This is a genomic window from Streptomyces sp. ACA25 (assembly GCF_028200735.1).
Lineage (GTDB): Bacteria > Actinomycetota > Actinomycetes > Streptomycetales > Streptomycetaceae > Streptomyces.
In genome coordinates, this window is the sequence record NZ_JAQKPV010000005.1 from 110,781 (window position 1) to 300,846 (window position 190,066).

Annotated in this window: 188 protein-coding genes, 1 tRNA gene, 3 pseudogenes and 2 riboswitches (1 of these 194 running past the window's edge); of the genes and pseudogenes, 91 read left to right on the forward strand and 101 right to left on the reverse strand. The window is 72.0% G+C overall.

What is annotated here, in order from left to right:
* Positions 1 to 491: the beginning of a bifunctional metallophosphatase/5'-nucleotidase gene (locus PJ985_RS10455; RefSeq protein ID WP_271683372.1), read on the reverse strand. Its footprint begins 1,315 nt before the window's first position; only the first 491 of its 1,806 coding nucleotides appear in the window; it begins with the start codon at positions 489 to 491; its stop codon lies beyond the left edge, outside the window.
* 144 nt (positions 492 to 635) lie between these two features.
* Between PJ985_RS10455 and mshD the strand changes: the two genes are divergently transcribed.
* The 3 genes from mshD (at position 636) to PJ985_RS10470 (ending at position 4,348) form a co-directional block, all read left to right on the forward strand.
* Positions 636 to 1,541 carry a mycothiol synthase gene (mshD, locus tag PJ985_RS10460; RefSeq protein WP_271683373.1) on the forward strand — a complete coding sequence of 302 codons (906 nt, stop codon included), beginning with the start codon at positions 636 to 638 and terminating at the stop codon, positions 1,539 to 1,541.
* Between the two features lie 82 nt (positions 1,542 to 1,623).
* On the forward strand, positions 1,624 to 3,945 hold the full coding sequence (locus tag PJ985_RS10465) for an RNA degradosome polyphosphate kinase (RefSeq protein WP_271683374.1): 2,322 nt from the start codon (positions 1,624 to 1,626) through the stop codon (positions 3,943 to 3,945).
* Positions 3,929 to 4,348 (forward strand): NUDIX hydrolase, encoded by a 420-nt coding sequence (locus tag PJ985_RS10470; RefSeq protein ID WP_271683375.1) that lies wholly within the window; start codon positions 3,929 to 3,931, stop codon positions 4,346 to 4,348. The genes PJ985_RS10465 and PJ985_RS10470 overlap by 17 nt, the downstream gene beginning before the upstream one ends.
* Before the next feature lie 41 nt (positions 4,349 to 4,389).
* On the opposite strand, the gene PJ985_RS10475 is transcribed toward PJ985_RS10470, so the two are convergent.
* Both PJ985_RS10475 and PJ985_RS10480 read right to left on the reverse strand, forming a co-directional pair.
* Positions 4,390 to 5,178, reverse strand: coding sequence for a class I SAM-dependent methyltransferase (locus PJ985_RS10475; protein WP_271683376.1), 789 nt, complete (start codon positions 5,176 to 5,178; stop codon positions 4,390 to 4,392).
* Positions 5,165 to 5,788 carry a TetR/AcrR family transcriptional regulator gene (locus PJ985_RS10480; RefSeq protein ID WP_271683377.1) on the reverse strand — a complete coding sequence of 208 codons (624 nt, stop codon included), beginning with the start codon at positions 5,786 to 5,788 and terminating at the stop codon, positions 5,165 to 5,167. The genes PJ985_RS10475 and PJ985_RS10480 overlap by 14 nt, the downstream gene beginning before the upstream one ends.
* Positions 5,789 to 5,901: 113 nt before the next feature.
* On the opposite strand from PJ985_RS10480, the gene PJ985_RS10485 reads away from it, so the two are divergent.
* The 4 genes from PJ985_RS10485 to PJ985_RS10500 all read left to right on the forward strand — a co-directional run bounded on the left by PJ985_RS10485 (position 5,902) and on the right by PJ985_RS10500 (position 9,274).
* Complete coding sequence (locus PJ985_RS10485; RefSeq protein WP_271683378.1) at positions 5,902 to 6,315, forward strand: VOC family protein; 414 nt, start codon at positions 5,902 to 5,904, stop codon at positions 6,313 to 6,315.
* A gap of 184 nt (positions 6,316 to 6,499) precedes the next feature.
* Entirely contained in the window at positions 6,500 to 7,843 is a 1,344-nt protein-coding gene (gene mshA / locus PJ985_RS10490; protein ID WP_271683379.1) for a D-inositol-3-phosphate glycosyltransferase, read from the forward strand.
* Complete coding sequence (locus PJ985_RS10495; RefSeq protein WP_271683380.1) at positions 7,836 to 8,345, forward strand: YbjN domain-containing protein; 510 nt, start codon at positions 7,836 to 7,838, stop codon at positions 8,343 to 8,345. The genes mshA and PJ985_RS10495 overlap by 8 nt, the downstream gene beginning before the upstream one ends.
* Before the next feature lie 221 nt (positions 8,346 to 8,566).
* Positions 8,567 to 9,274: a lytic polysaccharide monooxygenase auxiliary activity family 9 protein gene (locus PJ985_RS10500; RefSeq protein WP_271683381.1), complete on the forward strand. Its 708-nt coding sequence runs from the start codon at positions 8,567 to 8,569 to the stop codon at positions 9,272 to 9,274.
* A 117-nt stretch (positions 9,275 to 9,391) separates the two neighbouring features.
* Here PJ985_RS10500 and PJ985_RS10505 read toward each other — a convergent pair whose 3' ends face one another.
* Positions 9,392 to 10,609, reverse strand: a complete 1,218-nt coding sequence (locus PJ985_RS10505; RefSeq protein WP_271683382.1) for an extracellular catalytic domain type 1 short-chain-length polyhydroxyalkanoate depolymerase — start codon at positions 10,607 to 10,609, stop codon at positions 9,392 to 9,394.
* Positions 10,610 to 10,850: 241 nt separating this feature from the next.
* On the opposite strand from PJ985_RS10505, the gene PJ985_RS10510 reads away from it, so the two are divergent.
* The 10 genes from PJ985_RS10510 (at position 10,851) to PJ985_RS10560 (ending at position 21,983) form a co-directional block, all read left to right on the forward strand.
* A complete protein-coding gene (locus tag PJ985_RS10510; RefSeq protein ID WP_271683383.1) occupies positions 10,851 to 12,101 on the forward strand; it encodes a substrate-binding domain-containing protein in 1,251 nt (416 codons plus the stop codon).
* A gap of 3 nt (positions 12,102 to 12,104) precedes the next feature.
* Entirely contained in the window at positions 12,105 to 12,866 is a 762-nt protein-coding gene (locus tag PJ985_RS10515) for an ABC transporter ATP-binding protein (RefSeq protein WP_271683384.1), read from the forward strand.
* Entirely contained in the window at positions 12,866 to 13,624 is a 759-nt protein-coding gene (locus tag PJ985_RS10520; protein ID WP_271683385.1) for an ABC transporter ATP-binding protein, read from the forward strand. Before PJ985_RS10515 ends, PJ985_RS10520 begins: the two co-directional genes overlap by 1 nt.
* Positions 13,621 to 14,571: a branched-chain amino acid ABC transporter permease gene (locus PJ985_RS10525; protein WP_271683386.1), complete on the forward strand. Its 951-nt coding sequence runs from the start codon at positions 13,621 to 13,623 to the stop codon at positions 14,569 to 14,571. Before PJ985_RS10520 ends, PJ985_RS10525 begins: the two co-directional genes overlap by 4 nt.
* Positions 14,568 to 15,716: a branched-chain amino acid ABC transporter permease gene (locus tag PJ985_RS10530; RefSeq protein WP_271683387.1), complete on the forward strand. Its 1,149-nt coding sequence runs from the start codon at positions 14,568 to 14,570 to the stop codon at positions 15,714 to 15,716. The genes PJ985_RS10525 and PJ985_RS10530 overlap by 4 nt, the downstream gene beginning before the upstream one ends.
* On the forward strand, positions 15,713 to 16,585 hold the full coding sequence (locus PJ985_RS10535; RefSeq protein WP_271683388.1) for an alpha/beta hydrolase: 873 nt from the start codon (positions 15,713 to 15,715) through the stop codon (positions 16,583 to 16,585). The genes PJ985_RS10530 and PJ985_RS10535 overlap by 4 nt, the downstream gene beginning before the upstream one ends.
* The gene (locus tag PJ985_RS10540; RefSeq protein WP_271683389.1) at positions 16,582 to 17,373 is read left to right on the forward strand and encodes a 3-hydroxybutyrate dehydrogenase; all 792 of its coding nucleotides are present in this window, start codon (positions 16,582 to 16,584) and stop codon (positions 17,371 to 17,373) included. The genes PJ985_RS10535 and PJ985_RS10540 overlap by 4 nt, the downstream gene beginning before the upstream one ends.
* A 66-nt stretch (positions 17,374 to 17,439) precedes the next feature.
* On the forward strand, positions 17,440 to 19,425 hold the full coding sequence (locus PJ985_RS10545) for a helix-turn-helix domain-containing protein (RefSeq protein WP_271683390.1): 1,986 nt from the start codon (positions 17,440 to 17,442) through the stop codon (positions 19,423 to 19,425).
* Positions 19,426 to 19,807: 382 nt separating this feature from the next.
* Positions 19,808 to 20,020: riboswitch (cyclic di-AMP (ydaO/yuaA leader) on the forward strand.
* 4 nt (positions 20,021 to 20,024) lie between these two features.
* Positions 20,025 to 21,107: a transglycosylase family protein gene (locus PJ985_RS23330; RefSeq protein ID WP_333909843.1), complete on the forward strand. Its 1,083-nt coding sequence runs from the start codon at positions 20,025 to 20,027 to the stop codon at positions 21,105 to 21,107.
* A gap of 117 nt (positions 21,108 to 21,224) precedes the next feature.
* Positions 21,225 to 21,983 carry a phosphoglyceromutase gene (locus tag PJ985_RS10560; RefSeq protein ID WP_271683391.1) on the forward strand — a complete coding sequence of 253 codons (759 nt, stop codon included), beginning with the start codon at positions 21,225 to 21,227 and terminating at the stop codon, positions 21,981 to 21,983.
* A 112-nt stretch (positions 21,984 to 22,095) separates the two neighbouring features.
* On the opposite strand, the gene PJ985_RS10565 is transcribed toward PJ985_RS10560, so the two are convergent.
* Together PJ985_RS10565 and phoU are read right to left on the reverse strand one after the other, a co-directional pair.
* On the reverse strand, positions 22,096 to 23,382 hold the full coding sequence (locus tag PJ985_RS10565; RefSeq protein WP_271683392.1) for a sensor histidine kinase: 1,287 nt from the start codon (positions 23,380 to 23,382) through the stop codon (positions 22,096 to 22,098).
* A gap of 540 nt (positions 23,383 to 23,922) precedes the next feature.
* Positions 23,923 to 24,600 carry a phosphate signaling complex protein PhoU gene (gene phoU / locus PJ985_RS10570; protein WP_271683393.1) on the reverse strand — a complete coding sequence of 226 codons (678 nt, stop codon included), beginning with the start codon at positions 24,598 to 24,600 and terminating at the stop codon, positions 23,923 to 23,925.
* Between the two features lie 314 nt (positions 24,601 to 24,914).
* On the opposite strand from phoU, the gene PJ985_RS10575 reads away from it, so the two are divergent.
* Together PJ985_RS10575 and PJ985_RS10580 are read left to right on the forward strand one after the other, a co-directional pair.
* A complete protein-coding gene (locus PJ985_RS10575) occupies positions 24,915 to 26,267 on the forward strand; it encodes a sensor histidine kinase (RefSeq protein ID WP_271683394.1) in 1,353 nt (450 codons plus the stop codon).
* The gene (locus PJ985_RS10580) at positions 26,264 to 26,944 is read left to right on the forward strand and encodes a response regulator transcription factor (RefSeq protein WP_271683395.1); all 681 of its coding nucleotides are present in this window, start codon (positions 26,264 to 26,266) and stop codon (positions 26,942 to 26,944) included. Before PJ985_RS10575 ends, PJ985_RS10580 begins: the two co-directional genes overlap by 4 nt.
* 119 nt (positions 26,945 to 27,063) lie before the next feature.
* Here the strand turns inward: PJ985_RS10580 and PJ985_RS10585 are convergent, their stop codons facing one another.
* Positions 27,064 to 27,720: a DUF461 domain-containing protein gene (locus PJ985_RS10585; RefSeq protein ID WP_271683396.1), complete on the reverse strand. Its 657-nt coding sequence runs from the start codon at positions 27,718 to 27,720 to the stop codon at positions 27,064 to 27,066.
* Positions 27,721 to 28,187: 467 nt separating this feature from the next.
* Here PJ985_RS10585 and PJ985_RS10590 point away from each other — a divergent pair, with 467 nt between their 5' ends.
* The 8 genes from PJ985_RS10590 (at position 28,188) to PJ985_RS10625 (ending at position 36,483) form a co-directional block, all read left to right on the forward strand.
* Entirely contained in the window at positions 28,188 to 28,670 is a 483-nt protein-coding gene (locus PJ985_RS10590; RefSeq protein ID WP_271683397.1) for a CarD family transcriptional regulator, read from the forward strand.
* Positions 28,671 to 28,970: 300 nt separating this feature from the next.
* Positions 28,971 to 29,780: a 2-C-methyl-D-erythritol 4-phosphate cytidylyltransferase gene (gene ispD / locus PJ985_RS10595; RefSeq protein ID WP_271683398.1), complete on the forward strand. Its 810-nt coding sequence runs from the start codon at positions 28,971 to 28,973 to the stop codon at positions 29,778 to 29,780.
* Positions 29,770 to 30,276 carry a 2-C-methyl-D-erythritol 2,4-cyclodiphosphate synthase gene (gene ispF / locus PJ985_RS10600; RefSeq protein WP_271683399.1) on the forward strand — a complete coding sequence of 169 codons (507 nt, stop codon included), beginning with the start codon at positions 29,770 to 29,772 and terminating at the stop codon, positions 30,274 to 30,276. Before ispD ends, ispF begins: the two co-directional genes overlap by 11 nt.
* A gap of 85 nt (positions 30,277 to 30,361) precedes the next feature.
* The gene (locus tag PJ985_RS10605) at positions 30,362 to 30,772 is read left to right on the forward strand and encodes a PPOX class F420-dependent oxidoreductase (protein WP_271683400.1); all 411 of its coding nucleotides are present in this window, start codon (positions 30,362 to 30,364) and stop codon (positions 30,770 to 30,772) included.
* 105 nt (positions 30,773 to 30,877) lie between these two features.
* The gene (gene cysS, locus PJ985_RS10610) at positions 30,878 to 32,272 is read left to right on the forward strand and encodes a cysteine--tRNA ligase (RefSeq protein ID WP_271683401.1); all 1,395 of its coding nucleotides are present in this window, start codon (positions 30,878 to 30,880) and stop codon (positions 32,270 to 32,272) included.
* Positions 32,273 to 32,409: 137 nt separating this feature from the next.
* Positions 32,410 to 33,363, forward strand: coding sequence for a 23S rRNA (guanosine(2251)-2'-O)-methyltransferase RlmB (rlmB, locus tag PJ985_RS10615; RefSeq protein WP_271683402.1), 954 nt, complete (start codon positions 32,410 to 32,412; stop codon positions 33,361 to 33,363).
* 87 nt (positions 33,364 to 33,450) lie between these two features.
* Entirely contained in the window at positions 33,451 to 34,539 is a 1,089-nt protein-coding gene (locus tag PJ985_RS10620) for a L,D-transpeptidase family protein (protein ID WP_271683403.1), read from the forward strand.
* Positions 34,540 to 34,821: 282 nt separating this feature from the next.
* Positions 34,822 to 36,483 (forward strand): DoxX family protein, encoded by a 1,662-nt coding sequence (locus tag PJ985_RS10625; protein ID WP_271683404.1) that lies wholly within the window; start codon positions 34,822 to 34,824, stop codon positions 36,481 to 36,483.
* Between the two features lie 178 nt (positions 36,484 to 36,661).
* On the opposite strand, the gene PJ985_RS10630 is transcribed toward PJ985_RS10625, so the two are convergent.
* The 3 genes from PJ985_RS10630 to PJ985_RS10640 all read right to left on the reverse strand — a co-directional run bounded on the left by PJ985_RS10630 (position 36,662) and on the right by PJ985_RS10640 (position 39,267).
* Positions 36,662 to 37,387 (reverse strand): nucleotidyltransferase family protein, encoded by a 726-nt coding sequence (locus PJ985_RS10630; protein WP_271683405.1) that lies wholly within the window; start codon positions 37,385 to 37,387, stop codon positions 36,662 to 36,664.
* Between the two features lie 18 nt (positions 37,388 to 37,405).
* Positions 37,406 to 37,822, reverse strand: a complete 417-nt coding sequence (locus PJ985_RS10635; protein ID WP_271683406.1) for a hypothetical protein — start codon at positions 37,820 to 37,822, stop codon at positions 37,406 to 37,408.
* Positions 37,823 to 38,136: 314 nt separating this feature from the next.
* Positions 38,137 to 39,267, reverse strand: a complete 1,131-nt coding sequence (locus tag PJ985_RS10640; RefSeq protein WP_271683407.1) for an ABC transporter ATP-binding protein — start codon at positions 39,265 to 39,267, stop codon at positions 38,137 to 38,139.
* A gap of 372 nt (positions 39,268 to 39,639) precedes the next feature.
* On the opposite strand from PJ985_RS10640, the gene PJ985_RS10645 reads away from it, so the two are divergent.
* Positions 39,640 to 39,714: transfer RNA gene (locus PJ985_RS10645), tRNA-Thr, on the forward strand.
* 114 nt (positions 39,715 to 39,828) lie between these two features.
* The gene (locus PJ985_RS10650) at positions 39,829 to 40,191 is read left to right on the forward strand and encodes a DUF2511 domain-containing protein (RefSeq protein WP_271683408.1); all 363 of its coding nucleotides are present in this window, start codon (positions 39,829 to 39,831) and stop codon (positions 40,189 to 40,191) included.
* Positions 40,192 to 40,260: 69 nt separating this feature from the next.
* On the opposite strand, the gene PJ985_RS10655 is transcribed toward PJ985_RS10650, so the two are convergent.
* The 3 genes from PJ985_RS10655 to htpX all read right to left on the reverse strand — a co-directional run bounded on the left by PJ985_RS10655 (position 40,261) and on the right by htpX (position 42,842).
* Positions 40,261 to 41,127 carry an alpha/beta fold hydrolase gene (locus PJ985_RS10655; protein ID WP_271683547.1) on the reverse strand — a complete coding sequence of 289 codons (867 nt, stop codon included), beginning with the start codon at positions 41,125 to 41,127 and terminating at the stop codon, positions 40,261 to 40,263.
* 111 nt (positions 41,128 to 41,238) lie between these two features.
* Positions 41,239 to 41,796 (reverse strand): PspA-associated protein PspAB, encoded by a 558-nt coding sequence (gene pspAB, locus PJ985_RS10660; RefSeq protein WP_271683409.1) that lies wholly within the window; start codon positions 41,794 to 41,796, stop codon positions 41,239 to 41,241.
* 143 nt (positions 41,797 to 41,939) lie between these two features.
* Positions 41,940 to 42,842 carry a zinc metalloprotease HtpX gene (gene htpX / locus PJ985_RS10665; RefSeq protein ID WP_271683410.1) on the reverse strand — a complete coding sequence of 301 codons (903 nt, stop codon included), beginning with the start codon at positions 42,840 to 42,842 and terminating at the stop codon, positions 41,940 to 41,942.
* 305 nt (positions 42,843 to 43,147) lie between these two features.
* Here htpX and PJ985_RS10670 point away from each other — a divergent pair, with 305 nt between their 5' ends.
* Together PJ985_RS10670 and PJ985_RS10675 are read left to right on the forward strand one after the other, a co-directional pair.
* Entirely contained in the window at positions 43,148 to 43,849 is a 702-nt protein-coding gene (locus tag PJ985_RS10670) for a hypothetical protein (RefSeq protein ID WP_271683411.1), read from the forward strand.
* Positions 43,850 to 44,028: 179 nt separating this feature from the next.
* On the forward strand, positions 44,029 to 44,739 hold the full coding sequence (locus tag PJ985_RS10675) for a pentapeptide repeat-containing protein (protein ID WP_271683412.1): 711 nt from the start codon (positions 44,029 to 44,031) through the stop codon (positions 44,737 to 44,739).
* Positions 44,740 to 44,848: 109 nt separating this feature from the next.
* Here PJ985_RS10675 and PJ985_RS10680 read toward each other — a convergent pair whose 3' ends face one another.
* The gene (locus tag PJ985_RS10680) at positions 44,849 to 45,346 is read right to left on the reverse strand and encodes a hypothetical protein (RefSeq protein WP_271683548.1); all 498 of its coding nucleotides are present in this window, start codon (positions 45,344 to 45,346) and stop codon (positions 44,849 to 44,851) included.
* Between the two features lie 158 nt (positions 45,347 to 45,504).
* On the opposite strand from PJ985_RS10680, the gene PJ985_RS10685 reads away from it, so the two are divergent.
* A complete protein-coding gene (locus PJ985_RS10685) occupies positions 45,505 to 46,110 on the forward strand; it encodes a Uma2 family endonuclease (RefSeq protein WP_271683413.1) in 606 nt (201 codons plus the stop codon).
* A 92-nt stretch (positions 46,111 to 46,202) separates the two neighbouring features.
* Here PJ985_RS10685 and PJ985_RS10690 read toward each other — a convergent pair whose 3' ends face one another.
* On the reverse strand, positions 46,203 to 46,778 hold the full coding sequence (locus tag PJ985_RS10690; RefSeq protein WP_271683414.1) for a TerD family protein: 576 nt from the start codon (positions 46,776 to 46,778) through the stop codon (positions 46,203 to 46,205).
* Positions 46,779 to 46,936: 158 nt separating this feature from the next.
* Between PJ985_RS10690 and arfB the strand changes: the two genes are divergently transcribed.
* Positions 46,937 to 47,374, forward strand: coding sequence for an alternative ribosome rescue aminoacyl-tRNA hydrolase ArfB (arfB, locus tag PJ985_RS10695; RefSeq protein WP_271683415.1), 438 nt, complete (start codon positions 46,937 to 46,939; stop codon positions 47,372 to 47,374).
* A gap of 53 nt (positions 47,375 to 47,427) precedes the next feature.
* Here the strand turns inward: arfB and PJ985_RS10700 are convergent, their stop codons facing one another.
* Complete coding sequence (locus PJ985_RS10700) at positions 47,428 to 47,928, reverse strand: flavin reductase family protein (protein WP_271683549.1); 501 nt, start codon at positions 47,926 to 47,928, stop codon at positions 47,428 to 47,430.
* Positions 47,929 to 48,228: 300 nt separating this feature from the next.
* Here PJ985_RS10700 and cdgB point away from each other — a divergent pair, with 300 nt between their 5' ends.
* Both cdgB and PJ985_RS10710 read left to right on the forward strand, forming a co-directional pair.
* A complete protein-coding gene (cdgB, locus tag PJ985_RS10705; protein WP_271683416.1) occupies positions 48,229 to 49,827 on the forward strand; it encodes a diguanylate cyclase CdgB in 1,599 nt (532 codons plus the stop codon).
* Positions 49,828 to 49,918: 91 nt separating this feature from the next.
* Positions 49,919 to 50,899 (forward strand): hypothetical protein, encoded by a 981-nt coding sequence (locus PJ985_RS10710; protein WP_271683417.1) that lies wholly within the window; start codon positions 49,919 to 49,921, stop codon positions 50,897 to 50,899.
* Positions 50,900 to 50,992: 93 nt separating this feature from the next.
* On the opposite strand, the gene nagA is transcribed toward PJ985_RS10710, so the two are convergent.
* From nagA to PJ985_RS10725, 3 genes are all read right to left on the reverse strand, one after another.
* Entirely contained in the window at positions 50,993 to 52,156 is a 1,164-nt protein-coding gene (nagA, locus tag PJ985_RS10715; protein WP_271683418.1) for an N-acetylglucosamine-6-phosphate deacetylase, read from the reverse strand.
* Positions 52,157 to 52,162: 6 nt separating this feature from the next.
* Complete coding sequence (locus PJ985_RS10720; RefSeq protein ID WP_271683419.1) at positions 52,163 to 53,134, reverse strand: ROK family protein; 972 nt, start codon at positions 53,132 to 53,134, stop codon at positions 52,163 to 52,165.
* Positions 53,135 to 53,210: 76 nt separating this feature from the next.
* The gene (locus PJ985_RS10725; RefSeq protein WP_271683420.1) at positions 53,211 to 54,140 is read right to left on the reverse strand and encodes an SIS domain-containing protein; all 930 of its coding nucleotides are present in this window, start codon (positions 54,138 to 54,140) and stop codon (positions 53,211 to 53,213) included.
* A gap of 234 nt (positions 54,141 to 54,374) precedes the next feature.
* On the opposite strand from PJ985_RS10725, the gene PJ985_RS10730 reads away from it, so the two are divergent.
* From PJ985_RS10730 to otsB, 3 genes are all read left to right on the forward strand, one after another.
* Positions 54,375 to 55,652 (forward strand): ABC transporter substrate-binding protein, encoded by a 1,278-nt coding sequence (locus tag PJ985_RS10730; RefSeq protein WP_271683421.1) that lies wholly within the window; start codon positions 54,375 to 54,377, stop codon positions 55,650 to 55,652.
* An 82-nt stretch (positions 55,653 to 55,734) separates the two neighbouring features.
* A complete protein-coding gene (locus tag PJ985_RS10735; RefSeq protein WP_271683422.1) occupies positions 55,735 to 56,004 on the forward strand; it encodes a DUF3263 domain-containing protein in 270 nt (89 codons plus the stop codon).
* A 225-nt stretch (positions 56,005 to 56,229) separates the two neighbouring features.
* A complete protein-coding gene (gene otsB / locus PJ985_RS10740; protein WP_271683423.1) occupies positions 56,230 to 57,069 on the forward strand; it encodes a trehalose-phosphatase in 840 nt (279 codons plus the stop codon).
* Between the two features lie 69 nt (positions 57,070 to 57,138).
* Here otsB and PJ985_RS10745 read toward each other — a convergent pair whose 3' ends face one another.
* Entirely contained in the window at positions 57,139 to 58,647 is a 1,509-nt protein-coding gene (locus PJ985_RS10745) for an alpha,alpha-trehalose-phosphate synthase (UDP-forming) (RefSeq protein WP_271683424.1), read from the reverse strand.
* 185 nt (positions 58,648 to 58,832) lie between these two features.
* Positions 58,833 to 59,828: a glucosyl-3-phosphoglycerate synthase gene (locus tag PJ985_RS10750; protein ID WP_271683425.1), complete on the reverse strand. Its 996-nt coding sequence runs from the start codon at positions 59,826 to 59,828 to the stop codon at positions 58,833 to 58,835.
* A gap of 119 nt (positions 59,829 to 59,947) precedes the next feature.
* A riboswitch (SAM riboswitch) is annotated at positions 59,948 to 60,089 on the forward strand.
* 16 nt (positions 60,090 to 60,105) lie between these two features.
* Here PJ985_RS10750 and thrC point away from each other — a divergent pair.
* The 4 genes from thrC to groL all read left to right on the forward strand — a co-directional run bounded on the left by thrC (position 60,106) and on the right by groL (position 64,350).
* The gene (thrC, locus tag PJ985_RS10755) at positions 60,106 to 61,398 is read left to right on the forward strand and encodes a threonine synthase (protein WP_271683426.1); all 1,293 of its coding nucleotides are present in this window, start codon (positions 60,106 to 60,108) and stop codon (positions 61,396 to 61,398) included.
* Entirely contained in the window at positions 61,395 to 61,670 is a 276-nt protein-coding gene (locus PJ985_RS10760) for a MoaD/ThiS family protein (protein WP_271683427.1), read from the forward strand. The genes thrC and PJ985_RS10760 overlap by 4 nt, the downstream gene beginning before the upstream one ends.
* Positions 61,671 to 62,105: 435 nt before the next feature.
* On the forward strand, positions 62,106 to 62,309 hold the full coding sequence (locus PJ985_RS10765; protein WP_010035953.1) for a cold-shock protein: 204 nt from the start codon (positions 62,106 to 62,108) through the stop codon (positions 62,307 to 62,309).
* A 412-nt stretch (positions 62,310 to 62,721) separates the two neighbouring features.
* Complete coding sequence (gene groL / locus PJ985_RS10770; protein ID WP_271683428.1) at positions 62,722 to 64,350, forward strand: chaperonin GroEL; 1,629 nt, start codon at positions 62,722 to 62,724, stop codon at positions 64,348 to 64,350.
* 111 nt (positions 64,351 to 64,461) lie between these two features.
* Here groL and PJ985_RS10775 read toward each other — a convergent pair whose 3' ends face one another.
* Both PJ985_RS10775 and PJ985_RS10780 read right to left on the reverse strand, forming a co-directional pair.
* Positions 64,462 to 64,995 (reverse strand): GNAT family N-acetyltransferase, encoded by a 534-nt coding sequence (locus PJ985_RS10775; RefSeq protein WP_271683429.1) that lies wholly within the window; start codon positions 64,993 to 64,995, stop codon positions 64,462 to 64,464.
* A gap of 61 nt (positions 64,996 to 65,056) precedes the next feature.
* Positions 65,057 to 65,902, reverse strand: coding sequence for a class I SAM-dependent methyltransferase (locus tag PJ985_RS10780; protein ID WP_271683430.1), 846 nt, complete (start codon positions 65,900 to 65,902; stop codon positions 65,057 to 65,059).
* Between the two features lie 109 nt (positions 65,903 to 66,011).
* On the opposite strand from PJ985_RS10780, the gene PJ985_RS10785 reads away from it, so the two are divergent.
* On the forward strand, positions 66,012 to 66,581 hold the full coding sequence (locus PJ985_RS10785) for a TetR/AcrR family transcriptional regulator (protein WP_271683431.1): 570 nt from the start codon (positions 66,012 to 66,014) through the stop codon (positions 66,579 to 66,581).
* A gap of 67 nt (positions 66,582 to 66,648) precedes the next feature.
* Here the strand turns inward: PJ985_RS10785 and PJ985_RS10790 are convergent, their stop codons facing one another.
* Positions 66,649 to 67,617: a bile acid:sodium symporter gene (locus PJ985_RS10790; RefSeq protein ID WP_271683432.1), complete on the reverse strand. Its 969-nt coding sequence runs from the start codon at positions 67,615 to 67,617 to the stop codon at positions 66,649 to 66,651.
* Between the two features lie 125 nt (positions 67,618 to 67,742).
* Here PJ985_RS10790 and PJ985_RS10795 point away from each other — a divergent pair, with 125 nt between their 5' ends.
* The gene (locus tag PJ985_RS10795; RefSeq protein ID WP_271683433.1) at positions 67,743 to 67,949 is read left to right on the forward strand and encodes a hypothetical protein; all 207 of its coding nucleotides are present in this window, start codon (positions 67,743 to 67,745) and stop codon (positions 67,947 to 67,949) included.
* A gap of 415 nt (positions 67,950 to 68,364) precedes the next feature.
* Entirely contained in the window at positions 68,365 to 69,750 is a 1,386-nt protein-coding gene (locus PJ985_RS10800; protein WP_271683434.1) for an endo-1,4-beta-xylanase, read from the forward strand.
* Positions 69,751 to 69,926: 176 nt separating this feature from the next.
* On the opposite strand, the gene murQ is transcribed toward PJ985_RS10800, so the two are convergent.
* Entirely contained in the window at positions 69,927 to 70,859 is a 933-nt protein-coding gene (gene murQ / locus PJ985_RS10805) for an N-acetylmuramic acid 6-phosphate etherase (RefSeq protein ID WP_271683435.1), read from the reverse strand.
* Between the two features lie 57 nt (positions 70,860 to 70,916).
* Positions 70,917 to 71,864, reverse strand: coding sequence for a MurR/RpiR family transcriptional regulator (locus PJ985_RS10810; protein WP_271683436.1), 948 nt, complete (start codon positions 71,862 to 71,864; stop codon positions 70,917 to 70,919).
* A 95-nt stretch (positions 71,865 to 71,959) separates the two neighbouring features.
* Between PJ985_RS10810 and PJ985_RS10815 the strand changes: the two genes are divergently transcribed.
* The 3 genes from PJ985_RS10815 to PJ985_RS10825 all read left to right on the forward strand — a co-directional run bounded on the left by PJ985_RS10815 (position 71,960) and on the right by PJ985_RS10825 (position 73,995).
* Positions 71,960 to 72,331 carry a hypothetical protein gene (locus PJ985_RS10815; RefSeq protein ID WP_271683437.1) on the forward strand — a complete coding sequence of 124 codons (372 nt, stop codon included), beginning with the start codon at positions 71,960 to 71,962 and terminating at the stop codon, positions 72,329 to 72,331.
* A gap of 46 nt (positions 72,332 to 72,377) precedes the next feature.
* On the forward strand, positions 72,378 to 72,656 hold the full coding sequence (locus PJ985_RS10820) for a DUF4031 domain-containing protein (protein ID WP_271683438.1): 279 nt from the start codon (positions 72,378 to 72,380) through the stop codon (positions 72,654 to 72,656).
* 88 nt (positions 72,657 to 72,744) lie between these two features.
* The gene (locus tag PJ985_RS10825; RefSeq protein WP_271683439.1) at positions 72,745 to 73,995 is read left to right on the forward strand and encodes a Cmx/CmrA family chloramphenicol efflux MFS transporter; all 1,251 of its coding nucleotides are present in this window, start codon (positions 72,745 to 72,747) and stop codon (positions 73,993 to 73,995) included.
* On the opposite strand, the gene PJ985_RS10830 is transcribed toward PJ985_RS10825, so the two are convergent.
* Positions 73,964 to 74,635: an HD domain-containing protein gene (locus PJ985_RS10830; protein ID WP_271683440.1), complete on the reverse strand. Its 672-nt coding sequence runs from the start codon at positions 74,633 to 74,635 to the stop codon at positions 73,964 to 73,966. The two genes, PJ985_RS10825 and PJ985_RS10830, sit on opposite strands and share 32 nt — an antisense overlap.
* Before the next feature lie 78 nt (positions 74,636 to 74,713).
* Here PJ985_RS10830 and PJ985_RS10835 point away from each other — a divergent pair, with 78 nt between their 5' ends.
* Positions 74,714 to 75,475, forward strand: a complete 762-nt coding sequence (locus PJ985_RS10835) for a copper homeostasis protein CutC (protein ID WP_271683441.1) — start codon at positions 74,714 to 74,716, stop codon at positions 75,473 to 75,475.
* A gap of 3 nt (positions 75,476 to 75,478) precedes the next feature.
* On the opposite strand, the gene PJ985_RS10840 is transcribed toward PJ985_RS10835, so the two are convergent.
* Together PJ985_RS10840 and PJ985_RS10845 are read right to left on the reverse strand one after the other, a co-directional pair.
* Entirely contained in the window at positions 75,479 to 76,054 is a 576-nt protein-coding gene (locus PJ985_RS10840; RefSeq protein WP_271683442.1) for a hypothetical protein, read from the reverse strand.
* A gap of 68 nt (positions 76,055 to 76,122) precedes the next feature.
* Positions 76,123 to 78,165 (reverse strand): HelD family protein, encoded by a 2,043-nt coding sequence (locus PJ985_RS10845; protein ID WP_271683443.1) that lies wholly within the window; start codon positions 78,163 to 78,165, stop codon positions 76,123 to 76,125.
* 419 nt (positions 78,166 to 78,584) lie between these two features.
* Here PJ985_RS10845 and PJ985_RS10850 point away from each other — a divergent pair, with 419 nt between their 5' ends.
* Both PJ985_RS10850 and PJ985_RS10855 read left to right on the forward strand, forming a co-directional pair.
* Positions 78,585 to 78,974 carry a hypothetical protein gene (locus PJ985_RS10850; RefSeq protein WP_271683444.1) on the forward strand — a complete coding sequence of 130 codons (390 nt, stop codon included), beginning with the start codon at positions 78,585 to 78,587 and terminating at the stop codon, positions 78,972 to 78,974.
* 72 nt (positions 78,975 to 79,046) lie between these two features.
* Positions 79,047 to 79,274, forward strand: a complete 228-nt coding sequence (locus PJ985_RS10855; RefSeq protein WP_271683445.1) for a hypothetical protein — start codon at positions 79,047 to 79,049, stop codon at positions 79,272 to 79,274.
* A gap of 114 nt (positions 79,275 to 79,388) precedes the next feature.
* Here the strand turns inward: PJ985_RS10855 and PJ985_RS10860 are convergent, their stop codons facing one another.
* From PJ985_RS10860 to PJ985_RS10870, 3 genes are all read right to left on the reverse strand, one after another.
* Positions 79,389 to 81,062, reverse strand: coding sequence for a DNA repair helicase XPB (locus PJ985_RS10860; protein ID WP_271683446.1), 1,674 nt, complete (start codon positions 81,060 to 81,062; stop codon positions 79,389 to 79,391).
* A 98-nt stretch (positions 81,063 to 81,160) separates the two neighbouring features.
* Positions 81,161 to 82,852 carry an alpha/beta fold hydrolase gene (locus PJ985_RS10865; protein ID WP_271683447.1) on the reverse strand — a complete coding sequence of 564 codons (1,692 nt, stop codon included), beginning with the start codon at positions 82,850 to 82,852 and terminating at the stop codon, positions 81,161 to 81,163.
* Between the two features lie 81 nt (positions 82,853 to 82,933).
* Positions 82,934 to 83,491, reverse strand: coding sequence for a TetR/AcrR family transcriptional regulator (locus PJ985_RS10870; protein ID WP_271683448.1), 558 nt, complete (start codon positions 83,489 to 83,491; stop codon positions 82,934 to 82,936).
* A gap of 238 nt (positions 83,492 to 83,729) precedes the next feature.
* Here PJ985_RS10870 and PJ985_RS10875 point away from each other — a divergent pair, with 238 nt between their 5' ends.
* Entirely contained in the window at positions 83,730 to 84,257 is a 528-nt protein-coding gene (locus tag PJ985_RS10875) for a flavoprotein (protein ID WP_271683449.1), read from the forward strand.
* Between the two features lie 185 nt (positions 84,258 to 84,442).
* Here the strand turns inward: PJ985_RS10875 and PJ985_RS10880 are convergent, their stop codons facing one another.
* Genes PJ985_RS10880 through PJ985_RS10890 form a run of 3 tightly spaced genes read right to left on the reverse strand, consistent with a single transcriptional unit; the run spans position 84,443 to position 85,750 of the window.
* Positions 84,443 to 84,955, reverse strand: coding sequence for a hypothetical protein (locus PJ985_RS10880; protein WP_271683450.1), 513 nt, complete (start codon positions 84,953 to 84,955; stop codon positions 84,443 to 84,445).
* A 22-nt stretch (positions 84,956 to 84,977) separates the two neighbouring features.
* Positions 84,978 to 85,325 (reverse strand): hypothetical protein, encoded by a 348-nt coding sequence (locus PJ985_RS10885; protein WP_271683451.1) that lies wholly within the window; start codon positions 85,323 to 85,325, stop codon positions 84,978 to 84,980.
* Positions 85,322 to 85,750, reverse strand: coding sequence for an ATP-binding protein (locus tag PJ985_RS10890; protein WP_271683452.1), 429 nt, complete (start codon positions 85,748 to 85,750; stop codon positions 85,322 to 85,324). Before PJ985_RS10890 ends, PJ985_RS10885 begins: the two co-directional genes overlap by 4 nt.
* 532 nt (positions 85,751 to 86,282) lie before the next feature.
* Between PJ985_RS10890 and PJ985_RS10895 the strand changes: the two genes are divergently transcribed.
* Both PJ985_RS10895 and PJ985_RS10900 read left to right on the forward strand, forming a co-directional pair.
* Positions 86,283 to 87,134: a helix-turn-helix domain-containing protein gene (locus tag PJ985_RS10895; RefSeq protein WP_271683453.1), complete on the forward strand. Its 852-nt coding sequence runs from the start codon at positions 86,283 to 86,285 to the stop codon at positions 87,132 to 87,134.
* Positions 87,131 to 87,358: a DUF397 domain-containing protein gene (locus PJ985_RS10900; protein ID WP_271683454.1), complete on the forward strand. Its 228-nt coding sequence runs from the start codon at positions 87,131 to 87,133 to the stop codon at positions 87,356 to 87,358. Before PJ985_RS10895 ends, PJ985_RS10900 begins: the two co-directional genes overlap by 4 nt.
* 132 nt (positions 87,359 to 87,490) lie before the next feature.
* Here PJ985_RS10900 and PJ985_RS10905 read toward each other — a convergent pair whose 3' ends face one another.
* The 4 genes from PJ985_RS10905 to PJ985_RS10920 all read right to left on the reverse strand — a co-directional run bounded on the left by PJ985_RS10905 (position 87,491) and on the right by PJ985_RS10920 (position 94,958).
* Positions 87,491 to 89,725, reverse strand: a complete 2,235-nt coding sequence (locus PJ985_RS10905; RefSeq protein ID WP_271683455.1) for a catalase — start codon at positions 89,723 to 89,725, stop codon at positions 87,491 to 87,493.
* Positions 89,726 to 89,859: 134 nt separating this feature from the next.
* Entirely contained in the window at positions 89,860 to 90,807 is a 948-nt protein-coding gene (locus PJ985_RS10910; protein ID WP_271683456.1) for an aminoglycoside phosphotransferase family protein, read from the reverse strand.
* A gap of 106 nt (positions 90,808 to 90,913) precedes the next feature.
* Positions 90,914 to 92,185, reverse strand: coding sequence for a KamA family radical SAM protein (locus PJ985_RS10915; RefSeq protein WP_271683457.1), 1,272 nt, complete (start codon positions 92,183 to 92,185; stop codon positions 90,914 to 90,916).
* A 352-nt stretch (positions 92,186 to 92,537) separates the two neighbouring features.
* Complete coding sequence (locus PJ985_RS10920) at positions 92,538 to 94,958, reverse strand: helicase-associated domain-containing protein (RefSeq protein ID WP_271683458.1); 2,421 nt, start codon at positions 94,956 to 94,958, stop codon at positions 92,538 to 92,540.
* A gap of 165 nt (positions 94,959 to 95,123) precedes the next feature.
* Between PJ985_RS10920 and PJ985_RS10925 the strand changes: the two genes are divergently transcribed.
* Positions 95,124 to 95,624, forward strand: coding sequence for a GNAT family N-acetyltransferase (locus PJ985_RS10925; protein ID WP_271683459.1), 501 nt, complete (start codon positions 95,124 to 95,126; stop codon positions 95,622 to 95,624).
* Positions 95,621 to 96,502, forward strand: coding sequence for a hypothetical protein (locus PJ985_RS10930; RefSeq protein ID WP_271683460.1), 882 nt, complete (start codon positions 95,621 to 95,623; stop codon positions 96,500 to 96,502). Before PJ985_RS10925 ends, PJ985_RS10930 begins: the two co-directional genes overlap by 4 nt.
* Positions 96,503 to 96,564: 62 nt before the next feature.
* Here the strand turns inward: PJ985_RS10930 and PJ985_RS10935 are convergent, their stop codons facing one another.
* Genes PJ985_RS10935 through PJ985_RS10945 form a run of 3 tightly spaced genes read right to left on the reverse strand, consistent with a single transcriptional unit; the run spans position 96,565 to position 99,076 of the window.
* A complete protein-coding gene (locus tag PJ985_RS10935) occupies positions 96,565 to 97,641 on the reverse strand; it encodes an ArsO family NAD(P)H-dependent flavin-containing monooxygenase (RefSeq protein WP_271683461.1) in 1,077 nt (358 codons plus the stop codon).
* Complete coding sequence (arsB, locus tag PJ985_RS10940; protein ID WP_271683462.1) at positions 97,638 to 98,765, reverse strand: ACR3 family arsenite efflux transporter; 1,128 nt, start codon at positions 98,763 to 98,765, stop codon at positions 97,638 to 97,640. The genes PJ985_RS10935 and arsB overlap by 4 nt, the downstream gene beginning before the upstream one ends.
* Positions 98,762 to 99,076 (reverse strand): ArsR/SmtB family transcription factor, encoded by a 315-nt coding sequence (locus PJ985_RS10945; protein WP_271683463.1) that lies wholly within the window; start codon positions 99,074 to 99,076, stop codon positions 98,762 to 98,764. The genes arsB and PJ985_RS10945 overlap by 4 nt, the downstream gene beginning before the upstream one ends.
* A 142-nt stretch (positions 99,077 to 99,218) precedes the next feature.
* Here PJ985_RS10945 and PJ985_RS10950 point away from each other — a divergent pair, with 142 nt between their 5' ends.
* Together PJ985_RS10950 and PJ985_RS10955 are read left to right on the forward strand one after the other, a co-directional pair.
* Positions 99,219 to 99,638 (forward strand): arsenate reductase ArsC, encoded by a 420-nt coding sequence (locus tag PJ985_RS10950; RefSeq protein ID WP_271683464.1) that lies wholly within the window; start codon positions 99,219 to 99,221, stop codon positions 99,636 to 99,638.
* 214 nt (positions 99,639 to 99,852) lie between these two features.
* Positions 99,853 to 100,434 (forward strand): hypothetical protein, encoded by a 582-nt coding sequence (locus PJ985_RS10955; RefSeq protein ID WP_271683465.1) that lies wholly within the window; start codon positions 99,853 to 99,855, stop codon positions 100,432 to 100,434.
* 76 nt (positions 100,435 to 100,510) lie between these two features.
* Here PJ985_RS10955 and pstB (PJ985_RS10960) read toward each other — a convergent pair whose 3' ends face one another.
* From pstB (PJ985_RS10960) to pstB (PJ985_RS10985), 6 genes are all read right to left on the reverse strand, one after another.
* Positions 100,511 to 101,296: a phosphate ABC transporter ATP-binding protein PstB gene (gene pstB / locus PJ985_RS10960; RefSeq protein ID WP_271683550.1), complete on the reverse strand. Its 786-nt coding sequence runs from the start codon at positions 101,294 to 101,296 to the stop codon at positions 100,511 to 100,513.
* A 163-nt stretch (positions 101,297 to 101,459) separates the two neighbouring features.
* Entirely contained in the window at positions 101,460 to 102,407 is a 948-nt protein-coding gene (gene pstA / locus PJ985_RS10965) for a phosphate ABC transporter permease PstA (protein ID WP_271683466.1), read from the reverse strand.
* A complete protein-coding gene (gene pstC / locus PJ985_RS10970) occupies positions 102,407 to 103,348 on the reverse strand; it encodes a phosphate ABC transporter permease subunit PstC (RefSeq protein ID WP_271683467.1) in 942 nt (313 codons plus the stop codon). Before pstC ends, pstA begins: the two co-directional genes overlap by 1 nt.
* 51 nt (positions 103,349 to 103,399) lie before the next feature.
* Positions 103,400 to 104,410: a PstS family phosphate ABC transporter substrate-binding protein gene (locus tag PJ985_RS10975; RefSeq protein ID WP_271683468.1), complete on the reverse strand. Its 1,011-nt coding sequence runs from the start codon at positions 104,408 to 104,410 to the stop codon at positions 103,400 to 103,402.
* A 282-nt stretch (positions 104,411 to 104,692) separates the two neighbouring features.
* A complete protein-coding gene (locus tag PJ985_RS10980; protein WP_271683469.1) occupies positions 104,693 to 105,427 on the reverse strand; it encodes a response regulator transcription factor in 735 nt (244 codons plus the stop codon).
* Positions 105,428 to 105,431: 4 nt separating this feature from the next.
* On the reverse strand, positions 105,432 to 106,295 hold the full coding sequence (gene pstB, locus PJ985_RS10985) for a phosphate ABC transporter ATP-binding protein PstB (protein WP_271683470.1): 864 nt from the start codon (positions 106,293 to 106,295) through the stop codon (positions 105,432 to 105,434).
* 229 nt (positions 106,296 to 106,524) lie between these two features.
* Here pstB (PJ985_RS10985) and PJ985_RS10990 point away from each other — a divergent pair, with 229 nt between their 5' ends.
* Complete coding sequence (locus tag PJ985_RS10990) at positions 106,525 to 107,535, forward strand: hypothetical protein (protein ID WP_271683471.1); 1,011 nt, start codon at positions 106,525 to 106,527, stop codon at positions 107,533 to 107,535.
* Positions 107,536 to 107,621: 86 nt separating this feature from the next.
* Here the strand turns inward: PJ985_RS10990 and PJ985_RS10995 are convergent, their stop codons facing one another.
* The 3 genes from PJ985_RS10995 to PJ985_RS11005 form a co-directional block, all read right to left on the reverse strand.
* Complete coding sequence (locus PJ985_RS10995) at positions 107,622 to 108,071, reverse strand: hypothetical protein (protein ID WP_271683472.1); 450 nt, start codon at positions 108,069 to 108,071, stop codon at positions 107,622 to 107,624.
* Positions 108,072 to 108,081: 10 nt separating this feature from the next.
* On the reverse strand, positions 108,082 to 108,747 hold the full coding sequence (locus PJ985_RS11000) for a hypothetical protein (RefSeq protein WP_271683473.1): 666 nt from the start codon (positions 108,745 to 108,747) through the stop codon (positions 108,082 to 108,084).
* An 82-nt stretch (positions 108,748 to 108,829) separates the two neighbouring features.
* Positions 108,830 to 109,090 carry a hypothetical protein gene (locus tag PJ985_RS11005; protein ID WP_271683474.1) on the reverse strand — a complete coding sequence of 87 codons (261 nt, stop codon included), beginning with the start codon at positions 109,088 to 109,090 and terminating at the stop codon, positions 108,830 to 108,832.
* Between the two features lie 510 nt (positions 109,091 to 109,600).
* Here PJ985_RS11005 and PJ985_RS11010 point away from each other — a divergent pair.
* Positions 109,601 to 110,500 carry a S1 family peptidase gene (locus PJ985_RS11010; RefSeq protein ID WP_271683475.1) on the forward strand — a complete coding sequence of 300 codons (900 nt, stop codon included), beginning with the start codon at positions 109,601 to 109,603 and terminating at the stop codon, positions 110,498 to 110,500.
* Positions 110,501 to 110,661: 161 nt separating this feature from the next.
* On the opposite strand, the pseudogene PJ985_RS11015 reads toward PJ985_RS11010, so the two are convergent.
* Positions 110,662 to 110,910 (reverse strand): annotated as a pseudogene (locus PJ985_RS11015) (3-phosphoshikimate 1-carboxyvinyltransferase); the annotation flags it as partial.
* A 96-nt stretch (positions 110,911 to 111,006) separates the two neighbouring features.
* On the opposite strand from PJ985_RS11015, the gene PJ985_RS11020 reads away from it, so the two are divergent.
* On the forward strand, positions 111,007 to 111,351 hold the full coding sequence (locus PJ985_RS11020) for an ArsR/SmtB family transcription factor (protein WP_271683476.1): 345 nt from the start codon (positions 111,007 to 111,009) through the stop codon (positions 111,349 to 111,351).
* An 81-nt stretch (positions 111,352 to 111,432) separates the two neighbouring features.
* On the opposite strand, the gene PJ985_RS11025 is transcribed toward PJ985_RS11020, so the two are convergent.
* Together PJ985_RS11025 and PJ985_RS11030 are read right to left on the reverse strand one after the other, a co-directional pair.
* On the reverse strand, positions 111,433 to 112,260 hold the full coding sequence (locus PJ985_RS11025) for an MOSC domain-containing protein (protein WP_271683477.1): 828 nt from the start codon (positions 112,258 to 112,260) through the stop codon (positions 111,433 to 111,435).
* 95 nt (positions 112,261 to 112,355) lie between these two features.
* Entirely contained in the window at positions 112,356 to 113,000 is a 645-nt protein-coding gene (locus tag PJ985_RS11030) for a hypothetical protein (protein ID WP_271683478.1), read from the reverse strand.
* 508 nt (positions 113,001 to 113,508) lie between these two features.
* On the opposite strand from PJ985_RS11030, the gene PJ985_RS11035 reads away from it, so the two are divergent.
* Together PJ985_RS11035 and PJ985_RS11040 are read left to right on the forward strand one after the other, a co-directional pair.
* The gene (locus PJ985_RS11035; protein ID WP_271683479.1) at positions 113,509 to 114,414 is read left to right on the forward strand and encodes a S1 family peptidase; all 906 of its coding nucleotides are present in this window, start codon (positions 113,509 to 113,511) and stop codon (positions 114,412 to 114,414) included.
* 123 nt (positions 114,415 to 114,537) lie between these two features.
* Positions 114,538 to 115,467, forward strand: a complete 930-nt coding sequence (locus PJ985_RS11040; RefSeq protein ID WP_271683480.1) for a S1 family peptidase — start codon at positions 114,538 to 114,540, stop codon at positions 115,465 to 115,467.
* Between the two features lie 103 nt (positions 115,468 to 115,570).
* Here the strand turns inward: PJ985_RS11040 and PJ985_RS11045 are convergent, their stop codons facing one another.
* Positions 115,571 to 116,140: a TetR/AcrR family transcriptional regulator gene (locus PJ985_RS11045; RefSeq protein ID WP_271683481.1), complete on the reverse strand. Its 570-nt coding sequence runs from the start codon at positions 116,138 to 116,140 to the stop codon at positions 115,571 to 115,573.
* A gap of 115 nt (positions 116,141 to 116,255) precedes the next feature.
* Here PJ985_RS11045 and PJ985_RS11050 point away from each other — a divergent pair, with 115 nt between their 5' ends.
* Complete coding sequence (locus tag PJ985_RS11050; protein ID WP_271683482.1) at positions 116,256 to 117,383, forward strand: FAD-dependent monooxygenase; 1,128 nt, start codon at positions 116,256 to 116,258, stop codon at positions 117,381 to 117,383.
* Positions 117,384 to 117,482: 99 nt separating this feature from the next.
* On the opposite strand, the gene PJ985_RS11055 is transcribed toward PJ985_RS11050, so the two are convergent.
* From PJ985_RS11055 to PJ985_RS23335, 7 genes and pseudogenes are all read right to left on the reverse strand, one after another.
* Positions 117,483 to 118,313 (reverse strand): carbohydrate ABC transporter permease, encoded by an 831-nt coding sequence (locus PJ985_RS11055; RefSeq protein WP_271683483.1) that lies wholly within the window; start codon positions 118,311 to 118,313, stop codon positions 117,483 to 117,485.
* The gene (locus PJ985_RS11060) at positions 118,310 to 119,311 is read right to left on the reverse strand and encodes a carbohydrate ABC transporter permease (RefSeq protein ID WP_443033454.1); all 1,002 of its coding nucleotides are present in this window, start codon (positions 119,309 to 119,311) and stop codon (positions 118,310 to 118,312) included. Before PJ985_RS11060 ends, PJ985_RS11055 begins: the two co-directional genes overlap by 4 nt.
* A gap of 166 nt (positions 119,312 to 119,477) precedes the next feature.
* Positions 119,478 to 120,752, reverse strand: a complete 1,275-nt coding sequence (locus PJ985_RS11065) for an extracellular solute-binding protein (protein ID WP_271683484.1) — start codon at positions 120,750 to 120,752, stop codon at positions 119,478 to 119,480.
* Between the two features lie 1,110 nt (positions 120,753 to 121,862).
* Positions 121,863 to 122,399: a hypothetical protein gene (locus PJ985_RS11070; RefSeq protein ID WP_271683485.1), complete on the reverse strand. Its 537-nt coding sequence runs from the start codon at positions 122,397 to 122,399 to the stop codon at positions 121,863 to 121,865.
* Between the two features lie 358 nt (positions 122,400 to 122,757).
* Positions 122,758 to 123,072, reverse strand: a complete 315-nt coding sequence (locus PJ985_RS11075) for a hypothetical protein (RefSeq protein ID WP_443033455.1) — start codon at positions 123,070 to 123,072, stop codon at positions 122,758 to 122,760.
* Positions 123,073 to 123,173: 101 nt separating this feature from the next.
* Entirely contained in the window at positions 123,174 to 123,413 is a 240-nt protein-coding gene (locus tag PJ985_RS11080) for a hypothetical protein (protein WP_271683486.1), read from the reverse strand.
* A gap of 311 nt (positions 123,414 to 123,724) precedes the next feature.
* Positions 123,725 to 124,391 (reverse strand): annotated as a pseudogene (locus PJ985_RS23335) (Scr1 family TA system antitoxin-like transcriptional regulator); the annotation flags it as partial.
* A gap of 298 nt (positions 124,392 to 124,689) precedes the next feature.
* Between PJ985_RS23335 and PJ985_RS11090 the strand changes: the two are divergent.
* The gene (locus tag PJ985_RS11090; RefSeq protein ID WP_271683487.1) at positions 124,690 to 125,520 is read left to right on the forward strand and encodes a helix-turn-helix domain-containing protein; all 831 of its coding nucleotides are present in this window, start codon (positions 124,690 to 124,692) and stop codon (positions 125,518 to 125,520) included.
* Positions 125,517 to 125,723, forward strand: coding sequence for a DUF397 domain-containing protein (locus tag PJ985_RS11095; protein WP_271683488.1), 207 nt, complete (start codon positions 125,517 to 125,519; stop codon positions 125,721 to 125,723). Before PJ985_RS11090 ends, PJ985_RS11095 begins: the two co-directional genes overlap by 4 nt.
* Before the next feature lie 21 nt (positions 125,724 to 125,744).
* Here PJ985_RS11095 and PJ985_RS11100 read toward each other — a convergent pair whose 3' ends face one another.
* The 4 genes from PJ985_RS11100 to PJ985_RS11115 form a co-directional block, all read right to left on the reverse strand.
* Positions 125,745 to 125,999 carry a type I restriction enzyme endonuclease domain-containing protein gene (locus PJ985_RS11100; protein WP_271683489.1) on the reverse strand — a complete coding sequence of 85 codons (255 nt, stop codon included), beginning with the start codon at positions 125,997 to 125,999 and terminating at the stop codon, positions 125,745 to 125,747.
* A complete protein-coding gene (locus PJ985_RS11105; protein WP_271683490.1) occupies positions 125,896 to 126,213 on the reverse strand; it encodes a type I restriction enzyme endonuclease domain-containing protein in 318 nt (105 codons plus the stop codon). Before PJ985_RS11105 ends, PJ985_RS11100 begins: the two co-directional genes overlap by 104 nt.
* Before the next feature lie 240 nt (positions 126,214 to 126,453).
* A complete protein-coding gene (locus PJ985_RS11110) occupies positions 126,454 to 126,630 on the reverse strand; it encodes a hypothetical protein (protein ID WP_271683491.1) in 177 nt (58 codons plus the stop codon).
* A gap of 33 nt (positions 126,631 to 126,663) precedes the next feature.
* The gene (locus tag PJ985_RS11115) at positions 126,664 to 127,980 is read right to left on the reverse strand and encodes an ice-binding family protein (RefSeq protein WP_271683492.1); all 1,317 of its coding nucleotides are present in this window, start codon (positions 127,978 to 127,980) and stop codon (positions 126,664 to 126,666) included.
* Between the two features lie 713 nt (positions 127,981 to 128,693).
* On the opposite strand from PJ985_RS11115, the gene PJ985_RS23455 reads away from it, so the two are divergent.
* The 3 genes from PJ985_RS23455 to PJ985_RS11125 are packed head-to-tail and all read left to right on the forward strand — an operon-like array spanning position 128,694 to position 129,843.
* The gene (locus tag PJ985_RS23455; RefSeq protein ID WP_443033456.1) at positions 128,694 to 129,341 is read left to right on the forward strand and encodes a helix-turn-helix domain-containing protein; all 648 of its coding nucleotides are present in this window, start codon (positions 128,694 to 128,696) and stop codon (positions 129,339 to 129,341) included.
* Positions 129,242 to 129,640, forward strand: coding sequence for a DUF5753 domain-containing protein (locus tag PJ985_RS23350; RefSeq protein WP_333909844.1), 399 nt, complete (start codon positions 129,242 to 129,244; stop codon positions 129,638 to 129,640). Before PJ985_RS23455 ends, PJ985_RS23350 begins: the two co-directional genes overlap by 100 nt.
* Positions 129,637 to 129,843 carry a DUF397 domain-containing protein gene (locus PJ985_RS11125; RefSeq protein ID WP_271683493.1) on the forward strand — a complete coding sequence of 69 codons (207 nt, stop codon included), beginning with the start codon at positions 129,637 to 129,639 and terminating at the stop codon, positions 129,841 to 129,843. Before PJ985_RS23350 ends, PJ985_RS11125 begins: the two co-directional genes overlap by 4 nt.
* Before the next feature lie 467 nt (positions 129,844 to 130,310).
* On the opposite strand, the gene PJ985_RS11130 is transcribed toward PJ985_RS11125, so the two are convergent.
* The gene (locus PJ985_RS11130; RefSeq protein ID WP_271683494.1) at positions 130,311 to 130,700 is read right to left on the reverse strand and encodes a DEAD/DEAH box helicase family protein; all 390 of its coding nucleotides are present in this window, start codon (positions 130,698 to 130,700) and stop codon (positions 130,311 to 130,313) included.
* Positions 130,701 to 130,730: 30 nt separating this feature from the next.
* Between PJ985_RS11130 and PJ985_RS11135 the strand changes: the two genes are divergently transcribed.
* Both PJ985_RS11135 and PJ985_RS11140 read left to right on the forward strand, forming a co-directional pair.
* Entirely contained in the window at positions 130,731 to 130,910 is a 180-nt protein-coding gene (locus PJ985_RS11135; RefSeq protein WP_271683559.1) for a hypothetical protein, read from the forward strand.
* A 314-nt stretch (positions 130,911 to 131,224) separates the two neighbouring features.
* Entirely contained in the window at positions 131,225 to 131,740 is a 516-nt protein-coding gene (locus PJ985_RS11140; protein ID WP_271683495.1) for a hypothetical protein, read from the forward strand.
* 55 nt (positions 131,741 to 131,795) lie between these two features.
* Here PJ985_RS11140 and PJ985_RS11145 read toward each other — a convergent pair whose 3' ends face one another.
* The 8 genes from PJ985_RS11145 to PJ985_RS11180 all read right to left on the reverse strand — a co-directional run bounded on the left by PJ985_RS11145 (position 131,796) and on the right by PJ985_RS11180 (position 140,051).
* Positions 131,796 to 132,680 carry a terpene synthase family protein gene (locus tag PJ985_RS11145; protein ID WP_271683496.1) on the reverse strand — a complete coding sequence of 295 codons (885 nt, stop codon included), beginning with the start codon at positions 132,678 to 132,680 and terminating at the stop codon, positions 131,796 to 131,798.
* 16 nt (positions 132,681 to 132,696) lie between these two features.
* A complete protein-coding gene (locus tag PJ985_RS11150; RefSeq protein ID WP_271683497.1) occupies positions 132,697 to 133,893 on the reverse strand; it encodes a polyprenyl synthetase family protein in 1,197 nt (398 codons plus the stop codon).
* 240 nt (positions 133,894 to 134,133) lie between these two features.
* Positions 134,134 to 135,009 (reverse strand): potassium channel family protein, encoded by an 876-nt coding sequence (locus PJ985_RS11155; protein WP_271683498.1) that lies wholly within the window; start codon positions 135,007 to 135,009, stop codon positions 134,134 to 134,136.
* 110 nt (positions 135,010 to 135,119) lie between these two features.
* Entirely contained in the window at positions 135,120 to 135,788 is a 669-nt protein-coding gene (locus PJ985_RS11160) for an alpha-ketoglutarate-dependent dioxygenase AlkB family protein (protein WP_271683499.1), read from the reverse strand.
* A 120-nt stretch (positions 135,789 to 135,908) separates the two neighbouring features.
* Positions 135,909 to 136,925, reverse strand: coding sequence for an ABC transporter substrate-binding protein (locus PJ985_RS11165; RefSeq protein ID WP_271683500.1), 1,017 nt, complete (start codon positions 136,923 to 136,925; stop codon positions 135,909 to 135,911).
* A complete protein-coding gene (locus tag PJ985_RS11170) occupies positions 136,925 to 137,863 on the reverse strand; it encodes an ABC transporter ATP-binding protein (protein ID WP_271683501.1) in 939 nt (312 codons plus the stop codon). The genes PJ985_RS11165 and PJ985_RS11170 overlap by 1 nt, the downstream gene beginning before the upstream one ends.
* Entirely contained in the window at positions 137,860 to 138,966 is a 1,107-nt protein-coding gene (locus PJ985_RS11175; protein ID WP_271683502.1) for a FecCD family ABC transporter permease, read from the reverse strand. The genes PJ985_RS11170 and PJ985_RS11175 overlap by 4 nt, the downstream gene beginning before the upstream one ends.
* Entirely contained in the window at positions 138,963 to 140,051 is a 1,089-nt protein-coding gene (locus tag PJ985_RS11180) for a FecCD family ABC transporter permease (RefSeq protein ID WP_271683503.1), read from the reverse strand. The genes PJ985_RS11175 and PJ985_RS11180 overlap by 4 nt, the downstream gene beginning before the upstream one ends.
* A gap of 123 nt (positions 140,052 to 140,174) precedes the next feature.
* Between PJ985_RS11180 and PJ985_RS11185 the strand changes: the two genes are divergently transcribed.
* Positions 140,175 to 140,819: an HAD family hydrolase gene (locus PJ985_RS11185; protein ID WP_271683504.1), complete on the forward strand. Its 645-nt coding sequence runs from the start codon at positions 140,175 to 140,177 to the stop codon at positions 140,817 to 140,819.
* A gap of 23 nt (positions 140,820 to 140,842) precedes the next feature.
* Here the strand turns inward: PJ985_RS11185 and PJ985_RS11190 are convergent, their stop codons facing one another.
* Together PJ985_RS11190 and PJ985_RS11195 are read right to left on the reverse strand one after the other, a co-directional pair.
* Positions 140,843 to 141,265, reverse strand: coding sequence for a hypothetical protein (locus PJ985_RS11190; protein WP_271683505.1), 423 nt, complete (start codon positions 141,263 to 141,265; stop codon positions 140,843 to 140,845).
* 113 nt (positions 141,266 to 141,378) lie between these two features.
* Entirely contained in the window at positions 141,379 to 141,657 is a 279-nt protein-coding gene (locus PJ985_RS11195; RefSeq protein ID WP_271683506.1) for a hypothetical protein, read from the reverse strand.
* Positions 141,658 to 141,847: 190 nt separating this feature from the next.
* Between PJ985_RS11195 and PJ985_RS11200 the strand changes: the two genes are divergently transcribed.
* Positions 141,848 to 142,231, forward strand: coding sequence for a cold-shock protein (locus PJ985_RS11200; protein ID WP_271683507.1), 384 nt, complete (start codon positions 141,848 to 141,850; stop codon positions 142,229 to 142,231).
* Between the two features lie 116 nt (positions 142,232 to 142,347).
* On the opposite strand, the gene PJ985_RS11205 is transcribed toward PJ985_RS11200, so the two are convergent.
* The 4 genes from PJ985_RS11205 to PJ985_RS11220 are packed head-to-tail and all read right to left on the reverse strand — an operon-like array spanning position 142,348 to position 145,984.
* A complete protein-coding gene (locus PJ985_RS11205) occupies positions 142,348 to 143,238 on the reverse strand; it encodes a 1,4-dihydroxy-6-naphthoate synthase (protein ID WP_271683508.1) in 891 nt (296 codons plus the stop codon).
* Positions 143,219 to 143,947, reverse strand: coding sequence for a futalosine hydrolase (locus PJ985_RS11210; RefSeq protein WP_271683509.1), 729 nt, complete (start codon positions 143,945 to 143,947; stop codon positions 143,219 to 143,221). The genes PJ985_RS11205 and PJ985_RS11210 overlap by 20 nt, the downstream gene beginning before the upstream one ends.
* Positions 143,948 to 143,960: 13 nt before the next feature.
* Complete coding sequence (locus PJ985_RS11215; protein WP_271683510.1) at positions 143,961 to 144,545, reverse strand: DUF2771 domain-containing protein; 585 nt, start codon at positions 144,543 to 144,545, stop codon at positions 143,961 to 143,963.
* A 26-nt stretch (positions 144,546 to 144,571) separates the two neighbouring features.
* A complete protein-coding gene (locus PJ985_RS11220; protein WP_443033457.1) occupies positions 144,572 to 145,984 on the reverse strand; it encodes an MFS transporter in 1,413 nt (470 codons plus the stop codon).
* A 305-nt stretch (positions 145,985 to 146,289) separates the two neighbouring features.
* On the opposite strand from PJ985_RS11220, the gene PJ985_RS11225 reads away from it, so the two are divergent.
* Complete coding sequence (locus tag PJ985_RS11225) at positions 146,290 to 147,084, forward strand: DUF3027 domain-containing protein (protein ID WP_271683511.1); 795 nt, start codon at positions 146,290 to 146,292, stop codon at positions 147,082 to 147,084.
* A gap of 45 nt (positions 147,085 to 147,129) precedes the next feature.
* On the opposite strand, the gene PJ985_RS11230 is transcribed toward PJ985_RS11225, so the two are convergent.
* Positions 147,130 to 147,849 (reverse strand): sulfite exporter TauE/SafE family protein, encoded by a 720-nt coding sequence (locus PJ985_RS11230; RefSeq protein WP_271683512.1) that lies wholly within the window; start codon positions 147,847 to 147,849, stop codon positions 147,130 to 147,132.
* Here PJ985_RS11230 and PJ985_RS11235 point away from each other — a divergent pair.
* The gene (locus tag PJ985_RS11235; RefSeq protein ID WP_271683513.1) at positions 147,824 to 151,051 is read left to right on the forward strand and encodes a sacsin N-terminal ATP-binding-like domain-containing protein; all 3,228 of its coding nucleotides are present in this window, start codon (positions 147,824 to 147,826) and stop codon (positions 151,049 to 151,051) included. The two genes, PJ985_RS11230 and PJ985_RS11235, sit on opposite strands and share 26 nt — an antisense overlap.
* A 100-nt stretch (positions 151,052 to 151,151) precedes the next feature.
* On the opposite strand, the gene PJ985_RS11240 is transcribed toward PJ985_RS11235, so the two are convergent.
* From PJ985_RS11240 to PJ985_RS11255, 4 genes are all read right to left on the reverse strand, one after another.
* The gene (locus tag PJ985_RS11240) at positions 151,152 to 151,589 is read right to left on the reverse strand and encodes a PIN domain-containing protein (RefSeq protein ID WP_271683514.1); all 438 of its coding nucleotides are present in this window, start codon (positions 151,587 to 151,589) and stop codon (positions 151,152 to 151,154) included.
* Entirely contained in the window at positions 151,582 to 151,836 is a 255-nt protein-coding gene (locus tag PJ985_RS11245) for a type II toxin-antitoxin system Phd/YefM family antitoxin (protein ID WP_271683515.1), read from the reverse strand. The genes PJ985_RS11240 and PJ985_RS11245 overlap by 8 nt, the downstream gene beginning before the upstream one ends.
* A 67-nt stretch (positions 151,837 to 151,903) precedes the next feature.
* A complete protein-coding gene (locus PJ985_RS11250; RefSeq protein ID WP_271683516.1) occupies positions 151,904 to 154,288 on the reverse strand; it encodes an HAD-IC family P-type ATPase in 2,385 nt (794 codons plus the stop codon).
* Positions 154,289 to 154,329: 41 nt separating this feature from the next.
* On the reverse strand, positions 154,330 to 154,656 hold the full coding sequence (locus PJ985_RS11255) for a DUF2530 domain-containing protein (RefSeq protein WP_271683517.1): 327 nt from the start codon (positions 154,654 to 154,656) through the stop codon (positions 154,330 to 154,332).
* A gap of 248 nt (positions 154,657 to 154,904) precedes the next feature.
* On the opposite strand from PJ985_RS11255, the gene PJ985_RS11260 reads away from it, so the two are divergent.
* A complete protein-coding gene (locus PJ985_RS11260) occupies positions 154,905 to 155,348 on the forward strand; it encodes a MarR family winged helix-turn-helix transcriptional regulator (RefSeq protein ID WP_271683518.1) in 444 nt (147 codons plus the stop codon).
* An 81-nt stretch (positions 155,349 to 155,429) separates the two neighbouring features.
* Positions 155,430 to 156,920 carry an MFS transporter gene (locus PJ985_RS11265; RefSeq protein WP_271683519.1) on the forward strand — a complete coding sequence of 497 codons (1,491 nt, stop codon included), beginning with the start codon at positions 155,430 to 155,432 and terminating at the stop codon, positions 156,918 to 156,920.
* A gap of 164 nt (positions 156,921 to 157,084) precedes the next feature.
* On the opposite strand, the gene PJ985_RS11270 is transcribed toward PJ985_RS11265, so the two are convergent.
* Complete coding sequence (locus PJ985_RS11270) at positions 157,085 to 158,065, reverse strand: aldo/keto reductase (protein WP_271683520.1); 981 nt, start codon at positions 158,063 to 158,065, stop codon at positions 157,085 to 157,087.
* Positions 158,066 to 158,143: 78 nt separating this feature from the next.
* On the opposite strand from PJ985_RS11270, the gene PJ985_RS11275 reads away from it, so the two are divergent.
* Positions 158,144 to 159,199 (forward strand): hypothetical protein, encoded by a 1,056-nt coding sequence (locus PJ985_RS11275; RefSeq protein WP_271683521.1) that lies wholly within the window; start codon positions 158,144 to 158,146, stop codon positions 159,197 to 159,199.
* 105 nt (positions 159,200 to 159,304) lie between these two features.
* Positions 159,305 to 160,255, forward strand: a complete 951-nt coding sequence (locus PJ985_RS11280; RefSeq protein ID WP_271683522.1) for an alpha/beta hydrolase family protein — start codon at positions 159,305 to 159,307, stop codon at positions 160,253 to 160,255.
* A gap of 135 nt (positions 160,256 to 160,390) precedes the next feature.
* On the opposite strand, the gene PJ985_RS11285 is transcribed toward PJ985_RS11280, so the two are convergent.
* A complete protein-coding gene (locus PJ985_RS11285; RefSeq protein WP_271683523.1) occupies positions 160,391 to 161,146 on the reverse strand; it encodes a TetR/AcrR family transcriptional regulator in 756 nt (251 codons plus the stop codon).
* A 136-nt stretch (positions 161,147 to 161,282) separates the two neighbouring features.
* On the opposite strand from PJ985_RS11285, the gene PJ985_RS11290 reads away from it, so the two are divergent.
* Positions 161,283 to 162,326, forward strand: a complete 1,044-nt coding sequence (locus PJ985_RS11290; RefSeq protein WP_271683524.1) for an ATP-binding cassette domain-containing protein — start codon at positions 161,283 to 161,285, stop codon at positions 162,324 to 162,326.
* Entirely contained in the window at positions 162,323 to 163,156 is an 834-nt protein-coding gene (locus tag PJ985_RS11295; protein ID WP_271683525.1) for an ABC transporter permease, read from the forward strand. The genes PJ985_RS11290 and PJ985_RS11295 overlap by 4 nt, the downstream gene beginning before the upstream one ends.
* A gap of 103 nt (positions 163,157 to 163,259) precedes the next feature.
* On the opposite strand, the gene serC is transcribed toward PJ985_RS11295, so the two are convergent.
* The 9 genes from serC to PJ985_RS11340 all read right to left on the reverse strand — a co-directional run bounded on the left by serC (position 163,260) and on the right by PJ985_RS11340 (position 172,728).
* Positions 163,260 to 164,378: a phosphoserine transaminase gene (gene serC / locus PJ985_RS11300; protein ID WP_271683526.1), complete on the reverse strand. Its 1,119-nt coding sequence runs from the start codon at positions 164,376 to 164,378 to the stop codon at positions 163,260 to 163,262.
* Positions 164,379 to 164,516: 138 nt separating this feature from the next.
* Positions 164,517 to 165,764, reverse strand: a complete 1,248-nt coding sequence (locus PJ985_RS11305; RefSeq protein ID WP_271683527.1) for a cytochrome P450 family protein — start codon at positions 165,762 to 165,764, stop codon at positions 164,517 to 164,519.
* Positions 165,761 to 167,044: a cytochrome P450 gene (locus PJ985_RS11310; protein WP_271683528.1), complete on the reverse strand. Its 1,284-nt coding sequence runs from the start codon at positions 167,042 to 167,044 to the stop codon at positions 165,761 to 165,763. The genes PJ985_RS11305 and PJ985_RS11310 overlap by 4 nt, the downstream gene beginning before the upstream one ends.
* The gene (locus PJ985_RS11315; RefSeq protein WP_271683529.1) at positions 167,041 to 168,318 is read right to left on the reverse strand and encodes a cytochrome P450 family protein; all 1,278 of its coding nucleotides are present in this window, start codon (positions 168,316 to 168,318) and stop codon (positions 167,041 to 167,043) included. Before PJ985_RS11315 ends, PJ985_RS11310 begins: the two co-directional genes overlap by 4 nt.
* A complete protein-coding gene (locus PJ985_RS11320; RefSeq protein WP_443033458.1) occupies positions 168,315 to 169,607 on the reverse strand; it encodes a cytochrome P450 in 1,293 nt (430 codons plus the stop codon). The genes PJ985_RS11315 and PJ985_RS11320 overlap by 4 nt, the downstream gene beginning before the upstream one ends.
* Positions 169,604 to 170,236: a GTP-binding protein gene (locus PJ985_RS11325; protein ID WP_443033459.1), complete on the reverse strand. Its 633-nt coding sequence runs from the start codon at positions 170,234 to 170,236 to the stop codon at positions 169,604 to 169,606. The genes PJ985_RS11320 and PJ985_RS11325 overlap by 4 nt, the downstream gene beginning before the upstream one ends.
* Complete coding sequence (locus PJ985_RS11330) at positions 170,217 to 170,573, reverse strand: DUF742 domain-containing protein (protein ID WP_271683531.1); 357 nt, start codon at positions 170,571 to 170,573, stop codon at positions 170,217 to 170,219. The genes PJ985_RS11325 and PJ985_RS11330 overlap by 20 nt, the downstream gene beginning before the upstream one ends.
* Positions 170,570 to 171,022, reverse strand: a complete 453-nt coding sequence (locus PJ985_RS11335; protein WP_271683532.1) for a roadblock/LC7 domain-containing protein — start codon at positions 171,020 to 171,022, stop codon at positions 170,570 to 170,572. Before PJ985_RS11335 ends, PJ985_RS11330 begins: the two co-directional genes overlap by 4 nt.
* On the reverse strand, positions 171,022 to 172,728 hold the full coding sequence (locus PJ985_RS11340; protein ID WP_271683533.1) for a sensor histidine kinase: 1,707 nt from the start codon (positions 172,726 to 172,728) through the stop codon (positions 171,022 to 171,024). The genes PJ985_RS11335 and PJ985_RS11340 overlap by 1 nt, the downstream gene beginning before the upstream one ends.
* A 206-nt stretch (positions 172,729 to 172,934) precedes the next feature.
* On the opposite strand from PJ985_RS11340, the gene PJ985_RS11345 reads away from it, so the two are divergent.
* The 3 genes from PJ985_RS11345 to PJ985_RS11355 all read left to right on the forward strand — a co-directional run bounded on the left by PJ985_RS11345 (position 172,935) and on the right by PJ985_RS11355 (position 177,320).
* Positions 172,935 to 175,757, forward strand: coding sequence for an FAD-binding and (Fe-S)-binding domain-containing protein (locus PJ985_RS11345; protein WP_271683534.1), 2,823 nt, complete (start codon positions 172,935 to 172,937; stop codon positions 175,755 to 175,757).
* 238 nt (positions 175,758 to 175,995) lie between these two features.
* Positions 175,996 to 176,739: an enoyl-CoA hydratase family protein gene (locus PJ985_RS11350; protein WP_271683535.1), complete on the forward strand. Its 744-nt coding sequence runs from the start codon at positions 175,996 to 175,998 to the stop codon at positions 176,737 to 176,739.
* Positions 176,727 to 177,320: a TetR/AcrR family transcriptional regulator gene (locus PJ985_RS11355; RefSeq protein ID WP_271683536.1), complete on the forward strand. Its 594-nt coding sequence runs from the start codon at positions 176,727 to 176,729 to the stop codon at positions 177,318 to 177,320. Before PJ985_RS11350 ends, PJ985_RS11355 begins: the two co-directional genes overlap by 13 nt.
* Here PJ985_RS11355 and PJ985_RS11360 read toward each other — a convergent pair.
* Positions 177,308 to 178,399 (reverse strand): citrate synthase 2, encoded by a 1,092-nt coding sequence (locus PJ985_RS11360; RefSeq protein ID WP_271683537.1) that lies wholly within the window; start codon positions 178,397 to 178,399, stop codon positions 177,308 to 177,310. The genes PJ985_RS11355 and PJ985_RS11360 overlap by 13 nt on opposite strands.
* 354 nt (positions 178,400 to 178,753) lie before the next feature.
* On the opposite strand from PJ985_RS11360, the gene pdxH reads away from it, so the two are divergent.
* Positions 178,754 to 179,380 (forward strand): pyridoxamine 5'-phosphate oxidase, encoded by a 627-nt coding sequence (gene pdxH / locus PJ985_RS11365; RefSeq protein ID WP_271683555.1) that lies wholly within the window; start codon positions 178,754 to 178,756, stop codon positions 179,378 to 179,380.
* A 443-nt stretch (positions 179,381 to 179,823) separates the two neighbouring features.
* Positions 179,824 to 181,362 (forward strand): PAS domain-containing protein, encoded by a 1,539-nt coding sequence (locus PJ985_RS11370; protein ID WP_271683556.1) that lies wholly within the window; start codon positions 179,824 to 179,826, stop codon positions 181,360 to 181,362.
* 26 nt (positions 181,363 to 181,388) lie between these two features.
* On the opposite strand, the gene PJ985_RS11375 is transcribed toward PJ985_RS11370, so the two are convergent.
* The gene (locus PJ985_RS11375; protein ID WP_271683538.1) at positions 181,389 to 182,144 is read right to left on the reverse strand and encodes an SIS domain-containing protein; all 756 of its coding nucleotides are present in this window, start codon (positions 182,142 to 182,144) and stop codon (positions 181,389 to 181,391) included.
* A 196-nt stretch (positions 182,145 to 182,340) separates the two neighbouring features.
* Here PJ985_RS11375 and PJ985_RS11380 point away from each other — a divergent pair, with 196 nt between their 5' ends.
* The 3 genes from PJ985_RS11380 to PJ985_RS11390 all read left to right on the forward strand — a co-directional run bounded on the left by PJ985_RS11380 (position 182,341) and on the right by PJ985_RS11390 (position 185,085).
* Positions 182,341 to 183,033, forward strand: coding sequence for a metal-dependent transcriptional regulator (locus PJ985_RS11380; RefSeq protein WP_271683539.1), 693 nt, complete (start codon positions 182,341 to 182,343; stop codon positions 183,031 to 183,033).
* 295 nt (positions 183,034 to 183,328) lie between these two features.
* The gene (locus tag PJ985_RS11385; RefSeq protein WP_271683540.1) at positions 183,329 to 184,186 is read left to right on the forward strand and encodes an alpha/beta fold hydrolase; all 858 of its coding nucleotides are present in this window, start codon (positions 183,329 to 183,331) and stop codon (positions 184,184 to 184,186) included.
* A 53-nt stretch (positions 184,187 to 184,239) separates the two neighbouring features.
* Positions 184,240 to 185,085, forward strand: coding sequence for a hypothetical protein (locus tag PJ985_RS11390; RefSeq protein ID WP_271683541.1), 846 nt, complete (start codon positions 184,240 to 184,242; stop codon positions 185,083 to 185,085).
* A gap of 84 nt (positions 185,086 to 185,169) precedes the next feature.
* On the opposite strand, the gene PJ985_RS11395 is transcribed toward PJ985_RS11390, so the two are convergent.
* Together PJ985_RS11395 and PJ985_RS11400 are read right to left on the reverse strand one after the other, a co-directional pair.
* Entirely contained in the window at positions 185,170 to 186,858 is a 1,689-nt protein-coding gene (locus PJ985_RS11395; protein WP_443033460.1) for a transporter, read from the reverse strand.
* Positions 186,855 to 187,640, reverse strand: a complete 786-nt coding sequence (locus tag PJ985_RS11400) for an ABC transporter ATP-binding protein (RefSeq protein ID WP_271683558.1) — start codon at positions 187,638 to 187,640, stop codon at positions 186,855 to 186,857. Before PJ985_RS11400 ends, PJ985_RS11395 begins: the two co-directional genes overlap by 4 nt.
* Before the next feature lie 403 nt (positions 187,641 to 188,043).
* Here PJ985_RS11400 and PJ985_RS11405 point away from each other — a divergent pair, with 403 nt between their 5' ends.
* Together PJ985_RS11405 and PJ985_RS11410 are read left to right on the forward strand one after the other, a co-directional pair.
* The gene (locus PJ985_RS11405; RefSeq protein WP_271683542.1) at positions 188,044 to 189,459 is read left to right on the forward strand and encodes a transcriptional regulator; all 1,416 of its coding nucleotides are present in this window, start codon (positions 188,044 to 188,046) and stop codon (positions 189,457 to 189,459) included.
* Positions 189,460 to 189,583: 124 nt separating this feature from the next.
* Positions 189,584 to 190,066: pseudogene (locus PJ985_RS11410) on the forward strand (hypothetical protein); the annotation flags it as partial.

Consider the following 190,066-nt stretch of genomic DNA (forward strand, 5'->3'; position numbering starts at 1 on the left):
CGGATCAGTTCGCGCCAGCCCTCGTCGAACTCGTGGTTGCCGACGCCGACGACGTCCATCTCCATGAGGTTCAGCGCCTCGATGGTGGGCTCGTCGTGGAACATTCCCGACAGCAGCGGGGTGGCGCCGACCATGTCACCGGCGGCGACGGTCACCGAGCGGGGGTGGCCCTCCCGCGCCTCGCGCAGCGCGGTGGCCAGGTACTCCGCGCCGCCCGCGTCGATCGTCTCGTGCGAGCCGTGCCCGTGGTCGTGCACGACCTGACCGCCGGAGCCGGACGGCGGCTCCAGCGCCCCGTGGAAGTCGTTGAGGGCCAGCACCTGGAGTTCGGCGGTGGGGCCCGGCTTCCCCGGCTTTCCCGGCGGGCCGTGCCGGTCCGGTGCCGCGTGGGCGGCGGGCAGCGAGAGGGCGAGCGCCCCGGCGACGGCCACGGCAACCGCGCCGGCAGCCTTCCGGGTCGTGCGTGGGCGTCGGGTGGAGGAACGGTGCATGGGCGGTGAACCTCTTCCTGAGGGGGAAGCGAAGGCAACGTAAGTGCGCACCGCAGCCTACGGCTACGCGCGTAGCTCGTCAGGAGGGATCAGGTAACGAGGACATTGCCCGCAGCTGACTGCGGGCCCCGTAGAGTCAGGGGCATGAGTGACGTCGTGGTACGGGACGAGGTGTCGGCGGCGGACCTGTGGGACGCCCTCAGGCTGATCGACGCCGCTGCCCGGGTGGACGGCCAGAGCTCCGTCTCCGAACAGGGCAGGCTGCTGCTGCGCGGCGGGCAACGGCAGGGCGTGAAGCACGTGATGCTCCGCCTGCACGGCGAGCTCGTCGGCTACGCCCAGCTGGACGGCACCGATCCGGTGGAGGCGCCCTCGGCGGAGCTGGTCGTGCACCCCGCGGAGCGTGGCCGGGGGTACGGCCGCGCCCTCGGGGCGGCGCTGCTCGCCGAGTCGGGCCACCGGCTGCGGGTGTGGGCGCACGGCGGCCACCCCGCCGCCCGGCATCTCGCCCAGAGCCTGGGCCTCGTGCTCTTCCGGGAACTGCGGCAGCTGCGCAGGCCGCTGGACGGGCTCCGGCTCGACGAGCCCACCCTCCCCGAGGGGGTGACGGTGCGCACCTTCGTCCCCGGACAGGACGACGCGGCCTGGCTCGAGCTGAACGCCGCCGCGTTCGCCCACCACCCCGAGCAGGGGGCGCTGACCCAGCAGGATCTGGACGCCCGCAAGGCCGAGGCCTGGTTCGACCCGTCCGGTTTCTTTCTCGCCGTCCGCGACGACGGGACCGAGCAGCTCCTCGGCTTCCACTGGACCAAGGTGCACACCGCGGAGGGTGTCGGTGAGGTGTACGTCCTGGGGGTAGCCCCCGAGGCGCAGGGCCTGGGCCTGGGCAAGATACTGACCACGGTCGGGCTGCGCTACCTGTCGCGCGACCGCGGTCTGCCGACCGCCATGCTCTACGTGGACGCGGACAACGCGCCGGCGCTCAGCGTCTACGAAGGGCTGGGCTTCCGCACGTACGAGACGGACCTGATGTACCGCACCGAGAGCTGAGCCGGGCCCGCCCGTCGGCCGGACACCCGGGTGTAACCCGCAGGAGAGGTTGCGTTCGCGCAGGCAGCGGGAGAATGGGGGCATGAGTCAGGAAGCGCGTGCCCCCCGCAGTACCGAAGCACCGGCCGGACCGTCCGCGCCGCCCGGAGACCCGCCTGAGCCCTCCGAGCCCCCTGAGCCACCCGAGCCACCCGAGCCGGCGGACTCCGGCGGCTCCGCGGAGTCCATAGGCTCGATCGAGGCGTCGCGTCCGTTCGCCGTCCCGGCGTCCGTGGCCGGGCCGCTGCCCGAGCTCGAGGAGGGGCCGGAGCCGCTGCAGTCGCCCCCGGAGAGCGACGACCTGCCGGACGACCGCTTCCTGGACCGGGAACGCAGCTGGCTGGCGTTCAACGAGCGCGTGCTGGAGCTCGCGGAGGACCCCACCACCCCGCTGCTCGAACGGGCGAACTTCCTGAACATTTTCGCCAGCAACCTCGACGAGTTCTTCATGGTGCGGGTGGCCGGCCTCAAGCGCCGGATCGCCACCGGTGTCGCCACCCGTTCGGTGTCCGGGCACAACCCGCGCGAGGTACTGCACACGATATGGTCCCGCTCCCGTGAGCTCATGACCCGGCAGGCCGCCTGTTACCAGAAGGAGGTCGCCCCCCAGCTCGCCGAGCAGGGCATCCACCTGCTGCGCTGGCCCGAACTCAACGAAGAGGAGCAGACCAGGCTCTTCTCGCTGTTCCGCAAGAAGATCTTCCCGGTCCTCACCCCGCTGGCCGTGGACCCGGCGCACCCCTTCCCCTACATCTCCGGGCTGTCGCTCAACCTCGCGGTCGTGGTGCGCAACCCGGCCACCGGGCACCGGCACTTCGCCCGGGTCAAGGTCCCCCCGCTGCTGCTTCGCTTCCTGGAGGCATCGCCCCAGCGCTACGTCCCGGTCGAGGACGTCATCGCCGCGCACCTGGAGGATCTGTTCCCCGGGATGGAAGTGCTGGACCACCACGTCTTCCGGGTCACCCGGAACGAGGACCTGGAGGTCGAGGAGGACGACGCGGAGAACCTTCTCCAGGCTCTGGAGAAGGAGCTGCTGCGCCGCCGCTTCGGCCCGCCGGTGCGGCTGGAGGTCGAGGAGTCCATCGACTCCGAGGTCATGCAGCTGCTGCTGCGGGAGCTGAAGATCACCGAGGAGGAGGTGTACGCCCTCCCCGGCCCGCTCGACCTCACCGGACTCGGCGGCATCGCCACGCTGGACCGCCCGGAGCTGAAGTACCCGAAGTTCATCGCGGGCACCCACCGCGACCTGGCGGAGGTCGAGTCCGCCTCGGCCCCGGACGTGTTCGGCGCGCTGCGGGAGCGGGACGTGCTGCTGCACCACCCGTACGACTCGTTCTCCACCTCCGTGCAGTCCTTCGTCGAACAGGCCGCCGCCGACCCCGACGTGCTGGCCATCAAGCAGACCCTCTACCGGACCTCCGGGGACTCCCCGATCGTCGACGCGCTGATCGACGCCGCGGAGTCCGGCAAGCAGGTCCTGGTGCTGGTGGAGATCAAGGCCCGGTTCGACGAGCACGCCAACATCAAGTGGGCGCGCAAGCTGGAGGAGGCCGGCTGCCACGTGGTGTACGGCCTGGTCGGGCTCAAGACGCACAGCAAGCTCTGCCTGGTCGTGCGGCAGGAAGGGGAGCAGCTGCGCCGTTACGCGCACATCGGCACCGGCAACTACCACCCGAAGACCGCCCGCCGGTACGAGGACCTGGGGCTGCTCACCGCGGACCCGGAGGTCGGGGCCGACCTCTCCGACCTGTTCAACCGGCTGTCCGGCTATTCGCGGCGGAAGACCTACCGGCGGCTGCTGGTGGCTCCGCGCTCGTTGCGCGAGGGTCTGATCTCCCGGATCAGGAGAGAGATCAGCCACCGGGAGGAGGGCCGTCCGGCGGGCATCCGGATCAAGGTCAACTCCATCGTCGACGAACGGGTCATCGACTGGCTGTACCGGGCGTCCCGCGCGGGCGTCCCGGTGGACGTCTGGGTGCGCGGCATCTGCGCGCTGCGGCCCGGCGTCCCCGGCCTCTCCGAGAACATCCGGGTGCGGAGCGTCCTGGGCCGCTTCCTGGAACACTCCCGGGTGTACGCCTTCGGGGCGGGCGGGGAGACCGAGGTCTGGCTGGGAAGCCCCGACCTGATGCACCGCAACCTCGACCGGCGGATCGAGGTCCTGGTGCGGGTCACCGACCCCGGCCACCGGGCCGCGCTCAGCCGCCTGCTGGCCACCGGCACCGCCGACACCACCGCCTCCTGGCATCTCGGGCCGGACGGCGCCTGGACCCGGCACGCGACGGACGAGCACGGGGAGCCGCTGCAGAATGTCCAGGAGATGCTGATCGAGGCCCGGAGGAGGCGGCGTGCCGCAGCGAGCTGAGGACGGCGCGGTGCGCGCGGCCGGCTGTGTGCTGTGGCGCCGCGCCCCGGACGGCAGCGTCGAGATCGGTCTGGTGCACCGCACCCGGTACCGGGACTGGTCCCATCCCAAGGGCAAGCTCGACCCCGGTGAGAAGCCGGCGGAGGCGGCCGTCCGTGAGGTCCGAGAGGAGACCGGGATGGTGTGCGTCCTCGGGGCGCCGCTGCCGACGGCCCGGTACCCGGTGCAGGGCCGGCCGAAGGAGGTCAGTTACTGGGCGGCGGAGGCGGTGAGCGGGGAGTTCCGGCCGAACCACGAGGTCGACCGGCTGCTCTGGCTGCCCCCGGACCAGGCCCGGGAACGGCTCAGCCACTCCGCGAACCGGGTGCTGCTGGACGAGGCGCTGGTCACGCTCACCGTCTGACGCGCACAGGTGCCGGGCCCGGGTCGGCGCGGTCAGCCCGGTCACCGCCGCGGGGCGAGAGCGTGCCAGGGGAGGGTGACCTCGCCCTGCCGCCGGCGGTGCGGGCCGTCCGTCAGCGGCCAGTCCCGGGCCAGCTCGCCGGTCGCCCGCAGCCAGCGCTGCCGGGCGCCCAGCGCGCCGTACGGTGCGGCCGAGGCCCAGGCCCGGTCGAAATCGCGCAGGAAGGCGTGCACCGGCTCCCCCGGCACGTTCCGGTGAATCAGCGCCTTGGGGAGCCGTTCAGCCAGGTCGGAGGGGGTGCGGAGGGAACCGAGCCGGGCGGCGAAGGTGACGGTGCGGGGCCCTTCCGGCCCGAGCGCCACCCAGACGTGCCGCCGGCCGATCTCGTCGCAGGTGCCCTCCACCAGTAGCCCGTCGGGGGCCAGCCGGGAGCACAGCCGCGCCCACGCGCCGGCCACCTGCTCCTCCGGGTACTGGCGGAGCACGTTGGCGGCCCGGATCAGCAGCGGGCGCCGGCCGCCGGGCAGCGGCAGCTCGAAGCCGCCGCGCAGGAACGTCAGCCCGTCCCGCTCGTGGGGCCGGGCCGCCGCCACCCGCTCCGCGTCGATCTCCACTCCGGTCACCAGGGCGTCGGCGCGCACGCTCCGCAGCCGGGTCAGCAGCTCCACCGCGGTCCGCGGGCTCGCGCCGTAGCCGAGGTCCACGGCGAGCGGGGGCGGTCCGGCGCGGCGCAGCGCGGGGCCGAGCGTGGCGGCGATCCAGCGGTCCATCCGGCGGAGCCGGTTCGGGTGGGTGGTGCCCCGGGTCGCGGTGCCCTCAGGCCGCGCCATGCCGCAGCCCCTCCAGCAGCCGGACCAGCGCCGCCTCCGCCTCCGCCTCCGCTTCCACGTCGGCACCGGTGCCGTCGCCGGTGCCGTCCGGCTGTGCCAGCCACAGCGCCGCCTCGTTCATCGCGCCGGACAGCAGCCGGGCCAGCGGGGTCACCGGCTGGCGCGGGATGATGCCCGCCTCGACCAGAACGGTCAGCGCCTCCTCCAGATGCCGGGCGGAGGCGCCCTCGTCCATGCGGCGCCACTCGTTCCAGCCGAGCACGGCGGGGCCGTCGATCAGCATGACGCGCCGCACTTCGGGGTCGGAGCCCGCGGTGAGAAAGGCCCGGCACCCCGCCGTCAGTTGCTGCCACGGGTCCCGGTGCGCCTCGGCCGCGGACACCACCTGCTCGGCCACCTCCTGCTGCACCTGTTCGAGCACCGCGCGGAACAGCCCGGCCTTGCTGCCGAAGTGGTGGTAGGCGGCGCCCTTGGTCACCCCGGTGGCCGCGGCGACCTCGGCCAGCACCACCGAGCCGTACCCGTGGCGGGCGAACCGCCGGCGGCCCTCGGCGAGAAGTGCCCGCCGGGTCTCCTCGCGCTGCTCGGCCCTGCTGCGCTGCTCGCTCATGCCACCTCACCCGGTGCTGCCCGGACCCGCTCTTCCGTTTTGACATACCCAAGGTACGTGACTAGCGTCGTTTCACATACCCAAGGTATGTGAAACCCGTGAAGGGATCCCTCATGACTCTGAGCAGCTTCTATCCGGTCCTCTGCAGCCCACGGCCGGCCGAGTCCGCGGCATTCTGGACCCGGTACTTCGGCTTCGAGGTGACCTTCGACGCCGACTGGTACGTGAGCCTGCGGCGACCGGAGCCGCCGCACTACGAGCTGGCACTGCTCGACGCCTCCCACCCGACGCTCCCCGAGACGTACCGGGCACCGGTGCGCGGGCTGCTGCTCAACTTCGAAGTGGACGACGCCGACGCCGAGTACGCCCGGCTGGTGGAGCAGGAAGGGCTGACGGCGGTGCTGCCCCTGCGCAGTGAGGACTTCGGGCAGCGGCACTTCCTCCTCGCGGCCCCCGACGGCGTCCTGGTGGACGTCATCACCCCCATCCCCCCTTCGGCCGGATTCGCGGAGCGCTACGCCTCCTGAGGCCCGCTCGCCCGGCGCACTCCCGGGCCGGGCGGAGACGCGCCCGGTGGCGGACGGGGCGGCTGCCCTCCGCGTTCCCGCGGTCACGGTTCGGCAAAGCGGGAAGATGTGGCGGCGCGACGCTGTTGACATCCTGGAGCTCGCTCCAGATTCGCGTCGCCGTCAGCCGTCGTCAGGAGTATCCGTGCCGGACATTCATCGGATCGGCCGACGCCGCTCCCGCAGCCGCTCCGGACGGCAGGCGCGGCGGGTGGCCATGCTGAGTGTGCACACCTCGCCGCTGCATCAACCGGGCACCGGCGACGCGGGCGGCATGAACGTCTACATCGTGGAGCTGGCCAAGCAGCTGGCCGCCCTCGGCACCGAGGTCGAGATCTTCACCCGGGCCGCCTCGGGAGGGCTGCCCCCGGTCGTGGAGATGGCGCCCGGAGTGCTGGTGCGCCACATCGACGCCGGCCCGTACGAAGGGCTCGCCAAGGAGGAGCTGCCCGCACAGCTCTGCGCCTTCACGCACGGCGTGATGCAGGCCTGGGCCGGCCAGCGGCCCGGCTACTACGACCTGGTGCACTCCCACTACTGGCTGTCCGGGCACGTCGGCTGGCTGGCGGCACAGCGCTGGGGCGTGCCGCTGGTGCACGCCATGCACACCATGGCCAAGGTCAAGAACGCCGCCCTGGCCGCCGGGGACACCCCCGAGCCGGTCGCGCGGATCATCGGCGAGACGCAGATAGTGGAAGCCGCCGACCGCCTCATCGCGAACACCGCGGGGGAGGCCGCCGAACTGGTCCGGTACTACGACGCGGACCCGGCCCGGACGGCCGTCGTCCACCCCGGTGTGAACCTCGACCGCTTCCGGCCGGAGCCGGGCGGCCGGGCCGCCGCCCGGGCCCGCCTCGGCCTCCCGCAGGACGCGATGATCCCGCTGTTCGCCGGGCGCATCCAGCCGCTCAAGGCCCCGGACATTCTGCTGCGCGCGGTCCGGGAACTGCTCGACCACGATCCGGCGCTGCGGGACCGGCTGGTCGTCCCGGTCGTCGGCGGGCCCAGCGGCTCGGGGCTGGCCCGCCCCGAGGAGATGCAGAAGCTCGCGGCCCGGCTCGGGATATGCGATGTGGTGCGCTTCCGCCCCCCGGTCGCCCAGGCCGAGCTCGCCGACTGGTACCGGGCCGCCAGCGTGCTGGTCATGCCCTCCTACAACGAGTCCTTCGGCCTGGTGGCCATCGAGGCGCAGGCCTGCGGCACCCCGGTGGTCGCCGCCGGAGTGGGTGGCCTGCCGGTGGCCGTGCGGGACGGCATGACCGGCTTCCTGGTGCCCGGCCACGACCCGGTCGACTACGCCCGGGTGCTGCGCCGCTTCGCCGGCAATCCCGAACTCTCCGAGCGGCTGGGCCGGGCCGCCACCCACCATGCCCAGGGCTTCGGCTGGGACAGCTCGGCCGAGGCCACCGCCGAGGTCTACGCCGACGCGGTCGGGGAGCGTCGCTTCCGCACCCGGGTGCTCTCCGGCATACGATCGGCACATGGCTGATCCGCGCAAGGTCATCGAGCAGTCGCTGAAGGATGCCGGGGTCGAGTGGGAGAGCCCGCAGGACGGCCACTACGTGGCGACCCTGCCGGGCACCAGGAAGCTCACCACGACCTGTTCCCTGGTCATCGGCCGGCACGCGCTGTCCGTCAACGCGTTCGTGGTCCGCTCGCCGGACGAGAACCACGCTGACGTGTACCGCTGGCTTCTGGAGCGCAACCCCCGGTTGTACGGCGTCGCCTACGCGCTGGACCGGCTCGGCGACGTGTATCTGGTGGGCAAGCTTCCCCTGACAGCCGTGTCCGGTGAGGAGCTCGACCGCATTCTGGGCACCGTGCTGGAGCAGGCCGACGGGTCGTTCAACACGCTGCTGGAACTGGGCTTCCCCACCGCCATCCGCAAGGAGTACGCCTGGCGTACCGAGCGCGGTGAGTCCACCCGGAACCTGGACGCCTTCACCCATCTGACCGAGCAGGAGGCCGACGGCTCCGACGGCCGCTCCTGAGGCGGAGGCGGGCCCGGCGGCCGGCCCGCCCCGCCCGGCTTGCCGGGTTCCCGCGACCGGTCCGGCTCCCGAGCACACCCGCCGCCGCAGCCCTCATCGCCTCGTGGGCTTTCCTTCGCACCTGGAATGAAAGGTTTCATTCGAGCGGAGCGGTGGTAAGGACGCTCACATGGGAGCGCTCCCAACCGGTTTACCCCCCACCCGGAAACAAGGAGCCGCACGTGAACAGACATGAGCAGGAACGCCGCAGCAGGTCGTGGCTGCTGCGCGCCGCAGCCGTTCTCTCCGCAGGTCTCGTCAGCGTGGTCCCGTGGGCGGAGCCCGCCGCCGCCCATGGATCCACCGTCGATCCGGCCTCCCGCAACTACGGCTGCTGGCAGCGCTGGGGCCATGACTTCCAGAACCCGGCAATGGCGAACCAGGACCCGATGTGCTGGCAGGCCTGGCAGAGCGACACGAACGCGATGTGGAACTGGAACGGCCTCTACCGGGACGGAGTCGGCGGTGACCACCAGGGGGTCATCCCCAACGGTCAGCTGTGCAGTGCCGGGCACACCGAGGGAGGCCGCTACGCCGCCATGGACGCGGTCGGTGACTGGCAGGCGACCGAGACCGGGACCGACTTCACGCTCCGCCTTCACGACCAGGCGATGCACGGCGCGGACTACATCGACGTGTACGTCACCCGGCAGGGCTTCAACCCGCTCCACCAGGCGCTGGGCTGGGGTGACCTGGAGCTGGCCGGGCAGTCCGGCCGCATCCTGCCCGGAGAGGGGGAGGTGTCCGACGACCCGAACCTGAACGGCCGCACCATGACCGTCGACGTCAACGCCGCCGGTCGCAGCGGGCGGCACATCGTCTACACGATCTGGAAGGCCTCGCACGCGGACCAGGTGTACTACCTGTGCAGCGACGTGGACTTCCGCTGAGCCGCTGAGCCGCCGCGCTGCTGAGGGCTGAGCTGTTCAGCGCGCCGCCCCGCCGTACGGGACCGCACCGGGGTCCCGTACGGCGGGGCGTTCGGCGGGGCCGGCAGCGCGCCGGGGTCAGCAGGCTCCGGGTGCGAGGCGGTAGTAGCCGGGAGGTGACTCGGCCAACGTGGTGGTGACCCACATGTTCCACAGGCCGAGGGCATCGCCGGATCCCACGGCGTAGGTCCAGCCGCCGCGCTGGGTGGCCCGGCCGGCCTGGGTGTGGGCGTAGTTGGACCCGGTGTGGCAGGTGGCCGGCGGATCGGTCGGGTCCGGGTCCGGGTCAGGGTCAGGGCCGGGGTCGGTCGGGTCCGGGTCGCTTCCGCCGCTGCCGGCCAGGCCCCAGTCCTGAACGATGTAGTAGCTGGAGCAAAGGCTGGCGAGGAAGTACGCGCCGGCCTGCCCGCACTGCGTCGCCCCGCTGCCCGGCGCGACCGGGGTGCCGTGCCCGTTGCTCGCGGTGCGGTAGCTGATGACCACGGGCTTGCCGCCGGCGTCGTGGTACTCGGTGCGGGTGGTGTCCGCGGGCAGCTGGCCGGTCGCGTTCGGCGTCTGGTTGGTGCCGTGCGCGTTCGTCCACTGCTTCACGGACTCCTGCAGGTTCGCGCTCGCCACCACGTGGTCGGCTCCGCCGTGCCACAGCTGCACGGTGGGCCGCTCCCCGCTGTGGCCGGGGTGGGCGGCACGGACCAGGTCGCCCCAGGCCTGGGCGGACTGGGTGCGGCCCGGGCTCATGCAGGTGAACGCGTCGAGCATGCCCGAGGCGCAGCGGTGCGGCAGGCCCGCGACGACCGCCCCGGAGGCGAAGACCTCCGGGTAGGCGGCGAGCAGTGAGGCGGCCATGATCCCGCCGGCCGACAGGCCGGTGACGAAGATCCGGTCCGGGTCGGCGGCGAGGTCGGCCACGGTGCGGTCCACCATCTGCTTGACGGACAGCGCCTCGCCCTGGCCGCGGGAGATGTCGCCGGACTCGAACCAGTTGAAGCAGCGGGAGGAGTTGTTCGCCTGCTTCTGCTCGGCGACGATGACCGAGAATCCGTGTGCGTCGGCGAATTTCTGCCAGCCCGCGTGGGTGAAGTACTCCGGGCCGCCCTGCCCGCAGCCGTGCAGGAGCACGACGGCCGGGCTGCCGGATCCGAGGCCGGGCGGGGCGTAGCGGTACATCGTCAGGTTGCCCGGGTTGGAGCCGAACCCGGTGACCGGGGCCGGCTGGGCGGTGGCGGCGGCCGGGGCGGTGGACGCCTGGACGGTTCCGGCGGCGGTCAGGGCGCTGGTCGCCACGAGGGCGGTCACGGCGAGCAGGGAAGCGGCTCTTCGTCTCAGTCGCGACCGGCGCGACGGTGATGCGGCTCTCACGGTGGTCTCCTGTCGGGGGGTGTGATGCACGCAACATAGGACTGCCGGGGGCCTGGCCGTATGGGCCGAACCGTTATGAAGGAGCCGGGGGATATGTGCGGCGCACCCATTGCTGCGTGCGGCCGGCTCGGCGGACGCTCTGCCCATCACCGGGATCCACCTGAGGAGCCGAGCCGGCATGCAGCAGCCCAGCAGAACCAGCAGAACCAGCAGACCCGAGCGATCCACCGGGGCGTTCGGCAGAACCTCCCGCCTCGTGGCGGCCACCGCCGTCGCCGCCGCGCTGGCCACCGCCTGCTCCAGCCCCGGAGAGAGCAGCAGCCGCGGCTCCGCGGAGGACGGCGACGCCTCCGTGAAGGTCGCGCTGATCACCTCCACCTCCGGCCCGCTCGCCTCCTACGGAGAGCAGTACATCCAGGGCTTCGAGGCCGGCCTCGACCACGCCACCGACGGCACCGGCGAAGTCGACGGCATCGCCATCGACGTGGTCCGGTCCGACGACGCGGGCGAGCCCGACAACGGCGTGTCACTGGCCCGGCAGCGCATCGGGGAGGACGCGAAGATCATCGTCGGCACCGCCTCCTCGGGGGTCGCGGTGCAGGTGGCCCCGCTGGCCGAGCAGAACGAGGTGCTGTACATCTCCGGCCCTGCCGCCACCGACGCCGTCACCGGTGCCAACGCCTACACCTTCCGCTCCGGACGGCAGACCTACCAGGATGTCGTGACCGCCAAGGAGATCCTGGGGGACGGCGAGGATCAGAAGGTCGTCGTCCTGGCCCAGGACAACGCCTTCGGGCAGGCCAACGTGGCGGCCGTGGAGGGCGTGCTCGGCGCGCAGGGCCTGGAAGTGGCGTCCGTGCTCGCCCCGCCCAGTGCCACCGACCTCACCCCGTCCGCCGCCCGGGTGAAGGCCGAGGACCCCGACATGGTCTTCGTCGCCTGGGCCGGGGACACCGCCCAGTCCATGTGGACCACCCTCGACCAGCAGGGCGTCCTGGACAGCGCGACGGTCGTGACCGGGCTCGACATGCGCGCCAGCTACCCCGTCTTCGGCCAGGCCCGCGGCAAGATCACGCTGCTCGCGCACTATGTGCCCGGTGCGACCGACACCCCCGAGGCCCAGGCCATGGAGGCGTACTTCGACGACAAGGGCTGGGAGACCGACCTGTTCAGCCCGGACGGCTTCAACGCCGCCCAGATGGTCGTCGAGGCGGTGCGGGCCGGAGGCGCCGACGGTGACACCGCCGCCATGGTCGAGGCCCTGGAGGGCTTCACCTTCTCCGGCGTCAAGGGTGAGAACACCGTCCGGGCCGAGGACCACGCCCTCATCCAGCCCATGTTCCAGGCCGAGTTCGACGGTGACCTGCCGTCCGTGGTGCAGACCCTCGACGCGCAGACCGTCGCCCCCGCACTGCCGGAAGGCGACTGACCCATGGTGACGCCCGCAGGTGCCGTCAAGGCGCCCGACGTGCTCCGGCTCGAGGCGCTGAGCTGGGCCGTCGGGGCCGTGACCATCGTCGACAGCGTGGACCTCGCCGTGACCGAAGGTGAGTTCCTGGCCCTCATCGGTCCCAACGGAGCCGGCAAGACCTCCCTGTTCAACCTGGTGTCGGGAGTGACCCGGCCGACCTCCGGTGCGGTGCGGCTCGACGGCCGGGCCGTGGACCGGCTGCCGCCGCACCGCCGGGCCCGGCTCGGCATCGGCCGCACCTTCCAGTCCTCCTCGGTGTTCCCCACCATGACGGTGGCCGAGCACGTCGAGCTCGCGGCCCGCGCCGTCGGTGCCCGCAGGGTGACCGGGGCACAGGTCGCCGGGGTGCTGGAGCGGGTGCGGCTCGGCCACCGGGCACCGGACCTGGCGGGCGGGCTCAGCCACGGCGACAAGCGCAAGCTCGAACTCGCCATGCTGCTGGCCTCCACCGTCTCCGGCGACGGGCCGCGGCTCATGCTGCTGGACGAGCCGATGGCCGGGGTGGCGGCCGAGGAGATCGAAGAGCTGGCCGCGGTCATGCGCCAGCTGCACCGCGAGGAGGGCCGCACCCTGCTCATGGTCGAGCACCACATGGACATCGTGCTCGACCTGGCCGACCGCATCGCGGTCCTCCACCACGGCACCCTGCTCGCCGACGGCACCCCGGAGGCCGTCATGGCCGACCCGGAGGTCCAGCGCGCCTACCTCGGGGAGGGCATCTGATGGGCGGCACCCCGCACATCCTGGACGTGCAGGACCTGCGCGTCGACATCGCCGGATCCCGCATCCTGCAGGGCGTCGGCTTCTCCGTGCCCGCCACCGGCGTCACCGCCCTGATGGGCCGCAACGGGGTCGGCAAGACCACGACCGTCAAGGCCGTTCTCGGCCTGCTGCCCGACGAGGGACGGGTGACCGGCGGCAGCGTGACCTTCGACGGGCAGGACATCACCCGCGAGCCCACCCACCGCACCATCCGGCGCGGCATCGGCTACGCACCCGAGGACCGGGGCGTGTTCACCCAGCTGACCGTCGCCGAGAACCTGTCCCTCGCCGAACGCCCCGGCGACCGGCACGACTACCCGCTCGTCCACGAACTGTTCCCCGAGCTGCTGACCCGGCGCGAACAGCGGGCCGGCACGCTCTCCGGCGGGCAGCAGCAGATGGTCGCCATCGCCCGCACTCTGCTGAACGACAACCGGCTGCTCGTCGTCGACGAACCCACCAAGGGCCTCGCCCCACGGGTCGTCGCCGAGGTCACCGAGGTTCTGGGACGCGCCGCCGAACGGGTCCCGATGCTGCTCGTCGAGCAGAACCTCGCGGTGATCCGCAAGCTCGCCGACCGGGCCGTCGTCCTGGACAACGGCCGCGTCGTCCACACCGGGCCGGCCGCCGAACTGCTGGCCGACCGGGACCGCACCACCACTCTGCTCGGTGTCGGCCGGGCCGCGCACCTGGCCGACCCGAAGGGAGCGTCCTCATGAGCGCGTTCGTGCTGCTCACCCTCACCGGACTCGGCCTGGCGGCCCTGTACTTCCTCATCGCGTCCGGACTCGCCCTGATCTTCGGGCTGATGGACGTCCTGAACTTCGCGCACGGCGCCTTCCTCACCGTCTCCGCCTACGCGGCCTGGCGCACCGCCGAGGCGATCGGCGGCATGACCGGACTGCTCGCGGCCGTCGTCACCGGCACCCTCACCGGCCTGCTGCTCGCGGTCGTCGTCGAACGGGTGCTGATCCGGCGGCTGTACGGGCGGGTGAAGGAACAGATCCTGGTGACCGTCGGCCTCTCGCTGGCCATCCCCGCCCTGGTGCAGGCGTACTGGGGGGCCGACTCCCGGCCCTTCCCGGTGCCCGAGGCCCTGGCCGGCACCGTCCCGGTGCTGGGCGCCAGCGTGCCGGTCAACCGCTTCGTCCTGATCGCCGCCGCGGTCGCCGTCCTGATCGGCGTCCAGCTGTTCCTCAGCCGCACCCGGTACGGGCTGATCGTGCGGGCCGGTGTGGAGGACCGGTCGATGGTCACCGCCCTCGGCGTCGACGTCACCAAGGCGTTCACGCTGATCTTCGCTCTGGGCGGCGCCCTCGCCGGACTCGCCGGCGTGCTGGCCGGCCTCTACTTCGGCTCCCTCTCCCCGCACCAGGGCACCAGCCTGCTGATCTTCGCCTTCGTGGTGGTGATCATCGGGGGCATGCACTCCCTCACCGGAGTCGCCCTGTCCGCGCTCGCCGTCGGCCTGGTGCAGCAGTACACCAACTACTACGTGGCCGGCGGCTTCGGTGACTTCGCCGTCGTCATCCTGCTGGCCGTCGTCATCCTCGCCCGCCCCGCCCCCGGCCGCCGCAGCCCCGTGCAGTGGCTGCGGGAGCGGACCACCGCGCCGCGTCCGCCCACCGCCGGGGCCGCCGCACCGTCCACCGGAGGCCAGGCATGACCACCGCCGCCACCCGACCGACCACCGCCCCGCCCACCGGCACGGCACCCCCCGGCCGACGGCTCCGCCTCACCCCGGGACGGCGCGGCCTGCTCGCCCCGGCCGCCGTCCTGCTGATCCTGCTCCTCCTGCCCTACTCCGCCCTGGACATCCCCGTCCTTCTCGACGGGCCGGTCAACTCCGCCGGCTCGCTGCAACTGTTCGCGCTCTGCCTGGTCTTCGCCGGCTTCGCGCTCAGCTACGATCTGCTCTTCGGCCGCACCGGCCTGCTGTCCTTCGGCCACGCCCTCTACATCGCCGGCGGCGCGTACGGCACCCAGCTGGCGACCTCCGAACTCGGGCTCGGCCTGCTCCCCGCCGCGCTGCTCACCCTGGTGGCCGGCAGCGCCGCGGCCTGCCTCCTCGGGGCGATCTCGTTGCGCACCCTGGCGCTGGGCGGCATCGGCTTCGCCATGGTGACCCTGGCCTTCGCCCAGGCCGGGTCGATCTGGGTGGGGCGCAACCCCGGCGGGCTGACCGGCGGTGAGGAAGGACTGCCGCTGCGGGCCGAGGCCGTCCCCGACGTGTTCATCGGAGTCAGCAACACGGTGAACCTGTACTGGCTCGCCCTGGCCTACCTGGTCGTCACCGCCGCCGTCGTCTGGACCGCCGCCGCCTCCCCGGCCGGGAAGGTCTGGCAAGGGCTGCGCGACAACGAGCAGCGGGTGTCGGTGCTGGGCCGGGACCCGTTCCGGCACAAGCTCGCGGTGTTCGTGCTGGCCTCCTTCCTGGCGCTGCTGGGCGGCATCGTCTACCTCGTCGTCACGGCCGGCATCACCCCGGAGGCCAGCACCGCGGAGTTCACCCTCACCCTGCTGGTCATGGTCGTCCTCGGCGGAGCGGGTACCCGCTGGGGCCCGGTGGTCGGCGGCGCGCTGTTCATCTACCTCGACCACCGGCTCACCGCCTTCGGGGTCTCCGACTTCGTGGACGACCTTCCGGCCTGGCTGGCCGCGCCGCTGTCCGAGCCGCTGGTCGTGCTCGGCATCCTCTTCGTCATCGCGGTGTACGTGGCCCCCGGCGGCATCGCCCAGATCGGACGGGCCCTGGGCACCGGCCGCGGCAGCACCGCGGACGCCACCCGCCCGGAAGGAGGGGCCCGGTGAGCCGGCCCGAAGAGCGCGGCGTCCCGGTGGCCGGCGGAGACCTGGCCGTCACCTGCTGGCCGGGGGACCCGGCAGCCGAGCCGGTGATCGCCCTGCACGGCATCACCGCCAACAGCCGGACGTTCACCGCCCTGGCCAGGGAGCTGTCCGACCGCCCGGTGTACGCGCCGGACCTGCGTGGCCGGGCCGGGAGCCGGGCGCTGCCCGGACCGTACGGGCTGACCGCCCATGTCTCCGACGTGCTGGCACTGCACGACCACCTCGCCCCCGGGCGGCAGGTCACCCTGCTCGGCCACTCGATGGGCGCGTTCGTCGCCGCGCTCGCCGCCTCCCGGCACCCCGGCCGCTACTCCCGCGTGGTGCTCGCCGACGGCGGGCTCGGCTTCCCGGCCCCGCCCGGCACCGACCTCGACGCACAACTGGAGGCGGTGATCGGCCCGGCCATGCGCCGGCTGTCCCTGACCTTCCCGGACCGCGCCGCGTACCGGGCGTTCTTCCGTGACCATCCCGCACTCGCCGCGCACTGGGGGCCCGACATCGAGACCTACGTGGACCACGACCTGACCGGCTCCCCGCCCGCGCTGCGCAGCTCCTGCCTCCTGGAAGCGGTCCGGGCCGACGGCGCGGACGTGCTCACCGGCCCGGTGACCCCGGGCGCCCTGCGCCGCCTGACGGTGCCCGCCACCCTGCTGTGGGCGGAACGCGGGCTGCTGAACGAGCCCCAGGGCCTGTACGACGCCGCCCGCGTCGCCGCGGCCGGCCTGGCGGGGACGGCGGTGACGGCGCGGGCCGTGCCGGACACCAACCACTACACGATCCTGCTCGCCCCGCACGGTGTGCGGGCCCTGGCGGAAGAGGTGCGGGCATGAGGGGCACCACCCGGCGCGCACCGGCCCCGCACTCCCTCGACCTCGACGGGCGCACCGCGCTGGTCACCGGCGCGGCCCGCGGCATCGGCCGGGCGTGCGCCCTCCGGCTGGCCGCCGCCGGCGCGAAGGTACGCGCCGTCGACCGGGACACCGACGGCCTCCGCGCGCTGGCCGCCGAGGCCGGCGGCGGGGCGGTGGAGCCGTACCCGCTGGACCTCACCGACCTGGACGCCGCCGAGGAGGCCGCCGCGGGCACCGACATCCTGGTCAACAACGCCGGGATCCAGCTGGTCCGGCCGATCGAGGAGTTCCCGCCCGGGGACTTCACCGCCATCCTCACCCTGATGCTGCACGCCCCGTTCCGCCTCATCCGCGGTGCTCTTCCGCACATGTACGGCCAGGGCTGGGGACGCATCGTCAACATCTCCTCCGTGCACGGGGTGCGGGCCTCGGCCTACAAGTCCGCGTACGTCGCCGCCAAGCACGGCCTCGAAGGGCTGTCGAAGGTGGCCGCTCTGGAGGGCGCCGCCCACGGCGTCACCTCCAACTGCGTGTCCCCCGGCTACGTCCGTACCGCGCTGGTCGAGAAGCAGATCGCCGACCAGGCCGCCGCGCACGGGATCCCCGAGGCACGGGTGGTCGGCGAGATCCTGCTGGCCGACACCGCGGTCAAGCGGCTCATCGAACCCAGCGAGGTGGCCGAGGCCGTCGGTTACCTGTGCGCCCCGCACTCCTCGGCGGTCACCGGCACCTCCCTGCTGATGGACGGCGGCTGGACCGCGCACTGACCCCGGCGCCCGGCCGGTGCCGTCCCGGCTCTGGCGCCACCGCCCCTCACCGTTGAGTCTGTGACCATGCGATCTGATCAGCACCCGGACGAGGGCTCCCCGGAGCGCCCGTCCTCGGAGCGCCCGTACCTGGAGCACCCGTACCTGGAGCTCCTGGCCCAGGACGCCCCGGCCGCCGCGTACGAGGAGCCGCTGCTGGGCGCCCGTACGGCGGGCGCCCCGGCGGAGCAGCTCGCGGAGCTGGGCCGGGCCCGGCGGGCCGCCCTGCGGGTACGGGCCGAGCTGGAGGGGCGGCGGCGCCGGGAGGCCGAGCTGACCGCCCTGTTCGAGACGGCGCACGACCTCGCCGGGCTGCGCGACGTGGACGCGGTGCTGCGCGCCATCGTCCAGCGGGCCCGGTCCCTGCTCGGCACGGAGGTGGCCTATCTGACGCTCACCGACCCCGACCGCGGGGACACCTACATGCGGGTCACCGAAGGTTCCGTCTCCGCCCGCTTCCAGCAGCTGAGGCTCGGCATGGGGGAAGGGCTCGGCGGGCTCGTCGCCCAGACCGCCCGCCCCTACGTCACCGACGACTACCTGCAGGACTCCCGGTTCCGGCACACCGGCACCATCGACACCGGCGTCACCGAGGAGGGGCTCGTCGCCATCCTCGGGGTACCCCTGCTGCTGGGCCGTGAGGTGATCGGCGTGCTCTACGCCGCGGACCGCCGCGCCCGGTTCTTCGAACGGGAGCAGGTCGCCCTCCTCGGTTCCTTCGCCGCGCACGCCGCCGTCGCCATCGACACCGCCCGGCTGCTGGCCGAGACCCGTGGCGCACTCGCCGGCCTGGAGGCCGCCAACGCCATCATCCGGGACCGCAGCCGGGTCATCGAGCGGGCCGGCGAGGTGCACGACCGGCTCGCCGAGCTGGTGCTGCGCGGCGGCGGGGTGACCGACGTCGCTGCCGCCCTGGCCGAAGTGCTGGGTGCTGCCGTGGAGTTCACCGGCGTGGGGACGGCCTCCCCGGCGGCCGTGGAGCGCTCCGGGCAGGAAGGCCGGGCGGTCCGCGACGGCGACACCTGGGTGGCGGCCGTCGCGGCGGGCGGCGAGCTGCTCGGCGCCCTGCTGCTGCACGGCCTGCCCGAGCTCGACCCGGTGGACCAGCGCACCCTGGAACGCGCCGCCATGGTCACCTCCCTGCTGCTGCTCGCCCGCCGGTCCGCGGGCGAGGCCGAGCAGCGGGTGCGCGGCGAGCTGCTCGACGACCTGCTCGACGCCCCCGGCCGTGACCCTCGGCTGCTGCGCGAACGGGCGGCCCGGCTGGGAGCCGACCTGGACGTGCCGCACGTGCTGCTGGCCGCCCGCCAGGACGGTGCCGGGGACGAGGTGGTCGGGCGGCAGCTGCTGGGATCTGCCGCCGCCCATCTCGCCGCCACCTGGCAGGGACTGGCAGCGGCGCGGGACGGAGGGGTGGTCCTGCTCATGCCGCTGGGCAGCACCGGCGCCCCGGCTCCCGGGGGCGGGACCGGACACCCTGCCGGGGCAGGCGGTGCGGGCACCCCCGGCTCACTGGCCCGATGGGCGGCGGCCCAGCTCACCGGCTCGCTCAGCGCACCGGTCACCGTCGGGGCCTCGGCAGTGATGCCGGCCCCCGCCGCGGCTCCTGCCACGGTCGCCGACGCGTACGCCGAGGCACGGCGCTGCGTGCAGGCCCTGCGGCTGCTCGGCCGCGGGGGAGAGGGCGGCGCCGCCGAGGAGTTCGGATTCCTCGGGCTGCTGCTGGCCGACAGCCAGGACGTGGCGGGTTTCGTCCGGCGCACCCTGGGACCGCTGCTCGACTACGACGCCCGGCGCGGCACCGAGCTGGTGGTCACCGTGGACGCCTTCTTCGCCTGCGGCATGAGCCCGGCCCGGGCCAAGGACGTCCTGCACATTCACGTGAACACCGTCGCGCAGCGGCTGGACCGGGTGGGCCGATTGCTCGGTGAGGACTGGCAGTCGCCGTCCCGTGCCCTGGAGATCCAGCTGGCGCTGCGTCTGCACCGGCTCTCCGCCGCGGTCGTCCGCTGACCGCGGAGCGGTCATTTTGCCCACCTCGCCGCAGAGTACGCGGATTGCTCCTGCCTTGGGCGGGAAAGCGGGCGCAAAATACGCAATGAGGCGATGTGGTGCAACAGTTCGCGGCGAGGTGTGGCGCAGATCACTTCTCGCCGGAGTTTCGGGTGCGGTTTCCGGGGGCTCGGTGAGCCGTTCTGCCGACTGCCCCTGTGGGAAAGCAGCTTGGGGAATCCGCGCATTCCGTCTCTCTCACGCACGGACAAAGATCCAGCGCATACCGTGGCCGGTGCTGCCGAAGCAGCAGTGAAAGGAAGACCCCCGGCTTTCCGGTGCCTTGTCTTCACCAATGCGTTGTGTTTGTGTGACCTGGCCTTCGCACGTCGGCGGAGGCTCCACCGCCGGAACGCCGAATCCTGCCGCCGGCCGGGTGGAGAAGCACGGCCCCACGGCAGGAGCGGGGAAACCAGGTAACGTGCCGTGCCGCGCGTCGCAGCGGTCCGGCTAGGGGTGAAGCCAATTCTCAACATGCCTTGCGGCATGGGGACATGGCCGGGCAACTCCCGTCCGAATCCGACAGCTCACCTCGCAGGCGCAGGAGAGGAAGCACCCCCATGTCCCGTGGCCGTCACCGGCGCTCGCGCACCCCCTTGATATCCCGTCAATTCTCCCGGCTTTCCGTTGTTCTCACCGCCGGCGGCGCCGGTATCGCCGCCCCTTTGATCACCGCCGGCAGTGCGCAGGCGGCCACTTCCTCCTCCGTCTGGGACGAGGTCGCCGAATGTGCCTCCGCCGGTGACTGGACCTCCCGTACGGGCAACGGCTATTACGGAGGACTGCAATTCAAGCAGTCCAGTTGGGAACTGGCGGGCGGCACCGCCTACGCGGCGCGCGCCGACCTGGCCACCAAGGACGAACAGATCGCCACGGCCGAGAAACTGCTCGCCCTCCAGGGGCCGGCCGCCTGGCCGGGGTGCGGCCCCGCGGCCGGGCTCGGCAAGGCCAGTGGCGGGGAGAGCGCCGGAGCCGCGGCGCGGGCAGCCTCCGGGGCAGCGGCGTCCGGAGGACAGGCCGGCACCGCGGACCGTTACACCGTCACCAGCGGCGACACCCTGCACGGGATCGCCACCGGCCATGACATCGAGGGCGGCTGGGCAGCGGTGTACGAGGCCAACCGGGAGACCGTCGGCGGCAACCCGGACCTCATCTTCCCCGGCCAGAAGCTCACCCTCGCCACCGCTCAGCCGGGCGGCACCTCCCCGGCCACCGGCAAGCCCTCGGCCACCGGCAAGCCCTCGGCCACCGGCACAGCGCAGAGCGAGCAGAGCACCGGGACGAAACAGCCCGCGACTCCCCCCGCCGCCGCCCCGTCCTACCCGAACAACCTGGACGGCTGGATCCGCGAAGCCCTGGACATCATGCGGGCCCACAACATCCCCGGCAGCTACGAGGGCATCCTCCGGAACACCATGCGGGAGTCGAGCGGCAACCCCAACGCCATCAACAACTGGGACATCAACGCCCAGCGCGGCACGCCCTCCATCGGCCTGCTCCAGGTCATCAAGCCGACCTTCGACGCCTACCACGTCCCCGGCACGAAGAACAGCCAGTGGGACCCGGTCGCCAACATCGTCGCCGCCTGCAACTACGCGGCCGACCGCTACGGATCGATCGACAACGTCAACGGTCCCTACTGATCCCCCCGGGACCCGGAGGGCCACGGGCACCCGCCCCACGGCCCCGCTCCGGCCCGCAGGGACCGCACAGCGGCCCCTGCGGGCCGGGCCCCGCCCACTTCGTTTAGTCTCGGAACTATGGCCGACGCACCGTACAAGCTGATCCTGCTCCGCCACGGCGAGAGCGAGTGGAACGCGAAGAACCTGTTCACCGGATGGGTGGATGTAGACCTCACCGACAAGGGCGAGAAGGAGGCGGTTCGCGGCGGCAACCTGCTGCGCGAAGCCGGACTGCTGCCGCACGTCGTGCACACCTCCGTGCAGAAGCGCGCCATCCGCACCGCCAACCTCGCACTGGACGCCGCCGACCGCCCTTGGATCCCCGTGCACCGCGCCTGGCGGCTGAACGAACGGCACTACGGCGCGCTGCAGGGCAAGGACAAGGCCGCCACCCTCGCCGAGTTCGGCGAGGAGCAGTTCATGACCTGGCGCCGCTCCTACGACAGCCCGCCGCCGGCGATCGCCGACGACGCCGAGTACTCGCAGATCGACGACCCGCGCTACGCCCACCTCCCCGGCGAGCTGCTCCCGCGCACCGAGTGCCTCAAGGACGTCGTCGTCCGGATGCTGCCCTACTGGTACGACAACATCGTCCCCGACCTCCTCGCGGGCCGCACGGTCATGGTCGCCGCGCACGGCAACAGCCTCCGCGCGCTGGTCAAGCACCTCGACGGAGTCTCCGACCAGGACATCGTGGGCCTCAACATCCCCACCGGCATCCCGCTGCTCTACGAGCTCGACAACCACTACCAGCCGATCACACCCGGCGGCCGCTACCTCGACCCCCAGGCGGCCGAGGCCGCCATCCAGGCCGTGGCGAACCAGGGCAAGAAGTAGCCCCGGCCCTCTCCCCGCCTCCCGAGCCCCCTCCTGCGTCCCGACCGCAGGCAGGGGGCCCGGCCGTTCCCGCCCGCGCTCACCGCACGCGGCCCCGGAACCCCACCCGCCGTCAGGCAGCCCACGGCAGCGTCGCCCGGAGCCGGAACGTCCCGTCCGTGCTGCCGAACTCCAGGGAGCCGCCGTCCAGGGCGGTGCGCTCCTCCAGCCCGGTGAGCCCGGCCCCCGCCCCCGGGATCTCCGCGGCGGTCACCCCGCCGGGCAGCGGATTCACCACCTCGACCGTCAGCCCCCGGCCGGGCCCACCGGCCAGCGCCACCGTGACCCGCTCTCCCGGCGCGTGCTTGCGGGCGTTGGTCAGCCCCTCCTGCACGACCCGGAACACGGTCCGCTGCACCTGGGGACGGAGTGCCTCCGCGGCGGGCGGAACAGTCGTGTCGCTGCACGTGACCCGCTCGCCGGCCGTCCGCGCCTCCTCCACCAGGGCGCTGACGTCCCCGATACCGGGCTGCGGCCGTCCGCTGCTCAGCGCGTCGCTCCCGCCGTCCGCCGACGCGCTGCCCCGCAGGACGGTGAGGACCTCACGCAGCTCCTCCAGCGCCTGGTGCGCGTTGTCCCGGATGACCTGGGCACTGTGGCCGACCTCCGCCTCGGACAGCGGCAGGCCCGCGCCGTCCGCCGACCGCCCCGTGCGGTACGCCAGCGCACCGGCGTGCACGGACAGCAGCGAGATGCGGTGCGCCAGAACGTCATGCATCTCCCGCGCGATCGCCTCCCGTTCGACCCGCCGGGTGTCCGCCAGCCGCCGGGCGTGCGCGCCGCGCTCCCGCTCGGCATCCTCCCGCAGCCGCAGCACCAACTGCCGCCGGGCGGCCATCGTCGTGCCCCAGGTGAAGAACACCAGGTAGTAGGCGAGTGTGAAGGCCGCACTGACCCAGCCACCCTCGTACGGAACCGTGTACAGCACGACGTACGGGGTGACGGCCACCAGGTGCAGCCCGAGAACCAGCAGCGCCGGCCGCAGCGGGACGCGCAGCGCCAGATTGAGAATGACCACCATCATGACGCCGAAAATGGTGCTCGAGAACATCCCCGGGATCACCATGAACAGCGCCAGGGCCATCGGGAAGCGCCGCCGCCACCACAAGGCCAGACAGCTCAGCGCCCCGAGCACCGGGTCGACCGTCCGGACCCAGCCGGGCAGGTAATCCGCCTCCGCGACGAACTGCAGCATCAGCAGCCACAGCAGCACCGCCCAGCCGAACAGCAGGCTGTCGACCAGCCAGTCCCGGGCAGTCCGGCGCACCGGCTCGTTCCGGTCAGCGGTCAGCATCTCGCCCGGGAGCACCCAGTGCTGCGCCCGGCCGTGCGGGCGGGGCGGAGCCGCTGTCTCGGTCATGCCCCGAGCTTAGGCGGTGCCGCACGTGCTGCCGAGGGCGTGCGACGACCACCCGCACCACCACCCGGACCGGGCCGCGCGGTGAGCCGCCCCCGGAACCTCGCCGGCCGACGAGGCCCGGCCGGCAGGCGTCCGGCCCCGCACGGAACCCGGGCCCCCGCCGCACCGGGCCCGTACGGGACGGACGTTCCGCGACCGTCAGCCGCAGGAGCCGCCACAACTGCACGAGCCGCCCGACTGGCAGCCGCAGGAACAGCCGGAACCGCAGGAACAGGTTGCCGGCGCGGGCCGAGGCCCGGCTGCCGGAATCGAGGACAGAGAGGTCGGGGCAAGGGAACGAGCCATACGGAATCCTCCTCGGCGCGCAGGTATCCGCCACCTGCCTGCACCACCCTCATTGGACCCCCGCCCCGGCCCGGCGCGTCAACGGCGCGAAAGGGCGGACCCGCCGCCGACGAGCCGGCGGCCAAGGGGTGCACGCCGGGGCGCAGCCGCCGGCGCTACCCCCGTGGGACGACCGCACCGGGCCGGAGAACCACCTCAGGCCGAAGGGTCCGGCAGCTCCGGCTCGAACTCGTCCGCGTGCTCCCCGGTCACCAGGTAGACCACCCGGCGGGCCACCGACACCGCATGATCGGCGAAACGCTCGTAGTAGCGGCCCAGCAGGGTCACGTCCACCGCGGTCTCGATGCCGTGCTTCCAGCGGTCGTCCATCAGGTGCCGGAACAGCGTCCGGTGCAGCGTGTCCATCTCGTCGTCGTCCGTCTCGAGCTGGAGGGCCAGCTCCACATCCTTGGTGATGATCACCTCGGCCGCCTTGGCCATCAGCCGCTGCGCCAGCTGGCCCATCTCCAGGATGGTCGCGTGCAGGTCCCGCGGCACCGCCGAGTTGGGGAACCGCAGGCGGGCGACCTTCGCGACATGCTCGGCCAGGTCACCGGAGCGCTCCAGGTCCGCGCTCATCCGCAGGGAGGTCACCACGATCCGCAGGTCGGTGGCGACCGGCTGCTGCCGGGCGAGCAGCGCGATGGCGTTGTTCTCCAGGTCCCGGTGCATCTTGTCGACCGCCACGTCAGCGGCGATCACGTTCTCCGCGAGCTTCAGGTCCGCGTCGAGTATCGCCGTCGTGGCGCGCCCCATCGCGGAGCCGACGAGCCGCGCCATCTCGACCAGGCTGTCACTGATCGCATCGAGTTCCTCGTGATACGCGTCACGCATCTTCGTACCTTCCCTCGCATGGTCCCGCCGGGCCCCTCTCCCCATCCCGGAAGAGGGCACGCGCGACCGAGTATCTGACTGAGTATCCCGGATCTGATCCCCGCTTCGCCGGGGGACGGAACACCACGCTGGATCAGGGCGCCCGGGACCAGCGGACCCGGACTGTCACGCTTCCAGATTCCTCGGGGAAAGCGGCTGTTTCCGACCCCTCAAGTGAACCACCGCTGTCGTCAAGGTGAACTTCTCCCGGCGCGGGAGAGAGCATCTGCTCTCAGCTCTGCAACAGCCGGGGGCCACCCGCATAACCTGGGGTTATGGACGTGAACGCGGCGGTCGCCGCAGTGGCAGCGATGGCCGGTCTCTGCACCGGTGTCATCGCCATGCTGGCGTTCCGTCTCAGCGAACGTGAACGGACCGGACCGCTGCGGGACACCCCGGCCCCCGTGCACGGGCTGCCCTCCGGCGTGGACACCGTGCTCTCCGTGCTCCGGTCCTCCGCCGTGGTGCTCGACGAACGCGACGGGGTGGTGAAGGCCAGCTCCGCGGCCTACGCCCTGGGCGTGGTGCGCGGCGGCCGGCTCGCGGTCGAGCCGATGCTCCAGATGGCCCGGGAAACCCGCCGGGACGGCGAGATACGGCAGCTGGAGCTGGACCTGCCACGACGGGGCAAGGGCCGCTCCGACGCGCTCGCGGTCTCCGCCCGCTCCGCCCCCCTCAGCTCCCGGCTGGTGCTGCTGCTCGTCGAGGACCTGACCGAGGCCCGGCGCATCGAAGCCGTCCGCCGGGACTTCGTCGCCAACGTGAGCCATGAACTCAAGACGCCCGCCGGTGCGCTCTCGCTGCTCTCCGAGGCGGTGCTCGACGCCGCCGACGACCCGGAGGCGGTGACGCGCTTCGCCGGGCGGATGCAGACCGAAGCCACCCGGCTCACCAATCTGGTGCAGGAGCTCATCGACCTGTCCCGCGTGCAGGACAACGACCCGCTGACCAACGCGGAGCTGGTGCCGGTCGACGAGCTGGTCGGTGAGGCCATGGACCGCTGCCGTCAGCAGGCGGTGGCCAAGGAGATCACCATGGCCTCCGGCGGAACCGAGGGCCTGGCGGTCTGGGGCAACCGCGGTCAGCTGGCCGCCGCGCTCGGCAACCTGGTCGAGAACGCCGTGAACTACAGTCCGGCGCACACCCGGGTCGCCATCGCCGCGACCAGGCTGCCTGCCGGTGACGGGCGCCGCAGCGGGGAGCAGATCGAGATTTCCGTGACGGACCAGGGCATCGGAATCTCGGGGAGCGACCGGGAGCGGATCTTCGAACGCTTCTACCGTGTCGATCCGGCTCGCTCCCGGGCCACCGGCGGCACCGGGCTCGGCCTGGCCATCGTCAAGCACGTGACCGCCTCGCACGGCGGGGAGGTCCACGTCTGGAGCGCCGAGGGCGAAGGCTCCACCTTTACTCTGCGGCTGCCGGAACCCGGCAGTGCGCGGGAGCGTCACCGGATCGCCCGGGCAGGACGGGGCGGACTGAGCGGCGCGCTGCATGACCCGGCCGAATTCCCGGACGGCCCCGTCGACGAGGACGAGGCCGGCACCGAGGACGCGCTCCGCGTCAACGGTGCGGACCGAGGACCGGGTACCCGTACCGACACATCAGCCGGGGAGGTCCACCCGTGACCAGAGTGCTCGTCGTCGAGGACGAGGAGTCGTTCAGCGACGCCTTGTCATACATGCTCCGCAAGGAGGGCTTCGAGGTCGCCATCGCCGCGACCGGGCCGGAGGGGCTGGACGAGTTCGAGCGCAACGGCGCCGATCTGGTTCTGCTGGATCTGATGCTGCCGGGGCTGCCCGGTACGGAGGTCTGCCGCCAGCTCCGCGGCCGCTCGAACGTCCCGGTCATCATGGTGACCGCGAAGGACAGCGAGATCGACAAGGTCGTCGGCCTGGAAATAGGCGCCGACGACTACGTGACCAAGCCGTTCTCCTCGCGCGAACTGGTGGCCCGTATTCGCGCCGTGCTGCGCCGCCGCGGGGAAACCGAGGAGGAGAGCCCGACGGCCCTGGAGGCCGGGCCGGTCCGGATGGACGTGGACCGCCACGTGGTCACCGTCTCCGGCCGGAAGGTCGACCTGCCGCTGAAGGAGTTCGATCTGCTGGCCATGCTGCTGCGGAACGCCGGCCGGGTGCTGACCCGCATGCAGCTGATCGACCGGGTCTGGGGGGCCGACTATGTCGGTGACACCAAGACGCTCGACGTGCACGTCAAGCGGCTGCGGGCGAAGGTCGAGCCCGACCCGGGAGCACCGCGGTACCTGGTGACGGTACGCGGGCTGGGCTACAAGTTCGAGCCGTGACGGGCGCCGGGCCGGGGGTGCCGGCCGAGGCCGGTCGCGCGCACCGCGGCACCGGCGGGTCCGTCCAGCGGGTGCCGGCGCCGTCCTGCGGGCGGCGCCGGCACCCGTGAGACGGCTGCTCAGTCCCGGCCGGCCTCGTCGTCCTCGTCCTCGGCTTCGTCGTCCGGGGCGTCCGGGTCCTCGAGCTGGTCCTCCTCGGGGTCCTCCTCGACCTCCTCCGCCGGCTCGGCCGCCTCCTCCTCGGGATCGGGCGCCGGGGCGGGGCTCGGTCCCCAGCCCTCGTTGTAGGCGAAGTCACCCGTCACCGGGACGACCCGGGGGTGCATCTCCGCGCTGCCGCTGGTGCTGAGGTCGAAGACCATGCGGGGGGCGGCACCGAGGGAGAGCTCGGCCGCCCGGGGGTCCTCGAAGACGGCGGCGGCGTTGCCGTCCCCGCCGAGAGCGACCCAGCCGCCCGAAGGCACGACGATCTCGGACTCACCCTCTGCGGGTGTCAGGTCGGCCTGGGCTCCGGAGTCGGCGACGGCGATGCCCTCGAGAGTCTGGTCCTCGTCGCCGTTGTTGAAGATGCGGGCGATGACCGAGGCGGGGCCGTCCTGGTCCTCGCTCAGGAGGACGGTGACGTTCTGGATCCGGATGCTGTCCGTCTCGGCCCACGCGTGGTTCGGGTTGACCTGGTCGGTCCCGGCGTCGAACCCGGCACCGCAGGCAGTCAACGGAAGAATCGAGAAGGCGATGGTCGCGGCGAGGACACCGCGTCGAAGGCTGCTGCTCACGGCGGCGGCATCTCCTAGGGCGAGCTTCGGCGGGCGGGCTGGGCGGCCCGTCCGGACGGCAAGGTGATCTGTCGGCGGGCTCAGCGTACCGACCCCGTCCGGGCGGGGCGCACCCGACCCACCTGCACGTCCCCGGGGTAATCCGGGGCCTGGAATTGATCAATGTCCAGGGCCCGTTCCGGTGATCAATTCCGAGTCGCTCGTCCGGTCGGGTGATGCGATTCTGTAAACCCTGACAAAACGGACAGAGTACTGACATGGAGTGAGCTGATTCCGTCCCTCTCCGCCGGAATGCGGCGCGCCGTCAACGCGGCTCTCACCTGCGGATACCTGCTCGACCACCCTCGGCAAAGCATGCATCGGGCGGGATTGTCAAGCCCTGAGATATGGTCTGACCTGCGAAAACACCATTCAGAAGGGGGCAAACCCGTGTTACTCTGGATAGCCACGGAAGGGGTACCTGTCACATGACGTTCAAGGTTGGCGACACCGTGGTCTATCCCCATCACGGGGCCGCGCTGATCGAGGCTATCGAAACTCGTCAGATCAAAGGCGTGGACAAGCTCTACCTCGTACTGAAGGTTGCCCAGGGTGACCTCGAAGTACGCGTGCCGGCGGAGAACGCCGAGCTCGTGGGTGTGCGCGACGTGGTTGGTAGGGACGGACTCGACCGGGTCTTCGAGGTGCTGCGGGCACCGTACGCCGAAGAACCGACGAACTGGTCCCGTCGTTACAAGGCGAATCTTGAGAAGCTGGCGTCCGGTGACGTCATCAAGGTTGCCGAGGTCGTGCGCGACCTGTGGCGTCGGGAGCGCGAGCGGGGCCTGTCCGCCGGCGAGAAGCGCATGCTCGCCAAGGCGCGGCAGATCCTGGTCAGCGAACTCGCGCTGGCGGAGAGCACCAACGAAGACAAGGCCGAGACTCTGCTCGACGAGGTCCTCGCGTCCTGACCGGTACCTGAGCAGCTCAGCGCCCCTCGCGGGGCCGCTGGTCGTTCGCCCTGTGACCGGTTCACATCGTGCTGCAGCGCCCGAAGGCATTCCCGTGCCGGACGGGCGCTGCGGCGCGTCGCCACCGGCATGCTGCACGCAGCAATGCCCGATCGTTCGCCGTCCTCCCCTGATGGGGTGCCGGACGGGTGAACCGAGGCGACCGGTGGTCTCGTCACGGAAGGGCCGATCGTCTCTCGTGCCCGGCACGCTCAGGCCATACCCATCCCTCCCCCGGAAACAAACCTGCACCCGGTAGCAATGTCAGATCAGTCACTGAACGGCCCCATCCCCTCCTCCGTCAACTCCCTTTCCGGCGCCGCCACCCGCACCGCGGCCGTGCTCCCCGCCGCAGGCCGCGGCGTGCGGCTCGGCCCCGGCAGCCCGAAGGCGCTGCGTCAGCTCAACGGCACACCCATGCTCGTGCACGCCGTCCGGGCCCTCGCCCGTGCCCGTGCGGTCTCCCTGGTGGTCGTGGTCGCACCGCCCGGCGGTGCCGCGGAGGTCCGGGCGCTGCTCGACGAGCACCCGCTTCCCGAAACGGTCGGCAGCACCGTCGAGGTCCTCGTCGTTCCCGGAGGCGAGACCCGGCAGGACTCCGTGCGCCGCGGGCTCGACGCCCTGCCCGCTGATGTCGGCGTGGTGCTGGTGCACGACGCGGCCCGCCCCCTTGTACCGGTCGACACGGTGGACGCGGTGGCCGCAGCGGTCCGGGCCGGGGCACCCGCCGTGGTGCCCGCGCTCCCCGTCACCGACACGGTCAAGCAGGTCTCGGCGGACGCCGGCCGCGAGCGCGGCACCCCCGAGCCGGTCGTCGCCACCCCCGACCGCTCCCTGCTGCGCGCCGTCCAGACCCCGCAGGGCTTCGACCGCGCCACTCTGGTCAAAGCCCATCAGCGCTTCCGGAGCCCGGGTGAGGGCGCCACCGACGACGCCGGCCTGGTGGAGAGGCTCGGAGTGCCGGTGGTGCTGATCCCGGGCCACGAGGAAGCCTTCAAGGTCACCCGCCCACTGGACCTCGTGCTGGCCGAGGCCGTACTCGCCCGCAGGAGGGTCAACGATGGCTTCTGACGACCGGGCCGCCGCACCGCCGATGCCGCTGGTGGGAATCGGTACCGATGTGCACGCCTTCGCGCCCGGCCGCGCGCTCTGGTGTGCCGGCCTGCACTGGCCGGACGCCGACCACGGGCTCGCCGGGCACTCCGACGGGGACGTGGCAGCCCACGCGGCCTGTGATGCCCTCTTCTCGGCCGCCGGAGCGGGCGATCTCGGGGCGCACTTCGGGACCGGCCGTCCGCAGTGGGCCGGTGCCTCCGGCGTGACCCTGCTGGCCGAGGCGGCCCGGATCGTGCGGGCCGAGGGCTTCGCCATCGGCAACGTGGCGATCCAGGTGATCGGCATCCGGCCCAAGATCGGCAAGCGCCGGGCGGAGGCCCAGCGGGCACTCTCCGGAGCGGTCGGGGCGCCCGTCTCGGTGTCCGGCACCACCACCGACGGACTCGGACTGACCGGTCGGGGCGAAGGGCTGGCCGCGATCGCCACGGCCCTCCTCGTGCCGCGCGGCTGAGGTCCGTCCCTTTCCGGCTCGGTGACGCTAGCGTGGAAACGAGCGACCCCCAGCAGCGTGCACCTTCTCGGAGAAAGGTCCCACCGTGGCAGCCACCCTTTCCGACAGCGTGAAGAACCTCCTGGACAGCCGGGTCTTCGCCATGATCGCCACCATCCAGGCGGACGGCCGGCCCCAGGTCTCCCCGGTCTGGATCAAGCGGGACGGCGACGACCTGCTGGTCTCCACCGCAGAGGGACGTCAGAAGACCGTCAACATGCAACGCGACCCGCGGGTTTCCGTGGTCGTCCAGCCCGCCGAGTCCCCGTACGAGTACGCCGAGATCCGTGGGACGGCCGAGCTCACCACCGAAGGCGGACAGGAGCTGATCGACGAACTGTCCCTGAAGTACGCGGGCAAGAAGTACGCGGATTTCAACCCGTCGGCCGGCTCCGACGGCGCCCGGGTCGTCGTCCGCATCAGGCCCGAGCGGGTCACCGGGATGGGCATGGCCTGACCGGGCAGCCCAAGGGCCCCCGCGCGCAGGGGTGACGCGTCCGCTCCGCAGCGCTTCCGGCTCCGGAAGGCACGGGGCGGCGCGTTGACCTACTACGCTTGACGCGTGACTCTTCGCCTGTACGACACCAGCGCCCGGCAGACCCGTGACTTCGTTCCGCTGCGCCCCGGCTGTGTGTCGCTGTACCTGTGCGGCCCTACGGTGCAGGCCGTGCCGCACATCGGGCACGTCCGGTCGGTGGTGAACTTCGACGTGCTGTGCCGCTGGCTGGCCTACCGGGGCTACGAGGTGACCTACGTCCGCAATGTCACCGACATCGACGACAAGATCATCACCAAGGGTGCTGAGCAGGGCCGGCCCTGGTGGGCGATCGGGTACGAGAACGAGCGGGCCTTCAACGACGCCTACGAGGCGCTCGGCTGCCTGCGCCCCACCTACGAGCCCCGGGCGACCGGCCATGTGCCGGAGATGACCGCGATGATGCACGAGCTCATCGAGCGGGGGCACGCCTACGCGGCCGAGGGCAACGTCTACTTCGACGTACGCTCCCACCCCGGCTACCTGGAGCTGTCCCGCCAGGACCTGGACCACCTGCTGCAGCCCGCGGGCGACGGGGAGAGCGGCAAGCGCGACCCGCGCGACTTCGCCCTGTGGAAGGCGGCCAAGTCCGGCGAGCCGTCCTGGGACACCCCGTGGGGGCCCGGCCGGCCGGGGTGGCACCTCGAGTGCTCCGCGATGGCGCACAAGTACCTGGGCCGGGCCTTCGACATCCACGGCGGCGGACTCGACCTGGTCTTCCCGCACCACGAGAACGAGATCGCCCAGTCGCGGGCCTTCGGCGACGACTTCGCCGCCTACTGGATGCACAACGCCTGGGTCACCCTCAGCGGCGAGAAGATGAGCAAGTCGCTGGGCAACTCGGTGCTGGTCACCGAGATGGCCAAGCGCTGGCGCCCGCTCGTCCTCCGGTACTACCTGGGCACCCCGCACTACCGCTCGATGATCGAGTACAGCGAGGAGGCGATGGCCGAGGCCGACGCCGCCTTCGGCCGGATCGAGGGCTTCCTCCAGCGTGCGGCGGAGAGCTGCGGACCGGTGGCACCGGCCGACGGAGTGCCGGACGATTTCGCCGCGGCGATGGACGAGGACCTGGGGGTGCCGCAGGCGCTGGCCGCCGTGCACACCAGCGTCCGCCAGGGCAACACCGCTCTCGCCGCCGGTGACAAGGAGTCGGTGGCGGCCCTGGCCGGCCAGGTGCGGGCGATGCTCTCCGTCCTCGGGATGGACCCCCTCGACGAGCGCTGGACGGCCGGCCCGGGACAGCAGCGCGACGAGTGGCACGGCGTGGTGGACTCGCTCGTCCGGCTCGTGCTCGCGCAGCGTCAGGCCGCCCGGGAACGCAAGGACTACGGAACCGCCGACGCCATCCGGGACGAGCTCCAGGCCACCGGGCTGGTCATCGAGGACACCCCGCAGGGCCCCCGGTGGGAGCTCCGCTGACCGGCCCGGCCCTCACAACTACAGATCACCGAGCGAGCGGATACCCCCTGGGGCCCGGCGCGGCCCGCCCTCGTGGCGGAGAGCGCCGCAGCTTCCCCGCCGCTCGCCACGCACCGCTCAGAGAAACCAGGTAAGTCATGGCAGGGAACAGCCAGCGCCGGAATCGCCGCACGTCCAACAAGAAGGGTGCGCAGATCGGCAGCGGTGGCAAGCGCCGCCGCGGTCTGGAGGGCAAGGGCCCGACACCGCCGGCCGAGATGCGCCCCGGGCACGCCAAGCAGCGCGCCGCGCAGGCCAAGGCACGCAAGGCGGTCGGCCGTCCGGCGCCGCGCCGCGGCGGGGCCCGGTCCACGTCCGAACTGGTCGTCGGCCGCAACTCGGTCGTCGAGGCACTGCGGGAAGGCGTGCCGGCCAACGCCCTGTACGTCCAGCAGTTCATCGACAGCGACGAGCGGGTCAAGGAGGCTCTGCAGATCGCCGGTGAGCGCGGCGGTATCCGCCTCGTCGAAGGTCCCCGTCCCGAACTGGACCGGATGACCAACGGGCTGAACCACCAGGGCCTGGTGCTCCAGATCCCGCCGTACGACTACGCGCACCCGGAGGACCTCCCGGCCGCCGCCTTCGACCAGGGCGAGCAGCCGCTGATCGTCGCCCTGGACGGCGTGACGGACCCGCGCAACCTCGGTGCCGTCATCCGGTCCGTCGCGGCTTTCGGCGGCCACGGCGTGGTCGTCCCGGAGCGCCGCGCGGCCGGCATCACCGCCTCCGCGTGGAAGACCTCCGCGGGCGCCGCGGCCCGTACCCCGGTCGCCCGGGCCACCAACCTGACCCGTGCCCTGGAGGCTTACCGGAAGGCCGGACTGCAGATCGTCGGGCTGGCCGCGGACGGTGAGGCCGAGCTCCATGAAGTGGGAGTGCTGGACGGGCCGGTCGTGATCGTCGTCGGCAGTGAGGGCAAGGGTCTCTCCCGGCTGGTCAGCGAGAAGTGCGATGTGCGTGCCCGGATTCCGATGCCCGGCGGCTCCGAGTCGCTGAACGCGGGGGTCGCGGCGGGCGTGGTGCTGTACGAGGCATCCAGGCGTCGCGCGTAGCCGATTCGTTATCCGGCGGAGCGCAACGATTCGGGGGGTTCGTGACTCTTACAGAGGAACGGCCCACTACCCCTGGGGAGATCGCGGATGCGCTCCGTGCAGATACGCAGGACTCTCGCCGCGGTACTCGCGGCAGGTCTGCTGCTGACCGCTTGCGGCTCGAGCAGCGACGGAGCGGAATCGGCTCCGGTCGCCAGCGAGAGATCCGCGGAGCCGGCCGTTGACGAGACCGAGCCCGAGGAGGAGCCGGACGACGAGGAGGAACCGGAGGAGGAGCCGGCCGAGGAGATCGTCCTCCAGGCCGGCGACGACTCCGAGCAGGTCCGGGAGTTGCAGGCCCGGCTCGGCCAGGTGAACCACTTCGCCGCCAAGCCGACCGGCTACTACGGGGAGGTCACCACCGGGGCGGTGGCGGCCTACCAGGAGTCGGAGGGCGAGCTGGAGGTGTCCGGCATCGTCTACGCCTCCACCTGGGAGCTGCTCAAGTCCCGTACCAGCACGCCCACCCAGGACCAGCTGCACCCCAAGCAGCAGGTCATGGGCTACGGCGACGACTCCGAGCAGGTCCGGGAGCTGCAGGCCCGGCTCGGCCAGCTGGATCACTTCGGTGACAACCCCACGGGCTACTACGGCAACGTCACCAAGTCCGCGGTGGAGCGTTACCAGCGGGCGGCCGGTCTCGAGGTCTCCGGGACGGTGTACGACGACACCTGGACGAAGCTCAAGGGTGCGACCCGCACGCCGACACGGGACGAGAAGTTCGTGCCGGTCGAGGTGCCCGAAGTGGAGAAGGCCACGCCCGAGGGCCTGGACAAGCGCTGCATGACCGGGCGGGCGCTGTGCATCTCCAAGAGCACCAACACGCTGTCCTGGGTGATCGACGGCACAGTGCAGTCCACCATGGACGTGCGCTTCGGCACCGAGGAGTATCCGACCCGGGAGGGTCAGTTCTCGGTGTACTGGAAGTCCCGGGACCATCACTCGACGATCTACGACTCGCCGATGCCGTTCGCGCTGTTCTTCGACGGCGGCCAAGCCGTGCACTACTCGGAGAACTTCGCGGCCAACGGCTACAGCGGTGGCTCCTACGGCTGCGTCAACGTCCGGGACCGGGCGGCGATCGAAAACCTCTTCGACGCGGTCCGCGAGGGTGACAAGGTCGTCGTCCACTGGTGATCCCGGTCCGACCCGGCCGTCGGTGACGGCTGTCCGGTGCCGCTCCTTCGCTGGAAGGGGCGGCACCGCTCGTTGTTGTCCCGTGCCCTGCCGCCCTGCCGCCCGACACGGTTCCGAAGGCCTGCCGGCGGGCCCGCCCGGGCGGATTGACGGGTCGCGGACAGATTTGTCGGGGAGAGGCAGTGTCCTCCGCCGCCGTCACTCGGTTAGAGGAGTGTGGACACACGAACACCCCGCGCCACCCCTGGAGGGACCCCGCGTGGATTCTCCGATGACGAGACGGTGCTCAGTACGGTAAAGGTGCCCTGCGATCCCGCTCAGGTCATCGTCAACCACGTCAGCTTCCGCGTGCAGTTCGCCACCCCGCCCCCGGTGAGCCGCCTCGTCATGGAGCGGACCCCGCTCCGTACCCCCACCGCGGTGCTGCCGCGCGTCCCGGCCATGGCGGGCGGCGCCGCGCCCCCGGCCGTGGTGCCGCGGCGCCGAAGGCCGGTGGTGTGGAGCGGCCGGGCCGCCCCCGGGGACGCCGCGGCGACGGCGCTGCTGCGGGCCGTGCAGGCCGCGGCCCTGCCCGCCGATGACCCGGACGCCACCACTACACAGCTGCTGCCGCGGGGCGGGGCGGCCCTCGCCGTACCGGCCGGCGGGGCGCGGCGGGAGCCGGAGTCCTCGGAGACGACCCAGGTGCTCCGCGTGCCGGGAGGCGCAGGGCTGCTCCCGCCCGCTCCTGCCTCCGGTGGCGGCCTGGCCGGTCCCGGTGTCCACCGCGGCGATCACCCGGACCATGGCCTCCACGACGACCACGACGACTGGCCCGGCACGGAGGACGACACCCGCGAGGACCTGGAAACCGGATATGACGACGGGCGGGCGGAGGAGGTCCGCCGGCCGGACGGCCGGCACGCCTACTACCCCGGCCGCGGGCTGAACCTCGGCATCGTCCTGCTGCCGCTGCGCATCCTGCTGGGCACCATGTCCCTCTACGCCGGCATGGGCAAGCTGACCGACCCCGTCTACTTCGACGGCGGCGAGCGCGGCTCGATGGTCACCTGGCTCTCCTCGCTCGAGCCGTGGGCCCCGGCTGCCCCGCTGCACGACTGGGCGCTCTCCCATCCGGTCGGCGCAGGCCTGACCGTCGCCTTCGTCCAGATCATCGTCGGCGTCCTGACGATCTGCGGACTGTGGCAGCGCTTCGGCGCGGCTCTCGGCGCGCTGCTGTCCCTGGCTCTGCTGATGACGGTGAGCGGGCAGGGACCGGCGTACGACATGCCGGACCTCATCCTGCTGGCCGCGTGGAGCCCGCTCATCATCGCCGGAGCCCCCGCGTACTCGCTGGACGCCCGGCTGGCGAGCGAGGCGTGGCGCACTCTCGGCCCGAGGGCCCCACTGGCCGGTCTGCGCCGCCGGGTTCTGCGCCGCGGCCTGGTGCTGGCGACGGTGCTGGTGGGCCTGGCCCTGCTGATCGGATCCGTGCTGGGCGGCGCGGTGCGGTCCGCCTACTACCCCAGCAGCACCCGCCCCGGCGAGCTGCCGCGCAACAGCCTGCCCGGCGAACTGCTGCCCGACAGCGCCGACGAGGAAGCCGACGAGGCGACGGCCCCCACCGTGGGTCCGGACGGTGAGGACGCTCCTGCGGAGGAGACCGCGGCACCTTCCGCGGAGGAGCGTGGTGCGGCGGAGGGGCGGGAGTCCGCCGGGGCGACGGAGGGTCCGACGGAGCGTGCGCCCGAGCCCGAGCAGACCGTGCAGGTCCCGCAGCAGCAGCCCGCACTCCCACCGGAGCGCTCGGCGCCCCCCGCTCCGCCCCCTCCGGGCACCGGAGGCGGCAGTCCGGGTGGAGCGGCAGGGGGCGAGGAGTCCGCGACCGTCGACGACGGTCCGGCAGAGGACGGAAGCGGGGGTGACAGCGGCAGCCGTAACCCGATCGGGGGGCTGCTGGGTTAGGCGGGGTACTCGGAGCGTGAGACGTGTCGGGCACCCGCCGGCCCCGCCGGGCGCCCCGCCCGACAGCACCGCGGCCCACGCGAGAACGCGTGGGCCGCGGTGCTGTCCGCTGTGCCGTGCTGCCCGGTGGTCCGGCCGCTGCTTTCCCGCGGCTGCCATTCGCGGCGCCGGTTCCGGGTCAGTCCTTCGGGTGGGTGTCCAGCTCCTTGGCGGCCTCGGTCAGGTCCTTGACGGTGTCGATCGCGCGCCAGAAGGCCCCTTGCGGCAACGGGAAGCCGGCCAGGCGCCGTTCCCGGGCGAGCCGGGGGAATGTGGTGCGCTCGTGGTCTCCGCGAGGCGGCAGAAGCTCGGTGAACTCCGGCGTGAAGACGTAGATCCCGGCGTTGATCAGATACGGCGAGGGGGGTGCCTCGATGAAGTCCAGGACCTGCCCGAACTCGTTGGTCTCGACGGCTCCCCAGGGAATCCGGGGACGGGCCAGCGCGATCGTGGCGGTGGCGTCCCGTTCGGCATGGAAGTCGGCCATCTCGCGCAGTGAGAAGCGGGTCCAGATGTCCCCGTTGGTGGCGAACCACGCTTCCTCGGGGCGGGGCAGCGCGGCGGCGGCGAACTTCAGTCCGCCGCCCCGGCCGAGAGGCTCCGTCTCCACCACGGTCCGCACGCGCAGCGGCAGTTCCGCTGCGGCGAGCCAGTCCTGCAGGACTTCGGCGAGGTGGCCGCAGGAGATCACGGCATCCGTGACGCCCTCCGAGGCCAGCCAGGCCAGCTGGTGGCCGATGATCGGCGTCCCGGTGCCGGGGATTTCGACCATCGGCTTGGGCCGGTCGTCGGTGTACGGGCGGAGGCGGGAACCCTGGCCGCCGGCCAGAACCACGGCCTGCGTGGGCTGCGGGACATCAGTCATGTCCGCAGCGTACGTGGGTCAGGGGGACTCGGCGACGCCGGTTGCGAACGAGGTGTCACACACCGGGCGAGCGTGTTCCTGGGCCCGCTCCGCACTGCCGTACTTCGCCACCGTTGCCCGGCCCAGCGATCGGGCGATCTCCGGGCAGTGGTCGGCGAGCGACGGATCGTGGTGCATGGCCACCTGAAGCGAACTCAGGGCCGCGTCCGGGCCGTCCGTGTGGAGCTCGGCGACCAGTTCGTCGTGCAGCACCTCTTCGGGGGCCCGCTGCGCGGCCTGCTCGTCGTGCAGCCGCTCGGCGGTGGCCACCACCTGAGTGCCGGAAGGTGGTGCGGCCCACGGAACCTGGGCGACGGCAAGTGTCCCGGACAGCACCAGGACCACAGGGATGACGAGGGCGAAGCTTCTGCCGATGCGCTGGACTGCCTGATTCACTGGGTGTTCCTCGCGGGATGGTGATCTGGATGGGCTGGACGCCAGCACGATCGTAGCGAAGAGTAGTGGTGGAGAGACTCCTGGTCACTCGCACGAGCGACAGTGAACGGCGTTTCTGTGTCGTGGTGTTGACGGAGGGGGGTCGAAAACGCCCAGCAGGGGGAGATCGGTTCCGGTCCTGTTGACGAGCGTGGGGGCGTGGGTGCCGCCACCGGCACCGGCCCCGAAGCACATGGCGGCGGGCCGCGCTCCGTCGTCCGGGGACGAGGGGGCGCGGCCCGCCGAGTCGTGCGCTGAGGGCGGTTGCCGAGAGGTCAGCCGCTGAGACGCTCACCGCTGCTGGCGGCGAACACGTGCACCTCACCCGGGCGCGGGACCACGTGCAGCGTGGCGCCCTTCTCCGGGATCTGGCGGCCACCCACGCGGATGACCAGGTCCTTCGTCTCGCCGTCCACATCGGAGGTGCCGTAGACGTAGCCGTCCGCACCGAGCTCCTCGACGACGTTGACCTGGACGGGGAGGCCCGCCGCGTCGGTCGGGTCGTCCTTGGCCAGGCTCGGGGCGCCGGTGGTCTCCACGATGTCGAAGTGCTCGGGGCGGCAGCCGACCACCACGTGGGTGTCGCCCTTGCCCTGCGCCTCGGTGAGGGCGGAGCGCTCGATCGGGACGACGCTGTTGCCGAACTTCACACCGCCGTCGGTGATCGGTGCCTCGATGAGGTTCATCGCCGGGGAGCCGATGAAGCCCGCGACGAAGAGGTTCGCCGGCCTGTCGTACATGTTCCGCGGGGAGTCGACCTGCTGCAGCAGGCCGTCCTTCAGCACCGCCACCCGGTCGCCCATGGTCATGGCCTCGACCTGGTCGTGGGTGACGTACACGGTGGTGACGCCCAGGCGCCGCTGGAGCCCGGCGATCTGGGTACGGGTCTGGACGCGGAGCTTGGCGTCGAGGTTCGACAGCGGCTCGTCCATGAGGAAGACCTGGGGCTCACGGACGATGGCGCGGCCCATCGCGACACGCTGCCGCTGACCACCGGAGAGCGCCTTCGGCTTCCGGTCCAGGTACTCGGTGAGGTCCAGGATCTTCGCGGCTTCCTCGACCTTGGCGCGGATGTCGGTCTTGTTGATGCCGGCGATCTTGAGCGCGAAGCCCATGTTCTGCGCGACGGTCATGTGCGGGTACAGCGCGTAGTTCTGGAACACCATCGCGATGTCCCGGTCCTTGGGAGGCAGGTGAGTGACATCCCGGTCACCGATGCGGATCGCACCGCCGTTGACGTCCTCCAGGCCCGCGAGCATCCGCAGGGAGGTGGACTTTCCGCAGCCGGAGGGGCCGACGAGGACGAGGAATTCGCCGTCCTCGATCGCGATCTCGAGCTGGTCGACGGCGGGCTTCTCCGAGCCCGGATAGATCCGGGTCGCCTTGTCGAACGTGACGGAAGCCATGCTGCTGCACTCCTTCTACCGGCAGGAACGTGCCGGACGATCCGAGTAGGAAGGTGGAAGGTCCACAGGTGTGGACGCTCCGTGAACCTAACCCGAAAGCCGTGCTCCTGTCATCAGCCCGCAACAGGGGAAACTGTGCGTGACCGGTGGGTTTCACGGAGGCGACGAGCCGCCGACCCCCGTGAGCCCGCACCGGAGACCTTCCGCTGCGCCGCGCCCGGGGGCCTCGTGCCGGTATGCCCGCTTGCGGAAGGGCGGCAGGTAGGTGCCAGAGGAGCGGTCACCCCTCCGGGCCGTTGCAGAAAGCTGCCCTCATGTACGCTGGTTCGGGCCTTCTGGCCGCGCGGGCGCACCGTGCGGCAACGGGGCTTCGCCGCCTTAGCTCAGCCTGGTCAGAGCAGCTGTCTTGTAAACAGCAGGTCGTCGGTTCGAATCCGACAGGCGGCTCTCAGGAATACCCTCCATGGGGTACCCGTCATCCACGAATGTGCTCGGTTACAGCTTCATCACAGTGCGTTGATGCTGCCGCGTAGGCTGCCACCGTTGCGCCACCGTGCGCCCATGACGAACCGATACTGCGCCGCCGTGCTCACTACCGGCGCGCTGCTGGTCATGGTGGCAGCCTGCTCCGGCGGGAGCACCCCCCAGGACACGGGCTTGCACGTCACCCGGGCCGACTTCGGCGACGAATGGCCCTTCACGGTCGACGTGGGCCTCCTCAGTTGTGAGGAAGTACCCGGCAGCCTGGCGGTCCTGTTCACCCACGACGGCATCACCTACAGCGTCAACGGGCCCGCCACCATGTGGGCCGCGGAGAACGGCTGGGCCGACAAGAGGCCCATTTGGTCCGACAGTCCCGAAGACGGAGTGACCAAGATTCCCACCGTCGCCCTCGACCGGTACGCCGAACAGCACTGCGCGTAGCTCCGGTGCTTTCGCTGTCCCTGCCTGAGGGCCGCTTGGTGTGTCTCCTCGTCTCAACGTCGGCTGAGGTCACAACGACGGATCCGGCACATGGTCGCCTCCCAGGAAAGCCGTGCTGGTCGTGACGAACCGGTCCGCGTCGTCGAGCCATGGGAAGTGTCCGGCCCTCGGCTGTACGACCAGCTCGGCGTGCGGAAACAGTTCAGCGAACTCAGCCACCGCGCGAGGAGGAGCTGCCGGATCGGCATCTCCTGCGATCAGCAGGACTGGGGACGCGAACTGTGCGAGTGCTGCCCGAGTGGCGCCCGGGTCGAAGGCGCCATCGGCGGTGAAGGCCGTCGCGGCCTCCGTATTCTTCTGCTTGTCCCCATCGGCCCGGTGGGCTCGGGCCGCCTCGTCCCAGCGGCCGTAGTGAAACGGTGCGATTGCCCGCCAGGAGTCTGGCGTTGCCTTTCCCGCGACGATCGCTTCCAGGGCCGCGAACGCGGCGGGGAACCAGGGTTTGCCCCGGCGGGACCTCGCGGTATCGAGCCGGTCGTCACCGCTGATGGTCAGGCCGACAGCCATGACACTCGGCGTGATCAGCGCGAGCCTGCTGACGCGTTCGGGATGGCGGCTCGTGTACAGCGCTGCCAGACTCGCGCCTGCTGAATGCCCGAGCAGGTTCATCCGGTCGAGGCCGAGGTGCTCACGCAGGGCTTCCACGTCGTCGACGAGCCGGTCGCAGCGGAAGGTGCCGGGGTCCTCCGGCTGTGCAGACTGCCCGGTGCCCCGAAGATCCAGCGTGATCAACTGATGTTGCGCGGACAGCCCGCCGAGGTCGCCGAGATAGGCGGCCGCGCGCATCGGCCCTCCGGGCAGACAGACCACGGACGGGCCGTCCCCGGCCAGGTGGTAGGCGAGCTTGGTTCCGTCGTACGACGTGAAGAATTCCATGCGGCCCAGTCTGGCTGAACGACAGGCGTCCGCCGGGCGTTCAGCCACCGCCCTGAGCGCCGCCGACAGGCGGTTGTCCCTCCGTGCTCCGCTCTGGCTCCGGCGTACGGGTCACAGGCCGGGGGCGCCCCAGACCGGGAACCAGCGCGTGAGGTCGCTCTCGATGCGGAGGTCGTCCGAGAGCGTGGCCCTGATCTGCAGTTCCAGCGCGTTGTCACGCTTCTCCTGCCGGCCGGGAAGGGGCGCGAAGGGGTAGAAGGTGCCGCGCTTGTACAGGTAGACGAGCGCCAGGGGCTGGGACTCCGCGCCCCGGAAGGTCATCAGGGAGCACAGCAGCTGCGGGCCGAATCCCGCGTCCTTGAGGGTGCTGTTGATGGCGTGCAGGTCAGTGACCAGCGCGGCCGGGTCCTCCTCGGGGCGGCGGCAGAGCAGCCAGGTGTAGCCGTACTTGTCCTTGCTGAACTCGACCTCGACGAGTGCCTCGACCTCCTGCCGCAGCCGGGTGAAGGCGCCGCCCTCGACGCTGGCGAAGCAGACCGAGCCCAGGCCGGCGGGGGTGAACTCGGTGGCCGCCTGCAGGGTCACTGCGGCGGAGGGCAGCGCGAAGAGCTGGTCGAGGTCGGGGCGGACCGGCTTCGAGCGGCCGAAGATGGCGGACAGGATGCCCATGGGGGCGGACTCCTTCTCAGGACGGCGGACCGGGCCGGGAGCCGGCCGGGACGGAGCAGCGGAGGGACGGAAGGCGTGGTGCCGGGGGAGGACGGGCGTGGTCGGCCGGGAGGAGGGGCCGGCGCGGCGCTGGGTCGGGCGGGTCAGGGGCGGCCGAGCTCGGCGCTGATGCGGCCCAGCTGGTCCAGCCGTCGCTCCAGCGGGGGGTGGGAGGAGAGCACGCTCTCGATGCTGTGGCGGCTCGAGAAGGCGGGGGCGAAGAAGAAGGCGTTGAACGGCTCGGCGCGGCGCAGATCCCGGGTGGGGATCCGGGCCATCTCCCCGCTGATCTTCGTGAGTGCGGAGGCGAGCGCGGCGGGGCGCCCGGTCAGGAGGGCGGCGGCCCGGTCCGCGGACAGTTCGCGGTAGCGGGACAGCAGCCGGGTCAGGAGGAAGCTGATCACGTAGACGGCCGCGCTGATGAGGGGGATGAGCAGGAGCAGCGCTCCGTTGTTGCCGCGGCCCCCGCGGGCGAGTCCGCTCCACAGGGCGAAGCGGGTGATGGTGCCGGCCAGCACGCCGAGGAACGAGGCGATGGTCATCACGGCGACATCCCGGTGGGCGACGTGGGACAGCTCATGGGCGAGTACGCCCTCCAGCTCCTCGCGTTCCACCCGGCGCATCAGGCCGGTGGTCACACAGACCAGGGAGTTGCGCTTGTTCCGTCCGGTGGCGAAGGCATTGGGCACGTCGCTGTCCGCGATGGCGACCCGCGGCTTCTCCATGTCGGCCAGGGCGCACAGCCGGTCCACCGCGCCGTGCAGCTCGGGTGCCTGCTGCGGAGTCACCTCGCGCGCGCCCAGCGAGTACGCGGCGATCTTGTCGCTGAACCAGAACTGGGCGACAAAAAGACCGCCGGCGAAGAGCAGGACGAGAAGCCAGGCGTCCGGCATCAGAGCCATCAGTGCACCGACGAAGACCACGTACAGCAGCCCGATGAGGAACATGGTGGTCACCATGCGGCCGGTCAGGCCCCGGTCCGGGGCGAAGCGTGTCCTCTGTGCCATGACGCCTCCGTTCGGTCGTGCAGGCGGTGTGCCCACCGCACTTCCGGAGGGTACGCGGGTGGCGTCCCCGGTGCGCGGGGGTGTCATCGAGGCGCGGGTACCCCCGCCGCCCGGTGCATGCACTGCGTGTGCGGGGGGATACGACAGGTGACCGGAGTCCGTTCCGGCCCTGCCGGGAGACCTTGCGGAGGCGGCGGGAACACACGTTTTGATGGTCGGCTGTCACCTGTCCGCAGGGTCTTCGAGGGGTCCGCTGTCTACGGTCGGAACGGTGAGGGCCGGAATCTCGGCAGAAGGAGACGGTGATGGTGACAGGCAAGAAGGCGCGGCGGCAGCGGATGCCCCGGGCGGTGGCGCTGCTGGGAGCGGTCGCGCTCGGACTGGGAACACTGGGCTGCGGACCCGGCGACGACAGCGCCCGGGACGACGCCGCAGAGGAGACCGCCGAGGGCGGGACGACCGGGCCGGCGGAGGACACCGGGTCGCAGGGCCCGGAGGAGGAGGCCGAGGCCGAGGCCGGTGGGCCGGGCGAGGAGGGCGAACCCTCCGGGGAGCCACCGGGGCCCGCTGATCCGGGGGAGGGGGCGGGGAACGAGCCCGGCGAGGTGACGCCGACCGGTGCTCCGAAGCCGTCGCTGTCCGCCCGGCCCGCCGAGCCGGACGCTCCCCACGTGCTGAACTTCTACGGTGAGGAGAACACCGAAGGCTCTGCCGAGCGCAGCCCGCGGACCCTGGTGCTCTCGGAGTTCACCACGATCAGCGACCTCACCTGGGAGCGCTGGGACACGAAGCGGGCGGTGGGGACCGGGGCGGTCAGCGGGACCTGGTGCCTCCCTGAGTGCCTCGATGATCCGCTGCCCGCCTCCGTGGTCCTCTCCGACCCCGAGTCCGTGCGGGGCAAGGTCTTCTACACGGCATTTCTCCTGGAGCCGGAGAAGGAGGCGGACGCGGCGCAGTACGAGGGGGTGGAGGATCTGAACGCCAGGCGGCCACTGGCCACCCCGTGAGCCGTTCGCCGTGTGCGGTGGGCCCGTCGCCGCCGGCCCGGCCCGGTTGCCGGGTGCCTTGCTGACGGGGGCGGACGCTCCGGACGGCGGTGCGGAGGCAGTGCTCGCCTGCTGTACCCGGCCGGCATCGGGGGCGCGCCCGGACCGGGGCTGTCAGTGCCCGGCGGAAGGATGGGCGGATGACACCACGCCGTACTCCGTCCCGCGGAATCCGCCCGGATCAGGTCGCCCCGGTCCGGCTTCCCGACGTCTCGCTCCCGCCGCTGCGCGCGCACGACGGATCCGGGCTCGAGCCGGAGGGTGATTACGACGGGGTGGAGTTCGCGGGTCTCGACCTGGCCGGCGCTGAGGCAGCCGGGGCGACGTTCCTGGACTGCGCGTTTCGCGGATGCGTCTGGGACGACGCCCGGCTCGGCCGGGCCCGGATCCTGGACAGCGTGCTGGAGGACGTGCGGGGCGCGGGAGCGGCACTGGGCGACGCCACCCTGCGGGATGTGGTGCTCGGCGAGGTCCGCTTCGGCGGGCTCCAGCTGCACGGTGCGCATCTGCGCCGGGTGCTGTGGCGCGGCGGAAAGATCGACTACCTCAATCTGCGTGGCGCGCGGCTGACGGATGTGGCCTTCCGTGGCTGTGTGCTCGTTGAGCCGGACTTCGGCGGGGCGGAGCTGGAGCGGGTGTCCTTCGAGGGCTGCGAGCTGCGCGGGGCCGACTTCACCCGGGCGACGCTGCGGGACGTGGACCTGCGCGGCACTTCCGGGCTGGAGATCGCCCGCGGGGTGGACCGGCTGGCGGGTGCGGTGATCACCCCCGCCCAGTTGCTGGATCTGGCACCCGCGTTCGCCGCGCACGTGGGGGTGCGGGTGGTCTCCCGGTCCGCGGAGGTCTCCTGACCGTGGTGCCCGCGAGTCCGCCCGCTTCCCGAAGCCCGCCCGGTGCCCGCGAGCCCGCCCGCTTCCCGAAGCCCGCCCGGTGCCCGCGAAGTGAGGTGCCGCGGAGGTGTCAGACCCGGGGGAAGCGGGACTGGAGCTGCCACAGCGCCGGGTTGTCACCCAGCCCTTCGTGTATGTCCGTCAGGTCCGCGAGCAGGTCGTGCAGGAAGTCGCGGGCCTCCCGGCGCAGCTCGGAGTGCGGAAAGGTGAGCGGGGGTTCAGCGTCCCGCTGCCAGTCGGCGGCGATGTCCACGTGGCCGAAGCGGCGGGTGAACCGCAGGCGATCGGTGGATTCGGTGAAGTCCAGCTCGGCGTGCTGGGGGCGTGCGGCCCGGCTGCCGAGCGGATCCCGGTCGAGCTGTTCGGCGATGTCGCACAGGGCCCAGGCGAAGTCCAGTACCGGGACCCAGCTCCACCGGGTGGCCAGCTCCCGGTCGGCCCGGGTGTCGGCGAGGTACACGTCCCCGCAGAACAGGTCGTGCCGCAGCGCCCGCACATCAGCGGCGCGGTAGTCCGTCTGCGGGGGGTCGGGGAAGCGGGAGGAGAGGGCGTAGCCGATGTCGAGCACGGACCCGATGGTGGCACGTGGGGCAGCCACCGCTCTCCCCGGCGTCGCTCCCGTGGCCCGGAGGGCGCCTCCTCACACGTTCGGGTGGGCCGGTCGCTCCTGCGGGGACAGAGACCGTCCTACTCTGAGAGTGTCGCTTCGCACGAAGGAGGTCCGCCGTGACACTGACAGCACCTGAGCGTGAGCCGGACACGGCCACTGATGCGCAGGCCATGGCCGCAATGGTGGAGTACGCCTTCGAAGAGCTGAGCGCGGCAGCACCGGAGGGGTGGCGCGTGGAATTGATCGAAGGGGACATCCACGTGGTTCCACCGGCAAACGGCGAGCACGAGACGATTGTGTCGCACCTGGTGCGGCAGGCTGTTCGGCGCAGCCGGGACGGTGCCTTGCTCACCTTCACCGGCATCGGCCTGCGGCTGCCCGGTTCCTCACCGGTCGGGAAGGCCGTCCCGGACCTGGTGATCGCTCCGGAGGGAAGTTTCTCCAGTCCCGAGGAGTATCACGACCCGGCTCCCGTCGTCCTGGTCGGCGAGGTGACGTCACCCTCCACGGGGGACAACGACCGGGGGAAGAAGCTGCGGGGGTACGCCCGGGCGGGGGTGCCCTGCTATCTGCTGGTGGACCGGAAGGCCGGGACGGTCACCGTGTACGGCGAGCCGGCCGAGGGCCGGTACGGCCGGGAGGATTCGGTGCAGTTCTCCGGGAAGATCGCGCTGCCGGACCCCCTGGGCTTCGAGCTCGACACCTCCGCTTTCGCGTTCTGAGGCGCGCCCGCATATCCGGGTCCGCCGTATCCGTGAAAGGAGAAGACCCCCCGACGGCAGGTGGGGGGTCTTCCGCTGCGGACGGCGTTGTCTCAGACGTTGACGCCGAAGTCCTGGGCGATGCCCACCAGGCCGGAGGCGTAGCCCTGGCCGACCGCGCGGAACGACCAGCCGCCGCCGCTGCGGTACAGCTCGCCGAAGACCATGGCGGTCTCGGTGGAAGCGTCCTCGGACAGGTCGTAGCGGGCGATCTCGGCGCCGCCCGTCTGGTTGGTGACGCGGATGTAGGCGTTCCGTACCTGGCCGAAGTTCTGGCCGCGCTCGTCGGCGCTGTGGATCGAGACGGGGATGACGACCCGGTCGACCTCGGCGGGCAGCCCGTCGAGGAAGACCCGGATCTCCTCGTCGTCGCCTTCGCCTTCGCCGGTGAGGTTGTCACCTGCGTGCTGGATGGCCTGGTCGGGGGAGATCAGGTTGTTGTAGAAGATGAAGTGGCGGTCCGAGACGGCCTTGCCGCCGGCGTCCAGTGCGATGGCGCTGGCGTCCAGGTCGAAGTCCGCGCCGGTCGTCGTGCGGACGTCCCAGCCGAGACCGACGGTGACGGCGGTCAGGCCCGGCGCCTCCTTGGTCAGCGAGACATTTCCGCCCTTGGTCAGGCTCACACCCATGTAATACCCCTCTTCGCGTTGGCTCCTGGCCCCGGTTTCCTGGTGAGGAAGTGGGCGGGAACACCCTTGCACGGGATAACGCGGCACGGTGCCGCGCCGTTCCGCACGACCGGATGCCGCACAAATGGGGGTGCGGCGGAGCGGTGGGAGGAGGGACGATGGCAGGTATGCCCGGTCCTTACGTCATCCGTGGCTCGGTCGTCCTGCCGGAGGCCGAGCTTCATTGGCGATTCATGCGCGGCTCGGGGCCCGGCGGTCAGCACGTGAACACCACGGACACCAAGGTGGAGCTGCGCTTCGACGTGGCCGCCACGGAGTCGCTGCCCGCTGTGTGGCGGGAACGGGCCCTGGAGCGGCTCGGCGAACGCCTGGTGGACGGCGTGCTGGTGGTGCGGGCCGGTGAGCACCGTTCCCAGTGGCGCAACCGGGAGACAGCGGCGGCCCGGATGGCCGCGCTGCTGGCGGAAGCCACGGCGCCGCCCCCGAAGCGGCGGCAGGTCCGCAAGATCTCTCGCGGTCTCAACGAGCGCCGGCTGACGGAGAAGAAGCGCCGTGCCGATGTGAAGAAGGGCCGCACGGGCCGCGGCTGGGACTGACGTTTTCCGTCCGCGCACTCGTCAGGTGCGGGCGTGCGGGCAAGGCGGGCGGGTCAGCCGAGTGCGCGGTACCGGCCCCGGAAGTAGGTGAGCGGGCTGCCGTCCGGGGAGGGCAGGCCGACCCGGAGGACGTGGGCCACCACCAGGGTGTGATCACCGGCCGCGACCCGCTGCTCGGTGCGGCACTCCACCGTGGTCAGCGCGCGGTCCAGTAGCGGCGCCCCGGAGATCTCCCCGAGGGTGTGCGCCACCTCCTGGAACAGCAGCCGGTCGCTGAGCCTGCCCTTCATCGCGAACCGGCCGGCCGTCGTCCGCTGTTCCCCGGACAGCAGGGACGCGGCCCACAGGGGCTGCCGTTCGAGCAGCTCGTCCATCCGGGAGCCGGTGCGTACGCTGACCAGGACGAGCGGTGGATCCAGCGACACGGACAGGAACGCGGTCGCGGTCATGCCTGCCGGGGCACCGCGCGGGCCGTCCTCCTCGTCGAAGGCGGTGACGAGCACCACCCCGGCGGCCAGCCGGGCCATCGCGTCACGGAAGGCGCCCTCGCTCACTCCCTGGTCCCCGCTCGCCGGGGCGGGAGCCCGCGGGGAGTCGGTGTTCCCGGCCCGGGTGGGTGGCTGGGTCTGCTCAGTCCTGGAAGACACACCAGGAACGCTATCCGCTGCGCCCGCCGGGCGCATCGGGCCACGGTCGCAGACTGTTGCAGGGGCTCCACGACGAGCGAACCAGCCCGAGGTTGCTGTGACATGAGTCACAGGTGAGAAGGAATCGTTGACCCTGTGTACCTAACGGTCAGCTCCCTGTGATTCAGTGGCCTGTGTATCTGCACGTGCATTCGGCCTGGGGGAGTGATGGAAACGGAGACGGAGACGGAGCCGTACGTCCGACTGGCCTCGCTGCGTGAGCTGCACCAGGCTGTGGCGAGGCTCAGCACCGCGCGGAGCATGGCGGCGACCCTGCAGACCATCGCCGACGGAGCGGTGGAGGCGCTCGAATTCGAGCTCGCCGCGGTGAATCTCGTCTGCCCGGACGGAGACCTGCTGGTCGCCGCTGTGGCCGGCAGCGCTGAGGCGGAGGCCAGCTTGGCCGGCCGCCGCGGGTCCCGCACGTCCTGGGAGAGACGCCTGGCGATGGGCGAGCACTGGGACCGGCTCCGTTTCATCCCCTACACCGAGGGCTGGGTCCTCGACCACGACGACGTCCCGCAGTGGCACGCCACCGGCCCTGCCCCGCGCTACCCGGACGAGTGGCACCCGATGGACCGCCTCTACGCCCCCATGCACGCCTCCGACGGCGAACTGCTGGCCGTACTCGCCGTCGACAAGCCGCGCAACGGCCGCCGTCCCGGCGCCTGGGGCCGCGAAGCGCTCCAGCTCTACGCGTCCCAGGCCGCCATCGCCATCAGCAACGCCCGGTTGCGCGGGAACATGCAGCGGGCACTCGTGCGGCTCGAACGTGAACAGCAGGCGCTCAAGGCCAGCGAGGAGAGTTTCCGACAGGCTTTCGAATACGCCCCCAGCGGGATGGCCATCGCCGAGGTCGGTGGTGAGTACAACGGTCGGCTGACCCGCACCAACGACGCCCTGTGCCGGCTGCTCGACCGGCCCGCCGCCGTGCTCCGCCGGTACAGCTTCACCGATCTGGTGCACCCCGAGGACACGCTGGTGCTGTTGCGGACCTCGGCCGAGGGAGGCCGGGCCGAGCTGCGGCTGGCCCGGCGGGACGGTTCCTATGTGTGGGTCTCGGTGCGCAACTCCGTCGTGGCAGACGCCGCGGACGGTCCGCAGTACCTGCTCACGCATGTTGAGGACATCGAGGAGCGCAAGCGCCATGAGCTGGCACTTGCCCACCGGGCCAGCCACGATTCGCTGACCGGGCTGCCCAACAGCGCGGAGCTGCGCACCCGGCTCGGCAGCCGAATATGCGACCGGCCGGGCACCGAGCGCCCCGCCCGCCGGGCCACGGACGTCTTCGACGGGTTCGGTACTCCGCCTCCGCTCCCCTACGACCATCATGAGCATGTCCGGTCCCCGGAGGATCCCGGCGGTGAGGGCAAGGGCCTCGCCGTCCTGTTCTGCGACCTCGACGGCTTCAAATCGATCAACGACCGCTTCGGGCACAGCTGCGGCGACACGGTGCTCCAGGAGGTGGCCCAGCGGCTCGCCCGGGCGGTGCGGGACAACGACACCGTCGCGCGGCTCGGCGGGGACGAGTTCGTGGTCCTCGCGGACGGTCTCGGCGAGACGGAGGCGGCCGACCTCGCGGTCCGGCTGCGCAACGCGATCATTCCGCCGATCCGGGTCGAGGGCCGGGCCGTCCGGGTCGGAGCCAGCTTCGGTATCGGCTGGGCGGCCTGCGGCATGACCACCGAGGGCGTGCTGGAGTCGGCCGATCAGCGGATGTACCTGGAGAAGCGGTCCCGGTCCCAGGGGCGGCGCAGAGCAAGCTGATCCCCGTCAGGAGGGCGCCGGGCGTTCCGCCGAACGGGGTAGGCTCAGCCTCGTAGGACGAGGGTGGGGATCACTGTGAGGAGCGCACCGGATGAGCTCGGGGAACAACGGCACGGGCACGTCGCCTGAGGGAGGCGACGACCCTTTCGGCTACCTCTACCGGCAGGAGGACGGCCAGGCGGCAGCGCCTGTTCCGCCTGCCTCGTACCACCAGGTCCGGCCGGTCGGGGAGCGCAGCTACGGCGGCCAGCAGGGCGGCTACGGCTACCCGCAGAGCCAGGGCCGGCAGGCTCAGCAGCCCGACACGCACTACGGGGCCCCGGAGACGCAGCCGGGCGGCCCGGGCGGCTACGGCCCGTACGGCAAGGGCGCCGGCAACGGTACCGGTGACGGCGGGCCCGAACCGCGGCGCAACGGCCTGCTGATCGGTGCGATCGCGGTCGTCACCGCAGTGGTGCTCGGGGTGGGTGCCGCGATCCTGTTCAGCAACAACGGTGCGGACGACTCGGCGATCGACAACTCCGGGGCGAGCGCCGGGGTCGACGACGACCAGGACGAGGACACCGACGACCAGGATCAGGACGACGAGGACGACGACGAGGACGAAGAGGACGAGGACGAGGACGAGTTCGCGTACCCGGAAGCGGTACTCGCCGAGCTCGACCGCACGAACGGCGTGCAGCTCGGCAGCGGCCACGTGGAAGGTGCCCGGTCCGACGACGGCACGTACCTCGCGGAGATGGACAACCCGGGAGCAATGGCCAGCTGGTACTTCGACTTCGACGGCCCGCCCGGCGAGTACCGCCTCTACTTCGGCTACTCGGTGGCCGACGATCAGCTGATGAGCTTCGCGGTGAACTCCGACACCGACGCCCGCACCGACCCGATCAACTTCAAGGACTACGTCGGCGACGCGTCGAAACGGAACTGGTACAGCACCTGGAAGCTGGTCAGCCTGCAGGAGGGGGAGAACGTCATCCACCTGGGCTGCGGCACCGAGGACAAGTGCGACGTGCTGGTGGACAAGATAGAGATCACCGAGGTGGACGACCCGCCGGGCTGGGCCGGCTGACGCGCCGCGGGCGCCCCTGCCCGCCCGCCCGCACCCGTCCGCCGCGGGAGCGGGTACGGGGCGGGCAGGGGAGGTCCGCGTTCGCCCGCCCCGTCACACCGCGGGGCTGAGCGGTGGCCCGCTCAGCCACTCGCCCTTGCGCATGACCCCGGCGATCCGGTGGGCCTCGTCGAGCACCACCAGGTCGGCGTCCTTCCCGGCCTCGATCGAGCCGACGGAGTCGGCCAGACCGAGTACCCGGGCGGGCGTGGTGGACAGGGCCTGCACCGCGTCGGTCACCGGCAGGCCGTCCACGGCCACCGCCCGCCGGAAGGCGTCGTCCAGGGTAAGGGTGGAGCCCGCGATGGAGCCGCCCTCGACGAGCCGTGCCACCCCCTCGGTGACCTCGACCTTCATCGGTCCGAGCGGGTAGACGCCGTCGCCCATCCCGGCCGCGCCCATGGCGTCGGTGATGAAGGCGACCCGCCGCGGGCCCGCGTCGCGGAAGGCCAGGCCCAGCACGGCCGGGTGCAGATGGGTGCCGTCATTGATCAACTCGATGGTGATCCGTTCGTCCTCGAGCAGCGCCGGGATGGGCCCCGGGGCGCGGTGGGCGAGCGGCGGCATGGCGTTGAACAGGTGAGTCGCCACGCTCGCACCGGCCTCGATGGCCTCCCGGGTCACCTCGTAGTCCGCGTCGGTGTGCCCGATCGCCGCGATCACGCCCAGCTCGCGCAGCAGCCGCACCGACTCCAGGCCGCCCGCCAGCTCGGGGGCCAGGGTCAGCATGCGGGCGGTGCCCCGTGCGGCGTCGATCAGCTTGCGTACGTCGGCCGGGTCGGGCTCCCGCAGCAGCGAGGGCTCGTGCGCCCCGCACCGGGACGCGGCGATGAACGGACCCTCGAAGTGCAGGCCCGCCAGGTCACCCTGCTCGACGAGCTCGGAAAGCACCCCGGCCTGCCCGGCAAGATCGCTGAGGTCACCGGTGACGGTGGAGGCGATCATGGTCGTGGTGCCGTGGAGCCGGTGGGTGCCGATCACCTTGAGCGCCTCTTCCGCACTCCCCGCCGAGAACGAGGCGCCGCCGCCCCCGTGCACATGCATGTCGACAAAGCCGGGAAGCAGCCAGTGCCCGCTGAGATCGACGGTGCCCGGCTCGTCCGGCCGGCCGGTGACGATCCGGCTGCCTTCGACGGTCACCCGGCCGCCGTCGGCGACACCGGTGGGCAGCACGACTTTCGCCCCGGTCAGCACAGTGCGCCGGTGGGAAGACTTCATCGGTACTCAAACCTCCGCGGAAAGTCGGTCCCAGGCGAGAAGTCCCGCGCCCAGGCATCCGGCGGCGTCCCCGAGCGCCGCCGGGATGATCGTGGGCTGTGCCTGGAAGGTGATCCGGCTGCGCACCGCTTCCCGCAGGGGCACGAGGAGCGTGTCTCCTGCTTCGGCGAGTCCGCCGCCGATGATCACCACTTCCGGGTCGAGCAGGGTGACCGAGAGGATCAGTCCGTCGGCGAGGGCGTCCACGGCCTGCTGCCAGATCTCGCGGGCCCGGGGGTCGCCGGCGGCGACCGCCCGGGCCGCGTCCGCCGAGTTCGCCGCCGGGTCACCGGAGGCGCGTGCCCAGGCGCGGCCGACGGCCGATGCGGAGGCGAGAACTTCGAGACAGCCGCGCTGTCCGCAGCCGCAGGGCGGGCCGCCGGGCCGGACCACGAGGTGCCCGATCTCTCCCGCGCCGTGATGCGCGCCCGGTTCCACCCGCCCCTCGATGCCGATCGCGCCGGCGATGCCGGTGCCCAGCGGAACGAAGAGGAACCGGTCGGCTCCGTTCCCGGCGCCGAGCCGGCCCTCTGCGAGCCCGCCGGCCCGTACATCGTGTCCGAGGGCCACCGGCACCCCCGCGAGACGCTCGTCGAGCAGCCGGCGCAGCGGTACGTCCCGCCAGCCGAGATTGGCGGCGAAGCGGACCACGCCCGCCGCCTCGTCGAGGATGCCCGGCACGACGACGCCCGCGGCGGCCGGGCTCCGGCCGAACCGTTCCCGTCCGAGGGCGCACAACTCCTCGGCGAAGGTGAGCACGCCCTTCAGCACGGCGTCCGGGCCGCCGTTCTGCACGGTGGCCCGCCGGGCTTCGTGCAGCAGTGTGTGATCGCGCCCGATCAGCGCCGCCTTCATGCCGGTGCCGCCGACGTCGAGGGCGAGGACGTACTCCGGCGCGGGCTCGGCCGCCGACGCCTCTTGGTCTTCCCGGAAAGTCACACGGGACAGTCTCGCCCGTAACCGGGTGAGAGGTCTAGTCCAGTGGGTGGAACTGTCGGTACGGATTCCGGAATCGTTACGGAAGGATCACTGAGCGACTCAGGTTGCGCGGCCGGTCAGGGTCCAGTCCGCGGCTCTCAGCGACGGCCACCGCGAGGCGCTGGACGCGCACGAGATCCGCCGTCGGGCAGCCGCCGCCGTGCTCCACCAGGGTGCCCCCGGCCCGCAGCACGTCCGCCGCCGGCCCGTCCGGCGTCGCGTCGAGGAGCCAGACCGCCCGGCCCGGTGCGGTGATCGCGACCGGTCCGTGCCGGTACTCCATGGACGGATACGCCTCAGCCCAGGCTCCGGCCGCCTCCCGCATCTTCAACGCGGCCTCCTGCGCCAGCCCGTACACCCAGCCGCTGCCCAGGAAAGTCCACTGCTCCGCCTCGCCGGCACCCGCGGGTAACGGCCCGCTCAGGGCCCGTTCGGCGTCGGTGGCGGCCTCGGCAACCGTTCGGACCCCGGCCGGCAGCGGGCCGTGCGCCTCCAGTCCGGCCCGCAGCAGCGCCAGCGCGCTGGTGGCGAACCGGGTCTGCACCACCGACTCCTCGTCCGCGTAGTCCAGCACCGCCACCTGCTCGGCCAGCCGGATCACCTCCGCCCCCGGATCGGCGGTCAGCGCGACCAGGGCGGGCCCGGGACCGGCCGCGCGCATCCCCTCAAGGAGCCGCAGCACCTCCGAGGTGGTCCCGGACCGGGTGATCGCGACCACCCGGTCGTACGTGCGGCGCATTGGGAACTCCGACGCCGCGAACGCGTGTGTCTCCCCCTGGCCGGCCTGCTCGCGCAGCGCCGCGTAGGCCTGCGCCATGAACCAGGACGTGCCGCAGCCGGTGACCGCCACCCGCTCGCCGGGCTCCGGCAGCGCGTCGGCCAGGCCGGTCGCGTGCCGCGCGGCCAGCCGCCAGCAGTCGGGCTGGGCGGCGATCTCTCGGGCAGTGCGGGACAGTGCGGCTGCCATGCGGTCAGTCTCCCTCGGCCGGGCGGGTGTTCGGCTGGTGGATCGGTCGGCTGGAATCGGTGCACGGGACGTCGGCAGCAGATCATCTGTCCCGTGCTCCGGGCCACTCCTGTTGCAGAAGCGATACGTGTTCGGCGGGTCATGACCCGCGCACCAGGCGGCACACTGCTGTCCGTCGCGCCAGGCGTGACGCCATGAGCTCCACCCAGCTTGTCGGAAAAGGGAGTGACGAACGTGCGACGTCGCCAGTTCCTCGGCCTGACGGCCGGGCTTGCCGGCGCCGCAGGTCTCTCGGCCTGCGGCAGTGCCGATGCGGGCAGCGGAGAGGTGATCCTCAAACTCGTCGCGGCCGAGTACGGAGACGACTCCGACAGCGGAAGCTCCGAGCGGTACTGGAACGAACTGGCAAAGGAGTTCCGGCAGGAGAACCCCGGCATACGGGTCGACGTCAGCGTGTTCGGCTGGGACGACGTGGACGCGGAAGTGGCCGCCATGGTGAAGGCCGGCCGGGCTCCCGACATCGCGCAGATGGGCTCCTACGCCGACTTCGCCGCGCTGGGCGAGCTCCACCCGGTCGGCGAGATCCTCTCGCTGGCCGTCCAGTCCGACTTCATCCCCGCGCTGGCCGAGGCAGGGGAGTTCCGGCGGGTGCAGTACGGCATCCCCTTCGTGGCCGGCACCCGGCTCTTCTTCTACAACAAGGCGCTGTTCCAGGACGCCGGGCTCGACCCCGACACACCACCGAGGGACTGGGACGAGCTGCGTGACGCTGCCAGGGCCCTGGCCGACGCCGGCGTCCCGGTGCCCTACGGCCTGCCGCTGGGACCGGAGGAGGCGCAGGCCGAGTGCCTGCAGTGGATGCTCGCCGGCGGTGGCCATCTCACCGACAGCAGCGATGTGTACACCATCGACTCCGAGGCCAACATGGAGACGTTCACCTGGCTGCGGGACGAGCTGGTCGGCACGGGCCTCACCGGCGGCGGCGACCCGGCGGCCACCGCCCGCCGGGAGGTTTTCGCCGGCTTCGCCGCCGGCGAGGTCGGGATGCTCAACGGCCACCCTTCCCTGCTGAGGCAGGCGGAGCGCGGCAAGATCGACTACGGCCTGGCGCAGGTGCCGGGCCGGCACGGCCCCACGGAGCGGACCATGGGCGTCGCCGACTGGCTCATGGGCTTCTCCCGCACCGACCACCGCGCAGCGGTGAAAGCATTCCTGGACTTCGTCTACACCACCGAGAACGTGGCGAGCTTCGCCGAGCGTTACGAGCTGCTCCCGGTCACCACCCCGGCCCACCAGGCCATGCTGGAGAGCGAGGACCACGAACGGCTCCGGCCCTTCCTCAGCCAGCTGCCGGGCGCCGTGTCCTACCCGGTGGGCAAGATCTCCTGGGCCGAGGTGGCCGGCGCGCTCAAAACCCGCATCGGCGAGGCGGTGCAGCCCGGCAGCGACATCTCCTATGTCCTGTCCTCCCTGCAGCGGCAGGCCGTGGACGCCGACCTGGCGCACGGATAGCGCCCGGTCCGGTCACCCGCTCCGCCGGGGACGGCCTCCGGCCCGGCTCGTCCCCGGCGGAGCGGGTGACTACGATTCCCGCGTGAGCGACGCGCAGCAGCCCCCGCCCCGCAAGCCGACGGAGCACGGCCTGTCCGACCGGGACCGGGCCGTGCTCGCGGTGGAGCGCCATGGCTGGCCCGGCCCGGGGGCCAAGGAGCGCGCCATACGGGAACGCCTCGGCATCTCACCGACTCGCTACTACCAGCTGCTGAACGCCCTGCTCGACGACCCCGAGGCGCTCGCCCACGACCCCGTCACGGTCAACCGGCTGCGGCGGCTGCGCAGTGCCCGCCGCGCCCACCGCCCCTGACGCCCACCAACCCCGACGCCCACCGCCCAAAGCTCCGGCCGGTGGTCTCTCCCCCGGGGAGCGGAAGGGCCATCACCCGGGCGGACCGCACCCCGCCGAGGGATTCCCGGAAGCCGCCCCCGCCGCCCGGACCCACCAGGGGCCGTCTCCGCGGCCGGATGTGTCCGCAGGTGATGACCGAAACAGCGGCGGCGCGCCGGGCACGCTCCGGTTAGGGTCGGACACATGGGCAGCCTTCCCGAACCGAAAACGGCCGCAGGCACCGCAGGCCTGGCCGCACTGCTCGACCGGCCGGAAAGCGCGCTGGTCGCGCTCGACTACGACGGCACGCTCGCCCCGATCGTGCCCGACCCCGAAAAAGCCCGCGCGCACTCCCAGGCCATGCCCGCCCTGGCGAGGCTGGCCCGGCGGATCGGCGTGGTCGCCGTCATCACGGGACGCTCCGCGGAGGCCGCCGTACGGCTCGGCGGCCTCGACCGGGCCCCCGGGCTCGAAGGGCTCATCGTGCTGGGTGCCTACGGCGCGGAGCGCTGGGACGCGGCCACCGGCGCGCTGCGCACGCCGCCCCCGCACCCCGGGGTGATGTCCGCCCGGGCCGAGCTCCCCGGGCTGGTGCGGGACACCGTGCCCTCGGACCAGGCACACATCGAGGACAAGGGAGTGGCCCTGGCGGTGCACACCCGCCGGGCGGCCGACCCGGCGGGCACCTTCCAGGCGCTCCATGACCCCCTGGACGCCCTGGCCGCCCGGCACGGGCTCACCCTGGAGCCCGGCCGCTTCGTGCTGGAGCTGCGTCCGCCGGGCGCCGACAAGGGCAGGGCTCTCACCGATCTGGTGCGGGAGACCGGCGCCACCTCCGTGCTCTACGCCGGTGACGACCTGGGCGACCTGGCGGCCTTCGACGCGGTCGCCCGGTTGCGGGAGGCCGGCGTGCCGGGTCTGCGGGTGTGCAGCGGCAGCACCGAGGTGGCGGAGCTCGCCGAGGCCGCGGACCTCACGGTGGACGGCCCGGCGGGTGTGGTGGCCCTGCTGACCGCTCTTTCCGTGGCCCTTCCGCCCGAGTGACCCCCAGGCACGCCGGAGCCCCCTGCGCCGACGCCGGTGCGGGGGGCTCGGAGCGGCTCGGTGCCGGGCTCAGCTGTTGCGCAGGGCGTTGAGCTGGGCGAGGAACCAGGCTTTCGGAGGCAGCGCGGTGGCCGAGGAGGCGAGGCGCTTGGTGCGCTCCGCCCGCTCGCCCGGATCCATGGTCAGCCCTTCGTGCAGCGCGCGGGCGGTGCCCGCGATGTCGTACGGATTGACCACCAGCGCGTCGTCCCCCAGCTCGGCCCAGGCGCCGGCCTCCCGGGACAGCACCAGCGCGCAGCCCTCCTCGGACAGCACCGGCACCTCCTTGGCAACCAGGTTCATGCCGTCCCGGATCGGGTTGACCAGGGCGACGTCGGCGAGCCGGTAGGACGCCAGGGACCGGGCGAAGTCGTCCTTCACGTGCAGCACCACCGGCGTCCAGCCCTCCTGGCCGAACGTGGTGTTGATCTCGTCGGCGACCCGGGCCACCTCCGCGGTGTAGTCGCGGTAGACCTCCAGATCCTGCCGTGAAGGGTAGGCGAAGGCGACGTGCACCACCCGGCCGAGCCACTCGGGGCGGTCCTCCAGCAGCCGCCGGTAGGCCAGCAGGCCCCGGACTATGTTCTTGGAGAGCTCGGTGCGGTCCACCCGGACGATCGTGCGGCGCGGGCTGCCGTCCGGTGCGGTCCCGACCTGCTCGCGCAGGTCGGCCAGCCGCTCGGCCACGTCGGGCCGGGCCGCCCGCTCCCGCAGGAACTCGGCGTCCGCTCCCAGACCGTGCACCCCGATCCGGGTGCTCCGGCCCTCGTGCGTGACCTGGAGCTCGTGCCCGTGGTCGCTGACCTCCGCGCCCAGCAGCTCGTGGCAGGAGCTGACGAACGCCTCCGCCCAGCGCCAGGTCAGGAACGCCGCCCGGTCGCCGCCGAGGATGCCGAGCAGAACTGCCCGGGCGATCTCGTCCGGCAGTACCCGGAAGCTGTCCACCGGCGCCCAGGGGGTGTGCGAGAAGTGCCCGATCCGCAGATCGGGGCGGCGTTCCCGCAGCAGCCCGGGCACCAGGGCGAGGTGGTAGTCCTGGACCAGCACCAGCGCGCCCTCGGCGGCCTCCTCGGCCAGCGCGTCGGCGAAGGCCGCGTTGTACGCCTCGTACTCCGCCCACTGGGCCTCGAAGCCGCGGTCGAAGACCGGCTCCACCGGTGTCCGGTACAGCAGATGGTGCACGAACCACAGCACGGAGTTGGCGATGCCGTTGTACGCGGCGTCGAAGGTGGCGGCCGGGATGTCGAGCATCCGCACGGCCTGCCCGCCGGTGTCGGCCGGGTCCAGCGGCCCCGCGGCACGGCGCGTGGCCTCCCGGTCGTCCTCGCTGAGGGCCGCGCAGACCCATGTCCCGGCGCCCGGACCCAGGGCGCTCAGCCCGGACACCAGCCCGCCCCCGCCCCGCCGGGCGGTGAGCGTGCCGTCCGCGGACCGGCTGAAGCTCACCGGGCCGCGATTGGACGCGACCAGAACCTGTACCGGCCGGCCCTGCGCGCCCGGCGCGGAGCCGTTCGCGTGCTGTTGCTGCTCAGAGACCATGCGCGGAGCTTAGCCACCGGCTCACCCGGTCAAACGTGTGACCGGTCACGTCTCCCCCGCCGGGTGTCCGCCACCCCGCAGGCTCCGGGCGGTGCCCGCGCCCCGCCCGCATTCCGGACCCGTCGCTGTCCGCGATCCGGGCAGCACCGGGTCCCGGAAGGCCGGACGCACGGACGGGCCGGGGGTCAGGCCGCCCGGCCTGCCGCCGACGCCCGCCGGGCGGCGCGCGCGGCGGCGTACTCCGGCACCGTGACCAGCGGGGGTCGTTCCACGGTGTCCACCGGGTGGTCGCAGGGGTCGAAGCCGCCCTCCGGGCCGCGCTCGAACTGGGTGATCCGGGCCCGTACCGGCGCGCTGCCGTCCAGCCGGGCCTGTGCGGTGCGGTATATCGCGGCGGCCATCCGGCCCAGCGCCTGCCCGTCCTGGTGCCGGTGCCGGCGCACCCCGACGTCGACCTGGGCCAGTGCGTCCAGGCCGGCCAGCCGCAGCGTGTCGACGAGCAGCCCTATCTCGACCCCGTACCCGACGGGGAATCGCAGCTGCTCCAGCAGCGAACGGCGGGCCGCGTACTCACCGCCCAGTGGCTGCACCACGCCGGCCAGCTCCGGCCAGTGCAGATTCAGCAGCGGCCGGGCCACCAGCTCGGTCACCCGCCCGCCCTGGCCCGCCCCGGAACCGGTGCCGTGCTCCAGCGGCCGGTCGTACATGGCCTTGACCATCTGCACCTCCTGCTCGAGGAGCAGCGGGCCCAGGATGCCGGAGACGAACCGGGAGTCGAACTCCCGCAGATCCGCGTCGACGAAGCAGATGATCTCGCCGTGGGCGGCGAACAGGGACCGCCACAGCACTTCGCCCTTGCCCGGCAGCGCGGGCAGCCGGGGCAGGATCTCGTCGCGGTGGACGACCTTGGCGCCGGCCGCGGCGGCGGCCTCCGCGGTGCGGTCGGTGGAGCCGGAGTCCAGCACCAGCAGCTCGTCGACCAGCGGCACCTCCTCCATCAGGTCCCGGCGGATCGTCTCCACGATCGCGCCGACGGTGGGCTCCTCGTTGAGAGCGGGGAGGACCACGCTGACGCTGCCCGCCGCGCCGGCCGCCCGCTTCGCGGCCAGCAGACGCGACATCGGGCGGTCGGCGGCGGCCGAGGACCGCAGGCGCAGCCACTTCTCTGCCTCTTCCAGCACGGATCGCTCCTCGGTGTCTCGGGAATCGGACGGCTCCGTCCCCTCCCGGGGCCGTCCGTTACAGTCTGGACAGTGCATGCGGCCCCAACAAATCGGGGACGTTGCAAATAATCGAAAACAGCTCATCCAGAGGGGCAGAGGGAACGGCCCGAAGAAGCCCCGGCAACCCTCCCGCCGGTCTCGCAGCAAGGAAGCGAGGCTCCCGGTGGGGAAGGTGCCAAATCCGTCCTGCGGCGAAAGCCGTCGCAGGGAAGATGAGGAGAAGAGGGCCTCGCGCATGTCCGTGCTCACCGCACCCACCACCGATTCAGCTGCCCGTTCCGTGGATCTCGGTCCGGCCTCGGCGCTCTCCTGCCGGGAGTGCGGGCAGCGCTTCGCGCTCGGCCCGGTCTTCGCTTGTGCGGAGTGTTTCGGCCCGCTGGAAATCGCCTACGACTTCCCGGCCGGCGACCCGGAGGGCCTCCGCAAGCGGATCGAGGCCGGCCCGAACAGCATCTGGCGCTACGCCCCGCTGCTGCCGGTACCGGCGGACGTCGCCGGGAAGCCGAACCTGAACCCCGGCTGCACCCCGCTGGTCCGTGCCGACCGGCTGGCCGCCGAGCTCGGCATCACCGGGGCCCTGCACGTCAAGGACGACTCGGCCAACCCGACCCACTCGTTCAAGGACCGCGTCGTCGCGAACGCGGTGGAGGCCGCCCGCGCCTTCGGGTTCACCACGCTGTCCTGCTCTTCCACCGGCAACCTGGCCGGTGCGGTCGGCGCGGCGGCGGCGCGCGCCGGGCTGCGTTCCTGCGTGTTCATTCCGCATGACCTGGAGCAGGGCAAGGTCGTCATGGCGGCGGTGTACGGCGGCGAGGTCGTCGGCATCGAGGGGAACTACGACGATGTCAACCGCTTCTGCAGCGAGCTCATCGGTGACCCGGCGGGCGAGGGCTGGGGCTTCGTCAACGTCAACCTCCGCCCGTACTACGCGGAGGGTTCCAAGACCCTCGCCTACGAGATCTGCGAGCAGCTGGGCTGGCAGCTGCCGGACCAGCTGGTCATCCCGATCGCTTCCGGCTCTCAGCTCACCAAGATCGACAAAGGTCTGCGGGAGCTGATCGACCTCGGGCTGGTCGAGGACAAGCCGTACAAGATCTTCGGGGCCCAGGCCGAGGGCTGCTCCCCGGTGTCCCAGGCGTTCAAGGGCGGGCACGACGTGATCCGCCCGGTCAAGCCGGACACGATCGCCAAGTCGCTGGCGATCGGCAACCCGGCCGACGGCCCCTACGTCCTGGACATCACGCGGCGCACCGGCGGTGCGGTCGAGGACGTCACGGATGAGCAGGTGGTGGACGCCATCAAGCTGCTGGCGCGGACCGAGGGCATATTCGCCGAGACCGCGGGCGGGGTGACCGTGGGCGTGACCCGGAAGCTGATCGAGGCCGGTGCCCTCGACCCGTCGCTGACCACCGTCGTGCTCAACACCGGCGACGGCCTGAAGACCCTGGACGCGGTGGCCCCGACCACAGGCCCGTCCGCGATCATCCGCCCGAACCTGGAATCGTTCCGAGAGGCTGGCCTGGCATGAGCGTAACTGTCCGGATCCCGACCATTCTTCGTACCTACACCGACGGCAGGGCCGAGGTGGCCGCCGAGGGCACCACGCTCGCCGAGGTGCTGGCCGACCTGGAGAAGAACCACACCGGGATCAGTGCCCGGGTACTGGACGACGGCGGCAAGCTGCGCCGCTTCGTCAATGTGTACGTGAACGACGATGACGTGCGCTTTTCCGAAGGCCTGGAGACGAAGACGCCGGACGGTGCCGGTGTTTCCATCATCCCCGCGGTGGCCGGAGGCTGATCCTCCGCTTTCGTCGCCCGCTGTATTGTGGGCCGGCTTTGCGCCCTCAGAACCGGACCGCCCCGAGACAGGAGCCTCGGGGCGGTTCGGTGCTGAGCGGGCGATAGAGTGGCGGAACCGGGCCCTTCGGCCGTGCCGGCCGCATATGAATGAGCGTTACTTCGCGCCTATTTTCGACGCACGATGTGTCGGATTGGTGCACTTTGTCGCGCCGCAAAACTCCCGATGTGGCGGCAGTTCAGCCCTTTCGTCCGTTTCGGCGTTTCCAGAATTCTCACCCGCCTGGCCTGTTGCAGAGGGCGTTTGGACAGATACATTCAGCGGCGGTCGACGCGTTCCGGCGCACGCCCCCAACGTCCGGGGGCGAGGTCTGAGGGCCGACCCGGGCCGTGAAGTGCGGTCTCGTGACAGGGCCGGCAATAGGGGAGTTTGGAAATGGCTCAGGGCACCGTCAAGTGGTTCAACGCGGAGAAGGGATACGGCTTCATCGCGGTCGACGGTGGTGCGGACGTGTTCGTCCACTACAGCGCGATCCAGATGGACGGCTATCGCACTCTGGAAGAAGGACAGCGGGTCGAGTTCGAGATCTCGCAGGGGCAGAAGGGTCCGCAGGCCGACATGGTCCGGGTGAGTGCCTGAACAGCACCACGTCATCACGCAGACCACATCAGGGCCCGCTCTCCCCGGCACGGGGCAGGCGGGCCCTGAAGCGTGCCCGGCCCGGCGGCCAGCCGCCCCTGCCCCCTGCCCCTGCCGCGTACGCCCGGCTCCAGCGGGGGCGGCGCTCGCCCGGGGCTCGCGCGCACCCCTCCGGATCCGGCCGTCCCGGGTGCTTCCTCCCGCGCCGTGCCACCTCCGGGCGCTTGCACTCTCGGGCCCCGAGTGCTAATCATGGCGTTAGCACTCTGCGGGTGAGAGTGACAGAAACAGGACCGGGTCGGTGAGGCCCGCAGGCCGGACGGAGCAAGGAACCGTCAGGCCGTGGGCCGTCCGTCGCGGGCGCCAGCGCGGTCCGGAGCAATCCACCCCGTATCCGGGAGGACCACTTCACATGGCCAAAATGATCGCGTTCGACGAGGAGGCACGGCGCGGCCTCGAGCGGGGGATGAACCAGCTCGCCGACGCCGTCAAGGTCACGCTCGGCCCCAAGGGCCGCAACGTCGTCCTCGAGAAGAAGTGGGGAGCCCCCACGATCACCAACGATGGTGTGTCCATCGCCAAGGAGATCGAGCTGGAGGACCCCTACGAGAAGATCGGCGCCGAGCTGGTCAAGGAGGTCGCGAAGAAGACGGACGACGTCGCCGGTGACGGCACGACGACCGCGACCGTCCTGGCGCAGGCGCTGGTCCGCGAGGGCCTGCGCAACGTTGCCGCCGGCGCCAACCCGATGGCCCTGAAGCGGGGCATCGAGGCCGCCGTCGAGCGGGTGTCCGAAGCCCTCCTGGACCAGGCCAAGGAGGTGGAGACCAAGGAGCAGATCGCCTCCACCGCCTCCATCTCGGCCGGCGACCCCCAGATCGGCGAGCTCATCGCCGAGGCCATGGACAAGGTCGGCAAGGAAGGCGTCATCACCGTCGAGGAGTCGCAGACCTTCGGGCTCGAGCTCGAGCTCACCGAGGGCATGCGCTTCGACAAGGGTTACATCTCGGCCTACTTCGCCACCGACATGGAGCGCATGGAGGCGGAGCTCGAGGACCCCTACATCCTCATCGTCAACTCCAAGATCGGCAACGTGAAGGACCTCCTTCCGCTGCTCGAGAAGGTCATGCAGTCCGGCAAGCCGCTGCTGATCATCGCGGAGGACGTCGAGGGCGAGGCGCTGTCCACGCTCGTCGTCAACAAGATCCGTGGCACCTTCAAGTCCGTGGCCGTCAAGGCCCCCGGCTTCGGTGACCGCCGCAAGGCCATGCTCGGTGACATCGCCATCCTCACCGGTGGTCAGGTCATCTCCGAGGAGGTCGGCCTCAAGCTCGAGACCGCCGGTCTCGACCTGCTGGGCCGCGCCCGCAAGGTCGTCATCACCAAGGACGAGACCACCATCGTCGACGGCTCCGGCGACAGCGAGCAGGTCCAGGGCCGGGTCAACCAGATCCGCGCCGAGATCGACAACTCCGACTCGGACTACGACCGCGAGAAGCTCCAGGAGCGTCTCGCGAAGCTGGCCGGCGGCGTGGCCGTCATCAAGGCCGGCGCCGCCACCGAGGTGGAGCTCAAGGAGCGCAAGCACCGCATCGAGGACGCGGTGCGCAACGCCAAGGCCGCCGTCGAGGAGGGCATCGTCGCCGGTGGTGGCGTGGCTCTGCTGCAGGCTTCCGCGGTCTTCGACAAGCTGGACCTCGAAGGTGACGAGGCCACCGGTGCGGCGGCCGTCAAGCTGTCCCTGGAGGCCCCGCTCAAGCAGATCGCGGTCAACGCCGGCCTTGAGGGCGGTGTCGTGGTGGAGAAGGTGCGCAACCTGACCCCGGGCCACGGCCTGAACGCCGCGACCGGCGAGTACACCGACATGCTGGCCGCGGGCATCATCGACCCGGCCAAGGTGACGCGCTCCGCGCTGCAGAACGCCGCGTCCATCGCGGCGCTCTTCCTCACCACCGAGGCTGTCATCGCCGACAAGCCGGAGAAGGCCGGGGCCGGCGCCCCGGACCCGACCGGTGGCATGGGCGGTGGCATGGACTTCTGACCCCACCCGGGTCGGCGGTCCGCGCCACGCAGTACCGCGAAGGGCGGCACTCCTCCCGGAGTGCCGCCCTTCCGCGCGCCCGGGATCCGTCACGCCGTGCGGCGGCCGGGCTCAGGCGGCGTATTCGGTGAGGTCGATGGCGTGGACGCGCAGCGGGAAGCCGTACACCGGGTGCTCGGTCTCGCGCTCCGGGGTCATGCCGAGCTTCCGCATCACGTTCTCGGAAGCGTCGTTGCCGATGCGGGCGATGCTGACGAGCCGGTCGAGGCCGCGATCCTGGAGTGCGAACTCCATCGCGGCGTGCGCGGCTTCGGACGCGTAGCCCTGGCCCCAGAACTGCGGGGCGAGCCGCCAGCCGATTTCGACGGCAGGCAGCACCTCGGGCAGGAACTCGGGGACGGACAGGCCGGTGAAGCCGGCCAGTTCACCCGAGGCCAGGACCTCCACGGCGAAGAGGCCGAAGCCCTCGTCGTCCCACTCCTCCTCCCATTGTTCGATGGAGGCCGCGGTGGCGTTCAGGTTCTGGACCGAGCCGTCACCGATCCACTCCATGACCTGCGGGTCCGCGTTGATCTCGGCCATCGGGGCCAGGTCGTCATCGCGCCAGCGCCGGAGGATGAGGCGCGGAGTCTGTATCTCGGTCATGCCCCCATCCTCCCGGCAAGGAGGGCCGCGGCGTTAATCTGCCGGGCCCGGCGGCAGGCGGTCAGCGCTCGCGGGTGGCGGTGACCAGCCAGGCGGAGCCGCGCAGCCGGACGCCGTCGGCCGCCTCGTGCGGGCGGAGCGCGTGGAGGAGTGACATCCGGACCTGGTCGGCGGCCTCCGCTCCGGCTCCGGCCAGGAAGGAGCGGCTGGGGCCGGAGGCGAGCATGAAGTCTGCGGCGTCCGCCGCGTCCCGGCCCCAGAGCGTGGGCGTTTCGACGGGTTCGGCCGACACCTCGGCGAAGCCGGCTTCCGTCAGGACACCGTGGATCCGCTCCGGGTCGGCGAGGGAGAACATGCCCGGGGCGTCGGCGGCGCCCAGGTCAGGGGCAGGCACATGGCTGTTCATGGCGGAGAGCACCTGGACCCATTCGTTGCGCCGCGGGTCGGCCATGCACACGAAGGTGAGCCGGCCGCCCGGCCGCAGCGCCCGCCCGATGTTGGCGAACGCGACGACGGGGTCGGCGAAGAACATGATCCCGAACCGGCTCAGCGCCACGTCGAAGCCGGCCGAGGGGAGCGGGTGCACCTGGGCGTCCCCCTGCTCGAAGGTCACGTTGCCGAGCCCTTCCTCCTGCGCGCGGGCGGTGGCACGCTCCAGCATCGGGCCCGACAGGTCCAGGCCGCTGGCGCTGCCCTGCGCTGCCTGCCGGGCGGCCAGCCGGGTGATCTGCCCGGCGCCGCAGCCGATGTCCAGAACCCTGTCGTGCTCCCGGATGCCGGCCGCGCGGAGCAGCGGCTCGTTGAACCCGGCGTTGACGGCGTTCCAACGGTCCTGGTGCTCGGTCCAGTGGCGCCCCTCGTAGCCGTTCCAGGCCTGGGCCTGCCCGGTGTTGACGATCTGGTGCATGGTGAGCCTCCTGTTCCGGAGCGGACTCCGGACGCTAGTATGGGCGAGTGCCCATACAGTATGGGCGAGTGCCCATACTTGCAAGGGGAGAACGATGTCACCGCGTGGCGTGGCGATCACGGACATCCGGCAGCGGCTGTTCGAAGCGGCTGAACGCCTGCTGGTGCGCGAGGGCGCCGCAGGCCTGACCAACCGGGCCATCGCCGAGGAGGCGGGCTGCTCCAAGGGCGTGCTCTACAACCACTTCGCCGACCTGGACGACTTCGCCGCACAGCTGGTCCTCAACCTGTTCGCGGAGGCTGCCGAGAGCGTCCGGGAACTGCCCGGGCGCGTGGGCCGGGACACGGTGGCCGGAAACGTCGGCGCCGTCGCGCTGGTGCTCCTGCGTCCGCAGGCTCCGGCCGTCGCCGCGCTCGCGCTCACCCGGGCCACGGTGTCCTCGCGGGTCCGGCAGGCCATGGCGGACGGCGCTCCGGGGCTCCCCACCGTGGAGGCCGCGCTGGCCACCTATCTGGAGGCGGAGAAGGAGCGGGGCCGCGTCCCGGAGGTGGCCGATTCACAGGCCCTGGCGCTCGCCGTCACGGGTACCGCGCACCACCTGATCATGACCGCCTGGGACGGTGCGCCGGATCCGCGCGCACGGATCACACAGCTCGTCGGTGCCCTTTTCCCGCAGTAGGCGCCCGGCCGTCCGGCCCTGAGGACCGGCCCCGGGACGGCCCCCGTCCCGCGCCCCTCGCCGGGCCTCAGCGCTGAGGGAGGAGGCGGGGGACGAGGCGGACGTACACCACCATGCCGACCACCTCGACGAGGGTCTGGCCCACCATGACCAGGGGCGCCAGGGCGGCGAGGTCACCGGGCAGGGCCAGGGCCAGCGGCAGGAGCACCAGCCCGTTGCGGGTGGCGCCGGAGAAGACCACCGCGCGGCCTTCCGGCACGTCGAGCCGGAAGGCACGGGCAAGTACCCGGCCGGCCAGGGCCATCACCACCAGGAAGGCGACGAAGAACGGTGCCGCGGCGGCGACCTCGATGACCCGGCCGTCGAGCTTCGGCACCTGGGAGGCGACCACCGACAGCAGGGTGGCGGCCATCAGCGGCACCATCACGTTCCCCGCGCCCGCCGCCACCCGGCGGCCCGGCGGGGCCCGCCGGGCCCAGGCCTGGGTGGCCCAGGCCAGCACCAGCGGCGCGAGGATCAGGGTGAGAAACGCGTGCAGGAACGGGCCCGGTTCCACCACCTCGGCGAGGTCAGGGCCGAGGAACGCCAGCAGGAACAGCGGGAGCAGCAGCATCTGCGCGATCAGCAGCAACGGGGTGGCCGCCAGCAGCCGGTCGGCGCTGCCGCCGGCCAGGCGGCTGAAGACGATCACGTAGTCCACGCAGGGCGCCAGCAGCACCAGCAGCATGCCCAGCCGCAACCCCTGGTCGGCCGGCATCAGCGGAAACATCACCGCCACGACCACCGGGACCACCACGAAGTTCACCGCCAGCACGGCGGCCAGGAACCGGCCGGCCCGCAGCGCACGCAGCAGGTCGGCCGCCGGGACCTGGAGGAAAGTGACGTACAGCAGCGCCGCCAGGACGGGAGTGACCGCGTACTCCAGCGCGCCGCCGAGACCGGGGGTTGCCCAGCCGCACAGCACGCCGACGGTGATCGCCCCCACATAGACGCTCACCTGGTGGTGTTCCAGCCGTTCAACCAGGGGGTGGGGCACGGGTTGACTCCTTGCGGACGTGGACGCGTGCGGGAGAGGGGTGCGGTGACGTCGGCCGGCACCGGCGTTCGCGGCCGGAGCGGGCACCGTCCCGACGGTATGCCCCCTCCGCCAGCTCCGGGACGGTGACCCTCGTCGGAGCACTCGCTGCCCTCGTGGGGGCGGTACTGGGACTCACCCTCACGGGGCTTCTGGTGTCCCTCACCCGCACCGACCTGCTCACGGCCGCCGTGCTGCCTCCCCTGACCGGCCTCGTCGTGGTCGTCGGCGCTCTGTTGCCCCTCGGCTTCGCCCGCGGTCTCACCCCGGACCCCGTCCCGCGTCAGGGCTGAGCGCGTGGGTCGTACGGCGGGGTGAGTCCGCCGGTGCCGACAGGTCCGGGGGAGGGCCGACGTGGCCCTCGGAGCGGAGGCCGGCGAGATGGATCAAGGAACTCCCGGAAGAGCTCCGAGAATTATCGCGGGTCGTCCTCGAGTCATCTACCTGCGACGTTCTCGGCAGTCGGGCATCAGTGCAGGTCGAATCGATCTATGGGTGCCCGGGGTCCGAGAATTATTTCGGAAAGTTACCGGTAAGAAACATTGACGTGCCCTCGTCATCGGCACATACTCCACTTCGATCGTTGCCAATCGCCACGGATCCCTCACTCGGTCGCCGACCGGGGGAGCGAGCCGCGGAGCCGCGAACGGCACGCCACGCCCGGGCATCCCCATGTCTCCGTGCCCGGGTCCCACAGAAGGGGTAGCAATGATCAGTCAGTCCTCCCACGGACGGAAACGTCCGAGAACGCGCTCGTTCACCCGTCGTGTGCTCACCGCCGGTCTGGTCGGTGTGCTCTCCGCGACGGGCCTCGCCGGCATGTCCGGCAGCGCCACCGCCAGCAACCACACCCTGGCGGAGGCGGCGGCCTCGAAGGGGCTGTACTTCGGCACCGCGGTGGCCCACAACCGGCTCAGCGAGTCGGACTACGTGGCCGTGCTGAACCGCGAGTTCAACAGCGTCACCCACGAGAACTCGCTGAAGTGGGAGTCCGTCCAGCCTTCCCGCGGCAACTTCACCTTCACCAACGCCGACCGGGTGGTGAACCACGCGCGTTCCCAGGGGATGTCCCTCCGCGGCCACACGCTGGTCTGGCACTCCCAGCTGCCGGGCTGGATGAACAACCTGAGCGCCGCAGACACGCGTACGGAGATGAACAACCACATCAACCGTGTGATGGGGCAGTACCGGGGCCAGATTCACTCGTGGGACGTGGTGAACGAGGCCTTCCAGGACGGCAACAGCGGCGCCCGGCGCAGCTCCCCGTTCCAGGACAAGATCGGCAACAGCTGGATCGAGGAGTCGTTCCGGACCGCCCGCGCCGCGGACGGCAACGCCAAGCTCTGCTACAACGACTACAACACCGACGGCATCAACGCCAAGAGCAACGCCGTGTACGACATGGTGCGGGACTTCAAGGCGCGCGGCGTACCGATCGACTGCGTCGGCTTCCAGTCGCACTTCAACCCCCAGTCGCCGGTGCCCGGCAACTACCAGCAGAACCTGCAGCGCTTCGCCGACCTCGGTGTCGACGTGCAGATCACCGAGCTGGACATCGAGGGTTCCGGAGCGGCTCAGGCCGACAACTACCGCCGCGTCATCGAGGCCTGCCTGGGCGTCTCCCGCTGCACCGGTATCTCGGTGTGGGGCGTGACCGACAAGTACTCGTGGCGCAGCGGCGGCACCCCGCTGCTGTTCGACGGCAACTACAACAAGAAGCCCGCCTATGACGCGGTGCTGCAGGCCCTGGGCGGCTCCGGCGGCGGTACCAACCCGCCTCCGGGTACCGGTGCCTGCTCTGTGACCTACGAGCAGACCGACCGCTGGGGTGACCGCTTCAACGGCAGGGTGACGGTGCGGGCCGGAAGCTCGGCGATCAGCAGCTGGCGGGTGAACGTCACCGTGAGCAACGGCCAGCGGATCTCCGCCACCTGGAACGGCAGCCCGACCTGGGACAGCAGCGGGAACGTCATGACGATGCGGCCCAACGGCAACGGGAACCTGTCCGCCGGAGCATCGACCAGCTTCGGATTCACGGTCATGGCGAACGGCAACTGGTCCGCTCCGAGTCTCGGCTCCTGTTCGGTCAACTGACCGGCGGGAACCAGTGAGCGCGCGGCGCGCCGGCCGGGGGGTTGACGTGCAACAGGCCGGTGCGCCGCGCTCCTGAGCCCGGCGGGGTGGACCTCCTGCGCCCGGAGGCCCACCCCGCCGGGTGTTCTGCCGCGTACGCCCCGCTCACGTACGCCGTCCCGCGGCCTGCCGGGACGTCAGCCGGCTTCGGCCGCGGTGAGGGCGGCGCGCAAGTGCCCGTGGGACTCCGCCAGCAGCCGGGCGGCGGTGGGGGCGTCGACCCCGCCGAGCAGGGTGAGGATGGCGGGCTTCACCTCGCCACCGGTGGCCGTCAGGGCCTGCTCGATGTCCGCCGGGGACGCCCCGGTGGCCAGGGCGACGATGCGCCGGGAGCGGGCCCGCAGTTTCTCGTTGGAGGCCCGCAGGTCGACCATGAGGTTTCCGTAGGTCTTGCCGAGCCGGATCATCGTGATCGTCGAAATCATGTTGAGCACCAGCTTCTGGGCGGTACCGGCCTTCAGCCGGGTGGAGCCGGCGATGAGCTCCGGGCCGACCACCACCTCGATGCCGTGCTCGGCCGCACCGGAGAGCGCCGAGCCCGCGTTGCAGGACAGCCCGATGGTCAGCGCCCCGACGGCCCGGGCGTGTTCCACGGCGCCGACGGCGTACGGGGTGCGTCCGGAGGCCGAGACACCGACGACGACATCATCGGCGGTGAGGGCGAGGGCCCGCAGGTCCTCGGCGGCCAGCTCCTTGCTGTCCTCGGCGCCCTCCACCGCGGTCACGAAGGCTCCGGGCCCGCCCGCGATCAGGCCGACGACCTCACCGGGGCCGGTGCTGAACGTCGGCGGGCACTCGCTGGCGTCCAGTACGCCCAGCCGGCCCGCGGTGCCGGCTCCCAGGTAGATCAGCCGGCCGCCGCGGGCCATCCGCTCGGCGGCGGCGTCGATGGCGGCGGCGATCTCGGGCAGGCGGGCCGCGACGACCGCGGGAACGCCGGCGTCCTCGGCGTTCATGACGCGGGCGATGTCGAGTGTCGCCCTGCGGTCGATCCCGGCCAGGTCGGGCCGGTGCGCCTCGGTGGTGAGAGCGGCGAGCTGAGCCTGCAGATCACCGTGGGAAGTGGACATGGGGGAGCGGCTCTCCGGGTGCGGTCGTGGACATGAACGCGGGGCCCGGGGTGGGCCTCAGCGCGGCTCGCGGGGCGAGTGACGGTGGGCAAGCGCTTCGTAGCTGGCGTGCAGGGCGGGTGCGGCTGTCTCGTAGGTGCGCTGGGCGACACCTATGAAGAGGCAGTCGACGACGAGCAGCTGACTGGTGCGGCTGGACATCGCCGCCGGGCGCAGCTCGCTCTCGCGTGCGGTGGAGGTGGTGAGCACATGGTCCGCGTACTGCGTGACCTCGCCGTCCGGGCGCCCGGTCACGGCCACCGTGGTGGCGCCGTGGTCGAAGGCGGCCTGCAGCGGCTCTATGACGTCGACCGTGCGGCCGGAATGGGTGATGGCTATGGCCACGTCCCCGGTGCGCAACTGGACGGCGTTGGTCACCGCGAGGTGCGGGTCGGCGTGCGCGTGCGCCACCAGGCCGATGCGCAGCAGCTTCTGTGCCAGGTCCTGGGCGACGAGGGAGGAGGCGCCGACGCCGTAGACGTCTATCCGCCGGGCGGTGGCCATCGCGCTGACGGCCGCTTCGACCTGGGTGAGGTCGAGGGCGCCGGCGGTGTCGGTGAGGGTCTGCCGCTCGTCCTGGGTGAGCTTGGCCACCACCTCGCCGATCGGGTCGTCGACCGAGATGTCGGCGGTGACCGCGGGGGCAGCGCCGGACGCCTGCTGGGCGGCGAGCCCGGCCAGCGCCAGCCGGAGGTCCCGGTAGCCGGGGTATCCCAGCAGCCGGGCGGTGCGGACGACGGTGGCCTCGCTGGTGCCGGTGCGCTCGGCGAGAGCGGTGACGGTGAGCACCGCGCAGCCCGCCGGATCGGCGGCGACGGTTTCGGCGACGCGCTGCATGGAACGGGTCATGGAGGGGGCCATGGTCCGCACTTTCGCGGCCAGAGCCGCGGGCTCGGGCGGAGCGGGCCGGGGGGCCGCCGGGGCCGGGCGCGCTCTGCCGCCGCGACGGGCGAAATTTTCCTTCATAGCATTCCTCACAGGTGAAAGGTATTTTCGGGTGGGTTTCTCCGTCAACCCCTCCGCGGTCCCCAAGTCGCCGGGACTTTGGTCCAATGGTGGGTATGCAGCAGCGATCTTCGGAAGAGGCGATCCATGCGGGCCGGGCACGCGTACTGGCCGACCTGGGGGCCGGCGCGGTGGCGGGCCCGGAGGAAGTCTCCCTGCTGGAGGAGGCGGTGTCGCACCGGCGCTGGTGGTGCGATCAGTGGCCGGAGGGTGCGGCCTTCCTCCCGGGGCTGCTGGCGCAGGACATGCAGGACGCCCTGCTGGAGCGCAGCGGCCGCTGGCCGCTGTGCCCGCTCTGTGCGAGCGAGGAGCCGCACGCCCTGCAGGTCCACCCCGAGCTGGGGGAGGATCCGTACTGGGTGTGCGAGGCCACCGGACGGACGGTGGCCCCGGTCGGCGGGCTGCCGGGGGACCGGCACGAGGACTGAGGCACCGAAGGGGACCGAGGCAGCGAAAGGGACCGAGGAACCGCTGATGACCGTCTACATCGATCCGCCGACCTGGCCGGGGCACGGCCGGCTCTGGTCCCACCTGGTCAGTGACAGCTCCTACGCCGAACTGCACGGCTTCGCGGCCCGGCTGGGCTGCCCTCCCCGGGCGTTCGACCGGGACCACTACGACCTGCCCGCGGAGCACTACGCCGCGGCGGTGCGGCTGGGCGCGGTGGAGATCGGCAGCCGGGAGGTCGTCCGCCGGCTGACCGCCGCGGGCCTGCGGCGGCGCAAGCGGCACCGGCCCGCGTCCGTGCGCTGACCGTTCCGTGGCGGATCAGCTCCGTTCTTGACCGAACTGTCACCGGCCGGGGGGAATGCGGCGTCGGGGGGTGCCGTTGGGACTGCACGTGCCCGCATCCCCTGACGAGCCCTCCCCGAGCCGCGCGTCCCGCCGCCTGCCACCCGCCGTCTACGTGCTGGGCATGGCGGTCTTCGCCCTCGGTACCTCGGAGTTCATGCTCGCCGGACTGTTGCCGCCGCTCGCCGACGACCTGAACGTCTCGATCCCGACGGCCGGGCTGCTGATCTCCGCCTTCGCCATCGGGATGGTGATCGGTGCGCCGCTGCTCGCGGCGGCCACCCTCCAGCTGCCGCGGCGTACGACGCTCGTGGTGCTGCTCGCTGTCTTCGGGCTGGGCCAGGTGGTGGGGGCGGTGGCTCCCACCTACGGGGTGCTGTTCGCCTCGCGGGTGGTCAGCGCCCTGGCCTGTGCCGGGTTCTGGGCGGTCGGGGCGGCCGTCGCGGTGTCCATGGTTCCGGTGAACGCCCGGGCCCGGGCGATGGCCGTCATGGTCGGCGGGCTGAGCATCGCCAACATCGCGGGGGTGCCGGGGGGAGCCCTGCTCGGGCAGCACTTCGGATGGCGCTCCTCGTTCTGGGCTGTCGCGGTGATGAGCGCGGTGGCCCTGGTGGGCGTCCTCGCGCTGGTCCCGCACACCCGGCCGGCGACGGGTGCGGACCGGCCGCGGCTCCGCACGGAGCTGCGGATCTACCGGGACGGGCAGGTATGGCTGGCCATGGTGACCATCGCGCTGTTCGCCGCCGCCACCTTCTGCTTCTTCTCCTACCTCGCGCCGGTGCTCACCGAGGTGGCCGGCCTGCCGGAGAGCTGGGTGCCGGTGGTGCTCGGACTGTTCGGCGCCGGGGCGCTCATCGGCACGGTCGTCGGCGGGAGGGTGGCCGACGGCAACCTGTTCGGGACCATGTACGCGGGGCTCGGGGGTGCTGCCGTGGTGCTCGCCCTGATCGCGCTCACCGCGCAGAACCCGGCCGTCCTGGTGGTGCTCTCGACCCTGCTCGGCACGGCCGCCTTCCTGGCCGCGCCCGCGCTGAACGCCCGGATGTTCAACGTCGCGAACGCCGCCCCGACCCTGGCGGGGGCCACGACGACCTCCGCCTTCAACATCGGCAACACCTTCGGCCCCTGGCTGGGCGGGCTGGTGATCAGCGCCGGTTTCGGCTACGCGCGCACCGCCTGGGCGGGCGCGGCCCTGGCGCTGGCGGCCGTCGGCTGCACGGCGCTGCAGGTCCGTGCCCACCGCCGGTCCCGGGTGGTCGCCGCGGGCGTCAGCGGGTCAGCAGCTCCAGCTCCGCGGTGAGGTTGTAGCGGGCGGTAGCCTCCCAGCGTTCCGCCCCGTACGGGGTGCGGAACAGCCGGGGGAGGCCGAGCAGCCCCCGCAGGACCCGGGCGCGGCCCTGCCGGAAGGCTTCGGACGGCACGAAGCCGTACTCCTGCCGGACCGCGGCGGTGTACGCGGCGTACTCCTCGGGTGAGCCGGCGAGCACGGCCAGGTCGGCGTCGCAGAGTGCGGCGCCGTTGGTGTCGCCGGGGGCCGGGTCGTGCCCGGCGGTGAGGCGGACCAGCCGGGCCACTTCGGCGGTGCGGTCCGCGGGAAGGCCGACGCCGGGCAGCCGCTGCTCGGCGAGCACCGCGCTCCGTTCCTCGTTGCCGGCGGGCGTCGCGTCGGCCGGGTCGTACACCGCGTCGTGGAACCAGGCGGCGAGTTCGACGGCCTCCGGGTCCGCGGCACGGCCGGCCAGCTCGTCGAGGCGGTCCAGGACCGCCCGGAGGTGGTCGGTGGTGTGGTAGTGCCGCTGTGGCTCGGCCCAGCGCGTGAGCAGCTCGGCGCCGAGCGGGCCGGCCCCACCGTCCCGGGCCCGGTCGCGTGCGCGGTCCACGAGTGCGGTGAAGCGCGGCAGCAGATCGGTGTCGGTGTGGTCGTCAGGCAGTGCGGGCATGCCCCCATTCTGGCGTGTTCCGTACCGGGAATTGGTCTGGACCTTCCTTCTGTCGCGTGTATATGACAGGGTCGTTACATGTCTAGACCACTCCTCGAGGTGATCGCGCTCAATGCCGACGACGCCCTCGCCGCTCAGACCGGAGGCGCCGACCGCCTCGAACTGGTCACCGACATGGCCGCGGACGGCCTCACCCCCAGCCGGGAGACTTTCCGTGCCGTCCGGGACGCGGTCCACCTCCCGCTGCGGGTCATGCTGCGGGCCACCGACGGCTTCTCCGCCGGGGAGCCCGAGGCGCTCGACGCCCTGTGCTCCGCAGCCCGGGCGCTGCGCGCGGACGGAGCCGAAGAGTTCGTGCTCGGCTTCCTCGACCCGGCGGGCCGCCCCGACCTGCAGGCGGTCACCGCCCTGACCGAGGCGGTCGGCGGCGCCCGCTGGACCTTCCACCGGGCCATCGACCGGGCCGCCGACCGGGAAACTCTGCGCAGACAGCTCGACGCCTTCCCCGGTCTCGACACCTACCTCACGGCGGGCTCCGCCGCAGGAGTGAGCGCGGGCCAGGCAGTGCTGAGCGCCGAAGCAGCCCGCACCGCCACCACCGAGCCTGGCTACGGGGCGCGCATCATGGTCGGCGGAGGGCTTCGGCTGGAACACCTGCCCGCCCTGCGCGACGCCGGCCTCGACGCCTTCCACATCGGCGGCGCGGCCCGGCTCGGCGGCTGGCACGGCCCGGTGGACCCGGCGGCGGTGCGCGCCTGGCGGACCACCCTGGACGCCCCGCACCCGCCGGCGGGAGTGCCGGCCCCCGTCAGGGGAAGGAGCGCCCCCGCCGCCGGCTGACTCTCAGTCCGCCGGACGGTCCTCCCAGGGGTGCAGCCGGCCCACCACCACGCTCGCCCCCGGCCCGTCCAGCGTGTCGAGCACACCCTCGACGATCTCCTCGTGGTGCAGCCAGCGGGTGCCTTCAGGTGAGTCGGCGAACCCCAGGACCGTCTGCCGGTACACCACCCCGGGGCGCCGGAACGGCTCCGGCACCTCGGGCTGGATGTCCCTGGGCAGCCGCGTACTGCTGCCCAGGACATCCACCACCACGGCCTCCTCGGCCAGGCAGCGGGCCACCGTGGCGTACACCGGCCTCCGGTGCGGGGTGCGCACCCACAGCACGGCGGCGCAGAACGGCCCCACCTCGGCCAAGGTGGCCTCCAGCCGCGGCCGCAGCGCCTCGGCGTCCGCGTAGTTCACCTGCATCGGGTGGACGCGATCCCGGCCGCCGGCCGCTTCCGTGACCTCCTGCAGCCGCGTGGCGTCCCGCGCGAGCACCGCCAGCGGGTGCCCCCGGCGGGACAGTTCGCGCACGACCCCGGCCAGCATCCCCGTTCCGCCGACCACCAGTACCGGACATCCGGTTGCTGAGTCCATGAGCCGCAGCCTAATGGCGGGTGCCGGGACCGGCCCGGCGGCCCGCGGCGACAGCGCCGGGCTTGCGGCTACCGGGTGAGCCGGTCCGGCAGCGGGGCCGCGTGCACCACGGTCAGACCGGAGACCGCCCGGGTCAACGCGACGTACAGCCGACGCAGACCGGTGCGTTCGTCCGGCTCGGCACCGACCAGCGCGGCCGGCTCGTCGAGTACCACGTAGTCGTACTCCAGCCCCTTCGCCAAGGTGGCCGGCACCAGTGTCAGCCGGTGACTCCGGCTGGTCTCCTGACCGGGCTCCAGGTACGGCAGGTCCGCACCGCTGAGCGCCTCCGCCAGCGCCGGGATCCGGTCATCGGCCGCGATCAGACCCACCGACCCCAGCTGCCCCAGCGCCTCCCGGCAGGCCGCCGCGGTGGCCGCGTCCAGCTTCTCCTCCGCCACCCGGCGCACCTCCAGCGCGCCCGCCGTCTCCCGGACCGAAGTCGCCTCCGACAGGCCGGGCGCGATGACCGGGAGCAGCCGGGAGGCGTAGGCGATCACCTCGCGCGGCACCCGGAAGCCCCGGGTCAGCTCCTCCACCGCCGCCTCCGGCTTCCCCAGGTGGAACAGCGCCTCGTTCCAGTCCGCCGTCGCCCACGGGGTGGTGCCCTGCGCGAGGTCCCCGAGCACGGTCGCCGATCCGGTGCTGCACCGGCGCCCGACCGCCCGGTACTGCATCGGCGACAGGTCCTGCGCCTCGTCGAGCACCACATGACCGAGCGAGCCGGTGCGTTCGATCAGGTCCCGCACCTCGTCGATCAGTACCGTGTCGGCCGCCGACCAGGCCGCGGACCGGAGGCTGCGGGGCGGCCTGTCCCACCGGAGGTGCCGCTGCTCCTCCGCGGTGTACAGGCCCTCGGCCTGCGCGGCCAGGAACTCGGCGTCGGACAGCAGCCGGAACACCAGCTTCACCGGGTCCACCTGCGGCCAGATCTCCTTCACCGCCGCCTTGACCGCGGGGTTGCGGGCGACCGCCGCCTGCACGCGGTCGTCCGGCGCCTCACCGGACCGCTCCATCCGCACCAGCACGGCGTGCGCCAGGCGCTGCGGCAGTGCCTCCCGGGCGGCGCCGTAGCGCATGTCCCGGTCCAGCAGCTCCTGCACGGACTCCGCCACCTCGTGGGCCGGGATCCGCCAGCGGCGGGACCCGCGCACGACCACCACCGGCTCCGTCGGCATCCGCACCCCGGACCGCACCGCCCGGCGCAGCACTCGCGCCATCCGGGCGTCACCCTTCAGGCCCGCCGCCGCCGGGGAGTCGGTGCCGCGCACCTCCACGTGCGCGACCAGGTCGTCGACCGTGGCCTGCTTGACCTCCAGCTCACCGAGCGCGGGCAGGACCTGCTCGATGTAGTGCAGGAACGAACGGTTGGGCCCGATGACCAGGGTGCCGCTGCGGGACAGCCGCTCGCGGTGGGCGTACAGCAGGTACGCCACCCGGTGCAGCCCGACGGCTGTCTTGCCGGTGCCCGGCGCCCCCTGGACGCACACCGATCCGGCCGGCCCGGCGCGCACGATCTCGTCCTGCTCGGGCTGGATGGTCGCCACGATGTCCCGCATCGGCCCGACGCGGGGCCGCTCGATCTCCCGCTGGAGCAGGGCGCTGGTCCGCTCCTCCTCGTCCGGGTCGGTGAGGTGCTCGTCCTCGAAGGCGGTCAGCTCCCCGCCGTCGTAACCGAAGCGGCGACGCAGCGCCACGTCCAGCGGATCCTTCCTGGTGGCCCGGTAGAACGGCTGGGACACCGGGGCCCGCCAGTCGATGACCAGCGGGTCGCCGTGCGCGTCGTGCACGTGGCGGCGGCCGATGTGGAACCGGGTCCCCGTCTCCCCGTCGGCGTCCAGGGGGTGCCGGTAATCCAGCCGTCCGAAGAACAGCGGGGTGTCCGGGAGGTCGGCGAGGGAGGTGACGCGCGAGGCGATCTGCGAGTGCAGCACCTGGGCGTCCACCCAGTTGCCGGTGACGTCGGAGATGTCCAGCGCCTCCGCATCGGCCCGCATGGCGCGCAACGCGGCGCGGGCCCGGGCCAGATGGGCGCGTTCGGTGAGCAGGGGGTCGTCGGCAGGGGTGGTCACGGGGGCCTTCCGGGCAGGGCGCGGGGCACCGCGCGGCACCCGGGCCGGGGTGAACCGGCGGGTGTGCGGTGCGAGGGGCGCGGAGTGTCACGGGCAGGCCGACCGGTTGCCGTGCGGCCGGCGCCTCCCCCGGGAACGGGAAGGCGGCAGGAGGCGACAGATTAGGAGGAAGGGCGGTGCCTCGCAACTGATTATCGGACGCCCGGCGGAGACCGTTCGGGTGAATCTCCGCTCCTGACGCGACCGCGGCACCCGCCGGAGTTTACGCTCCGTACCGACTTCCGTGCGGAATGTCGCCGACCGGTCGGCGGTCAGGCGTCGGCCGGGCCCCGTCGGTTCCAGGGGCCGTGCCACTCGGGCCACGACCTCCGCACGGCAGGCAGGTACGGAACAGCAGAGCTCGGACAGACAGGTGGATCATGGCTTCTCACGCGCGCCGTCCGCGGCACAGGGCCCCCGCCGCCCCTCGCGCGGCGGCTCTCATGCGGGCACTCTCCCGGGCCCTCACCCGCGTCGGGCTGACGGTGATCGCTGCGGGCGCGGCGCTCGGTGCCGGCACCGTGCAGGCGTCCGCCGCCGAGGAAAACCGGCTGGATCTCCCCGTCGGCACGCTGGACACCTCCCCGGCGACCGACCCCGCCGGGACGGTGCAGTTCTCGCTTCAGCGGGCCACCAGCGCCACCGTCGGCCCGGCCCGGGACCTCCAGCTCAACCCGCTGGCCGGGACCACGCTCGCGCCGCCGGCCGGCGGGGTGTCCGCAGGACAGCTGCCCGCCGCAGGCAGCGCGCTGGGGTCCCTCTCCCGGTAGCGGTGCGCCAGCTGCGCATATTCAGCCAAAAGGGTGAAGACGTGGCGGCGTTCCGGGCGCACGCTGGGGAATATGAGCACCGGCACTGTTCCCTCGTCCCGCGGAGGACCCCGGGCCCGTCCGCCCGGCGCCACAGCCCTGCGCGGCTCGCGGCACCCCCGGCACCTGCTGGGCAGCACGCTGCGCGCCACCCGGGTGCTCGCCCGCACCGGGTTCGAGGTCGTCGTCCTGGGAAAGGTCGAAGAAGGCCCACAGGGCCGGGCCGAAGGCCCTCCTCCCCGGACGAGCCCTTCCGCATAACCGCCCCGTGCGTGGCGGCTCCCGGCTCGGCCCGCCCACGGCAAAGGGCGCATTTCCCCGTCGAAAAGGCTGGTGTCCCCGTGGAAACGCGCCCGATGCACCCCGGGCCGTCCGTCAGGTGCCGTCGGGGGTCTCGTCGTGCTCGACGCCCGGTGTCAGGTCCCCGGCGTCCAGAATCCGGTACGCGTAGCCCTGCTCGGCCAGGAACCGCTGCCGGTGCGCGGCGAAGTCCTGGTCGATGGTGTCGCGGGCGACCACCGAGTAGAACCGCGCCTCGTGTCCGTCCGCCTTCGGACGCAGCACCCGGCCGAGGCGCTGCGCCTCCTCCTGGCGGGAGCCGAAGGTCCCCGATACCTGGATGGCGACGGTCGCCTCCGGCAGGTCGATCGAGAAGTTCGCGACCTTGGAGACCACCAGGACCTGGATCTCCCCGGAACGGAAGGCACCGAAGAGCTTCTCCCGGTTCGCGTTGGTCGTCTCGCCCTTGATCACCGGGGCGCCGAGCCGCTCACCGAGCTCGTCGAGCTGGTCGATGTACTGGCCGATGACCAGCGTCTGCTGCCCCGCGTGCTTCCGCACCAGCGCCTCGGTGACCCGCAGCTTGGAGTCCGTGGTGGCGCAGAACCGGTACTTCTCGTCCGCCTCGGCCGTCGCGTAGGCGAGCCGCTCGGAGCCGGTGAGATCGACCCGGACCTCCACGCAGTCCGCGGGCGCGATGTAGCCCTGCGCCTCGATCTCCTTCCACGGGGCGTCGAACCGCTTGGGGCCGATGAGGGAGAAGACGTCCGACTCGCGCCCGTCCTCCCGGACCAGCGTGGCGGTCAGCCCCAGCCTCCGGCGGGCCTGGAGGTCGGCGGTGAACTTGAAGACGGGCGCGGGCAGCAGATGCACCTCGTCGTAGATGATCAGCCCCCAGTCCCGGGAGTCGAACAGCTCCAGGTGCGCGTAGACGCCTTTCCGGCGGGTGGTCACCACCTGGTACGTGGCGATGGTGACCGGGCGGATTTCCTTGCGGGTCCCGCTGTACTCGCCGATCTCGTCCTCGGTCAGGGAGGTCCGGCGCACCAGCTCCGCCTTCCACTGCCGGGCGGAGACCGTGTTGGTGACGAGGATCAGCGTGGTCGCCTTCGCGGTGGCCATGGCGCCCGCACCGACCAGCGTCTTCCCGGCCCCGCAGGGCAGCACGACCACTCCCGAGCCGCCGTGCCAGAAGCCGTCCACCGCCTGCTTCTGGTACGGCCGCAGGTGCCAGCTGCTCTCGTCCAGCTCGATCGGGTGCGCCTCACCGTCCACGTATCCCGCGAAGTCCTCGGCGGGCCAGCCGAGCTTCAGCAGCGCCTGCTTGATCTGGCCGCGCTCGGACGGGTGCACCACGACGCTGTCCGGGTCGAGACGCTCACCGACCAGCGGTTTGATCTTCTTGGAGCGGAGGATCTCCTCCAGCACCGGCCGGTCGGTGGACTCCAGCACCAGCCCGTGCACGGGGTGCTTGACCAGGCTGAGACGGCCGTACCGGGCCATCGTCTCGGCCACGTCGACCAGCAGGGCCTGCGGCACCGGGTACCGGGAGAACCGCACCAGGGCGTCCACGACCTGCTCCGCGTCGTGCCCGGCCGCCCGCGCGTTCCACAGCCCGAGCGGCGTCACCCGGTAGGTGTGGATGTGCTCGGGAGCCCGCTCCAGCTCGGCGAACGGCGCGACCGCGCGACGGCACTCGTCCGCCTGCTCATGATCGACTTCGAGCAGCAGCGTCTTGTCGCTCTGCACGATCAGGGGCCCCGTGTTCACATGCTCTCCTCGCTCCGCGACACGCAGGGCCCGGCCGGTCGGGAGCCGGGCCAAGCTTCCAGTGTGCACGCTCGCGCAAACCGCCGGAGTGACGCGGACTACTCCGGACAGGCAGCGTGCGCGGCGTCGGTGCCGAGGCGGAGGGCGACCTGTGCGGGGTGCGTCAGTTGGGGGTAGTGCCCCGCCCCGGCGATCTCGGTCACCGGGTGGTCGACGGCCGTGACCAAGGGGTCGGCCGCTCCCACAATGATCCGGACCGGAACACGCACCCGGTCCAGCAGCGCCCGCGACTGCCGGCGCTCACCGGCGGCGGTGCGCAGCGCTGCGGTCGTCCGGCGCGCCACCCCGGGACGGCGCAGGTCCGCCGCGGCACTCGTCACCTCCGGGCCCTCGGGGACGCCCAGCGTGCGAGCCAGCCGGGCGGCGGACATGCGGCGCAGCAGCGGCGCGGCCAGGCCCGAGCGGGCGAGCCGGGGCGCGGGTGACTGGAGGAAGGCCGGGGAGACGAGGACGAGGCCGCTGAGGCGCTCCGGATGGTCGACGGCGAAGCGCAGCGCGGATCCGCAGGCCATGGAGTGTGCGACCAGTACCGGGTGGGTCCGCACCGGGCCCATCAGCTCGGCCAGCCAGGCATCCAGCGACTGGACGGTGGTGCCTGAGCGACCCAGCCCCGGCAGGTCGGGAGCCAGGACCGGGCCGGGGAGGCGGGAGGTGAGCGGCGCCCAGACGTCGGCGTTCATCGGCAGCCCGTGCAGCAGGACATGGTCGGGGCGGTGCTGCTCCCCGGTCACCCAGGTGCGGCTGTCCGCCACGGCGCGGAAGCCGTACGGGCTGAGGGTGGGCGGTGCGGCGCCGAAGCGGGCGGCCACCAGGTCGTCGGCCCAGGTGCGCAGGGCGTCGGCGGCCGGGGGCATCTCCAGGCCTGCCCGGGCGGCGAGAGCGAGGGCGCTGCCTGTGGGGTAGCGGTCGGTGGAGAGGAACGACAGCGTCTCGGGGTCGGCGCCGGTCAGCCTGCGCGGCAGCCGCCGCAGGAGGCCGACGGGGACGGTCCGTCGGGGTGCCCGTACCCCCGTGTGGTCGGCGATCGTGGCGATCAGCTCGGGCAGGAGCGGCGTGGTGTCGTCAAGTACCCAGTGGTGCTCACCCGCAGGCGTTGCGGGGACCTCGGCCAGGAACCGCGCGAGGTGGTCGACGGTGGTGATCGGCACAAAGGTGTGGGGGCTGCCGGGCAGTGCGGGGAGCTGCCCGTTCCACAGGTCCTCGACGAGGGGGGCCAGGCCGATGTACTGGCCCGGACCGATCACGGCGCTGGGGTTGACGATGGTCAGCGGGACCTCCAGCTCGTGTGCCCGGGTCCGCACCGCGAGATCGCCCTCGAACTTCGAGGCCTCGTACGCGCCGAGCCCGGCGTAGTCGGGCACGCCCTCGGCCGCGCTGACCCGGTAGCCGCTGAGGTGCACCAGCCTCCGCAGCCGGGGCAGTGCGGCGGCCCATTCGAGCACATGGAGTGCCCCGGTGACATTCGTTGCCCGCGCCTCCTCGACCCCGAGACCGAAGGCGTAACGGCCTGCGGTGTTGTAGACATCGCGCACCTCGGGAAGGCCCGAGAGCGGTCGCGTGATGTCGGCGGTGACGATCTCCAGGTTTCCGGTGTCGACGCCCCGGGAGACCAGCCAGGAGGTGAGGGTGTCGTTGCGGACGGCTGCCGCCACCCGTTGGCCGCGAGTGAGCAGTTCGGCGACGAGGGAGCGGCCGATGAATCCGGTCGCGCCGAAGACGAGTGTGTCCATGAGACTCCTCAATGATCCTCAATAGATCGGTCTACATATTCGCAGGCCGGAAAAAGGGCCCGCCGGGTGCGGCGGGCCGTGTCAGCTCAGCAGGGCGCCGACTTGGCGGGCGACGCTGTCCAGGGGCTTTCTGCTGCGGTGCGTGCGGGCCAGCAGGAGTGCGCCCTCGATGAGGGCGAGGATCGTGACCGCGAGGTCGTCGGCGTCCCGGTGGCCCGCCAGTTGTGCGCGCAAGGCCGCCTCCCATGAGCTGTAGACCTCGGAGCACGCCTCCTGCAGTGGGTCGCTGGTGGCGGCCGTCTCCAGTGCCACGGTCGCGACCGGGCACCCCTTGCGCCAGCCGGACTGCTCCAGCCGGTCACCGAGTTGCCGGAGCACGCCGTCGACCGCCTCCGCCACCGAGGGGCCGGAACCCGCCGGGCTTCCCAGGGTGCCGCCGATCGTCCGGCCGGCACGCCGGACGGACTCGGCGACCAACTGGTCCTTGCCGCCGGGGAAGTGGAAGTAGAGCGAGCCGCGGGGTGTGCCGCTGGCCGCGATGACCTGGTTGAGGCCGGTGCCGAAGTACCCTGCGGTCTCGACCGACTCCTGTGTTGCCTCCAGCAGTCGGTCCCGCGTCTCGGCGCCCTTCTGTCCCATGAGCGCCAAGCTAGACCGATCTACATATTCCTGTCAACCGCCGGCCGTACCGGCCTTGCCGCTCGAAGCGGTGCGGGGGTGGCGCCGAGCCTGGCAGCGGGATTGTGTCGACGAGCGCCCCTCAGTCGAGGTGGGGGCATCGTCCGGCTGTCATCCAGCTGGTCGGCGAGTTGATGAAGCTGGTACCTGCACCGACTGCGGAGTTGACCGCCCTGGCAGCGCGGTGTGGAGTGCGGACATGACCAGGGTGCTGTACCTGATTGCCACCGCCGCCGGCCCTGCGGAGTACGTGGACCGTGGCGTGCGTGCCGGGCAGGCTGCCGGTTGGGACGTCTGTCTCGTTCTTTCCCCCACGGTGGCCACCTGGTGGGAGGACCGCACGGCAGAGCTGGAGAAGCTGACAGGCCATCCAGTGCGCTGGCGGTACACCCGCCCCGGGGAGTCCGGCGGATTGCCACCGGCGGACGCGATGCTTGTCGCGCCGCTGACCACCACCAGCCTGTGCCGCTGGGCTGCGGGCATCACCGACACTCTCTCCCTGGGACTGCCGGCCGAAGCCGCGCACCTGGGTACACCCGTCGTCGCCATGCCGTTCTGGAGCACGGCCCTCGGCGCACAGCCGGCCGTTCCACGTGCTGTGGAAACCCTCCGCGCACAGGGAGTACGGGTCCTGCTCGGCGGCCCGGACGGCTATGCACCCCACCCGCCCCGCACCGGCAACGCCGCGGTATTTCCGTGGGCACGGGCGATCGCCGCCGCAGGCTGACTTGCACTCCGGCTGCCGTCGGCAACGTCGCCGTCCCGGTACGCCTCGCCGACCGTCAGCAGCATCCGTGGGTCGGCGGCCGAGTCGGCCGCGTCACCGGTCCCGGCCTTGGCGCGCAGCCTGCCCGCCCAGTGGCGGGCAGGCCCGCGCGGCGGGTCGTGAGGAAACGTGCCGGTGTGCTCGGGTCAGGGCGGAGCGGACCGGCGGCGGACCTCCGTATCAGTACTGGCGCGGAACCCCAGCGGCAAGAGCCGGTGCCGGCCGACGCATGCGGTGCACGCGTAGACGACGACGGTGCGACCGGATTCCGTGGTGTAGCGCCCCACGGCAACCAAGCGCCGATGGTGGTGGCACCAGAGGCAGCGTCGGGGAGGGATGTCGTCGAGCCGGAGCGCGCGGCCGTCGATGGTGCGGACCTCAGGCGGGCAAAGGATCTGCATGGTGGCGGTATCGGGAAACTGGACGACGAACCCGCCGCGAGTCTGTAGCAGAGCGGCGATCGGCTGTCGCCGACCACCGATCTCCAGGACGTCCCCACGCGCGAGGGTGGCGAAAGCGACCGGAACAACTTCCCTGGCAGCGGCAATCAACGGGGGCCGACGGTTCGGCTCGGCGGCCATCATCGTGCTCCCGCCGCGCGAGGCCGAGCCCGGCGACAGGCTGCGAGGCCGTTCCGCCGCCTGCACGGAAACCAGCACCCCGCCCGATCCGTATCCGTGCTCACTGGGCAACCCCCTTGCAGCAGGCGGGTACCGGGCGCAGGGAAAGCTCCCACACGCACCCACCCCCGGCGAACGCATGAGTCAGGAACTCGCCTTGCAGCAGCCGACGGCGCTTCTCGGCGGAGACCAGAGCATCCGCCCAGGTCCGAAACGCTGCGGCGGCCCGGCGGTCGTCCTCATCTCCATGGGCCAGATGGCCGGCGATCTCCACCGCCCGCGCACGCACCGCGCACTGGAGTTCGCCGACATCCCGCGAGAACGCCTCACCGAGGTGATACATGCGCGGCGACGGGTCCTCTTGATACGCGACGATCTCTGCCCGCCAAGCGGACACCATCGCAATCACGACGCCTCCCTGTCAGGTTCTGCCGAGTTGATCACGAACCACACCCATTTGCCGGATGGGGTCAGCACATAGCCGAGCCCGTCAGCCAGCTCCCGCAACAGCCACAGACCCCGCCCTCGTTCCGCCTCCCAGCGCGGGGTCAGTACCGCAGGCGCGACGGGTGAGTGGTCGAACAGCTGCACGCGGATCCCGCCTTGATCCCGCAGCACTTCCAGCCGGCAGGCGGGATCAGCGACGTGCGCCGCCACATTCGAGAGCAGTTCGGACACGCCCAGCCGCGCCACCTCCACGGCCTCGCAGTTCCCGCCCAACTTCGCAACGGCCATGGCAACTTCTTTCCGCCACAGGCCGAGGGTCGTGGCTTCTGCTCGAAGCTCCCACGCATGTCCGGTGCCGTCGGTGTCAGCTCGCGTGGTGTGGCTCATGACACTGTCCTGACTCGCAGGTCGTGCCGTGCGTTCGCGGACAGCACCTTCGCTGGGCGACTGTCTCGGCATGCGGGTGGGCGCATCGAGGCGCAGGTCCATGCCGCACCCGGAAGTTGCCACCCGTTCTGCCGAGAAGCAGAAGAGGCGCTCCGCTCGCACTCGACGAGGCGACGCCCGCAAGCACGCACTTTCGCCTGGAGCGAGGGCAGTGCGGTGCCAGGGGGATCCGCTCGGAACGCTGAGGCCCCGCTGAGCACAACCATGAGATCTCCTACTGAGCGCTCGGTACCTTCAGCATGACGACGCCACAGTCACTCGATGCTCGATTGGCGACACAAGGAGTAACTGCTGAAGAGGCATCATGACTCGGCAATCGTCCTTGCCGCAACTTTCCCGCAGGGAAGTTTCTTCATGCATACTTGCTACTCGCACGACTAGGCCCGGTCCGGCTACCACCACTGCTGCGGAGGAGGCAGACTTGTGCCCGCGAAAAACTTGCTGATCCGACCACTTCAAGGGGGCAAGCGCTATGGCTTCCGGTAGCCCCACCGCGCGCCGCAGACGGCTGGGCTCCGAGCTGCGCAACTTCCGCAAGGAGGCGGGAAAGACTCTGGACGATGCTGCGGACGTGCTTGAGTGCCACCGCAGCCGCATCAGCCGCCTGGAGACGGGCCATCTCCCCATCAAGCGCCGGGACGTCGAAGATCTGCTGGACCTTTACGGAGTGACCGAGGACGGCATCCGCGCGACCCTGTCGGCGATGGCCCGGCGTTCGAACCAGCAGAACTGGTGGGAGGAGTACGGGCTCGACCCGACTTACGAGAATCTGCTGGGGCTGGAGTCCGAGGCCACCTACATCCGCTCATTTGAAACGGTCCTCGTGCCCGGTCTGCTGCAGACGGACGACTACACCAAGGCCGTCATCCGTGCGAACCCGGCCATGGTGAGTGAGGACTCCGTCGACAAGCTGTTGCGGGTTCGCGCCGAACGCAAGACGATCCTGACCAGAAAGGAGTCCCCGGTACGGTTCTGGGCAATCGTCGGTGAGGCTGCCCTGCGCACGCCGGTCGGTGGATCCGGTGTCATGACGGCACAGATCGAGCACCTGGCGAAGATGACCGAGCAGCCGAACATCACGCTCCAGGTATTGCCCTACCGGTCAGGAGCACACGCCGGGCTGTCCGGGCCCTTCGTCATCTTCGCCTTCCCGATGCCGGGGGACAGGGAGATCATCTTCCTGGAGAACCTCACGAGCAGCCTGTACCTGGAGAAGCCCTCCACGGTCGAGGAGTACACCCTCGTTTTTGACGTCCTCAGGTCGTCGGCGCTCAACCCGGGTGACTCGCTGGACCTTGTCAACGAGATCAGGAGAGCGCTATGACCAGAGAGAGCAGTGACACCATGAACTCGCCGTACCGCAACGTCGAGTGGATCAAGTCGTCGCGCAGCGGCAGCACGAACAACTGCGTGGAGATAGCCGTGCTCGCGCCGGAGACGCGCGGGGTACGGGACTCCAAGAAGATTGGTGGCCCGGTGCTGACCTTCTCCCCGGCAGCCTGGAGCATGTTCCTGGACAGTGCCGTGACCGGTCGGCTCGGCAGTTGAGCGGGCCTCGGGTTCGTCGGCGGCGTGCCCCTCACAGGGCTGGCGGCGACGCTCGCGCTGCAGCACAGCAGCGGGCCCGGCCGGTTGCTCGGGGAGCGGCCGGCCGGACCCGGGTGCGGGCACGGGGAGGGGTTACCCCTCTCCGGCGGGGACGGGGAAGCGGTCCCAGACGCGGTGCCGGGCGAGGAGGCCGGTGACGCTGTCGAGGACGGGTTCGGCCCGGTCGCCGAGGACGACACCGGGGGCGCCGTCCGGGCAGCCGGCCGCCGTCAGTACGGCGTGCGCGTCGGACCAGCCGCCGAGGGGCTTGGCGTGCCGGTACGCCTCGCCGACCATCAGCAGCACCCGCGGGTCGGCGGCCGGGCCGGTGGCGTCCCCGGTCCCGGCCTTGGCGTCCCGGGAGCCGTAGGCGTCGGGGGCCGCGGCGGGCGCGCCGGCCAGCAGCAGCGCGTCGAACTCCACCGAGCGGGCGTTGGCGAAGGTGCGCTGCACGGTCACCGGGTCGGTGCCGTCGCCGCCGAGCTTCCCGCCGGCCGGAGCGACGACCAGCGGCACCATGCCGCCCTCCATGACGGCGTCCCGTACCGCCCGGACGCTGCCGAGGTCGCTGCTGTCGTCGGCGATGATGCCGATGACCCGGCCGGTGACCGGCCAGTCCCGGCCCAGCTGGGAGAGGGCGGGGCTCGGCTCCGGGTCGGGCAGCGGACCGGACGGTTCGGGGGCGGGCAGGCCCAGCCCTTCGGCGACCCTTGAGCAGAGCACCGGGTCGATGTCGGCCAGCACCCGCAGCGCGCGTTCCTTGATCGTGTTCTCGTAGCACTTGCTGAGCTCGAAGGTGTAGGCGGCGATGATGTGCTCGCGTTCCACCGGCGTCATGCTCAGCCAGAAGAGCCGGGGCTGGCTGGTGTGGTCGGCGAACGAGGCAGGGGCCTCCCGCACCTTGCGGCTCTCCGCGATCGGCACCGGTACCTCGACGAACGCCGCGTTGTCCGCGCCGGCGGTGAACGGGCATCCGCCGTCGAGGGAGTTGGGGCGGTAGGGCGCCACGCCGGTGTGCACGGCCTGCTGGTGCATGCCGTCGCGCAGCATGTCGTTGACGGGTGCGTGCGGCCGGTTGACCGGGATCTGGGCGAACTTCGGCCCGCCCAGCCGGGTGATCTGGGTGTCGATGTAGGAGAACAGCCGGGCCGCGAGCAGCGGGTCGTCGGTGACGTCGATGCCGGGCACCACGTGGCCCGCGTGGAAGGCGACCTGCTCGGTCTCGGCGAAGAAGTTCGACGGGTTGCGGTTGAGCGTCATCCGGCCGATCGGCTGCACCGGGGCCAGCTCCTCGGGAACGATCTTGGTGGGGTCCAGCAGGTCGATGCCGTGGAAGGTCTGCTCGGGGGTGTCCGGGAAGGTCTGGATGCCCAGCTCCCACTCCGGGTACGCCCCGGCCTCGATGGCGTCGGCCAGGTCCCGGCGGTGGAAGTCCGGGTCCACGCCGTTGGTCAGCTGCGCCTCCTCCCACACCAGGGAGTGCACGCCGGCCCGCGGTTTCCAGTGGAACTTCACCAGGGTGGTGTCGCCCTCGGAGTTGATCATCCGGAAGGTGTGGACGCCGAAGCCCTCCATCATCCGGTAGGACCGGGCGATCCCCCGGTCGGACATGTTCCACAGGGTGTGGAAGGTCGCCTCGGTGTGCAGCGAGACGAAGTCCCAGAAGGTGTCGTGCGCGCTCTGCGCCTGGGGGATCTCCCGGTCCGGGTGCGGCTTCCCGGCGTGGATGATGTCGGGGAACTTGATGCCGTCCTGGATGAAGAACACCGGCATGTTGTTGCCGACCAGGTCGTAGACACCCTCGCTGGTGTAGAACTTGGTCGCGAACCCGCGGGTGTCGCGCACGGTGTCGGCGGAACCCCGGGACCCGAGCACGGTGGAGAACCGCACGAAGACCGGGGTCTCCTCGTCCTCCCGGAGGAACGCGGCCTTGCACACGCCGGCCGCGGTGCCGTAGCCGCGGAAGACGCCGTGGGCGCCGGCGCCCCGGGCGTGCACCACCCGCTCGGGGATCCGCTCGTGGTCGAAGTGGGTGATTTTCTCCCGCAGGTGATGGTCCTGCAGCAGTACCGGGCCCCGGGGGCCCGCCTTGAGTGAGTGGTCGGTGTCCGGTCGGCGCACGCCCTGCGCGTCGGTGAGGTACGCGCCGCTCTGCGCCCGCGCGGTGCGGTCCGCTCCGGTGTGCCGCCCGGTGGGGGAGTACGGCTCGGGTGCGCTCTGGTCGGGCTTGGGCGGCAGCGGCTCGCGCGGCTCGGTCGGCTCCTCCAGCGCCGGGGGCTCGCTGCCGGGGCGGCCGGGGATGTCCTGCTGTTCTGGGCGGTCTGTCACGGTCTGTCTCCCGGGAGGGTGCGGTGTCAGGTTATGCAGTGACCCCGCGACAGCGCTCCCAAACTAGGCCAAATGCTCCCGGAACTTCCGGCGTGTCTTCAGCCGGGGTGCGGAGCGGCTGAGTCCCGAAGGGCTCACCGGTGCCGGTTCCGGAGCCGGCTCCCGTACCGGAGGGCGTCGGCGATCGTGGCCTCTGCCTCCGACAGGGCCGAGGCGCCCCCGGTGAGGGCCCAGAGGGTGTTCTGCAGCACCCGGCCGAGAGTCCAGGCCGCCGCCCGCTCCCGGTCCAGGCCGAGCACCTCGGTCATCAGGTCGAAGCGGCGCCGGACCGCCCGTCGCGGGTCCCCGTGGGCGGTGAGCTCGGCGAAGCGGTTCCGCAGGGCGGGCAGCAGCTCGAAACCGGGATCGCCGACGAGCGGCTTGGGGTCGATGACCAGCCACCGCTCCCGACAGGCGGCCGGCAGCGGGGCGAGCACGTTGCCGTAGTGCAGGTCCCAGTGCAGCAGTTGGCCGCCGGGCTCGGCCGACACCTCCCTGACCGCCGCCGCACAGTCCAGGAGAAGGGCCCGGTGCCGGGCGCCGGCGAGACGGGGGAGCGCGCCGGGAGTCTCCCGGAGCATCCGGGCGGTGAGGTCTCCGAGGCGCCGCAGCCCGGGCGGCGGGGGGACGGTCACCAGCCGGGCCAGCAGTCCGGCGAGCAGCAGGGTGGCCTCGGTGACGTCGGGCACATCCTCCAGCGAGCGGTCGGCGTCCAGACGCTCGAGCAGCAGCGCCCCGGAGTCCGGGTCCTCGGCGAGGAGGCGCACCGCACCGTCGCCGCCCCAGGCCCGAAGCGCCGCCGGCTCGCCCCGCGTCTCCTCATCCACCGGCTGGAGCTTCAGCACCGCGGCGGTGCCGTCGGCCCGGTGAACGGGCAGGACCAGCGCCACGGCCCCGCAGCGCACGGGCCCCGCGCGGCGCAGCTCCCACCGCTCCAGCAGGCCGGCGGCCAGCACCGGCAGGGCTGCCGTCCAGGCCCGCCCGGCGTCACCGAAGTGCGCGGCGTGGGAGGCGGCGAGACGTTCCGGGATCTCGATCGGCACCCGTCCATGGTGCCCCGCCGTCCATGGTGCCCCGCCGTCCGCGGTGCCCTGTCCCCCTCGCGGTTCCGGGAGGGAACAGGGCGGCCCCGGTCTCTCTAGTGCCGTGTCACTGCGGGCCCAGGGTGCCGACGCCGGGCAGCGGCTTGAAGTCGTCCCACCACTCGGCGCTCTCGTCGTACGCGGCGAAGAACGGCCGGCCGACCAGCTCCGGGTCCCTGGCCTGGAGGAAGCTCAGCACGAAGGCCTTCTCCCCGCCGGCCTCGGCGATCCCGTGCACGTGCACCTTGCCCGGAGCCGCGGACATCACCGGGCCGCGGGCGGTGCGGCCGAGGCCCGACAGGCCCCGCACGGCCGCGCGGTAGATCTCCAGGGCACGGACGACGGGCACCCCGAAGTAGGACTGCGCCCCGGTGTCCCGCTCCATGAACATGTAGTAAGGGGACATGCCCATCTCGACCTGACGCTGCCACATCCGTGACCAGTCCCCCGGGGCGTCGTTGATGTGCGCGATGAGCGGCGCCTGGGTCCGGATGACGGCGCCGGTGGACCGGATGCGCGAGACGGCCTTGCGCACCTCGTCGGTCTCGAGTTCGTTCGGGTGCGAGAAGTGCGCCATCACCGCGACGTGTTTCCCGGCTGCGATGGCCTCCTCGAACAGCCGCAGCAGGTCGTCGGCGTCCGGGTCGCTGGTGAAGCGCTGCGGCCAGTAGGACAGGGCCTTGGTGCCGAAGCGCAGTGTGCGGACCGTGTCGCGCTCACGTGTCAGCAGAGGATCGGTCCAGCGGCGCAGCACCTCGGTCTTCATGATCATCGGGTCGCCGCCGGTGAACAGGACGTCGGTGATCTCCGGGTGCTCGGCCAGGTACTTCTCCATGGCCTCGGGGCCGCGTATCGCCTGCCGCAGCTCCGATATGCCGACGAACTGCGCCCAGCGGAAGCAGTAACCGCAGTACGAGTGGCAGGTCTGCCCCTGCGAGGGGAAGACGAGCATCGTCTCGGCGTACTTGTGCTGCAGGCCCTCCACCCGGCGGCCGTCCACCAGCGGCACGTTGGACGCCAGTTGGTCACCGGGGTGCGGGTTGAGCGAGGTCTGTATCTCCTGCGCCGCGGCCTTGATCTCCTTGCGGTCCGCTCCGGAGTCGAGGAGCGTGGCCATCCGCTGGTAGGCATGCGGGGGCAGCATGTCGCGGTGCGGGAAGGTGAGCCGGAAGATCGGGTCGTCGGGGGCGGCCGACCAGTCGATCAGCTCGTCGGCGACGTACTCGTTGACCTTGAAGGGCAACACGCTGCTGACGACCCGAAGGTCTCGCAGGTAATCGTCGGGCATGCCTCGGTCGGCTGCCAATCGGGCGAGACGCTCGCTGGAGTAGATCTTCATCTGTGCTCTGGTGGTCCTCTCCTCCGCGGGGCGGACGAATGGGTGGCCGATTTTCACCGGCCAGCATCACACACCGACGCCGTCAGGAGAGGACCCGCGACGACGGGGAAAGCCTGCGACGGTCCTTGCGCCGCATGTCCGCGCCCCCGCTGCCCACCGGGCAGAGGCCGTGCCCCGGGCGCTTCCGCGGCCGGTCAGGGCTTCCGCGGTGCGGGCGGAACCGTCCGGATTTCGCTACCGGACGGGCCGGATGCGGTGGCCTCCGGCCGCCCCGCACGGCGTGCCCCGCCGCCCGGTCCTGCCGCCCGGGTGCCGGGTACCGGCGCAGGGTGCCGGCCGTCCGCTGCGCGGCTCAGCTGTCGGCGAGCTCCGCGGTGCCGGTGATGCGGTGCAGCGGGTAGGTGCGGACCTCGTCCGCCGTGTGATCGAAGGCGGTGACGAAGCCGCCCTCCACCCGGACCGGTGCCAGCACCCGCTGGCCCGCCACCCCGTCGGCGCCGACGTAGCCGATCCACACCAGCGCACCGCTGCGGGCCGCGGACGTCAGGGTCGTCAGGGTGTCCGCCGCGGAGGTACGCGGCAGGCCGCCGTGGCGGCCCTCGGATTCGGGGACCCGGACCGCCGGGCGCGGGGCGGCCCCTGCCGCGTGGTCTCCCGCCCGGATGGCACGGACCGCCGCCGCCAGCAGCGGCCCGTCGGCAGCGGGCGGGCTGTCCGGCACCGGCTCCGGCGCGCTGCGCGGTGGGGTGCGGCGGACCGCGCGGCTCGCCGTCAGCACGGTGCCGTCCCCTGCTTCGGCGGCCGGCGCGAGCCCCAGCTCCCGCAGCCGTTCCAGCAGCACCTCCGGTACCGTTCCGGAGACCAGCACCGTGGGCGCGATCCGGCGCAGCCGCAGGGACTCCGACCGCCGGTCGGCGAGCAGCTGGTCCAGCAGCGCGGTGTCGTCGCAGCGCAGGTAGCTGCTCACCGCCCCGACCCGGAGCAGGCCGTGCCGCCGGGCCACGTCGTCCACCAGGTAACTCAGCGGCTGGGGCACCGGGGTGCGGGAGTGCTTGGCGAGGAAGGTGTGCAGCTCGGCCGCAGACCAGCCGGCGTCCAGGGCCCGGCGGACGGAGCCGGGCGTGAAGCGGAAGACGGTCGCGCCACCCTTGGACTCCACCTCGGCCGCGACCGCCAGCGTCCGGCCCAGCTCCGGTTGCAGCGGACCGGGCGCGACGGCGGTCAGGTCGGCCTGCAGCAGGATGTGGTCCAGGGGCTCCGGCAGCAGCGGCCGGAGGAGGTCGGCCGCGGACACCCGGGCCGCGCCGCGGTCCACCGCGCTCCCGGTCTCCAGCAGTGGCCGGACGAAGCCGGTCAGCGCCCCGCGTCCGGTGACCCCCAGCCGTTCCGCTTCGGTGAGCACCGCCCCGCCCAGGGTGGCCCGGAGCTCGTCCGGCATCCGGCGCGGCTGCTCCCAGCGCAGGTGCTCCAGCACGCCCGTGGGGTCCGGGGCACTGCCCTCGTCCAGCCCGGCCAGCAGCCGCAGGGCGCGCCGCCGCAGCTCAGCGGCGGGCCCGCGGTCCAGCCCCGGGCCGAGCGCGGCCAGCGCCCGCCCACGGCTGTCCCGCCCGCCGACCAGTCCCGGGACCCGGGTGCCGGCGAGCCAGGCGGCGGCCAGCAGGACCCAGCGGTCCTCCGGTGGCTGCCGGAGCCACTCGTCGTATGCCGGGGTCGGGGCGTACCGCGCGTCGGTCTCGCCGTCGGCGGCCACCAGCCCGGCCGCGTAGGCCAGCTCGATCCAGAACACGGTCTCCGGCTCCGGCACCTCCAGCGCGGCGGCCGTCCGCCGCAGCTCCCGCACGCCCAGGCCGCCGGCCCGCAGCACGGGCGGCGCGTCGGTCTCCCAGCCGGTCAGCAGTTCCTCCATCAGGCTCAGGGCGGTGAACGCCTGCCCGCCGCCCGCCGCGTCGGCCGTGCCGGGCTCGAACCGGGCGTGCACCGGAACAACCGGTGCGGAGGGCCGCAGCTCCCGGTGTGCGCGGCCGCCCCGCAGGTGCAGCGCCACCTCCCGGGGCAGGACGACCGTCCCCGGCGCGGTCGGCACCAGCAGCCCGCGGTCGATCAGCCAGCGCAGGTGCGGTCCGGGACGGGCGGAGACCTCCCCGTACGGCGGTCCCCACCGGAGCCGGTCCAGGGCTGCGCGGGCCTGCTCGGGAGCTGTTTCGAGCAGGGCGGTCATCCGGGCGGGCTCGGTGAACAGCCGGTGGAGTGCGGCGAGTGCGGTCACCGGGTCGTGGGTGGCGGGCAGTCCGGCCGTGGTGAGCAGCTGCTGCATCCGGCTCGGTGGGAGACCGCTGGTGGCCTCGGCGAGGCTGGGGCCCAGCCCGGTGGCGCTGGGCCGGCCGGCCGCCGGGGCGAGCAACTCCTGTGCGGTGCGGACCAGCCGCAGCCCGTCGTCGCCGCCCCACAGCAGGGCCCGGGTGCGGAGGGTGGCCAGTGCGCGGGGGAGTTCCTCCTCCCCGCCGGGCAGCAGCTCCGCGAGGGCCGAACGGGTGCAGGGCTGCGGGGCCACGGCGAGGGCTTCGGCGGTCTGCAGGGCGAAGGTGTCGAGCCGTTCGAGGGCACGCAGCACGGACGTCCGGGTTCCGGCCCGGGTGGCGAGCTGCGACAGGTCGCCGGGCAGTGGGGACAGCAGGTCCGGCCGGGCCCGCAGCAGGGCGGAGAGCACGCTGTCGTCGGCGGACCGCAGTGCGTCGGCGAGGGTGCGGGGGTTCCGGCTGTCCTCACTGGTCATCCGCACCACGGTACCCCTCCGGCGCCGCTGACCACCGGACCGCGCGGGCCGGTGGTCAGCGGCGCGCGGTGTGGCAGGAGAGTGCGCAGGTCCGGGCGAGGGGGGAGTGTGCAGGACCGGGCGAACGGGGCGCGCCACCGTGGCAGGCGGGTTAGGGTCGCGCGCATGACCGAGACCAGGTACACGATCCGGGGGGCGACGGCCGAGGACGCCGAGTTCCTGACGGACATGCTCGTCGAGGCCGTGAACTGGTCCGCCGCCCGGGAGCCGGTGGGGCGGCGGCGGATCCTCACGGAGCACGAGCTGGCGCACTACGTGACGGGCTGGCCGCGGCCCGGCGACCTCGGTGCGGTGGCGGTCGGACCGGACGGCCGGCCGGTCGGGGCAGGCTGGCTGCGCCGGTTCGACGCGCAGGACCCCGGCTACGGTTTCGTCGCTCCGGATGTGCCGGAGGTGTCCCTGGGAGTCGTCGCCGACTGGCGCGGCCGGGGGGTCGGGCGGGCGCTGCTGCGGGAGCTGGCCCGGCGGGCCGCGGAGGCGGGGATCAGCAGGCTCTCCCTGAGCGTGGAGCGCGCCAACCGGGCGGTGCGGCTGTACGAGGACGAGGGGTTCGCCCGGGTGGAGTCGGGCCCGGACGCCGACACCATGGTGAAGGAGCTCCGGTGACCGGGGCGACGGCGTCTCCGGCGGGTGCGGGGAGGCCGGGCGGTCCGGTGCGGGGAGCGGAGGGACGGGTGCGCGGCGGTGTCACCTGCCGGGCCGGCGTGCTGCTCGCCGCGGTGCTGCTGCTGTCCTCCTGCGCCGGGGGCGCTGGAGCAGGCGAAGGCGGCGGGGGCGGTGGGCCGGGTGGCGCAGGGGGCGCACTGACGGAGCTGAGCGGGGAGGAGATCCTGGAGCGGGCGGAGGCAGCGTTGCTGGAGGTGTCCTCCGTGCGCACCTCCGCGACGGGCACCGGGGGCCTGGACGCCCGGTTGGAGCTGCGGGTGGACGCCGAGGGCAACTGCGCCGGCCACGTGAGCCGGGCGGGCATGGGGCGGGTGGACATCATCCTGCGGCACGCGGGCGACGCGGCCGGTGAGGTGTGGCTGAAGCCGGACGCGACCGCCTGGGGTTCCGGCGGCAGCCCCGACGCTGCCGAGACGTACGCGGACCGGTACCTGCACGCGGCGGCGGACCGGCCGGAGGTGGCGGAGTTCGTCGATCTGTGCCGGATGGACCGGGTGTCCGGCATCGACCAGGACCAGCTGCACTCCGCCGAGCGGGAGTTCTTCCGGGAGGAGGAGACCGTGCACCGCGGGGTACCGGTGGTCCGCGTCCGGATGGAAGCGGTCGCCGAGTCGGCGACGGTGACGACCACGGTGCTGGTCGCGACCGAGGGCGAGCCCTACCCGCTGCACGTGCTCAGCCTCCAGGAGACGGGCGGCATGAGTTTCCGGATGGAGACCGAGTTGACTGACCACAACGAGCCGTTCGACGTGCCGGTGCCCGCTGCCGATCTCACTGTCTCCCTCGAGGAGCTGGCTCCGGGGGAGTTCCCGCTCTGACACCGGGCGCGTGCACCGGCCGCGCGCACCGGGCGGGGACGGGCGCTCGACACCCCGCGCTGTCAGGCGGTGCCGGGGTGCAGCAGGTCGGCGAGGCCGGCGGCGGCGTCGCGGGCCGGGCGGCCGGTGCCGATGAGGGTGGCGGAGGCCGGTCCGGTCCAGTCGCCGTAGCCGTGCAGGTGCAGGCGGGGCTCGTCGCGGGCCCTGGTTCCCTCGGTGGGGATCTGGCCGCGGTGTCCGCGCAGGGCCAGCGGGGAGAGGTGGCTCAGTGCCGGACGGAAGCCGGTGCACCAGATGACGGCATCGGCGCGGCCGGTGGTGCCGTCGGCCCACACCGGGCCGTCCGGCGCCAGTCGGATGAACATCAGCTCGGCCTTGAGCAGCCCGGAGTCGCGGGCTTCGCGGACGGCGGGTGTGACGACGACGTCCCCGAGGGCGGCGACCCCGCCGGTGTCCGGGTCGCCGCGTTCCAGGGCGCGCCGCCGGGCGGTGGCGGTGTCGAACAGCACACGGCCGTCGACGTCGTCGGGCAGGAAGCGGGGCGGGTTCTTCGTCGCCCAGGTGACCTGGGTGTGGCCGAGGAGGTCGGCGGCGATCTGGGCGGCGGAGTTGCCGCCGCCGACGACCACCACCCGCTGCCGGGCGAACTCCCCGGGGTGGCGGTAGCCGGTGGTGTGCAGCTGCCGGCCGCGGAAGCTGCCCATGCCGGGTACGGAGGGCAGGAAGGGCCGCCACCAGGTGCCGGTGGCGCTCACCACCGCCCCCGCGCGCCATGTCCCCGTGTCGGTGGCGATCCGCAGCAGGCGGCCCTCGTCGTGCACGCCGTGCACCCGGACGGGCCGGTGCACGGGGAGACCGTAGCGCTCCTCGTACTCCGCCAGGTACCGCACGACGTGTGGCGCGTCGGGGTAGGTTTCGCCCGGCTGGGCGGGCATCGGACGGCCGGGCAGCGAGGAGTGGGCGGCGGGGGAGAACAGCCGCAGCGAGTCCCACATGTGCCGCCAGGCTCCGCCCGGCCGGTCCTGGGCGTCCAGGATGACGAAGTCCAGGCCCAGGCGGCGCAGGTGGTAGCCGGCGGCGAGCCCGGCCTGGCCGCCGCCGATCACCACCACGTCCGCCGACCGGCTCCGGGAGCTCACCGGTCGGCCGGGTCCGGCCCGGTGGTGACCTGCCGGTCGGGGCCGAACTTCCGCCGCCAGGCCAGTGACACGTACACCAGGGCGACGAGTACCGGCACCTCGATCAGCGGCCCGACCACCCCGGACAGGGCTTGTCCGGAGGTGACGCCGAACGCGCCGATGGCGACGGCGATGGCCAGCTCGAAATTGTTGCCGGCCGCGGTGAAGGCCAGCGTGGTGGTGCGGTCGTAGGCGAGGCCGAGGGCCTTGCCGAGAGCGAAGGTGCCGAACCACATGAGGACGAAGTACACCAGCAGCGGGAGCGCGATACGGGCCACGTCGAACGGCCGGCTGGTGATCGTGTCGCCCTGCAGGGCGAACAGGATCACGATGGTGAACAGCAGTCCGTACAGCGCCCAGGGGCCGATCCTCGGCAGGAACTTCTCCTCGTACGCCGCCCGGCCCATCGAGCGTTCGCCGTAGTACCGGGTGAGGAATCCGGCCAGCAGGGGGATGCCGAGGAAGATGACGACGTTGAAGGCGATCTTCATCATCGACACGTCCAGGTCCTGGCCGTCACCGAGGCCCAGCCAGCCCGGCAGCAGGTCGAGGTAGAACCAGCCGAGCAGGCCGAACGCGAAGACCTGGAACACGGAGTTCAGGGCGACGAGAACGGCGGCGGCCTCGCGGTCCCCGCAGGCCAGGTCGTTCCAGATGATCACCATGGCGATGCAGCGGGCGAGTCCGACGATGATCAGCCCGGTGCGGTACTCCGGCAGGTCGGCGAGGAAGATCCAGGCCAGCGCGAACATCACGGCGGGTCCGGCGATCCAGTTGATGGCCAGGGAGGCGAGGAGCAGCTTCCGGTCGGAGGTGACCGTGTCCAGCCGGTTGTAGCGGACCTTGGCGAGCACCGGATACATCATGATCAGCAGGCCGAGGGCGATCGGCAGCGAAATGCCGCCCAGCTCGACGGCGGCCAGGGCGCCGTCGAGGCCGGGGATCAGCCGGCCGAGGCCGAGGCCGAGCACCATGGCGGCCATGATCCACAGCGCCAGGAACCGGTCGAGTGTGGAGAGCTTCCCGATGACCCCGGGGTCCGCCGGTCGCCGCGCCTCGTCGGGTGCGGGAGCTGTGCTGGTCACGGGCAGGCCCTTTTCCGGTCGGTGGCGAGTGTGGTGCGGGAGGTGGCGGCCAGGGCGGCGAAGGAGCCGGCGAGCAGCTCCAGTACGTCGGGACGGAGCCGGTAGTAGGTGAACCGGCCGCACGGCTCGGTGTCCACCACGCCGGCGTCCCGCAGCACCCGCAGGTGGTTGGAGAGGTTGGTCTGCCGGGCCCCGGTCCGGTCGACCAGGTGGGTGGTGCACAGGGTCTCGTGGGCGAGCAGGTGCACGATCCGGAGCCTGAGCGGATCGGCCAGCACCCGCAACAGATCAGTCTCGGCTGACGTCAGCATGGGCTGATACTGTCACATCAGTCGGGCCTGATGCCAACCCGGGGTGGGCATGGTGCGCCGCGCGCCCCACCGGCCCCCCCGTCCGGCCCGGCACGCCCCGCCGCACCCGGATCACGCTTTCGCCGAGACCTCAAGGACGCCGATGACCTCCACTCCCGCCGCCCCCGCCGCCTCCGTGCTGTTCGTCTGCGTCCACAACGCCGGACGCTCTCAGATGGCCGCCGGCTTCCTCAGCCACCTCGCCGGGGACCGGGTCGAGGTCCGGTCGGCCGGCTCCGTCCCCGCCGAACAGGTCAACCCCGCCGCGGTCGAGGCGATGAAGGAAGCGGGCATCGACATCTCGGCTCAGCGGCCCAAGGTGCTGACCCCCGAGGCGGTCCGGGCCTCCGACTACGTGATCACCATGGGTTGCGGCGACGCCTGCCCCGTCTTCCCCGGCCGGACGTACCTGGACTGGGCCCTGGAGGACCCGGCCGGTCAGGGCGTCGCGGCCGTCCGCCCGATCCGCGACGAGATCGAACGCCGCATCCGCGCCCTCATCGCCGACTTCGACGCGCGGTAGCGTGCGCGGACGCCTGGTTCGGGCTCCGGCGGCAGGTGTGAGGCGAGCCCCCGCACCGGGAGCCGCCCCTCCGGGACGCGCCCAGGCGTCGCCGCACCGGCCGTGCCCGGGTGGCACGGAATCCTGAGCTGGCTACTTGCTGGTACATCACAGTCACGCCACGTATTCCGGGGTCTTCACGGACGGGACGGTCCGATGCGACAGGGTCCGACCCATGACCTACCCGCCGCAGCCTCCCGAACAGTTCCCGCAACCCCCCGGCCAGGACCCGTCGCAGCCGGGTCCTCCGGCCCCCGCCGCACCGGCAGGACCTCCGCGGACCGGCATGGGCAAGGGGCGGATCGCGCTTGTCCTCGTGGGCGGGATCCTCCTCCTGGGGGGCGTCGGCCACCTTCTCGGGACGGACGAGGAACCACGCCCGCCCGCGTCCGCCGCGGAAGCCTCTCCGGACGACGGCGGGGAACCGGAACCTGCCGAGGCACCCGAGCCGGAACCGGAGCCCGAACCCGAGCCGGAACCCGAGCCGGGGAAGTACGAGCAGACCTGGGGCACTCCCTACGCCGACACCACGTGCGGCCACTACCTCGGAGAGATGTCCCCACCCCAACGCTGGGTCATGGCCGCGGACATGCTGACGGGCGCCAGGAGCCGGGACGGTGGGGACGGCCTTCCGGCCGACGCCTTGGTCGATTCTTTCGAGGCGGACATCATGATCAGCTGCGAGCCGGTGGATTCCATCAAGATCGCGGAAATCGCCACCATGCTGTATGTCATGGACTCCCGCTACCAGCCCTGAACACGGACGGCGCCCGGCTGCCCGGGGCGTGCGGGAACGGGGCCGCCCCGCCGGGATGGGGCGGCCCCGTGAGCGGTCATCCGAAGCGCCCGCTGACGTAGTCCTCGGTGCGCCGCTCGGCCGGGGTGCTGAATATCCTGGCAGTGTCGGCGTACTCCACCAGCTCGCCGCACCGGCCGCCGCCGTTGCCGTCCTCGCCGGGGATGTCGTCACGCACGCTGAAGAACGCCGTCATGTCGGACACCCGGGCCGCCTGCTGCATGTTGTGGGTGACGATCACGATCGTGTACTCGCTCCGCAGCTGCTGGATGAGGTCCTCGATCTTCAGCGTGGCGACCGGGTCGAGCGCCGAGCACGGCTCGTCCATCAGCAGCACCTCGGGGCGCACCGCGATGGCCCGGGCGATGCACAGCCGCTGCTGCTGGCCGCCGGAGAGGGCCAGGCCGCTCTCCTTGAGCTTGTCCTTCACCTCGTCCCACAGCGCCGCCCCGCGCAGCGCCTGCTCGACGATGTCGTCCATGCTGCCCTCCATCCGGAGGGTGCGCGGGCCGAAGGCGACGTTGTCGTAGATGGATTTGGGGAACGGGTTGGGCTTCTGGAACACCATCCCGATGAGCCGGCGCACCTGCACCGGATCGACGTGCGGCCCGTACAGGTCGGTGCCGTGGTACAGCACCTCGCCGTCGATCCGGGCTGCCGGGATCAGGTCGTTCATCCGGTTGAGGCAGCGCAGCAGGGTGCTCTTGCCGCAGCCGGAGGGGCCGATGAGGGCGGTGATGTGCTGCCGGAAGAAGTCCAGCGACACGTCGGCGACCGCCCTGGCCTTCCCGTAGGACACGGAGACCTCCTTCAGTTCGAACACCTTCTCGCGATGCTCGGTCTCCGGGTCCGCCGGCCGCCCGGCCGGGCGCGGTACGGGGTCGCCGGGTACGGGATCACCGGCGGTCCTGCCGGTGCCGGAACCCGGGGGCTGAGTGGGCTGCGGCTGCTGGGTGTGCTGGGGGGGTCGGGTCTTCACGGTCCACCTACCACTTCTGCTCGTACCGGTTGCGGAGCCAGATGGCGAACGAGTTGATGGCGAGCAGCACCACGAGCATGACGAGCACGCCGGCCACCGCCATGACCCGGAACTCCTCCTGGGGCCGGCTCGCGTAGTTGAAGATCTGCACCGGCAGGGCCGAGTAGCCGCCGTCCAGGAACTGCGGGTCGTAGGTCACGAAGGTGACCGCGCCGACCAGCAGCAGCGGCGCGGCCTCGCCGATGGCCCGGGCGACCGCGAGGATCACGCCGGTCAGGATGCCGGGGGTGGCGGCGGGGAGTACGTTGCGCCAGATCGTCTGCCACAGCGTCGCGCCCAGCGCCAGCGAGCCGTTGCGCACCGAGGACGGCACGGCCCGGATCGCCTCCCGGGAGGCGAGGATCACCGTCGGCAGCACCAGCAGCGCCAGCGTCAGCGACCCCGCCGCCGCGACGAACCCGAGCCCGATCGGCCCGCGCACGATGAACGCCAGGCCCAGGATGCCGAAGACGATCGACGGCACCCCGGCCAGGTTCTGGATGTTGAGCTCGATGACCCGGTTGTACCAGCGGTCCCGGTCGGCGAACTCCTCCAGGTAGACCGCCGCGCCCACCCCGATGGGAACGATCAGCGCGATCACGCCGCCGATCAGCCACAGCGTGCCGAGGATCGCCGTCCGGTAGCCGGCCTCGCCCGGGTTGACCGAGGACGGTCCGGCGAAGAACAGGTTGGCGTCGAGCCGGGGAGAGCCCTCGACGAACGCCCACACCAGGATCGCGACGAGCCCGAGCAGCGCGGTGCCCAGACCCAGCAGCAGCAGGGCGAGGAACAGCGCGTTCGCCGCCCGGTGGCTGCGGGACGGCCTGCCGAACACACCCTGGCTCGCCGCGCGTGCCCCGGCCACGGCGAGCCGGGTGCGCTCCGCGGTCCGGGGGGTCTTCTCCTTGGTCGCCATCACTCGTACACCTCACGGAATCGGCGGACCAGCCGGACCGCCAGCAGGTTCATCGCCAGCGTCATCAGGAACAGCAGGGTGCCGACGGCGAAGATCGTGTCGTAGACGACCGTGCCGGTGGCGATGTCTCCGGTGGCGGTGCCGCCGATGTAGGCGGTCATGGTCTGCGCCGACCTGGCCAGATCGAAGGAGAGGTTGGGGTTGCCCGCGCCGGCGGCGATCAGCACGACCATCGTCTCGCCGATCGCGCGCGAGGCGGCGAGCACCACCGCGGCGACGATGCCGGAGATCGCGGCGGGGAAGACGACCTTGACCGAGACCCGCATCTTGCCCGCCCCCAGCGCGTAGGCGCCCTCGCGCAGGCCGCCGGGGACCGACCGCATGGCGTCCTCGGACACCGAGGCGACCAGCGGCACGATGAGCAGGCCCACGGCCACGCCGGCGACCCCGATGGAGAACTGGCCCCGCCAGTTCATGAACGGGAACAGGTCCTCGGCCAGTGGACGCAGGAAGGCGATCGCGAACAGACCGATCGCAACGGTCGGGATGCCTTCCAGCACCTCCAGCATGGGCTTGATGACCTTCCGGACCCGCCGTGGCGCGTACTCGGAGAGGTAGACCGCCGACAGCAGCCCGATCGGGATCGCCACCAGCAGGGCGATGACGACGACGATGAGCGTGCCGACGACGATCGGCAGCACCCCGAAGGACGCGTTGGCGAAACCGGGCGACCACTGGGTTCCGGTCAGGAACTCCCTGACCGACACCTCGCGGAAGAAGCTGAAGGTCGGGATCACCAGGGAGACGACGATCGCGGTGGTGACCGCGATGGAGAGGGCCGCGCACAAGGCAAGGAACGCCTTGACCGCCTTCTCGCCGTGACGTGGGCGCGCGGCCCCCAGCGGCCGGCGCGGGTCGCCCGCGCCGGCCTCGGGGGACACGCTGCCACTGTGCACTGAGGGCATGGCTGCGTGTCCTGTTCGCTCGAGGGGTCAGCTGCCGGAGGTGAGGCTCTCGACCTTGGCGTGGCCCTCGTCGATCTGCTCCTGGGTCATGGGCACGAAGGTCGCGGTCTCGGCGATCTGTGCCGAGTTCTCCAGCCAGAAGGTGAGGAACTCCACCGTGGCGTCCTGCTCGAGCGCCTTGTCGCTGGCGTAGGTGTACAGCGGGCGGCCGAGCGGGCTGTACGAGCCGTCCTGCACGTTCTCCAGGGTCCCGTCGACGCAGCCCTCGCCGCCGTCGATCTGCAGCGCCTTGATGGAGTCACCGGCGGCCTGGATGTAGGAGTAGGGGATGTACCCCATGGCGGCCCAGTCGCCCTCGACACCCACCACGGCGGCGTGGTCGTCCTCGCCGATGTCGGTGTAGTCGGTGCGGATGCGGCCCTCCTCACCGTTGATGGCCTCGGTGAAGAAGTCGAAGGTGCCGGAGTCGGTGCCCGGCCCGTACAGGGTGATCTCCTCGGACGCGAAATCGTCCGGGAGGTCCAGGCCGTCCACGTCGCCCCAGTTGCTGACCGCGGAGCCCTCGTCCCAGATCTGGTTGGCCTGCTCCACGCTCAGGCATTCCAGCGGGGACTCATTGTTGACCACCAGGGAAAGGGCGTCGTTGGAGACCTGGATGTTGTCGTAGGCGATGCCGTTCGCCTCGCACAGCTCGATCTCGGAGTCCTTGATGGCCCGGGAGGCGTTGTTCATGTCGTTCTCGCCGAGGCAGAACTTCTCGAAGCCGCCGCTGGTACCGGAGATGGCAACATCCACCCGGACCTCGGGGTTGGCCTCCATGAACATCTCGGCCGCCACCTCCGCGAGCGGGCCGACCGTGCTGGAGCCGTCGGCGCGTATGGTGCCCGACAGGTTGCCGTCCCCGTCGCCGGTGCTGCTGCCGGTGCCGGTCCCGCTGCCGGACTCGTCGGCGTTGCTGTCGTCGCTGCCGCATGCGGTGGTGAGGGCCAGGGCGGACACCGCGACGATCGCGGCGGTCTTGGTGCGCCAGTTGCGCATGGCCATTGCTCCTTTTGAACGCCGGCCGACAGCCGGCAGTTGGTGACTTGACTGCGTCACTCAGGAAGCTACGAGGGCGCGGCGAAGCAACGAGGGCCAGAAGGTGAACAGCAGGACAGGTTCCGCGGAACCCGGAGTTTCACAAAAAGAGTGCGAATCGTTAAGGGAGAACAGGGTCGCGGCGCGGCGGGAACCGACGGCCGGAACACCGGTGGGCCCGGCGGGAGATCCCGCCGGGCCCACCGGTCCGGCCCCCGGGTGTGCCCTGTCCCGGAAGCCCGCTCAACTGCCGGGCGGCACCAGCCGGTAGCCCACCCCGCGCACCGTCTGGATGATCTCCGGGTGGTGCGGGTCGTCACCGAGCCGCTCCCGCAGCCGGCGGATGTGAACGGTGATGGTGTTGGAGCGGCTCGCCCCGTCACCCCACAGCTCCGCACGGATGTGCTCCCGGGTGATGACCTTCTCCGCGTGCACCATCATCAGGTGGAGCAGCTGGAACTCCCGCAACGGAAGCCGCGCGGTGGGCATCCCGTGCATCCGCACCTCGTAGGTGCTGGGATCGAGCGTCAGCGGGCCGCAGACCAGCGGCTGGTCCCAGCTCCGGACACCCCGGTCGGCAAGACTCAGCAACTGCGCGACCTCACGCGGCCGGTACGGCCGCGCGACGCAGGCACTGGCCCCGGCCGCGAGCGCCGGCGCCACCTGCGCGGTGTCCTCCGGCCCCACCCCGAGGACCACCGGCACCGACAGCCGGTGCCGCACCAGCCGCAGCACCGTCGTCCCGTCGAGCACCGGCAAGTCCGCCGACACCAGCAGGACATCGGGCTGCCGCAGGCCGGCTTCCAGCAGCGCCACCGCGCCGTCGGCACAATGCACCACCGTGACCTGGTACTTCGCCAGCTGAGCGGTCAGGCCCTGCCGGATGCGGGCGTCCGCCTCCGCGAGCAGCACCACCGGGTGGGCACCGAGCGGGATGCGCACCGCGGGAGGGAGGGCCGGTTCCACCGCATCGGACACCGCTTCATCCGAAACGGCCGGAGATGTAGTCCTCGGTGCGCCGGTCCGCTGGACTGCTGAAAATCCTGTCGGTTGTGTCGTACTCAACCAGGCGCCCATGGCGCTCTCCCTCGCTGTCGGTATCCGCAGTGAAGAACGCGGTGCGGTCGGAGACCCGGGCGGCCTGCTGCATGTTGTGCGTGACGATCACGAGGGTGAACTCGTCGGCCAGCTTCGCCATCAGGTCCTCGATCCTGGCCGTCGCCACCGGGTCGAGCGCCGAGCACGGCTCGTCCATCAGCAGCACATCGGGCCGTACCGCGATGGCCCGGGCGATGCACAGCCGCTGCTGCTGACCCCCGGACAGAGCGAACCCGCTGCTCCTCAGTTTGTCCTTGACCTCGTCCCACAGCGCCGCGCCGGTGAGCGCCTCCTCGACCCGGTCATCGAGCTCGGTCCGGCTCCGCCGGCCCTCCACCCGCAGCCCGTAAGCCACGTTCTCGTAGATCGACTTGGGGAAGGGGTTCGGCTTCTGGAACACCATGCCGATCCGGCGCCGCACCTCGATCGCGTCCACTCCAGGCGCGTACAGGTCCTGCCCGTAGTAGCTGACCGTGCCGCTGACCCGCGCACCCGGCACCAGATCGTTCATCCGGTTCAGGCTGCGCAGCACCGTGGACTTGCCGCAGCCGGAAGGCCCGATCAGGGCCGTGACCTCCCGCTCCCCGATCGCCAGCGACACGTCGCGGACGGCCCGGTGCGCACCGTAGGAGACGTTCAGCGAGTCGACGCCGAACACGACGGGCGCCTCGGCGGCGGCCGGCGCTCCGCCGTCCGCGGTGACGGCCGCCTTGCGGGCGTCCATGGAAAGGGACAGGTCTACCGCCATCGTCAGGCTCCCCGGGGGCGAGTGGGTGGGCGTCCGGCAGGGACGTTCACCATGTAACGGGCTGTGGGTAGCGCATGGCATGGCGTTCGGTGAACCGGTGATGAACAACGGCGTTCCCTCCGGTGCGCTGCCGCTCCCCACCCGGTGCCCGGCCCGACGCCACCTCCGCCGTGGGGCTTCTGCCCGTAACCCTGCAGCGCGGGCCGGTGACTCAGTACCATGCGGAGCTGTGGGGATCAGAGGCGAACAGCTCGTACTGGACTATCTGAGCAAGGTCGGTGACCTGGCCCATACCACCAGCATGTCCTCGGCCGAACGCAACGCCCTGGTGGGGCAGTTGCGTGAGGAGATCGGCCGTCAGCGAGCCTCCTTGAGCCGGGAGGAGCGCGACGCCGACGTCAAGCGCATCCTCAAGAACATGGGCCGGCCGGAGGAGGTCGTCGCGGCTGCGGGCGGCGGCGCCGACACCCCGGCGCCACCGGTGCCCCGGCCGGTGACCGGCTCCCGGCCCGCGGACGGTGCCCGCCCGGAGACCCCGGACGGGCCCACGGGCGGCGGCCCGGGACCCGGGACCGACGCGGACCGCATGGCCGCGGCCGGCGCCCGGGCCGACATGCTGCTGTCCGAGGAGGAAGCGGAACGCCCGCGCTACGCCCCGCCACCCGTGCAGATCTGGCAGGACGGGCAGATCGGCGGCTTCCGCGGCGGCATCGAGATCCCCGAGATGCTGCGCCCTCCCACCCACCCGGAGAAGCCCGCCCCCCGCCCTCCCGGCCCGCTCGACGACCTGGACACCGAGAAGGACCCGGAGGACGCCGACGCTCCGGGCGCCGTCCCTGGCTCCAAGGGCAGGAAGCGCCTGTGGCGCCGGATCCGCAAACGGCCCAAGGGCGGCAAGCACGTCGGCGGCCCGATCGAGCTGCTCGCCGCGCTGCTGCTGGTCGCCGGCACCGTGCTGGGCTCCCTGCTCGTCCTGGCCGGCGGCTGGCTGCTCGCCTTCTGGTCCCCGCGCCTCAGCCGCCGGGAAGCCCAGTGGGGCACGTTCGGCATGCCGGCCCTCGTCGTCGGTGGCTACGTGACCTGGATCCTCGGCCGGATGAACGACTACTGGGGTGAGCCGATCGAGGCCGAGAACGCCCTCGCCGACGCGCTCGTCGACCAGTACCCGCTGCTGCTGCGTCTCGCCGCCCTCGCCAGCGCGCTGTTCCTCTTCTGGCGTGCCCGCCGCCCCGCCCCCTGAGGAGCCCGCGGCCCGGTACCTTGCTGCACACCGCCGCACGTGCCTCTCCTGCCCCCCGTCGGTCTCCCGCCCGGGTCGGACAGGCCCTAGTCCGAGAGCAGGCCGAGGGTGAGGCGGGGGCAGCCCAGCCGGGAGGTCAGGTCGGAGACGGCGACCCGCAGGTAGGGGTGGACGGCGTGCTGGGCGGTCGTCTGCCCGAACGCCACCATGTTCTCCTCGGTGATGCAGCCCTCCGGCTCGTGCTCCGCGGGGAACTCGAACAGGGCGCCGATGTTCACCTTGAGCTCCAGGGCGTCCACCTCGTTCTTGCCCTTGACCAGGAAGTCGTGCTCGAACTGGCAGGTGATGTTCCGCCCGTCCCGGCCGACTCCCAGCCGGGTGTTGACGGCCTCGATCTCCCGCAGCTCCTCGGCCGCCTCCACATCCAGGATCGCCGCGTGAAGCAGGAAGGTGCGGATGTCGAGCAGCCGGGCCAGGCCCGTCACCGGGGCGGCGAGCGCCCGCATCCGCTCCGCCTCGGAGGTTCCGGAAGTCATGCCCGTCCGATCAGGAGTCCGACGCGGTGCCGAGCGGCACGCGTGAGGTGGGCTGCCCCGTGGTGTGCCAGGACTTCACCCATGCCTGGGCAACCTCCGGCGAACTTCCGCAGGACGTCCGGAACACCTGGCCGGGAGCGACGATGTCCCGGAACTCCATGGTGACGTGCTGTTCCAGCGGCACGGAGCGCCAGCGGAGAATCCAGCTGTCGACGATCGTCATCTCGTCGCGGCTGAGCCCGTACTCCGGATCACCGGCGCCCGGCACCTGGGTGCGCAGCCACTCATTGACCACCGGCCACTCCCAGATCCGCTTTCCGTGCGGCGCGCCCGCGGGGGTGGGGAACGGGGCGCCCCGGTGCCGCTCGCCGTGGATCAGCTGGCGGACGTTCTCCCGGGACCGGCCGATGCGGCGGGCGATCTCCGAGGCGTCCACCAGGTCCCGGTCGGTGCGGATCACCTTGATGCCCAGGTGCTTGTCGAGCTCGCCGGCGGTGTGCTTCGCGGCCATGACGCCGTTCTCGTGGCCGTCGGCGTAGACGGCGATCAGCAGCCTCCCGAAGGATTCCGCGACCAGGCCGTCGAAGTGCGCGTAGAAGGTGTCTGTCAGAGCGGGCAGGTCCTGCGGCGGCTCAGCCTCGAACTTCAGTGCGTAGGTCTTCACCGTCGCCCCCACTCAGCTCCCCGATGCAGCCCGATGCCTCTGTTGACACATGTCAACAGTACGGTACCCGCTCCGTGTGCCGTCAAGTCGGAAGTCATTCGCGGGTGCGCTTGATGCTGCGGGGGTCGCCGTCGGGGAGTGGGCAGGTCCGGGCCTCGCGCCGCAGGTCACGGGCGTGCCGTTCCGCGATCCGCGGGGTGCCCGCGACGGTGATCCGGTGGCAGCCCTCGTCGCAGGTGAGCAGACCCCAGTGGCCCCCCTTGCGGAGCGACCAGCCGCCGTTCGCGGTGATCGACTCCAGGGCCTCACGCACCGCTTTGTCCCGGTGGCTGCGCGGCAGTAGTTCGTCCCCCACCCCGGCCCCCCAGATGGTGCATGCGATCGGTTGCAGGCAGTGACCTTCCCTGAGGCTACACCGCCCGCACCGCACACCGACCCCGTGGCCGGGAAGAGCCTCCGGGAGGGCGCCGAGGGGTGGAGCGGGGCACGCTCCAGCCGTGACATGTGCCCCGTGGCGGGGTTCGCGCTCCCGTGGTGGCGACGCCGACGAGGGCTTGCGGTGGGGTCTGCGGGTGGGGGTGCGGGTCGAGGTGGCGAACGTTTTTGGACATGGCCGCAGTGTTCCCGGGGCCACCACGCGCTGCCTCAGCAGGATCGTGCTGCCCGTCAGTCACCCCCGACGCTCCCCTTCGCCGCCTTTCCGCACAAAGCGCACGCAGTGAAACGCAGGTGAATGTCCGGAAACACGTTCTAGTAAATGCGGCTGACCGGGTGAAGACTTCATGCTTGGCAGGGACATGACCGTCTCTGTGGCGCAGTCCCCCCATGCCCCCACAGGGGCCGGACGATTCTTCGGAGGACATGAGTGACAGCCACGCGTACCACCACACGCAGTCGCCTGACGCGACGCCTGCAGACCCTCGCAGCGGTCGCGGGACTCGGGGCCATGATGGCCTTCTTCGCCCCGAACGCCGCCGCCGCGGATTCCGCGCAGACGTTCAGCGCCACCCAGCTCGAGGCGGCTGACAGCGCGGTTCTCGACGCCGGCGTCGCCGGTACGGCCTGGAACATCGACGACAAGACCGGCAAGGTCGTCGTCCTGGCCGACGAGCGGGTGACCAAGGCCGACATAGCCAAGATCAAGCGCAGCGCGGGAGCGCTGGCCGGCGCGATCACGGTCGAGAACGTGGAAGGCACCTTCGAGCCGTACATGCGGGGCGGTGACGCGATCTACTCCGACCGCGGTTCGCGCTGCTCGCTCGGCTTCAACGTCCGGGTCGGCACCACCTGGGGCTTCCTCACCGCCGGACACTGCACCAGCGGCACCTCGCGCTGGCACAACGGCAGCAGCTGGATCGGTGACACCTGGCACACCTACTGGGCGGGCCGGGACCACGGCCTCGTTCGGTACAACCCCCAGGTGCAGCACCCCGGCGCCATCAACACCGGTCAGCGCATCACCTCGGTGGGCAACGCGTACGTCGGGCAGCGCATCTGCCGCACCGGCAGCACCACCGGAACCCGCTGCGGTAACGTCACCGCTCTCAACCAGAGCGTCAACTACGGCAGTGGCCTCGTGGTCCACGGCATGATCCGCACCAACGCGTGCGCCGAGCCCGGCGACAGCGGCGGGCCGATGTACGCCGGTTCGATCGGCCTGGGCATGACCTCGGGCGGCAGCGGCAACTGCTCCATCGGCGGCACCACCTTCTTCGAGCCGCTTCCGCGGGCGATGAGCTACTACGGAGCGACGCTCAACCCCTGACGCTCCGGCGTTGACGCTCCACGGTTCCCGCCCCGGATCTCCGGGGCGGGAACACCCCGTCCACGGGCAGGAGCGGCGCCGGGTCAGGCGTCGCTCAACTCGTCCCGGCGGACCTGAGAACGAGCGCGGTCCACAGGACTGGGACAACGCGTGGACAACCCCCCTGGTGTGCGCAACCCGGCCACTGCGAAGCACATGGCTGTCCGGTGGTCGTCGCAGGTGCCGATGACGGCGGCCCGCGGGGTGCCGCCGGTGATGTGCAGGGCGTCGGGCAACTCCTCCACCGCGATGCCCATCTTGCGCAGCTCGGTGGTGACGGCAGCGATGCGGTCGCACTCCTTGACCCGCAGGCAGGCGAGTGGCAGCCGCCCGGGAGCGTTTCCCAGGCCGGCACACCGTGCCAACAAGGGAGTGCGCGCCGCCGGCGCGGCGGCAAGCGCCTTGATGAGATATCCACGCAACTGAGGGATCTTGGTATTCGGGTCCATCGCTGTCAGGATGAATACATGTCTGAGCAATCGACTGCCGTCGATGTCACTCCCTGCTGCCCCTCGCTGACTCAGCGCGAGTTGACGGTTGGCGAGGCCGAGTCGATGGCAGCCATGTTCAAGGCGCTCGGCGACCCGGTGAGGCTGCGCCTGTTCTCAAAAATAGCTTCCCACCCCGACGGTGAGGCGTGCGTGTGTGAGATCGCCGACGTCGGGGTGTCTCAGCCGACGGTCAGCCACCACTTGAAGAAGCTCCGCGAAGCCGGGCTGCTCACCGCAGACCGCCGCGGCACCTGGATCTACTACCGGGTGACTCCCTCGGCGCTGGCGGCCATGGCCGGCATACTCGACGCTTCCGGCTGAGGCCCCCTCTCCGGTAACGAGGGCGAGTGCTCCCTCGGGGGCACGGACGGCGGGCCGGGGCATCCCCGGCCCGCGCTCAGGTCAGAGGCCGGAGTCGCCCCAAGCGGTGACGGTGATTTCGTCGCCGACGGACAGCTTGCCGGTCCGGGTGACGGCGAACTTCGCCCCGAACGCGACGCCGCCCGCCGCGGCCCGGCGGTATCCGGCCAGGGTGCGCAGCGGCTCGGGGCCGCTCCGGGTGCCGGACCTCTGGTCGATGGTCGTCACCGCGCAACGGATGGCGATCTTGGAGTAGCCGAGCTCGGTGTCACCGATGGTCATCCGGCGCACGCGGTCCTCGGTGTGCGGCTCGGCCCAGCCGGAGACGACGATGTTCGGACGGAAGCGGTCCACCGGCAGCGGTCCGGAACCCCCTTCGGCGATTCGCTCGTTCAGCCCGGCGAGGGAGGCGAGCGAAGCGACCAGCACGGCGCAGCTGTCGGCGTAGCCGACAGTCCCGGGCGTCAGGCCGCCGCTCACCCGCTCGTGTTCCGGCGGTACGCGCATCAGCCTGCTGGGCGCGCCGAGCACGTCCGACAGCCAGGCGGCTGCCTGCTCGCCCTGGTCCACGCCCCGGTACTGCTTCTTGAACAGCTCCACCTCCCGCCGGGGTGCGGAGGTGTCCACCTGGAGGGTGACCGCCCCGGTGCCTGGCGCGGCCAGCGTGAGCTGCTCGCCGTCGGCGCTGACCTCCGGGCGGATCCTGGCCATCAGCGGGTCCTGACGCTGGCTCCGGAAGACCCCGTTCTCGCCGACCACCATGAAGCTGCGGTCGTGCGCGAGCCCCGCCGGTGTCAGGACGGCGTCGCGTACGGCGGTACCGGCACATCCCTTGACCGGGTAGTAGGTCAGTTCAGCAATGGCTGCCATGTGCCGACGATACTTCTTGCCCTCCGGGGCGCTCCCGGTTTGTCCGGTCCTCGGTCACCGGTCCGATCCCGGGCCCCCGATCCCGGGTGATGGGATCAGGCGGTGGCTTGCGACTGCGAGCCGGACCTGGTGGGCTGCTGCGGTGCGGTGCGGATGCCGAACAGCGAGCCGGCGGCGGCTGCGAGCTCGGCCGAGCACCGGACCGACGTCCCGCCCGGGATGCCCATCCGGCGCAGCGCCCCGGCGAAGACGTCCTCCACCAGCGCCAGGCGCCAGCTCAGCTCACCGGACCGGACCGGGTCGTGCGAGGGGCGGTTGGCCAGCAGGGTCAGCAGTTCGTCACATGCCTTCTGCACTTCGGCCAGCGCCTGCCACTCGTTCGACGGACGGGCGCCGGGTTCGGCGGCGGCGGACGGCAGGTCGAGGTCGAGGGAAAGCTCGTAGTGCAGCCCGGCGTACCAGCCGGCCAGCGAGCCGCTCAGGTCGGCCTGCACACCGCGGAGGAAGGTCAGCAGGGCGGATCCGGCCTGCGCCCGGTTCACCGGGGGCGGGGGACGGCGGCCGGGCGCCGGGGGGCGCCGCTCGCCGGAGTCTCCCAGGTACATCCGGAGGGAGGCGGGGAGCTCCCCGTCGTCCTGGCCGTCCTCGGGCGGCGGCGGGGGCGCCAGCTGCGCCCGGACGGGGGCGAGGCCGCGGACTGCTTGTTCAACTGCCGCCTGGCAGGCGTGATCGGTGGGCACGAGGCAGTCACCGCTCCTTTCCCGTGCGCGGCCTCGTCTGCGGGGGCGGCGTCGGTCGCGCGGTTGGGCTCTCCGAGTGGACGTACCGTACTCTCCGCGTGCAGAAGCAGGGGAGGGGTCTGCACCGATCGAAAGCCTTCTGTGGCCTACTGCCCGGTTCGAGGGGCCGACCGGCTCCGGCCGCAGATCAGCGCCGTCCGGCGGAGGCGCGCGGCAGGGGGAGCCGCGCGGCGGCGTTTCACCGAAGGCCCGCCCGGGTGCCTTTTCCCGGGACGTGAAAAGGCCGGACGATCTCGTCTTCGTCCCTCCGGCCACTTCCGTGCTGTTGCGCCCCGGCTTTCCTCCTGAGTCACGGAGGCAATAGCCCGCAATGGCCGAAAATACGTTCTAGGCAATGCATCCGATTGCGGCAAGAATTCATTCGTGCTCGGAGGGTCATCGAATTTCCCTGAGTTCTGCACGGTCCACTCGCCCCTACGGGGCCACCCGTCCTCTTGGAGGAGACTGAGTGAGAACCACGCACATCACAGCCCGCGCCGGTGTGGCACGGCGCTTACGGACCGCCGCGGCGGCCGTGGGCCTGCTGGCACTGCTGGCGGCGTTCGCGCCGAATGCCGTCGCTGCCGAATCCGACCAGACGTTCAGCGCCTCCCAGCTCAGGACAGCGAGTGACGCGGTCCTCGACGCCGATGTCGCCGGCACGGCCTGGAGCATCGACGAGGAGTCGGGACAGGTCACCGTCCTGGCCGACGAGCGGGTGTCCAAGGCGGACATCGCAAAGATCAGGAGCACCGCCGGCGCACTGGCCGGTGCGATCACGGTCGAGAACGTGGATGGCGCCTTCCAGACGCACCTGCTGGGCGGTGACCCGATCTACTCCGACAGCGGCTCGCGCTGCTCACTCGGCTTCAACGTCGTGGTCAGGGGCGTCTACGCCTTCGTCACCGCAGGTCACTGCACCAGCGGTACGACGCGCTGGCACAACGGCAGCAGCTGGATCGGCGAGACCTGGCACACGTACTTTCCCGGCCGTGACCACGGCCTCGTCCGGCACGTCCCGCAGGTGGCGCACCCGAGTGCGGTGCGGCTGCCCGGTGGCCAACAGGCCATCACTTCCGTGGGCAATGCGATGGTCGGGCAGGCAGCCTGCCGCGTTGGCAGTACCACGGGCCTGCGCTGCGGTTCGGTCACTGCCCTCAACCAGAGCGTGAACTACGGCAATGGGTTCATCGTGCACGGACTCATCCGCACCAACATCTGTGCCGAACCCGGAGACAGCGGCGGGCCGTTGTTCGCCGGAAACGTCGGTCTCGGCATTCTGTCGGGCGGCAGTGGCAACTGCTCCGTCGGCGGCACGACCTTCTATGAGCCGCTTACGCGGATCATGTCGTACTACGGAGCGACCCTCTCATGACGCTCGCCCCGTGCTCCCGCGGGGCCATCGGCCGCTGGGTGTCGTCATCCGGCGGAGTATCGCGGCAGGGAATCCGTGCGGTGACCGGTCACAGGGGTCACCCGTCCTTTCGGAGGAGATTGAGTGAGTACCTCACGCATCACAGCCCGCACCGGGGTGGCTCGGCGCTTACGGACCGCGGCTGCGGCCGTGGGCCTGCTGGCCCTGTTGGCGGCGTTCGCGCCGAATGCCGTCGCTGCCGAATCCGACCAGACGTTCAGCGCCTCCCAGCTCAAGACAGCGAGTGACGCGGTCCTCGACGCCGATGTCGCCGGCACGGCGTGGAACATCGACGAGGAGTCGGGACAGGTCACCGTCCTGGCCGACGAGCGGGTGTCCAAGGCGGACATCGCAAAGATCAGGAGCACCGCCGGATCGCTGTCCCGGGCGATCACCGTGGAGCGTGTCGACGGTGAGTTCACGAAGCTCATGCGGGGCGGGGACGCGATTTACGCGGACCTCGGCTGGCGCTGTTCGCTGGGATTCAATGTGCGCTCGGGCAGCACGCACTTCTTCCTCACCGCCGGCCACTGCACGGAGGACCCCTACGGGCCCACTCCGCCCTATCCGCACTGGCACAACGGCTCTGCCTGGATCGGCACCACGGAGCACTCGTACTTCCCGGTGCGGGACCACGGTCTCGTCCGGTACAACCCGCAGGTTTCCCACCCGAGCGCGGTGAACCTGTACAGCGGCACGCGGGCGATCACCTCCGTGGGCGCTGCCTCGGTCGGGCAGGCCATCTGCCGCAGCGGCAGCACCACCGGCCAGCGCTGCGGTACGGTCACCGCCCTGAACCAGAGCGTGAACTACGGCGGCGGTGACATCGTCCATGGACTCATCCGCACCAACGCGTGTGCCGAAGGCGGCGACAGCGGTGGGCCGATGTACGCCGGAAACGTCGGTCTCGGCATGACCTCGGGCGGCAGTGGCAACTGCTCTGTCGGCGGCACGACCTTCTTCGAGCCGCTTCCGCGGGCCATGACGTACTACGGGGTGGTCCTCAACACCTGACGTCACCCCGGCAGGCCCTTCTCGTTCCCGCCCCGGGCGCCCGGGGCGGGAACACCCCGTCCAGTGGGTCGCCGTTCGCCCGGTCACCGGCGAGCCGTGGTCCTCATCGGGACTCCGGGGGCGGGAGGAAGCCGGAGAGCACTGTGCGGATTCCCGGCTCCGGATCGAAGTCCGCCCGCTCCATGGTGACCCGGTGCAGCATCAGCCCGTCGAGATAGTCCATGAGCACCTCGCAGTGCTCCTCCGGCGCCGGTGACCCCAGCTCCCGCAGCCACCGCGCGCCCCAGTGGGTCAGCGAGGCGTTGGCGCGGGCCAGCGGCTCACGTACGGCCGGCCGGGCGATGCCCTCCAGGAGGAGGGCGTACCGCGCGGTGAGCCGGGTGCGTCCCGGGCCGAGGAAGTGCCGCACGGTCCGGGCGACAGCCGCGGCCAGCTCGTCCGGCCCGGCCGGGGCGGGCTGTCCGCCGAACGCCTCCCAGTCCCGGCGGTCCAGGGCTTCGAGATGCGCCACGACGCCCTGCACCAGGGAGTCACGGCTCCGGAAGTGGTTGCTGGTGGTGCCGGCCGGCACCCCCGCCGCGGTGTCGACTGCCCGGTAGGTCAGGCGGCGCAGCCCGCCGGAGCCCACCACCTCGACGGCCGCGTCCAGTACCTCGTCCCGCCTGCCCGTCATCCGTTCCGCCTTCCACCTGCCGGCTCCGTCGTCCGTCCCATCCTGTCCCGTCTGCGTTTCGTGCCGTTCCCTGCACACCCTTCCCGTCTACTACGAACGTAGTACTCTGGGGTTCATGGACAGGACAGCGCTCGTCATCGGTGCCGGAATAGGTGGCCTCGCCGCCGCGGGGCACCTGCACCGCAACGGCTGGGAGGTCGAGGTGCGCGAGCGGGCGCCCGCACTGCCCGCGACCGGAACGGCCCTCAGCCTGTGGCCCGGCGCGCTTCGGGCCCTCGACCTCCTCGGCCTCGGCGCGACGGTCCGGGACCTGGCCCGGGCCCAGAGCCGCGGCGTCTTCCTGCGCTCCGACGGCCACCGGATCGCCACCGTCGATCTCGACGGCCTCCGGCGCCGCACCGGGGACCCGGTGTACCTGCTCTCCCGCCCGGCCCTGCTCCGCACCCTGGCCGCCCCCTTGTTCGGCAGTGGCGTTCTCCGCTTCGGTGAAGCCGTCACCCCCGCCGTCCAGGACCGCACCGGCCACGCACCGGTTGGCGCATCCGGTGACGCATCCGATGACACCTCCCGGCACGACGTGGTCATCGTCGCCGACGGACTCCACAGCCGCTTCCGCACCGCTCTGTTCGGCGAGGCCCACCGCCCCCGCCACGCCGGCGTCACCTGCTGGCGCGGCGCCGTCGACGGTGACACCGACACGTTCACCGAGACCTGGGGGCACGCGGCCCGCTTCGGAGTGACCCCGCAGGAACAGGGCCGCACCAATTGGTTCGCGTGTGCCCGCGCCCCGGAGCGCGCGACCGCGCGCGGAGGTGACCTCGCCGCCCTGCATGCCTGCTTCGGCCACTGGCACCCCGGCGTGCGCCACGTCCTGGACCGCCTCGACGAGACCGGCGGGGCCGGCCTGCTGCGCCACGACCTGTACGACCTGGCCGTGCCGTTGCCCCGCTACGTCCGCGGGCGCACCGCCCTGATCGGTGACGCCGCCCACGCCATGACCCCCGACCTGGGCCGGGGCGCCTGCGAGGCGATCGTCGACGGCGTCACGCTGGCGCGGGAGCTCACCTCGCGGACCCGGGTCGAGGACGCGTTGGCCGCGTACGACGCGCAGCGCCGCCGGCCGACCCAGCGGCTCGCGCGAACCGCCCGTCTGATGCGCCGGTCCGTGCACACCCCCGGCGCCGCCCCCCTGCGGAACTCGGCCACCCGCCTCGCCGTCGCCCTCGGCCGTCCGCCCGCCTGACGAGCACCACCCGCACACACAGCGGCGGTGGCCGGGCCGCGGTTGCTCCCCAAGGAGCAGCGCGGCCCGGCCACCGCCGGTGAAACGGTGCGGCGGGGGTCAGCCCTTGGTGGCGCCGCCGGTGAGGCCGCTGGCCAGGTGGCGTTCGGCCAGGGCGTAGAAGGCGAGCGCCGGCACCATCGCCATGACGAGATAGGCGAGGATGCGGGCGGTGTCCGAGGCGTACTGCCCCTGGAACTGCTGCACGCCCAGCGGGATCGTCCACCACTGTGGATCGGTGAAGACCACCAGGGGGAGGAAGAAGTTGTTCCAGCTGGCGACGATCGCCAGCACCGACACCGTCGCGAGGGCCGGACGGGCCATGGGCAGCAGGACCCGCCAGAAGAAGCTGTACGAGGTGCAGCCGTCGAGGACCGCCGCTTCCTCCACCTCGCGCGGGATCTCCCGGAAGAAGCCCCGCAGGATGATGATCGTGATCGGCAGCCCGAAGGCGGCCTGCGGAAGGATCACCCCGAGCGGGTTGTCCAGCAGCCCGATCGTGCGCAGCAGCACGAACAGCGGCAGGATCGCCACCGCGAACGGGAACATCAGGCCGACGGTGAAGAAGGCGAACATCACTTCCCGGCCGCGGAAGGCGAACCGGGCGAAGACGAACGCCGCCATCGACCCGACGGAGGCGATGAGGAAGGTGGTGGCCAGTGCGATGAAGAGGCTGTTGAACAGGTGCCGCCAGAAGGTGCCTGAGGTGAGCACCTCGGTGTAGTTCTCGGTTCGCCACGGCGAGGGCATACCGAAGGGGTTGCCGCCGAGCTGGGAGGTGTCCTTGAAGCCGCCGAGCAGCGCGAACAGGAGCGGTCCGAGGACGACGATCGCCAGTCCGATCGCCAGCGCGTGCATGGAGACGCCACGCAGGACCTTACGGCCGGTCATTTCTGGCCTCCCATGGTGGTGATGGCGCCTTCGGTGTCGCGACGCATCACGAAGCGCAGATAGAGCAGGGCGAAGACCATGCTGATCAGGAACATCGCCACACTGATCGCACTCGCGTAACCGATCTGGTAGCGCTGGAAGCCGTAGTCGAACATCGTGACGGCCAGGGTTTCGGAGGCGTGCACCGGCCCGCCGCGGGTGAGGATCCACACCAGGTCGAAGAGCTGGATCGTGCCGATCACCGACAGGAAGGCGCTGATGCGGATGGTCGGCCCGAGGAGCGGCAGCGTGATGTAGCGGAACTGCGTCCACGAGCTGGCGCCGTCGATGGAGGCGGCCTCGCCGAGCTCCTTGGGAATGCTCTGCCGGCCGGCGAGGTACAGGATGGTGTGGAAGCCGAAGAACTTCCAGCTGATCACGAAGAACAGCGCCATCAGGACGGTGTCGGGATCGGCGAGCCAAGCACGTTCCAGGGACTCCAGCCCGACGGACCGCAGCAGGAAGTTGACCAGCCCTGAATCCGGCGAGAGCAGCATGGTGAACAGCACCGCGGTGATCACTTCGGAGAGCACGTACGGCGCGAAGAACAGCAGCCGGTAGATCGCTCTCCCGCGCATCTGCTGGTTGAGCAGCAGCGCCAGGGCCAGCGACAGCGGCAGCTGGATCACCAGCGACAGCACGATCAGGATCGCCCCGCGCCGCAGGTCGCCGAGGAAGACGCTGTCGTTGAGCAGCTGGGTGAAGTTGTCCAGACCGACGAAGTCGGTCGGCAGCCCGCCGAGACCGTTCCACTTGAAGACGCTGAAGTACATCGCCAGGGCGACCGGCACGATGACCAGCAGCCCGTACAGCAGAAGCGCCGGAGTGAGGAACACGGTCCGGGTGATCATGGTCTTGCGGCGGCGCTGTTCCTTGGTGCGCGTTTGCCGCCGACTGTGCCGCGGAGGGGCGTCCCGCCCGTCCGCCGGCGGCTCGTCGGTCAGCACCGGAGTTGTCATGTGCAGTGGCTCCGCTTCGGGATCGGCCGGGGTAGCTGCGGCCGGGATGACAGGAGGTGGGCCAGGGACGGATTCGGTGAGCACCCGTGCGCGGCCCGGAGCGGCGGAAGTGGACCGCGCCGGGACGGGTTCGGGTCCCGTCCCGGCGCGGCCCGGCTCATTGCCGTCAGCCTTCGGACTTCGCGGTGTCCGAGATGGCCTGGTTGGCCTCCTCAGGGGTGGCGACACCCGCGAGGAGCTCGGCCACGCTGTCGTTCACCTGGGCGCCGACCGCCGGCGGGTAGGCCTGGTCCAGGTAGAGCTGGAATCCGGTCGCCTCGGACATGGCGTCGGCCACCGCCTTGAGGTGCTCGTCACCGACCAGGTCCACGGCCTCGTCCATCACCGGAAGCCCGGCACCGGACTCGACCAGCTTGCCGTGCTGTTCGGCCTGGGAGATGAAGAGCAGGAAGTCCACGGCCTCGTCCGGAGCGTCCGCGCCCATGGCGAAACCGTTGCCGCCGCCGAGCACCTCGTCGAGGCTGCCCTTGCCGCCCTCGACCTCGGGGAAGGTGAAGAAGCCGAGGTCGTCACCGAGACCGTCGGAGGTGTCCGCCTGGACGGACGGTGCCCACTGGCCCATCAGCTCCATGGCGGCCCTGCCGCCGCCCACGGCTGCGGCCTGACCGTCGGGGGTCGAGTAGTCGGCACCGAGGAAGCCGGACTGGAAGGGATCCAGGTCCGCGAGCTCCTGGAGCCGCTCACCTGCCTCGACGAAGCCGGGCCCGGTGAAGTCGTGGGTGGTCTCGGCCTCCTTGAGCGATTCGATACCGCCGATCCGCATGGCCAGGTAGGACCAGTAGAAGTGGCCCGGCCACTTCTCCTTGCCCGCCAGGGCGATGGGAGTGGTCCCGGACTCCTTGAGCGCCTCGACAGTGTCGAGGAACCCGCTCCAGGTGGTGGGCGGCTCGTCGATGCCCGCGTCGGCGAAGAGCGCCTTGTTGTACCAGAAGCCCACCATGCCGGCGTCCACCGGTATGCCGTAGGCGACATCGTCGACCTTGTAGGGCGAGATGGCGGCCGTGGTGAAGGTCTCCAGGGCGGGTGCTGCCACCGTGCTGAGGTCGGCGACCAGGCCGGCTTCGACCTGCTGGCTCAGTACCCCGCCTCCCCAGGTGGAGAAGATGTCCGGGACGTCACCGGACGCGGTGAGCGTGGTCATCTTGGACTTGAAGGCTTCGTTCTCCATCGAGGTGATCTTGACGGTCACCCCGGGGTTCTCCGCCTCGAAGTCCTTCGCCCACTGCTCATAGACGGACTTCGTGGGCTCAGCGGTACCGATGTGCCACCAGTCGATGGTGACCTTCCCGTCCGCGGAGGAACCTGAGTCCTCCCCCCCGCAGGCACTGAGGAGGAGCGCGGAAGCCGCGAGTGCCACCACACTTCGCCGACGAAAAGACATGATCCTGCCCCTTTGCACGATGGCGAAACTTTCGGCGAGTTACCGAAATTTGTAGGCGAACTGTAGGGAGATCGCGGCAGGCACGTCAACGGATCGGACAGGAAGCCTGGTCACGGTAGGGATACGGTCTTCAAACCTGCAGGTGAAAGACGCTCACGCCTTCCGGCCCCCGAGGTGGTCAATGCGGCTCATGTACCTCTTCGTATGATTCAGGCCCTTCGCGCCCATTCACCTGATCGGCCCGCCTTCTCCCCGCCGGAGCTCCGCCGGAGCCCGGCCGTCCGGTTGCCCGCGTGACTGCCCGCCGGGCTGCCTGCGGGACTGCCCGAAGAGCTGCCCGTGGCCCCGTCCGCCCGTCCGCCCGTCCCGCCCGTCCCGTCCGCGCCGTCCGCGCCGTCCGGCTGCGCGGGGGTCCCGGGCGCAGCCGGTGTGCTCGGGGCGACGGGCCGCCGGTCGGAGGGTGCTCGCTCGGTGGAAGGGCCCCGCTCGGTGGGGGAGGTGGATTCCAGCCGGTCTTCCCACTTTCCGTTCCCCTCCCGGCGGCGTTGTGTCATGCTCCAGGAGCAGAGAGTGAGAACCGCCCCGCGGTCTCACCCGGCACACGGCCCCGCGGTCTCCCCGCCACAAGTCGGCTGCCGCTCCGCATCACTCGACCCACGCTCGCCGGAAGGTTTTCGCCGCGTGCCCGACACAGGCAACGCCCGCCCGCCCCGCTTCCTCGTGCGGAGGCGGTGACGCCTCAGAGGTAAGCCCACCCCGAACGCCTGCCGTGCCCGGGGAGCGCCCGCCGGGGACGTGGCGCTGCCGCCGGATCCGGCGGACCGTCAGCGCGACCCTCGCCGGACCGCGGGCAGCCATCGGGCTGAACCCCTCTCCGCCTCCGCCCCACCGCCTCCCCGCCGGTGCCGGACCTCACCGGGCCCTGTAGTGCGCGCTTCCCCGCGTCACGCCTCCCGGGCCCGGGCCGGCCGCTCGCTCTCTTCCGGGCCATGCCCCGGAAAGGGCGGCGCGTCGCGGGTGTCCGCCCGGCAGCTCACTGCCGGGCGGACACCCGGGATGGGCACCGCCCGTCACCCCCGTCGGCCTCCTGCCGCCTCGCTCAGTGGCGTCTCAGTGGCGGCGGCGGACGCGGCTCACCCGTCGCATCAGGCCCGTTCCCGAACCCGTTCCCGAACTCCCACCCAGGGCCGGCTCCCGGTGCTCCACCCCTGCCCCCGGGCGGGCCGGCCGGGAGGACCGCACCGCCAGGGGAGCGGGCGCGTCCCCGAGCGCGGCAACGGGCACCACCAACGGCCGGGCGGACACCGAGTAGAGCGCCTGCGCGTCCGTCCCGGTCACGCTGATCCGCCGGCCGGAGGTCAGACTCAGCAACTCCCGCTCCTGCGCCGCGTCGTCCTCCAGCCACCCCCGGAACACCGCGCCCGGGTGGGAGTCCTCCGGGGGCACGGCCCGCAGACAGTCCATCGGCAGCGGCGACTGCCCCGGACGCGGATCCAGGGCACCGGCCAGCCGGGCGGACTGCGCACGCATCCACCGGACGGCGAGACGCGGCGACCCCGCCCACGTCTGGCCCAAGCAGATGTCCTGCCCGCTCACCAGCGGATGCACCGTGAACTCACACCAGTACCCGCTCTCCCGCACGGTCACCGCCACCCTCCCGGCGAGGGGGCGGGCCCGGGTAAGAACACCGCCCTGGCTACGGAACACCGCGACAGCACTGGGGGAAGATCGGCGGACACGCGGGGAACATCGGCGGAGGGGAGGAATGCGGTCGTCCGGCAGCGTTGCTGAGGATTGCTGATCACCTTTTCAGCCTGCCGTGCCGCAGCTCGTCCGGGGAGGGCTCCTACCCCGCGCACGCGATGCACGCCGCAGTAACCGCCGCCCGCCCCGGCGCACTGTCCCGCCTCCCCGTCGCAGGTGGACGGGAACGGGCGCGAATCCACGTCAAGAACGGCCTCGGCGACGTGGAAATGCGCCCGCTGCGCGGCCGCCCGGGTAGCGGTCATCGGGGTGGGGCGGGGTCAGCGGGGTGGAGGAGGCCGTCGGTGCGGAGCGGCCTCAGCCGGTCGTCCCGGCTTGCCGCGTTCGCCTCGGCGACCGCGGCGCTCAACCGCTCGCCGGTCGTCGCCGGACGGACCCGGGCAGGGTCCGCGTCCCACTCCAGGCCGCCCCGCAGCGGACGCAGCTGCAGATGACGACCGCCCTGGCGGTCCATCAGCCGCCCGACCCGGCCGGACTGCTCGTCCACCACCACAGTGCCGACCGGCAGGGCGGGCAGCAGTACCGTGGCCTGGTGCGCTGCCGGCTCGGGTGTCACCTCAATAAGCGCGTCCGACAGCATCTTTGATGGGCCATCAGTGGCAGGCGCCCTCCGTTCTGACTCCAGCCGTGGCGGCTCCGGCGTTGCGTCGCTGCCGGTCACCGGTTGACCGCCCTGCGCAGCGCCGCCGCCAGGGTGCGCGCGGTGTCGGCGTCGCAGCCTCCCAGTTCGACGAGCGGACGGGACCCGGGGTGCTCGGAGCACGAAGCGAGGTCCACGCCCAGTGACGGGAGGCGGACCCCGATGCCGCTCAGGGCGGCGTGCAGTTCGATCGCGGCTTCGGCCGAGGTGGCCATCGCGTGGGTGACGGTCACCTCTGCGGGAGAGTGGGGGAGCATGCGTGCGCCTTTCGCTGGGGAGGGGCGGGCGACGAGCAGAACGGGCCCGCGCCGTCGCCTTCGGTCACTGATCACACCCCGAGCGTGACGGGTGGGGCGCGCCCCGGGGAGGGTGTCCGACCCAGCAACAGCCTTGTGCTCACCACCGGGCTCCCGGCACCGCGTCCCGATTCCTCGTCCCGCAGCGCGGTGTGTGTGCGTTCCCGCCCCCGGAGCAGGCCGACATGGGGGAGTGTTCGCTGAGCACGAAGCTCCCCCCGTCCGCTACGGGGACACGGGAAGTCATGGGTGGCATGGGTGTCCTCGCGGGGTCATGCCCAGGTGAGGCGTTGCCCGTCGGGTCCGACGTGCAGCCGCATACGGTCGACCGACGGGCGTCCGTCCGCCTGCCACTGTGCGAGGCGCTCGGTGATCTCGTCCCACAGGCGCGCCGCGCCACCCTGCCGCACCATCCACCGTGCGCCGTCTCGGAAGACGACTGCCCACGTCTCGGCCTCCACGTCGATCACGAGGTGTTCCGTCCGGCCGTCACGTTCCAGCGTGAGCCGCTGTGCGCGCGGCGCGGCGAACTGTGCGAGGAACCGGGCCGTCCAGTCGTCGAGCACATCCGCGCCCAGCTCGGAGAGCAGGGCCGTGGCGTAGCCGGGGGTCTGCACGAAGCCGGGTATCACGTCCGAGGAGTGGACACGGAACTGACGAGTGCGTTCGTATAGCGGGACATACGACTCCTGCAGGCGGCGCAGGCCGGTGTGTTGCTTGCGTCGCCACTCCACGTACATCGACTCGGCGGTGCGGGAGGAGGCGATCAGATCGGCGGCTTGGTCCTGCGCTCCGCAGGCGTCGGCCCAGGCGCGGATGTCAGCGTCCGAAGGCCGCGTTCTCGATGCGAGACGACTTCGCCTTGTGCCAGCCGCACTGCACAGCCACCAGTCCTGTGAGGCCGGCATCCAGACGCAGTTCCTTCGGCCGTGCAGCGACGGTGCATCAAGTGGCGTGACGACCCCCCGCAGGACAGGTATGGCGGTTACGGGCGCATCGTAGCGAACGAGGCGGAGCGCACCCCGCACAGTCGATGATGGCGATTGTGGGATCAACGACGGTCTGGTCTCCTCGTCTCCCCGTTCGATGCCAACCCCGGGATGTGACAGGGCGGTGGCGGCAGCGGGGTGGTCACTCGTTGTGATGGATTGTGGTGTTCGGGTGAGGAAGATGGTGGGAGTGTGGGGTGGGATGGGGTTCCGGTGGGTGACGTGTCGACGTTGGGGTGGTGGTGGTTGTGACGCAGCCGAAGCAGCTTGATCCGTATCTGTCTCCTCGTGCTTTCTACGGTGCTGAGTTGCGGCGGCTGCGGGAGGAGGTGGGGTTGTCGCAGCAGGAGTTGGGGGAGCGGGTGTTCTGTTCGGGGACGTATGTCGGGCAGTTCGAGTCGGCGGTGCGGCGTCCGCAGGTGGATCTGTCGCGGCAGTTCGATGAGGTGCTGGAGAGCGGGAAGCACTTTCTGCGGTTGTGCAAGCTGGCGCGGGCGTCGAAGCACCCGGACTACTTCGCGGACGCGGCGGAGCTGGAGAAGCTGGCCAGGACGATCAGCGAGTACGCCCCGATGCTGGTGCCGGGGCTGTTGCAGACGGATGCGTACGCGCGGGCGTTGACGCGGGCGACATTGCCGTTGGCATCGGAGGAGGAGGTCGAGGAGCACGTCCGGGCTCGCATGGATCGGCAGCAACTCCTTGACGGCACAACACGGCCGCAGTTGTGGGCAGTCCTGCACGAGACCGTGCTGCGGGTTCCGATGGGTGGCCCCGCAGTGATGCGGGAGCAGTTGCTGCATATCGCTGATCAGGCGCGGAAACGCCGCGTGTTGGTACAGGTGCTTCCGTTTGCGGCGGCCATGGATGCCTCTTTGAACAGCATGGCGTCTCTCATGACCTTCGAGGACGCGCCACCGGTTGTATACGCGGAGAGCACGCATACCGGTCAGCTGGTTGAAGACCTGGCGTTGGTCGCGCGTTACCAGAGGTCATACGATCTGGTGAGGGCCGCCGCTCTTTCGCCGAGGGCGTCCCTCGCCCTGATCGAATCGGCAGTGAAGGATCTCCCGAAATCATGATCACGATGCTCGAACTGCGCGCCACTAGCTGGCGGAAGTCGTCCTACAGCAACGGCGAGGGAGGCAGCTGCCTGGAGGTGGCGGATGGCTTTTCCGGCGTCGTGCCTGTTCGTGACAGTAAGGCTCCGGAGGGGGCGGCGTTGGTGCTTCCGGCTGCTGGTTGGGGTTCCTTCGTGTCTGCCGTCAAGGCTGGAGCCCTGTAGGCAGACACGAAGGCAGGGTCGTCACGTCGTGGCCTGGGGGGACCATTCGTTGGCGAAGGTCTCCATCTGGCGGATGGCTGCCCGCTCCTCCTCGGGCGGGTAGTCGTATCTCGCGAGCAGGCGGCGGATGACCGTGCGGAGCTTTGCGCGCACGGGCTCGCGGGAGAGCCAGTCAACGCTGAGTTCCTTGCGGATGGTGGTCACCAGGGCGCGGGCGATCTCCGCGAGTTTGTCGTCGCCGCCCTCTATGGCTTCGGTGATGCCGCGCTGGGCCACGGCTCGTAGAACGCCAGCTCGGCATGGTCGAGCGGCGGGTCAAAGCGTTCCCCGCACCGGGCGTCGGCGGAGACCTCCTCTTGGCCATGGCGACCAGCTCGGCGATGACCTCGGCGCTGGTGAGCTGCTGCCGCACGTAGCGGGACATGAGGTCTTCCAGCCGTGCGGAGAAGCTCTTCTGCCGGACGATGTTGTGCCGGGTGATGTCCCGCATCGTCTTCTCGATCAGTCGGCGCAGTGCCTCCGCCGCCAGGTGCGGGGTCTCGGACTCCTGGAGTCACCGAGGATGTTCGTCGTTGAGGCGGGACAGGTCGAGCTGCCCTATAGCCGCCTTGGCGTACAGGTCGGTGATCTCTTCGGCGTCGACGGCTGAGGCCGCCAGCTGGGCAAGGTAGAGGTTGATCTCGGCAGGCCGCCGGCAGGCCGCCGGCTTCGCGGTCCGCGGCGTCGAGCTTCACCACCCAGACGCGTACCTCCCGGAAGAATCGGAGAGCAGGCACAGGACGTTGTAGCGGAAGGCGAGCGGGAATTCGTCCAGGTAGGTCTGAAGTTGGGCGCGGGCGTCCTGGACGGCCGCGTGGTTGTCGGAGGCGCTCTTCAGCGCGATGACATCGGTGACCGAGAGTGACATGCCTGTGGCGGGTACCCCGGGTAGGCGTGGTCATTACCAGGGGCGGGTGATGATGTTGGTGTCGAGGGTGACCGAGCCGTTGATGGTCATGGCCTGTCCCTGGATGGTTACGCCGGCGTTCACGGTGATGGATGTCAGGGCCAGGATCCTTCCCGCGAAGGTGGTGTCGGTGCCAAGAGTGGCTGAGCTTCCGATTTGCCAGATCACGTTCCTGGCCATGGCGCCGTTGATGAGGCGCACGCTGCTGGCCGTTGCCGTGGTCAACGTGGATCCGATCTGGAAAACCCATTCGGCGTTGCGGTCGCCCTGGGCGTCCAGTGTGAGCGTGGTGGCGAGACCGAGGGAAGTGGGGGCGTTGTAGACGCCGGGAGTCAGCGTCAGGCCGCCGAGATCTCCGGCAAGGCCGGCGTCCGGGAGCTGGGCGACGGCAGTGTCGTAGGTGGCAATGACATCGGCGTGAGCCTGAAGGGCGTCGGCGTCAGCGATGTGGATGGAACCGTGAACCTGACCGGGCGGAAATCCGGTGACGGACGTTCCCGGACTCACCCCGAGATCCCCGGTGACCTCGGAGGGACCGGTGTTGGTGACCGACACGCCGCCCAGCACCGCGAAGCGTCCCAGATAGGTGTACGCGTCCGCAGCGGTCACGGTGCCGCCGAGAGTGACCACGGAGACGTCGACCGGGCCGAGTTCTCCCGCTGGGAGTAGGGCGTGGATCTCCGTATCGGAGGCGACCCGCCAGGACAGGACGGGCGTGCCACCGAAGGTGACGACAGTGGTGTAGGAGAACGCGGTTCCGGTGAGGACGACGAGATTGCCACCGTCCACCAACCCTTTGTCCGTGGTGACAGCAGTGATGGACGGCGAGTCGAGATAGGTGTAGACGACCCCACCGGCGGTTCCGCCCCTGGTTCGTACAGTGATCGTCACCGGACCCGCAGATGCAGCTGCAGGGACGGTGACGGTGAGTTGACCGTCGGAGTCGACGGTGAAGGCGGCGGCCTGCGCACCGAAGAAGACCTCGTACGTGGTGTAGAGGCCGAGTCCTGTGAGGGTCGCCGTGTTGCCGCCGGCTATGGGGCCGGCGGGAGGCGGAAGGAGGCGGAAGGAGGGTGGCGGCAGGTAGTAGAAGCTTCCGACGACGCCCGTTCCGCCGGCGGTGGTGACCGAGACCGGAACGGCGCCGTGACCGGAGGGGGTGACGGTGGCGATGGTGGAGTCGCTGAGGACCGTGAAACTCGCAGCCCGGCGGGAGCCGTAGAGCACGTTGGTGGTGCCGGTGAAATGGCTACCGGTGAGCGTCACTGCGTCGCCCCCACCAGTGGACCCTTGGTTCGGTATGACCGTCATGGGGCGCTCCCTGAGTCTGTCGGCCGCTCGGGCAGGATGCGCCGTCGGCCGGTCCCTGCACCGATGGCCGCAGCGGTTCTCCCCTTCGGAGTAGCCCACTGGTCCACGAACATGACAAGAGTTGAAGGCATATGTCACCCGAATGAGGTACGTGTTCGCAGGCGCGTATCCAGCCGACACCGTGTGCCGCGCGGCGACTGCGCGGTCAGGTGAGTACCAGCCCCGCCTCGCACACTCGGTCTGGGCTGCGTGGTTCACCAAGCCCGCACGATCTTCTTCCCGCGGTGCGCCATTGGTTGCTGACGGGTGGCGTGCTGGCCTTCTCTTATCCCCCGGCGATCGAAGGCCGCCGCCGAGAGGCCGCAGGGCATGTATGGGTGCGGGTTCACCGGCAAGGCCACGCTTCTGCGGTGGCACTGCTAGCTACACCCCCGAGACGTGGACCGGCATTCTCCTGAGTGACGGCTTGATGAACGTGCGGGCGAGGTGATCGCAGCGCTGCAACCGGGCCACATCGGCACTCACGCTGCTCGTCCAGGCGACAGCCGCTCCTGAGCCACGACTGAGAGGTGGCGTGCGCGTCCCGAGCCCTACCCCATCGCACATCTCTTCTCCGTTGCTGGAGTTCGTGTCGTGTGAGGACGAGTGGGTGGGCTTTTCGCGGCCCGGTCTGTGGGGTGCGCGGGGGCGTGCGGGGTTCGAGGTGGGAGTGCGTGACCGGGGTTGTGTCACTCGTTGTAGGCAAGTGTGTCGCGTGGGTGGGGTGGCGGGGTGGGGGTGAGGTGGAATGGGGTTCCGGTGGGTGCCGTGTCGACGTAGGGGTGGTGGTGGCTGTGACACAGCCGAAGCAGCTTGATCCGTATGTGTCCGCTCGTGCTTTCTACGGTGCGGAGTTGAGGCGGATGCGGGAGGAGGCGGGTTGGTCGCAGGCGGAGTTGGGGGAGCGGGTGTTCTGTTCGGGGACGTATGTGGGGCAGTTCGAGTCGGCGGTGCGGCGGCCTCAGCTGGATCTGTCGCGGCAGTTCGATGAAGTGCTGGAGAGCGGGAAGCACTTTCTGCGGCTGTGCAAGCTGGCGCGGGCGTCGAAGCATCCGGACTACTTCGCGGACGCGGCGGAGCTGGAGAAGCTGGCCAGGACGATCAGCGCCCCCGATGCTGGTGCCGGGGCTGTTGCAGACGGATGCGTACGCGCGGGCGTTGACGCGGGCGACATTGCCGTTGGCATCGGGAGGAGGAGGTCGAGGAGCACGTCCGGGCTCGCATGGATCGGCAGCAACTCCTTGACGGCGCAACACGGCCGCAGTTGTGGGCAGTCCTGCACGAGACCGTGCTGCGGGTTCCGATGGGTGGCCCCGCAGTGATGCGGGAGCAGTTGCTGCATATCGCTGATCAGGCGCGGAAACGCCGCGTGTTGGTGCAGGTGCTTCCCTTCACAGCTGCCGCGAATGCCGTGCTGAACGGCATGGCCTCTCTGATGACGTTCAGTGATGCCCCACCAGCTGTATACACAGAAGGCGCTGGCACAGGGCAGCTCATCGAAGAGCCATCGCTGGTCGACCAGTGCCAGAGGTCATACGATCTGGTCCGGGCCGCTTCGCTGTCACCGGCGGCGTCCATGACCCTGCTCGAATCAGCGGCTGAGGAATACTCAACACCATGACCAGTACAGAGAACTTGAGCACCGCAGCGTGGCGCAAGTCGTCTTACAGCGATGGCCAAGGAGGCAGCTGCCTGGAGGTTGCGGATGGCTTCTCCGGCGTCGTGCCTGTTCGTGACAGTAAGGCTCCGGAGGGGGCGGCGTTGGTGCTTCCGGCTGCTGGTTGGGGTTCCTTCGTGTCTGCTGTCAAGGCTGGAGCCCTGTAGGCAGACACGAAGGCAGGGTCGTCACGTCGTGGCCTGGGGGGACCATTCGTTGGTGCGCAGATCTCCTGCGTCGCGCAGACGAATATCGCCTTGCCCGGACCGCCGATCCGCGGGCGCATCAGCTCCGAGCGCCGCTCCCAGTGCGTCACCAGGTCCTCGGTCAGCGTCCTTATGCGGTCCGGGGCGCCGTAGACGCTGGTCATCGTGGCGGCGCGCTGCACGGCACGGCGACGCTCCGCGTCGTCCAGCCCGGCGGTCAGCGCGTCCGCCTCATCGTCCAGCGCCGTCGGGTCCACGTCCGGGGGAAGGGACACCGGGATCAGGCGCGGCTCGTGGTAGACGCGGACGGTGCCTCGTCGTCCACGGCACGCTTGAGGTCGTAGACGTCGATGTAGTCCTTGCCCGCGCCGAACACCTCGCGGGTGTTGGCGTCGGGGCCTTGGAGATCGGCGTGCCGGTGAAGGCGATCAGCGTGGCGTGGGGCAGGGCGCCCCGCAGGTGCCGTGCGTAGCCGGTGAGGCTGCCGTAGGGCTGCGATGTGCCTCGTCCACGATGACGATGATGTTCCGCCGGTCGGACAGCAGCGGGTGATGGGCTCCGGACTCCTTCTCGTCCTGCGTCTTCCCGAGCTGCTGGAGAGTGGTGAACAGAATGCCGCCGGTGCGGACGATGGTCAGCTTCTCGCGGAGTTCCTTCCGGGTCTGCACATGACGGGGCGTCTGGCCCAGGAGCAACTGACTTTCCAGAAAGGTGTTGTACAGCCGATCGTCCAGGTCGTTGCGGTCGGTGACGACCACAACGGTCGGGTTGTTGAGTGCGGGATGCCGGGATGCCGGGATGCCAGCGCGCTGGTGCACACCATCTCCTCGGACTTGCCGGACCCTTGCGTGTGCCAAACGACGCCGGCCTGCGGGCCCCGGGTGAAAGAGCTGCTGTCGTTGCTCGACAACCCGGTCTCGGCCGCACGGGCGGCCGAACTGCTGGACACCTGGCTCAGTCTCCAGACCCAGGAGGCCGAGGCGGCAGCCGGTCACCATCCGACGGGAAGGGAACCGACCCGGCCGTGAGCGGGGAACTGGTGCGGGACGCCCCGCTTGCCTGACCGCTGCGCGGGTGGCCGGACAGGGGTCAGCGGGGCGGGGGCAGGAGGTGGGGGAGGCCGTCGGCGCGGAGCGGCCTCAGCCGGTCGTCCCGGCTTGCCGCGTTCGCCTCGGCGACCGGTGCGCTCAACGGCTCAGCGGTCGTCGGTGACCACCCGGTAGCGGTGGTACTTCTCCTGGCCTTCCCGAGTTGCCCGGTCCCGCAGGCCCCCGGAGCATCGACGTGTCGGGACTTCTCCTTTCCCGTCCCGTCACAGCCCGACAGCATCTGGAGCAGCAACGTGGACAAGTCCTCACTCCTCGCGATCGAGTCAGTCGTCGGCGGTGGAAGGGCCGTCATGGTGGGGGAGGACGCCGTCGTGGTGGCCGCGGTGCAGGACGCGGTCAAGTCCGGCCGGACCGCCACGTTCTACCTGACGCGCCGGCAGTTCACGGCGGTGAACACCTGGTACTGGACCCCGCAGGTCATCAGGAGCGTGGGCCTGGAGCCGGTGTCCTACGAGGAGAAGGCCCGGGTTCGGGCCGAGCTGGGAATCGAGGACACCAAGCTCTCCTACTCGAACCGCATCGAGTGCCAGTGCGGCCAGGTGTACGGCGCGTTCGAGTTCCTCCAGCAGGGGATCCGGGAGCACGGCCGCGAGACGGTGCAGGCCGTGTTCAACCTGGAGGACTCACCTGTTCTGCGCGTCAACCCTCGGCAGGAGGCGGTCTGCCCCGAGTGCCTGCAGATTCTCCGGGCACCGCACTACTACTGCTACTGGGGCTACGGGTGCTGCCGGGAAGTGGTGATGGCCTGAGGTCCCCGCGCAGGCAGCAGCGTGCGCGGGGACACCGTGCTCGTCAGCCCTGCGACTACCGAATGGACCATGCCGGGACGGCAGGCCGACTGACCTCGCGACGCAGGCGCTCCAAGTCCGGTCCTGCGGCCGTGGTCTTCGGCTGGTACCTCTCGGACTCGTTCTGCCGCACGTCGAGAAACAGTTTCAGCGTGTCGTAGATCGCCGCATACTGGTCGCCCTGGCCGGAGAGGCCGCGCAGCGTGCTGAAAAGTACGGGCACGTACGTGAATACTGCGTTGAATTGCTCACGTTTTTCTGCCACTTGGCGCTCCACCCGCTCGATGGCTACCGCGCGGCTGCACCCCGTCTCGTGACGGATCGCCCTGACCAGGTTGTAGGGGACCTGGTCCGCCTCGTCCTGGTCCACTCCCGTCAGGTCGTTCTCGGCGAAAATGACGAAGAATCCGAGATCCTCAAGACGTCGGACCATGCGGTGGCTGCGCACCGCCGGCGGCATCTCCCGGTCCTGCACGATCTCCGAGCAGGCCAGACCGATCTCGAATCCACCGGTCGACTTCCGCAGCGGCAGGTAGTCCGCTGTTGAGGGGATGTAGCCGCTGATGCGGTGGTGTGCCTCACGCTCGCAGGCATGGGCCCATTCCTCGATGTTGGCGAGCAATGTCTCCTGCCATCGCGCTGTCCTGCCTTTGCACAGGCGTGGCCACAACTGCGCCCAGGACGCCGTGAGCGCACCGTGCGTCCAGGGTGTGCCCGGGTCCTGGCGCACAGTCGCCACCAGGCCTTCCCTCAGGGCGGTGACGGCTTGCGGGTCCGTCAGCTGCGGATCCTCGAACAGGTCGTCCCACAGAGCGAGCAGCGTGGCCAAGGCTGCGCTGGTCTGCTTCCTCTCGAGGAGGCCGTCGTCGCTGCCGTCGGCGCCGGCAGCCCCGGCCGCCACCTGGGGAAGGCCACGTTCAATCAGGGACAGGGTGCCTGCCAGCCGGTGGTGGTCGGCCTCGGCCCGGGGTGGCGGCGATGCCGGTGTCCACGAGCCAGCCCTTCAGCCACCGCGTGACGTGCTGAGCTTGTGCGCTGTCCTGGGGCTGGGGTGCCTGCCGGACCTGAGGCGGAATGGCCGCAGGGCGGGACGCAGTGGGCCGGTCGAGTACAGCCCTGGCGTAGGCAGTCAGCGCATCGAGAGCACGGGGGTGATCGGTAAGGTGGGAGAGCTGCTCAGCGGCCTTGGCCATGTGTGCGTCGGCCACTGCCTGTGCCTCCTGCACGGCCCCGGAGGCGACAACGAGGTCCCGGGCACGGGCGGCTTCTTCCCGTGTCATCTCCTTGCCAAGCAGGCGACCCAGGTCGCGGTCGCGGGAAGCCGCGCGGATCACTGGGAGGGTGTAGACACCCTCGGCCAGATCCGTGTTGACGGGCTTGCCCAACTCCTCGGCCGTCGAAGTCAGATCGATAATGTCGTCGCGCAATTGATAGGCGTGCCCGAATTCCCAGCCGAATCCGGCCAGCGCTTCCTCCCGGCCCTTCTGCTGATCGCCGCCCCCGTTCGCCTGCATCGCCCCCAGCCGACAGGCCGAGGCGAACAGCTGCGCCGTCTTGCCACCGATCGCGTCGAGGTAGGCCTGCTCGCTGCGCGAGGCCATGTACAGGTCGGCCGCCTCCATCACCATGCCGGCGCAAAGCCGTTCGCCGCCCCTCGTTCCCTCGATGACTTCGCGCTGACCAAGCTGCGCCAGCATGCCCAGGCCCGTGAGCCATACGCAGTCGCCGGCGAGGATGGCGAGTTGTTCACCCCATAGCCGGTTCGCGCTGGGACGGCCCCGGCGCTCGTGAGCGTGGTCCACGACGTCATCGTGGTAGAGCGACCCCAGGTGCACCAGCTCGACAGCTGCGGCGGCAAGCACCGCCCGGTCATCGGCAGGCGCCGAAGGATCGGTGAGAACGTAGTACGAGAGCAGGGCAAGGGTGGGACGGACCAGGCCTCGGGACGTGCCGGGCCCTTCCTGCGTGAGCGCGTCGAGGTCGGGCCGACCCTGGATGCGCACCGGCTTGAGAGCGTCCCGGACTCTGTCCAGGTCTGCCTCCAGGAAAGGGAAGACGGTGCAATCAATCCCGGATGGTGGCATATCGCGCTCCTGACGCTGGTCGGTGTTCAACGCGCGGGAGACAACTGACATGGAGCAGCGGATGCCGCAGCACCCGCTCCCCTCATGACCACCCCACGCCTCGCATCAGGAAACAGGCGCTGGTCGAAGTATGCGGGCAGGCCTGAGCTAAACCACCGAATCGTATGAACTGGCCCTCCAGCCCCGGGCCAGGGCGCCGGCACGCGCGCGGGGCCGTTTCCGAGCCCTCGCCGGGGTCTCGGACGAAACTGTGGCCGACCCGGGAGTGGTTCATGGGCGGCGGCCGTGATCGGCGGCGTAGGCGGTGAAGACCTCACGGGTCGGGGCACCGGAGTGGAGGAAGTACTGGTCGAGGACGCCGCCGAGGTCGTCCAGGGCTTCGTTCAGTACGGCGGAGGCGAGCCGCACATCGGCTCGCGGGGACTCCTGACCCTGCTCCGCCAAATCGGCCGCGTAGCCGAGGACAGAGGCCAGGGAGGCACTGTCCGGGCCGTCGTGGAAGTAGTACGTCTCGGAGTACTGGGAGAGGTCGACACGGACCTGGAGCACCGCGGTCGTCAGGCTGTCCAGCATGGTGGCCGCGGCAGGGGAGTCGAGGCGTGCGAGCTGTCCGTCGGCGCCGGCTGTGCGGAGCGCGGCCAGCCGGGCGGCCAGGGTGCGCCGACGTTGCAGAGCGGGCGTGATCTGCGAGACCCAGGAGACGGACGCCGAAAGCAGGGCGAAGCCGATGAGGGCCTGGAGCGGTGTCACGGCGCGCAACCAGGCGTCGTCAGGGACGATGTCGCCGAAACCGAGGGTCGCCACCACGACGAGGGACAGGTAGAGGGCGTCGAGTGCGTCCAGCCGTTCACTGGGGTTCAGGCCCGGGTCGAAGGAGAACGCTCCGGGGAGGAACGGCCAGTAGACGAGCGCCCAGCCGAGCACGAGCAGGACGGTCCAGAGGACGATGACCAGCACGGTGCCGGCCGGCCCTGCCGTGCCGATCAGCTTGCCGCGCGCGTCGATGCGGCGGAACATGCGCCAGATCACCCGGATCACCCGTTCGCTGAGCGCACCGTGGCCGAACGGATGCCAGAGCGTGTGGAATATGTCCCGCAGTGCGAGGAGTATCAGCCCAGCGCCCACGACCGAGATCCACCAGTGCATTGCTTCTCCTGTTCGGCGTCGCCGGACATCCCCACCCGCGAGCCTACGAGCACCCTCGCGGCCCGGGTGCGTGACAGGCCCGGGGCGGCCCGGGGTGGCCCGGGGCGGGGTCAGGGTGGGTGGGGGAGGCCGCTGACGCGGAGGGTGAGGTTGAGGCGGCCGGTGAGGCCGAGTGCGGGCGGAGCGGTGCCGGGGTGGGTGCGGGGAACGCCGTGGTACGCCAGGCGGGAAGGGCCGCCGAACACGAACAGGTCGCCGCTGTGCAGCTCCACGTCCGTCCAGGGACGGGTGCGGGTCCTGGGGTTGCCGAAGCGGAAGACACAGGTGTCGCCTAGGCTGAGGGAGACCACCGCGGCGTCGGACTTCTCGTCACTGTCGCGGTGCATGCCCATGCGGGCTCCGGCGTCGTAGAAGTTGATCAGCGCGACGTCGTAGTCGAGGGACTCGGCGCGGGGTGCGTGCTGCCCGTACGCCGTCGTGACGCCTTCGCGTGCCAGCCGGCCCAGCCAGTCGGGGAACGGCTTCACCGGTGCGCCGTCCCCGTCGATCACGGTGCGGGCGTAGCGGTAGGGCGCCCAATGCCATCCCAGGCAGACCTGCCGAGCGCTCATCTCCCCGCCGCCGGGGGTGCGGACCGTGCGCAGCCCGGCGGGCGGCCTTGCCCACTCCCGGCAGGCGTTCACCAGATCAGCCTGCCGGGCGGGGGCCAGCCAGCCCGGGACGTGCACCGCGCCGGGTGCGATCTCGGCGCGGCTCCTGGGGAACAGTGCGTCGCTCACGTCCCCAGTGTGCTCCCGGCGCGAGTGGGCGCGGGTCGACGGGGGTGGAGGGGAGACCGGGCCGCCGCAGGCCTACGGCGTGGGTCTACGGCGGCCCGGTCTTCCCCGTCCGGCTGCCGGTCAGCCGACGAGGGCGGTCTCGATCTCGTCGAGGATGAGGTTCGCGGCGGTGTAGCCGATGCCGAGGAACCACAGCTGGTCCTCGACGTGGAAGACCTGGTCGTTCTGCACGGCGGTCATGCTCTCCCACAGCGGGCCGTTGAGCGCCTTCTCCTCGCCGGACTTCTCGGCCGAGCCGTAGGAGGTGTAGAAGATGACGTCGCCGTCGGCCAGGTCGACCTGCTCGGGGCTGACCTCGACGGCGAAGCCGTCCTCGGCGTCCTCGACGATGGCGGGGCGGCCGAGGCCGAGGTCCTCCAGGATGGTGCCGATGTAGTTCTGCCGGCCGTAGAGACGGGTGTCGCCGCCCTCGATGAAGCGCAGGATGCTCACCTCGGTCTGCGCGGCGGTGTCGGGGCCGCCGAGCGCCTCGGTGATCTCGGCCGCGTGCTCCTGGTACTCGGCGATGACGCTCTCGGCCTCGGTCACCTTGTTGAGGGCCTCGGCGTGCAGGAGGAAGTTCTCCTTCCAGGGGCCGCCGGGCTGTTCGGTGAAGACGGTCGGGGCGATCCCGGTCAGGTCGTCGTAGCGCTCTTCGTCCCGCACCACGCTGCCGATGATCAGGTCGGGTTCGAGGGCGAGGATCTGTTCGAGGTTGGGGTTGCCGATGGTGCCGACGTTCTCGATGTCCGCGACCTGATCCTGGGGCAGGTAGTCGAGGAAGCCGCCCTCGACGTCGGCGTGCACGGTGCCCACCGGCCGCACGCCGAGGGTGATGGCGGAGTCCAGCTCGGCGGTGTCCAGCACGACGACGCGCTGCGGGTTCCCCGGGACCTCGACGTCGCCCATGACGGTCTGGACGGTGCGGGTACCGTCGGAGCCGCCGGCGTCGTCGGTGGAGCCGGACCCGGAGTCCGCGCCGGGTCCGGAGTCCGCGCCGCTGTCGTCGCTGCCGCAGGCGGACAGCGCGAGGGCGGAGGCCAGGACGACGGCGGTGGCCGTGAGGGTTCGGCGGCGGGTGGTACGGGTGGTGCGCATCAGGGAGTGGCCTTTCGGAGGGGTACCGGGTGGTCAGGTGACGGGGCAGGCTGCGGGGGCGTGCCCGGGACGACGAGCGGTCCGCCGGTCACGGGGTCGGGGATGATGACGGAGTTCAGGCCGAAGACCTCGCGGACCAGGTCCGTGGTGACGATGTCGGCGGGCGGGCCCTCCGCGACGATCCGGCCGTCCTTCATGGCGACCAGATGGCCGGCGTAGCGGGCGGCCTGGTTCAGGTCGTGCAGCACCATGACGACGGTGCGTCCCTCGGCGTGGTTGAGCTGCCGCACCAGGTCCAGCACCTCCATCTGGTGGGCGATGTCGAGGTACGTGGTGGGCTCGTCGAGCAGCAGCAGGTCGGTCTCCTGGGCCAGGGCGAGGGCGATCCACACCCGCTGCCGCTGGCCGCCGGACAGTTCGTCCACCGGCCGGTCGGCGAGCACGGTGACGTCGGTGCGGGCCATGGCCCGGTTCACGGCCTGTTCGTCGGCCTCGGACCACTGCTGCCACCAGTGCTGGTGGGGCTGCCGGCCGCGGGCGACGAGGTCGGCGACGGTGATGGCCTCGGGCGCCACGGGGGACTGCGGCAGCAGCCCGATGGCGCGGGCGATCTGCCGGGTGGGGGTGCGGTCCAGCTCCCGGCCGTCGAGCAGCACCGCACCGCCGCGGGGCTTCAGCAGCCGGCCGAGGGCGCGCAGGGTGGTGGACTTGCCGCAGGCGTTGGGGCCGACGATGACGGTGACCTCGCCGTCCGGGACGGCCAGGTCGAGCGTGTCGACGACGGTGCGGGCGTCGTAGCCCAGGGTCAGCTCGCGGGCGGTGAGGCGGGACGGGCGGGCGGAGCCGGTCGCAGGGGCGGGGGCAGGGGCGGGGGCAGGGAGGGGGTCGGGGGCCGGCGGGTCGGTCGTGGCGGATGCCGGCGGCGGGTTCGCGGTCATGCCTTGCCTCCGGTGCGGTTGTTGACGATGAGCCACAGCAGGTACGGCGCGCCGATGGCGGCGGTCAGGACGCCGACGGGCAGCTCGACGGGGAAGAAGAGCAGGCGGGCAAGCAGGTCGCCGAGAACGACGATGAACGCCCCGGCGAGCGCCGAGCAGAGCAGCGGGATCTGTGCGGTGCGGGTCAGCCGGCGGGCGATCTGCGGGGCGAGCAGAGCCACGAAGTCGACCGGTCCGGCGGCTCCGGTGGCGAGCGCGGCCAGCACGACGCCGAGCCCGGCCAGCCCCAGCCGGGTGCGGCCGAGCCGAACGCCCAGCGCGGTGGCGGTGTCGTCGTCGAGGGAGACGGTGCGCTGGGCGCGGGCCGCCCACAGCACGGCGGGCAGCAGCACCAGCAGCGCCAGGCCGAGCGGGACGGCGTGATCCCAGCCGCGGCCGTTGAGTGAGCCGGTCATCCATACCTTGGCCTGCTGGGCGGCGAACTGGTCGCCCTTGGTGAGGAACAGCTGGGTGACGGAGCGCAGCGCGACGGCGAAGCCGATCCCGATGAGCACGAACCGCGCGGCGTGCAGCCCGCCGCGCCAGGCGAAGGCGTAGACGAGCCCGGCGGCCAGCAGCCCGCCGGTGATGGACAGGTACGGCAGCACGGCCGCGGAGGCCAGGCCGAAGGTCATGGCGCCGACCGTCACGGCGGCGGCCCCGTGAGTGACGCCGATGATGTCGGGGCTGGCCAGCGGGTTGCGGGCGACGGTCTGGATCAGTGCCCCGGCGATCCCGAGGGCGGCCCCGACCAGGAGGCCGACGACGAGGCGCGGCAGCCGCAGCCGCCCGACCAGCAGCTCGTGCTCGGAGGGCAGGCCGAGGACGACCCGGACGACGTCGGCGGGGGAGACGGTGGTCTGCCCGACGGACAGCCCGGCGACGCAGGCGGCGGCCAGCAGCACGGCCAGCGCGCCGGCCACCAGTGCCGCCCGGCGGTGCAGCAGGAACGACGCCCGGCCGGCCCGTACCAGGGTGTACCCGGTGGGGCGGACCGGTCCTGCGGGCCGGGAGTGAGCGGGGGAAGCAGCCCTGGAGGCGGGGGCGGCGGGGGGTGTGGTCATGCGGCGGCCACTCTGCTGCGGCGGACCAGGGCGATGAGGAAGGGGACGCCGATCAGGGCCGTCATGACTCCGGCGGGCACTTCCGAGGGCGGGAAGATCACCCGGCCGATGACGTCCGACACCAGCAGGATGACCGGGCCGAGCAGGGCGGAGAGCGGGAGCAGCCAGCGGTGGCCGCTGCCCACCAGGGCCCGGGCGAGGTGCGGGACGGCGAGGCCGACGAAGGCGATGGGCCCGGCCGCGGCGACGGCCACGCCGGTGAGGACGGCCGCGCCGAGACCCCCGGTGATGCGGACCGCCGCGATGTTCTGGCCCAGGCCGCGGGCCACGTCGTCGCCGAGCGCGAGGGCGTCCAGGCCGCGGGCGGCCCGCACCACCAGGGCGATGCCCACCAGCAGGAACGGCCAGATCTGGGCCGCGATCTCGGCGTCCCGGCCAGAGAGCGAACCGATCTGCCAGAACCGGAACTCGTCCAGGGTGGCGGCCCGGGTGGTCAGCACGGCGGCCACCACGGAGGCGAGCAGCGCGTTGATCGCCGCGCCCGCCAGCGCCAGCTTCACCGGGGTCGCGCCGCCCCGGCCGCGGGCGGCGATGGTGTAGACGACGACGGCCGCGAGGCCGGCCCCGGCGAAGGCGAACCAGATGTAGCCGGCCAGGGTGTGCACGCCGGCGAAGGCGATGGCCAGCACCACCGCCACCGCGGCGCCCTGGCTGATGCCGAGGATGCCGGGCTCGGCGATCGGGTTGCGGGTGAGTCCCTGGAGGACCGCCCCGGCCAGTCCGAGCGCGGCGCCGACCATGATCCCGACGAGGGTGCGGGGCAGCCGCATCTCCCGGACGACCTGGGCGGCGATGTGGCCGCCGTCCCCCGGTCCGCCACCGCCGCCGGACAGCAGCGCGTGCCAGACCTCGCCCGGTGCCAACGGGCGGCTGCCGACGGAGAGGGAGAGCAGTACCGCGGCAAGCAGCGCGAGAGCCGCGGCCACGAGCCAGCCGGTGCGCCGGACGGCCGTGCTGCCGCGCGGGCGGCGCGGACGACCCGGGCGGCGCGTGCGACGCACGTGTCTCGGGGCGACAGCCGGCATGGGATCCTCAGGGCAGCGGGCAGCGGGTGTGCGGGCAGGGGCCGTTCGGGCAGGGGAGCACCCACCGCCCAGCTTAGGTTAGGCAGCCCTAAGTATAAGCGTGCGCCGGGGCACAATGGGGCCATGGTCTCCATAACGCCGACGGTCGGATTCGACCTCGACATGACGCTGATCGACTCCCGCCCCGGGATCCACGCCGCCTACCGCGAGCTGTCCGCCGCGACCGGGGTGCACATCGACGCCGATCTGGCCGTCTCCCGGCTGGGACCGCCCCTGGAGCACGAGCTGGCGCACTGGTTCCCCGCCGGGGAGGTTCCCGTCGTCGCCGACCGCTACCGGGAGCTGTACGTGGAGCACGCCATCGAGCCGACCTTCGCCCTCCCCGGTGCCCGGGAGGCGATCGCCGCCGTGCAGGGACACGGCGGCCGGGCCGTCGTCGTCACCGCCAAGCACGGCGTCAACGCCAAGCTGCACCTGGACCATCTCGGCCTGGCGGCGGACGCCCTGATCGGCTCGCTGTGGGCGGAGGCCAAGGGCGAGGCGCTGCGCGAGCACGGCGCGCAGGTCTACGTCGGGGACCACGTGGCGGACGTACGCGGGGCGCGAGCCGCCGGCGCGCTGGCGCTGGCGGTGCCCACCGGGCCGTGCGACGCGGCCGAACTGCGCGCGGCGGGCGCGGACGTGGTGCTCCGTGATCTGACGGAGCTGCCCCGCTGGCTGGACGGATGGCTGGCCGCGGGCGGCCCGGCGGGAGCCGGGGCGGCCTGACCCCCGGCTCCGGCCGGCGCTGCTCAGCGGGTGCGGGCGCCCGCCCGGAGCGCGGCGTACTGTGCGGCGGCGAAGGTGGCGACGACCGCGGCCTGCAGCACGATCCAGACCGCTCCGGCGGTGCTCGGCTCCAGCCACAGCGCCAGTGCGGCGATGCTCAGCACCACCCACCCGAGGTTCGCCTCGACGATGCACAGGGACCAGAACGGGCGGGGACGCTGCGGGCGTGCCTGGGCGCCGACGGCCGCGCCGTACAGCAGCAGGAGGGCGCCGAGGGCGAGGAGCAGTGTGGAGTCCAGCCCGAGGAACCGGCTCAGGGGCCCGGAGAGGGCCAGGTAGGCCAGCCCGTTGACGCCGGTGACCACGGCGTCCAGGGCCAGCCATCGCCGCAGCCGGAGGTGCGCGGAGGCGCCCCGGGCAGAGGTGCCGGGGAAGAGAGTGGACATGCGGCATCGGCCTTCCGGGAGAGGGATACGGGCCAGGGCCCTTCCCGGTAACCGTGCCGCGTGGCCGCCCGCCCGTCGATGACCTCGGAGGTCATGCGGGCCCCGGGCTGGCGCTAACTGCCGGAGGGGGCGGCCGGCTGAGCCGGACCGGCGGCGGCGCGGGCGAGGCGGCGCTGCTCGGCCATGTCGCGGAGCAGGCCCGCACCCGCGACCGCGAAGCCCACGCCCATCAGCATCGACACCGCCCAGGCGGCCGACGGCAAGGGTTCGGTACCCAGGAACATCGGGACGAACGTCACGAGGGTGGCGATCGCGCCGATGGCGAAGAGGATTCCGCCGATCCGGACCAGCAGGTCTCCGGGCCGGCGCTCGGACTCAGGTGTGGTGGTCACGCAACCAGGGTAGTTCGTCAGACCGGTGGGCTTCGCAGCCGGGACGGCCCGGCGGCTCCCCGGCGCCGTGCTCCCGACAGCTAGCCTTGGAGTCGGCGGGCAGGACGACCCGCTGCACCGTTACTCAGAAGGTTCAGGACGGATTTCGCCGGCCACAGGGCGGCCGGGACGACTGCGAGGACGAGGACACGTGCCTACCGGCAAGGTCAAATGGTTCAACACCGAGAAGGGCTTCGGCTTTCTCTCGCGCGACGACGGCGGTGACGTCTTCGTGCATTCTTCCGTTCTCCCCGACGGCATGGACGGTCTGAAGCCGGGTCAGCGCGTCGAGTTCGGGGTCGTCGCGGGACAGCGCGGTGATCAGGCGCTGTCCGTCACCGTCCTCGATCCGACGCCCTCGGTGGCCGCGGCGCAGAGACGCAAGCCCGACGAGATGGCCTCGATCGTGCAGGATCTGACGACGCTCCTCGACGGGGTGGCGCAGCAGCTGGAGCGCGGACGGTACCCGGACAAGCAGAGCGGCGCCAAGATCGCCGGGATGATGCGGGTGGTGGCCGACCAGCTCGACGTCTGACCGGCCCGCTTCCGCACGCCCCGGGGTCCCGCACGCCCCGGGGTTCACCCGCGCTTCCGCACGGCTCCGGCGTCCCGCCGGGGCCGTGTGCCGTTGCGGTGCGGAGCCCGGGGCGGTCAGCTCAGCTGCGGCACCGGGGGCACCAGCCCCTGGTCCGCCGCCCGGGTCAGCAGCTCCCGTACGGCGGCCAGGCCTTCCGGGCCCAGGTCGGCGGTGAATTCGTTCACATACAGGGCGATGTGCTGCCCGGCCACGGCCGGGTCCATCTCCTGGGCGTGGGCCCGGACATAGGCGTGGGAGGCCGCCGGGTCGTCCCAGGCCCGGTGGACGGAGGCCCGGATGGCGTCGGTGATCTGCCGGAGCCGGTCCGCACCGAGGGAGCGGCGGGCGATGATCGCGCCGAGCGGGATCGGGTGGCCGGTCGTGCCCTCCCAGTACTCGCCCAGGTCGGCGAGGCGCCGCAGCCCGTAGTCCCGGTAGGTGAAGCGGGCCTCGTGGATGACCAGGCCGGCGTCCACCCGGCCGTCCCGCACGGCGGGCATGATCTCGTGGAACGGCAGCACCGTAACGTTCCCCACGCCGCCGGGCACGTGTTCCGCCGCCCAGAGGCGGAACAGCAGGTAGGCGGTGGACCGTTCGCCGGGCACCGCGACGGTGCGGCCGGTCAGGTCCGCGGCCGCGCGGACCGCAGGCGCCCCGGCCGCCTGGCCGGTGCCCCCGGCGTCCCGGGTGAGGACCAGCGGCCCGCAGCCGCGTCCCAGGGCGCCGCCGCAGGGCAGCAGGGCGTACTCCTCGAGGACCCAGGGCAGGACGGCGTGGGAGACCTTCAGGATGTCGCCCTCGCCGCGTTCGGCGCGGCCGTTGGTGATGTCGATGTCCGCGTGGTCCACGTCGACGGGCGGGGCTCCGGGGATGAGCCCGTGGGCCCAGGCGTGGAACACGAAGGTGTCGTTGGGGCAGGGCGAGTACGTCAGGCTCAGCGGCCGGTCAGGCGTGCTCGGCGTCATGGTCAGCACTCCAGCTGTCGAGTACGGGGCGGATCCGGCCGCAGGTCCCGGTGAGGGCCCGCAGGGCTTCCGGGATCCGCCAGGCGGCCCGGTCGCGGGGCCCGACGGCGTTGGAGACCGTCCGGATCTCCAGCACCGGAAGTCCGCCGCGGGCGGCGGCCTCGGCCACTCCGAAGCCCTCCATCGCCTCGGCGGCGGCGCCGGGATGCCGGGCGGCAAGCTCCGCGGCCCGTTCGGCGGTGCCGGTGACGGTGGAGACGGTGAGGACCGGTGCGTGGACCGCGCCGGACGCGTCGGCCACCGCACGGGCCAGTCGCTCCGGCGGCTGGTGCGCCGCTCGGCCGAACCCCAGCTCGGCGACGTCGAGAAAGCCGTCCGGGGAGCCCGCGCCCAGGTCGGCGGCGATGATCCGGGAGGCCACCACGGCGGCCCCGGGCGGTGCGGCGGGCGCGAAACCTCCGCCGATGCCGGCGGAGACGACCAGGCCGTACGGTTCTCCGCGGAGGGCCGCGGCGGTGAGCTCGCCCGCCGTGGCGGCGGCTGCGGCGGCCGGACCGACCCCGGCCGCCAGCACCTCGAACACCGGCGCACCGGTGCGGTCCGGGCTTCCGGTGCGGTCCGGGGGGCCGAGGGCACGGAGCACCGCGTCCCGCTCGGCCGGCACCGCGGTGACGACCAGGACCCGGGAGACGCGCGGGGGACCGGTCATGGGCGGAGCACGGTCACTGCTCGGCCAGCCGCACGTTCCAGACGCCTTCCACCCCGGTGCTCAGCGCCCGGTTGAACGCTTCCAGGTCCTGCGCCTGAGCGGCCTCCAGCACGGCGTCCGTGTCGAAGCCCTCGCCGACCTGCACGATGCTGATGCCGGTCTCGTCGTCCGCCAGCTCCTCCTCCAGCGCCGGGGACTGCCCGGTCTGGAAGAACTCCTGGACGGGGAAGCTGCGGTAGGTGACGGTGAACGGCTCGACGGCGCGGGGCTGGCCGTTCACGAACAGCAGCCAGCCCTCCTCCGCGATGGACGGGTCCACGCCGATCCGGAAGGTGTCGCCCTGGCTCGCCCGGAAGGTCTCGACGTCGGAGAAGTCGTGCAGACAGGCCTGCGCGTCCTCGGTGTCCAGCGCCTCACCGTGGCCGTAGCAGTCACTCGCCGCCTGCGGGGACGACGAGTCGGTGCCGAGGGTGAAGTGCGCGTTCGGGGTGGGCTTGGTGCCGCAGCCGGCCAGGGCGGCGAGCCCCAGGGACACGGTGCCGACGGCCAGAGTGGTGCGGACGGCCCGTCGGCCCCGGCTCCTCGAGATCGCAGTCATGCGGGCAGGTTACCGGGGAGCGCCGGTCAGCGGACGCGCGGGTGCGACGTGCCGCGCCGGGCGGCGCTCAGCAGCCCCCGGACGGTCAGTACCGTCCCGGTGAGCACCAGCAGCGCGGCCACGGTCATGCCGACCGTGCCGTTCAGCGGGAGGGAGATCCCGATGGCGCCGCCGACCACCCAGGCCATCTGCACCAGGGTCTCGGACCTGGCGAACGCCGAGGTGCGCACCGTCTCGGGCACGTCCCGCTGGATCAGCGCGTCCAGCGACAGCTTCCCCATGGCCTGGCACATCCCGGCGGAGAAGCTGACCGCGATCACCGTCACCAGGCCGTAGGCCACCGCGGCCGAGACGGTGGAGCCGACCGCGAGGAACAGCATGGCCAGCAGGATCACCTCGGGGGCCCGGTCGCGCAGCCAGGCACCCAGCACGTTGCCCAGACCGTTGCCGATCGCGGCGCCCAGCCCGATCACCCCCAGGGACATCGCCGCCGCGAGCCCGGGCAGTGGCTGGTCCCGCAGCAGGAAGGCCATGAAGAACAGCAGGAAGCCCGAGAGGGCGCGCAGGGCGAAGTTGGCGATCAGCGCCTTCACCACCGGGGCCTCGGCCGAGTCCCGGGCGGGCCGGAAGCGGCTGCGGCCGCCGTTGTCGCGGGCCTTGGCCGCGCGGGAGACCTTGGTCGCCGCCAGCTCGTCCAGGTGGACCGTCCGCTCGTCCTTGGCCAGGTCCACCTTGTGCGGCAGCCGGAAGGACAGGAAGGCGCCGATGGCCGTGAACACGAACGCCCCGTACAGCGGCCACTGCGGGCCGATCGTGTGCAGCACGAGCCCCAGGGGGGCGGCGGCGCCGGCCGCGAGCAGCCCGGTCAGGGTGATCCGGGCATTCGCCTTCACCAGGGAGATCTGGGGCGGAAGCAGACGTGGCACCACCGCCGCCCGCACGATGTTGTACGACTTCGACGCCACCATCACGCCCAGCGCGGCCGGGTACAGCTCCAGCCCGCCGGTGGCGACCGCGGTGGAGATCAGCAGCGCCAGCGCCCCCCGCACCAGCAGCGCCCCCGACATCGCGGCCCTGCGCCCGTGCGGCAGCCGGTCGAGCAGCGGCCCGATCACCGGGGCCAGCAGCACGAACGGCGCCATGGTGACGGCCAGGTAGAGCGCCACCCGGCCGCGGGCCTCGTCGGTCGGCACGGAGAAGAAGATGGTGGAGGCCAGCGCCATGGTGATGAGCATGTCGCCGATCGAGTGCACCGCGTGCATCTCTATGAGCTTGCCGAGCCCCGACTCCCCCGCGCCCTGCGCGTGGGTCGCCCTACGGATGCGCCGGGCCACCGCGGCGGGGGGCCGGTGCACTGCCCGGCCCGTCGCCCGGACAGCCCGGACGAACAGCCCGGACCGGGCGTTTCCCTTGGTGTCGGACGAGCTGTCAGCGGCCACGGCAGTAAGCCTAAGGCTTGCGGTGTACCGCAACGCCTCATTCGGCGGGTGGTTGTCCTTGGTTCGTAAGGGTCTTGGGCGCCGGGCCGGACGGCGGCCGCCTTCGCCGGCCGGCCGGGCCACCGGATCCTCGGTACCGGAGCGGGGCGCCCTCCAGGTGCGGTAGCGTGGTGGGACGGTGCGCCCTGGCTCGTACAGTGTGACGTCGCAGCGGTCCTGGGGTCCGCTCCGTCGCTTCCGTCCGATTTCAGGCGCCCGCACCGGAAATTGGCGTAGAAGAGAGTCGATATCTAGTGAGTGCTGCGATGCGAAGCCGGACCCCGGACCGGTTGTGCGCGGAGGCCGTCGAGCTGGCCAGGAATGCTGCCGCCGAGGCGGCGCACCCGCAGCGGGTCGGTCCGCACCTGGAAGTTGTCCCCGAGGGCGATCGCGTGGTCACCCACGTCTTCGCCGGCGCCGACCCCGCCTACCGGGGCTGGCGCTGGAGCGTGACGGTGGCGCGGGCCGCTCATGCCCGCTACGTCACGGTCGACGAGGTCGCGCCGACGCCCGGCCCGGAGGCGCTGGTCGCGCCCGACTGGGTGCCGTGGAACGAGCGGCTGCGCCAGGGCGATCTGGGCCCCGGCGATCTGCTGCCGTCCGAGAGCGACGACCCGCGCCTGGAGCCTGCCTTCATCGGCGGGGACATGCCGTCGCCCCACTCGCCGGTGGAAGCGGAGGCGGAGACCGCCGAGCCGGTCGCCCGGCCCTCGCGCGGCACCATCCGCGCCCTCGCCGACGAGCTGGGTCTCGGCCGCCCCCGCGTGCTGTCCCGGTACGGCCTGCAGGAGGCCGCCGATCGCTGGGAGGACGAGTTCGGCCCGGACACCCCCATGGCCCAGGCGGCCCCGGCCAACTGTCTCAGCTGTGGGTTCCTGGTGCCGCTCGCCGGCTCCCTGCGGCAGGCCTTCGGGGTGTGCGCGAACGAGATCTCCCCGGCCGACGGCCGGGTCGTCTCCCTCTCCTACGGTTGCGGGGCCCACTCCGAGGCCGCCGAGATGCCCAGGACGCAGCAGCCGGCCCCGCCGGTCATCGACCACGTCAGCTCCGATCCGCTGTAGCCGCCGGCCCGCCGCAGCCGCCCCGGCCCGCCCGCCCTCGGCCCGTCAGAGCAGCGAGCGGGTGATCAGCGCCACACCGGAGACCGTCACCACGACGAGCAGGGCCGCCCGCACCCCGCGCACCCCGACCCGGGACCGCACCGGGCCGCCCGCCAGGTAGCCGGCGATCACGAACGGGATCAGCACCAGCCCGGCGAACACCTGCTCGCGGGGCAGTTGCCCGCCGATCGCCAGCGCCGCCAGCGACATCAGGGTGCCGAGCAGGAAGAAGGCGCCCAGCGTGCCGCGCACCCGGGGCGCCGGCTCGTGCTGGTAGAGCAGCGCGAGCGGCGGGCCGCCGATCGAGGTCGCGGTGCCGCTGAGGCCCGAGGCGGCGCCCGCCGTGATGAGGGACACCGGCGTGAGGGGAACGCGCACCGACCACAGGGTCGCTGCCACGGCCAGCAGCACCACCAGGCCCACCACGGCGCCCAGCGTCCTCGGATCCACCACCGCGACCAGCCAGACCCCAGCCGCCGCCCCCGGTACCCGGGCCGGCAGCCCCCAGGCCACCCCGCGCCAGTCGATGTGCTGCCACTCGGACCGCACCGTCAGCATCGGCAGCACCGCGGCGGTGACCAGCAGAGTGCCCGGCACCAGCGCCGGCTCCACGAAGGCCACCACCGGGGCGGCGACCAGACCCAGACCGAGACCGACCCCGCTCTGCACCACCGAACCGAGAAAGACGGCCAGACCAGCGATGAGCAGGAACGAGATTTCTGGCACGGACCGCGACGCTACCAGCCGGGTACTGTCGCTTCCCGTGACTACCAACGACCCGTTCGACACCGCGCGCCTGCGCAGCGCCGTGCTCGACGCTTGGGCGGCGTCCCCGGCGCGCTTCCGGGAAGACGCCAACGCCGAGGAAGACCTGGCCCGCGGCGGCTACCGGGACCGGCTCATCACCGAGCTGGCGCAGAACGCCGCCGACGCCGCGGGCCGCGCCGGTGTTCCGGGCCGGCTGCACCTGCGGCTCGGCGACGGCCGGCTCACCGCCGCCAACACCGGGGCACCGCTCGACGCCCGGGGCGTGGAGTCCCTCTCCACCCTGCGCGCCTCCGCCAAGCGGGACGCCGACACCGTCGGCCGGTTCGGGGTGGGCTTCGCCGCCACTCTGACCGTCAGCGACACCCCGGCCGTGCTCAGCCGCACCGGGGGAGTGCGCTGGTCGCTCGCCGAGGCCACCGCCCTGGCCCGCGGCACGGCCGCCGGGAACCCCGGACTGGCCGGCGAGCTGGACCGGCGGGCCGGCGGACGGCACGCCGTCCCGCTGCTGCGCCTGCCGCTGCCCGCCGTGGACGACCCGGGGACGGAACTCCCCGACGGGTACGACACCGCCGTTGTCCTGCCGCTGCGCGACGCCGCCGCGGAGGACCTCGCGGCCCGGCTGCTCGACGGGGTTGACGACACCCTGCTGCTGGCGCTCCCCGGGCTCTCCGGGATCACCGTGCAGACCCCTTCCGGGACGCGCACTCTCGACCGCCGCCAGGAGGGCCCCTGCACGGTCATCACCGAAGGGGACCGGGTCACCCGCTGGCGGATCGCCACCGACAGCGGAACGGCCGGCCCCGAGCTGCTCACCGACCGGCCGCTGGAGGAGCGCGAGCGCCCCACCTGGTCAGTGACCTGGGCCGTGCCGGTGGGCCCCGGGGGCGCCCCCGCCCCGCCGCCCAGCGCCCGCGTCGTCCACGCGCCCACCCCCACCGACGATCCGCTGGCCCTCCCCGCGCTGCTCCTTGCCACCTTCCCGCTGGAGCCGACCCGCCGGCACGTCGCCCCCGGACCTCTGACCGACTTCCTGCTGGAGAAGGCCGCCGACGCCTACGCCGCGCTGCTGGCCGACTGGCGCCCGGTCACCGCCGGAACGCTCGACCTGGTGCCGGGTCCGCTCGGCCAGGGCGAGCTCGACGGCGCGCTCCGCCTGCTGCTGCTGGACCGCCTGCCCCGGGTGCCCTTCCTCCCGCCGGCCCTCCCGCCGGACGGGGACCAGGCACCCCCCGCGGCCCCGGAGCCGTCCTCAGCCGGGGATTTCGCGGCCGGGGACCTCACCGCCGGGGAGCGGGCGGACGCGGGCCGGCCCGTGGCGCTGCGGCCCCGGGACGCCGAGCTGGCCGAGGACGCCGGCGCGGACACCGCCAGGGTCCTGGCCGACCTGTTCCCCGCCCTGCTGCCGGCCGGGCTGGAACGCCACACCGCGCTGCGGGTCCTCGGCGTCACCCGCGTCCCGCTCGGCGAAATGATCGACCGGACGGCCGGCGCCCAGCGCCCGCCGGCCTGGTGGCGCACCCTGTACGCCTCCCTCGCCGGTGTGGCCCCCGGCCTGCTCAGCGGCCTGCCGGTGCCGCTGGAGGACGGCCGCACCACCATCGGCCCGCGCCAGGTGCTGCTGCCGGAGGCGAGCACCGACGCCGCGCACCTCACCCGGCTCGGCCTCAAAGTCGCCCATCCCGAGGCCGTGCACCCACTGCTGGAGAAGCTCGGTGCCCAGCCCGCCACCCCCCGCGCCGTCCTCGACACACCGCAGGTCCGCACGGCCGTCGCCGCCTCGCTTGACGGCCTGGACTGGGACGAGGACTCCCTCACCCCCGAGGAGCTGGCCGACACCGTCCTCACCCTGGTGCGGACCGCCGGTCTCCAGCCCGGGGACGAGCCCTGGCTGGCGGCGCTCGCCCTCCCCGACGAGGACGGCGAGCCCGCTCCGGCCGGCGAGCTGGTGCTCCCCGGCAGCCCCTTCCAGCAGGTCATCCGGGAGGGCGAACTCGCCGCCGTGAGCCCGGAGCTGACGGACCGCTGGGGCGAACAGCCGCTCACCGCCGTGGGGGTGCAGGCACACTTCGCGCTGGTCCGCGCCGAGGACGTGGTCCTCGATCCGGACGAGCTCGAGCCGGGCGGGAGCGACTTCGCCGAACCCGACGACCTCGGACTGCTGGACTCCGTGGACGTCTGGTGCGAGGACTCCCTCGACGCCCTCCCGGAAACCCCCCTCCCGCCGGTCGCCACCGAGGTGCTGGCGGTCCGCGACCTGGAACTCGTCGACGACGACCGCTGGCCGCAGGCGCTGGCCCTGCTCGCCGAGCCCCCGCTGCGCGAGGCGCTCACCACCCCGGTCCGGGTACGGATGCCGGACGGCGGCGTGGAAACCGTCCGCTCCTACACCGCCTGGTGGCTGCGCGGCGCCCCGGTGCTGGCCGGCCGCCGCCCGGCCGGCCTGCGGGCCGCCGCCGGTGACCCGCTGCTCGCCGGCCTCTACGAGGCGGTGGACACCGCCGATGCCGACGAGGAGGTGCTGCGCGCCCTCGGCGTCCGTACCACCGCGGCCGCCCTGCTGGCCGAGCCCGGCGGCGCGGCGGAGCTGCTCGGCCGCCTCGCCGACCCCGGCCTCACCGTCACCTCCGACCGCCTGCACGGCCTCCACACCCTGCTCGCGGACCTGCCGCCGGAGGACGTCACCCTCCCGGAGGAACTGCGGGCCGTGCGCGACGGCGCGCCCTGCGTGGTGCCCGCCGCCGAGGCCGTGGTCGCCGACGCCCCGGACCTGCTGCCACTGGCCGCCGGCCGCCCGCTGCTGCCGGTCGCCCCGGACCGGGCCGCCGAGCTCGCGGCCGTGCTGGACGTCCCGCTGCTCAGCGCCGTGGTCCCGGGTGTTCCGCCGGGCGGCGGCGTTCACCGGGAGGTTCCGCGGGCCGCCCGCGAACTGCTGGGACCGGACACCCCGGAGGGCTACCTGGAGCACGAGGAGCTGATCGTCGAGGGCGTCGACCTGGACTGGCGCCTCACCGGCGGCACCCTGCACGCCGCCACCGTCGAGGGGGTGGCCGCAGGCCTGGCCTGGGCCACCGGCCAGTGGCCCCGCCGCTTCGAACTCGCCGCCCTGCTGGAGGACCCCACCCGCACCGCCGAGCTGGAGACCGCCCGCTGGTTCGACTGACCCGGGCGCCCGACGCCGGTGCGGCACCGGGTGCGGAACCACGACCGGGCTCCCGGTTCCGCACCCGGCCGGGGTCCGGGAGCTTCTCCGGGGCGGGCGGTCAGAGATCGTCGGGAAGCAGCCGGAAGGCGTCGTGCCGGGTCAGAGGCCGGAGCATGCGAAAGTGCCTGCGGTCGAGGGTGGCGATGACGTCGGTGCGGAATTCCCGGGCGAGCACCACGCTCATCGCGTCGGCCAGACCCACGGCCGGACAGTCGGACAGCAGCGCGTGTGCCGCGAGGAGGTGCGGCCCCACGGGAGGTACTTCCCAGCGCCCCGCAGCCGTCCGGGAAGCGATGTAGGAAAGTACGGCGTTCGAGACCGGCGACCCCTGCTTGGTGGCCAGGATGTAGTCGAGCTCGGTCAGGACACACGGGGAGACGACCAGGTGTCCGGCTCTGGCCAGTCCTTCCCAGGTTGCCTGGTGATGCTTGTCGGACTGGTTGAAAAAAGCAAGGAGTGCGGACGTGTCCGCGATGACGACGGGTGGATCAGTCATCGCCGAACCCGGACAAGTGCTCGCCGGTCCGCTCGGAGAGGTCCGGGTCTCCGCAGAAGGTCGGGGCGTTGTCGTCCACGCCCATGGGGTCGGTCCGGAAGGAGAACACGGGCGGGTCTTCCTCCCCGTACGGGCGCAGTATGGCGACCGGGTGGCCGTTCTTCGTCACCGTGACGGTCTCACCGGCCTCCACCCGGGCCAGTACCTGCGCGGTCCGCTGGTTGAGCTCTCGTGTCGTGGTCTCCATCTCCGCAGTGCACTACCCGTACTACGGCGGTGATGGCCCCGAACGCCGGGCCGTCCCGCGGGCCGGGTCAGTGCGGGGAGGTGGGGAGGTCCGGCCAGTAGCGGGGGATGATCCGCCAGGCCGCCTCCAGGCCGACGATGCCGGCGCCGGCCAGGGCGACCGCGGCCCAGGGCATGGCAAGCCCGCTCAGGTTCAGGGCGAAGAAGGTCTGCAGCCAGGGGGTGACCAGGACGGTCAGGAAGCCCGCGCACATGGCGGCCAGCAGGGCGATCCGCCACCAGGTGTAAGGGCGGGCGATGATCGCCAGCACCCACAGGGCCAGCAGGAAGAGGGTGAGGGTGGCCGCACTGGTTTCGGCGGTGCGGGTGGCCTCGGTGGCCCCGTAGTACGAGCGGGCCAGCAGGTAGGTGGTGAAGGTGGCGGCGCCGGCGATGAGACCGAAGGGGACGGCCAGGCGCATCACCCGGCGGACGAAGTGCGGGCGGGCCCGTTCCCGGTTCGGGGCGAGGGCGAGGAAGAAGGCCGGGATGCCGATGGTCAGGGCGGACAGCAGGGTCAGATGCCGGGGAAGGAACGGGTACGGCACCTGACTGATGATCACCGCGAAGGCCATGAACACGGAGTACACGGTCTTGGTCAGGAAGAGGTTGGCGATCCGCTCGATGTTGCCGATGACCCGTCGGCCCTCGGCCACCACGGACGGGAGCGTCGCGAAGCTGTTGTTCAGCAGGACGATCTGGGCGACGCCCTTGGTGGCCTCCGAGCCCGAGCCCATGGAGACCCCGATGTCGGCGTCCTTCAGCGCCAGCACGTCGTTGACTCCGTCGCCGGTCATCGCCACGTTGTGGCCGCGGGCCTGGAGCGCACCGACCATCTCCCGCTTCTGCTGCGGAGTGACCCGGCCGAAGACGGTGCCGCGCTCGACCGCCGTGGCCAGCTCCCCCGGGTCGGTGGGCAGCTTGCGCGCGTCCACGGGCCGGTCGGCGCCGGGCAGGCCCAGCTTCATGGCGACGGCGCCCACCGAGACGGCGTTGTCACCCGAGATGACCTTGGCGTCGACGTTCTGGGCTGCGAAGTAGCGCAGGGTGTCGGCCGCCTCCGGGCGCAGCCGCTGCTCCAGGACGATCAGCGCGACCGGGGAGACGGCTTCGGTGCCGGCGGGTTCCTCGGCCCGGCCGGCCAGCAGGACCCGCAGCCCCTGGGCGTTGAGGCCGTCGACCTCCGCGAGCGCCGGGTGACCGGCGGGCAGCAGCACATCGGGGGCGCCGAGCAGCCAGGTGCCGGCGGGCCCCCCGGGGCTGTGCAGGGTGGCCCCGCTGTACTTGCGTGCCGAGGAGAACGGGATGGGGTCGGTGCAGTGCCAGCCCTCCGGCGCCGGCCAGGCGTTGATGAGGGCCCGGAGACTGGCGTTGGGGTGCGGATCGCTCTGGCCGAGGACGCCGAGCACCTGCCGCAAGTGCGCCTCGTCCGACCCCGCGCCGTCCAGCATCCGGAGTTCCGCGACGTCCATGCCGCCCTCGGTGAGGGTGCCGGTCTTGTCCAGGCAGACCACGTCGACCCGGGCCAGGCCCTCGATGGCGGGCAGCTCCTGCACCAGGCACTGCTGGCGGCCCAGCCGGATGACGCCGATCGCGAAGGCCACGGAGGTCAGCAGGACGAGCCCTTCGGGCACCATGACCACGATGCCGGCGACCATCCGGCGGATGGCCTCGAAGGTGTCGGCCCGCTCCACCACCAGCTGGCTGATGATGAGGCCGATCGCCGCCGGGATCATCAGAATGATGCAGTACTTGAGGATCTTGCTGATGCCGTTGCGGAGCTCGGAGTGGACCAGGGTGAAGCGGGACGCCTCCTCGGCGAGCTTCGCGGCGTAGGCTTCGCGGCCGACCTTGGTGGCGGTGAAGGAGCCGCCGCCGGCGACCACGAAGCTGCCGGACATCACCTGGTCGCCGGGGTGTTTGAGGACCGGGTCGGCCTCGCCGGTGAGCAGCGACTCGTCGACCTCCAGGCTCTCGGCCTCGGTGACCACCCCGTCCACGACCACCTTGTCACCGGGGCCGAGCTCGATGAGGTCGTCGAGGACCAGCGAGCTCGTCGGCACTTCGCTGCTGACGCCGTCGCGGCGGACGGTCGGCCGGGACTCACCGATGACGGCCAGGCTGTCCAGGGTCTTCTTGGCGCGCAGTTCCTGGACGATGCCGATCAGGGCGTTGGCGATGATGACGAAGCCGAAAAGCCCGTCCTGGATCGGGCCGACCACCAGGATGATGGCGAACAGCGTGCCGATGATGCCGTTGAAGAGGGTGAGGACGTTCGCGCGGATGATCTCCCCGGTGGTGCGGGACGACCGCACGGGCACGTCGTTGACCTGGCCGCGGGCGACGCGCTCGGCCACCTCGGCAGCGGTCAGTCCGCGCAGCTGACCGGCCGCCCCGGCCTCGGCGGGCGTCATGGTGTCGCCATGATTGCGGTTGTCCCCCGGATTGTTGCTGATCAGTCCCCCCCGGAGCCGTCCGACCCGTCCGCTCCGGACTCCGTCGTGCTGTCGGGGCCCGGGGAGGGTGCCTGGGGTTCGGCGGAAGTGGACGCCGGGCCGTGGCGCTTCGCATACCAGAGCCCGAAGAGGCCCAGGCCGGTGCCGACCAGGCAGGACCAGATCCACCACTCGTGGCCGTGCTCGGCGTACCAGCCGTAGAACGGCAGCTGGCCCAGGAACAGCAGGGCCCAGATGCCGGTGCCGGCCGCGACCGCTGCGGTGATGTTCCCTTCGAGCGGCTCGGGGGCCTCCCGCTTGCCGTTGGCCAGCTCAGCCCAGCGCATCTCTGCCGTCCTCCCGCTGTTCGCACATGTCTTCGCCCAGCCTACCCAGCACCGTTCGGCCGGGTGACGCCTTGTCCCGGACGTTTCGCTCCGGGGAAGTCCGGGACCAGTATCGGGGTCGTCCCGCCTCGCGCGGGGTACGCGGGGCCGGGCGGGGCCCCGCAGTCCCGGGGTGGGCCGGCACGGGGTGCGGAGGATCACCCAGGCCGGTATTTCGTTAGGCAAGCTAATGACTTAGGGTGGAGTGCATGCCGCAGACCACGCTGGGAACCCCCGAGGACGCCGCCGCGGTGAACACGCTGCGGGTGGGCGTCATGCGCCTGGCCCGCCGCCTGCGGCACCAGCGTGCCGACCGGTCGCTGAGTCTCGCCGAGATGTCGGCCCTGGGCACCCTGTACCGCTGCGGACCCATGACCCCGGGGGAGCTGGCCCGCAGCGAGCATGTGCAGCCGCCGTCGATGACCCGGATCATCGCCCTGCTCCACGAGCGGGGCCTGGTCCGCCTCGAGCCGCACCCGGACGACCGCCGCCAGAAGACCGTGTCCACCACCGACCGGACCGAGGAGATGCTCGCGGCGAGCCGCAGCCAGGGGAACGCCTGGCTGACCGAGCTGGCCGGCGGGCTGGACGAAGAGGAGTGGGCCCTCCTGCGGGCCGCCGCTCCGGTACTGCACAAGCTCGCGCACCAGTAGCGAGCGGCACAGCCCTGGCAGGGGACGGACGGCCCACCGGTGCCGGATCCTGCGGGAGCCAGACCAGGAAAGGTGTGTTCTTTGAGTCCGGGACCCGGAGCAGCTTCCGCCCCCGCACCTGATCACCGCGCGACCAGCACGTCGCTCTTCAGCTCGCTGAAGGTCCGGAACTACCGGATCTTCTTTCTCGGGGGCACCGTCTCCAACACCGGTACCTGGATGCAGCGGATCGCCCAGGACTGGCTGATCCACACCCTCACCGGCTCCGCGGCCGCGGTGGGCATCACGATGGCTCTGCAGTTCCTGCCGATGCTGCTGTTCGGTCTCTACGGCGGGGTGCTGGCGGACCGCCTGGACAAGCGCAAGCTCCTGCTGTGCACCCAGTCGGCGATGGGCCTCACCGGGCTGGCGCTGGCCGCGCTCACGCTGAGCGGCCAGGTGAACGAGTACCACGTCTATGCGCTGGCGTTCGTCCTCGGGCTGGTGACGGTGGTCGACAACCCCGCCCGGCAGACTTTCGTCCACGACATGGTCGGCCCGCACCTGCTGCGCAACGCGATCTCTTTGAACTCGGCGAATTTCCAGTCGGCGCGGATCGTCGGGCCCGCAGTCGCCGGCGTCATGATCTCCGCCGTCGGGAGCGGGTGGGCCTTCCTCTTCAACGGCCTGTCGTTCCTCGCGCCCATCACCGCGCTGCTGCTGATGCGCACCGCCGAGCTGAACTCCGTGGAGCGGGCCCCGCGTGGGAAGGGCCAGTTGCGGGCCGGGCTCCGCTACGTCGGCAGCCGCCCCGAGCTCTTCTGGCCGATCGTCCTGGTCACCTTCGTCGGCACCTTCGGGTTCAACTTCCCGATCTGGCTGGTGGCCTTCACCGACCAGATCTTCCAGGCGGACGCGGGCACGTACGGGCTGCTGAACACCCTGATGGCGATCGGGTCGCTGGCCGGTGCCCTGCTGGCGGCGAAACGCGGCAGCAGCCGGATGCGGTTCACCGTGCTGGTCGCCGGACTGTTCGGGGTGCTGCTGATGACCGCCGCCGCGGCCCCCTTCTTCCTGGTGTTCGCGGCGCTGATGGTGCCCATCGGGCTGGTCGGCATGACCTTCATCATCACCGCCAACACCAGCCTCCAGCTGGCCAGCAGCCCGGAGATGCGCGGCCGGGTGATCAGCCTGTTCATGATGGTCTTCGTCGGCAGCACCCCGATCGGCGGCCCGCTGCTGGGCTGGGTGACCGATGCGTTCGGCGCCCGCGTGGGCCTGCTGACCGGCGGGCTGTTCTGCGCGGCGTCCGCCCTGACCGTGGCACTGATCCTGGCCCGGCTGGGCGGCCTGCGGGTGCGCATCGACCCGCGCCGCGGCCGGCATGCGGTGCGGTTCGTTCCGCGCGACGCGGACGCCGGCACCCCGGACGCCGCGCCCCCTGGCCCCGGCGTCCCGCAGGCCGCCGGCCCCACCGCGGAGGGCGCGGCCCCGGCGGAAGAGGCGGGGAAGGCCGAGTCCACCGGAGAGCCGGCCGGCGGCACGGGGGCCGGGCGGGCGCCTCACTCCCGGAGCACCACTCCCCGGGAGTGAGGCGCGCGCAGCCCGGCTACTGTGGAGCCGTGGACGCGAAGACCAGAATGCGGATCGTCAGCGGGGCGCTCGTCGTCCTGTTCGCCGTGGTGTTCCTGGCGGCCGCCCTGGGCTCCTGACCGACCCCTCGGCCGACGGGGCCGGGCAGCCGAGGGGCCGCCGGGTCACCAGGCGAAGGCCTCCGGGGACGGGCCCGGGCCGGGGAAGATCTCGTCCAGTCCGGCCAGCACTTCGGTGCTGAGCTCCAGCTCCATGGCGCGGAGCGCCGAGTCCAGCTGTTCGCGGGTCCGCGGGCCGACGATCGGGCCGGTGACCCCGGGGCGGGTCAGCAGCCAGGCCAGGCCGGCCTCGCCCGGCTCCACGCCGTGGCCGGCGAGGAGGTCCTCGTAAGCCTGCACCTGCTCGCGCAGCGTGGTGTTCTCCAGCGCCTTGGCCGAACGGGTGGAGCCGCCCTCGCGCTCCTTGCGGATGGCGCCGCCCAGCAGTCCGCCGCTCAGCGGCGACCACGGGATGACCCCGAGTCCGTAGGCCTGCGCCGCCGGGATGACCTCCATCTCGGCGCGCCGCTCGGCCAGGTTGTACAGGCACTGCTCGCTGACCAGGCCGAGCGAGCCGCGGCGGGCCGCTGTCTCGTTGGCCTGCGCCAGATTCCAGCCCGCGTGGTTGGAGCTGCCGGCGTAGAGGATCTTGCCCTGCTGGACCAGGACGTCGACGGCCTGCCAGATCTCCTCCCACGGGGTGTCCCGGTCCACGTGGTGGAACTGGTAGAGGTCGATGTAGTCGGTGCCCAGGCGCTGGAGGCTGGCGTCCACGGCCCGCCGGATGTTGACGGCGGACAGCTTGTCGTGGTTCGGCCAGGCGGGGGGATGGGCGCCCATGTGCCCGTAGCCCTTGGTCGCCAGCACGACCTTGTCGCGGCGCTCGCCGCCCTTGGCGAACCAGCTGCCGAGGATCTTCTCGGTGCGGCCCTTGTTCTCCCCCCAGCCGTACACGTTGGCGGTGTCGAAGAAGTTGACGCCGGCGTCCAGCGCGGCGTCCATGATCGCGTGGCTGTCCGCCTCGTCGGTGTGCGGTCCGAAGTTCATGGTGCCCAGGACCAAGCGGCTGACCTGGAGACCCGTGCGTCCGAGATGTGTGTACTTCATGGGGGAAGTCAACGTGGTCGAGTCCACTCGAAGCAAGACCCTGCAGGAGTGGCCCGGCGGGGATGAAAGGCTGGACCCATGCGTCTGACCTGGACTGTGCCGTGCTCCGCCGTGGCCTCGCTGCTGCTCGCCGCCCTTGCCGTCGCACCGCCCGCGGCTGCCGAGAACACGTCCGGCGAGGACGCTCCGGCCGCGTTCACCCTGGAGGACCCGCGGATCGTCGAGTCCAGCGGTCTGCAGGCGAGTCACCGGCATCCGGGGGTCTACTGGACCCACAACGACAGCGATTACCCGCCGGAGATCTACGCGGTGGACAGCGGGACGGGGGAGACCGTCGCCACCGTCACGCTCCAGGGCGTGGAGTTCCGGGATGTGGAGGGCATCCATCTGGGCCCCGAGGGCGATCTGTACGTCGGGGACATCGGGGACAATTTCGACGGCGCCTGGCCGCATGTGTGGATCTACCGCTTCGCGGAGCCCGCGGAGCTTGCCGACGTGACGCTGACCCCCACCGTGTACACCGTGCAGTACGACGACGGCCCCCGGGACGCCGAGGCGCTCATGGTGCATCCGGACACCGGCCGGGTCTACCTGGCGAGCAAGAAGCGGGACGGCAGCGGCGCGGTGTACTCCGGGCCCGAGGAGCTGACCCCCGGCGGTGCGGTGAACGTCTTCGCACGCCTCTACGACACCGACCTGTGGGTGACGGGCGGTGCCTTCTCCCCGGACGGCACCCGGCTGCTGCTGCGCGGCTACTTCGCGGCCGAGATGTTCCGCTGGGAGGACGGCATACCGGAGCCGCTCGGCATGGTCACCGTGCCGATGCAGCGCCAGGGCGAGTCGGTGACGTTCACGCCGGACGGCCGCACCCTGATGTTCGGCTCGGAGGGTGAGCGCAGCGCGGTGCAGCCGGTGCCGCTGGAGGGCGAGCTGCTGCCGGAGAGCGCACAGGACGGAAACGGGGACGGCCCGGGGGCCGGTGGGGACGGGGCGGACGGCCGGGAGAGCGGCGAGGGTGACGGGGCCGCGGAGGGGGACGAGGGAACCCTGCGGCTGGTGCTCCTCTTCGCTCTGGGCACCGTGCTGGTGGTGGCGCTGCGGCGGCTGTTCCGGAAACACGACCGGAACCGCTGAGTAACAACACAGGTGATTTCGCCGATGCGTGAGGGTTCGCCGGCGCGCCACGATGACGCGTGTTCGAGCACCCCCATCCCCTCACACTTCAGGGAGCTCACCCTCATGGCGCAGATTCAGAGCGAAGCCGTCACCCAGCCGGGGCGGCGCAAGCGCAAGCCCCGCCGCCTGCTCTCCCTGGGCGTCGCCGCCGCATTCGCCCTCGGGGGCGCCGGTCTTGTCGGGCTGCCTTCCGCCTCGGCGGGCGAGACCACGCAGGTGCAGTCCGATGTCTCGGCGCAGAGCCAGTTCCAGCGGGGCCCGGACCCGACCGTCTCCAGCATCGAAGCGCGGACCGGTCACTACCGCACCTCGACCACCCGCGTGTCCGGGCTGGTCTCCGGCTTCGGTGGCGGCACGATCCACTACCCGACCACCACCAGTGACGGCACTTTCGGCGGCGTCGTGATCACCCCCGGGTACACGGCCTCCGCGTCCACCATGTCCTGGATGGGTGACCGGCTGGCCTCGCAGGGCTTCGTGGTCTTCATCATCGACACCAACAGCCGGTACGACCAGCCGGGGGCCCGTGGCCGTCAGATGCTGGCCGCCGTGGACTACCTGACGGGACGGAGCTCCGAGCGTCACCGGGTCGACCCGAACCGGATCGGGCTCATAGGTCACTCCATGGGCGGTGGCGGTGTGCTGTCAGCGGTCGACTCCCGTCCCTCGGTGAAGGCCGCCGTCCCGCTCACCCCGTGGCACCTGTCCAAGCGCTGGGGCAGCGTGAGCACCCCCACGCTGATCGTCGGCGCGGAGCGGGACTCCGTCGCCTCCGTCCGGTCGCACGCCATCCCGTTCTACGAGAGCCTGTCGCGCTCGACGGACCGCTCCTACCTGGAGCTGAACGGCGCCTCGCACTTCGCCCCGAACACCCACAACACGACGATCGCGAAGTACACCATCTCCTGGCTGAAGCGGTTCGTGGACGATGACACCCGCTACGACCAGTTCCTGTGCCCGCTGCCCCCGACCGACCGCAACATCTCGGACTTCCGGGGCAACTGCCCCCGGTGACCGTCTGACACCTCGGGCCGGGCCGGCCCTCACTGAAGCGGCCCGGCCCGAGGAGCAGAGGAGCAAGGGACAGTGCAGCACGGTGGCGGCCGCTGATCAGCGGCCGCCACCGGTGTGTGTACGGAGCCCTGACGGTCAGGAGGGCTGCTTGCTGTCGATGAACAGCTGGAGGCCGTCGAGAAGCGGACGCAGGCCGAATTCCAGGGCCTGCCGGCCGTCGAAGTCGAAGGCGCCCTCGGGCAGGGCGGCGACCTCCGGGTAGGAGCCGCCGGCCATGGCCCGCTCCAGGTAGGGGCCCTGGGCCTCCCAGAACTCCTCGTCGGTCAGCTCCGACTCGCGGCCGACCTGCTGCTGGAGGACGAAGGTCCGGGCCGTGCCGGTGACGAAGTGGTCGACGGCCAGGATGATCCCGATCTTCTCCGGCCCGCTGAGGCCGAGGCCGTTCAGCGCGGCCAGCGCGAAGTCGAAGCCGGCCATCCCCTTCGGGCCGAGGACCGGGCGGGTCTGGTTGACCTGCAGCAGCCAGGGGTGCGCGGTGTAGAGCTCCCAGGTGCCCTCGGCGATGTACTCCAGGAGCACCCGCCAGTGCTTCCCGCGGTGCTCCTCCAGCGGCTCCGTGGGGCCGTTCACGTGGTCGAGCATCAGGTCGAGCAGCTCGCCCTTGCCGGGGACGTAGCGGTACAGCGACATGGTGCCGACCCCCAGCTCGGCGGCGACCTTCCGCATGGACAGCGCGGCGAGCCCTTCCCGGTCGGCCAGCTCCACCGCCGCGGTCACGATCCGGTCCAGGGAGAGCCCGGGGCGGGGCCCCCGGGCGGCCGGCTCCTTCCCCTCCCAGAGCAGCGCCATGCTGCGCCGGAGGTCGCCGCTCCCGCTGTGTGCCGTCGTCATGGTGCTCGCCTTCTCCGCTGCGTGGGCCGTGCGACTACACCGTACGTTTGACTTCTGGGTACACCGTACGCAAGATTGAGTACGGTGTACCCAGTCAGGGTGCCGCACCACCCGAAGCGTCGAAGGGGGAAGGCTCGTGAGGGCTCCCGACCACTCTGTGCTGGCCGAAGGGCTGCACAAGCGATACGGGGACAACAAGGCACTGGACGGCTTCGATCTCGCCGTGCCCCGCGGGACGGTCTACGGGCTGCTCGGCCCCAACGGAGCGGGCAAGACCACCGCCATCCGGATCCTGTCCACGCTGATCCGGCTGGACCGCGGGCGGGCCACGGTCGGCGGTTTCGACGTGGCGGCCGAACCCCGCCAGGTGCGCCGCCGTATCGGCCTCACCGGTCAGAGCGCGGCGGTGGACGAGATCCTCACCGCCCGGCAGAACCTGGAGATGTTCGGCCGGCTGTTCCACCTGACCGGCGCCCGGGCGAAGAGCCGGGCCGGCGAACTCCTCGCGCAGTTCGGCCTGACCGAGGTGGCCGACAAGCAGCCGCGGACCTTCAGCGGAGGGATGCGCCGGCGGCTGGACCTGGCCTCCAGCATGCTCCTCGCCCCCGACGTGCTCTTCCTCGACGAGCCGACCACCGGCCTGGACCCGCGCGGCCGGATGGAGGTCTGGGAAGCCGTGCGCACCCTGGCGGCCGGCGGCACCACCGTGCTGCTCACCACCCACTACCTGGACGAGGCCGACCAGCTCTCCGACCGGATCGCGCTGATCGACAACGGCCGGAACATCACCGAGGACACCCCGGCCGGGCTCAAGCGGGCCATCGGCGGCGACCGGATCGAGGTGGTCGTCCAGGACGCCGCCGACCTCCCGGCGGCCGTCAGGACCGTGTCCCGGGTCGCCGACGGCGCCGCACCGCGCACGGACGAGGCCGAGCTGCGGGTGCACGCCCCCGTCACCGACCGGGTGGCCGCGCTCACCGAGGTGGCCAGGACCCTGCAGGACGAGGGAATCACCGTGCAGGACATCGGGCTCCGCCGCCCGACCCTCGACGAGGTGTTCCTGCGGCTCACCGGCCGGCCCGCCGGCTCCGGGGACGGCACCGGCGGAAGCACCGGTGAGGACAGCCCCCGCGCACAGCCCGCCGACGACCCGACGGCCCTGGAGGGGACCACCCGATGAGCGCCACAACGACACCGCCCACCGACCCGGCCGGCCCCGAACGCCGCCTGTACTGGGCGTTCGCCGACTGCTGGACCATCGTCCGCCGCGACCTGACCCATCTGGTCAAGCAGCCGTCGATCATCGCCTGGCAACTGGGCTTCCCCATCGTCTCGGTGCTGCTCTTCGTCTACGTCTTCGGCAGCGCCATGTACCTGGGCGAGGGGATCGACTACAAGACCTACGCGATGCCCGGCCTGTTCGCGATGACCATGGCCTTCGGGTTCATGAACACCGCGATGGCGGTGGTCGTCGACAAGGAGCGCGGCGTCACCGACCGCTTCCGGTCGATGCCGATGGCCTCCTCGGCGGTGGTCACCGGCCGGGGCGTCTCCGACGTCCTGCACGCCGGGCTGGACCTGGTGGTGCTGGCCACCATCGCGCTGGTCATCGGCTGGCGCTCGGACGGCGGCCTGCCCTCCACCGTCGCCGCCTTCGCCCTCCTGCTGCTGCTGCGGTTCGCGCTGATCTGGGTGGGGGTGCTGCTCGGTCTGATGGTGAAGAACCAGGAGTCGGCGGGGAACCTGTTCGCCGTCGCCTTCCCGTTCGGGATGATCTCCAGCGTCTTCACCCCGCCCTCCGAAATGCCCACCTGGCTGGGCGCCCTGGCGATGTGGAACCCGGTCTCCTCCACCGCGAACGCGGCCCGCGAACTTTTCGGCAACCCGCTCCCCACCGGCGGCAGCTGGATCGAGGAGAACGCCCTGCTGATGGCGGTCGTCTGGCCGCTGCTCCTCACCGCGGTGTTCCTGCCCCTGGCCGTCCGGAAGTTCCAGTCGCTGGCGCGGTGACGCGGCGGCGCGTCCGGCCCGGGACCGGACGCGCCCGCCCGGAACGCGCCGCGGGCCACCGGGAAGCCCGGTGGCCCGCAGCGTATCGGGGGAACCCCGGGACCTACAGCCGCTCGATGACGTGGTCGATGCAGTGGGTCAGCGCCTCGACGTCCGCCGGCTCGACCGCCGGGAACATCGCGACCCGCAGCTGGTTGCGGCCCAGCTTGCGGTACGGCTCGGTGTCCACGATGCCGTTGGCCCGCAGCACCTTGGCGACCGCCGCGGCGTCGATGGACTCGGCGAAGTCGATCGTGCCGACGACCCACGAACGGTGCGCCGGGTCGGTGACGAACGGGGTGGCGTGTGCGGACTTCTCCGCCCAGGAGTAGAGCCGGGCGGAGGAGTCCGCGGTGCGCCGGAGCGCCCACTCCAGACCGCCCTGGCCGTTGATCCAGTCCAGCTGCTCGGCGAGCAGGAACAGGGTCGACAGCGCGGGGGTGTTGTACGTCTGGTTCTTGCGGGAGTTGTCGATGGCCGTCGGGAGGGAGAAGAACTCCGGGACGTGCCGGCCCGAGGCGTGCACCCGCTCCGCGCGCTCCAGGGCGGCGGGGGAGAAGGCCGCCAGCCACAGCCCGCCGTCGGAGGCGAAACACTTCTGCGGGGCGAAGTAGTAGACGTCCGTCTCGGTGATGTCCACCGGCAGCCCGCCGGCGCCCGAGGTGGCGTCCACCAGTACCAGCGCGCCCTCGTCGGCGTCCTCCGGCCGGCGGATCGGGGCGGCCACCCCGGTGGAGGTCTCGTTGTGGGTGAGGGCGTAGACGTCGATACCGGCCTCGGCCTGCGCGGAGGGCAGGGTGCCGGGGTCGGCGGAGATCACCGACGGGTCCTCCAGCCAGGGCGCGAGCTTCGCTGCCTTGGCGAACTTCGAGGAGAACTCACCGAACGTCAGGTGCTGCGACCTGTTCTCGATGAGCCCGTGCGTCGCGATGTCCCAGAACGCGGTGGTCCCGCCGTTGCCGAGGATCACCTCGTAGCCGTCCGGCAGGGAGAACAGGGCGGACACGCCCTGACGGACCCGGCCGACGAGGTCCTTCACCGGTGCCTGGCGGTGGGAGGTGCCCAGCAGCGAGGTGCCGGTCGCGGCCAGGGCGTCGAGTGCCTCCGTCCGTACCTTGGAGGGACCCGAGCCGAAACGACCGTCGGCGGGCTTGAGATCAGCGGGAATCTGGATGTCAGCCACGTTCCGGAGGGTAACCCCTCGCCGCAGCGGACGGACCGGAGTGTCCGTCCGCTGAGACGGATACTCCGGTCCGTGGGACGGTCGTCCCCTGGTCACGGCTCCGGGGCCGACCTGACCACGGCCCCGGAGCCGGGCGTGTCAGCCGGTGAGCCGGACCGGGTACGCCTGGAGATCGTTCTGGGTGAGCACCGGCATGTTGCGCAGCTCGCGGTCGGGCACGGCCGGCGCCAGGGCCGGGAAACGTGCGAACAACGCCGGCAGCGCGATCCGGGCCTCCAGCCGGGAGAGCGCGGCCCCCGGGCAGATGTGCGGGCCGTGGCCGAACGTCAGGTGCCGGATCGGGGTGGGCCGGGTGATGTCGAAGAGGTGAGCGGACGGGCCGTGCTGGTCCTCGTCCCAGCCGATGGCCCGGTACGAGATCACCAGACCGTCCCCCCGGGGGATCACCGTGCCGGCGATCTCGATGTCCTCGGTGGCGAACCGCATCAGCAGATGCGTGGTCGGGGTGTTCCAGCGCAGCGTCTCCTCGATCACCGTCTCCCAGGAGACCTCGCCGGCGAGGACCAGGGCGAGCTGGTCGGGGTGGGTGAGCAGGGCACGCACCGCGTTGACGATGAGACTGATGGTGGTCTCGTGACCGGCCGCGACCATCGCCTTGAGGTTGCCGACCACCTCCTCGTCGGTCAGCGGCTCCCCGCCCTCGTCCGCGAGGATCAGGGCGCTGGTCAGGTCGTCGCCGGGGGCGGCCTTCTTCTCGGCGACCACCCCGGTGAAGAACTCGTCCAGCTCCGCGATGACGGCGAGCCGCTCCGCCTGCGGGGTCAGCATGCTGAAGAAAGCCTTGTACAGCTCGTGCAGCCGGGCGTGGTGGGCGGCGTCCACCCCCATCAGCTCGCTGATCACCGTCATCGGGAGCGGCAGCGCGAACACCGACTTCAGGTCCACCGGCGCGCCGTCCGCGCCCGCCGCCGCCAGTTCGTCGAGCAGCTTCTCGGTGATCCCCTCGATGACCGGACGCAGGTTCTCCAGCCGGCGCGGGGTGACCGCCTGGGCGGTCTTGGTGCGCAGCCGCCGGTGCTCGGCACCGTCCGTGTTGAACATGCTGCGGTCGACGTCGATCATGCCGATCAGCGGCCAGTCGCGGGTGACCTCGCCCCGCTGCCAGGCCCCCCAGGCGTTGATGTCCTTGACCAGCCGGGCGTCGGTCAGCAGGGCGCGGGCCTCGGCATGCCGGGTGACGGTCCAGGCGGGGACACCGAGCAGCTCGATGCGGGTGAGCGGTCCGGCCTCGCGCAGCCGGAGGGTCTCCCCGGTGAGGTCCTGCACCAGCGGGTCGATGGCGAGGGGGCCGGTGCCGCCGGCGGGCGGTGTGACGGGGCAGCTCATCGGTGGCCTCCGACAGCGGGGGTGGGAGTGAACCGGACCGGCAGACTCGACATCCCCCGCAGGAACGGGGACGGCCGCCGGGCGAGGGTCCGGGCCGGAACGGCCAGGTCGGTGTCCGGGAGCCGGTCGAGCAGGACTTCGATGCCGGTCCGGGCGATGACCTCGGCGATCTCCTGGGCCGCGAACGGGCAGCGGAACTCGCCGTGGCTGAACGAGAAGTGCGCGCTGTTGCCGCCCGTGAACCCGGTGGCCGAGGGGCCCTGGTGCACCTGCGGGTCACTGTTGGCGCCGGCCAGGCCGAGCAGCAGCAGGTCGCCGGAGCGGATGTGCCGGCCGCCCAGCTGGGTGTCGCGGGCGGCCCAGCGGCCGGCCAGGATCTGGGTGGGGGTGTCCTCCCAGAGGACTTCGTTCATGGCTTCGGCGACGCTGTGCCGGCCGCCGCTGAGTGAGGCGGCGAAGCGGTCGTCGGTGAGCATCAGCCGCAGCGAGTTGCCGATCCAGTCGACGGTGGGCAGGTGACCGGCGGCCGTGAGAGCCATCAGGTCGAGTGCGTACTCCTCGTCGGTGAACGGCTCCGGGTGGGCGAGCATCCGGGAGGCGACGTCCGCTCCCGGGCGGGCCCGCTTGGCGGCCACCAGCTCCTGCATCCGCGCGCCGAAGTACTGGTGGGCCTCCAGCGCGTCGGCACCGCCGTCGGCCAGGGCGTTGAGGGCCCGCGCCAGACCGGGGCCCTCGGCGTCCGGGAACCCGAATATCCGGGCGAGGACCAGCACCGGCAGCAGCTTGGCGTAGTCGTTGACGAGCTCGGCCTCCCCGTTGCTGCAGAAGGCGTCGATCAGGGCGTCGGCCAGCTGCTCGGCGGTCCGGCGCAGCTCGAACGGGTCGACGCCCTCCAGCGCACTGCCGACCATGGCGACGTGACGCTGGTGCTCGGCACCCACCGTGTAGTAGATGGACGGCTGCCGTTGCCCGATCATCGGACGCAGCGGCCAGTCCGCCGGGATGTCCGGCCACAGGTTCCACAGCCCGCTGTCCCGGGGGAAGAGCACCGGGTCGCTGGTGACCTGGTGCATCTCGCGGTAGCCGATGACCAGCCAGGCCGGCACCTCACCGGGAAGCTCGACGGGGACGACCGGGCCGTGCTCCAGGCGCATCTCCCGGTAGAGCCCGGCGGGGTCGGTGTGGAAACGCGGTCCGCTGAGCGGCACCGTGCCGGCGTGCGCGGGGCAGCCGGGCGGCGGGCCCGTGGCGGACTCGGGGGAAACGGGGGAGGCGTTCATGAGGCACTGTCCGCGGTCGGTGCGACAGCCGGTGCGGTGAGCCGGACCGGCAATTCGTACAGGTCGTTCTGGGTGACGGCCGGCTTGTTGCGCAGCTCGGTGTCGGGCACGGCCAGGGTCAGCCCGGGGAAGCGGTCGAACAGCGCCGGGAGGGCGATCTGGCCCTCGAGCCGGGACAGCGGGGCACCCGGGCACACGTGCGGCCCGTGGCCGAAGGACATGTGGCGGATCGGTGAGCGGGTGACATCGAAGGCGTCCGCGCTCGGCCCGTGCTGCTCCTCGTCGCGCCCGATGGCCACGTAGGAGGTGATCAGTGCGTCGCCCCGGGGGATCACGGCGCCGGAGATCTCGATGTCCTCGGTGGCGAACCGGATGAGGACGTGCGAGGTGGGGGTGTCCCAGCGAAGTGTCTCCTCGACCACGGCTTCCCAGGAGACCTCGCCGGCGAGGACCAGGGCGAGCTGGTCGGGGTGGGTGAGCAGGGCGCGCACCGCGTTGACGAGGAGGCTGATGGTGGTCTCGTGACCGGCCGCGATCATCAGCTGGAGGGTGCCGACGAGCTCCTCGTCGGTCAGCGGCTCGCCGCCCTCGTCCGCCTGGATCAGGGCGCTGGTGAGGTCGTCGCCGGGGTCGGCCTGCTTGGCGGCCACCACCTTGCTGAACAGGCCGTACAGCTCGGCGAGAACGGCCGGGACCTCCTCCGGCGGGGTCTGGGTGCTGAAGAAGGCGTCGTACAGTTCGCGCAGCCGGGGGTGGTCGGCGGAGTCGATGCCCATCAGTTCGCTGATGACGGCCATCGGGAGGGGGTAGGCGAAGGCGGCCTTGAGGTCCACCGGCTCACCGTCCGCGCCCTGGGCGGCCAGTTCGTCGAGCAGCTGTGCGGTGACCGCCTCGATACCGGGGCGCAGCGCCTCGACCCGGCGGGGGGTGAGCGCCTGGGCGACCTTGGTGCGCAGCCGCCGGTGCTCGGCGCCGTCGACGGTCAGCATGGAGCGGCCCGGGTTGGCGAGCCCGATCAGCGGCCAGTCCTGCGGAATCTCGCCGCGCTGCCAGGCCCCCCACACGTTGATGTCCTTCACCAGCCGGGAGTCCGTCATCAGCTGCCGGGCCTCGGCGTGGCGGGTGACAGCCCAGACCGGCACTCCGCCGGGCAGCTCGACGGGGGCGATCGGCCCGGCGGCCCGCAGCCGGGCGCCCTCCCCGCGCAGGTCCTGGACCAAGGGGTCGAGGGCGATGCGTCCCGGGGCTTCCCGGGACGTCACTGGACAGCTCATGCGGTGCCTCCCACGGCAGGGGTTGGGGTGAACCGGACCGGGAGCTCCGTCAGGCCTCGCAGCCAGGGAGAGGGCCGCCGGACGAGGGTCTGCGCGGGTGTCGCGAGATCGATGTCGGGCAGCCGGTCGAGCAGGACTTCGATGCCGGTCCGGGCGATGACCTCGGCGACTTCCTGCGCCGGGAACGGGCAGCGGTGGTCACCGTGCCCGAACGAGAAGTGGGCGCTGTTCCCGCCGGTGAGACCGCCTTGTTGGGCGGTGCCGGCGTGCTGTGCCTGGTGCACCTGGGGGTCGCTGTTGGCGGCGGCGAGGCCGAGCAGCAGCAGGTCGCCGGTGCGGATGTGCCGGCCACCGAGCCGGGTGTCGCGGGAGGCCCAGCGGCCGGCCACGTTCTGGGTGGGGGTGTCCTCCCAGAGGACTTCGTTCATGGCTGCGGCGACGCTGTGCCGGCCGCCGCTGAGCGAGGCGGCGAAGCGGTCGTCGGTGAGCATCAGCCGGACGGAGTTGCCGATCCAGTCCGCGGTCGGCTGGTGGCCGGCCGCCGACATCACCATCAGGTCCTGGAAGACCTCCTCGTCGGTGAACTCGGCCGGCTGGTGGGCGAGCATCCGGGAGACCACGTCGTGCCCCGGGGCCCGGTGCTTGAGGGCCACCAGCTGCTGCATGGAAACGGCCAGGTGCTGCTGCCCGCGCAGCGCGTCCGGCCCGCCGTCGATCATGTCGTTGAGGGCCTTGGCGAGACCGGGGCCCTCCGCGTCGGGGAAGCCGTAGACGCGGGCGAGCACCAGGATCGGCAGCAGCTTGGCGTAGTCACCGATGATGTCGGTCCGCCCGTTGCCGCAGAAGGAGTCGATCAGGGTGTCGGCCAGCTGCTCGGCGTGGCGGCGCAGGTCGAACGGGTCGACACCGTCGAGGGCGTTGCTGACCATGGCCGACCGCCGCTGGTGCCGGTTCCCGACGGTGTAGAGGATCGACGGCTGCCGGCGCCCGATCATCGGGAGCAGTGGCCAGTCGGCGGGGATGCGCTCCCACTGGTTCCACAGCTCGGAGTCCCGGCTGAACAGCACCGGGTCGCTGGTGACCTGGTGGAGTTCGCGGTAGCCGATGACCAGCCAGGCCGGCACCTCGCCGAGCAGCTCCACCGGGGCCACCGTGCCGTGGTCGCGGCGCATCTCCCGGTAGAGCTCGGCCGGGTCGGTGTGGAAGCGCGGCCCGCTGAGCGGTACGGCGTCCGCGTGCGCGGGACAGCCGGCCGGGTGTGCTCCGCCGGCCAGGTACTGGTCGGTCACAGAGCGGCCTTCCGGGCGGAGGACAGCGAGTGCAGATGCTGGACCAGTTTGATCAGCACCTGCTTGCTGGATTCCCGGGACCGGGCGTCGCAGGCGATCATGGGGACGTCCCCGGAGATGTCCAGTGCCTCCCGGACCGCCTCCTCGCTGTGCGGCGGACCGCCGAAGTCGTTGCGGGCCACGATGAAGGGTGTCCCGTGGTGCTCCAGGCGGTCGATGGCGTACCAGGAGTCGGCGAGCCGCCGGGTGTCCACCAGGACGACCGCGCCCAGGGTCCCGGAGAACAGCCGGTCCCACAGGAACCAGAAGCGTTCCTGTCCGGGCGCACCGAACAGGTAGAGCACGGTCTGCTCGTTGAGACTGATCCGTCCGAAGTCGAAGGCGACGGTCGTCGCCGACTTGCTCTGCACGCCGGACGTGTCGTCGATGTTCTGACCGGCCTGCGTCATCGTCTCCTCGGTGTTGAGGGGACGGATGTCGCTGACGGACCGGACCATCGTGGTCTTGCCCACGCCGAACCCGCCGACAACGACGATCTTGAGTCCGTTGTCGGCGGTGCTGCGCAGCCGGGGCCGCGACTCTTCGGAGCTGTGCACCACAGGGCCTGTGTCAGAGATTGCGGAGTCCAACGAGCACCTGCTCCAGGATGGTGGGGTCGGGTAGTTGCGCCGCGGACGGGGACATCCGTGGGTGGCGGGCGGTGATCCGGCCGGTGTCCAGCAGGTCGGACAGCAGGATCTTCACGATGCTGACGGGCAGCCTGAGGTCGGCGGCGATCTCCACCACCGCTGTCGGGTAGCGGCACATGCGCAGGATCGTGACGTGTTCGGACTGCATTCCCGGCGTGGGGTCGCACTCGCTGACCACGAGGGTGACCAGGTCGAACGCGTCAGAGTCGGACCGGCTGCGACCCCGGGTGAGGGTGTACAGCCGGTCCGGATCGTCGTTCCGGCCGGGGCGGCTCACGCCGTGCCGCCGGCTTCCGTGGCTCGCGGCAGGGCGACGAGGTGCTCGCCGAGCTGCTCCACCAGTTCGTTCATGTTGTGTCCGATGAGGCCGACATCGGCGTCCTCCGTCGCCACCACGGCGAGGTGGGCGCCGGCCCCGGCCTCCACGATGAACAGGATGCCGCCGTAGAACTCGGTCATGGCCTGGCGGACCCCGCCGGAGCCGTTGCCGAACTCGATGGACGCGCCGTGCGAGAGGCTCTGGATGCCCGCCGAGATGGCGGCCAGCTGGTCGGCCTGGTCCTCCGAGAGCTCGGGGGTACGGCAGAGCTTCAGGCCGTCGCGGGACAGGACCAGGGCGTGCCTGGCCCCGGGGGTGCGCTGGAGCAGGCTCTCCAGCAGCCAGTCGAGCGTGCCGACGGCGCCACTGGTCGGCCCGAGGTGTGCCCCCGTGGATGGTGCGGTCATCAGGTTCCGTCCTCCGGATGGGAAGAAGAGGGTGTGTCGGCTGCGGTGTCCCGGCCCTGGACGGCCCGGCGGAACGCGCCGAACCGTGCCGCGGAGGCCGCCGGTGAGTGGGTGGTACCGGGGGAGCCGGCCGAGGGCTGGGGCTTGGGAGTCTGCGGGTGGGCGGAGGCCAGCGTGTGGCCGCGACGCCGCTTCGGCAGCCCGGTGCTGCCGAACTCGGGCAGGTTCTGGGCCGTGTCGTGCCGGGAGGCGTCCGACGGCTCCGGTCCGGCGGTGGTGTGCTCCGCTCCGGAGTGCCCGGGAAAGTCGTCCGAAGGCTGCGCGGGGACACGGACCTCGCCGGTGCGGTGGGACCCGGTGTCGTGCCCGGAGCCGACGGTCCCCGGCAGGGGTGATCCGGCCCCGGGAGCCGGCCGGGCCGGCGTCCGCGGCTGCGGCACCGCCTGCTCCGCGATGCCCCGGGCCGAGGGGCCCTGTTCGGCGGCCCGCGGGACGGTGCCGCTGGTGAGCGGGGCGGCATTATCCGGGATGTACGGCTGCCCGGGCCGCTCCTGCGGTGCCTGCGGGACATTCTGCTGGGGCCGGGTGATGAGCTCCTGAGGGATCCTCACCAGCGCGCCGGTCCCACCGCGGGCGGAGGGCCGGAAGGACACCGACAGGTGGTGCTTCCGGGCGAGACAGCCGACCACGGCGAGGCCGAGCCGGGTGCCGGACAGCGTCGTCAGGTCGAGCGGGGCGGAGGAGACCGCGCGCTCCGCGCGGCGCAGCGCGACGTCCCCCATGACCAGCCCGCTGTCCTCGACCGTGATGATGACGCCTGCCGGGACCTCCTCCACGTACACGTGGACCTCGGCGGTGGGCGGGGAGAAGTTGGCCGCGTTGTCGAGCAGCTCGGCCAGGGCGTGCATGACGCCTTCGGCGGCATGGCCGGCGACCGCGATGTTCGTCGCGGAGTGCAGCCGGATCCGCTGGTAGCCGCTGATCCGGCCCATCGCGCCGCGCAGGACGCTCTCCATGACGATGGGCTTGGCCCACCTCCGGCCGGAGCGGGCGCCGGTCAGTACCGCGATGCTGTCGGCGAGCCGGCCGGCCTGGGCGGTGCGGTGGTCCAGGTGCAGCAGATCACCCAGCACGTCCTGGTCGCTGTGCCGGTGCTCCATGTCCCGCAGGTCCGCCAGCATGCTGGTGGCCAGCGCCTGCATGCGCCCGGCCGCGTTCGCGCAGGCGGCCATGGCGGCGGCCCGGGCCGAGGCTCCACGGCCGACCTCCTCGGCGAGCTGCCGCAGCACCCGGGCGTGGGCGTCGTGCGCGGGCCGTGGAGTGTTCGCGAGCGCGGTGTCCGGCGAGGCGCCGTTCCGCAGCTGACGGACCAGCACCGGTACGGTCTCGTCGGCCAGGTGCCGGACCTGGGCTTCGTGTTCCGCGGCCAGCCGTGCGGTCTCCTGCTCCAGGGCGCCGACGCGCACGCGCAGCAGGGCGGACTTCTGCAGGTGATAGGACGTGACCACGGCGGCGGCGCACAGCAGCAGGGCCGCGGCACCGGCCCCCCAGGCGAGGGGCACCTGGAACGTGGCGGGGGCGGCGTACACCCCCCACAGCGTGGCTGACCCGCTGACGGCTACGGACACCAGCAGGACCAGCAAGGACTGGCGGAGGGGGGGCCGCTCCGTCCAGGGGCGCGCCGGGGGTGTGTGCGCTGATTTCAATCGGAGTCCTCGTGGACGCGTTCGGTGGGACTGGCGGTCGCTGACCGCCTCCCTTCAATTCGGCAACACTATAGGTGAGTTAGCTATCGCTTTGGGTCCGGATCTGTGGCCGTAATGTTTGAACTGTGCAGGCCGGAACACGCGAAGGGCACTTCTCCGGGTGCGTTGTCCGCCCATTCCGTGCAGGAAGGTGCACGCTGGAGGGCATGGGACAGGCACAGGACATGACCGGGCTCGCCGCTGCCCTGCGCGCCACCGTCGCGGGTGACGTGGCGTTCGACACAGCGAGCAGGGCACTGATGACCATGGACGCCTCCAACTACCGGCGGGTTCCGGCCGGGGTGGTCGCGCCCCGCGACGCGGACGATGTGGCGGCCGTTCTCGCCGTCTGCCGGGAACACGGCGTTCCTGTAGTCGCCCGCGGCGGCGGCACCAGCATCGCGGGACAGGCCACCGGCACCGGCATCGTCGTGGACTTCACCCGGTACCTCGACCGCGTCGTCTCCGTGGACCCCGAGCACCGCACCGCCGTGGTCGAGCCCGGCGTCGTCTGCGACACCCTCCGCCGAGCCGCCGCACCGCACGGCCTCACCTTCGGGCCCGACCCGTCCACCCACAGCCGCTGCACGCTCGGCGGCATGATCGCCAACAACGCCTGTGGCGCCCACTCCGTCGCCTGGGGCACCACCGCCGACAACGTGCGGGACCTCGACGTCCTCACCTACCGCGGGGAGCGGGCCCGCCTGGCCCCGGGAGGCGGTGACGTGCCCGGTCAGCTGCGCACCGGCGCCGAGGAACTGGTCGACGCACACCTGTCCGCGCTGCGCACCGGCCTTCCCGACCTGCCGCGCCGCATCTCCGGCTACGCGCTCGACCAGCTGCTCCCGGAAAACCACCGGAACTGGGCCCGGGCCTTCACCGGCAGCGAGGGCACCCTGGGCCTTCTTACCCGGGCGACCGTCCGGCTCGTGGAGCCACCGGCCCACCGGGTGCTGGCCGTCCTGGGCTACACCGACGAGAGCGCCGCCGCGGAGGCCGCGCCGGGACTGCTTCCGCACCGGCCTCTCACCCTGGAGGGGATGGCCGCCGACCTGGTGGGGGCCGGGGCCCGGGCCACCCTCCCGCGCGGCGCGGCCTGGCTGTTCGCCGAGGTCGGCGGGGCCACCGAGGCCGAGGCCGCCTCGGCCGCCCAGGAGCTGTGCCGGGCAGCCGCGCCCGGCGGCACCACCGGCCACGCCGTCGTCGTGCACCCGGCCGCGCAGCGTTCCCTCTGGCTCATCCGGGAGGACGCCTCCGGCACCGCGACCCGCACCGCGGACGGCAGCGAGGCATGGCCCGGCTGGGAGGACTGCGCGGTCCCGCCCGCCCGGCTCGGCGCCTACCTCCGTGACTTCCGCTCCCTGCTCGCCCAGCACGGTCTGCAGGGCCTGCCCTATGGGCACTTCGGGGACGGGTGCATCCATGTCCGCATCGACTTCGACCTGCTGACGGACCGGGGCATCGCCCGCTTCCGCACCTTCTCCGAGGAGCTGGCCGAGCTCGTCGTCGCCCACGGCGGCTCGCTGTCCGGCGAACACGGGGACGGTCTGGCCCGCGCCGAACTGCTGCCGAAGATGTACGGCCCCGAGCTGGTCGGTGCCTTCCACGCCTTCAAGGACCTGTGGGACCCCGACAACGGGCTGAACCCCGGTGTGCTCGCCCGCCCCGACCGCCTCGACGCACACCTGCGGTTCGCCCCCCTCCCCGGCAAGCCGGTCGAGGTCGCCTTCGGCTACCCGGACGACCACGGCGATTTCTCCGCCGCGGTGCGCCGCTGCGTCGGCATCGCGAAGTGCCGCAACACCAGCGCGGGCTCGGGCGTCATGTGCCCCTCCTACCGGGCCACCGGGGAGGAGCGGCACTCCACTCGCGGCCGGGCCCGCCTGCTGCACGAGATGCTCGCCGGCGAGATCGTCACCGACGGATGGCAGTCCCCGGAGGTGCACGAGGCGCTGGACCTGTGCCTGTCCTGCAAGGGCTGCCGCAGTGACTGCCCGGTCGGCGTCGACATGGCCACCTACAAGGCCGAGTTCCTGCACCACCACTACGCCGGCCGGCTCCGTCCGAGGGCGCACTACGCGATGGGCCGGCTGCCCGAATGGCTGCGGCTGACCGCCGCGCTCCGGCTCACCACCGCCGCCAACCTCGCCGCCCGGATCCCTCCGCTGGCAGCGCTGGCCAAGCAGATCGGCGGCCTCGCACCCGAGCGCGCCATCCCACCGCTGGCCCCGGTGCCGTTCACCCGCGCCCGGTCCCGCCGGCCTGTCGACTCCGGGGGAGGCCCCGGGGTCGTGCTGTGGCCGGACACCTTCACCAACTACCTGTCACCGGAAGCCGGGCACGCCGCCGAACGGGTGCTGGCCGATGCCGGCCTGCGCACCACCGTGCCGCCCGAACCCGTCTGCTGCGGCCTCACCTACGTCTCCACCGGCCAGCTCGACCGGGCCCGCGCCGTCATGCGCCGCACCCTGGACCGGATCGAACCCGCCCTCGACGCCGGCCTGCCCGTCACCGTGCTGGAACCGCCCTGCGCGGCGGCGCTGCGCACGGACGTCCCCGAGCTCCTCCCCGACGATCCACGGGCCGCGCGGCTGGCCGCCGCCACCCGCACCTTCGCGCAGACTCTTCAGGAATACGCCCCCGACTGGACCCCGCCTCGCATCGACCGTCCCGTGGCCGGCCAGACCCATTGCCACCAGCACGCCGTGATCGGTGAGGCCGCCGACCGCCGGCTGCGCGAGCGGGCCGGTCTCACCGGCGACCTCTCCGCGGGCTGCTGCGGGCTGGCGGGCAACTTCGGCTTCGAGAAGGGCCACTACGAGGTCTCCGTCGCCTGCGCCGAGGACGTGCTGCTCCCGGCCGTGCGCAGCGCACCCGAGGGTGCCGAGCTCCTCGCTGACGGCTACTCCTGCCGGACCCAGCTGGACCAGCTCGGCGGCCACCGGGCCCGCCACCTCGCGGAACTCCTCGCCGACCACCTCCGGGGGTGACGGGTGGGCGGCGAAAGCTGACCCGGAGGTCGTGCGACCGGCGGCGGACCCGGAGGGCGGAGCCGGCGCGCACCGGCCCGCCCCGGGGGCCCGTCGGAAATGTGGCAGGGATTGGGCAGTCTGCCGTGCAGGGGGCGGCCGTGTCGTTGATCATGGAACCGCCCGGGTCACCCGGGCGGCGCCGGGCGGCCGGCAGACGGCCGGCGCGGTTCCTCCCCTTCCACCGAGAGGCAGCTTCATGCCCGCCACCCCTCTCGTGCGGCGGACGCACGAGCGAGGCATCAGCGTCCTGACACTCGACTCACCGCACAACCGCAACGCCCTTTCCGGCCGCCTGGTCGAGGAGCTGCTCGGCCAGGTGGCGTCCGCCGCCCGCGATCCGGAGATCCGGGCGGTTCTGCTCACCCACACCGGCAGCACGTTCTGCGCCGGTGCCGACCTCCGCGAGGGCGGCACCCCGCAGGATCTGGTCGGCCTGCTGCGCGCCCTCGTGGAGTGCGTCAAGCCCGTGGTCGCCTGCGTCACCGGGCACGTCCGGGCCGGCGGCCTCGGTCTGCTGGGGGCCTGTGACATCTCCGCCGCAGGGCCCGGGGCGACCTTTGCCTTCACCGAGGCCCGGATCGGTGTCGCCCCCGCAGTGATCTCGCTCCCGCTGCTGCCCCGTCTCGCCCCCCGGGCAGCCGCCCGGTACTACCTGACCGGAGAGACCTTCGACGCGGCGGAGGCGGCCCGCACCGGGCTGGTCACCCTGGCCGCCGACGACCCCGAGGCCGCGCTCGGCCCCGTCCTCGACGGCCTGCGCCGCAGCTCCCCGCAAGGTCTCGCGGAATCCAAGCGGCTCCTCACCGCGAGTCTGCTGCACGGCTTCGACCAGGACGGAGAGGCTCTGGCCGGGCTCTCCGCCCGGCTGTTCAGCACCCCGGACGCGCAGGAAGGCATCGCGGCCTTCCTCGAGCGGCGGGATGCCGCATGGGTGCGGTGAGCGCCCCCCAGCAGGACCGCAGCCGGGCCACCCGTCGCCGGCTGCTGGAGGCAGCGGTGGTGTGCCTCGCCGAGCGCGGCTGGGCCGGCAGTACCGTCAGCGTGGTCGCCGGGCTCGCCGGGGTCTCCCGCGGCGCTGCCCAGCACCACTTCCCGACCCGCGAGGACCTGTTCACCGCAGCGGTCGAATACGTCGCCGAGGAACGTTCGGCCGCACTCCGGGAGCTGCCCCCGGCGGGCGACACCCGTGCGGCGGTGAGCAGCCTCGTCGCCCTTTGCACCGGGCCGCTCTTCCGGGCGTCACTCCAGCTGTGGGTGGCGGCGTCCCGCGAGCCGTGGATGCGGGAGCGGGTCACGGACCTGGAGGGCAGGATCGGCCGGGAGACCCACCGCACGGCCGTCGGGCTGCTCGCCGCCGACGAGAGCGCCCCCGGCGTCCCCGAGACAGTGCAGGGGCTGCTAGAAATGGCCCGCGGCCTGGGCCTCGCCACCCTGCTCAGCGACGACAGCGTGCGCCGGGAACGGGTCGTCGCCCAGTGGGCACGAATCCTTGACGAGGCCCTGGCCGTTCAGTCGCGGTAGCCGTCGACCTCCTGCGGGCTGCGGGGCCCCGGGCCCACGTAGCGCGCGGAGGGCCGCACCAGCCGGCCGGTGCGCTTCTGCTCCAGGATGTGCGCGGACCAGCCGGCGGTCCGGGCGCAGGTGAACATCGAGGTGAACATGTGCGCCGGGACCTCCGCGAAGTCCAGCACGATCGCCGCCCAGAACTCCACGTTGGTGGCCAGCACCCGGTCCGGACGGCGGCTGTGCAGCTCGTCCAGCGCGGCCCGCTCCAGGGCCTCGGCCACCTCGAAGCGCGGCGCGCCGAGCTCCTTGGCCGTGCGCCGCAGGACCCGCGCCCGCGGGTCCTCCGCGCGGTAGACGCGGTGTCCGAAGCCCATGAGGCGCTCGCCCTGGTCGAGCTGCCGCTTGACGTACGCGGAGGCGTCGCCGGTGCGCTCGATCTCCTCGATCATGCCCAGGACCCGGGACGGCGCGCCACCGTGCAGCGGACCGGACATCGCGCCGACCGCACCGGACAGCGCCGCGGCCACGTCCGCACCGGTGGAGGCGATCACCCGGGCGGTGAAGGTGGACGCGTTCATCCCGTGCTCCGCGGCGGACGTCCAGTAGGCGTCCACGGCCTTCACGTGGCGCGGGTCGGGCTCGCCGCGCCAGCGCCGCATGAAGCGCTCGACGATGCTGTCGGACCGGTCGATCTCCTGCTGCGGCACCATCGGGAGGGACCGGCCGCGCGCAGACTGGGCGACGTAGCTGAGTGCCATGACCGCGGCCCGGGCCAGGTTGTCCCGCGCCTCCTCGGCGCTGATGTCGAGCAGAGGTTTCAGCCCCCACACGGGAGCGAGCATGGCCAGCGCGGACTGCACATCGACCCGGATGTCCCCGGAATGCACGGGTAGCGGGAAGGGCTCGGCGGGCGGCAGGCCGGGATTGAACGAGCCGTCGACGAGCAGACCCCAGACGTTGCCGAAGGACACCTCACCGACCAGGTCCTCGATGTCCACACCGCGGTAGCGGAGGGCGCCTCCCTCCTTGTCGGGTTCGGCGATCTCCGTCTCGAACGCGATGACTCCCTCGAGCCCGGCTACGAAATCGGACATCAGGCGGCTCCTCGTAATGCGGTCGGCAGGAAGCTGTGGCAGCACCGGGACGGCAGGATTCTGCTCCGCACCCGATGATGACGGGATGCCCGGCGTCCCCGCCGGTCACCCCGTAACGGCCGTCACAGCACCGACGGCGGTGGCGGCACTGTGTTCGGTACGTCGTGGCGGTCACCTTAACCGCGGGTGTACAGAACCCACAGCAGACGGCCCGGAAACCTCGTGGTCCCGCCACTGTCAGCTGTATGTTGCAAGATAAGCCCCGTGCCCCACGCCGACAACGCCGATGCCGCCGACCGCGCGGCCCCCGCTCCCGCCCCCTCCGATGCCCTCTCGGGCCTCGACCCGGCCGAGATGCGCGCCCATTACCGTGCCACCGGGCTGGCCGAGGAGTCCATGGCCGCCGACCCCTTCCGGCAGTTCCAGCGCTGGTTCGCCGATGCCTCCGCCGGAGGGCTGCACGAGCCGAACGCGATGATCCTCGCCACCGCCGACGCGGCCGGGCGGCCCAGCAGCCGCACGGTGCTGCTCAAGAAGTACGACGACCGCGGCTTTGTCTTCTTCACCAACTACGCCTCCCGCAAGGGCCGGGAGATCGAGGTGAACCCGCACGTGTCGCTGCTGTTCCCGTGGCACGGGATCGCCCGGCAGGTCATCGTGTCCGGCGCCGCCGCACGCACCGGCCGGGACGAGACCGCCGCCTACTTCCGCACCCGGCCGCACGGCTCCCAGCTGGGCGCGTGGGCCAGTGAGCAGTCCTCCGCGGTCGCGTCCCGCGCCGAGCTGGACCGCCTGTACGAGGACCTGGCACGCCGCTACCCGGAGGGCGAGGACATCCCGGCCCCGCCCCAGTGGGGCGGATACCGGGTCCGCCCGGAGGCCGTGGAGTTCTGGCAGGGCCGCGAGAACCGCCTGCACGACCGTCTGCGGTACGTCCGGAAGGAGGCCGGCGGCTGGGCGGTGGAGCGGCTGTGCCCCTGAGGGCGGGCCGCTCTCCGCGGGCCGGCCGAGCCGGAGCCCCGGGGGCCGGGAGCGGCGGCCCGGGACGCAGACGATCCGCGGACCATGGTCCCCCAGCTGACTGGGAGAGCCGGCCGGACAATACCGGCGGCCCGCGGATCGGGTGACTGCTTGGGATTGGCCCGGCGGTGCCGGCGCCGCGCAGTGCGGGACAGCGACCGCTAGGCCGCAGCCACCTCACTTGTCCGGATGTCACTCATCTACCGAACCACCTCCCTTCTCGTGTACCTGAACCGTACGATCCCGGGCGCCGGTCGGACAAGGGGATTTTTTCCGGGCCGCCGGGCGCACCTCCACAGAGATGTTCGGTCGAACCCGGTGTGACTCCTGTCACGATGGCGTTGAATGGGGTGCGCGACGGCAGCACAGCGCACGCACATCCAGCCCGGGGGTTCCAGGTGACCATGCACTCAGAGGCACATCGCCCGGCCCGCACCGCCCGCGTCACGGGGCCGGGTGCGGCCGATCACGACCTGCTCACCACGCTGCTCGGCGGGATGGACTCCGCGCTTCTCGCGGTCGACACCGCCGGGCGGATCACCCACTGGAACGACGAGGCCGAGCGGATGCTCGGCTGGACACGCGCGGAGGCGGTGGGCCGGGCCGGCCTGGGTGGCTGGGCGGTGCGGGACGCCGACGCCGCCGACGTGGGTTCCCGGCTGCTGGCGGCAGCCGGTGCTCCGGCCCGGCGGCAGGTCGAGGAGTTCCCGCTGGTGCGCAAGGACGGCGTGCGGGTGCTGGTCAGGGCCCAGGTGAGCGCGGTGAGCGAACCGGGTGGCCGGCCGGCGGGGGCCTACTGCGTCTTCAGCGAGGTCCACCGGCAGCTCGCGCTGGAGCGCACTGTCGCGCTGAGCGAGGCACTGCTGGGCGACTCCCCCTGGGCCGTGGTCCTGGTGGACGCCGATCTGCGCACCGTGTCCGTCAACGAGCAGGCCACCCGCGCGCTCGCGGTCTCCGCCGTCGACATGCTGGGCGAGCCTCTCGCGGAGTTCTTCGACAGCGGGCTGGAGGAGCTGGAGAGCGCGCTCGAACACGCGCTGGCCGGTCACCCGCAGGACGGGCCGGTGGAGCTCTGGGTCACGCTGCACGACGACGGCTCCTACGAGGACTCGCTCGGGGAGGAACGCGGTGGGCTGCCCGGCGGCCGCCGCCGCTGCTGGCTCAGCGGCTTCCTGCGGCTGGGCTCCCCGTTGTCCACCGAGGCGTCTCCGCTGGGGGTGGCCTGGGTGTTCCAGGACGTCACCCGGCCGCGCCGGTCCGCGCGGGAAGCAGCCAGGCAGCGGTTCCGGGACAGCCAGCTGAACCGCGCCACGCGCGCCGCGGCGGACTGCGAGGAGCCGCTGGACGCCGCCGCGCTGCATCTGGAGTTCGCGCTCGCCGGGTTCGCCGAGCACGCCCTGCTCGACCTCCGAGCGCCGGGGCGGTCCGGTGACCGGGAGGCCGCGGACAGCCGGGAGCACCCCGGCGGTACCTCCGCCGGGGCCGGGCGGCCGGAGTTTCCGGAGCATCCCGAGGACCCGGGCCCGGAGCGGAGGCTGGTCCGGGTGGCCGAGGCGCCGGGTGCGGCCTGCGGCAGCGCCGTGACTCCGGGTGTCCCGGTGCGGTACCGGCCGGGCCATCCCGCGGTGCAGGCCCTGGAGCGCGGGGTGCCGGTGCGGGCCACGGCCGGGGCCTCGCTCACCGCCGACCCGGCCGGGCCGGTCCTGCGGCCGGAGTGGGCGGCCGAGCACCAGTGGCCCCTGGAGGCGGAGCACGCCCTGTGCGTGGTGCTGCGCAGCCGCGGCCGGAACCTGGGCGTGGTGACTTTTCTGCGCGGGGCTCGCCGGCGCGGCTTCGACCGCGCGGACGTGACGTACGCGGAGGACGTGGGGCTGCGCATCGCCGCCGCGGTGGATCTGGACTCCGCCGGGCATTCCCGGCCCCGGCCGCCCGGCCCTCGCTGACGCCCCCGCCGCCCCGGTCCGCCGGGTCAGCGCTGCCAGAGGATCCGGTCGCCGTGGGCGGCGACGACCTCACGGTTCCATTCGATGCCGCCGTCCACATTGCCCGAGCGCAGCATGGGCGGCGCGATGCCCCGTTCCGCCAGCTCGCCCGCGGCGGTGGCCACCACGGCTTGCAGGAGGGCGGAGGTGACGACGGTGGAGGCGGGGCCGAAGGGCGCGCCGACGCGCGCGTCGGCCAGCTCGGCGTCCCCCACCGGGATCTTGCTGTCGAGCACCAGGGTGCAGTGATCCTTGAGGAAGCCGCCCGAGGGGTGTCGTGAGGAGGTGTGCGCGGCGTAGGCCACCGAGGTGACCCCGATCACGGTGAGGCCGCGGGCCCGGGCGTGCTCGGCCATCTCCACGGGCAGCACGTTGCGGCCGGAGAGCGAGATGATCACCAGCAGGTCACCGGCCCGGGCGGGGCTGCTGTCGAGGGTGGCCCGGGCGAGTCCGCCGACCCGTTCCAGCGCGCTGCCCAGCGTGGCCGGGCGTACGTCCACGCCGGTGGTTCCGGGCACGGTGAGCAGGTTCATCAGGGCGAGGCCGCCCGCCCGGTAGACGAGGTCCTGGGCCGGCAGCGAGGAATGCCCGGCGCCGTAGGCGAACAGCCGGCCGCCCGCGGTGACGGTGTCGGCGATCAGGGAGCCGGCCCGGGCGATGTTCCCGGCCTCCTCGCGGCGGACCCGCTCCAGCAGTCCGGTGGCGGCGTGGAAGAACTGGTCCGCGAGCGATTCCTGGCTCATCCGGGCGGTCTCCTCGGGTTGGTGGCTGCGTCAGCGGGAGCTGCCGCGGGACACGGTGAGGTCTGGACCAGTGTGCTGTCAAGGGGGTGACCGGCCCGGGTGGGGGTCCTTACTGCCGGGCGGGGCGGGGTCGGTCGGCCCCGCGATACGTCAGAATTGGGGTCAGGGCCACCGCAAGAGATATCGAGGGGCACTTATGTCCGGACTCATCGACACCACCGAGATGTACCTCCGCACCATTCTGGAGCTGGAGGAGGAAGGCGTGGTCCCGATGCGTGCCCGCATCGCGGAGCGGCTCGAACAGAGCGGTCCGACGGTCAGCCAGACCGTCGCCCGTATGCAGCGTGACGGCCTGCTCACCGTGGCCGGTGACCGTCATCTGGAGCTCACCGAGGAGGGGCGGCGACTGGCCCAGCGGGTCATGCGCAAGCACCGGCTCGCGGAGTGCCTGCTGGTCGACGTGATCGGCCTGGAGTGGGAGAAGGTGCACGCCGAGGCCTGCCGGTGGGAGCACGTGATGAGCGAGGAGGTGGAACGCCGGGTGCTCGAGCTGCTGAACCACCCCACCGAATCGCCCTACGGCAATCCGATTCCCGGCCTGGCCGAGCTGGGGGAGAAGGGCGAGCCGGACCCGTTCCTGGAGGAGGGGATGGTCGCGCTCTCGGACCTGGATCCCGATGGTGGGAAGACGGTCATCGTGCGCCGGATCGGCGAGCCGATCCAGACCGACGCGCAGGTCATGCACACGTTGCGGCGGGCCGGAGTGCAGCCGGGTGCCTCGGTGAGCGTGACGGCGGGGGCCGGTGGCGCGGTCCAGGTGGGAAGCGGAGGAGAGGCCGCCGAGCTGGAGGCGTCGGTGGCGATGCACGTCTTCGTCGCCAAGGGCTGAGGAGGCCCGGGTGGTGGCGGGGTGATCCGTGCGCGGGTTGTCGGGGCGCGGGGCCGGCCGCCGCGGGCGGCCGGCCCCCGTCCCGCCCCCTGCGGTGACCCGGAGCCCCGAGCTCTCTGGGCCGCTGCCCCTCCTGTCGGTTGTCTCCCCACGCCGCAGCCGCACAACCCTTGAGTGTTGTCACTCGTAGGGGGGATATTGGGCCGCAGAACCCTCTGTTCGAATGTACTTTCGATAGTCGGTCTCTGTAGCGTTCGGGTGGTCGGGTGGGGCGAACGGAAGGGGGTCGTGGCGCGTGGATCGACAGCGTGAGGTCGTGGGGCACGGCGGGGTGCGGCTCGTGGCCACGGAGTTCGGCGGGGTGTCCCCGGGCCCGGGGGTGGAGCGCCCCGATGTCCTGTTACTGCATGGCCTCATGGGGTGCTCGTCGCACTGGGCGGAAGCTGCCGTCCGGCTCTCCCCCCGGTACCGCGCCGTCGCCCTGGACCAGCGGGGCCACGGGGCCAGCGACAAGCCGGAGGACGGTCCGTACGACCGTGACGCCTTCGTCGCCGACGTGGAGGCCGCGGTCGAGCAACTCGGTCTGGCGCCGGTGGTGCTGATCGGCCATTCGATGGGCGCGCTGACGGCCTGGCAGCTCGCAGCCCGGCGCCCCGACCTGGTGGCCGCCGTGGTGATCTGCGACATGCGGGCCTCGGCGCTGGGCGCCCGCTCGCAGCAGAAGTGGGAGGAGTGGTTCGACGGTTGGCCGCTGCCGTTTCCCTCCCGGGCTGCGGCCCGGCTCTGGTTCAGTGAGCTGGATCCCTCGCTGGACGGGACCCACCCCTCCCGGGGTGCCTTCCACGCGGACACCATGGTGCGGCGGGCGGACGGCTGGCGTCCGGTGTTCTCCCGGCGTCAGATGCTGATGGCCCGGGAGGGTTGGGTGCACGACGCGCACTGGGAGGAGCTCGCCCAGGTGCGCTGCCCGGCTCTGGTGGTCCGCGGCCTCGACGGTGAGCTGGGCCGGGCCGAGGCCCAGGAGATGGTGCGGGTGCTGCCCCGGGGCCGGTACGCCGATGTCCCGGACGCCGGGCATCTGGTGCATCACGACCAGCCGGCGGCGTGGCATGAGATCGTGGATTCCTTCCTGCGGGAAGCCCTGCCGGGCTGAGGCGGGCGGGGGACATGAGACACGACGGCACTCAGTGCCGAGGGGGAAGTCCGATGCAGCTGAGAACAAGGACTGTTGGTGCGATTGCCGCGGCGGCGGCGCTGATGAGCGTGACCGCGTGCGGCGGCTCGGGCGGTGCGCTCCAGGAAGCTCTGGCGAGCGGTGCCGCGGAGAAGTCCGCGGACCAGGAGGACAACGGGGAAGCGGAGAACGGCGCCGAGGACACCGAGGACACCGAGGACACCGACGGTGCCGACGATGCCGAGGTCCCGGAGCTCGCGGAACGGGAGGCGTCGGAGATCGCCGAGCTCGCGCTGGATGCCCTGCACGCGGTCGACTCCGTGCGGATATCCGGCAGCGGGACCACGGACGACGGCGAGCTGGACATGGACCTGCACATCGACCGGGAGGGCAACTGCGCGGGCGAGCTCGGCTTCGTGGAGCAGGGTTCCTTCGAGATCATCGTCAGCGGCGACCAGGTCTGGATGAAGCCGGACGCCGATTTCTGGCGGTACAGCGTCGGTGGTGCGGAGGGTGAACTGGCCGCCCAGGAGCTCGACGGCAAGTACATGTACGGAACGACGGACGATCCGGAGCTGGCCGGGGCGGCCGAGATGTGCGATCTCGACGCGCTGCTGGCGGAGTTCGACCTCAGCACGAGCGGCAACCGGATGTCCAAGGGCCCGGAGACCGTCCACCGGGGCACACCCGTCATCACCGTCGTGGAGAAGCCCTACATCGGGGAGGAGGCGACGATGCTGGTGGCCACCGACGGGGAGCCGTACCCGCTGTACCTCGGGGCGCCTTCCGCCGAGGATTCGTTCGAGCTCGAGTTCAGCGATTTCAACGAGCCGGTTGAGATCGACCCGCCGCCCGCCCGGAGCATCATCGAGGTCTGAGCGGCGGCTCGACGGTGACCCGCGGGGGGAGCCGCGCCCGGCTCGCGCCGGCGCCGCCCCCGCGGGCCACCGGTCCCCCGGAGCTCACTCCCGGCTCACCGCGGCCAGGATCTCCGGCAGCCGGCCGGCGACCCGCGGCGCTGCCAGCCGCAGGCCGAGCCCGGCCAGCAGCAGGCCGTAGCCCATGCCGAGCGGCAGCACGGTCCACATCCAGCCGGGGTGCTGGATGCCCAGCCACACCGCCAGGGCGATCAGCGGGGCACACACCGCTCCACCCGCCAGCGTGCCGCAGAGGAGACTGATCCAGGCCAGCGCGCCCTGGCCGGGCGCCACGTTCTTCATGGCATTGTCCTGCGGGATCGAGTACGGGTACCGCGCCGAGGTCAGCGCACCCGCCCCCATCAAGGCACCCAGCAGCGCCAGGGCGAGCCCGAGAGCCGGGGGCAGCTCCGCCCAGGAGCCGGTGGACGCGGCGGAGATCACCACCACGACGACGGTGAACGGCACGGCGATCAGGCCGAGGGCCAGGGCCCTCGCGCGCAGCTCCACCAGGGCGTCCCGCGAGGTGGTGATGGTCTGCGCGACCAGCCAGAAGGCGCTGTAGTCCTGACCGAACTGGTTGTACATCAGCAGCCCGAGCAGCCCGGCCACCCAGACGACGTGGTAGACACTGGCGCCTCCCTGCACGGCGAACACCACCGGCATCAGCAGCCCCATGCCGAGCGCGGTGACCCAGCCCAGCTTGGTCTTCGGATCCCGTCGGCCGTAGCGCAGGGTGCGCAGCATCACGGTGCCGGTGCGACCGGCAGGCAGCAGGGCGGACGGATCCCCGCCCCGCCAACGGCGCTTCCCAGGGGTCTCACGACCCGGTGCCGCCTCCAGGGTGGAGGAGTCCGGGGACGTCATCAGCCGGGTCAGGGTGCGCTGCCACCACCAGAGAAGCAGGCCGAGCGCTGCCACCGTCGTGGCGAGGCCGAGAAGCGCCGTCCCGTAGGCGCCCTCGCCGGCGGCCCGCACCGCGTCGATCGCGGAGGCCGGCGGCAGCAGCCGCGCGATGTCCGCCATCGTCTGGATCGGGCCGATGTCGCCGGTGCCGGTCATCCGGCTCATGGCGAGGTTGAGGCCCTGAAAACCGAAGGCGATGACCAGTCCGCTGAAGACGGCGAGATCGCGGCCCTTCCGGCTGGTCAGCAGCCGGGCGTTCGCGGCGGCCAGGGCCCGCGCCAGAGTGGTGCACACCAGCAGCACCAGCGGCACCGCGAGGAGGGCGACGGCCGTCCCGGCCGCTCCCCGGGCGGTCCCCAGCGCCGCACCCGTCACGATCAGGACGGTGAACAGCGGTCCGATCCCGATGAGCGAAGCGACGAGCAGGGAGACCATCAGCGGCGTCGGGCGCAGCGGCAGCATGACGAGCCGGCCCGGGTCGAGGGTCTCGTCGCTGCCCCCCACGAACAGCGGCACGAAGGCCCACGCCACGGCCAGCAGGGCCACCAGACTGACCGCCACCGGGGCGATGTGCTGATGACCCCGCAGCGCCAGCAGCAGGACCAGCCCCAGCACGCCGAAGGCCAGCGCGAGCAGGGCGGACGCGACAAAGGCAGCCGACCTGCCCTGGGACTGCCGCAGCCCGTTCCGCAGCAGGGACAGCTTCAGCCGCGCGAAGACGAGGGTGACCGTGGCGGTCGACGGCAGGGGAGCCGCGGCGCCCCCCGAGGCGGCGGGGGAGCCCGACGTCTCCGGGCCCGGGGGGACGGTGGCCGGGCCGGCGCTCACCGGGCACCGCCGCCGAGCCAGTCGAGCTGCGCCCCGGCGGGCCGGTCGTGCGCGCCGACCAACTGCAGGAACGCGCTCTGCAGCGAGTCCGCCTCCCCGCGCACCTCGGCGAGGGTTCCCCGGGCCCGGATGCGGCCCGCGGCGATCACCGCGACCCAGTCGCACAGTGATTCCACGAGCTCCATCACATGGCTGGAGAACACCACCGTGGCGCCCGAGGCGGTGTACCGCTCCAGCACGCCGCGGATGGTCTGCGCCGACACCGGGTCCACTCCCTCGAAGGGCTCGTCCAGGAAGAGGACCTCGGGGTTGTGCAGCAGGGCGGCGGCCAGACCGATCTTCTTCCGCATCCCGGTGGAGTAGTCGACCACCAGCTTGTGCTGGGCGGCCGAGAGATCGAGCACGTCCAGAAGCTGCCCGGTGCGCTGCTCCACCTCGGCGCCCTGCAGGCCGCGCAGCCGGCCGAGGTAGGTGAGCAGCTCGCGCCCGGACAGCCGCTCGAACAGCCGCAGGCCCTCCGGGAGCACGCCGATCCGGGACTTGACGTCCACCGGGTTCTGCCAGACATCCCGGCCGACGATCTCGACCCGGCCGGAGTCCGGGCGCAGCAATCCGGTGATCATGGAGAGGGTGGTGGTCTTCCCGGCACCGTTCGGGCCCACGAGCCCGATGAACCGGCCGGCCGGCAGGTCCAGGTCGATGCCGGAGACGGCGACCTGGTCACCGAAACTCTTCCACAGGCCGCGTACCCGGACGGCCACCGGGCCGACCGGAGTTTCCATTCCTCCGGCCCCGTCCCCCGGGTGTATGCCTTCGTCGTTCGTCTCTGTCGTCTCACCCGCCATGGCACCTCACCCTAGTGCCGCGTCAGCCAGGGTTCACCCTGTCGCGACGCCCGGCCCGGCGCCTCGCTGCGTTGGCCGAAAGCCCGAGCAGGCCCACTGCGAGGGCTTCCGGCCGCCTTGCGACGCACCGCGCCGGACGCCGCTCCTTGACGGGGCCGGTTCGACGGGGGATGTGCCGTGCGGGTCTCGTGGTGCGTATCCGGCGCGGAGGGTGGTCCCGCGCCGTGGCTCACAGGCGGGGCGCATGGATGCATCCGCGGGGGCGTGCGGCATGGGGCCCGGGGCAGTCCGGGCATTGTTCCCTCCGGACGCACTCCACCGGGTCGCAGAGGAGACGCAGATGGCCGCGGGAGCCCCGATTGCCAGACAGCCCAATGAGCGCCTGCTGGGCCTGATCCGGGAGGCGGGGTGCTCCAACGCCGGCCTCGCGCGACGCGTCAACGTGTGTGCCGCGGACCGCGGCCTCACCTTCCGGTACGACAAGACGTCCGTGGCGCGCTGGATCCGCGGGCAGCAGCCACGCGGCCGGGCGCCGGACGTCATCGCCGAGGCGCTGGGCCGGAAGCTGGGCCGGGCGGTGAGCACGGAAGAGATCGGCATGGGGACCTCCCGCCGGCCCGGCTCGACGGCTGGACTGCGGTTCGCCGCGGACCTGCCGGAATGCGTGGAGCTGGCCGGGGCGCTGTGGAGCTCCGACATCGCCCGGCGCGGAAGCTTCGGTGCCGGGCCGTCCGGCGGGGCCGCGGCCGACGTGGCGCCGTCCGCCCTGGTCGAGCCGAGCCGGGACTGGCTGATCACCCCGGTGGACGAACAGGTGGCCAGGGGCTCCGGCCCGCGGGTGGGTCCCGGTGACGTGGACGCCGTGCGGGCCACCACCGAGGCGCTGGTGGCGCTGGACCGGCGATGGGGATCCGGCCACGTCCGCCCGGTGGTCGTGCACTACCTGGACAGCGTCGTGGCCGTCCTCCTCGCGGGTGCCTACCGGGAGTCGGTGGGCCGGGAGCTGTTCGGGGCCGCGGCCCGGCTGACCGAGCTCGCCGGATACATGGCGGTCGACACCGGGCTGCCCGGTCTGGCCCAGCGGTACTACATCCAGGCGCTGCGGCTCTCCCAGGCCGCCGGCGACCGGGGCTTCGGCGGCTACGTGCTGGCCGCGGGGATGAGCCATCTCGCCGCCCGGCTGGGTAATCCGCGTGAGGTGGTGCAGCTGGCGCGGGCCGCCCAGGAGGGCGCCAGAGGCCGGGTCACGCCGCGCGCCGAGACGATGTTCCTGGCCGCCGAGGCCCGTGGCCACGCCCAGCTGGGGGACGGGGAGGCCTGCCGCCGTGCGGCCGGCCGGGCCCTCGCCGCTCTGGAGCGCTGCGCCCCGGAGAGCGACGAGGACCCCCCGTGGATAGGGCACTTCGACGCCGCTTATCTCGCGGACGAGCTGGCGCACTGTCATCTGGAGCTCGAGCAGGGCAGGGCGGCGCAGCAGCGGGCCGGCGAGGCGCTGGCGGGGCACCCGGAGCAACGGGCCAGGCGCCGCGTCATCGGGCTGCTGCTGATGGCCCGGGCGCGGCTGCAGCAGGGTGAGCTGGAGCAGGCCTGTGCCACCGCGTCCGAGGCGGGATCCTTGCTGAGCGGGCTGCGCTCGGGCCGGGGGGCGGAGTACTTCGACGGTTTCCTCGCGGGTCTTGCGCCCCATCAGAAAGAGCGCCCGGTAAGGGAGTTCACCGAGCGTTGGCAGAGCCGGGAAGCCGTGCCGGCCGGCTGACGCGGTTCGCTGACCCTCGAACGGTCCCGTGGCCGACCCGCCGCCGGAGCGGGTACCGTTGCCCGGCGATCAGCGCTGGGCAACGAGGCGCGTGGAGCGCACGAAGCGAACGAGGAGCCGGCCGGTGACGAGCCACAACGGACGCGAGGACGCGCCGCGCGAAGGCGTGGTGCTGCCGTCGAGCGGGGATCCGTGGGGAGCGCCCCGGCGGCCGGAGGAGCCCGCGCCCGCTCCCGCGCCGCCCGCCGGAGTGCCCTGGGGGCAGCACTGGGGTCCCGACCGGCCGGGGGTCCGGGCGGAGCCGCTGGAGGGGTACCGGGCTTCCGGGCAGCCGCAGCAGTCGCAGCCGCCGCAGGGCCGTCGGCCGGCCCCGCGGCACCGGCGGCCGGAGGGCCCGGGACAGGCGGCTCCGGCCGGGCCGCCCCGGCCGGCCGGGGCGCCGCCGGCCCCGCCGCACGGGCCCCCGCCCGCGCCCGGAGCCCCGCCGCGGGCGGAGCTGCCGCGACAGGGTGTGCCGCCCATGCCCGCGGTCCCCCCGCCGGTGCCTCCGGCCTTCCACCAGGAGGCGACGCAGCTCTTCCAGCCGGTGGGGCAGGTGTCTTCGCCG

What these genes read in the sequence shown, in the direction of transcription:
- pdxH (WP_271683555.1), top strand. Translation starts at nt 178,754, where the DNA reads ATGCGCGCCCATTACCGTGCCACCGGGCTGGCCGAGGAGTCCATGGCC.
- PJ985_RS10510 (WP_271683383.1), top strand. Translation starts at nt 10,851, where the DNA reads ATGCAGCAGCCCAGCAGAACCAGCAGAACCAGCAGACCCGAGCGATCC.
- PJ985_RS11155 (WP_271683498.1), bottom strand. Translation starts at nt 135,009, where the DNA reads ATGCACTGGTGGATCTCGGTCGTGGGCGCTGGGCTGATACTCCTCGCA.
- PJ985_RS10895 (WP_271683453.1), top strand. Translation starts at nt 86,283, where the DNA reads ATGGCTTCCGGTAGCCCCACCGCGCGCCGCAGACGGCTGGGCTCCGAG.
- PJ985_RS11390 (WP_271683541.1), top strand. Translation starts at nt 184,240, where the DNA reads ATGCAGCTGAGAACAAGGACTGTTGGTGCGATTGCCGCGGCGGCGGCG.
- PJ985_RS10690 (WP_271683414.1), bottom strand. Translation starts at nt 46,778, where the DNA reads ATGGGTGTGAGCCTGACCAAGGGCGGAAATGTCTCGCTGACCAAGGAG.
- PJ985_RS11215 (WP_271683510.1), bottom strand. Translation starts at nt 144,545, where the DNA reads ATGACTGCGATCTCGAGGAGCCGGGGCCGACGGGCCGTCCGCACCACT.
- arfB (WP_271683415.1), top strand. Translation starts at nt 46,937, where the DNA reads ATGGCAGGTATGCCCGGTCCTTACGTCATCCGTGGCTCGGTCGTCCTG.
- PJ985_RS10475 (WP_271683376.1), bottom strand. Translation starts at nt 5,178, where the DNA reads ATGGCGCGGCCTGAGGGCACCGCGACCCGGGGCACCACCCACCCGAAC.
- PJ985_RS11025 (WP_271683477.1), bottom strand. Translation starts at nt 112,260, where the DNA reads ATGGCAGCCATTGCTGAACTGACCTACTACCCGGTCAAGGGATGTGCC.
- PJ985_RS10620 (WP_271683403.1), top strand. Translation starts at nt 33,451, where the DNA reads ATGCGCTCCGTGCAGATACGCAGGACTCTCGCCGCGGTACTCGCGGCA.
- PJ985_RS11055 (WP_271683483.1), bottom strand. Translation starts at nt 118,313, where the DNA reads ATGACCGGCCGTAAGGTCCTGCGTGGCGTCTCCATGCACGCGCTGGCG.
- PJ985_RS10945 (WP_271683463.1), bottom strand. Translation starts at nt 99,076, where the DNA reads ATGCTGACGTCAGCCGAGACTGATCTGTTGCGGGTGCTGGCCGATCCG.
- PJ985_RS11125 (WP_271683493.1), top strand. Translation starts at nt 129,637, where the DNA reads ATGACCAGTACAGAGAACTTGAGCACCGCAGCGTGGCGCAAGTCGTCT.
- PJ985_RS10820 (WP_271683438.1), top strand. Translation starts at nt 72,378, where the DNA reads ATGACCGTCTACATCGATCCGCCGACCTGGCCGGGGCACGGCCGGCTC.
- PJ985_RS23330 (WP_333909843.1), top strand. Translation starts at nt 20,025, where the DNA reads ATGTCCCGTGGCCGTCACCGGCGCTCGCGCACCCCCTTGATATCCCGT.
- PJ985_RS11165 (WP_271683500.1), bottom strand. Translation starts at nt 136,925, where the DNA reads ATGCGCACCACCCGTACCACCCGCCGCCGAACCCTCACGGCCACCGCC.
- PJ985_RS23350 (WP_333909844.1), top strand. Translation starts at nt 129,242, where the DNA reads ATGGATCGGCAGCAACTCCTTGACGGCGCAACACGGCCGCAGTTGTGG.
- PJ985_RS10575 (WP_271683394.1), top strand. Translation starts at nt 24,915, where the DNA reads ATGGACGTGAACGCGGCGGTCGCCGCAGTGGCAGCGATGGCCGGTCTC.
- PJ985_RS11285 (WP_271683523.1), bottom strand. Translation starts at nt 161,146, where the DNA reads ATGACGACGGCACACAGCGGGAGCGGCGACCTCCGGCGCAGCATGGCG.
- nagA (WP_271683418.1), bottom strand. Translation starts at nt 52,156, where the DNA reads ATGAAGTCTTCCCACCGGCGCACTGTGCTGACCGGGGCGAAAGTCGTG.
- PJ985_RS11045 (WP_271683481.1), bottom strand. Translation starts at nt 116,140, where the DNA reads ATGACGGGCAGGCGGGACGAGGTACTGGACGCGGCCGTCGAGGTGGTG.
- PJ985_RS11260 (WP_271683518.1), top strand. Translation starts at nt 154,905, where the DNA reads ATGCCGCAGACCACGCTGGGAACCCCCGAGGACGCCGCCGCGGTGAAC.
- PJ985_RS10995 (WP_271683472.1), bottom strand. Translation starts at nt 108,071, where the DNA reads ATGACTTCCGGAACCTCCGAGGCGGAGCGGATGCGGGCGCTCGCCGCC.
- PJ985_RS11180 (WP_271683503.1), bottom strand. Translation starts at nt 140,051, where the DNA reads ATGCCGGCTGTCGCCCCGAGACACGTGCGTCGCACGCGCCGCCCGGGT.
- PJ985_RS10955 (WP_271683465.1), top strand. Translation starts at nt 99,853, where the DNA reads ATGACCTACCCGCCGCAGCCTCCCGAACAGTTCCCGCAACCCCCCGGC.
- PJ985_RS11310 (WP_271683528.1), bottom strand. Translation starts at nt 167,044, where the DNA reads ATGAACGCCTCCCCCGTTTCCCCCGAGTCCGCCACGGGCCCGCCGCCC.
- PJ985_RS10520 (WP_271683385.1), top strand. Translation starts at nt 12,866, where the DNA reads ATGGGCGGCACCCCGCACATCCTGGACGTGCAGGACCTGCGCGTCGAC.
- PJ985_RS11370 (WP_271683556.1), top strand. Translation starts at nt 179,824, where the DNA reads ATGCACTCAGAGGCACATCGCCCGGCCCGCACCGCCCGCGTCACGGGG.
- PJ985_RS11095 (WP_271683488.1), top strand. Translation starts at nt 125,517, where the DNA reads ATGATCACGATGCTCGAACTGCGCGCCACTAGCTGGCGGAAGTCGTCC.
- PJ985_RS11350 (WP_271683535.1), top strand. Translation starts at nt 175,996, where the DNA reads ATGCCCGCCACCCCTCTCGTGCGGCGGACGCACGAGCGAGGCATCAGC.
- PJ985_RS10920 (WP_271683458.1), bottom strand. Translation starts at nt 94,958, where the DNA reads ATGACCAGTGAGGACAGCCGGAACCCCCGCACCCTCGCCGACGCACTG.
- PJ985_RS11345 (WP_271683534.1), top strand. Translation starts at nt 172,935, where the DNA reads ATGGGACAGGCACAGGACATGACCGGGCTCGCCGCTGCCCTGCGCGCC.
- PJ985_RS10710 (WP_271683417.1), top strand. Translation starts at nt 49,919, where the DNA reads ATGAGCTCGGGGAACAACGGCACGGGCACGTCGCCTGAGGGAGGCGAC.
- PJ985_RS10865 (WP_271683447.1), bottom strand. Translation starts at nt 82,852, where the DNA reads ATGGACACACTCGTCTTCGGCGCGACCGGATTCATCGGCCGCTCCCTC.
- PJ985_RS10670 (WP_271683411.1), top strand. Translation starts at nt 43,148, where the DNA reads ATGGTGACAGGCAAGAAGGCGCGGCGGCAGCGGATGCCCCGGGCGGTG.
- PJ985_RS10890 (WP_271683452.1), bottom strand. Translation starts at nt 85,750, where the DNA reads ATGAGCCACACCACGCGAGCTGACACCGACGGCACCGGACATGCGTGG.
- pstA (WP_271683466.1), bottom strand. Translation starts at nt 102,407, where the DNA reads ATGGCGACCAAGGAGAAGACCCCCCGGACCGCGGAGCGCACCCGGCTC.
- PJ985_RS11380 (WP_271683539.1), top strand. Translation starts at nt 182,341, where the DNA reads ATGTCCGGACTCATCGACACCACCGAGATGTACCTCCGCACCATTCTG.
- PJ985_RS10815 (WP_271683437.1), top strand. Translation starts at nt 71,960, where the DNA reads ATGCAGCAGCGATCTTCGGAAGAGGCGATCCATGCGGGCCGGGCACGC.
- PJ985_RS10775 (WP_271683429.1), bottom strand. Translation starts at nt 64,995, where the DNA reads ATGACCGAGATACAGACTCCGCGCCTCATCCTCCGGCGCTGGCGCGAT.
- PJ985_RS11225 (WP_271683511.1), top strand. Translation starts at nt 146,290, where the DNA reads ATGCGAAGCCGGACCCCGGACCGGTTGTGCGCGGAGGCCGTCGAGCTG.
- PJ985_RS10760 (WP_271683427.1), top strand. Translation starts at nt 61,395, where the DNA reads ATGAGCGTAACTGTCCGGATCCCGACCATTCTTCGTACCTACACCGAC.
- thrC (WP_271683426.1), top strand. Translation starts at nt 60,106, where the DNA reads ATGTCCGTGCTCACCGCACCCACCACCGATTCAGCTGCCCGTTCCGTG.
- PJ985_RS11280 (WP_271683522.1), top strand. Translation starts at nt 159,305, where the DNA reads ATGGCGCAGATTCAGAGCGAAGCCGTCACCCAGCCGGGGCGGCGCAAG.
- PJ985_RS10840 (WP_271683442.1), bottom strand. Translation starts at nt 76,054, where the DNA reads ATGGACTCAGCAACCGGATGTCCGGTACTGGTGGTCGGCGGAACGGGG.
- PJ985_RS10950 (WP_271683464.1), top strand. Translation starts at nt 99,219, where the DNA reads ATGACCTCCACTCCCGCCGCCCCCGCCGCCTCCGTGCTGTTCGTCTGC.
- PJ985_RS11400 (WP_271683558.1), bottom strand. Translation starts at nt 187,640, where the DNA reads ATGGAAACTCCGGTCGGCCCGGTGGCCGTCCGGGTACGCGGCCTGTGG.
- PJ985_RS11115 (WP_271683492.1), bottom strand. Translation starts at nt 127,980, where the DNA reads ATGACGGTCATACCGAACCAAGGGTCCACTGGTGGGGGCGACGCAGTG.
- cdgB (WP_271683416.1), top strand. Translation starts at nt 48,229, where the DNA reads ATGGAAACGGAGACGGAGACGGAGCCGTACGTCCGACTGGCCTCGCTG.
- PJ985_RS11315 (WP_271683529.1), bottom strand. Translation starts at nt 168,318, where the DNA reads ATGAGCTGTCCAGTGACGTCCCGGGAAGCCCCGGGACGCATCGCCCTC.
- PJ985_RS10525 (WP_271683386.1), top strand. Translation starts at nt 13,621, where the DNA reads ATGAGCGCGTTCGTGCTGCTCACCCTCACCGGACTCGGCCTGGCGGCC.
- groL (WP_271683428.1), top strand. Translation starts at nt 62,722, where the DNA reads ATGGCCAAAATGATCGCGTTCGACGAGGAGGCACGGCGCGGCCTCGAG.
- PJ985_RS11235 (WP_271683513.1), top strand. Translation starts at nt 147,824, where the DNA reads ATGAGCAGGAACGAGATTTCTGGCACGGACCGCGACGCTACCAGCCGG.
- PJ985_RS11360 (WP_271683537.1), bottom strand. Translation starts at nt 178,399, where the DNA reads ATGTCCGATTTCGTAGCCGGGCTCGAGGGAGTCATCGCGTTCGAGACG.
- ispD (WP_271683398.1), top strand. Translation starts at nt 28,971, where the DNA reads ATGTCAGATCAGTCACTGAACGGCCCCATCCCCTCCTCCGTCAACTCC.
- PJ985_RS10900 (WP_271683454.1), top strand. Translation starts at nt 87,131, where the DNA reads ATGACCAGAGAGAGCAGTGACACCATGAACTCGCCGTACCGCAACGTC.
- PJ985_RS10495 (WP_271683380.1), top strand. Translation starts at nt 7,836, where the DNA reads ATGGCTGATCCGCGCAAGGTCATCGAGCAGTCGCTGAAGGATGCCGGG.
- pstB (WP_271683470.1), bottom strand. Translation starts at nt 106,295, where the DNA reads ATGGCGGTAGACCTGTCCCTTTCCATGGACGCCCGCAAGGCGGCCGTC.
- PJ985_RS10975 (WP_271683468.1), bottom strand. Translation starts at nt 104,410, where the DNA reads ATGCGCAACTGGCGCACCAAGACCGCCGCGATCGTCGCGGTGTCCGCC.
- PJ985_RS10485 (WP_271683378.1), top strand. Translation starts at nt 5,902, where the DNA reads ATGACTCTGAGCAGCTTCTATCCGGTCCTCTGCAGCCCACGGCCGGCC.
- PJ985_RS10850 (WP_271683444.1), top strand. Translation starts at nt 78,585, where the DNA reads ATGGCTTCTCACGCGCGCCGTCCGCGGCACAGGGCCCCCGCCGCCCCT.
- PJ985_RS11020 (WP_271683476.1), top strand. Translation starts at nt 111,007, where the DNA reads ATGTCTGAGCAATCGACTGCCGTCGATGTCACTCCCTGCTGCCCCTCG.
- PJ985_RS11375 (WP_271683538.1), bottom strand. Translation starts at nt 182,144, where the DNA reads ATGAGCCAGGAATCGCTCGCGGACCAGTTCTTCCACGCCGCCACCGGA.
- PJ985_RS10515 (WP_271683384.1), top strand. Translation starts at nt 12,105, where the DNA reads ATGGTGACGCCCGCAGGTGCCGTCAAGGCGCCCGACGTGCTCCGGCTC.
- PJ985_RS10545 (WP_271683390.1), top strand. Translation starts at nt 17,440, where the DNA reads ATGCGATCTGATCAGCACCCGGACGAGGGCTCCCCGGAGCGCCCGTCC.
- PJ985_RS10800 (WP_271683434.1), top strand. Translation starts at nt 68,365, where the DNA reads ATGATCAGTCAGTCCTCCCACGGACGGAAACGTCCGAGAACGCGCTCG.
- PJ985_RS10830 (WP_271683440.1), bottom strand. Translation starts at nt 74,635, where the DNA reads ATGCCCGCACTGCCTGACGACCACACCGACACCGATCTGCTGCCGCGC.
- PJ985_RS10530 (WP_271683387.1), top strand. Translation starts at nt 14,568, where the DNA reads ATGACCACCGCCGCCACCCGACCGACCACCGCCCCGCCCACCGGCACG.
- PJ985_RS11175 (WP_271683502.1), bottom strand. Translation starts at nt 138,966, where the DNA reads ATGACCACACCCCCCGCCGCCCCCGCCTCCAGGGCTGCTTCCCCCGCT.
- PJ985_RS10780 (WP_271683430.1), bottom strand. Translation starts at nt 65,902, where the DNA reads ATGCACCAGATCGTCAACACCGGGCAGGCCCAGGCCTGGAACGGCTAC.
- PJ985_RS10655 (WP_271683547.1), bottom strand. Translation starts at nt 41,127, where the DNA reads ATGGAATTCTTCACGTCGTACGACGGAACCAAGCTCGCCTACCACCTG.
- PJ985_RS11190 (WP_271683505.1), bottom strand. Translation starts at nt 141,265, where the DNA reads ATGTCCACTCTCTTCCCCGGCACCTCTGCCCGGGGCGCCTCCGCGCAC.
- PJ985_RS10745 (WP_271683424.1), bottom strand. Translation starts at nt 58,647, where the DNA reads ATGGTCTCTGAGCAGCAACAGCACGCGAACGGCTCCGCGCCGGGCGCG.
- PJ985_RS10875 (WP_271683449.1), top strand. Translation starts at nt 83,730, where the DNA reads ATGACCAGGGTGCTGTACCTGATTGCCACCGCCGCCGGCCCTGCGGAG.
- PJ985_RS10480 (WP_271683377.1), bottom strand. Translation starts at nt 5,788, where the DNA reads ATGAGCGAGCAGCGCAGCAGGGCCGAGCAGCGCGAGGAGACCCGGCGG.
- PJ985_RS10765 (WP_010035953.1), top strand. Translation starts at nt 62,106, where the DNA reads ATGGCTCAGGGCACCGTCAAGTGGTTCAACGCGGAGAAGGGATACGGC.
- PJ985_RS10590 (WP_271683397.1), top strand. Translation starts at nt 28,188, where the DNA reads ATGACGTTCAAGGTTGGCGACACCGTGGTCTATCCCCATCACGGGGCC.
- PJ985_RS11065 (WP_271683484.1), bottom strand. Translation starts at nt 120,752, where the DNA reads ATGTCTTTTCGTCGGCGAAGTGTGGTGGCACTCGCGGCTTCCGCGCTC.
- PJ985_RS10925 (WP_271683459.1), top strand. Translation starts at nt 95,124, where the DNA reads ATGACCGAGACCAGGTACACGATCCGGGGGGCGACGGCCGAGGACGCC.
- PJ985_RS11105 (WP_271683490.1), bottom strand. Translation starts at nt 126,213, where the DNA reads ATGCGGGACATCACCCGGCACAACATCGTCCGGCAGAAGAGCTTCTCC.
- PJ985_RS10675 (WP_271683412.1), top strand. Translation starts at nt 44,029, where the DNA reads ATGACACCACGCCGTACTCCGTCCCGCGGAATCCGCCCGGATCAGGTC.
- PJ985_RS10540 (WP_271683389.1), top strand. Translation starts at nt 16,582, where the DNA reads ATGAGGGGCACCACCCGGCGCGCACCGGCCCCGCACTCCCTCGACCTC.
- phoU (WP_271683393.1), bottom strand. Translation starts at nt 24,600, where the DNA reads ATGCGTGACGCGTATCACGAGGAACTCGATGCGATCAGTGACAGCCTG.
- PJ985_RS10835 (WP_271683441.1), top strand. Translation starts at nt 74,714, where the DNA reads ATGTCTAGACCACTCCTCGAGGTGATCGCGCTCAATGCCGACGACGCC.
- PJ985_RS10465 (WP_271683374.1), top strand. Translation starts at nt 1,624, where the DNA reads ATGAGTCAGGAAGCGCGTGCCCCCCGCAGTACCGAAGCACCGGCCGGA.
- rlmB (WP_271683402.1), top strand. Translation starts at nt 32,410, where the DNA reads ATGGCAGGGAACAGCCAGCGCCGGAATCGCCGCACGTCCAACAAGAAG.
- PJ985_RS11205 (WP_271683508.1), bottom strand. Translation starts at nt 143,238, where the DNA reads ATGACGCCGAGCACGCCTGACCGGCCGCTGAGCCTGACGTACTCGCCC.
- PJ985_RS11255 (WP_271683517.1), bottom strand. Translation starts at nt 154,656, where the DNA reads ATGCGCTGGGCTGAGCTGGCCAACGGCAAGCGGGAGGCCCCCGAGCCG.
- PJ985_RS10640 (WP_271683407.1), bottom strand. Translation starts at nt 39,267, where the DNA reads ATGGCTTCCGTCACGTTCGACAAGGCGACCCGGATCTATCCGGGCTCG.
- mshD (WP_271683373.1), top strand. Translation starts at nt 636, where the DNA reads ATGAGTGACGTCGTGGTACGGGACGAGGTGTCGGCGGCGGACCTGTGG.
- PJ985_RS10915 (WP_271683457.1), bottom strand. Translation starts at nt 92,185, where the DNA reads ATGAAGATCTACTCCAGCGAGCGTCTCGCCCGATTGGCAGCCGACCGA.
- PJ985_RS11275 (WP_271683521.1), top strand. Translation starts at nt 158,144, where the DNA reads ATGCGTCTGACCTGGACTGTGCCGTGCTCCGCCGTGGCCTCGCTGCTG.
- PJ985_RS11080 (WP_271683486.1), bottom strand. Translation starts at nt 123,413, where the DNA reads ATGCTCCCCCACTCTCCCGCAGAGGTGACCGTCACCCACGCGATGGCC.
- murQ (WP_271683435.1), bottom strand. Translation starts at nt 70,859, where the DNA reads ATGTCCACTTCCCACGGTGATCTGCAGGCTCAGCTCGCCGCTCTCACC.
- PJ985_RS10565 (WP_271683392.1), bottom strand. Translation starts at nt 23,382, where the DNA reads ATGACCGAGACAGCGGCTCCGCCCCGCCCGCACGGCCGGGCGCAGCAC.
- PJ985_RS11050 (WP_271683482.1), top strand. Translation starts at nt 116,256, where the DNA reads ATGGACAGGACAGCGCTCGTCATCGGTGCCGGAATAGGTGGCCTCGCC.
- pspAB (WP_271683409.1), bottom strand. Translation starts at nt 41,796, where the DNA reads ATGGGCATCCTGTCCGCCATCTTCGGCCGCTCGAAGCCGGTCCGCCCC.
- PJ985_RS11335 (WP_271683532.1), bottom strand. Translation starts at nt 171,022, where the DNA reads ATGACCGCACCATCCACGGGGGCACACCTCGGGCCGACCAGTGGCGCC.
- otsB (WP_271683423.1), top strand. Translation starts at nt 56,230, where the DNA reads ATGGGCAGCCTTCCCGAACCGAAAACGGCCGCAGGCACCGCAGGCCTG.
- PJ985_RS11170 (WP_271683501.1), bottom strand. Translation starts at nt 137,863, where the DNA reads ATGACCGCGAACCCGCCGCCGGCATCCGCCACGACCGACCCGCCGGCC.
- PJ985_RS11355 (WP_271683536.1), top strand. Translation starts at nt 176,727, where the DNA reads ATGGGTGCGGTGAGCGCCCCCCAGCAGGACCGCAGCCGGGCCACCCGT.
- PJ985_RS11185 (WP_271683504.1), top strand. Translation starts at nt 140,175, where the DNA reads ATGGTCTCCATAACGCCGACGGTCGGATTCGACCTCGACATGACGCTG.
- ispF (WP_271683399.1), top strand. Translation starts at nt 29,770, where the DNA reads ATGGCTTCTGACGACCGGGCCGCCGCACCGCCGATGCCGCTGGTGGGA.
- PJ985_RS11305 (WP_271683527.1), bottom strand. Translation starts at nt 165,764, where the DNA reads ATGAGCTGCCCCGTCACACCGCCCGCCGGCGGCACCGGCCCCCTCGCC.
- PJ985_RS11245 (WP_271683515.1), bottom strand. Translation starts at nt 151,836, where the DNA reads ATGGAGACCACGACACGAGAGCTCAACCAGCGGACCGCGCAGGTACTG.
- PJ985_RS11060 (WP_443033454.1), bottom strand. Translation starts at nt 119,311, where the DNA reads ATGACAACTCCGGTGCTGACCGACGAGCCGCCGGCGGACGGGCGGGAC.
- PJ985_RS10725 (WP_271683420.1), bottom strand. Translation starts at nt 54,140, where the DNA reads ATGGCAGCCGCACTGTCCCGCACTGCCCGAGAGATCGCCGCCCAGCCC.
- PJ985_RS10560 (WP_271683391.1), top strand. Translation starts at nt 21,225, where the DNA reads ATGGCCGACGCACCGTACAAGCTGATCCTGCTCCGCCACGGCGAGAGC.
- PJ985_RS11270 (WP_271683520.1), bottom strand. Translation starts at nt 158,065, where the DNA reads ATGAAGTACACACATCTCGGACGCACGGGTCTCCAGGTCAGCCGCTTG.
- PJ985_RS11405 (WP_271683542.1), top strand. Translation starts at nt 188,044, where the DNA reads ATGGCCGCGGGAGCCCCGATTGCCAGACAGCCCAATGAGCGCCTGCTG.
- PJ985_RS10870 (WP_271683448.1), bottom strand. Translation starts at nt 83,491, where the DNA reads ATGGGACAGAAGGGCGCCGAGACGCGGGACCGACTGCTGGAGGCAACA.
- PJ985_RS11110 (WP_271683491.1), bottom strand. Translation starts at nt 126,630, where the DNA reads ATGTCACTCTCGGTCACCGATGTCATCGCGCTGAAGAGCGCCTCCGAC.
- htpX (WP_271683410.1), bottom strand. Translation starts at nt 42,842, where the DNA reads ATGGCACAGAGGACACGCTTCGCCCCGGACCGGGGCCTGACCGGCCGC.
- PJ985_RS11295 (WP_271683525.1), top strand. Translation starts at nt 162,323, where the DNA reads ATGAGCGCCACAACGACACCGCCCACCGACCCGGCCGGCCCCGAACGC.
- PJ985_RS10855 (WP_271683445.1), top strand. Translation starts at nt 79,047, where the DNA reads ATGAGCACCGGCACTGTTCCCTCGTCCCGCGGAGGACCCCGGGCCCGT.
- PJ985_RS10810 (WP_271683436.1), bottom strand. Translation starts at nt 71,864, where the DNA reads ATGAAGGAAAATTTCGCCCGTCGCGGCGGCAGAGCGCGCCCGGCCCCG.
- PJ985_RS10630 (WP_271683405.1), bottom strand. Translation starts at nt 37,387, where the DNA reads ATGACTGATGTCCCGCAGCCCACGCAGGCCGTGGTTCTGGCCGGCGGC.
- PJ985_RS10650 (WP_271683408.1), top strand. Translation starts at nt 39,829, where the DNA reads ATGACGAACCGATACTGCGCCGCCGTGCTCACTACCGGCGCGCTGCTG.
- PJ985_RS11210 (WP_271683509.1), bottom strand. Translation starts at nt 143,947, where the DNA reads ATGACCGGTCCCCCGCGCGTCTCCCGGGTCCTGGTCGTCACCGCGGTG.
- PJ985_RS11240 (WP_271683514.1), bottom strand. Translation starts at nt 151,589, where the DNA reads ATGACTGATCCACCCGTCGTCATCGCGGACACGTCCGCACTCCTTGCT.
- PJ985_RS11250 (WP_271683516.1), bottom strand. Translation starts at nt 154,288, where the DNA reads ATGACGCCCGCCGAGGCCGGGGCGGCCGGTCAGCTGCGCGGACTGACC.